Source organism: Proteus sp. CD3 (assembly GCF_008808075.1).
Lineage (GTDB): Bacteria > Pseudomonadota > Gammaproteobacteria > Enterobacterales > Enterobacteriaceae > Proteus > Proteus appendicitidis.
Window position 1 is genome coordinate 1787817 of sequence record NZ_CP019686.1, and the last position, 230686, is coordinate 2018502.

The window sequence follows — 230686 nt, forward strand, 5'->3', positions numbered from 1 at the left end:
GTTATTGGGTCTGCGCTGTTGTTGCTAACGTTTCTTATCTTGTTATTGTTTTTGCTGCCTTTAGTTTTTTTACAGATACACCAGAGAACGTTATTTTTGGTGATGGGAATACATGGCAGGCATTAATTGGAGAATCAATCTTACTTTGGGTTGTCCATTTTCTTGTATTGCGTGGTGTGCAAACTGCAGCTAGCATTAATTTAATGGCGACAATGGCAAAACTTCTTCCTTTAGGATTATTTGTTATTGTCGCCCTATTAGCTTTCAATATGGATATATTTACCCTTGATTTTAAAGGTGTAAATTTGGGTGTCCCTGTTTGGGATCAAGTCAAAAATACCATGCTGATTACACTGTGGGTATTTATTGGTATTGAAGGTGCGGTCGTAGTTTCCGCAAGAGCTAAAAATCGTCGTGATGTTGGTTTAGCAACTGTACTTGCTGTTGTCATCGCATTAATTATCTATATTCTTGTCACTTTATTATCGCAAGGTTTAGTTAGCCAAGCTGAATTGGCGGCGATGAAAAACCCGTCAATGGCGCCATTACTTGTTCAACTTATTGGTAGCATAGGCGAGATAATTATTGCAGCGGGTCTTATTCTCTCTGTATGTGGTGCTTATTTAAGTTGGACAATTATGGCAGCAGAAGTGCCTTATATTGCCGCACTACATCATTCTTTCCCTAAACAATTAGGAAAGCAGAATAAAAATGATGCGCCTTCATCTTCATTATGGTTTACCAACTGTGCAGTCCAATTCTCTTTAGTTTTAATTTGGTTGACGGGAAGTAACTACAATACATTGCTGACCATTGCATCAGAGATGATCCTTGTTCCTTACTTTCTTGTTGGTGCATTTTTATTTAAAGTCGCAATTGCACGCAGTAGTCGTGCTTTATTATTAATAGCTATACCTGCGAGTCTATATGGCTTATGGCTACTTTATGCATCAGGTGTTATTAACTTATTACTCTCTGTTGTACTTTATGCACCTGGTATCCTGATATTTTTATACACCCGAAAACAATATAAAGATAAAAAGCCACTATTGTTAAGTGAAAAAATTCTGTTGGCGCTTGTCTTATTTGGCGCTATTCCTGCGTTAGGTTATTTAGCTATATCCTAAAGACAATCTGAGAGGTACTGGAAAAACAGTACCTCTTTTTTTTTACTCTCTTCTTCTCTTCCTAACTTCTCTTCAAAACAAATTTCACTTAAATAAATTCCACTTAAGTCAAAAATTTTTTCTGCTAAGCAGTGATTTTTAACATCGATGGTTAGGTGCTTATAAAGCAAGAAATATATTGTATGTTGTAACTAATTTATAGGTAGCTATTTATTCGCTATACAATAAAAAACCCACAAGAAGCATAAGTTCCCGTGGGTCTATATATGTCACGATTAAATTAGTTAAAACTGACTTGTTCCATCGCCTGTAATATACGTTTGTCTGATATTGGATATGGTGTACCTATCTGTTGAGCAAACAGGCTTACTCTAAGCTCCTCTATCATCCAACGAATATTTTGCACTTCTTCTTGCTGCTTTTGTTTCTCTGTTAACTTACCTAACCACTGTTGCCACTGCTGAATAACATTTTCAACTCGGCTCATTTGAGCGCGATCACGATTAGGATCAATGGCCAATTTTTCCATTCGTTTTTCAATTGCACTCAAATAACGAGGAATATCCGCAAGACGTTTCCATCCATGCGAAGTCACAAAACCAGGAAAAACTAACTGACCAAGTTGGGCTTTAATATCAGATAATGCAAAAGCAACACTAATATCCACCCGCCCTTTTAGACGCTTATTGATAGCAAATACTTGAGTTAAAATCGCTTCAACTTGTTTTGCTATTTCAACCACAGCATCATTTAACTCAGCTCTGACATATTCTTGCAGTTTTTGATATTCGCCTTCTTGCCAAATTAAACCACCATAAGAAGCCATAAGTTTATCAACACCACAAGCAATACAATCATCAATCAGCTCTAACACTTTGCCATAAGGGTTAAAGTAAAGACCCAGTTTTGCTTTGTTAGGTAATTTCTCATGTAGGTATTTTATCGGTGACGGAATATTTAATAACAATAAGCGTCTTACGCCTTCCCACATGGAAGTTTGTTGTTCAGATTCGGTTTCAAAAAGCTTAATACTCACACTGTTTTTTTCATCAACGAGTGCCGGATAAGCTTTCACTGAATAACCACCGCGTTTTTGCTCATAACGCTGAGGCAAATCTCCAAAACTCCAAATATGTAAATCTTGTTGTTCAATGCCATCATCAGCGACTGCTGATAATGTTTCTTGCACTTTTTCCTTTAAGTTCTCTTTTAATTTATTGAGATCTTTACTTTCTGCCAGTGTTTTATTTTTATCGCCAACAACACGGAATGTCATTTTTAAGTGATCAGCAACTTGGTCTAGTTGCCAACTCTCTCTATCAACAGTCACGCCTGTCATACGGCGTAATTCATTTTCGAGTTTATCGAGTAAGCTACCTTCAACTTGAGGTACGCGCTCTAAAAAAGCAGAGGCATAATTAGGTGCTGGGACAAAATTACGACGAATAGGTTTTGGTAATGACTTAATTAAAGCCACTATCAATTCATGGCGAATGCCCGGAATTTGCCAATCAAAACCTTCCTCTTTTACCTGATTTAAAATCGGTAATGGAATATGAACAGTGACACCATCAGCCGCTGTACCCGGTTCAAATTGATAAGTTAAGCGCAATTTTAAATTATCTTGATGCCAATAATTTGGATAATCTAATGCACTCACACGCTTAGCATCATCTTTGATAAGCATGCTCTTTTCAAAGTTAAGCAGATCCGGTGATGCTTTTTGTGCTTCTTTCCACCATTTATCAAAATGACGTGATGAAACAACGTCTTGTGGTATTCGTTGATCGTAGAAAGTAAACATTGTTTCATCATCAACAAGAATGTCACGACGACGAGATTTATGCTCTAACTCTTCCACTTCAGTCCGTAATTTTAAATTTTCACGGAAAAATGCATGACGAGTTTGCCAATCACCTTCTACTAACGCATGGCGAATAAAAAGCTCCCGGCATAATAACGGATCAATTTGGCTATAATTAATAGGTCGAGAGGCAACAATAGGTAAACCATATAGCGTAACTTTTTCATTAGCCATTACAGCGCCTTGCGCTTTTGACCAATGTGGCTCGCTATAGTGATGTTTCACTAAATGTTCAGCTATAGGTTCAATCCATTCTGGCTCTACGCGTGCTGCAATTCGCCCCCATAAACGAGAGGTTTCGACCAGTTCAGCGACCATTGTCCATTTTGGTGGTTTTTTAAATAAACCAGACCCCGGATAAATAGAAAAGCGCGCATTTCGCGCCCCAGTAAACTCTTGTTTATCAGCATCTTTTTGCCCAATATGCGACAATAAACCACTTAATAACGCAACATGGACGCTTCTAAAATCGGCAGGTTCACTGTTAACAGGAAAGCCGAGTTCTTTAACAACTTGTCGTAATTGCGTATAAACATCTTGCCACTCTCGAACACGCATAAAGTTTAAAAACTCTTGCCGACACAGCTTTCTAAATTGAGAATGACTCAACTCTTTTTGTTGAGTTTTTAAATAATCCCACATATTTAAAAAAGACAAGAAATCAGAATCTTTATCTTGGAAGCGACGATGTTTTTCATCAGAAGCTTGCTGTTTATCCATCGGTCTTTCGCGCGGATCTTGAATTGAAAGTGCAGATGTAATAACCATCAATTCTTTTACTGCACCATATTTACGCGCTTCAAGTACCATTCTCGCCAAACGAGGATCGATAGGAAGTTGAGCAAGTTGTTTCCCCATTGGGGTTAAACGATAAGCACCATTGTGATCGGTTTCATTTTGTAACGCGCCTAGTTCTTCTAATAAACGCACACCATCTTGAATATTGCGTTTATCCGGTGGCTGTACAAATGGGAAAGCACTAATATCCCCCAACCCTATCGATGTCATTTGCAAAATAACCGATGCAAGGTTAGTTCTTAATATTTCAGGATCAGTAAATTCAGAACGAGAAATAAAATCATCTTCTGAATAAAGACGAATACAAATACCATCAGAAACACGGCCACAACGCCCTTTTCTCTGATTTGCTGAAGCTTGAGAAATAGGTTCTATTGGAAGTCGTTGTACTTTAGTTCGATAACTATAACGACTAATACGTGCAAAACCGGTATCAATAACGTACTTAATGCCTGGTACAGTTAATGAAGTTTCGGCAACGTTAGTGGCTAAAATAATACGCCTGCCGTTATGAGGATGAAAAATTCGATTTTGTTCACTGTTAGATAAACGGGCAAATAAAGGCAATACTTCAGTATGGCGAAGTTGTAGTTTATTCAGCGCATCAGCAGTATCGCGAATTTCTCGCTCACCGCTCATAAAAATAAGAATATCACCCGCACTTTCTCTGCTTAATTCATCAATAGCATCAACAATGCCATCTGTCATATCCTTATCATTATCAAGTTCGTCACCACCAATAGGACGATATCTCACTTCAACAGGATAAGTTCGACCTGAAACTTCAATGATAGGCGCTTGATTGAAATGTTTGGAAAAACGTTCAGGATCAATGGTTGCAGAAGTAATAATGACTTTTAAATCAGGGCGCTTAGGTAATAGCTGCTTTAAATAACCAAGAATAAAGTCGATATTTAAGCTACGTTCATGGGCTTCATCAATAATGATGGTGTCATATTGTAATAGCAGTTTATCTTGCTGTAATTCAGCCAATAAAATACCGTCTGTCATTAGCTTAACGAGGGTATTATCACCAACATGATCACTAAAGCGAACCTTATAACCTACAGATTCTCCTAACGTGCTTTTTAATTCATGAGCGATACGTTCAGCCACTGAACGTGCAGCTAAACGACGAGGCTGAGTGTGGCCAATAAAACCCTTGATCCCTCTTCCTAATTCAAGGCAAATTTTAGGGATCTGCGTTGTTTTACCTGAGCCAGTTTCCCCCGCAATAATAACAACTTGGTTATCGCGTATTGCATTATAAATGGCATCTTTCTTTTGGCTAACAGGAAGGTTTTCTGGGTAAGTAATTTCAGGACAATTGGCACGACGGCGAATTATCATCTGTTGTGCTGTTGTAATATCGTCTTTAATTGCACTTAATACCGCTTGTTTAGACTCTTCATTATTAATTTTAGCGATGCCACGTAGACGTTTTCTTAATCGCTGCTGCTCCCGCAGCGATAATTGCTCTATTTCTTGATAGAGCGTGGCAGATGATAATGTCACCTTTTATTATCCTTTTTGAGGTTATTCTAATCAAAACTAATGGTCGTATGATATCACAACAGACTATTGGCACATAAAGGCTTGATTAAAATTCTTAGTATATGATTTCATATAATCAATAATTTTGAATAGCATATTCAAAGGATTGTGATGTGATAATTTAAAGATAGAGTAAACTACGATTAACTAATAAATTTAAATAAATAGAACACTTTATAGACCACGAGAAAATAATGAAAAAGATCCTTGTACTGAAATCTAGCATTTTAGATAGCTATTCACACAGTAATAAAATGACCGATTACTTAATTGAAAATTGGCAAAGTAATCATAAAGATGACTTAATTACAGTGCGTGATCTTGCTAAAGATCCTGTACCTGCTTTAGATCAAGCTACGCTATTTGCGTTTGGTAAAGAGACAGCAATGTTATCGGATGAACAAAAAACAGCCCGAGCATTATCAGATGAATTAATCCGTGAATTAAAAGCTCACGATGTGATAGTCATTGCTGCACCAATGTATAACTTTTCAGTTTCGGCCCAATTAAAGCACTATATTGATTTTATTGCTCGTGCGGGTGAAACATTTACATATACTGAAGCGGGTGCTATTGGCTTGCTTGAAAATAAACAAGCAGTTGTATTAACCAGTCGTGGTGGTGTTCATAAAGATCAGCCATCTGATCTTATTGTTCCATTCCTAACACAGTTTTTAGCTTTTATCGGTATCAATGACGTACAGTTTATTATGGCTGAAGGTACAGCATATGGTGAAGAATACGCACAGCAATCTCACCTGCAAGCACAAAAAGAAATTGATGCTGTCGTTAATAAAAGAAGCATTATAATAAAATAATAATTAGTATTTCTCTTTAAAAGCACCTCACTCTGGTGCTTTTTTTTATATCTATATTTACCAACGTTATTTTCGTATCAATTCCTCTTTTATAAAAAACACGCTATTAATTTATAATTAAAACACCTTGATAGAGAAAAACACCAAGATTAATCAAACTTTCAAATCAATAGCTAAATAAAAATTATTTTTATAGCCATTTTTTATTATTTATTTTTTGATTCATATTAATGATAAATATATCAATAAAAAATCAATTTGATTTATAAAAAGCAAATTAATAACATTTAATTGTTTCAATTAATATAGAAACAATTAAATAATTTTATTAATTCAATAAATAAATGGAATTTTAAATGAAAAAGAATTTACTCTCCATACTCATTTTATCTACAGCTTTTTTATCCACACAATCAAATGCAGTTGAATATACAGAAAAAAACGTAGGCACAATTACAATTAATGGTTCTGTTACAGCGGACCGTACTTGCCAATTACAAGATATACAACCTGTTGAATTACCGCCAGTTCAAGCAAGTCATTTTGGCGATGACCATATAGCAAAAACAGATGCCCAACCGCTTGTCATTCAATTTTCCAATTGTAATGAGAGTCTTGCTAATGTTCAGTTAAAAATCCCAAAACAAACAAAAAAATTATTAAAAAATCAAGCAGACAATGGCAGCAATGTTGATATTGCCATTTTTGATGCAGATAAAAATATTATTGAATTAAGTAATGAAAAACCTAAAGCATTTAATTTAAATATTGATAAAGATGCTAAGACTGCAGATTTTTTATTTGAAGTGAATTATATGAAACCAAATGGATTAGATGCAACTCCAGGTTTAGTAAGATCTAGCTTATCATTTGATGTTATTTATAGTGATGTTGCTGTAGATTAAGATCTTAAAAATCAACAAAGCTGGTATTCCAGCTTTGTTTTTTATTTCTATTTCTATTTCTATTTTTAACTTTTAACTTTTAACTTTTAACTTTTAAATTATTAGACTTAAATAAAAATGATTAAAAAAATAAAACTGACTATATTATCTATATTTACACTTTTTCCTATTTATGGTCATACATCAATAGAAATAAATAAAGATAAATTTATTTTTATTGAAAGTAAAAATCAAGAAGTCATTGAAATAAAAAACAATACAAATAGCGATTACTTTATACAGAGTTGGATTTCACATTATGATGAAAGTAATAATACTGACTTACCATTTATGATCACCCCACCACTCTTTAAAATAGAAAAAGACGAAACCTACTTTTTAAAGATCTTTAAGACTGAAGAAATAGAAAAAAAAGAACAGGAAACACTATATAAAATAAATATAAAAAGAATACCTTCATTATCAGATTCAGATGATAATACAAACTTATTACATATTTCAATGAATTCTATTTATAACTTAATATATAGACCTATATCAATAGAAAAAAATGCAGTAGATGCATATAAAAAAATAGAGTTTTTAAAAAATAAAAATGATGAGTTTATTGTAAATAACCCTACTCCATATTTTATTACTTTACTTAAAGTTAATTCTGATGGTGTTGTATTTATTGAAAAGAGTAAAACCATACCACCATTTAAAAAATACAATACAAAAAAAATAATCAAAAAACAGGGGTTGATTAAATGGAAAACAATCGACCAATATGGCGTTGAAATAAATACAACAGATAAGGCGATAATAAATGAAGATTAAACTAAAAAAAAGAGAGCTTACTTTATTTATTTTGATAATTGCTTTTAACAATAATGCCATCGCTAAAAATAACACTCTTTCTCTTTATTCCCATTCATTTTCTAATGTTAGTGATGAAACGATTAAACTTCTTCTTGAAAATAAAAAACCTGAAGGGTTCTATCATTCTATTATTCATATTAATAATAGAAAAAAAATGGTAAAACTTCTATATTATAAAAATGTAGAAAATAAATTAACGCCCTCTCTTTTTGTTAAGGATTTAATATCTCTTGGTATTGATACCGATTTTTATACCATCAATAAAGAAAGCCCAGAGCCTATACTTTTAAGCAATTACTCAATTGATTTTAAATACCAATTTTCCAATCAAAAATTAAACTTGATTATTCCTCAAAAAGCATTAATAAAAAAAACAGATTATGTAATCAATGAACAAGACTGGGATGACGGAATTACCGCATTATTCACTCAATATTCCTATTGGATTAAATATCATCAGAAAAAATCACCTGAGCAAAAACTTAATTTGCACTCAGGTATTAATATAGGTGCTTGGCGTGTGCGTAGCCAAAGTGGATTTAATTGGAGGAAAGATAGCCATCAATCTAAGCTTTCATCAATTTATGCGTATCGACAAATTAATTCTTTTTCTTCTCTTTTTTATGGAGGTAATTTTTCACCCACAACACGAATACTATCAAGTGATAAAATAGTTGGCTTTCAATTAATATCCAATAATTTAATTGCAAATAATACACTTTACGCTAATAGACCTGTTATTGAAGGTATTGCAGATACTCACGCTAACGTTATCATAAAACAAGATGATAAAATCATCTATGAAACAACGGTTCCGCCCGGCCCTTTTCTTTTAAATTCATTACCTTCAATAGGAAGTGAAAAACTCACTTTGGAAATCAAAGAAACAGATGGAAGAGTAAAAGTTTCGACACACTACTTTACATCATTACCGAATCAATTAAATAAAGGAAATTATCAATATAATATTATATCGGGTACATTAACTAACTATCATAATAATAAAAAACCTCTTTTCCTTTTAGGTGAATTTTCATATGGGCTTAGTCAAAAAATCACATCTTACAGTGCCATAAGAAAACGTGATAAAAGACATAACTATTTATTAGGGCTATCTTTAGACTTAGGTCTATTAGGCGGTTTAGCGACAGACATTAATTATGAGAAAAATAACAATGATAAAATTAAATATCAATTTCGTTATCAAAAAAACATGCCAATAACACAAACTTACTTTACTTCTAGAGTATCCTTTTATCATTATTTAGATAGTTTTTTATTAGAAAACAGGATAAAAAAAGAACACTCATTCTCTTTATCTAAAAATATTAATAAAATAGGTTATATATCATTACACTACAATGATAAATTATATGATAACTCATCTAAAACATATGAAATAGGAACATCATTTTCATCTTCAATAAATAAAATAAACTATAATTTAAAATATGATTTTAAAAAAGAAAAAAGATTTTCAGATCATTATTTTTCATTTAACTTTCAGATCCCGATAGGAAGTAATGTACATCATCATTGGATGAATAATCAAACAAATTATCAAGTAATTAATAAACGTTATTCAAATAATACAAACATTGGTGGTACATTACTGAATAATAATTTAGGATATTCAGTAAGCTATCAGCATACACATCATCCTAAAAGAAAATTTGATCAATTTTCTGTTCATACTCGCTATCAAAATAATTATCAATCTTACCTTTTCTCTGGAAACAAATCAGAAAACAATTACAATTTCAACCTTTCAGTTAATGGTGCATTATTACTTCATTCAGAAGGAATTACACTAACCCCTCGTTTAAGTAAGACCTTTGCATTAGTGAGTACACAAGGCATTACTGGTATTAAAACATCATTTTCGCCCAATTTAGAAACAGATATCTTTGGTAACTTAATTTTAAATAATATTACGCCTTATCGAATAAATAACATTAAACTCAATGCTACAACACTTCCTCAATCCGCTGAGACTGAATATTATAATAAAAATATTATTCCTACATTAGGCGCAATACCTAAAATTACTTTTCCAATAAAAATTGGCTATCGTATTCTTTTTAAGTCAATAACCCCCCTTCCTTTTGCGTCAAAAGTTACCGTACTAGATAAAGAGAATAATATTATTTCTCAAGGATTAGTGACAGAAAACAATATTATTTTTCTTTCTGCTATTCCTGACAATGGGTTAATCAAAGTAAAATGGGGAGAAGATAAACAGTGTCAATTTAATTATAATTTGAGTTCCGATGAAACGAAAAAAAACCTGATAAAAAAAGAAGTTAATTGTCTTTAAGTAAAAATAAAGTATTAGATATGAAAAACAAAACACATTTCGTCTATTTAATTATAACTTTGCTCTATTCATCATTCTCATTTTCATCAATGCCAAGACGTGGTGATCACTATATCCCACAAAGCTGTGATATAGATTATATTTATGAAAATACAAGTGATAGATTTTCTATTAACGGAAATGATTTTTTATCGTATGAAGCAGGTGAATTAGCAAGCACAGATCCTCATATTATTCTTATTTCTATCAAAGATTGTTCTAAAAGTTACGGTGATGTTCGCTTAAAAATTGAAAATACCAGTATTGATCATATAACGGGTTATTTAAAAAATACGATTAATGACAATAATGCAAGCAGTAATATTGCTTTTCAATTATTGTACAATGTGGAAGAAAGACCTATAAATCTCAATAAAGAGAGTGAGTTCACTGAAGAACTGATTGATGGAGAGGCTGAGTTTTATTTTTTAGTTAACTATGTAAAAAAGGATAATATGCCACCAGCATCGGGCTATATAGAATCAAACATTCATTTTATTATGACAATAAATGATGATATTGTTGTTTTTAATGAGTACGATTAATTAATAAGAAAAAAAAAGAAAAAAAGCACGATAAATAATGATAATAAATCGTGCTTTTACAATAAATAAAATGGAATTAACTATCTACTTAAGATTGAGCTACTTCTTTACCCATTTCCCATTGATCCCTTTAACAAATTCACCTTCGTTAGCTCTCGCCACTAATTTTTCACCCGCTAGGCGAGCAACAGATTCTGGTGTCACTTGATTAGTCTTAGCAATTTCAGCGTATTTTGCTTTTCTTGCTTGATTTATTTCATCTGCAAGTTGCTGCGCTTGCTTGTTATTAGTTTGCACAAGCTCAATATAACCACTAAAGGTTTCTCCTACCAATCCTTGTGATCTTGCTTCATCAAGCGTTAATGCTATGGCATTTGCACTACCTAAAGTTATCATTAGCGCAAAACTTAAGAGATATTTTTTATAATTCATCATTTATCCTTTAAAAAATGGCGCTGTTATTTTTTAACAGATCTTCTACTTGGCGATCTATTTTTACATTAATTTCATGTTCAATTTTTACATTCATATTAATGTTAATGGGCTTATCCGGCGTGGCGACTTCTAACCGAATACATCCTGTTAATGCTGATATTCCCATCATCAAAGCTGTTAGTAAGAATAGTTTTCTTAAGAATAATGGTTTCACTCTGACTCACTCCCTAAATCTGATAAGCTCTTTTCTAACCACTCTTCCAATTGTGAACCAAATCGTAAACTTCGCCATAATTGGAAGACATTTTCTTCATGTCGATAATTTAAATTAACTTTTCGACGTTTATCTTCTAGAGGATTCGTTCCATTAATTTCTGCCTCTAGCACTAACTCACCTAAATTACTTAAATTAACGCGCGTCCAAGAACGACTGATCTCTAAATAGCGCAACCATGCCATAGCAACGCCTGCAGACATATTATTTTCATCAATAGAATCTACAAAATCCTTATCAAGTCTTAACGTTAAATAAGATGAATTAGCCAGCCAACCATCTTTAATAATCCATTGGTTATTATTAATAAAAAATGGAAATTCACCGCTCACTTTACCTGATGCCGCAAACTGCGTCACTTTTAACAAAGTAAAAAGATGACTTAATTGAATGTTATCAAGAGAAATAATCGCTGCATCATGTTGTGGAATGGTGAGTTTTGCCAATGAAATGGTTCCATCAAGCATGGCTACATTCACATTAGATAAAACTAACGGTTTATTTTCTGTTGCCGGATAAAAACCTTGAAGATCAGCCGTAATATCCGTCATATCAAAAAGATTGTTAACACGCTTTATCCGTAGCTGGACAGGCTGTTTAACGCCTAATTGCCACTCGTTGCCATTTAAACGCCAAGGCAAAATAAAATCTAAACCTTCTAAAACACCATCTTTAAGCCACATTCCACCTTGTTTAACAACAAGATGCCCTCCTGCTATTAATCCTTGTTCTGGTGCAACAGAAAAGTCAGCTTGTGTATAGAGTTCACCTTTATCAAGAGTGATCCCTAAATCTTCTGGCAAGAGCGATTGAAAAACATTAATAGGTTGTGAAGGCCAACGCATTTGCCCTCTTAATCTTGCGCCATCCCAACGCGTATTTATTGCAATAGGTCCTATATTGGGTTTAGCACTTAATTCGCCTTTTAGATTAAAATTAAAAGGTGATTCACCTCGAATAGTGGCAATAAAATCAGTCTTATCTAAAAAACCACCAGCAGGAAAATCAATACGTTGACTAGTTAATTTTATTTTTCCCCCAAATGTTGGTTTTTTCTCATCTCTTATCCATTGAAACGGGCTTTCTAAAGATAATCGAGGTGCAGTCATCGTAGTATGTTGATATTTTAAAACATCAAAACCTGTATTGAGTTTTTCAAAACTCACCACTTTATCAGCCCAATAGCCCGTTCCTGAGATATCCCAACGTGCTTTTAAAGGCAATAAATCTCCTTCCCCCCAATAGCGCCATTGCCAAGTCCCATTATCAGGTAAAAAATCAACTGCCTTACCTTGAAAATGAATACGGTAATCTCCCCAAATAGTATCTTGAGCAACGACTATCGCATTTAAACGACCATTAAAACCTTTTGATGAAAGTGTGGTTCCCGCTAAAGGTAAACGAGCATCTGTGATGGTTAGCGTTTCAGTGAGTGGTCCTTTAAAACGAAATAAAGAGCCAGATTGAAATTCAACAGTAGGATCTGTCAACATGCCTGTGACTTTAACAGGTAATTGCGCACTGGCTTGCATTAATTCTTTATTAACAATACCCGTGATTTGAATAGGAATTTGAGCATCTAACCAATTTACTGCAGTTTCAGGGATCGATATTACTAAATTTCCTTTCCCCGCTTTGCCTTCTGTCATCACGTTTAATCGTGCTGTTAATCTTAAGTCAGTCAATCCTTTTTGCCATTGGGTAATATTAATATTTACACCGCCTCGCAAAGGTTGATCTAATCCAAACCATTCCCAACGACCTTGCTCAATGGCAATAGTTTCAGATGTAACAGTCCACGGTAATAAAGCCAACGCGTGACCACCTCCTTGTTCTGCAACTGAAATAGTGCCAGATTGTCCTATCCATTCAAGAATAAACACTAAAGGATGAGCATAATGAGAGGTTAATAATGTTGCATTAACTGAACCCTTTTCGGGTAATGACGCTATATCTAGAGGAAGTGCTATTTCAGCAGCAAGTTCAATATTATTATCATCAGGTAAATTCACTTTAAACTGTTTAATATCAAGCCACTGATTATCTCTAATAAAAATACCAAGTTGAGCATTTTTTCCTTGATAAGAGATAAATCGTCCATTGTTTTGTGTTTTTAGCTGTAATGTACCTTGGTAGCGAGCATTTTCTTTTAAGAGTACATTGTCAATATTGACTGATAGATGAGGTATTGAAGCCAGTAGTGAATTTATCTCAAGAGGAACGGTTGCCGTTTCTTCTTGCTTACTGACAGGCATCATTGAAAAACATTTTTCATCAATGGCAAGTTGCTGGCTATTAAATTGCAGCTTATCAAGCTGTTCTTTTTGATAGGAGAAAACAAAGTTATCAAGAGACGCTAAAGTGCAACTCGCTGTTTTTAATTCGATGTTTTCAATTGAAACACCCATACGCTGTAACTTAGGCTGTGATAAAGAAAGTGTTACACCGTCAGGTAAGTAATAATGAGCAACAACAGGTAGCCAACGAGGAATAGATACCCATAAAGCAGTGCCTATTAGACCTGTGCCTAATAGTATCGTCCCTGTCCATTTGATTGTTTTTCTTAACAACACATCATATTCCTTTTAAACAAACCTGAATTATCCACTTACCTCGTCAAATTGTTTTATAATAATAGTATTAATTTCTTTCTTCTTGGGGTTGGATAATTCTTGTTTTTCCAGCCTCTGAATAAAAATTTAATCTAGAGCCGAGAAAACTGGATGAAAATCGTTTCCTATAGTACTAAACATTATGATCGTAAGCACATGGAATGGGTCAATCAACATAATGGATATCATTATGATATTGAATATTTCGATTTTAATTTAACAAAACAAACCGCAAAAAATGCCGTTGGCGCTGATGCTGTCTGTATTTTCGTCAATGACGATGCAAACCGTGCAGTTTTGCAAGAGCTTGCTAGCCTTAATATACGCATTCTCGCATTACGCTGCGCGGGCTTTAATAATGTTGATTTAGAAGCTGCTGCTGAATTAGGCATAACGGTTGTCCGTGTTCCTGCTTACTCGCCAGAGGCTATTGCCGAGCATACTGTTGGTATGATGCTGTCACTTAATCGTCGTATACACAGAGCTTATCAACGTACTCGTGATGCTAACTTCTCATTAGAAGGCTTAACTGGCTTTAATATGCATAATCGCACTGCCGGTATTATTGGTACAGGTAAAATAGGATTAGCGACATTACGCATATTAAAAGGCTTTGGCATGAAGTTACTTGCTTATGATCCTTATCCAAATCAAGCCGTACTTGATTTAGGTGCCGAATATGTTGATTTGGCGACAATTTATGCAAATTCTGATGTAATTTCATTACATTGCCCATTAACAGCAAATAATCATTATCTATTAAATGAAGCTGCTTTTTCACAAATGAAAGATGGTGTGATGATTATTAACACCAGCCGTGGTGCATTAATTGACTCTGCAGCTGCAATTAATGCGTTGAAGCAAGGTAAAATTGGTGCGCTGGGAATGGACGTTTATGAAAATGAACGCGATCTTTTCTTTGAAGATAAATCAAATGACGTTATTCAAGATGATATTTTCCGTCGTCTTTCTTCTTGTCATAACGTGTTGTTTACTGGGCATCAAGCATTCTTAACAGAAGAAGCCTTAATCAGTATTAGTGAAACAACCCTGCACAACATTCAAGAGATTGCTTCAGGCAATGAGTGCGTTAATCAGATCAAAGCTTAATTCTAAGCATTAAGAGCAAATATCATAAAAAGCCCCCTTCGCCTAGATTAGCCAAGGGGGCTTCTTTTATTTATCGTTGATACAACACTTATTTTTCTTGAGTATCAATAGCTGCTGTTGATTTCGTTGAATCGAAACGTGAGAGGGTTTCGTTCTCTTCATCTACTTTAAATTGTGAAACCAATTTAGCTAATTGATGAGCTTCATCATCCATATTTGCTGTAATAGCTGCTGATTCTTCAACCAATGCTGCATTTTGCTGAGTCACGGTGTCCATTTCACTGACAGCTAATGCGATTTGGTTAATCCCCATGCTTTGTTCATTAGAAGCAAGGGCAATCTGTTGCATGAAATCATTTACCTGATTAATAGTTGTAACGATCTCTGACATCGAACGTCCAGCTTGAGCAACCTGTTGCGAACCTACATGCACTTTATTAACAGAGTGCGTAATCAAGTCATTGATCTCTTTTGCGGCTTCAGCACTACGACTCGCTAAATTACGCACTTCAGACGCAACAACGGTAAATCCTCTACCTTGCTCACCCGCTCTTGCCGCTTCAACAGCCGCATTCAATGACAAAATATTCGTTTGATTGGCAATGCTGTTAATAATGTCATTGATATCTGCAATTTTTTTCGCACTTTCAGAGATTGAAGACATGGTTTCGACCACGCTATCCATCACATTTTCGCCATTTTGAGCAGATGCCGTTGCTGTTAGAGCTAATTTGCTGGCCTCGCGCGAGTTATCCGCATTTTTCTCAACCGTTGTTTTAATTTGCTCCATGCTCGCAACAGTTTCTTGTAATGCGCTCGCTTGCTCCTCAGTACGGGAAGATAAATCGGTATTTCCTGTCGCGATTTCACTTGCACTAACACTGATAGTATTAACGGCATTTTTTACGGAAGAGATCATATGGCTTAATGAATTTTTCATCTTATTCATTTCATTGAATAACTGACCAAATTCATTAGTACCGTGATTCTCTACACGCATACTTAAATCGCCTTGGCTCATCTTAGTAAAGATATTGATTAAGATTTTAATATTGCCAATAAACGTATGAGAGAACCAACGTAATATGAAGATAAATAAGAGAATAACGATAGTGCCAGTAGAAATCGACACTAACATCAAGCGTTCTTGGGATGTTTTTGCAATATCGATATAGCTATTCTCAATGCCATTAGCAACAGCATAATATTGCATAGTAATATCATTTAGCTCATCCATTTTAACACTGGCAGAGTGTGTTGTTAGCTCACCTTTACGCAGTCTATCTAGTGCGCCAGTGAAGATATCCAGCAGTTCATCAAACCGCTTTGTCATATCATCGGCCAATTCTCGCCCTTCTTGGGTGAGTTTTTCCGTATCTGACCAACGATGGATCTCTTCACGCGTTATTTCAATATATTCCGCAGTTTGGTGAAAGTATTTTGCTGAGGGTTTTTCATTAACGCGTAATTGTCCATCTAACCCATTAATATTTGCCCTGATCACCGCCATTTGATATCGCGCTTTACCCATAAGTAGCATTTGCTGACTTAGGCTATTTGATGAAACGAAATTATTGTAGGATCGAGTGGAAGCATCATAACTAAAATAAATAATGCTCATAATCAACGCAAATAAAATGGCCAGCATGACCTTAACGGTCTTTTCTATACTGATATTTTTAAACATGGTCATATTCCATCAAAATATACAGAGTTTGTTATCTGTACATTTGTAAGATATCAGAATGCACTCTTTCTCTGATAAAGAGCATATTCCCTGGTGTCAATAAAATAAGGCTAAGATTTATTCATTAGAATATAAAGGCACGTAGGATCTACCTTTGTTTATAATGTCGGTAATAATGAGGGAAAACTTTAGAGTGTAGTGAAAACCATTTTTCATTTATGAAATAAACGATTGTTTTAGCCACCAAGATACAAATTAACTATATAATATCCCGCAATGAAGGTGATTTTACTCAGAAAAAGATAATTTATTAATTATTTTTTAGTTTTTGTGATTTTATTTATACATTTTCATCTTAAGTTTTAATAGGTATGTTTACCTATTAACATTAATTTATTTAATTTTGAGATTAATTTATAGTGAGTTTTAAAAGTGTTTTATTTCCAATAAAAATAAAGCAGTTTCCAAAAACTGCTTTTATTGTTTATTTATTATGAGTAATTTAGCTTTATTAAGAAATTTAAATAATTTTTTCTATTAATAGTCTTTCGGTTAGTTCAATAAGTCTTATCACATTTAATGGTGTTTCTATTTTTTTAACTTCTTCCAAAGAAAACCATTGGAAAGATTTATTTGTTAATTGGCTATTTTTTAACGGTTTACAAAGATAAATCATATCGATGTGATAATGAAATCCTTGTTTTTTATCGTGGATGGGTTCTTTTAAAATGGCGAGAGGTTTTACAAGCTCAATAACATCATTGTTATTTAGGTTAAGACTAAATTCAGGTTGATAGCAAAGGCACTCACACAGTAAACCTGTTTCTTCTTCTATTTCTCTTAATACGGCATTTTGTGGCTCTTCATTTTCTTCTATATGACCACCTGGTGGTAACCAACAACCTATTTTAGAATGTAAATGGAGAAGGAATTTGCCCTGCTCATTGAATACAATGCCCGTTGCGGTGAAATGACTTTTAGGCATTTCTATTACCATAATATTCTGATCCTTTACTCTATTTATTTTTATCCAATGTACATTACATCTATCATGATTTTTGTGCTATTTATGGTCTTTTGCACTTATTGAAGATTGTTTTATTCCCATTAAAAAATCAGAAAATATCTTTTTAAAATCCTTACAAGCATTTTCAGGTAATGTCGCTTCATTTTTTAAATTAATCGCAATATGCGTGACAAATCCATAAACTAAATTCACAACAATATCAGGAGAATAAGTGCAAATTTCTTGTTTATCATAAAGAGTATCTACACATTTTCTAATTCTAGGGATAAGAATTTGTGAATCAATTTCATCCCATTCCTTCCAACCCAGAACAGAAATTATTTCTTGTAAGGGAATAAGCTTATCTTTATGTTGATAAATATGATCAACACAGAGACTAAAAATAGCTTCTAACTCTTGCCACTGATCATCATAAGTAGGAATTTGAACCAGTTTCTCGACAACTTTATCAACCTGAAAAAGATAGCACTCTTTTAATAGCGCTTTCTTATTACTAAAGTGGTGATAAAAAGCCCCTTTGGTAACTCTTGCATGACGTGATATTTCATCAACGGAAACATCACAATAGTTCTGATTTATAAATAGTTCTTGTGCCGCTTCACGTAACGCAGCGCGTGTTTGCTCTGAATTCTCTTGTTGCCGTGATTTTATTTTCATGATAAAACCCTTAAAACATACCATAAGTATGTAATAATATATGGGTATCAGTTTTGTGTAAACTGAACAAAATATTTTCAGGAAATTATCATGTCATCTCAGTACAATGGGCTTATCCCCTCCAATACCTTATCCTCATTTAATATAGAAATTATCAAAGAACTCCTTCTCTGGATTGAGGTGAATCTGGAAAAACCGTTGTTACTTGATGATGTGGCAATTAAATCCGGTTATACAAAGTGGCACTTACAACGTGTATTTAAGCAAGCAACAGGGTTAACACTGGCTTCGTATATTCGAGGAAGGCGCTTAACAAAAGCGGCAACAGAATTACGTTTAACTAAATTACCCATTCTGACTGTAGCACTGCGTTATCAGTTTGACTCTCAGCAATCATTTACTCGTCGTTTTAAAGCCACATTTGGTGTAACACCTACGGAATATCGTAAACTTGATAATCTTTGTGGTGATAACTTTCAGCCCCCTATCAATTTTGATGTTGTTGATTTACCTATTCCTAAAATTATGGAATTACCTGAAAGTTATGTTTATGGGATGCAATATCAGTATTTTTGCTCTATCGAAGATATCGGCAAATTACATGAAGATATTCGTCACCAATTTTGGAATGATTTTTTACTGTATACGGATAAAAACTTTACAGAAAGTACAGTGCTTATCTCATACCAACCCAATACATTACGTAAAAATAAAATCCAGATTGATTATGAAATTGGACTAAATAGCTTAGATCATTTTACAAAAACCAGTGGTTTTAGAAAAAGAATGATTGAGGCAGGACGTTATGTCAGATTCCAATTTAAAGGAACGCTGGAAGAATATAAGCAGTTTGCAATGAAAATTTATTTTTATACGCTACCTGCATTAGGTTTATGCCGCCGCTCAGGGGCTGATATTGAAAGATATGTCAGTATAGAAACGGATGTTGATTTAATGGAATTACCAAAAACTTTAGAAATTGATTATTTCGTTCCCATTCATTAATGATCCTAAAATAGCCTGAGTTTTCAGGCTATTTTATTCAGTGTAGATTAATTTTATCGCAATTATCTGTACGATAAATTTTTCATCGCTTGTTTCTGTACAATAACTCACTAAATTAGCTGTTTACTTATTATTAAAATAAAATTTCTTATTACCTCCCGACAAAAATAAATCAGGTGATCATGCGCATTTCACGTCTATTTTTACTCTTTATTATTTTGCTTCCTTCTTTTGCAAGTTATGCAGAAATATCGACACATCTACTCCCACGAAAAGATGGTAGTGAAATTAGCTATTACTTGGATAAACGAGCTGAAGAAAATCAAACTCTATTAGTGTTAATGCAAGGCTCTGACTGTAACAGCATTAAAAATAATATGTTTATCCAAGAAACTTTTGGTCAGTGGTTACCAAATAGTGATGTTTTAATGGTGGAAAAATATGGCATTACTGCCCTCTTACCTTATTCACAATATGAAGGTGAACGTGTTGATTGCCCTGAAAGCTATAAACGTCATGATAATCCCAAGCAACGAACTGAAGACTATGAGGCGGTGTTAGATAAATTATCCTCACAGTATCCGAATATTATTTTAATTGGTGGCAGTGAAGGTGCCACGATGGTGCATTTAGTGGTCACTAAGCGTAATGATATTAAAGCTGCTATTGCGCTAAATGGCGGGGGGCGTTTTTTTCTTGATGATGTTCTTTATAATATCCGTCATACCACACCGAAAGAACATGTTGAAGATGCTCTAAATGGCTTTCAGCAATTTGCTGACGCAATAAAAAACAATCAAATAGATGATGAACAATTTATAAGCGAACACAGTAAAATATGGTGGCAACAATTTTTTACTATCGATTTACTTAAAGTCATTAAAAGTAATTACCACACCCCTGTATTAATTATTCAGACACTTAATGACACCAATGTAAATGTCGATGCATTTTATCAGCTAAGCCAAGATATCAATCAGCCTAATGTGAAATTCATTAAATACAATAAGTTAGATCATGGATTTTATAATGAACAAGGCGAGCGTTTAACGAATGAAATAATCCATGATATACAGCATTGGTACTCTCAATATGCGAAATAATTTTATCTTTTTTATTGGGTCGCATTCTTATTATCCTATACTTAAATAGTAATAAATTTGCTTACTAACTGATTTAAAGCAGGATCTTTATATCGTTAATTCTGTATAATAATTATTATTCACTCTTTTAAGTTTGGGATAAGAATGGAAAGCACGACTGCACTTTTACGTCTTGATAAAATAAGTTATCGAGTCGATAACAAAACCATCCTTGATGATATCAATTTTGAACTTCAACCTTCTGAATTTAAACTTATCACAGGGTCTTCAGGTTGTGGTAAAAGTACCTTACTCAAAATTATTGCTTCTCTATTGTCACCGACTAAGGGTTCAATTTTCTTTGAAAATAAAGATTATTTGACGCTGTCGCCCGAAGAATATCGTCAACAAGTTTCTTATTGCACTCAAACACCAATGTTATTTGGTGAAACTGTTTACGATAACCTTAAATTTCCTTATTTCTTACGAAAACTCTCAGTGGATGATAAGAAACTGATACATGATTTGGATTATTTTTGTTTACCAGAATCCATTATGAAAAAAGGAATTAATGAACTTTCTGGCGGTGAAAAACAGCGTATTTCACTGATAAGAAATCTGCAGTTTATGCCAAAAATCTTATTACTTGATGAGATAACAAGTGCATTAGATGAAGATAATAAAACAAAAGTGAATGATGTTATTCATCACTATGTTAAAGATCAAAACATTGCCGTGTTGTGGGTTACTCACGATCAAAATGAAATAAAACATGCTGATGATGTGATCTTATTACCTTCTCACAATAATGCCTGATCTTTTATTTCTTTATCAGTCACCCTTTTGTTATGAGCGAACATAATACTATGAACGAACATACGATAAGCAATGAATCTCTGATTTTCTCGCTTTTATTAGTTCTCGTGGCTATTTTTATTAGTCGCAAAGAAAAACTAGCTTTAGAAAAAGATATTATTTGGAGTACAGCAAGAGCCATTGTTCAACTATTAATTGTTGGCTATGTCTTGACCTATATTTTCCATGTTGACCATTTTATTCTCACCTTCTTAATGGTGTTATTTATCTGCTATAACGCAGCTCATAATGCCAAAAAGCGGAGTAAATACGTTAAAGATATTTTTCTGATCTCTTTTACTGCTATTACAACTGGGGCATTATTAACTTTAACTATTTTATTACTCACCAATTCCATTGCTTTTACGCCAATTCAAATTATTCCTATTACGGGGATGATTGCCGGTAATGCAATGATAGCAACCGGGCTTTGTTATAATAATTTGGGTCAGCGTTTTCAAAATCAACAACAGCAATTGCAAGAGATGCTAAGCCTTGGTGCAACACCTAAATTGGCCTCAATGAGTATAATTCGAGATAGCATTAAATCTTCATTGATCCCAACTGTTGATGCAGCAAAAACAGTGGGTATTGTGAGTTTACCAGGCATGATGTCAGGGCTTATTTTTGCCGGTGTTGATCCACTACAAGCCGTTAAATATCAAATTATGGTGACTTTTATGTTGATGGCAACCGCCAGCATCTCAACCATTATTGCTTGCTATTTAACCTATAAGAAGTTTTTTAATCAGCGCCACCAGCTTATTAATTTTGAAAACCCCCAGCTATAGCGATTTAACTATATTGATAAAGGTTGATAAAGGTTGATAAAAGTTGATAAAGGTCACTCAATTGAGTGACCTTTTTTATTACTGACTAAGAAATCGGTTTAAAATCTTATTTTAATACCGTACATCCCATCTTTTTAACTAACTCACCAGATTGCAATTTCACATCTTGAGCACTTTCAGGTAGCTGACTCCAGAGTGTTAAACCTGTACGAGCTTCCACTTCTGCCGCTGTTACTTGGAATTCACAGAAATTTGCTTTTTTCGGTGTTTGTTGATCCATAATAAACGCTGCATAAGAGGCGTTTTCTGGTGAATCATTTAGAAAAATCACTTTAAAATAAGCACTTGGAATTGTGTGTTCTTTATCTGTATTTGGCAATTTACCCATATCTCTTTCATAGATAGGACCTGTAACTGTAAAGACTTTATGCCCCTCATTTGCCAAATTACGTTCTTGATCTTCTAATCGCACCCACGCACCTTGGTTTAAATCTGCTTTTTGTGGGGTGATATTAGAAAGATAGTTAAGCGCATTCCAACCAGGTAATGCAGCTAATGAAGCTAAAGGTGCTTGATGACCACGGTCAACTTTTAATGTGGCATTGGCATTTTTGTAATCCGTTGGCGATAAGGTTTCATCATTGCCTAAAGCCGGATCTTTTTTCCAGTTACGCGCTTTACCACTGCCAATGCTGTCTTTAGTCACTAAATAAGCCACCCAGTCTGCAAACTTGGTTTCGCTATTATTATTTAATGTATAAACATCGCGTTGAATAGTGGTTTCACTACCGCCTAATGGACAACCAATACCACAGTTTTCATCATTCATTGCACGCATTGAAGTATCACGCGCAACAGCAGATGGTTGAGTAACAAGATCTGGTTCTACTGTCACCTCTGAATTGGCATAGCTAGTTGAAACCATAAGCAGTGATAAAACAATTGGGATAATACGTTTCATATAAAATTCCTTTTTATAAAATGAAGAAACAAAAAAACTCGCCGAAGCGAGTTTTAATGTTTTAGATAAGAGAAAATCCATTCCTCTCTTTTTTAATGAATTCTGGTAATAAACGATAAAAAACGCATCAATTTAATATTGATGTGCTTTTTAATAACTGAATATGACTCAGAATTTTGCTACAAAATATGGCGGGAGTTTTCACAGCGCTAGAATGCAAAAAACCCCGCATAAGCGAGGCATTTATTCATCTAGTTGGTGAAATTCAAATCTCCCACCATGGAAATAATCATGTCCTACATTTCCCATTTCGTCAATAATTTTTCTTAAAAATATTTTTTGATGAAAACTTTTTCTCTTGTTGGCATTAAATAAGGGATTTTTTATTCTTGATATAATATCAACCTGTATAGTTAACATCCCATCGTTTTTCTAAATTTTCGCGTAATTCAAAGGTAAGCGAAATCACCACATTCTCACCAACATAAGGATATCTGGCGATAAAAATAACCTGATTATTATTGGGTAATTCAAAGACTTCTGCTTCACCTAAATGAAGTGACATCACAATTTTCTTTTTAGCAAAGCGGATCGGTTTTCCATAATGAGCATGTAGCCACTCTTGCGTCATTAATGGCTGTAATCCGAAAGGAAGTGCATGGGGAAAATGAAATTGATTTGTTTTTTTATCAAATAGCGTCAGTGTAATTTCACTTAAACCAACACCATACGGCTCAAAATATAAGTGAAGAGATTCTTTTTTCATCGCCAAACTACCATTTTTGGGTTTGGACTTATAAGGAATTAAATTTTTATCGTAAACATCTTGATATTTCTTTCCTAATTGAGCAATCAGCCCAGCAATATCTATTGTCATGACTTAGATCCCTTAACAAAAAGCGCCTATAAAGGCGCTTTTTAATGAAAATAAGAAATTAACCACGTCCTTTGGGACGATTAAGAATATGATCTTCCCAATCTTCAACTTCCGTTTCTGGCACCGCAATATATCTTACAGAAATATTGCCTTGGTGCATTTTTGATTTATTACCCGCAATAAGTGGATGCCAATTTTGTAACGTTTTGCCTTCTGCTAACAGGCGATATGCACACGTCATTGGTAGCCACTCAAATGTCGGTAAATTATACCGTGTAAGCTTGATACAATCTGGCTCATAACGGAAACGATCTTCGTAATTACTGCATTGGCAAGTTTTAATATTTAGCTGATTACAAGCGACATTGGTAAAATATATCTCATCAGTATCATCATCCATTAACTTGTGTAAACAACACTGCCCACACCCGTCACAGAGCGATTCCCACTCATCATCACTCATTTCATCTAATGTTTTAGTCTGCCAAAAAGCCTGTGTCATCTCTACGTTATTACCTTATTGCTCATCTAATACGAATTAAATAACCCGCGTTGTCAGCTGATGCTCATTAACACTTAATACCAACATATCACCTGATTCTAGAGGACCAACACCTTCAGGTGTCCCCGTTAAAATCACATCACCAGGACGTAGGGTAAAAAAGCGAGACATATAGCTGATAAGGGGTAAAACAGGAGTTAGCATATCACGACTGTTACCCTGCTGACGAATCTCGTCATTAACACGTAACATTAAATCCGCATTTTGCGGGTCGCCAAATGAATTGACCGGGATAAAACCTGATAATGGCGCAGAGCCATCGAACGCTTTACTTTTTTCCCATGGTTGCCCTGCTTTTTTCAATTTACCTTGTAAATCACGTAATGTGAGATCAAGACCAAGACCGAAACCCGCAATTGCACGATCAACTCTATCTTCATTAGCTTGCTTAAGTGGCTGACCAATAAGTACTGCTAATTCAATTTCGTGATGAACCGCTCCCATATCTTTAGGGATAGCAATAGGTTGGCGAATATCACACATAGCTGTTTCTGGTTTGATAAAAATCACAGGCTCTTCGGAGCGAACGGACCCCATCTCTTTAATGTGATTAGCATAGTTACTCCCAACACAAATCACTTTATTGACAGGAAAATCAAGTAACGCACCTTCCCAATCACGATGTTGATACATAATGTGTTCCTTTTAGGTAAATTGCTGTGTTTTATTTCACTGTAAAAATGCAATTAGCTCGCGTTAGGCAGTGAATTTATTTTATTAGCAACGCCATCAGCCATTGTGACAATGCTGAGAGCAAAAAAGTAAGAGCTGTTCCAATGCATAATCGTACGGAAGTTCTGTGTTACTAAATAGCTTCTGTGCAAATCATCATCAGGAATAATTAACCATACCGGCATATCATCGTTCAATTGGCTATTGACTGGTAATTGAACACCCAATGCTTTCCATTGAGCGACCGTTTTTTTCTGTTCGGTCTTAATGCCTTCAAGCTGTTGGTTAAAATCTACCGATAAAGTAACCTGTTCTCCCCAAGGAAGTCCACTTCTCCAACCTTCAGTCGCTAAATAGTTAGCTGCCGAAGCAAATGCGTCTTCTTGAGTATTCCAAATATCGATTTTCCCATCGCCATTGCCATCTGCGGCATAAGTTAGGAAGGAAGATGGCATAAACTGAGTTTGTCCCATAGCGCCCGCCCAAGAGCCTTTGAGGCGTTGTCCTTGAGGGATGTGCCCTTCTTCAATAATCTCTAATGCTGCCATTAATTGACGCGCAAAGAGTTCTTCTCGACGCCCTTCAAACGCAAGCGTTGCAAGTGCAGAGACAACATCTTCTTTGCCTTGCACCTTACCAAAGCCACTCTCAAGTCCCCATAACGCAACAATATAGTTTGCAGGTACACCATATTTATTGCTGATTTGTTCTAGGGTATCTTGATTCTCTTGGTAAAGCTTAGCACCTTGGTTTAAACGGCCATTGGTAACAATGCGTGGTAAATAAACATCGAGTGTTATTTTCTTTTCCGGTTGATTACGGTCTGATTTAATAACTCGTTCAATAAAATGTGCTTCTGAAAAAGCAAAATCTATTGTTTCTTGTTTATATCCCAATTGAGCTGCTTTTAACTTTAACGCGTCAACATAAGCAGGAAATTGTGCAGAAGTACGAGTTTCTTTAGGAAACGCTTGTTCTAACGATGCAACATTCACTTGCTTCCATCGAGGTGTTTTTTGTGTTTCAACTGCCGTTGCCTCTGGTGCAGTAATTTGCCTTTCAGCCAACTTTTGTTGTCCATTTGTACACGCAGATAACATTAAACCGGAAACAATCACAGCGATGAATGAATATTTGAACATTTATGCTCCTTTTATCTCGATGATTTATTCAGTTTTTTCTGATTTTTTTAATTCATCTAAATAAGCATTTAACATACTTTCGACAGGTGGCGGAACTTGTAAGTAAAAACCCTGCTCAACTAATGCTTTTTTGACTTTTTCAATGTCAGCATGCGCTAAACGCTGTCTATCCGCGAGATTAAGCAACATTGAAAACTGTGGTTCGCCAAAACTTTGTAATAATTCGTCCGGAATTCGAGAGAAATCATCCTTTTTTTCGATGTATAAATAAGTTTGATCACGTTTGGTACTACGGTAAATTGCACAAATCATTTTCATTAAACTCTAATTATTAAAATAAGCGACTTGCCTGAATATTTTAGTAAATATAACATGCTTATATACTTTCGTAATATCGTCTCTGGTTTTTTGTGCCAGATTATAAAAAATTTACTGAGTCAGATAGATGTCAAACACGCCCATTGAGTTAAAAGGCAGTAATTTTACCCTTTCAGTACTCCATTTAAACGATGGAACACCGAAAGTTATTCGTCAGGCGATTTCAGAAAAAATTGCACAAGCGCCTCAATTTCTGAAAAACGCACCTGTGGTTATCAATGTCTCTGCTTTAGCAGATGAAAATATTGATTTTAAAAAACTGAGGCGAATTGTAGAAGATGCTGGCTTACGCGTCGTGGGAATTAGTGGTAGTTCAAACGCTCAACAGAAAGAAGCGATAATTGCCGCACAGTTACCTATCTTAAATGAAGGTAAAATAGTTAAGCCAAGCACTCAGGCAAATAACGATAAAACGAATGAAGCACCGACAGTTGTTCGTCAAAAAACAAAAATCATCCACACTCCTGTTCGTTCAGGTCAGCGTGTTTATGCTCAAAATAGCGATTTAGTCGTTATCAGCAATGTAAGTGCAGGTGCTGAATTAATTGCTGATGGTAATGTTCATGTCTACGGTGTATTGCGTGGACGTGTGCTGGCAGGAGCATCGGGTGATAAAGAGAGCCATATTTTTTGTACACATCTGTCTGCTGAACTTGTTTCTATTGCTGGTCAATATTGGCTAAGCGACCAAATTCCTACAGACTTTGTTGGTAAATCAGTACAACTGAGTCTGCAAGAGAATGAATTAACAATCGAGAACTTAATTTAGAGCATCGACAAGGAATCACTCCATGGCACGCATTATTGTTGTTACGTCAGGTAAAGGTGGGGTTGGTAAAACAACTTCCAGCGCGGCCATTTCTACCGGCCTCGCTCAAAAAGGTCATAAGACGGTTGTTATCGACTTTGATATTGGGTTACGTAATTTAGACCTTATCATGGGTTGTGAACGTAGAGTTGTTTATGATTTTGTTAACGTTATTCAGGGCGATGCATCTTTAAATCAAGCATTGATTAAAGATAAGCGTACAGAAAATCTGTTTATTCTCCCTGCGTCACAAACAAGAGATAAAGACGCGCTCACCCGTGATGGTGTCGAACAAGTATTAGATGAACTTGATGAAATGGGTTTTGATTTTATTATCTGTGACTCACCTGCAGGTATTGAAAGTGGTGCATTAATGGCTCTTTACTTCGCAGATGAAGCCATTATCACAACAAACCCAGAAGTATCATCTGTACGTGACTCCGACCGTATTTTAGGTATTCTTGCCTCTAAGTCACGTCGTGCTGAACGTGGTGAAGATCCAATTAAAGAACATCTGCTATTAACTCGTTATAATCCAGGTCGTGTTAACCGTGGTGACATGTTAAGTATGGAAGATGTCCTTGAAATTCTATGCATTCCACTATTGGGTGTTATTCCAGAAGATCAATCTGTTTTACGTTCATCTAACCAAGGTGAACCTGTTATTTTAGATGGCGAATCTGATGCAGGTAAAGCCTATTCAGATACAGTAAATCGTTTGTTAGGTGAAGAACATCCATTCCGTTTTATTGAAGAAGAGAAAAAAGGCTTTCTGAAACGCCTTTTTGGGGGGTAAAAGATGGCTTTACTAGATTTTTTCCTGTCGCGTAAAAAGTCAACAGCTAATATTGCCAAGGAGCGTCTACAAATTATCGTAGCAGAACGCCGCCGTGGTGATAGCGAGCCAGCTTATTTACCTGATATGAAAAGAGATTTATTAGGCGTCATCTGCAAATATGTGCAGATAGATCCAGAAATGCTTTCTGTTCAATTTGAACAAAAAGGTGATGATATCTCGGTATTAGAGCTAAATGTGACTTTACCTGAGAGTGAAGAACCTACAAAGTAAATCATATTTTACGCTTTATATAAGTCATTATTCACAGAGCCAGCCATGAACTATAATTAATTTGATTGGCTCTGTGTTTAATTATATACAAATTGAATGCACCTGAATGCGCAAATAGCGCTATATCTCGTTGCTATTTTAATCATTGGTGATAAGTCAAAGGAGGCAAGTTATTTCGTAATAACATCTATATTTACTAAAATTTTATTTAACCTATTTATAGCCTTCACCTTTTCTAGGTGTTTTTTGTGTGCAAAAAATAAGAGCCTCAAAAGAGACTCCTATTCGTCATGCTTTATTTTGTTTATTTATCGAACTAATAATCCATCTTATTTTGGATATAAGAGATTAGAAAATAAACAATGCGTGAAGCTATGGATATTGCGCAAGGATCTCTGTCACTTTCTCTTCTAATAATGCTTTACGCCAGCGCGAAGTCAGTTCAGGTTGCCCTTCTTTTATTTTCCAATGAACACTCAATAATTGATTTATTTGTCTTCTTGAAGCTAATAATTCAGGGTTATAACGCTTGTCTTCACTAATTTCTTGAATAACCGATTTGATTGCTTTAAACGCTTTTTTATAGTTTGGTTGTTCAATTAAATTACCAATAGGCTCTGGGCAATCTTCATCTTTAATTTCTTTTGCTTTAACAACAAAATCTAATAAACGACGACCATGGCAACGGATCTCTTGCCCTGAAAGCGATAATGCATCGAGTTCTGCCAATGATGAAGGAAGATAACGCGCAACAGACCATAAATGTTCTTCTCTTACAACAAAGTTTAATGCCATATCACGAGATTTAGCTTGATTTAAACGCCACTGAGCAAGCATTTGTAAGCATGCTAGTTGCTGACCTTTTAATTGCCATGCATTGCTAATATCACGATAGGCAAGCTCTGGTACAACCGTTTCTTGCCGACGTTCTGCAATCATGTTGCATTCATCTGCAATTGCATCCATATAGCCTGCTTCTTCCGCCTCTTTAATTAATTTTTCAGCTAAAGGTAGCAAATAGAAAACATCACCACTGGCATATTGGCACTGTTTTTCAGTTAAAGGACGCGCTAACCAATCTGTTCGGGATTCACTTTTATCTAGTGCAACATTTTCATATTTCTCAACTAATGTCGCAAAGCCACAAGAGATGGGATGCCCTAAGAATGCAGCAACCACTTGAGTGTCAATCATAGGTGTTGGAACACAGCCAAACTGGTGAGAAAAGACTTCGAGATCTTCACTCCCTGCATGAAGAAACTTCATAATTTCTGGGTTTGTTAATAGTTCAACAAAAGGCGTCCAATCCTTAATTGCTAACGGATCAATAAGAGAGATCTGTTTACCGTCATACATCTGGATCAAACCAAGATGTGGGTAATAGGTACGTATGCGGACAAACTCTGTATCTAAAGCTATTTGTGAAGCCTCTGAAGCGGCTTTACAGGCGGTATCTAGTGCAGTGTCTGTCGTAATCAATTGATAATTCAAAACAGGTTTCTCTTGTTTTTATGTCTAATGACTTTTTATGTAATCACAAAAACGCCGGTATAAACCGGCGAAATTGAAAAAGGTTATTGAGTGTTGTATCAAGATTCAGTTGAGGTTTTCAACCCTTTTTCTTCATTTCTTAACTCTCTGCGTAAAATTTTACCAACATTTGATTTTGGTAATTCATCGCGAAACTCAATAATTTTAGGTACTTTATAACCTGTTAGGTAACGACGACAGTGTGTTTTTATTTCATCTTCTGTTAATGATGGATCTTTTTTCACAATGAAAACTTTAACTGTTTCACCTGAGTTTTTGCTTGGTACGCCAATCGCAGCCGATTCTAAAACCTTAGGATGCGCCGTAACAACCTCTTCGACTTCATTAGGATATACATTAAAGCCTGAAACTAAGATCATATCTTTTTTGCGGTCAATGATGCGAATAAAGCCTTCGTCATCCATTGTGGCAATATCACCAGTTGCAACCCAACCATCATGTAAGACTTCATCAGTTGCATCAGGGCGATTCCAATAACCTTTCATGACTTGAGGGCCACGAACCCACAATTCACCGCCTACAGTGCGGTCAACTTCGTTACCTTCATCATCGATAAACTTAACGTCTGTTGAAGGTACAGGCAATCCAATACTGCCACTGTATTTTTTCAGATTATAAGGGTTACCCGTGACTAAAGGAGAACATTCAGTCAAACCATAACCTTCTAACAAGTGCTTGCCCGTTAGCTCTTCCCACTCTTTCGCAACACTACTTTGAACAGGCATACCACCGCCGACAGAGAGGTTTAATTTGGAGAAATCAAGCTGACGGAATTCTGGATTTTGTAACCAAGCATTAAATAAAGTATTTACACCCGTAATTGCCGTGACAGGGTAACGTCCTAGTTCTTTAATTGTCCCTTTCACATCACGAGGATTGGTAATAAGTAAATTTTTACCACCAATTTCAATAAAGAGCAGACAGTTTACGGTTAAAGCAAAAACGTGATACAGCGGTAACGCCGTAACCACCAGCTCTTTACCTATATTTAGTGCAGGTACATAAGCTGCTTTTGCTTGTTCAAGATTTGCCAACATATTGCGGTGCGTTAACATTGCACCTTTAGCAATACCTGTTGTTCCCCCTGTGTATTGCAAGAAGGCTAAATCACTTCCTGTAATTTCAGGTTTGATATATTGCATACGATAACCAAAATGCATTGCTCTACGGAATGAAATTGCATCTGGTAAGTTATATTTAGGCACTAATCGTTTGATATATTTAACAACAAAGTCAACTAATGTTGCTTTAGGACGAGATAGTTGATCACCCATTCGGGTTAAAATAACGTGTTTAATACTGGTATTAAATACGATTTTTTCGAGTGTATGCGCAAAGTTAGAGACGATTACAATGGCAGTTGCACCACTGTCATTTAACTGATGTTCAAGTTCTCTTGGTGTGTAAAGTGGATTTACGTTTACGACAACCATGCCTGCACGAAGAATACCGAAAAGCGCGATAGGATATTGCAGTAAATTAGGCATCATTAAGGCAACACGATCACCTTTTTTTAATCCTAAGCCGTTTTGCAGGTATGCTGCAAAAGCACGGCTACGCTCTTCAAGTTTGCGATAAGTCATGACCTCGCCCATATTAATAAAGGCGGGTTGATCTGCGTAATTTGCGACAGCGTTTTCAAGCATCTCAGCAAGAGATGCGAAACGGTCCGGGTCAATTTCAGCCGGAACATCTGCCGGATAACGTTTAAGCCAGACTTTTTCCAAAGTAGTACTCCTGATTAATCGCACTTCTTGAGTTAATATTATGTTTCATTTTTAACAAAGTATTAACTCATCCTACCAGCACAAACAATTTTCTGTTGTGAAGATGCGAAGTGTGTCACTAAATATTTTATTTTTAGATTAACAAAAAAGAAGGCGGTCAAAACCGCCCTCTCTTTTATTTTTATTCAACTTTAATAACTCTATTAGATAGTTACCTAATATATTATAGGCGTTGATTATACACCGTTTCATACAAATGGAGATAAAATATTATATCGTCATGTAATTAAATACCCATTTTTTATTCTAAAATGGGCACAACCTGACCAGTTCCATATGGATATCCACCATAACCGCCATATCCATGGTGATAACCCCAATATGGGCCATCTCCATAATATCCCCACATCATAACAGGTGCTGGCATAATAACTTGTTGTGTCAGTGTCCAACGTTTCATACCCGTCACATCAATACGCAAAAATGGGTAGCGAGCCTCACCAACTTTGCCAGATTCAACACCTTTAATGGTACCAACAACAGTGACATACTGATTTTTATAATCAGTAGGATCTAAGAAGTGCATAACATTAGCATAGAGACGCCCAACAGAAGGTTGTTGCAATTCGGGCGCAGCATCGTATTGAGAAAGAGGCATAACAGCAATTTCTAGCTGTGTTGACGATTGAAGATTTTTAACATCAATCACACGTCCACCAAAACGCCCTTCTTGACCAATATAAAGCTCCGGTGCAACAAAAACGCCATTTAAATCAGTAACAGGTGTTGCCGATGTACCTTTTATTGATTCAGGTATAGAGACGCATCCCGCCAGAAACAAAGCACCAGATAAAAATAGCGCTTTGCTTACCAAACGGTAGTTTAATTGTCTGTTCATAAACCACCTCATTGCAAGTCATTATTGACGTTACTCTATAGTACTATTATAGCTTTACTCTTCGATTTCTAATAGATACTCACAAATCTATTCACGACCGGGCAATTTTTTCCACGTCACTTCATTACGTAAATAGACAGGTTCAGCCTCTTCAACTTTAGTTGCTTTACCTTCATGCCAAGCAGTTACAGCAAGAGGTAACATATCTTGTGCAGCAGGAAGCGTAATTTCAGTTTCCACAACGGTGAAAGGTAGCGTTTCTTTTAAATCAGGATAAGCTTGCCAGCCTGTACCGGCTATTGCCCATGTTCCTGTTGTTGATTGTAATGCTTCAATAAATTGCTCAGGTTTCATCACCGCTTCAGTATCTTCCCCTACCCAAGCACCTGCATCATTACGCTGATATTGAGCGCAATAAATTTCACCCATACGAGCATCAATGGCCACGAGAACTTGTTTTATACCCGTTGTTCTAAAGACACCTTCAGCCATTGTGGCAAGTGATGAAATACCAATCATGGGTAACTCAGCACCTAACGCAATACCTTGAGCAACACCCACACCAATACGAACTCCTGTAAAACTTCCTGGGCCTCGTCCAAAAGCAAGTGCATCTAATGATTGCAATGTAATGTTTGCTTCTTCTAAGGCGCTTTTCACCATAGGTAAAATCTTTTGTGTATGTTCACGAGGTGAGATTTCAAAACGTGAAGCAACAACACCTTCATTCCAAACTGCAACTGAACAAGATTCGGTTGCAGTATCAATTGCTAAAATTCGCAGTGACACGCCATAACTCCGGCAAATTCGATAATTAAAAGAGAAAGAATAATATCATAATAGTGTTCAACAGAATAAACACACATTCTGTGCGATCGCTACTATGAATCCGATATTTCTTGTGTTTCATTCTGCTGTGCGCGTTGGCTCAAAAAGGTCATTGTTTTTTCGAGTGAACGCGTTCGTGGTGATGGCGGCAAACTGCTTAAAAAAACTTCGCCATAAGCACGAGAAACCAACCTATCATCACAAACTATAATCGCACCATAATCGTGTACATCACGAATTAATCGCCCGACACCTTGTTTTAAACTAATAACCGCATCAGGAATTTGAACATCCCTAAAGGCATCCCCACCGCGCAATTCACAATCTTCAATACGCGCTCTTAATAAAGGATCATCAGGTGCTGTAAAGGGTAATTTATCAATAATCACACAAGACAAGGTATCGCCACGCACATCGACACCTTCCCAAAAACTTTGAGTCGCCACTAAAAGTGCATTTCCTGATGAGACAAATTTTTGCAGTAATTGCGTTTTGCTCATCTCACCTTGCATCAATACGGGTAATGGCAAACTGGCTTTAAACTCTTCGGCAAGTCCCCGCATCATGGCATGTGAAGTACAGAGGAAAAAACAGCGGCCTTGGTTCTTTAAAATAACAGGCGTTAGCATAGTGGCTAAACGTTTCGCCGTATAAGGTTGATTTAATGGTGGCAAATAGCGTGGCACACAAAGTAGTGTCTGATGTTGATAATCAAACGGGCTGTTTAAAATCAGTGTTGTCGCATTTTCTAAGCCCAATCTATCTGTGTAATAAGACATCTGCTCATTGACAGAAAGTGTTGCCGAGGTAAACACCCAACTGCTTTTATGTGATTTGATAAGCTCACGAAATTTATCTGCAACAGAAAGTGGCGTAATCGCCAGTAAAAAATGGCGGCCATAACTTTCAAACCAGTAGCTATAACCCGGAATTGTGGTATCAATCAGGCGCTTTAAGCGATTGCGATAAACAGTTGCGCGTTCAAAAGCACTATCGAGTAATTGACTTCGCCCTAACGAAAGTTTCATTACGTCATAGCTCAGTTCTAAGGCATCATCCAGTAACGTGAGAAAACGTTTTGTTTCACCACCTTGCACTAATTCACGTAAATTTCCACGATAACCTGTCTCACCTAACGCTAAGCGAAAATCCATCACCATTTGCGTTAATCTATCAGCACTTTTTTGCAACTGAACTTGATCACGAACTTCTGTGCGATAAGCGACGGTCATATCTCTGGCGAGATCAAAAAGCTGTCTACTCGTAAGCTGTTGACCAAAATAGTGGCTGGCGATATCTGGAATTTGATGGGCTTCATCAAAGATCATAATTTCAGCTTCCGGAATTAGCTCACCAAAACCGGTATCTTTAACGACCGTATCTGCCATAAATAAATGGTGATTAACCACCACTATATCTGCATCCATTGCTTTTTTACGTGCGCTTAAAACATAACACTCTTTATAGCGAGGACAATCACTTCCTAAACAGTTATCGTTAGTGCTAGTGACTAAAGGCCAAACTCGGCTATCTTCCGCAACACTATGACAACGACTCACATCACCATCTTCGGTCTGTGTTGACCATTGGCGTACATACATTACATCAGACAAAACTTCGGCTTCAAGATCGCCACCACTTAGCATTTGCTGATCAAGTCGCTCTAAACAGAGATAGTTAGAACGCCCTTTTAATAACGCCGTATTACCATCATAATTAATCGCTTCGATGATCGTGGGTAAATCTCGACTATATAATTGATCTTGCAAGGCTTTAGAGCCTGTTGAGATAATCGTTTTTTTACCTGAACGCAACGCAGGCACAAGATAAGCATACGTTTTTCCGGTACCTGTACCCGCTTCAGCGATAAGTACACCTTGTTTATCAATAGTTTCTGTTATTGATTTCGCCATTTGTCGTTGAGCTTCACGGGGATGAAATCCTGGAATAGTTCGGGTTAAAATCCCGTTTTCTGCAAAATCGTCTGACACAGGCATACTCTTTTTATAAAATAAGACGTAAATTATGCCAGTGGATTACCAAAAGTACCACCTATGCCGTTAATACAAAGGAGAACTCATAGTGACAATTAAACGTATCGACCCCGAAGATCGCTGGTCTGAAGCCGTTATTCATAACGACACAATTTATTACACTGCAGTGCCAGAAAATTTATCAGGCGATATTATTGAACAAACAGCGGACACGTTAGCGGCAATTGACGTTTTATTACAACGTGTAGGTTCTGATAAAACTAAAATTCTTGATGCAACCATTTTTTTAGCTGATAAAGCCGACTTTGAAGGCATGAATAAAGCGTGGGATGCATGGGTTGCTAAAGGTAGCGCACCAGTGCGCTGTACTGTACAAGCGCAATTAATGCACCCTGAATATAAAGTTGAAATTAAAATTATTGCGGCAATGTAAATAGGTATTATTTATTAACCTTTTATGTTGGTATAAAAAAAGCTGAATTCATAAGAACTCAGCTTTTTTAATGTCACTTATTTGCTGTAATAATTAGATTTTTTGTTTTATCAATATCTCATTTATTAAGTTAATTAGATTTAGGCAAATTTAATCATTACCATACCAATCAGTAATAATATAATTCCACCCCATCCTTTATAATTAAGTCTCTGATTAAATAAAATCCAACCAGCAGCGATAGTTGCAATGATTCCGAATGCGCCCCAAAGAGCATAAGCAACCGAAAGCTCTATCCCTTTAACTGCCATTGCCAGTGCACTAAAGGCACCTAATACACAAAATAGTGATAATATTCCTAAGCCCATTCTGCTAAAGCCATTAGACATTTTTAAGAATATATTGGCGACAATCTCAAGCGCTACGGCAAGTATCAAAAACGCACCATGCCACCATTCAAATTGAGCTAACATAATTAAGCCTCCTTAATGTTGGCAGGAATTGGCTTATTCGCTCCTTTTACAGCACTGGCAACGTGCTTGGCTTTACCGGCAATACTTTTTACCGAATCTGTTGTTTTCTTAGCAACAGCCGATTTTTTAGTGCCTGATTTTATCAACGTGATCCCTGCAATTAACATTGCTAGACCACCTAATTTTAATGGTGAGAGTGATTCACCAAACCACAGAACGCTGAATGTCGTAATAATGACAATTCCAATACCTTCCCACAGTGCATATGCTACACCTAATGCCACTTTTTTAACGGCGATGGCTAAAAAGATATAGGAAGTGGCAATCATTAACCACATCACTATCATACCGGTGTAACCACCGCTTACACTGGCGTACTTCATCGATAAAGTACCGATAACTTCACAAACAATAGCTAATGCTAAAAATATCCAATAAATCATTTTTTCATCTCTCATACACATTTGAAATACGCCGAAACGTTTCTTGCGCAGAAGATAGAGAATATGTAGATAGTCTTTCTGGCGGCAATAGTAGCCGAACGTTAAGGCAACGTCATTTCCTGATAACTCAGGAATTAAGATGAGAGATTTCTATAATGCGCCACACCAGTAGTGTTCGCTGGATAAAATAGCAGAAAGGAATAACTTATAGGTAGAACGTTTAACTTTGACGCTTTTGGCGCTAGTCATGATTATTTATTCTTTCATCGCACAGACCATCCGCACGATATACTCCGAACCCTCATATAAGATGGTTAAATGTTACATGATATTTCTATCACGCCAAATTATTTAAAGCAATGCTTTTGAGCAAATTTTTTTAGTTAATTGGTTGGTTTTGTTTAAGTTTTAATTTTTCATCACATCATGCTTTATCGATTTTATGAATAGTTATTGAAACAAATTTCGTTTTAGCATGGGTTTTATTCATCTATTAGCAAGTAATTATGCTTAAAAATATTTTCTGAACAAAAAAACACCCAGCATAACTGGGTGTTTTCTTTTTAGAATGGACAATCAAAATCAATTATTCAATTTCATTCCAAGAACGACCATCACGGGTGATCATTGCAACAGATGCAACAGGTCCCCATGTGCCTGCTTGATATGGCTTAGGTAACTCATTATCGCATTCCCATGCATTGATAATTGAATCAACCCATTTCCATGCTTCTTCTACTTCGTCACGACGCACGAAGAGCGCTTGAATACCACGCATAGCTTCTAACAATAAGCGTTCATAAGCATCCGCTAAATGCGTTTGATTGAATGTTTCAGAGAAACTCAAGTCCAGCTTAGTGGTTTGTAAACGGTGCTTATGATCAAGCCCTGGTGCTTTGTTTAGCACTTCGATATCAATACCTTCATCTGGCTGTAAACGAATAGTCAGCTTATTTTGTGGTAACTCTTGATAAGTCTCACTGAAAATATTCAGTGCCGGCTTTTTAAAATAAACCACAACTTCTGAACATTTACTTGGTAGACGTTTACCTGTTCTTAAATAGAACGGAACACCTGCCCAACGCCAGTTATCGATATCAGCGCGGATTGCCACAAATGTTTCTGTATTGCTGGTTTTATTGGCACCTTCTTCATCAAGATAACCGGGTACTTTTTTACCTTGAACAAAGCCCCCCGTATATTGTCCACGAACTGTTTTTTCGCGAATATTCGTATTATCAATACGACGCAGTGAACGTAACACTTTCACTTTTTCTTGACGGATACTATCAGCCGTTAAATCTGCTGGAGGTGACATCGCAATCATAGTCAGGATTTGTAATAGGTGATTTTGCACCATATCACGCATTTGACCTGCTTGATCAAAGTAGCCCCAACGTCCTTCAATGCCCACTTCTTCTGCAACCGTAATTTGGACATGATCAATCGTTTTATTGTCCCAGTTGTTAACAAATAGTGAGTTTGCAAAGCGCAGTGCTAATAGGTTTAAAACGGTTTCTTTACCTAAATAGTGGTCAATACGATAAATTTGAGTCTCTTTAAAGTATTTCGCCACGCTATCGTTAATAGAAACAGAAGACGCTAAGTCTGTCCCTAATGGTTTTTCCATTACGACACGATTAGGCTCTTTATTTAATTTTGCATGACCTAGTCCCTGACACATCGCGCTAAAGGTACTTGGCGGCATAGCAAAGTAATAGATAGCTGGTAATTTATCTTGTTTTAGATGCTTTGATAACTCAATGAAATGGTCGGTTTCATTAACATCAAGATTACAAAAATCTAAGCGATCACTTAAACGTTGCCAAATTTCAGGGTTAATTTCTTCTTTTAAAAAGGTTTTTAACGCTTCGTGAGCGACATTTTTATATGCCTCAACATCCCAATCAGCACGACCGACACCAATAATGCGAGAGTCAGGGTGAATATATCCTGCTTTTTCCAATTGATATAATGATGGAATGAGCTTACGGCGTGCTAGATCCCCTTTCGTACCGAAGATAACCAGATCACAGGCCTGAGCAGTCGATATCGCTGCCATAGAACGTCTCCTCATGATGAGATTTTGTAATTTTGTTACAGAATTTTGTATTAATGTACTCTTTTGGATGTATTCAGTAAATACACTTGCACATTTTAGTCTCTAACTTACCACACATATTGTAATGCTTCATTTTATGCCTAGTGTTTTATCCTTTCTTGTAACTTTACAACAGTTTTGTTTCTTGTTTTCAGCTTTGAAAGTTAGACACACGTCATACTTTAACGAAAAAAGCCCTGTTTACCGATGGTTTGCACTGCAAGCCTTGTTCTTTGCGTAGTATATTTTCATAAAACCGTTATAGATTTCTCCTTTTATTGAAATTGGCAAAGCCAAGGATCTGTATATTTAATGAATATATTGGAAAGGGTTCAGTCTAATCTGGACATCTTGAGCAAATCAGAAAAAAAAGTCGCAGAGGCTGTTTTAACTGCGCCACAAACAGTTATCCATTCAAGTATTGCTTTAATGGCTAAAACGGCTGATGTTAGTGAGCCGACTGTTAATCGATTTTGCCGACGTATGGCAACAAAAGGATTTCCTGATTTCAAATTACAATTAGCACAAAGCATTGCCAATGGTACGCCTTATGTAAATCGTAATATTGATGATTCTGATACTGTCTCTTCTTATACCAATAAAATTTTTGAATCCGCAATGGCGGGACTTGAAGACGTTAAAAATAATATTGATATCGCGGCAATTAATCGCGCTGTTGATATTTTAACGCAAGCTAAAAAGATCTCTTTTTTTGGTTTAGGTGCATCAGCAGCCGTTGCCCACGATGCCATGAATAAGTTTTCTCGTTTTAATATTCCTGTCACTTATTTTGATGACGTTGTTATGCAACGTATGAGTTGCATAAATAGTACTGATGGCGATGTGGTTGTTATTATTTCGCATACAGGGCGCACTAAAAATTTAGTTGAAATTGCCAAAATCGCACGCGAAAACGATGCCGCCGTTATTGCCATTACAACGCCAGGCTCTCTTTTGGCCTCTGAAGCGACCCTTCCCATCTTGCTTGATGTGCCTGAAGATACTGATATTTACATGCCAATGATCTCCCGCCTTGCACAACTCACTATTATTGATGTTCTCGCAACAGGATTTATTTTACGCCGAGGGCCAAAATTCAGAGATAACTTGAAGCGCGTCAAAGAAGCTTTACGTGATTCACGGTTTGATAAGTAACCATTTTTAATTATTCTGTTAGTATTGTCACACTTACAATTGTGCCCCTGACTAGATAACTTTTTGAAAAATGGTAGCATATCTGCGAGCTAACTCTCGCATATAATGAAAACAGTAGTGTATGTTACAATTAGCTTGAAGCGTTTCACTTAACATATTGGATAAAACACAACCTGATTTCTGTTTTATCCAATTGCCAACACCTTTCTTTCAAGGTCAACGGAGTAATACATGTCCAGACGGCTCAGAAGAACAAAAATTGTTACCACCTTAGGCCCAGCAACAGATCGTGATAATAACTTAGAAAAAATTATTATTGCTGGTGCAAATGTTGTTCGATTAAATTTCTCTCATGGTTCTGCGGAAGATCATCTTGCTCGCGCTAATCGCACGCGTGAAATCGCAGCAAGATTAGGTCGCCATGTTGCTATTCTCGGGGATTTACAAGGCCCTAAAATCCGTGTATCTACCTTTAAAGACGGAAAAGTTTTCCTGAATGTCGGTGATAAATTCTTACTTGATGCAGCGCTCGAAAAAGGCGAAGGCAATCAAAATCAAGTGGGTATTGATTATAAAGGCTTACCTGCTGATGTGGTTCCGGGCGATATTTTACTACTTGATGATGGTCGAGTTCAGTTAAAAGTCCTCAAAGTAGATGGTTTAAAAGTCTTTACTGAAGTGACTGTCGGCGGTCCTTTATCTAACAATAAAGGTATTAATAAGCTCGGTGGCGGTCTCTCTGCTGATGCATTAACCGAAAAAGATAAGCAAGATATTATTACGGCTGCAAAAATCGGTGTTGATTACCTTGCCGTTTCATTCCCAAGAACGGGCGAAGATCTTAACCTTGCTCGCCGTTTAGCCCGTGATGCTGGCTGTGAATGCCAAATTGTTTCAAAAGTAGAACGCGCTGAAGCGGTTGCTAATGATGAAATTATTGATGAAATCATTCTCGCTTCAGATGTAGTGATGGTTGCTCGTGGTGATTTAGGCGTTGAAATTGGTGATCCTGAACTGGTTGGCGTACAGAAAAAATTAATTCGTCGTGCTCGTCAGCTTAATCGTGTCGTTATCACTGCCACTCAAATGATGGAGTCAATGATAACAAATCCAATGCCAACGCGTGCCGAAGTAATGGACGTTGCTAACGCGGTATTAGATGGTACTGATGCCGTTATGCTTTCAGCAGAAACTGCGGCAGGACAATATCCAGCAGAAACCGTCGCTTCCATGGCACAGGTCTGCTTAGGCGCTGAAAAAATGCCAGCCGCCAATGTTTCTAAGCACCGTTTAGATATGGTGTTTGATTCGGTAGAAGAAGCCATTGCGATGTCTACAATGTATGCCGCTAACCATATGAAAGGCGTTAATGCGATTATTGCGATGACTGAATCAGGTCGCACTGCGCGCATGATGTCTCGTATCAGTACAGGCTTACCTATTTTCTCAATGTCTCGTCATGAGAAAACATTAAATCAGACCGCACTTTATCGTGGCGTAACCCCAGTTTATTGCAGTACTCACACTGATGGTATTGCCGCTGCTAATGAAGCCATTGGTCGTTTACGTGATAAAGGTTTCTTAGTTTCTGGTGATTTAGTGTTAGTTACTCAAGGCGACCAAATGGGCACAATCGGTAGCACCAATACATGCCGAATTCTAACTGTTGAATAATACTGAGCCATAAATATTCAAAACAAAACGGGCGCTGAATTTAGCGCCCGTTTTTTATTTAGTTATTTTCGTGTAAAAACTAGTCCAAGATATTTTCACGAGCGTAAGGCTCTATTTCGCCCTCTTTACGTGTCTTCAGTAATTTTAAGATCCACGTATATTGCTCTGGCGTTGGTGTCACTAATGCTTCTAACTCTTCATTCATTCTGCGTGCAATGTAGGCATCATCTTTATCTTCAATATCATCCATTGGCTCTCGAACAATAATACTGAGCTGATGTGTTTTATGACAATACACTGGGAACAACGGTACGATAGCCGCTCGGCATACTTTCATTAACCGCCCAATCGCAGGTAATGTCGCTTTATAGGTACCGAAAAAATCCACAAATTGGCTATGCTCTGCACCATGATCTTGATCTGGCAAATAATAGCCCCAGTAACCTTGTCGCACAGAAGAAATAAAAGGCTTAATACCCGCTTCGCGTGAATGTAATCGACCATCAAAATGGTGACGTGCTTTATTCCATAAATAATCAGCAACAGGATCTTTTTGGTGGTGAAACATCGCTGCCATCTTCTGACCTGTTGATGCTAACAGCATTGCTGGGATATCAACGGCCCAGCCATGAGGTACCATAAAAATAACATTACGACCTTGCGCTTTAAAACGCTCAATAATTTCCAATCCCTGCCAAGATGTACGTTTTAATATACGCTCAGGACCTCTTAAGCAAAGCTCTGCTAACATCACAAAAGATTGAGGCGCAGTTTCAAACATACTGTCGAGTACATTTTCACGTTGTGTTTTATTCCATGTAGGAAAACAGTATCTCAAGTTGATATCTGCACGACGTCTTGCGCTTTTCGCTTTACGTCCAACAAAACGACCAATAGAAGCAAGAAATGGATCACGCCATTTTACGGGCATGTAAGCTAATGCGCTTAATACACCGGCACCTAACCATGTTCCCCAATGACGAGGATGCAAATATGCACGGTGAAAAGTGGGTACATAACCCGCTTTGCTATCTGTATCTTTTTCTTTATTCATCAGATAACTCTCTGAACTGATACCCCAAATAGGCGTAAAAAACATTAAAACAAAAACGGATGATATCAATCATCCGCTTTTATGTCTTTAAAATCGTGTTTATTGTCAATCGGCTAGCACTAACTGAGGTTTAATCTCTTTTACTTTAGCAAGATATTCTTGTTTATCTTTACCCGTTAAACCATCAGCACGAGGCAATGTTGCCGTTAGTGGATTGACTGCTTGTTGGTTGATCCACAGCTCATAGTGTAAATGAGGCCCCGTAGAACGTCCTGTATTCCCTGATAACGCGATTCTATCTCCACGCTTAACGCGTTGTCCCGGTTTTACAAGTAACTGACGTAAGTGCATATAACGTGTTGTGTATTGGCTACCATGGCGAATAGCAATAAAGTTACCTGCTGCACCACTGTATTTAGCGACAATAACTTCACCATCCCCTGTTGCTAATACAGGAGTCCCTACTGGCATAGCAAAATCGACACCTTTATGAGCAGCTAAACGACCTGTAACAGGGTTAATACGACGAGGGTTAAATTGAGAGGAAACTCTAAACTGCTTCACCGTTGGGAATCGCATAAATCCACGTTCTAATCCACCAGCTTGACTATCATAAAAACGACCATCTTCAGCAAGGAAAGCATAGTAGTCTTTACCCGCGCTGCGTAAACGCACGCCAATGAGTTCACTTTGCTCTGTACGACCATCAAGCACTTCACGAGAAAAGAGCGCTGCAAATTGATCGCCACTTTGTAGTTTTTTAAAGTCTACTTGCCATTGCAATGCTTTGGTCACTGCGCGCGCTTCTGAATTAGTTAAACCTGCATTCGTTGCGCTAACAGAGAAGCTGCCACGAATAACGCCTGTGGTAACACTGTTTTTCCACTCACCTTTTTGAAACTCTTTTGTCTCGTTAAAGCCCGTTTCTGTACGAGTATAAACACGGGTTTCACGGCGAGAAACGCCCCAACTTAACTCTTTTAGCAATCCATTATCATCAAGCTCCCAGCTAATAGGCTGCCCAATTTTAAGGTTTCTAAGATCTTTATTTTGATTAGAGATAGTTGCGATATCAGCAGAATCAATACCAAACTGAGTCAGTATTGAACTTAATGAATCACCACTAGAGACAATATAGGTATGAGGGACTTGTGCAACGGCAGTGCTTGTATCGGAGTCATCATCTGTACCGACTAAGCCTTCATCAGTCAGTTGATCACTACTGTCAGTGATAATGTCATCAGTATTTTCATCTTGGTTGGCAAGAGGCATCTGAATGCTGACAGGAACTTCACGGCCTTGCTCATTTTGAAGAACCACTGGTCGCCAAATTGCGACGACCAGTGTTGCTGCAGTTAACGAACCAAGCATGATCTTATGTGGGAGCGGTAAACTTAAATATACCTGTGCAATGGATTTCTTCTGCTGCACGTTCTTAATTCCTTATTGTGTTTCATTCAGGCAGCTCGCATATTGGTTAGCTAGTTGGGTAAGGAATTTTGTATAGCTCTCTTGAGTTAGAGCAATCCCACTTCCTAGGGGGTCTAATACACCCATTTTAACCCCAGTGCCTTTCGCCACTGTTTCTATTACTGTCGGCCTAAATTGTGGCTCAGCAAAAATGCAAGTTGCTTTTTGCTCAACCAACTGTGTTCGTATTTGATGTAATTTCTGCGCACCCGGCTGTATTTCAGGGTTGATCGTAAAATGACCTAACGGCTTTAAATTATAATGTTTTTCGAAGTAGCCATAAGCATCATGAAAGACAAAATAACCCTTATTTCTCACAGGCGACAGAATATTAACAAGATTCTTATCAGTTTGCTTGAGTTGTTCGCTGAATTTACCTAGGTTTACGTCCAGAAGTTCTTTTTTATCTGGATAGAGTGTAATTAACCTTTCGTGGATCTGTTTTGCAGACGACAACGCAATTTCTGGTGATAACCAGATGTGCATATTATAATCACCATGAGAATGATGTTCGTGATTTTCCTCATGTTTATGCACATTGTCATCATCATCTTTCAATAAAAGCGACTTTATTTCGTCAGTTTCCGCTAAAGCCAACTTATGATTGTCAGTAAGTCTGTTTAATGGCTTATCTAAAAACACTTCCATATCAGGTCCTACCCATACCATCAGGTCTGCGGAGGTGATTTTTTTCAAATCAGAGGGTTTTAATGCATAATCGTGTGGAGATGCCCCATCTGGTAATAAAACCTGTGTTGGCGTGACTCCATCAGCGATAGCGGCAGCAATAAATCCTAATGGTCTAATGGAAACGACGACATCAGCCTGCACTGAAGCACTGAATGAGCTTATCATCGCTGTCGCTAAAAATGATTTCAATAAAAAACGATGCGCAAATTTGTTGTTTTTATGTAACATAGGAAGAATTCTCGTGAATCATCATTGGAAATGTTATATTATAACGTTTCAATGATTCTGCAAGTGCTAATTTTATGTCTGACTTGATTTGTTTAAAATCGGTTTGTGTTTCTTTTGGTGAAAGAGAAATTTTAAAAGATATCTCTTTTGATCTAAAAGCAGGCCGTATTCTTACTTTACTTGGCCCTAATGGCGCAGGTAAATCTACGGTTATCCGTTTAGTTCTTGGTTTATTAAATCCAACCTCAGGAAAAGTTGAGCGTCAAAATGCGCTAAGAGTAGGCTATGTGCCACAAAAACTTTATCTCGATCCCACCATGCCACTCACCGTTAAACGGTTTATGACATTAAAACCGGGGGTTCATGATAAAGATATTCTCCCTGCTTTAGAACGCGTTAATGCGGCTAAATTAATCAATCAGCCTATGCAGAAACTTTCTGGCGGTGAGTCTCAACGTGTGTTGTTAGCAAGAGCGTTGCTTAATCAACCTCAACTTTTAGTTTTAGATGAACCCACACAAGGTGTTGATGTGAATGGTCAATTAGCACTTTATGATTTAATTAATCAGCTTCGTCATGAATTAGGTTGTGCCATCTTGATGGTTTCTCATGATCTTCATCTTGTAATGGCGAAAACAGACGAAGTCCTCTGTTTAAATGGTCATATTTGCTGTTCGGGTACACCTGACGTGGTGTCTTCTCACCCTGAGTTTATTGCCATGTTTGGAAGCCGCGGTGCTGAGCAACTGGGTATTTATCGTCATCATCACCAGCATAGTAAGGAGTGTCGTCATGATTGAGTTGCTGTTACCGGGTTGGATTGCCGGTATGCTCTTAGCAATGGCGGCGGGTCCTTTAGGCTCTTTTGTCGTTTGGCGTCGTATGTCTTATTTTGGTGATACTTTAGCTCACGCCTCACTACTTGGTGTTGCTTTTGGTTTGCTATTTAACATCGAGCCTTTTTATGCTGTTATTGCAGTCACGCTTCTTCTTGCTATTTTATTGGTCTGGTTAGAGTTAAAACCTCAACTTTCTGTTGATACTCTTTTAGGGATCATGGCACACAGTGCGCTTTCTTTAGGGCTTGTGGTTGTTAGTTTAATGTCGAATGTACGTGTTGATTTAATGGCTTATCTGTTTGGTGATTTGCTGTCTGTAAACTATCAAGACGTTATCAGCATTTTTATTGGTGTTGTGATTGTTTTATTTGTGATTATTCGCTCATGGCGTCCACTACTTTCCATGACAATTAATCAAGATATGGCATTTGTTGATGGTGTGAATATTCAGCGAGAACGCTTAAAGCTAATGATGATCACCGCATTAACCATTGGTTTAGCTATGAAGTTTGTCGGTGCGCTGATCATTACCTCGTTACTGATCATCCCTGCAGCAACAGCACGTCGTTTTGCTCGTTCTCCAGAGCAAATGGCTCTGATTGCAATCGCGGTTGGTATGTTGGCAATTACTGGTGGTTTAACCTTCTCTGCTTTCTATGACACGCCTGCTGGTCCTTCAGTGGTTTTAGCGGCGAGTTGCCTCTTTATTTTAAGTTTATTTGCCCCGACTAAACAGTAATTGAAATATAAATAAGATTTCATGCAAAAAATAACCCTCACTATTAATTTCTAGTGAGGGTTATTTTTATGATCCATTATCGGGTTATTGTAAGGAAACTAATCTTCCATAATTCGATTAAAATGACGATAGGCATGATTAGTGGCAACACGGCCCCGTGGTGTACGCTGAATAAAACCTTGCTGAATTAAATAAGGCTCTAATACATCTTCTATGGTTTCACGCTCTTCACCAATAGCTGCCGCAAGGTTATCTAATCCGACAGGGCCACCCATAAATTTATCAATGATGGCAAAAAGAAGTTTGCGATCTAAATAATCAAAACCTGCTGCATCCACATTCAACATATCAAGCGCTTTAGATGCAATCTCTTCATCAATGGCACCATTGCCTTTTACTTGGGCAAAGTCTCTCACACGGCGCAATAATCGGTTAGTAATACGCGGTGTACCTCGTGAACGCATCGCAATTTGACGAGCGCCTTCATCTGTCATCTCTAATCCCATAAAACTGGCACTACGAGAAACAATATGTTGAAGATCGTCAACATTATAAAACTCAAGACGTTGAACAATACCAAAACGGTCGCGCAATGGCGATGTTAAAGAGCCAGCTCTTGTGGTTGCACCCACTAAGGTAAATGGAGGGAGGTCAATTTTAATTGAACGAGCCGCAGGTCCTTCACCAATCATAATATCAAGTTGATAATCTTCCATTGCCGGATAAAGGATTTCTTCAACAACAGGTGAAAGACGATGAATTTCATCAATAAATAATACGTCATGAGGCTCTAGGTTAGTTAGCATAGCGGCTAAATCACCGGCTTTTTCAAGTACAGGGCCTGATGTGGTACGTAAATTAACCCCCATTTCATTAGCAATGATATTTGCTAATGTGGTTTTACCTAATCCGGGAGGTCCAAAGATAAGCAGATGATCGAGCGCATCATGACGCAATTTAGCCGCCTGAATAAAAATCTCCATTTGTTCTCGAACTTGCGGTTGCCCAACATATTCGGCAAGAGATTTAGGACGGATCGCCCTATCAATAATTTCTTCTTCAGGTTGTTGAATTTCTGCTGAAATCAGGCGATCTGCTTCAATCACAATGTGTTACTCCTAAATAGCCGCGCGCAACGCTTCTTTGATAAGTGTCTCGCTATCTGTACCCAGTTTTGCCACTTTGCTGATCATTTTTGCAGCTTCTTGTGGTTTATAGCCTAATGCGATTAATGCCGCAGAGGCTTCGGCTTCAATATCTGCCGCTTTTGGTGCTTTAGGTGAAGTACTTTCTGGTAACTCGATATCATTATTTTCGAATAAATCACCATTAAGACCTTTAAAGCGATCTTTCATTTCAACCACTAAACGCTCCGCCGTTTTCTTACCTACACCCGGTAATTTCACTAGTGAAGTGATAGATTCATTTTCAATCGCGGTGACAAATTGGCGAGCAGACATGCCAGATAGAATGGCTAATGCAAGTTTAGGTCCCACACCATTCACTTTAATTAATTCACGAAAAAGTGCGCGCTCTTGTTTTTGGTTAAAACCATAAAGTAATTGCGCATCTTCACGTACGATAAATTGCGTGTAGATAATGGCTTCTTGACCAATATCAGGCAATTCATAAAAACAGGTCATTGGCATATTGATTTCATAACCCACACCATTACCTGCCTCGATCAGCACCACTGGTGGCTGTTTTTCAAGAATAATTCCTCTGATACGACCTATCACCCTAACGCCTCCGCAAATATAATTACGTCAAGTTTATAACATAAAAAAAGCTGGACGTATATCCAGCCTGTAAAAAACCAAACACATTTACCAAGATAACAACTTATCTTAACCTGCCTCGTGTTAACACTAATCGAGGATCGCCCACACGTAATAAATTTTGGTTAAAATGACAATGCGTGATAGCAATCGCCAAGGCATCAGCAGCATCTGATTGTGGTGCCGCAGATAATTTTAGTATTGAGCGCACCATATGTTGTACTTGGCTTTTTTCAGCAGCGCCCGTGCCCACAACGGTCTGTTTAACTTGGCGAGCTGCATATTCAAAAACAGGTAAATCATTGTTTACTGCGGCGAGTATCGCAACACCTCGCGCTTGCCCCAGTTTTAATGCAGAGTCAGCATTTTTAGCCATAAACACTTGTTCAACGGCAAACACATCCGGCGAAAATTGAGTAATAATTTCGCTAACACCAGCATAAATACGCTTAAGTCGATTGGGGAGATCGGGAACTTGTGTACGAATACAACCGCTTCCCAAATAGATAAGCTGACGCCCTTGCTGTCGAATTACACCATAGCCTGTAACACGCGAGCCGGGGTCTATACCTAGAATGATAGCCATATCAATTCCTGTTGCCGATATGGTCGATGGCGAGAGAAAAGAGCAAAAAAATCTGCTCTGCTCTTCTCTTCGCACTTTTAATAACAGTATTAAACACCGTTATTTTCGATAATCGTTAGAACGATTACAGGATATCTTCCAGTTGTTTTGCAACTTCATCAGAGATATCACCGTTGTGATAGACTTCTTGCACGTCATCACTGTCTTCTAACATATCGATAAGACGCATTAATTTTGGTGCAGTTTCAATATCTAATTCTGCTTTAGTTGATGGGATCATTGAAACTTCTGCTGATTCAGCAACAAAACCTGCTGCATCCATTGCATCTTTTACTTCACCAAAAGATTCTGGTGTGGTGTAAACATCAATAGCACCATCATCAAAAGTTTCAACGTCGTCAGCACCAGCTTCTAACGCAGCTTCCATAATGGCATCTTCGTCAACACCCGGTGCGTAGGAAATGACACCTTTTTTGGTAAACAGATAAGATACAGAACCATCTGTTCCTAAATTACCACCTGTTTTGGTAAATGCATGGCGAACATCGGAAACAGTACGGTTACGATTATCACTTAAGCATTCAACCATCACCGCAGTACCCGCAGGACCATAGCCTTCATAAATGATGGTTTCCATATTATCGTTTTCATCATTACCCACACCTCGTGCAATTGCACGATTTAAAGTGTCACGAGTCATGTTGTTCGATAATGCTTTATCAACTGCCGCACGTAAACGTGGGTTAGTTGCAGGATCACCACCACCTAAACGTGCTGCTGTAACTAATTCACGGATGATTTTAGTGAAAATTTTACCGCGTTTCGCATCTTGCGCTGCTTTACGGTGTTTTGTATTGGCCCATTTACTATGACCTGCCATGAAATATCTCCAAACGTGGTCTAATCATTAAATAACAAATTCTTCAATCGCTTGCTGATTACTGGCGGATTTTGTTAATTTTACCGCCAGTTTCGCGTCTAACCATTGGTATTGCGAATGCTCAGTTAGCACAAGATCTCGCTCTGCGGGTAGTGCTAACGTAAACCAATGTTCCTGACAATGAGTAACATCTGGTGCATAACGATGCCGAAAATGTGCAAAAATTTCAAAAAGAATTGAGCGATGACAATCCACCAGCTTCAGATTTTCTTTTATGATATCAATTCCAACTTCTTCTTGCACTTCACGCAACGCCGTTTGAAAAGGCGTCTCACCCTCTTCTAAACTGCCTGTCACAGATTGCCAGAAATCAGGATCATCTCGACGCTTTAGCATAAGCACCCGTTTGGTCTCTTTTGCATAAATAACAACTAAAACGGATACCGGGCGCTTATATTTCATCATTTACTCTTTATCTTCGCTAACTTCTTTTTGAGTTACTGCAATTGCTAACTCTTTTAAAGAATCTTCATTAGCAAAGCTTGGTGCATTAGTCATTAAACACGCAGCAGCTGTTGTTTTAGGGAAAGCAATAACATCACGGATGTTATCAGTACCTGTTAACAACATAACTAAACGGTCTAAACCAAATGCTAAACCTGCATGTGGTGGAGTACCAAATTTAAGTGCATCTAATAAGAAACCAAATTTCTCTTGTTGCTCATTCGGTGTAATACCTAAAATGCTAAATACTGCTTGTTGCATTTCATTACGGTGAATACGCACCGAGCCACCGCCCACTTCATAACCATTAATAACCATATCATAAGCATTTGCCACAGCACCGACTGGATGTGCAGTCAATTCAGCTGGTGATAAGTCTTTTGGTGAAGTAAATGGATGGTGCATCGCACTTAAGCTACCGGTTTCTTCATCTTCTTCAAACATTGGGAAGTCGATGACCCACAATGGTTTCCATGCATTTAAATCAGTCAGTTCAAGATCACGACCTACTTTTAGACGCAGAGCGCCCATCGCATCACTCATTGTGCCTTTACGACCCGCACCAAAGAAGATTAAATCGCCATCTGTTGCGCCTGTTGTTTCCAAAATAGCGTTAACAACATCGTTAGTCAGGAACTTAGCGATAGGGCTTTGTACACCTTCAATGCCTTTCGCGCTTTCGTTGACTTTCATCCACGCAAGACCTTTAGCACCGTAAATACCAACAAACTGTGTATATTCATCAATATTTTTACGGGTTAATGCTGCACCACCCGGTACACTCAATGCGATAACACGACATTTTTCATCGTTAGCAGCTTGTGCAAATACGCTAAACTCAACATCTTTGACTAAATCAGCGATGTCTTTAAGTTCCATTGGGTTACGTAAATCTGGTTTGTCTGAACCATAACGACGCATTGCTTCAGCAAAAGTCATTACTGGGAACGCACCTAAATCAACATTAAGAATATCTAACCATAATGCATGGATCATACGCTCCATCACTTCGCGCACTTGGTCTGCACTCATGAAAGAGGTTTCAACATCGATCTGGGTAAATTCAGGCTGACGGTCAGCACGTAAGTCTTCATCGCGGAAGCATTTTACGATTTGATAGTAACGATCAAAACCAGACATCATTAACAGCTGTTTAAAAAGCTGTGGTGATTGAGGTAATGCGTAGAATTTACCTTTATGTACACGACTTGGTACTAAATAGTCACGCGCACCTTCTGGTGTCGCTTTGGTCAGCATAGGGGTTTCAACATCAAGGAAACCTTCACCATCCATAAAACGGCGAACAAAGCTTGTGATTTTAGCACGGGTTTTTAAGCGATCTGACATTTCAGGGCGACGCAGGTCTAAATAACGATATGTTAAACGACGCTCTTCAGTATTTGTTTGATTGCTATCTAACGGTAATGGCTCTGAACGGTTAAATATAGACAGAGATTCTGCCGCTAACTCAATTTCACCTGTTGCCATATTTTTATTAACTTGGCTATCAGGACGAGCGCGTACTGTTCCTGTGACTTGAATACAAAATTCATTACGCAGTTCTGAAGCCTGAGAAAATGCCTCTTTCTGCTCTGGGTCAAAGAAGACTTGAACAATACCTTCGCGATCTCGCATATCAATAAAGATAAGTCCACCTAAGTCACGGCGACGGTTAACCCAACCACAAAGAGTCACTTTTTGGCCCACATGGGCGCTATTCAACTGCCCACAATAATTAGTACGCATACAATATCCTTTTACTCAGCTTGTTGTGCTTTCTGCTGCGGAAATTTTGGCAATAGTCTTTTTCGAGTAGTGTCAAAAAAAAGGCAGACATTATAACGAAAATTCTTCCTGGAGATAAGAGTATAGACCTAGTTTATATGATACATCTTTTCAAGGATTTGCTAATCCCCAAACAATTAATTAATAATAATTATTTATAGCGACAGAAGTCGCTTTGAGGTTTATCATTAAATTCGCCGTTTTTTGGCTTTGGCAATGGAGAAAAGATGGTTAGCTCGCTTTACATCGTACTGGGCGCACTATTATTGATTAAATTGTCCCTCAATGTCGTAAAACTCAGAACACAATATCGGGTTGCTTATGGCGATGGTGGCTTTTATGAATTACAAACAGCCATCCGTGTTCATGGCAATGCGGTAGAATATATTCCAATTTCCATGATCTTATTACTGGTCATGGAAATGAATGGTGCTTTTGTTTGGATGGTACACATCTGTGGCTCAATTTTAATCGCTGGTCGCTTTTTACACTCTTATGGATTAAAACACCGTGAACTTCGCTGGCGTCGTTCAGGCATGGCAGCCACTTACTTATCAATGGTATTGATGATCATTGCTAATATTTATTTCCTTCCTTGGATACAAATCTTTTCCTTTTATTACTAAGTCCTCGCGGGAATAACATGATCATCCATGATCAAAACCGACATCCTTGCTGTTGTGTCTAATAACGGCAAGGTATCAGAAAGGTTTATTTATTTTTTCCAATTTCTTTCTAAATAATGCAACTTTGTGAGCACCGTCGCTTCTGGTAGAATGCTTGCTTCTTTTATTCCTTAAACCTATTTTAGTTATGTCGAATTCAAAATCATCACAACAAGACAGCTTATTTGCGACACCTATTGCTAACCTTGGTGACTGGCGCTTTGATGAAAAAGTCGCTGAAGTGTTTCCTGATATGATAAAACGCTCAGTACCAGGTTACTCTAATATCATCTCCATGATTGGTATGCTTGCAGGTCGCTTCGTTACACCCAATAGCCAAGTCTATGATTTAGGCTGTTCTTTAGGTGCAGCAACCCTTTCCATGCGTCGTAATATTGATGCTACTGGCTGCAAAATTATTGGTGTTGATAACTCACCCGCCATGGTAGAACGCTGTCAGCGCCATATTGATGCTTATAAAGCAGATACACCTGTTGATATTATTGAAGGTGATATTCTTGATATTGAAATCAACAACGCTTCAATGGTTGTGCTCAATTTCACCTTACAATTTTTAGAACCTCATGATCGACAAACATTATTAAATCGAATTTACCAAGGTCTTAATCCGGGTGGTGTGCTCGTACTTTCTGAAAAATTCAGTTTTGAAGATAAAGAAATTGGCGAGTTACTGTTTAATATGCACCATGATTTCAAACGTGCTAACGGTTACAGCGAATTAGAAATTAGCCAAAAACGTAGCATGTTAGAAAATGTTATGTTGACCGATTCTGTTGAAACGCATAAAACTCGCTTACATAATGCAGGTTTCCCACATGCGGAAGTTTGGTTCCAATGTTTTAATTTCGGCTCTCTTTTAGCGATTAAAGGCAATAATTAATGATTAATTTTGGCTCTTTTTATCAACTTATTGCGCAAGATGAGCGCTTATTTCATTGGTTAGATACATTACCGGCTCAATTGTCAGAATGGCGTTCAAATGCGTTACACGGTCACTTTTCTTCTTGGGAAAGAATGCTCGATGGTTTGCCCGAAATTACGCCTACTGAGATTGATTTGAAAAATGGTGTGATTGCTCAGCACACTCCAGCATTAAGCGCAGGCGAACAACTGGGATTAAGCAACGTTTTAAAAAATTTAATGCCGTGGCGTAAAGGTCCCTTTTCACTTTATGGCGTCAATATCGATACAGAATGGCGCTCTGATTGGAAATGGGATCGTGTTTTACCTCATCTTTCACCGCTTGAAGGTCGTTTAGTATTAGATGTGGGTTGTGGTAGTGGCTATCACATGTGGCGAATGTTAGGTGAAGGCGCAGAATTTGTTGTAGGGATCGACCCTACTCAACTTTTCTTATGCCAATTTGAAGCCGTCAGAAAATTATTAGGTAATGACCAACGCGCACATTTAATTCCTGTTGGTATTGAGCAAATGCCTGAATTAAATGCCTTCGATACCGTATTCTCAATGGGCGTCCTTTACCATCGCCGTTCACCACTTGATCATTTATGGCAATTAAAAAACCAATTAGTTTCTGGTGGCGAATTAGTGTTAGAAAGCCTGGTTGTTGAAGGTGATGAATTTCAATGCCTGATCCCTGGTGAACGTTATGCACAAATGCGTAACGTGTACTTTATTCCATCGGCAAAAATGCTAAAGGTTTGGCTAGAAAAATGTGGTTTTAAAGATGTGCGTATTGTTGATGAAAACGTCACTTCTTTAGAAGAACAACGTAAAACAGATTGGATGGTCACGGATTCTTTAGATGCATTTTTAGATGCTGATGATAAAACAAAAACTGTTGAAGGTTATCCTGCGCCTAAACGTGCGATATTAATTGCAACCAAGCCTTAATTTTTTATTGAGTTCTAAAGGGATATCAAGTTATTTAATATCCCTTTCTTTCATAATATTCATCTTGGTTTTTATTAAAGACACCCTGTATGCCCCCTTATTTGCAGATAAACAATTAAAGAAATTTATGGCAAAAACACCAAAGAGCAAAGTTGCTACTCAAAAAGAAATAACACAAAAAAAACAACACGCTCTTTTGCAAAAGAAAAAGAATAAGCGTCTGCAATATGATGATCCTATTTTTTCATCCTTTGTAGAAACCACATCAGCAAAATACCTCCCACTAACGCCATTACAACGAGGGGTACAACTCTTTTTTTCATTATTTGACTATGCCACACAACTTTTATATATCGCTTTTATTATTACCGTTTGGTGGTTTCCTGAACATTTCTCAGTTCAAACAATTTATAATCTCACCGTTTTATTTTTATTTGAGTTTATTCTCGTGCATTCAGGTGTTTTTATGGCTGCATTTGCTCGTACTAAACTTGTTTTTGCTCTTATTCCCTTTTATGGAATATTTGCACTGATTATCAATAGTATGATTATGGGTGATGAAAACTTGATCCTTTGGCTCTATGCTGTGATTGTTGCTAATCGAATTATCAATGGTTACCAAGTAAAAACTAAAGAAGAAATGGGGAAGAATTTATTTTATTCTGCGCTATTAGTTTTAAATTTTATGCTCTGCCTTTTTTCTGTCATGATTTTTAAGTTCTTAGTTCCTTATGGTGGATTAACACCTCAATATTTAAATAAAATTGACTATCTTTATTTAATTCCACAGCATAGCGATTATTTTAATGTTCCACATGTTGGTATGGCTTACGGCACATTATTCTATGGTATTCCTTTAGTTTTTATTACGATAAATAGCGTCTCCTCTATTTATCCGCGTGTAATACAAAAACTAAAACAAGCAAAATAAATACAGAACAATAATTCTAAAATAGAACACTTGTTGTTCATCTTTATTCATGTTTAAATACGCGCGTTATCACTCCAATTATTTCTCTTTCTAAGAAGGCACTTCCCTACGATGAACTAAATTCTGCCAGAAAATTTCTCAAATACCTTTTCGGTATTCATTTTCTGTTACTGGCAGACAATAATTTATTTCGTCGCATCTAAAAAAGATCTCGGCTGTCTGCCACCTATTTCGCTTAGGAGGTCTTACTATGACAATAGCCTGTCACTTCTCACAACTTAATATCGAATTTAATCAAGAAGCTCTTTTTCCGCCATTAACTCGCTCACTGGCTTGCCAGCAAAATGCATTAATTGGCCACAACGGTAAAGGGAAATCCGTACTATTAAGATTATTAGCACAAAAAATATTACCAACTTCAGGTCAAGTTAACTGGAATATGCCTTTTGTTCACGTTGATCAATTAACGCGATTACAAGGCGATACACTTGCTCAAGCGTTAGATATTCATGAAATTTATCAAGCATTCCAACGTGTTGATGACGGTATTGCCACCTTAGAAGATATTGAGTTACTTGATGGCAAATGGCAACTTCCTGTCATGTGGCAGAATTTATTAGATTCGGCGCAACTTCCCGTCGCATTAGATACCCCTATTGCGCATCTAAGTGGCGGAGAACAAACACGTTTGGCTCTTTGTCGCGCTTTTTTATGCGAAGAGAGTTTTCTGCTGTTAGATGAGCCAGATAACCATCTTGATTATCAAGGGCGACAATGGCTAATAAAACAATTAGCTCAGCACAAAGCTGGCTCTCTTATTGTTAGTCACAATCGAAACTTGCTCTCGTATGCTGATACTATTCTTGAATTAAGTGAGAAAGGCTTATCTGAATATGGCGGAAATTATACGTTATATGAAGCACAAAAAAGTGCGGAAATAACATCATTGGAAGCCGCAAGTGATCGACTAAACAGCCAAATTAAAAATGAGAAACGCCAGCAACAAGCAACATTACAAAAAGCGGCACAACGGAAACGGCAAGGCGAATCAATTAGGCAAAGTGGCTCTCAGTGCCTACTTTTACTGGATATGCAAAAAAACAGAGCAGAACAACGCCAATCTGCCGTAGCAAAACGGCATCAGCGCGTAATCGATGATATGCAATCTCAAAAACAAGGTGTCGATGAAGAAAAAGCACACGTTCATCAGCAGAAAATGGTATTGAATTATCAAAGTGACGGGCGTCGTTTAAATGTATTTGTTAATAATCTTCAACTTCCTTATGGTTACCAACACCCTATTTCATTTTCAGCTTATGGCAATGAACATTGGCATATTAAAGGTAAAAATGGCTGTGGAAAATCAACATTATTAAAATGTTTAATTGAACAATTTGCGCCCCTTTCTGGTGAATTTCGTCTTAACAAAGACTATTGCTATCTCGATCAACATATTGCTTTACTTGATAAAACATTGCCGGTTGCACAGGCACTACACCAATATCAATCTGCGATTTCTGTCGAGCAATGGCGAACACGTCTTGGAATGTTGAGAATTAGAGGTGATAAATCTTTACTACCACTTGAAAAACTCAGTGGCGGCGAACAATTAAAAGCAACGTTATTAGCTTTAACACATAGCCCAAAACCACCTGCCGTATTATTACTTGATGAGCCAGATAATCACCTTGATATCGAATCTAAACAACTATTGGAAAATCTACTTGTTGAATATCAAGGTACATTATTACTGGTTTCGCATGATGACGCTTTTGTTGAACGCTGCGGTATTACACATACGCTGTTATTAGACACAATGATATAAAAAAACTGCGCCATAAAAGGCGCAGTTCTAAACGATTTAATCTGTTTCAATCAAGATGCTAATGGCGCATGAATACTCATAATATCTTTCATTGCTTCAACAGTATCTTCATCCACGCAATAATGCGTAAATTCATCAATCTCACTGTCAGAGCTCATCGTTACACCCGCTTTGCGATAAATCATGGTTGAAGGTGCCACTTTTCCTGCTGAACTGTGTATTTCTTTTAATCCTGCATCTAGGAATTTTTGGATATTACTCAGTCTTACACCTGCGCCAGCCATAATGATAGGGCCTTGTGTTTTTTCATTTAACGTTCGTAATAATGGCAAACCTAATTCTGCATTCGCCTGCTGCCCTGAGGTTAAAATACGAGAAACACCTAGCTGAGTCAGTTGTTCTAGCGCTAATAATGGATTAATGCACATATCAAAAGCACGATGAAAAGTAATAGCTAAGGGACCTGCAAGCTCCATTAGAATTTCCATTTTAGGCAAATCAATATGCCCTTCTTCATTTAAAAGACCAACAACGGCCCCTGAAAATCCCATATCACGGATCAAACTAATATCATTTTTCATTGCTGAAAAATCAGCTTGTGTATAACAAAAATCGCCACCACGCGGACGAACGATAGGATGAACGGGAATACGAACCAGATCTCTGACTTGTCGTAGCATTCCAAAACTTGGCGTAATACCGCCTTCTGCCGGACTTGTACACAGCTCTATTCTGTCTGCACCAGCTCGTTCTGCTACCAACGCGCATTCAGCGCCAAAACAACAAATCTCCAATGTAGTCATATCATCCCTCTCCATCCTTAATATAGAAAGTAATCAGAAAATAAATATCATTTCTCAGCGATTACTAACAATAGTTGTCGAATCTTGTAATTCATTCAATTCTGCTATCAGAATTTTGTGCTGACACAAGCAAACTATTTTCTGAAAGTGTCGTTCAACACTCACTTTCAACGATTTCAAGTAACGAATAAGGATGATACTTCACAGTGACTTTTCCATTAGAAATAGCCACCGTTGGATTAGGTAAACGCTCTTTCTCACCTTTAGGTTCGCTGATTTTTAAGCTAACACTCTCTGGTAACGTTTCGGGTAAAAAAGACATCACTTTATTCACGAGAAAAGCGGGTTCGACGGAGATCACTTGCTCAATATGCTCCCAACCTTGGTATTCATATTTTTTATTCGTAGGAAAAGGCAATTCAACAATAAAAACAGATTGATTCAGAATAGTTAACGGTGTTTCTAATTGAAATAGATATATTGGGCGTCCATTAATCACATTATCAGAAATACACTTTCCACACTGGCTTAATCCTGTTCGCCACTGCTCCGCTAATGCCAAATCGTGACAACGTAACGACACATGATCAGTGCGATAGACGGATAAATCTATGCCCAAACTATCAGCAAATGACGTCATATTTTCTTCAAACAAAGAAAGCTCGTGAGTTAAATCATTTAATTGAGAAATTGAAGAAAATAACACCATTTTGAATAACCTTAATGAAAAAACAGAGAAAAAACCTTAAAGATAAGCCCGAGATGGTAGCATGTTCTAGCCGGAATATGTTATAAATTCAAGGTTAATCCTAATTCTTTATAAGAAACCTGTCAGACTTTTGTCGTCAGGTTTTATTTTCTCAATAATTTAAGGTAACCCGGTGAATATTCAGGCTTTTCTTTCAGAAAAAATCAGTGTGGCAATGTGTGCTGCTGGCGCACCCGCTGATAGCGAACCTCTTGTCCGTCAGTCAGCCAAAGTACAATTTGGTGACTATCAGGCAAATGGTGTCATGGGAGCTGCAAAAAAAATGGGGATCCCACCCCGACAACTCGCAGAAAAGATCCTAGAAAAGCTCGATATTACGGATGTTGCAGATAAAGTTGAAATCGCAGGTCCGGGTTTTATCAATATCTTTTTATCTCCACAATGGGTTGCAAAACAAGCTGAAGATGCATTAGCAGATGAACATCTAAATGTAACTCCTGTTGAACCTCAAACTATTGTTATCGACTATTCATCTCCGAACGTTGCAAAACAGATGCACGTAGGTCACTTACGCTCAACCATTATTGGTGATGCAAGTGCGCGTACTTTATCTTTCTTAGGTCATAATGTTGTTCGTGCTAATCACCTTGGTGATTGGGGTACGCAATTTGGTATGTTAATTGCGTATTTAGAGAAAAAACAGAATGAAAATGCCGCTGATATGGCGTTATCTGATCTCGAAGAGTTCTATCGTGAAGCGAAAAAACACTATGATGAAGATGAAGTATTCGCAGAACGCGCCCGTAATTACGTTGTAAAATTACAAAGTGGTGATGAATACTGCCGTACAATGTGGCGTAAATTAGTTAATATCACCATGCAACAAAACCAAGTGACTTATCAACGTCTTAACGTCACATTAACCGAAGATGACATTATGGGTGAAAGTCTTTATAACCCAATGTTGGCTGGTATTGTTGCCGATTTAAAAGCAAAAGGTCTTGCAGTAGAAAGTGATGGTGCAACAGTTGTTTTCCTTGATGAATATAAAAACAAGGAAGGCGAACCTATGGGTGTTATCGTTCAGAAAAAAGACGGTGGCTACCTATATACAACGACAGATATTGCTTGTGCAAAATACCGTCACGAAACATTACATGCTGATCGTGTACTTTATTATATCGACTCTCGTCAGCACCAGCATTTAATGCAAGCTTGGACGATTGTTCGTAAAGCAGGCTACATCCCTGATTCAATGTCACTTGAACACCATATGTTCGGTATGATGTTAGGTAAAGATGGTCGTCCGTTTAAAACTCGTTCTGGCGGCACCATTCGTTTAACCGACTTACTGGATGAAGCTCAAGAAAGAGCGCGTACATTAATTGCTGAAAAAAATCCAGATATGGATAAAGACGAATTAAATAACGTTGCTCGCGTTGTGGGTATTGGAGCTGTTAAATACGCTGATTTATCTAAAAACCGTACAACAGATTACATCTTTGATTGGGATCTAATGTTAAGTTTCGAAGGTAACACTGCGCCTTATATGCAATATGCTTATACTCGCGTTGCTTCCATCTTCAAACGTGCAGAAATTGATGAAAATGCGTTAACGCAACCTATCACACTAACCCAATCTCATGAAAGACAACTTGCATTACGTTTAGTCCAATTTGATGAGACAATTATGCAAGTTTCTCGTGAAGGAACGCCTCACGTTATGTGTGCTTACCTTTACGATCTGGCGCAAGCTTTCTCCGGCTTTTATGAAAACTGCCCTATCTTATCTGCTGAAGATGAAAACACTCGCCAAAGCCGTCTAAAACTGGCTCGTTTAACCGCGAGAACCTTAAAACAAGGTTTAGATACTTTAGGTATTGAAACAGTAGATAGAATGTAATTCATTTCTATTTTCAAATAGCAGTGACAAAAAAAACCGATGGTATAAACCATCGGTTTTTTATTATGCGTTAAATTTTAATTCAAGATAGCTAAAAAAAAACTTCAAACAATGACTCAATTAAATTTCCAATGCTACTTAATCATTAATCTTCATTAGCAGTTATAACATCCTGACACAATAGTCCTCTAATATCTTTTGCCTCAATCCAACCATCGACACTGTCTATTGGCTTACTAGGGCTGTATAAGCGGTCATTAACGTCTTTCGCTGTGAAAGCAAGCTTCTCATTAGTTTTATCGAATACGCCAACACAGTTAACTGGGGTAAGTTTTGAGGTATTAATTTTTCCGTCGGCAGTACAACCTGCAAGAAATAACGTAGCTAATGATACAGAAATGATAATTGCTTTTTTCATAGTAGCTCCTTGACACTCTTATTTTTATTTTTACCAAAAATCACGAAGTGATTATTAAGTAGTCTTTAAACTAGAAATATCTAATGATTTATAACTGCTTTGAGTATAACGAATAAATAGAGAAATATTTGAGTTATTGAGCTATTAATGAAAAAAATAAGAAATATTGAGAAGGAATAGAAAAGAGAGGGAAAACAGAAAACAACGGCGGATAAATGAAAATAACAATTAGTGTACCATACTGAATTCTCAGTAATCTAATTATCTATTAATAATAGATTTAGCGTTAATTTCACTATTCACGCGACTTATTGTTTACTGCTTATCCCCAGCAATCGTGTTACCTATTTGAAGCGCAGACAAAATAGATATGATCACTTTCAGTAGTACTGAACGATAACAAGCAAATAACTTTACAGTCACGGTTAATCTACCTGAATACAGAAATAATAATATGTCTTAAATCAAAAAAATCAAATGTTTTAAAATATACTGCAATATTTTGAAATATTTGCAATATCTCATCATTAAGTAAGAAATATTTAACAGATGTGTCAATTTTTAAACCTATCCAACACAAGAGAGTTTATCTAAAAAAAGATAATTCGTCAAACCGTAAGTACTTAGAATATAGTGTCTATTTTTTTACTTTATGTAGAATCCCACTACGGGTAAACAAATTGTCTAAAGATATTCGATATGATTAATGTTTAGATAAATTTATTAATATCCATTACAAAACACTTTCCGATGCCGAAAAACTGTATAAATCATTTAGAAAATGGAAAAAAAATTTAATAAAAAAAATAGTGAGAAAAAATATTTTTGCTGTTTTCTCACTTTTTTCTCTTTCTAAGAATATACAGATCTGCGTAACTAAATACTAAAAGTGTGATCTATGTAGCATTATAAATAGTCTAAAAATAGAGGAAGGTTCTAAATGAAGAGAATTACATTGATAAAAGCATTGTGAATTTTGCAACTCCTCGCTTTTATACAAAAACGAGGAGTTCGTGTTATCAGTTATAAAGCACGTAGTGAGAAATGACGAGGTCTAAACCCTAGCGCATACAGCGCAACAAAATAACTTCCTGCTCCGGCTACGACAACTAACAACAAGCGTAAGATACGCATTAACATATTGCCGCTATCCCAACTTGGCATGATCCACAACATTCCAGCTAATACAGCGCCCATTACAGCAAGCGCAATAACAAGTTTTAATAAGAATACAGGCCAGCCAGCTAAAGGCTTATAGATATTTTTCTTGCGGATCTGCCAAAACAACATCGAGGCATTAAAACACGCCGCAATACCGATTGAGAGCGCAAGACCTACATGTTTTAAACTACCAATAAATGCAAGGTTCATTAATTGTGTGAGAATTAATGTCGCAATAGCAATTTTTACGGGCGTTTTAATATCCTGACGAGAATAAAAACCCGGTGCTAAGATTTTTATGATAATCAGCCCCATTAACCCAACACAGTAAGCGATTAGCGCTTGTTGCGTCATCAGTGCATCATGAGCATTAAAATTACCATACTGGAACAAAGACGCAGTTAAAGGTCCAGATAATACCGCTAAACCAATAGTACAAGGCAGTGCTAATAAAAAGCACAGTCTTAATCCCCAATCCATTAATTTTCTATATTCTTCAGTATTGCCACTGGCAAAACTCTTCGATAAGGAAGGAAGTAAAATTGTACCTAATGCAACGCCTAATACCCCTGTCGGTAATTCCATCAAACGGTCGGCATAATACATCCAAGAAACTGAACCAGAAACTAAGAAGGAAGCAAAAATAGTGTTGATAATTAACGATATTTGGCTAACCGAAACCCCTAAAATTGCAGGTCCCATCAGTTTCATCACACGCCAAACACCGCTATTTTTAAATGAAATACGCGGCAAAACCAGCATACCGATTTTTTTCAAATGCGGTAATTGATAACCAAGTTGTAATATTCCCCCAGCAACAACCGCCCACGCTAATGCCATAATAGGAGGATTACAATAAGGTGCGACCACTAAAGCGAAAAAGATCATGCTGACATTGAGCAGCGTTGGTGCAAAAGCGGGTACTGAAAAGCGATTCCAAGTATTTAAAATAGAGCCTGTCAATGAAGCCAGTGAAATAAGAAAAATATAAGGAAAGGTGATCCGTAATAGATCAGTTGTTAATTGGAATTTATCAGGTGAACTACTAAAACCTGGCGCTGTAACATAAATCACCCAAGGCGCAGCTATAATGCCAATCACGGTGACCACGGCTAAAATAAGCGTCAGCATACCCGAAACGTAAGCAATAAAAGTACGCGTTGCTTCCTCACCTTGCTGATTTTTATATTCTGCCAAGATCGGAACAAATGCTTGAGAAAATGCCCCTTCTGCAAAAATACGCCGCAATAAGTTTGGCAATTTAAAAGCAACAAAAAAGGCATCTGTTGCCATACCTGCACCAAAAATACGCGCAATAATTGCATCGCGAATAAATCCTAGTACCCGTGAAAATAAGGTCATAGAACTCACTGCAGCAAGTGATTTAAGTAAATTCATAAAGTTATTCTAATTTTTGTTGAATGGAATAAAAAGAAAGGGACTATACTCCGTCTCTAACATCGAAAAATCAATCTTCAATTAGTTAAGAATATGCTGACTCTGCTTATCTTCGACTAACCAAAGCGATTAAAAAATAGCTACTTATGGCTTGTAAGCATTTTTCTCAACATCGCTTCCAACATAACGTGATCCTCACTCTCATTAAATTTAGGATCGATAATACTTCTTCCCATAGAACCCTCTGCGATAACTAGCAACCATGTTGCAATTTTCTCTGGCTCCAGTGCTGAATCTATCTGCCCTTTTTTAATACCGTTTTTCAGCATCGCAATCAAACGCTGTTTGTTGTTTCTTTCATTTTCAATAAAAATCTCGTGAATGCTCGCATTACGCGATGCTTCAGCAAAAATTTCAATACTAATTAAATTGAATGCTTTTAATATTGATAGCACTAATCCTAACCAATGTCGGCAATTAGAGGCTGTTTGGAATTGTTAACGTTTAAAATATGTTCGCGTTGTTAATGCAGTTAATACGTGATCTCGCCACTCTTGATTAATTTGTAGATAGTTTTTGGCGTAGCCTTCCCGTTCAAAACCATGTTTAGCTAATAGGTTTCCACTGCGTAAATTATGAGGCATATAATTTGCCATAATACGATGCATTCCTTGTTGTCGTTGCATATAGCGAAGTGTTTCCGTTAAAGCTTCCGACATATAGCCCTGACCTTGCCATTTTTCACCAACGGAATATCCCAAGAAGCAGGCGTTAAAAGCGCCACGCATAACATTGCTGTAATTAGCAACACCAATAATTTCATCTTCATTTTGTGTTAATAGCAGAAAATGAAAAGCACTTTCTTGTCGATGTAGTTCGTTCATATATTGTAAACGGTGATCCCAACCGGAGGGCAAATAATGTGTTTTATCTCTTACGGGTTCCCATGGAATTAAAAAGCGACGATTTAATGTATAATAATCAGCCAATCTTTCAGCATCTCTCTCATATGCTAAACGAATTACCATTCTTTGTGTTTCAAAACGAATTTTAGGAATTCCGCCACGATAACCAAACATTACGATCTCATTATCCTTTGATATAAATAAGTCTAATTCTGAAGCAACTCTTCTTATTCTGCCACTAACCTTAATAAAAAAATATCATCTTTAATTTACTAGGAATTATGCACATTTAGAGACAGAATAGCTGAAGAAATAAATTATTTCATTCCCCCCTATTTTATTTAAATTATTTGCTTATTGATGGTGAGTAATGGCGCTGGTAACACAAGCCCGCACTTTGGGTAAATACTTCCTCCTAATTGACAATATGTTAGTTGTCTTAGGTTTTTTCGTCGTTTTTCCGCTTATTTCTATTCGTTTCGTCGAACAATTAGGTTGGGCTGGTGTTATTGTCGGCTTTGCATTAGGGCTTCGACAATTAGTGCAACAAGGTCTTGGCATTTTTGGTGGCGCTATTGCAGACCGTTTTGGTGCAAAACCAATGATAATAACAGGCATGTTATTACGAGCTTTAGGTTTTGCTTTAATGGCAATGGCAGATCAACCTTGGATACTTTGGTTATCTTGCATTTTATCTGCATTAGGTGGGACTTTATTTGATCCACCTCGCACAGCGCTAGTTATCAAATTAACCCGTCCTTATGAGCGCGGTCGTTTTTATTCTTTATTATTAATGCAAGATAGCGCTGGCGCTGTTATTGGCGCTCTCATCGGTAGTTGGTTATTACAGTATGATTTTCATTTAGTTTGCTGGGTTGGTGCGGGTGTTTTTGTGATCGCAGCCTTATTTAATGCTTGGTTATTACCCGCTTACCGTATATCCACAACCCGAACACCAATTAAAGAAGGATTAAAACGGGTATTTATTGATAAACGCTTTGTTAGTTATGTCTTAACGCTGACAGGCTATTTTGTATTATCCGTTCAAGTCATGTTGATGTTTCCTATTATCGTCAATGATATTGCGGGCACACCAACTGCCGTAAAATGGATGTATGCCATTGAAGCGCTGCTTTCTTTAACATTGCTTTATCCTATTGCTCGCTGGAGCGAGAAACATTTCAAATTAGAACAGCGTTTAATGGCAGGCTTATTTTTAATGAGCATCAGCATGTTCCCTATTGGTATGATCCATTCATTACAAAGCATCTTCTTGATTATTGGCTTGTTTTATCTTGGTACTATTACGGCAGAGCCTGCACGCGAAACATTAAGTGCATCACTTGCTGATCCTCGCGCTCGTGGTAGTTATATGGGCTTTAGCCGATTAGGTTTGGCGTTTGGTGGTGCAATTGGTTATACCGGTGGTGGATGGATGTATGATTTAGGCAATCAATTTGATATGCCTGAATTGCCTTGGTTCTTACTGGGAACGGTAGGTTTAATAACACTTTATGCATTACATCGCCAATTTAATCGTAAAAAAATAGAAACAGCCATGCTTACTCCTTAAAGATCGGGTAAACTTTTAGTTATCAATGATCAAGGAGTGTTTATGAAAGCAATTTTTCTAACAGCTATATTAGTATTAACAAGCTTAGTCACAGGATGTGATCAGCTCAAGCAATTTGATGTGAGTGAAAACCTTATTAATGACTATATCAGTCAAAAAATAAATCTCCAGAAACATATTGGTGAAGATGAAGTTGTATCCGCTGATATTAAATTGAGCAATCTTTCCATTCAAATTGGTCGCACGGAGCCAGGTAAAATTAATCTTTCTGGTACAACCGACCTAACAATTAATTCATTCTTTGGTAAGACAAACGCTAAAGTGGAGCTTACGTTATCAGGTCAACCTTCTTATCAAGCTGATAAAGGGGCGATATACATAAAATCAATGGCTATTGATAGCTACAAAGTTTCTCCAGAAAAAATGGATGCTGTAGTTGTAGCACTAAAACCTTATTTAGATTCTACAATCACAACTTACTTTGATAATCATCCTGTTTATGTTCTTAATCCGGAAAAAAACAGTGCTGAAGCAGCCGCGTTTAAACTGGCTAAAGGAATTGAAGTTAAACCGGGTAAATTCGTGATCCAGCTTTAATAATCACCAAGGTCAATTAAAAATATTTATCGTCATTAATGACAAAGGCAAACCTAATGGTTTGCCTTTTTTATGAATAATATTTTTACAAAGAAATATTTATATTACTCTACTTCTGCCTCATCGCTCTCTTCATCATCGGAGAGTTCTTCGCGTAACGCTGATAATGCACCACGCGCAACACCTGCTAGTGTACGATAAAAGCCACTGGTTGCATGAGCTTCAACCTTACCTAAAAATGTTCCAGCCCAAGGCAGCAAATATTCATCAAATAATTGTATTTGTGCTAATACTTCATCTTGCGCAGAATTATCTTCAAGCCATGAAGCAGCAAGTAATAAAGAACCAAAACTGTCTGTTGCATTGTCAGTAACTGGCATCCCTCTTGTGACTAGGAATTGACGAATATCGTCTTCTTTGATTTCTTCATAATCATGGGCATAAACAGATACCGCTGGCGCATCACCACCAAAAAGAGATTGATAATCAGCTTCAACAATAGCCAAATCTTTAACACTATTTTTTAAGGTGTTAAATAGCTCATCTTGCTCTAACGGCCATAATTGGCTCAGTTTCCCTTCACCAATCATTTTTATAATTGGCGCTAAGATAGGATCATTGGGTTCACGTTGAAATAATGTGCCTAAAAGACGACAAACAATCGAAAATTCATTCATTCTATTTTTACCCCATAAAGTTTCGCGTTATTGTGCTTTTAATGGTAAGAAAATCAACTTTTTTCGTCATGCCTCTTTTATTGTTAATATTAATCTTACTATCTTTGTTCACTTAAAACAGAAAAAGCGCGCTCTTATTATTAAGTCTTCTACTTAATATAAGAAACGCGCCTAATCCCATGCTACTTATCTTTTAAAGTAATTTTATAATAAAGTATTAAAAACGACTTTATGACAACAGCATTTTATTGTATTTGTTAACTGGCTATATCAAGAAAATTATCTCTTACACCATTCACACGAAACCACCCTGCAATACTTATTCTCTCTTTAAAAGTAGGAAGTACTTCATGAGGGAATTGTTCTGAAAGGAAAACGACCAAACGTCCGCCTTTTGGAGCGACTGTCGCAAGTTCATTATCTTCCAAATCATAAATAACTAACTCACCGCCATCTTCTTTTGTCCAATTCTCATTAAGATACAAGACTGTCGTTAAACGGCGAGTGACATTTTCTTTAAATGCATCAAGGTGTTTTTTATAAAAAGCGCCTTTCTCATAACAAGCAAAATGCGCTTCGTATTCAAAAAGACCTAAATAAAACTCTCGGTTAACAGCACGTTGAATAGACTCCATTTGCATTAAATAATGCTGAACGGGTGTTCCCATTTCAGGTTCTAACCAACGTATTTTATCACTTCGAATGGTGGTTTCTGCGAGTCGATTTTCATGACGACCAATACGCGCTTGCTGTGCATCGCCATCAAAACAAGCGCGTAGTTGTTGAACAGCCTCTGGTGTGAGGAAATCATCCCATACACACCATCCTTTCTCTGCTATTTGCTCAAGAAGTTCTGCTATATTCATTAAGTATATTGTCTGATAAACATGGGAAACTACTTTATATCACCAAGTTAAGCAAAATTACAATTTAATAAACTTATCTTTTCGATAACATCAATTAATTAGAGATAAATCTTATAAAAATCAAAAATAAAAGATCAAACAAGATTTAACACTACTGATACTTTTAAAAGCCTCATTTTCACAAGGGTCATTTTATAAGTTGCATCACATTAACAGTAAGCAAAATGAATGATTTATTTAGTAATAATAACTTGTCGATATTTTATCCACACTCTCTTCACCTTCATTAAAAATATAATTAATATTCCCTTTAACTTGAGTATGTATAATTGCTTTTTTATTTCCTAATCGCACAAATCCTGTTGGTAATGTCTTCTTTTTGTACGAAAGTTCGCTAACAGACATAAGATCTGTAGAAGTAATTTGATATTCAACATGAGCAAACTGCTGTTTATATTTAGTATATAAATCATCCAGATTTTTTTTAGCTTTATTTAAATCAATCTGTTCAGCACTATCACTCTCTTTAAGAAAATGATTTACTTCAGCTTCTAAATTAGAACGCAGTGATCGCCCCTGTTTATCTAACTGATAATTTGCTGTAAAATAAGGCTTAAATTTTTCATTCATATTATTTTTTGTTTGAGAAGACAATATCTCTTTTCTTTCCTTTAATGAGGATAAAAAACGATCAATATTATATTGTCTATTTTCTTTTGTTATTTGATCCTGAAAAATATCTCCTTTACTTTGAAATGGAGCAGTCATTAAATTTTTATTAATACTATTTTTTAATTTATTCATTGCCTTTTTATCTGATGATAAATTTAAATAGATGTTATCTAATTTATCAATGCTATTAGAAAGATGATATGTCTCTGGATATTTTTCTAATAATCTATTTATTTTTAATACTCTTTTATAAATTCCTTTTATATCTTTTTTATCTTGTTCCAATTTTTCTGCGCTTATTAAATTTTCACTTTTAAAAAGTGTAAAACTTAATAAGCTATTTATTCTTTTTTTTACCATTAATTCAAAATCTTTTACGGACGTTAATGGATACCACTGAATAACATTATCAGAATTGCTCGTAGAAGGCGTAAATTTCAAATCACGATAAGCCTCAATACCAAGTTGTAATAAGTTTAGATCAAGCATTTTTGTTTTTTTTGTCTCATCTGTTTTACCATAATCGATAAATTTATTAATATTTAAATCTAGTTTTAATAAATTGAAAATAAAGTTTATACCAATAGCATTTCTGGGTACGGTTAATTCCATATTGGGATTAATCATTACATCAACATCAAAACTGGCTTCACTTCTTACTTCAGTTCCTAACGAGAGACTTATCTTGTGTTCAATTTCAAGGGTAGAATTATTGATTAATTTATTTTCATTTTGATTTAATCCTTGATTAATAAAATTTGGGATCTCATTAATATCAAGGCTAAATGAGAAATTAGATTTTTTAGCGTAAGTAACACCTAATAAAACACTTGCCATGATAGGAGTAACAAAACCATAGTCAACATCTTCTAAACCCCATCTTTTTTCATATCCACTAATTCCTGCTGATAAACCCGCAACCAAAAGATTCTTATTATTATTAATAAAAGAAAAAGTAATCTTATTATCTTCACTTTTTGATAATGTGATAGAGTGCGATTTTACATAAGAAGCTAATAGAAAGGCGTTAATCCCTATATTATTTGGCAGTTGAAAAGCATTAATACCAAAGAAGGCTCGAACATCATTATGGTGATTAATGGTAATACTTTCCTTATCTTTTAACGACTTAACTAATGAATGAATCACCTCACCTTGTGTTATACCATTTTTTACACCTTTAATAACACGATTTAGCACATCATAGCTTTTTCTTATATTTTCTTTAATACCATATAATGCCATCGGCTTGCTGTTATATGCAGAAGTCGAAGAGTTAATAAGCTGCTTTATATTACAAAATAATCCTCTAAATCCAGGATCAATAGCTTTTGCAATATTTTTCATCATTGCCTTATGTTCTTTTAATGCATGTTGCTCTTTAGCCTTATTAATATTTAATCGGGCATTATCAATAAAAGAAGAGAAAAAAGGGATATTTCGGCTACTAAAATTGCCAACTGTTTGAGTAGAAAATGGTTGTCCTGAATGGTAATTTTTATAATTATTTTCACCTATCATTGAGTAAAAAGATAAAGGTGGTTCTTGCTTTAAACGAGTAACTTCATATTGATAATCTTTAATCGCAAAAATATTCAAAGGGTCAAGATAATATATTTTTATTTTATTCCCTTTATCTACAACGAGTTGTACTTGATTTAATATTGGTTTAATTGCTAATATTTTATCTGTATTTTTTAATGGAATTTTTATTTTATACTCTTCCATTTCTATTTTAGAACCATCAACTTGATCTTCAGAAGCAATTTTATTAGGTAATCCTTGAGCATAAAGCGCATTATCTTTAAGCTTAATGGTTAAACCTAATTCTTTACGATTAATTTTAATTATATTATTTTCTTTTAATTCCACAACATTATTAATATTTGATAAATCTTGCTTTCGATTATCATCAACTATATATTTTTCATATTCAACAATAAAATTACTATCAATAGTATTTGATGAGACATCATTTAAACGATATTCTTCTTCTACTTTGTTAAATTTAATCTTGTAGAGATCACTACTATTATCTGTATCGTTATATTTATTTCCAATCAAAAAACCATTATGATCAACATAAAGTTCTTTAAACTTCATATTATTACCATTTTGAGACTCTATATTAAAAAGGTTATATTTAAATCCTCCTTTAAAGTGTTTTTGATATAAGCCCGTAAATAAGTCATATGTTTTACCTTTAATTAAGGTCAAGGAGCCATCATCGGAAAGTGTGATCCCCATATTATTAAGTAAAGGTGTATTTGTTGATCCTAAGTATACATAGTTATTTGCATTATTTAGACTAAATTTTTTTTCTTCTTTCTGTTTATCATTATTTTTATGATAAATGTTATTGCTATTAGCCAGACCTTCTACTGGATATTTTTCTTTTTTCCCATCAAAGGTACCTATAGATATTAGTTTACTAGGAATCATCTCTATTTTATTAGTCATATATACCTCATTTTTTTCAAATTATGAAGCAATAATCAATAAGATAATCTGCAAACGATATCTTTTTACAACCAGATTTTTATGACAATATATAAAAATTAAAAAAAGTACCTTTTTTGAAAGTTCAGACAAAAAAATAGGCAGAAAACTAAAGTTTGCCGCCTATTATCTAAAATTAAAATATTAATAAAATAGACTTAGTAACCACTCTTCATATCAACCACACCCAAAGGTGCTTCTCCTTTTTCAATTCGCTGAATATTTTCAACAATCGTATCCATGGCAATATTCGGAATGGTAAAAGCAGCAATATGTGGCGTAATAGAAACACGAGGGTGCGTCCAAAATGGATGCATTCCCGCTAAAGGCTCTTGCGCAAAAACATCAAGTGTTGCATCAGCAATATAGCCTTGATCTATAGCTTCCAATAAATCTTGATCGACTAAATGCGCACCTCGCGCCAAATTTATTAAATAAGAAGAAGGTTTAAGTTGCTCAAAGAGTGAGAAATTTAAAATACCATGCGTTTCTGGCGTATAAGGCAATAAGTTAATCAGTAAATTACACTCGTTTAGAAAATCACTGAGTTGCTCTTTACCATAAAAACTTTCAACATTTTTAATTTGTTTTTTACTGCGACTCCAGCAACGAACGTTAAAGCCAAGTTCAGCAAGTTTAGTCGCAACACTTCCACCTAATGCACCGGCACCTAAAACACCAATCACAAAGTTATCATAAGAGTGCGCTGGAAGTTGTTTCCATAAACGTTGTGATTGTTGGCGTTTATAATCATCCATGCGACGAAAGTAATACATCACTTTAGCAATCGCATATTCTTGCATTTGAAGCCCCATTCCGGTGTCTTCCAAACGCATAACCGGAACACCTGTTGGCAATGTGCCGGGTTTTTGTTGTTCTTGTTTTAAAATAGCATCAACACCCGCCCCTAACGCAAAAATACCTTTAAGGTGATTGCGACTTGCAAGCATTTCATAAGGAGGAAGCCAAACCATGGCATAATCTGCAGGTGCGTTATCACCAGGTTCCCAAATACGTATATTGGCATCAGGCAAACGCGCCTTCATACCGTTTATCCATGTTTCTGCGTCAAAAAAAGGATGATAATAAATAATATTCATTTTGCCTTCCTCCAGCATTTTTATCATAGGGTGCGAGGGTTACGTTCTGATTTCAAGTCTCTTTGAATAAGTTGTTAATAAAAATGTTGAGAATGTTAACCAGTTAACGAAAATCTACATTCTTTTTTCAATACGCCAATCTATATACGTATTGGTTTACTGCATAATTTGTCTAGCATTTGTGCATATTGTTTTTTATTTGACTGCTTGATACAAAAGTTAAAGGAAAAATGCATTTAGCTGTTGACGCTTATGCTCCTTTTCCATATAGTAGCGCCCCGTTGAGAGATGTTAAGTACATATCCAACAACAATATGGTGAGATGTCCGAGAGGCTGAAGGAGCACGCCTGGAAAGTGTGTATACGGCAACGTATCGAGGGTTCGAATCCCTCTCTCACCGCCATATTCTAAGATAGAGCCTAGCTTTTTAGTTAGGCTCTATTTTTTTGTCTCTCTTCACTAAGTTGTTTATATCCACTTTCTTCATTTTTTGGTGGCAGTGTTGTTAGTATACAATACATTTTTTATTTTATTTTTTGCTTAATCGTTTTATTTAATAATTTCCTATCATTTAATAATCTCTGATAATTAATTTTAATGAGTTAAAACAACTTATGTAGTTGTTATTTATGTCTATCCGATTTTTATGATGTAAAAAGCTTTTTATTATCCTATCTATAAACGACATTTATTCTAAAATAAAACGCTTTTTATAATTTTAAAATAAATTTAAACTTTATTTTCAAGCAAGCAACAGAATAAATACAACAAGATACATTACATTATCTATTTAGGTTAACTTATTAGTTTAATTGATTTTATTTTTGCTAAGCTTTAAGATATGCATTAATAATTTGATGTATCACATTATTATCAGCGAATAAAAGCGATATCCTCTCTTTTCCTTATCGCCGTTATTCGGCATCTGACTTCTTATTTTGGTTTGATCCTAAATGAAAACTCATAAAGTTAACCGGGTTCGTCCCTTTAGTGCATTTATTGATGCATGTGTAAAAGAGCCTTACTCTTTTGCGCGTTTATTAAAAGATATTATTGCAGGGATCACCGTCGGGATTATCGCGATACCTTTAGCCATGGCATTGGCAATTGGTAGCGGTGTTCCCCCGCAATACGGTCTTTATACCGCAGCGATTGCCGGTATAGTTATTGCTGTTTCTGGTGGCTCTCGATACAGCGTTTCAGGTCCTACTGCCGCGTTTGTTGTGATCTTGTATCCTGTATCACAACAATTTGGTTTGAGTGGCTTATTGATTGCTACACTGATGTCTGGCGTGATCTTAGTGGTTATGGGATTAGCTCGCTTCGGTAAGCTTATTGAGTATATTCCTGTTTCTGTAACACTTGGGTTTACTTCAGGGATTGCGATTACAATCGCCACGATGCAAGTAAAAGATTTTTTTGGTCTTGAATTAGCACATGTGCCAGAAACCTATATCGATAAAGTTATCGCCCTCGGCTCTGCATTACCGACTATTCATATTGGTGATACACTTATTGGTCTGACAACGCTGTTTGTTTTAATTTATTGGCCTAAGCTGAATTTACGTTTACCCGGACACTTACCCGCTCTAATCGCAGGTACTGCAGTAATGGGTATTGTGAATATGTTCGGTCATGACGTTGCAACAATTGGCTCGCAATTTAGCTATATGCTGCCTAATGGAACAACAGGGCAAGGTATTCCACCTATTTTGCCTCAGTTTGTTTTACCTTGGAATTTACCAAGCTCTGGTACATCACTTGAGTTAAATTGGAGTACCGTTTCTGCTTTATTACCCGCCGCCTTTTCAATGGCAATGTTAGGTGCAATTGAATCGTTATTATGTGCGGTTGTACTTGATGGTATGACAGGCAAAAAACATCACTCTAATGGTGAATTAGTGGGACAAGGGGTTGGTAATATCGTTGCACCTTTCTTTGGTGGTATTACGGCAACTGCGGCTATTGCTCGTTCAGCCGCTAACGTGCGTGCAGGGGCAACATCACCCGTTTCTGCTATTGTTCACTCGTTGTTGGTGTTGCTAACTTTACTTGTATTAGCGCCTTTTCTTTCTTATTTACCTTTAGCTGCAATGTCAGCATTGCTGTTAATTGTTGCATGGAATATGAGTGAAGCACGTAAAGTTATTGATCTGATCCGACATGCCCCTAAAGACGATATTATTGTCTTAGTATTATGCTTATCTCTCACCGTTCTCTTTGATATGGTAATTGCAATTACTATCGGTATTGTGTTGGCATCATTGTTATTTATGCGTCGTATTGCCAATATGACCAAAATAACAGAATCTCCTTATACTGATGATGATAAACAGTTATTAGTTGTGCGTGTTAATGGTCCATTATTCTTTGCCGCTGCTGAACGTATCTTTAATGAGTTACGTGAACGTAGTAAAGGTTATAAAACCGTTATTATGCAATGGGATGCCGTTCCTGTATTGGATGCAGGTGGATTACATGCGTTCCAGCATTTCGTTACTGATGTAAAACATGATACCCATGTGATTGTGTGTGACATTCCTTTCCAGCCATTAAAGACGTTAGCTAGAGCGAGAGTCACGCCAATTGAAGGTACACTGAGTTTCTATCCTTCATTACAAAAAGCACTAGATGATTTGGAATTAATTCAGTAGTTGTTCAATTCTAAAATAATATAAAGCTATATAGCCCTTAATTTAAATTATTTAATTAAGGGCTATGTTAATCATTCATATTTTGTTTGCCATTCTCAGTGCAGTATAAATTGTCTTGAAGGAAATTAATAAAGAGAGAGGTGAGTCTAATAATGGCACAGCTCCATAGCTAATATACCAATTAGCGACTCTTTCATTTTTAGCATCTATAAGCAATGCAACACCGCCTAATTCACTCGCAACAGCAAGACAGCGTTTTCCTGCTGCAAGCAATAATTGTCCTCCAAGCCCTTTTCCTTGAACGGATAAGTCAGTTGCTAAACGGGCAAGCCTAAACACAGGGATATCATGACGTGCTAAGCCTCGTGCGATCACTTCAGGAGTCCGTTCGAATTCAATTGAGGCGGGACATAAGCTGTAATAGCCTATAATAATATTGTTATTTGTATTAATCGCTAAATAGGTTTTAGCACTCCCATTTTCATGATTTTGTCTTGCGTGACGATACAGGAATTGATTAAGCACTGCATCGCCACAATTAAATGTATTTCTATCATGCTTTTTACTTATCGCTTCTTCATGCCAATTCGGTATTGTCATACTTTGTCCGGTAAAGCAAAAGCCGCAGCAAGTAACTTAGCATTAGGCTTTGGCGGATTATCTAAAAGTTCCATAACACGCAATGTGTCTTTTTCCGATAATTTTAAACGCTCATTATTTTCAATGATTTGCCGAGCGACAGGTACGATATTACGAAGGACGAACTCTGTTAGGTTTGTATTTTCCAAACTAGCCGCACGAACAAGCAGTGATTTATCTTCTGTAGTAATACGAATTGATACTCTCTCACTGTTTTCTACAAGTGTTTGAGCCATAATAGCCTCCTTTGTACACATTGAAAGCGTACAATATGATTAAAAAAGTTACAAGGTATTTTATATTAAGCAAGAAAAAGCGGCATTTTCAATAGATTTTGAAAACGCATTTACAGTTAGAATGCATAAAATTTTATTATTTTTAATAAAGACTAGTTAGCGTTTTGAATAAATAATTTACCAATTCCACTTCCTTGCACGCCCTTTTTTAATAAATCTTGATAAAGTGCATTCATACCCAGCCAATGATTTTCACACCATTCTGGGGCTAATAAAGTAGGTTTTCTGGCACTGGCGCACACACGGTGATAAATAATTTCAGGGGGAGTATAGCGGATCATTTCACCCGCAATATAAACATACTGTTCTTGCGTCAATGCATTAATACGCCCTGCTTTCCATGCCTTTGCTATCGTACTTCCCTCAACAATATGTAATGGATGTAACTTAAGCCCATCAGTGCCTGTCTCAACCACACGCTCTAATGTTTGCATATTAAGGAGATGATCTTCTCGTGGTAGCCCAACAATAAGATGCGTACATACTTTTAAGCCACGACGGCGAGCTTCACGCGCGGTTGCTTGATAGCACTGAAAATCATGCCCGCGGTTAATCTGTTTTAATGTTTTATCGTGAGCGGTTTGTAAACCGAGTTCTAGCCATACTTCATAGCCTTTATCACGATAACCTTGCAATAAATCTAATACGCTGACAGGAACACAATCTGGTCGAGTTCCCACACATAACCCAACCATATCCGCTTGTAATAATGCGGTTTCATATAAAGTACGTAAGTATTCTACTTCGGCATAAGTACTGGTATAGGCTTGAAAATAAGCAAGATAACGGTGTGCGCGGTTAATATTTTTAGCTTGTAATGCAATTTGTTCTTCAATTGAGTGGTATTGCGTTTGCTCATCAGCAAAAGAAGAGACATTACAAAAAGTACAGCCACCCCGCCCTAATGTGCCATCTCGATTAGGACAGTTGAAACCGCCATGAAGGGTGATTTTATGAATTTTTTCGTGATAACGGCGCTGAAGATCAGCGCCGAACATATTAACAACCGTATGAAGTTGCATAGTGCATGTTATTTGCTGGTATCTAGCTCTGGGAAACTTTTTACCACATCATCAATTGCTTTAATTTGCGCTAAGAAAGGCTCTAATTTTGCCAGTGGTAATGCAGAAGGACCATCACAACGCGCATTATCTGGATCTGGATGAGCTTCAAGGAATAGCCCTGCAAGACCAACCGCCATACCTGCACGAGCTAATTCTGCAACTTGTGCGCGACGTCCACCTGATGCAGCGCCAAACGGATCACGACATTGCAGTGAATGTGTTACGTCAAAAATAACTGGCGCACCTTGAGAAGCTTGCATCATGACATGGAAGCCTAACATATCAACAACTAAGTTATCGTAACCAAAGTTACTGCCGCGATCACATAGAATAACTTGGTCATTACCGCCTTCTTTAAATTTATCGACGATATTTCCCATTTGACCAGGGCTTACAAACTGTGGTTTTTTTACGTTGATCACGGCACCTGTTTTTGCCATCGCTTCAACAAGGTCAGTTTGACGCGCTAAAAATGCAGGTAGTTGGATAACATCGACAACTTCTGATACAGGTTGAGCTTGCGCTGCTTCATGAACGTCAGTAATAATTTTAACGCCAAAAGTTTCTTTTAACTCTTGGAAAATTTTCATTCCTTCTTCTAAGCCCGGACCACGGTAAGAGTGGATTGAAGAACGGTTTGCTTTATCAAAAGACGCTTTAAATACATAAGGAATATTTAATTTTTGAGTTACAGTGACGTAATGCTCACAAATGCGCATGGCTAAATCACGCGATTCTAATACATTCATGCCACCAAAAAGCACAAATGGTAGGTCGTTTGCTACCTTGATATCACCAATATTCACCACTTTATGTTGCATGTTTATCCCTATACTATTTGTAATGTACTGTATTAACGAAGTACGTTTCTTAAATCTTTAATGGAGAACGATAGGATTTTGTTCTATCGAATGAATTTGGATTTTGATCATCTCTGAAATCGGATCTTCAGGGCATTGCTCAACAAAATAGTTTAAGTCAGAAATTGCCACATGGTTGCACTCTAACTGAGCAAAAATAAGTCCGCGATCACGTATTTCGTAAGGATCTTCAGGATCAAACATTAATACCGTTTCACTGGCTTTTAATGCTTGCTCCATATTCTTTTCTTCCATTAAAGAAACTTTCAATGTATCCAAAAGTTTACGAATAATAGAACTGTATTCTGATTCTTCTAAATCTGCCTCTAATAATACAGAAGAGCTGCCTACATTCCCTTTTAACCAAACTTCTAAGGTATGTTGCGATAGATATTCACCATTTATTGGATTTAAAAATAGCGGTTGTTCATTAGGAATATCTATTCTGATAATAAGCTGTGTAGGAAAAATAACCGGCACTAACGGCAAATTTAACGCTTGCGCGATATAAATAAGAATCGAACCCAGTGAAACAGGAGAGCCTACATGAGTTGCTAATACTTTATCTAACCATAAAGTATCAGAAAGACAATATTTACCACTGGCACCACTAAAGTGCCACTGCTGATAAAACAGTTTTAGCAGTGCTTCTATCTGCTCTTTGGTATTTCCTTGTTGAGGAATTTCGGCTTCTGCTTGTTCAACTAACTGCGCCAGTTGATAACCAACAGAAGTGGTTGGAAAATCAGGTCGAATAGCCTGAGAGATAAGGATCATGCCCTTAACTAAAGGGGCTTTATTAAATTCGTAATCAGCTATGGTTTCTATCATAATTCCAACGACCTACTGTCACTCGCTCATTACCGCCATAATCACGGAAAGTTTCCACACAGCAGTAACCCTTATCAATAAAAATATTGCGTACACCTTCACCTTGTTGCCAGCCGTGTTCCAGTAATACCCATCCATTATCAGTTAAAAACTGTCTAGCAGTTTCAATGATAATTTCGATATCAGCAAAACCATTTTTACCAGCAACTAATGCAGTTAAAGGTTCAAAACGAACATCCCCTTGATGAATATGTTCATCATTCTCATCAATGTAGGGAGGATTACTGATTATCATACCAAATTGATACCCAGAGAGTGAACTAAACCAACAACTTTCCATAAATTCTGTGTTGTTTAATGCTAAGTTGGTCGCATTCTCTTGCGCTAATGCCACTGCTTCAGCTTGAAAGTCCACACCAATAATATGGCAATCTGGGCGCTCTGATGCCATTGCTAACGCAATCGCGCCTGTTCCTGTTCCTAAATCAAGAATACGGGTTGGCTCTGATGGCAGTTTTTCTAATGCTTTTTCAACAAGGCATTCTGTATCTGGACGAGGAATTAATGTTGCAGGTGAAACTTTTAAAGGCAGTGACCAAAATTCTCTTTCACCGACTAAATAAGCAATGGGTTCACCTTTAATACGTCGAGTAAGCAATTGCGACAATTGAGCTAACTCGTCTGATGAAAGTACCGTTTCATTAAAGGCAATTAAATAAGTGCGAGTACGTTGTGTTACGTACCCAAGTAAGATCTCAGCATCGCGTTTAGGGCTGTCACTTTCAATTAATTGCAAGGCTGCTTCACGCAGCCATTGTTCATAATTCATTAATTCAACTCAGAAAGTGCAGAAAGCTGATCGGCTTGATATTCGGTCACAATAGGCTGAATTAATGGATCTAATTTTCCTTCCATCACTTCATCTAAGCGATAAAATGTGAGATTGATACGGTGATCTGTTACACGGCCTTGCGGGAAATTATACGTTCTAATTCGGTCAGAACGGTCACCAGAACCCAATAAGTTACGACGCTCAGAAGCTTCTGCCTCTTGGCGTTTTTGCATTTCAGCTGCACGAATACGTGCGCCTAATACTGACATCGCTTTGGCTTTATTTTTGTGCTGTGAACGTTCATCCTGACATTCCACCACAATTCCTGTTGGAATATGCGTAATACGAATAGCAGAATCAGTGGTATTAACGTGCTGACCACCCGCCCCTGAAGAACGGAATGTATCTATACGTAAATCACTTGGGCTGATTTCAGGTAATTCAGCTTCAGGCACTTCAGCTAATACCGCAACCGTACAAGCAGAGGTATGAATACGACCTTGAGATTCCGTTTCTGGAACACGTTGAACGCGGTGGCCGCCTGATTCAAATTTCAATACACCATAAGCGCCATCACCAACGACTTTTGCAATAACTTCTTTATAGCCACCATGCTCACCTTCGTTAGCATTCATGACTTCAATTCGCCAGCGACGTGATTCGGCATAACGGCTATACATACGGAATAAATCACCAGCAAATAATGCTGCTTCATCTCCCCCTGTTCCCGCACGAATTTCAAGGAAACAGTTAAATTCATCATCAGGATCTTTAGGTAACAACAGTACTTGTAACTGTTGTTCTAAATCATCATTTAATGCTTGCGCTTCTTTCAGCTCTTCTTGTGCCATCTCTTTCATTTCAGGATCATCAAGCATCATTTCTGCTGCTTCGATGTCGTCTTGCACTTTTCGCCATTGGCTAAAACAAGCCGTGACGTCAGTTAATTGAGAGTATTCTTTTGAAAGCGCACGAAAACGCTCCTGAGAGGCAATAACATCGGCTTCTGACAGAAGTGCCTGAATTTCTTCATAACGCTCTTGTAGAGCTTCCAACTTAGCGACAATAGAAGGCTTCATTCGTAGATTAAGATCCTGTTAGACAAAGTTAATTATGGGTAATACCCAAACTTTCACGTAATAGATTCAGGCGTTCAATATCACCATCACTGGCAGCCTGTTGAAGAGATTTTGTTGGTGTGTGAATAAGGCGATTCATCAATTGATGAGAGAGCTGGTGGATAACTTTTTCTGCATCCGCTCCGTTTTGTATCAATGTGATGGCCTTTTCTGTCATTTCTGCACGTAACATTTCGGCGCTGTCTCGATATTCTCGAATTGCACCTACAGCACCTTGCGCCCGTAGCCAATCCATAAACTGCCCACTTTCTTGCTGAACAATATGCTCTGCTTGAATTGCAGCCGCTTGGCGTTGTTCACGGTTATGTTGAATAATTGCTTCTAAATCATCAACGCTATACAGATAAACGTTATTTAGCTTTTCAACATCTTGTTCAATATCACGAGGAACTGCAATGTCCACCAGCAACATTGGCTGATTACGCCGTTTTTTAAGCGCCCTTTCAACCATTCCTTTACCAATAATAGGCAAAGGGCTTGCCGTAGAACTAATGACAATATCAGCTTGTGCAAGACATTCATCAATCTCTGATAATGTAATCACTTCGGCATCAACTTCATTCGCTAAACGTTGAGCGCGCTCTTTTGTTCGATTAGCAATAATGATTTTTTTGACTTGATGTTCACGCAAATGACGAGCGACTAACTCTATTGTCTCGCCTGCGCCCACTAACAAAATCGTCAAAGAAGATAACGACTCAAAGATTTGACGCGCGAGCGTACAAGCTGCAAAAGCGACAGAAACCGCATTGGCACCAATTTGTGTCTCTGTTCTCACTCTTTTCGCAACTGAAAAAGATTTCTGAAACAAACGTTCCAGCTCTGAAGAGAGTGAGTGATAGCTTTGAGAATCGGCAAAGGCTTTTTTAACTTGCCCTAATATTTGAGGTTCACCTAATACTAGAGAATCTAAGCCACTTGCCACTCGCATTAAATGGCTGACAGCTTGATTATCTTGATGCCAATAAACACTGCTTTTCAGTTCATTTGGCTCTATTTGGTGATATTGACATAACCAGCGAATAAGCTGTTCATGGCTATTTTCTTTGTCTTCCATACTCAGATAAAGCTCAGTACGGTTACAAGTAGACAGCACAACACCGCCTCTGACAGCGGGTTGCTGTAAGAGGTTATTTAAGGCATCACCCATGGTATCGGGAGAAAAAGAAACTTTCTCGCGTAAAGCAACGGGGGCTGTTTTATGATTAATACCTAATGCTAATAACGTCATATCAACTATATCGAGTTATGAATAAATACCGCCTCGCGACTTGACTTAGTATAAACCTAAAACAGCGCATTTAGTATGGACTCTTCATTTCCGCCATTCTACTTGATGAACAGATTCAATAAAAGAGCTTACTTGAGTGATAGGAGATTTCTATACACAATTTAACGAAATATCGTTATATCATAAGGTTTATGATACTCTTTTTTTTAACTAATAACGAATTAAAGGAATGTCTCAGCTATGCGTTCACGCTTTTTTTCAACCAAACAACTCCTGCGCCTTATCCCGCTAACGGCGTTGTTGCTGAGTGCCTGTAATCTAAATCAGATAAAGACACAAGGATCGGCATCTGATAACGATGTGCAATGGCAAGCTCGCCAACAAGCATTAAAAAATATTTCACAATACGAAACACGAGGCGCTTTTGCCTATATTGAAGATACCAATAAAACCTATGCCCGTTTCTATTGGCAAGACAAAGCAGATGAACGTTATCGCTTATTGTTAACCAATCCTTTAGGCACAACAGAACTCGATTTGAATGTGATGCCGGGTGTAATTGAAGTCACCGATAATAAAGGCAAAAAATATTATAGCGATAATCCGACGGAGATGATTTATCAACTCACAGGAATGGTTATTCCATTGAAAAATCTACGTGCTTGGCTTGTGGGTTTACCTGGAGATGCAACTGACTTCGAGCTAGATGCCAACCACTTATTAAAATCCGTCACATTGCCCGCACCTGAAGGTGATTGGGTTGTCACTTACCAAGCTTATGATTCAAGTATCACCCCCAACCTGCCACAACGCCTTGAATTAAAACAAGGTGAACGCATTATCAAATTAAAAATGGATAACTGGGATATACAGCAATGACACTAAGTTGGCCTTCTCCTGCCAAATTAAACCTTTTTCTTTACATCACGGGGAAACGCCCTGATGGTTATCATAATCTGCAAACGTTATTTCAGTTTTTAGATTATGGCGATACGTTAACCATCACTCCTCGTAATGATACCCAGTTAACTATCTTGACACCGATTGAAGGCGTAGAAGATAAAGATAATTTAATTATTAAAGCCGCTAAATTACTGCGTGATTATTGTCAGCAGCATAATATTGCTTTGCAGTATCACGGTGCAGATATTAGTGTTGATAAAAAACTGCCAATGGGGGGTGGTTTAGGTGGAGGCTCCTCTAACGCAGCAACTACCTTAATTGCACTTAATTACCATTGGCAAGCCGGTTTAAGTGATGAAACGTTAGCTGAATTAGGCGTTAGTTTAGGTGCAGACGTCCCTGTTTTTGTAAAAGGTCATGCGGCGTTCGCTGAAGGCGTTGGTGAAATTTTGACCCCCGCAGAGCCAAAAGAGCAATGGTATTTGGTCGCACATCCCGGAATTTCCATCCCAACACCGACAATCTTCACAGATCCAGAATTAAAACGTAATTCTCCTATTCGCTCTCTTGGCGCATTATTAAAGGCTCCGTTCGAGAATGACTGTGAAATGATCGCAAGAAAACGTTTTCGTGAGGTTGAATATCTGCTTTCGTGGCTGTTAGAATATGCACCGTCACGCTTAACTGGGACAGGTGCCTGTGTGTTCGGCGAGTTCGACTCACAAGTTGCCGCTAGTGAAGTGTTAATTAACGCCCCTGAGTGGGTGCATGGATTTGTAGCGCAAGGCGTCAACATTTCTCCTCTGCATTTATTCCGCTCAAGGATACCTGTGTTATTGCACCCGTAAGATGATGTTTACAAACCCTATGTTCATAAACACGTTCTTTACAGGTCAACAATATCTCTCTCTGGACGCAAGCCTGAGGTTTTTCTCGTGCCCGATATGAAGCTTTTTGCTGGTAACGCAACCCCGGAACTGGCTCAACGTGTTGCCAACCGACTCTACACTAGCCTAGGAGACGCGGCTGTAGGTCGTTTTAGCGACGGTGAAGTCAGTGTGCAAATCAACGAAAACGTACGTGGTGGTGATGTATTTATCATTCAATCAACCTGCGCACCTACTAATGATAATTTAATGGAATTAGTGGTCATGGTTGACGCATTACGTCGAGCTTCCGCTGGTCGTATCACTGCTGTTATTCCTTACTTCGGTTATGCCCGTCAGGATCGCCGTGTTCGTTCAGCCCGTGTTCCTATTACGGCAAAAGTTGTTGCGGATTTCTTATCTAGTGTAGGCGTAGACCGTGTTTTAACCTGTGACTTACACGCAGAACAAATCCAAGGGTTCTTTGATGTACCGGTTGACAATGTCTTCGGCAGCCCGATTCTTTTAGAAGATATGCTTCAAAAAGATTTGGACAACCCTATTGTTGTTTCTCCAGATATTGGCGGTGTTGTTCGCGCTCGTGCTATCGCTAAACTTCTGAATGACACTGATATGGCTATCATTGATAAACGTCGCCCTCGTGCTAACGTTTCTCAAGTTATGCATATTATTGGTGATGTTGCTAACCGCGACTGTATCCTTGTTGACGATATGATCGACACAGGCGGTACATTGTGTAAAGCAGCTGAAGCGCTGAAAGAACGTGGTGCTAAACGTGTATTTGCTTACGCGACTCACCCAATCTTCTCTGGTAATGCTGTTGAGAACATCAAAAGCTCTGTTATTGATGAAGTGGTTGTCTGCGATACAATTCCGTTATCAGCAGAAATCAAAGCATTAAATAAAGTCCGCTCATTGACCCTTTCAGGCATGTTGGCTGAAGCAATTCGTCGCATTAGCAATGAAGAGTCAATCTCTGCGATGTTTGAACATTAAGTTGTTATAACATTCATTGCAATTTGAGATAACTAAACCCGCTATAGCCTATGTTATAGCGGGTTTTTTGTTGTTTATTCTAGATTAAAAATTTAGGCAACAAAAAAACCCGTTATCATTAAACGGGTCTATAGGTGTGTATTACAACGCATAATGACAACTATTATTCACTGAATATCAGTTTTTAATTTTATTGTTGTTTTTATCTATTCTGATATTTATTTGTGATAATAACATTATGGATAACGGTGATTGTCATGACGACGATAACGTTCATCATGGTTACGTAACCACCAATATCTTTCTGCTATTGTTTCTCTACCACCAATACGGGCGCCGGCTAACCAGACCAAAGCACCGATAAAGATCCCCATTAAAGAGATATCTGATAAGAATTCAGGCAACCCTAATGGGAAAATATGAGTAAGAAGCGTATAACCAAGACTACCGAGCATTACAATCATCCCCGTAGCCATACATAAATTACCAACTGCAAACGCATGTTTATATTTCATGTTGCACCTCCAAGCGCGTCGTCAGACGATTCAACAAAAAAATACATCGAATAACCTTTTGTTCTTTGCAGTTATTATAGACATAAATACTAAGAAGTTATTGTCGAAGGGATCACATCGCTCCGAAATTTATTGACAATTCTTAACAAAAAATGTGTTTTTTTCTTTCAAAAGAAGAAAATAGTACCAGTTTTGTCATTTTCGCTCTTTTTGTTAAATCAAAAAGATGATATTTCCTCTGCTTATCATTGTAAAAAAACATTCTATGTAATCTATTTTGTGCTTCGGAGCTTAGACAGGTAAACTATGACCTTTCTTTTAAGACGATAACAGTGAAAGGCTATTGTGAGTAAAATTAAACTTATCGTCGGGTTAGCAAACCCCGGTGCAGATTATGCCCAGACTCGCCATAATGCGGGTGCTTGGTATGTAGATTTATTGGCTCAACGTCATCAGCAATCTCTAAAAGAAGAGAGCAAATTCTTTGGTTACACCGCACGTATTAATTTAAACGGTAATGATGTTCGTTTATTAGTGCCTACTACTTTTATGAACTTAAGTGGTAAAGCGGTACAAGCAATGGCAAATTTCTATCGCATAGAACTTGATGAAATTTTAGTTGCTCATGATGAACTCGATTTACCACCTGGCGTTGTCAAAATGAAGTTAGGTGGTGGCAATGGCGGTCATAACGGATTAAAAGATATTCAAAGTAAGTTTAGCAATAATCCAAATTTCTATCGTTTACGCATTGGCATTGGTCACCCGGGTGATAAAAATAAAGTGGTTGGCTTTGTATTAGGCAAACCGCCAATGAGTGAACAAAAATTAATTGATGATGCTATTGATGAAGCACTTTCGTGTACAGATATTTTAATGCGTGATGGTTATGAGAAAGCAATAAACCGCTTACATAGCTTTAAAGCATAATCATTACATTGATAGATTAAACAATTTCAATATTCAGAGGGTAAAATACCCTCTTCTTTTGTGCGATGACTCCCTGATGATTTAATCAAACAGGGATTTGCTCTATAATAGCGCCAAATTTTTTTTAACAGCACACAACAGGAATACTCCCTCCTGTTGTTTTTATGTGACAAGGTGAACGTTTATGGGATTTAAATGTGGTATCGTCGGTCTGCCTAACGTAGGGAAATCTACACTATTTAATGCCTTAACTAAGGCAGGTATTGAGGCAGCCAACTTCCCATTCTGTACTATCGAGCCAAACACAGGTGTTGTTCCAATGCCTGATCCTCGCTTAGATAAATTGGCTGAGATTGTTAAACCACAGCGTATTTTACCAACAACAATGGAATTTGTTGATATTGCGGGTTTAGTCAAAGGCGCATCTAAAGGTGAAGGTTTAGGTAACCAATTCCTAACAAATATTCGTGAAACTGAAGCGATTGGCCATGTGGTTCGTTGTTTTGAAAATGACAATATCATTCACGTTGCAGGTAAAGTTGATCCTGCTGAAGATATCGAAACTATCAATACTGAATTAGCTCTTTCTGACTTAGATACCTGTGAACGTGCAATGCACCGTAATCAGAAAAAAGCAAAAGGTGGCGACAAAATTGCTAAAGCAGAAATGGAAGTGTTAGAAAAATGCTTACCGCATTTAGAAAACGCAGGTATGTTACGTGCTTTAGATTTAACGGAAGAAGAAAAAGCGACTATTCGTTATTTAAGCTTCTTAACGTTAAAACCAACAATGTATATTGCAAATGTTAATGAAGATGGTTTTGAAAATAACCCTTACCTTGAAACGGTTCGCAAAATTGCCGAAGCAGAAGGCTCTGTGGTTGTTCCTGTTTGTGCCGCGATTGAAGCAGACATTGCTGAATTAGAAGATGCTGAGCGTGAAGAGTTTATGCAAGATTTAGGCATCGAAGAGCCTGGTTTAAACCGTGTTATCCGTGCAGGTTACGCATTACTGAACCTACAAACTTACTTTACTGCGGGCGTTAAAGAAGTTCGCGCATGGACAATACCTGTAGGTGCAACAGCACCACAAGCTGCAGGTAAAATCCATACTGACTTTGAGAAAGGCTTTATCCGCGCTCAAACTATCGCTTATAACGATTTTATCACTTATGGCGGCGAGCAAGGTGCAAAAGAAGCAGGTAAAATGCGTGCAGAAGGTAAAGAATATATCGTTCAAGATGGCGATGTGATGAACTTCTTGTTTAACGTATAATTCTCGTTATTACAAAAAATACATTTTCTTAATTAAACCCCAAAAGTTGATCTCCAGCTTTTGGGGTTTTTATAATTTCGCTTTGAATAAGTATTATTTCAACTGTGATGGCATCATCTTATCAAAAATAGGAGCACAGTATATTTTTCCATATTCATACATCCTGATAAAAGTATTTGATGTATCAGTGGTCTCTTCACCTTGTCCCACTAAATCAGTCATAAAATCGTAATAAGTATAGCCCATTAATTTTTCATTTAATTCATTAGCTTTACTCATTAATGCATAAGCATAGAGTTTTAATACTTGAGGTGACTTATTTCCCAAGCCAAATACATCGTTAGATGCATATTTAACAAATATAATTGCAAGGCTCAGTAAATATTTAGACTTATCTTGATCATTTGAATTTTCAAATCCAAAAATTTTACATATTTGCTGATAATGTTGTTCTTTGAGTGATGCAATTGCAGCATTTTCCCTTGAGATATCTATCAATGTCTCAAAAACCTCATACAATTTACTATACTCTTCATCACCAACTAATCTGTCTTCAAACTGAATTGGATTACCAACAAAAGCAGAATAAAATTTTTCAGCGTAGTCGCCAAATTTTGATGCTAGTTTGTTAAATTTCTCATTAAGAAGAAAAATATTATAATTATCTTTAAAGATCTTAAAATCATAATTAAATATAATATTAGGATTTATTTTATTAGTATCCTGACGAGTTTCATTGATATAAAGAGAAAATGAAGCGCTCAGTGTATTAGCTTTTGTAATGTCAGCTAATAGCATTTTATTTAATTCTTTATAACTTGTTACTATTGCTTTGCTTCCATTTATAATGATAATATTATCATTGTCTTCATTATCCCAATTAACCTTTTCATCATTACCAATTTTATTTTCTTCATAAAAAAATTTCACTCTTTCTAATTTAAGATATTTATCATATAAAGCTCTCGATTTTTCTCGGATATTTATGTCATCATGATAAAGAGAGATTGCCATTAGATTAATAAAATTCCCATTACTTTCCAACATAAAATCACTCTTTTCTTGAACATTAAAAAAATTAGAAACTAGTTCTAAATATGAGGATAAGCAATTTTTATTTATATATTTTTCACTATTTTCAGTAAAAATAAATCTATCAAGAAAAGATTTAACGGAATTTTTAATCTCTTTATCTTTCAAATAATATTCTTTTGAAAAAATATAATTTAGAAATGATTCAACATGGTCTAAATTTAAATATTTATTATTAGAACACATCACTTTATTGATTAATTGCTTGACGAGCTTTATTTTAATATCGGAATATTTATCATCAATACTTCTAAGAGTATGAAATATTGTTTCTCCGTCTGGATTATCAATTAATCTTTTATCCATAAAATTTTTATCTATGCATCTAAGATTAAATTCTATTTCAGCACCATCAAGTTTGGCATTCGAAAAATCAGCATAATTTATATTAATTTTAGTTTTACTTAAATCACTATTTTTAAATTTTGAACCCTCCAATAATGCACCTCTTAAATCAACACCGGTAAGATTAGAATTTGAAAAGTTCCTACTTGTTTTAATACCTTCATAATAATATTCATTTAAAATTTTTAAATTTGCCTTTCTAAGATCTTTATCGTGATATGTTTTTCTTTGCTCAATTTCACCTAATTTCTTAAGCAGTGAACTGTATTCAATCACTTTAGTTTTATTAAGTTCACCTCCCTTAGATTTATTATATGGATTATATTTAGTAGTTGTTGATTTTATTTCCAATATCCTTCTTGCAAAACTCAAATTTTTAAAAGAAGGATGATAATCTGCCACATCAACAGCGGCTGCAGCATCATTAGCCAGATGAGCCTTTAGATATGTGAATACTATATTCATAATGGTTGCCTATATAATTAATTATGTATCGTAAGTGACGATAACAACTATTTATGATTTCTACTTTTATAAAGCAACCACCACCAAAATGACTTAAAAAAATCCATACAAATAATCTTATAAAATAATAACCATACAAATCTAAAAAATGAGTAATTATCATCAATATTTTAATAACAACAAAAACATTTGAATTTCTTATCAATGAGATTAATAATTAAATCGATGGTCGATTAATGACTATCTTTTTCAAATAAGGATCAGTTTTATTATGAACGATAGTTTCAATTATAATATGCGAGATAATAGCGATATAGCCCCCAATAAAAACGATAGTTGTCAATGTAACCAAGAAATAATAACCAATCTAAATAATTATATTAATAAACATCCCGAATGTACTGTTTATCAAAATTCATTAATGAGCAGTTTAATTGCTGGCGTTTATGATAGTGATGTGACTATTGCTGATTTATTAAAACAGGGTGATTTTGGTTTAGGTACCTTTGAGCAACTTGATGGTGAACTAGTTGCTTTTGATAATAACGTTTTCCAATTGCGTTCTGATGGTAGCGCCCGTAAAGCATTAGACTCTCAAAAATCCCCTTTTGCTGTGATGACCTTTTTTAATGCTGATATTGAACATTCATTTTCTTATGGTGCCTCACAACAAGAAATACATAATACAATCAATCAGTATGTTCCTTCCGATAATCTTTTTTGTGCAATTAAAATTACGGGTGAATTTGAATTAGTTAAAACACGCACAGTACCTCGCCAAGAGCCGCCCTACTTACCAATGCTAAAAGCTATCGAAAATCAACCTGTTTTCACCTTTCACAATGAAACAGGAACTATTGCTGGTTTTCGTTCACCACAATTTACCCAAGGAATAAATGTTGCTGGTTTTCATGAACATTATATAAATCAACAACGCCAAGGTGGTGGTCACGTTCTCGATTACTACTTAAAAAAGGGTACATTACAAATCGGTATCATTTCCCGCCTTACCATTGGACTACCCAGTCAATCCGCTTTCCTTCAAGCTAACTTAATGCCAGACGACCTCCATCATGCAATAGAACAAGCCGAAAATTAATTCAAAAAACACGTCAGTTTATTCTCAAGACAATTTTTTATTCACTTGCAAAATCAAAGAAGGTTATATGAATACTCCTCATTGGAAATGTGGTGCAGATTTAGTCGTCAAACAATTAGAACAACATGGCATTAAACAAGTATTTGGTATTCCGGGTGCAAAGATTGATCGTATATTTGACTCTCTTGTCGATTCCAGTATTGAAACCGTGGTCGTTCGTCATGAAGCTAACGCCGCATTTATGGCAGCCGCAGTTGGGCGTTTAACAGGTAAAGCGGGAGTCGCTATCGCAACATCTGGCCCAGGATGTTCTAATCTTGCAACTGGCATCGCAACAGCAACATCTGAAGGTGATCCATTAGTGGCATTGGGAGGATCAGTAAAATCTTCAGATAGATTAAAATTGGTTCATCAAAGCATGGATACCGTTACCATGTTTAATCCTATCACTAAATTTTGTGCTGAAATTGATTCCTCAAAATCAATTTCTGAAACCATGGCTAATGCCTTTCGTCATGCGGAATCAGGAAGACCAGGCTCGGCTTTTTTAACGTTTCCAATGGATATTTTAAATAACGAAGTCAATAGCCCAATATTAGTGCCTAAATCAAAACCCAATATGGGTAGTGCAAATAATGAGGCTATCCAAGAAACCGTTAAATTACTGCTAAATGCTAAAAACCCAGTTATTTTATTAGGGCTACAAGCTAGCTACCCAGAAAATGCATTAGCATTACAAAAGCTACTTGATATTTGCCCGCTGCCGATTGTAGGTACTTATCAATCAGCAGGAACAATAGCGCAACGCCATTTTCCTTTATTTGCCGGTCGCATCGGTTTATTTAATAACCAACCCGGTGATGAGTTATTATCTCACGCTGATTTAGTGATTACCTTAGGTTATAGCCCTATCGAATATGAACCGTCATTGTGGAATCACAATAACGCCAATATTATTCATATTGATGAAATTCCGGCTGAAATCGATTTAGCTTACTGCCCTGATTTAGAATTAACCGGCAATATCAAATTAACGATTGATAATTTAACTCAGCATTTTACTAAACATTCTACATCACAAATTACACTCTCAGATAATACTCGTCAGGTTTTAGAAAAAATACGCCACCAAAGAGAAATTCTGCAACAAAATAATTATTTTCGTCATGGTTCTCCTATTCACCCTTTAACCATCATCCATGAGATGCAAAATATTATTGATAACGATGTCACTCTCTGTATTGATATGGGAAGTTTTCATATATGGCTCGCTCGTTATCTTTATAGTTTTAGAGCAAGACAAATGTTGATTTCTAATGGGCAACAAACAATGGGTGTGGCATTACCTTGGGGTATTGGTGCTTCTTTTGTTCGTCCTTCTGACAAAATTATTTCTGTTTCTGGTGATGGTGGCTTTATGCAATCATCCATGGAATTAGAAACTGCGGTTCGTTTAAATACAAATATCCTACATATTATCTGGGTGGATAACGCTTATAATATGGTCGAAATGCAAGAAAAGGAAAAATATGGTCGTTATTCTGGTGTGAAATTTGGCGCAATTGATTTTAAACGTTACGCGGAATCCTTCGGAGCTAAAGGGTTTTCTGTTGAATGTGCTTCTCAATTACGTAGTGTTTTACATGAAGCAATGGCTGTTGATGGTCCTGCTGTTCTTGCTATTCCTGTCGATTATAGTGATAACGCTAAATTAATGGAACATATTGATTATAATTTGATTATTTAGTGTATTCTAAACTAATTAGATAAAAGCCCCCAATAGTATTAAAGACTACTGAGGGCTTTCTAATATAGCGCTACTGTTTATTTTGATTTAAATACTCAGCGACACGAGTTTCAATATTTTTACGCTCACTCTCTGATAAAGAATAAAACATAGCGACGTTATTCACATCCCTATTCAGTAATAAACCATAATAGTATGCTTCTTTAGCATCACCTTTAAACAGATATGCTTCATAGAGTTTTGAAAAAGAAGGCTCTGCAAAACTCATTTTTCCTAATCTGATATTCATATCTATTACATAATCATTATGATTTTTTAGCGCAGAAACATACATATTTACCGCAGGATCTTGACTTACGTTATCCACCCCATTGGAGTACATTTTATTTAATTCAGTGTATATGCGACTATCTATACCGAATGGATAATCTAAAGACAATTGATACCACTCAATGGCTTTATCTAAGTTTTTCTCTATTGAACAAGGTGCCTCTAAATAATAGTCAGCAATTATTCTAGCGCTATTATAGGTAAATTCGTTACTACGAGGTTTTTCTGTTTCTATCCACTCTTTAAAATAGTTTGTTGCTTTATTGATATTATCTTTATCTTTGCAAATGTTTTCCATATAGTAGTTATAAAGATATTCGCTCGCTTTTTTATTTCCTAAATTATAAGCTTTTTCAGCATAGATAAAACTTTTTTGGCGATCTTCATAAGAATAAAACCTTGCTAATTCAAGTAGTTTCCTATCACTCTCTTCTTGTTTCATTAAACGATTAAGATCGTTATCTCTTCCCTCACGAGTTCTTGTCACTGTTTCATACAATTCTAATTCAGGGCTAGATAAATCGATACTAATACGTTTTTCATATTCTTGTGCTTTTATCGTATCTTTTTGAATGCCATCTTTACCATCTTGATAAATTAAAGATAAATCTTTTAAGCAAATATTATTCCCCAAATCTGCACACTTATGACGCCAAGCAAAACGTTCTTTAGTAGTAATATTGGTTAAATTATCAAAATTATAATCTTGATAAAGTCTTCCAGGCATATTTTCATCAACATATCTTGTTGTGACAATAAATTGCATCGCATCAGAAGAACCTAATTCAGCCAATTTAAAAATATCTTTATAATATTTTCTTAATTTTTCTTCATTAATCGTTTGGGCAGAGTTTTCATAAATAATATTTCTTATTGTATATTTAAACGCCAAATTGATATTTTTATTTAATAGGGGTTGAATTTGCGTTCTGACTCCTTCGTCAGACAAAGCACGTTCAACAATAAAATCAATCACTCTTGGAGAATTCATTCCATATTTAAAAAGAAGATCATAACCTTCTTTTCGCTCTTTTTTAGTGAGCGCCCCATTTTCTAAATCATCTTCTAACGCTTTAATGATATAAATAAAAACATCATTATTTATTCTATTTTTATATTTTATGATTGCAATGGCTTGGTGAAGATAAGCGGCATAAGTGTAATAACTTGCTTTTTTATATAATGAAAAAGCATATTCGTTATTTTTAATGGCATCTTGTTCTAAAAGTATATCGGCGTAATAGTGTGCGAGGCGATAATCTTGGTTAAATGTGTTAGCTTTATTTTTATTCAGACTCTCTTTTAAAATATCAACAATGTGCTCTTTTGTAATATATTCTGAAATATCAAACTCAAAATAGATGTGGGCTAATGTATATTGACTCTCTTCTAATAATTTATTATCTCTTATATTTTCTTGTAATAAATCAACCGCTTTTTTCAAATCTTGTACTGTTCCCTCACCATTAGCATATAGCTTAGCAAGGCTTAGTTTACTTTCTGGAGACTGTTGTATTTTATAAGCAGAGCTTACTAGCTCAAAGGCTTTATTAGGATCATAAAAGCAACTTTTGGAATTTGAATAAACATTAGCAACGGTTAGCATCGCTTGATAAGAATCAGGATATTTTTCTAATAGTTTATCTATATATTTTTTAAGTGTTTCACTAAAGTATGGTAAATTATTGCTATTATTCTGAGTTAACTCCTCAATTTTTTTAATTAATCCATCTTGATGATCCAAATCTGCCGATAACGTTAAATATACTTCAGCTAATAAGGCATCTTTCCTGAGAAGATCGCTCTCTTTATCGCCATTATAAATTTGATAAAGAAGATATACCGCATCCGGATAATTTGCATTTGCCGCATCAAGAAGTAGATTAATATCTTCTCTTATTAATGTATATTTTAAATACATCATTTTGGGTTCTTTACTTTCAATAAAAGGCTGTATAAGAGCTTCTGTTTTTAGTGATCTCTTCGGGGAATCTGGACTATTTAAATATTGATATATAGCCTCTTTATTTCCTGTCTTAGCGAGTTTTTCTAACGCTTCAAGTGTCGCCTTTTTTTCTACCAATGACTGATCGCCATCAATAGGTGTTAATGCATATTCTGTATTTCTACCCGCTTCATCTGACATTGGTTCAACTTTGTCTTTTTTGAAATATAAACCTAAAACAACAATAATTAATGAAAGAAATATAAGTATATTTTTTATTTTACGAGACATAATTATCCTTTTACGTTACATAATTTACTTTTAAATAATCAACCGCTATAGACCAATAATGGTGGATTTTTATTTAATCTAAGTGTTATTTTTCTATTTACATCAGTCAATCGATAACTTACCAATTCTTTATGTAGCAAACACTTTTTTATTAAAAATGTATAGGTTGCCTATTCCCTATTTAGCATATTCCGTAAATAATGAAAAAGAGATATTCTAGATTTAGGAAATATCGATTAATATCTGATTAACTACTAAATTCAAATCGTTGCCTTATTTAATCTTTAGGATAACACCATGCTACAATCATCTCATCTTTCTTCTCATGCTCGATTTATTGCTCTTCGCCTTCTCCCTAATGAAGATGTGATTATGGCATTACGACAGATTATTAAAGAACAAAATCTGAAATCAGCATTTATTGCGGGTTGTGTGGGCAGTTTAACAGATGTGGTATTACGCTTTGCAGGTCGTGAAGAAAATCGCTATCTTACGGGTAAATTTGAAATTGTTTCACTCATTGGAACATTAGATGACCAAGGTGAACATTTGCATTTAGCCGTCTCCGATGAAAATGGATTAATGTGTGGTGGACATATGATGCCTGGCTGTACAGTGCGCACAACGCTAGAACTCGTTATTGGTGAGTTAGAGCAAGTGACTTTTAGCCGTCAGCCTTGTGAACACTCTGGTTATGAGGAGCTGGTCATCACACCGCGTAAATAGCTTTTTATAAAAAATAGCTATGTATGCAAAACAATAAAACCAATAGTCACTATCCTTTGTAAAGGTTTTTAAACTATGTCTACAACGCCTCTAATTTCGAGCCGTACTCTTGTGCTCATTGTTGTTTCTATTGCAATAAATATGATCGGTGGTCAAATCACCTCAATGGTCAAACTTCCTATCTTTTTAGACTCTATCGGCACACTGATTTGTGCCTTATTAGGTGGCCCATGGGTTGCATTATTTGCTGGATTATTAACTAACCTATTATGGGGATTAATTAGTGGACCAATGGCTGCCGCATTTGCTCCTGTTGCCATGATGATAGGATTAAGTGCAGGCTTATTGGCTCGTGCCGGTGGCTTTCGCTCGTTAATTCGCGTTATTGGCTCAGGCATTATTATTACTTTAGCGTTAATGATTGTCGCCGTTCCAATTCGTACTTATTTATTTGGTGGTGCAACCGGCAGTGGCGCAGATTTCTTTGTTGCTTATTTTCATGCTGTGGGTGAAGGGCTTATTGAGTCTGTTGCCATTACTGTATTAGGTGCAAATCTTGCCGATAAAATATTATCAGCGATTATTGCTTGGTTATTAGTGCGTCAATTACCACAAAGAACACAGCGCAACTTCCCTGCAATGGCTAAGGTTCGCTGATAATGCATCCCTTTACCTCATTGGCATTATGGCTTTGGCTAAGTGCTAGTGTGCTTTTTTTATCTTTAAGCTTACCACTGCTGATTATCAGCAGTGGTACTTTTATTAGCTTATTACTTTGGAAAGCCTCTCGCTGGCGTTGGCGCTTTATTGCGTGGTTGATGATCCCCATGGCAATAGGCTTATGGTTAGTTCATAGCGGTTGGCTTGCTTATTGGTTAACAGGTGGCATTTTAGATACCAGTAAACAAACGATGGCAATAACGCTATGGCTAAGATTATTAGCAATAATTAGCGGCGCTCAATTATGGTTGCAGTACACTTCAACCGAACAATTTATTAGAGCCTTATTTGCTAGCCGTCTACCTATGAGTCTTTCCTATTTATTAGCAGGACCTTTGTTACTTGTAGAACAATTGCGCCAGCAATTGCACAATATAAGAGAAGCACAATTAGCGCGAGGAGTCCCTCTTGATGGTTCATTCTGGCAACGCCTAATAACATTGCCAGCCATTATCTTGCCACTTATTAGTCATGTATTAAGTGATTTAACTATTCGTAGTGCTGCATTAGATATGCGAGGATTTCGTATTATTGCAAAACGAACCACCCTTTCTCCTCCTGTCGATACACCATTACAAGAGATGTTACGCTATTTTATTTTACTGCTTATCTTTGTTGAAGGAGTTATTTGGCTATGGTAATAAATCTTCAACAATTTAGTTTTTCCCCTAAAGACGACGAGCAACCTATTATTGGCCCTATTGATCTACAATTAAAACAAGGCGAATGGCTTGTTGTTTTCGGAGGAAATGGCAGTGGAAAAAGTCTTCTAGCTCAACTACTAGCAGGTTGGCATCCCGATTTATTAACAGGCTCAGTGCAAGGTTTGGGAATTGTACAAAATATTGCGCTAGATAAAAGCCGATTAGTCTCTCTAGCCCCCGGTAGACAACTCGTTCAACAATCTCCTCAATTACAACTTTCAGATTGTGCTTTTACCGTAGAGCAAGAGATTGCTTTTGGCCCTGAAAATTTAGGCTTAAGTGAGAATGAAGTTCGATTTCGCGTAAAAGAAGCAATGATATTAACGCAATGTGACAGCCTGCGTTTTCGCCACCCTTCTACACTTTCAGGTGGAGAAGCCCAGCGTGTTGTCATTGCAAGCGCCCTTGCCATGCACCCTAAATTATTATTGCTTGATGAAGCATTTAGTCGTTTAACACCTAATGCAACACAACAATTACAGCAACGTATTAAGCGGTACGCACAAGAGCACAAATGTAGTGTGATTATTTTTGAACGCAATTTATTGCCCGCAATAACACTTAGTGAACAATTTTTATTGTTAGAAGCCGGAAAAACAAAAGCAACAGGCACCTTAGAAGATATATTTCCTTTCTTATTTGCAACAATTAATGCTCCTGATGCATGGCTAGCGTTAAATTGGTTAATTGAAAACCATCATTGGAACAAAAATATTGTAAATAACGATAAAGCTTTACTTAAGGCTTTTAAGGAGTTTTATGTTACAGCTAGATAAAGTCACTTATCGTTGGGATGAAGATGTTCCCCCTTGTATTTCCCAATTATCTTTAACGTTAAATCAAGGTGAATGGATAACACTCGTTGGTGATAATGGTGCGGGGAAATCAACCCTATTACGTTTAATTGCTGGATTGTTAACGCCTAATGAAGGAGAGATAAAACTCAATAATCAGTTATTATCTCAAATGAAAGCACAGCAACGCGCCCAATATATTGGTGTATTATTTCAAGAGCCTGAACGACAAATATTTCATAACACAGTAGAAAAAGAAGTCTCTTTTGGTCTGAAACAACGTAAGTTTTCTAAAGAAGAGATTAAAAAACGTTTAGATGAAACATTAATGCTTTGTGGTTTAAGTAATGTCGCTGATGTTCACCCTTTAGATTTACACGCAGGTCAACGTAGAATGGTTGCCGTCGCAAGTTTAAGTATTTTATCACCTCAAATATTATTGCTTGATGAACCGACTCGCGATTTCGATGCACATTGGCTAACTTGCTTTGAGAACTGGCTTCAGGTGCAAAAAACATTAGGTACATCTGTGCTTGCGATTAGCCATGATCTTGATTTTACGGCACGTCATTTTCAGCGAGTTATCCATTTATCTTCAGGAGAATTAATTGCTGATGGCGCACCTGAAAACGTATTAATGAGTTCAACTCTGCAATCCCTTTCAGATATCCCCGCACCGACGTTATACTCATTAAGTCAGAAATTAAAATTACCAATAAAAAACAATCCGGTAGAATGGGCTAAAATGTTAATTAAAAATAAATAGAAATCATAATATTGGCTCCTGATAATCTTAAAGCTTATTTCTATTATTATCATTTATTTTGTTGCTGGAGATACTAAAATGGAAATTATTCACACTCTATTAGACTCATTGGGTCATTTATCTCCTATTACACTGTTTCTTTCCATTACATTAATCACGGCAGGAAAATCGACTATTGGTATTTCTTCATTTTTGCCACCAGCATCTTTGATGTTGATCTTTATTTTTGGTGCCTGCTTACCTCTTTATTCACCTATCTTTCTTTGGTTAGCAACCAGCCTTGGTGCCTTATTAGGTTCAATTTTAAGCTATGAATTAGGGCGTTCAATTTATCGATTTCCTCGACTTAAAGCATGGGTTATGCGTTATCAATCAAAAATAAATCGAGTTCAACAATTATTAAAAAATAAAACGTACTATATTTTATTTATTTCTCGATTCCTTGCTGTGTTTCGTTATTTAACGCCCTTTAGTGCTGGTTTATTAAAACTACCGCTCTACGGTATTTACATTACTAGCGCTATTTCTGCATTAATTTGGTCGGCGATGTTTGTGCTGATTGCGACAGGCGTCCTTTCTATTGCTTTATAAGATCTGAAATTACCAATAAACCTTATTTATTCTCTTAACACTAAAATGGTCTATTTTTCCCTTTTTTTATTCGGTTATTTAACGATCCGCTACTCCTTCTATTTTTTTCATTTTATTTTTTTATTATCGACAAATAGGCTATTTTTTAGCTCATTTTATCGTTTCTCTAGCAAGTTATTGATATTTTCTTTTGTCTTTTATGACTATCACCATAATTATGATTAAGAATTGCATAATTACTATACTGATCACAAATTGTTATCATATTGTTTTAATTTAATCACTTCACTTCACAATTTCTTAACTCACCTGTTTTCTATAAAAGTTGTCATGTTGTATACAAGTTGCTGTGAAACATTCACCTGCGTTTTTATGTACAGGAACAACATCATGAGAATAAGAAAAACAAAGCTTGCCATCGGTATTGTTGCTGTTATTGCTGTTGTCTCATTAGCAGTAATCGGCAAAAAAGAGAATGCGAATAAACAATTTCTCTCTGTAGCAACCGCTTCAACAGGAGGAACGTATTATCCGATGGGAGTGGGTTTAGCAAACGTATGGAGTACACATCTTAAGGACAGAGGCGTTCAAGTGACAGGACAATCTTCAGCAGGATCGATAGAAAATATCTATCTAATGCAGAAAAATGAAGCCCAACTTTCAATTTTACAAAGCCTTTTAGCCGTAGAAGCTTATGAAGGCGTTCGTAATTTTGAAGGCAAACCAGAAAAAGATCTGCGTTCAATTTCTATGTTATGGCCTAATGTTGAACACTTTGTTTTAATGGATAACAAAGTAAAAACTGGCACATTAGAGGATATTCGCGCGACTAGCTTTTCTGTCGGTCCTCAAGCCAGCGGTACTGAACAATCCACGATTATTATTCTTCAAGGCGTGAATTTAACTAAAAAAGATATCACACCCGAATATCTTGGATACGGTGATACCGTTTCTGCCATGCGGGATGGTCGCCTTGATGGTGGCGCATTACCTGCGGGTGTTCCCGCCTCAGCCGTCACCGATATGTATGCCAGTGGTGTCAGTGCAAAACTACTCGAAGTGACAGATAAGCAACTCGATGATATCAACCATGTGGCGAATTCATGGTTTCGCTTTGAAATTCCCGCCAACACCTACCCCCGTCAAACTGAAATGGTCAATACGATTGCTCAACCTAATATCTTAATGACCACAACCAGTATTGATGATGATCTGGTTTATGAGTTGACAAAAACCATGTTTGAGAACCTTCCTGAGGTTCACCAAGTTCATAGCGCAGCCAAGTACATCACCACAGAAAATGCATTAAAAGGTGTTTCTGTACCATTGCATTTAGGGGCTTACCGCTACTACAAAGAAATCGGATTAGAGATCCCTGATTATCTTATTCCACCAGAAGCTCAAACGCAGACTAATAATAAATAACAGGAGTGAGTTATGACTAACAATGACCACCTAACTCCGGTAGAGCCGCCTGCATTAGATAAAGAAGCAAGCTCCGGCAATCGCCAACTTGCAGGTATTTACCTGAAAATTACCACGACTCTTGCAATATTAATTTCGCTTTACGCTATTTATTCTAACGCATTATCAAATACTCAAGAGTTTTACCGTAATACTATTTTTCTTAGTGGTATTTTAATTTTAGGCTTTATTTTGTTTCCATTCTCTAAGCGTTTTTCAACGCCTAAATTTAATGGATGGGATTATCTTTTTATTACTTTAACATTAATCAGTTATGGATATTTTTTCTTTAATTATGTTGATCTTCACGTTGTGAGAAAAAGCATTCCAAATACGACTGATTATGTTATGGCTATATTAGGAATTATTGTACTGTTTGAAGCGGCAAGAAGAACCACTGGGTATTTCATTCCAGGGCTTGCAACGTTTGCCATTATCTATGCTTTATTTGGTCAATATTTTATGGGTATTTTCGGTCATGCAGGATTCTCTGTAGAAAGATTGTTATACCGTTTATTTATGACCAGTGAAGGTATTTTTGGGATCACCCTTTCAACAGCCTCGACAGCGATTGTTGTCTTTATTCTTTTTGGCTCGTTCTTAAGTGTGAGTGGTGCAACAGCGCTGTTTAATGACTTAGCACTGGCTCTTGCCGGTCGTCGCCGTGGTGGTCCTGCTCAAGTTGCTGTTATTTCATCTGCATTAACAGGTTCATTAAGTGGAAGTGCTGTTGCCAACGTAGCAACAACAGGGACTTTTACCATTCCTTTGATGAAAAGCATTGGATTAACGCCTCGTTTTGCCGGTGCCGTAGAAGCAACAGCATCAACAGGCGGTATGATAATGCCACCTATTATGGGCGCCGCTGCATTTATTATGGCTGGCTTTTTAGGTATTTCTTATACCACTATCGTTATTGCGGCGATTATTCCAGCGTTGTTATATTACGCAGCTTTAATTATGGCGATTGATATCGAAGCCAAAAAACAAGGACTAAAAGGTTTAAGTAAAGAGAATATTCCACAAGTTAAAGCGGTATTAAAAGCGCGTGGTTTATTATTACTGCCTTTAGTGATTGTTATTGGTACCTTACTCGTGGGTAAAACACCTATTTATGCTGGCTTTTTAGGTATTTTGACCATTATTGTGGCAAGTTGGATAACGCCTGATAAATCAGTTCGTATGACTTTAACTAAAGTTGCTGACGCTTTAGCTGAAGCGGCTAGAGGCTCTGTTCAAGTGACTGTCGCTTGTGCTGCAATCGGTGTCATTATCTGTGTTGTTACAATGACGGGTATCGGTGCAACATTGGCATTTAATATCGTCTCAATGACAGATAACACATTATGGATGATCTTATTAGTCGTTATGTTAGTGTGCATTGTATTAAGCATGGGTTTACCTTCAACGGCGTTATATATTGTTGTAGCCGTTACAGTGTCACCTATCTTAATTAAAGCGGGTGTTATGCCTTTAGCGGCTCACTTCTTTGTTTTCTGGTTTGGTGCTTTATCCAATATTACACCACCAGTCGCATTAGCCAGTTACACCGCAGCCAGTATTGCAAGAGCTGATCCAATGCAAACATCATGGGATGCGGTTCGTTTAGCACTTCCCGGTTTTATTATTCCGTTTATTTTAGTCTATAACCCTGCTTTACTGATGCAAGGTGATAATTTAGGTGTACTTTCTATTGGATTAATGATTATTAGTGCATTAATCGGAATTTATGCACTCAGTATCGCAACGGCAAACTTCTGGATGATTAAAACAACGTGGTTTGAGCGCATTGCATTTGCAGCAGCGGCAATTCTAATGATTAAACCGGGCTTATATACTGACCTTTTAGGTGTCGCCCTGATCCTATTAACCGGTGCATTCCATTTATTACGGTCTAAAAAACAGTTAGTTAATATGGGGCATGCATCTGGAGAAAATTAGATGATACAAAAGATCTCACGCCAAAAAGCGTCGCATCAAATTCTTGAGCAGATAAAGCAAAATATTAGCAACGGAACTTATCCTATTGGTGAAAAGTTACCCTCTGAAAATGTACTTGCTGACGCCTTTGGCGTCAGTCGAGTCCCCATCAGAGAAGCATTAGGCGTCTTGGAAGCCAGTGGCATAGTAACCTCTCGCCAAGGAGGCGGTCGCCGTGTAATTGACCATTCTATACTCAGTAAATATGAACCCTTAGTTATGGAAATTGCTTGCCCTGAAGAGATAGATTCACTGCTTGAAATGCGTGAGGTTATTGAACATGAAGCGGCAGCTATTGCCGCTTTACGTCGAACACCAGAAGAATTACGCGCTATCGAAATTGCCCACGATGCCTTTGTTTTAGCAACAAGACAAAACAAAGGCATTGGTCATAAAGAGGACTATCAATTTCATCGTTCTATTATGGTTGCCTCTCATAATCCTTTTTTTGTCCAGATCTTAGATAACTTACACGAACTCTATCTTGGCGTATTAATGTATTCGTTAAGTAAAAACAAAGGGCGAGATACTGAAATTGAGCGAGTGATTGCAGAACATGAGGCAATTGTTGAATCAATACGTCAACAAGATCACGATGAAACAAGCAATAGAATGCGTCTTCATTTAACCAATGTGCGTGGCAAATTAAAGCGATTACAACAAGAACCCTGTTAATTTAAAATTTATAAAATGGATAATATTATGACTTATGACGTGATTATTATTGGTGCGGGATTAGTCGGATTAGGGGTTGCAAGTGCGCTACAAGAGAGTCAGCCTGAATTGAAATTGCTTGTGATTGATAAAGAATCAGGCCCTGCGGTTCACCAAAGTGGACATAACAGTAATGTTGTTCATTCAGGTATTTACTACACACCAGGAAGCCTTAAAGCAAGGCTGGCAAAACAAGGCAACATGACGACATATGCGTTTTGCCAACAACATAATCTCTATTATGACCGTTGTGGTAAAGTTATTGTCGCTACCAATGAAAAAGAGTTAAAAGCTTTAGAAAATATCTATCAGCGTGGCATTGAAAATGGGCTTGAAGTTATCAAAATGACTGAGGCAGAGCTTAAAGTCAGAGAACCTTATGTCAATGGTATTGCGGCTCTATTAGTTCCTGATGCAGGTATTGTGAATTACCCTGAAATTGCGGCAAAACACGTTGAAATAATTCAATCTCGAGGCGGTGAGTTTGCGTTTGGACAAGCGGTTACAGCAATTAATGAAACCGATGATACTGTTACTGTCACCACATCCAATAATCAATTTACAGGCAAATGGTTAATTAATTGCGCCGGCTTATTTAGTGATCGTATTGCTAAAATGGCAGGTTATGACACCGGAATGAAAATAGTCCCATTCCGTGGTGAATATTTTATGCTTAATACTAATAAAAACTACTTAGTAAACCATCTTATCTACCCTGTTCCTAATCCTGATTTTCCCTTCTTAGGCGTACACTTTACGCGTATGTATAACGGGCATCGTGATGTTGGGCCTAATGCAGTATTAGCATTTAAGCGTGAAGGCTATAAAAAAAGCGATATTAACTTAAAAGATCTTGCTGAAGTCCTGACTTATAAAGGATTTTGGAAAATCGCTGGAAATTATTTAGGTGAAGGAATGGCAGAGCTTCGCCGCTCATATTCACGTAAATTATTTACTGCAAATGCACAGAAACTAATTCCTGATTTACGTGAAGCAGATATTCATCCGGGGCCTGCTGGTGTTCGTGCTCAAGCATTAACTCGTGAAGGAAAACTAGTCGATGATTTCCATTTTGTAAAAGGCAAACGCTCGCTGCATGTTTGTAATGCTCCATCACCTGCTGCAACCGCATCTATTGAAATAGGCAGAGAAATAGTAAAAGAGCACTTTTCTTTGTAATTGAAAAAACAGACTGCAAGTAAAAATAACAAATAGCACTGAAATTAATCAGTGCTTTTTTATTTTGATATTATTCACAGTTTTCTTTTAATGCTTCATTCATTAGCCATTGTTGGAATATTTCCATTGAGGCTGTCATTGGCTTTGATTTTAAATATGTTAGCCAATATTTTCCCAATTCGACTTCTATTTTAAAGGGTTGTACCAACTGGCCATTTTTAATTTCTCTTGAAAACATTTTTGCAGGTGCTAATGCAACGCCCCCTTCATAAATTGCGCTTTCAATCATTAAACGCGAAGAGTCAAAAATAGATCCCGTGATTTTTATCGGCGGCATCTCTGCTTTTTCAAACCATTGTAACCACTCATCTTCTCGATAAGAACGATATAAATTTTCATTTATTAAATCAGTTGGATGTTGTAAACGTTTTGCAGTATTTGATGAACATAACACCGTTAATGGCGCAGAAAATAACGCTTTATTATGTGTCAATGGCCATAAACCTTCACCAAACCGAATAGCAAAATCTAATCCTTCAGTAGCCAAATTAACCACATTATTATTGGTTCTTAAATTTACTTCTATTCTTGGATATTGTTGCCTAAATTCAGCCAATCTAGGTAATAACCATCCCACAGCAAATGTGCCTACAGCCGCAATTGAAACAACATCGCGATATTCACCACGCTCAAATTGCTTAAATACACGCTCAATATCACTAAAAGCCGTTGTTAATACAGCAAATAAAATCTGGGCATCATCCGTCATTTCTAAGCCACGAGGCAAACGCTTAAAAAGGCTCACGCCAAGTCGCTCTTCTAACATTCTTACTTGTTGGCTAACAGCACCTTGAGTGACATACAGCTCTAATGCTGCTTTGGTAAAATTAAGGTGTCTTGCTGAAGCTTCAAATGCACGCAATGCATTTAGGGGAAGATGGGTTCGCATAATATTCTTAGCCATTAGATTTTCTATAGGCTAAGGTGATTTATTATCGATTGTCAATAAATCAATTAAATAGGATATTGCAGCTCATAAATAAACAGCGCTATCTCTACTCAATAACTGTCTATTTATATTGTTCTTTTCTTTATTAACTTAATATGAGCAACAATGACTATGTTTAAAACCACATTTCGCCAAACAACCGCGATTGCAGTTTCATTAATATCTCTATTGGCATCTCCAATGTTATGGGCTAACACCAATAATACAATTGAAGAGCAATTAAGTACGCTTGAAAAATATAGTCAAGGTCGTTTAGGTGTTGCTTTAATCAACACGGAAGATAATTCACAAATAACATACCGTGGTGAAGAACGCTTTGCGATGGCAAGTACAAGTAAGGTTATGGCTGTTGCGGCTGTTTTAAAAGAGAGTGAAAAACAAGCGGGATTATTAGATAAGAATATTACGATTAAAAAATCTGACTTAGTTGCTTACAGCCCTATTACAGAAAAACATTTAGTAACGGGAATGTCTTTGGCGCAATTAAGCGCGGCTACGTTGCAATATAGCGACAATACAGCAATGAATAAAATCTTAGATTATTTAGGCGGACCTTCGAAAGTCACTCAATTTGCACGTTCAATTAATGATGTAACTTATCGTCTAGATCGTAAAGAGCCTGAATTAAATACAGCAATTCATGGTGATCCTCGTGATACCACCTCTCCAATTGCCATGGCGAAAAGCCTTCAAGCATTAACATTGGGTGACGCACTAGGTCAATCTCAACGTCAACAACTTGTTACTTGGTTAAAAGGCAATACAACGGGTGATCACAGTATTAAAGCGGGTTTACCAAAACACTGGGTTATTGGGGATAAAACCGGCAGTGGTGATTATGGTACAACTAACGATATTGCCGTTATTTGGCCGAAAAACCATGCTCCATTAATTTTAGTGGTTTACTTTACACAACAAGAGCAAGATGCAAAATACCGGAAAGATATTATTGTTAAAGCTACTGAAATTGTAACAAAACCATTTATCAAATCACCCCAAAAATAATAATAACACGCTATTGCAAATATAAATAACAATAAAAAAGCTGAGTACAATCTTATTTGTCTCAGCTTTTTTGCTTTAATTCTTATTATATTTTTTAATCTAACTGGGCTATGTAATATGTATTAAGTTATCTCAAATAAGAGAGTTGTTATCATATTAAAGGGGTAAAGCAAAACTCACTTTTACCGTTTCCATGGGTACTTCTGTTTTTATACTTTGGATGCTTGGAATTTGCGTTAAATAATCAGCATGAAAGCGACGATACGTTGCTAAATCTTTCGTCACAATTCGAATTAACGCATCGCATTCGCCTGCCATTAAATGACACTCAACCACTTCAGGTAACACCTTGATAGCCTTTACAAATTCTTCAATAGTTTCAGCATCTTGCGCTCTAAACCAAATTCTTGCAAATAAAGATAACCCTGCATCAACCTTACTGCCATCTAATACAGCAACATAACGAGTGATCACACCAGATTCTTCGAGTAAACGCACGCGGCGAAGACAAGGAGAAGGTGAGAGTCCAACCTCTTTTGCCAGCTCAATGTTTTGGATTTTGCCATCACGTTGAAGCACCTGCAAAATATGTTTATCTATCTTATCTAATTTTATTGACATCAAAGATTAACCTTAATTCTATTTGTGGAATTTTATTGCCAATTAATTATTTTTGTTAGCAACAAAACAACCCGATTTTTTCGAAAACATCATATAATCTTTCCGCTAAATTTCACAGTAAAAACGATATTTCTCTTAAACTATCTCTATCAGGTGAAAAGATGGAATTTAACACTTTATTATTATTCGCATTAACGGTTCTACCACTTATCTGCACACCGGGACCCGATATTCTTTTTATCTCATCCCAAGGGTTATCAGGCGGTATGAAATCTGCATGGATTGCTAACGCTGGCGTTATATCAGGCTATTTAACCCATGCATTACTAAGCGCGTTAGGGCTTGCTGCCTTAGTATCCGCATCACCCATTTTATTTTATTTACTCAAATGGGTTGGTGTGTTCTATATCAGTTATCTTGCAGTCAAAATGTTGATATCTGCCTGCAAAAAAGGTCAATTAGCCCTCGATGCCTCAAAAACCTCACACTTATTTCGTAAAGGTTTTTTAACCAGTTTTCTTAATCCTAAAGGGCTATTAGTTTATCTCGCTATTTTACCAAACTTTATTGATAATCATAATGATATCGCAACACAATCATTGCTGTTATCTGGGATATTTATCACGACTTGCTTAATTATTTATGGCTTGCTCGGCACATTTTTTGCCTATATTGGCTTAAAAGGCGGTTTAAGTGAAAAACGTCGCCGCTATAACGATGGCATTGCGGGTGGATTACTCACATTAGCGGCAATTAATCTGGCTTTAAATTAGCCTTAATCCTAAGCACTATTTATTATTCTAATCAGAATTTGACCACAAGAATGCCCTCTATTTAAGTGGTCGAATATCTGCCCATAATAATTGGCAATTCGCGGTTAACGGTCTTATTTCACCTTCTCGAATATCAGGTAACCACCAAGCCCCCTGTCCTTTTGATAAACGCTGGCAAATCGCACCAATTACAGTCCATTCACCTTGAGTGATATAAATTAATCCTGCATGAGAACTAGGTAAAATAAGCGGTTGTGTTACTAAGGTCGTCTCTGCTTTCCAACATGTACGACGCACCATAATATTTAGGCACTTTACGCTACCTTTAATTAGTTCAGATTTAACATGAATATCACCTGAAAAATCAAAAGGCTGATAAGAGTCTGTAACGGAATGATTAAGAAAACCGGGGCTATTTAAATTGATGCCATTACCTTCTAATAGCACCATTTGCCGTTCAATGTCAGGAAACTGTCCTAATGAGCTATTCTCTTCGATAGAGGTTAAACACGCTCGCCATGAAAAATCATTATTAACCGGCCAACACACAATTTCTTGCGTTGTGCCTTTTTGATTATTCCATGATATAAACGGTAACTCTTGTTGATCAAAACAACGTAGCTTCATTGTATCCTCCTTCAATATCTGGCTATCAGTCTGATAATGAGGTTAAGGATCAATCATTGGAGATTACCGTCAATAAATCAATAGCTAACTTTTAAAAATGTGCGCTGGCGTCAGCTATTTACGTCGTAATTTTCTGCACCCTTCTCCAATAATTTCCATTCCTTTTTCAGTACGACTATTCCATTGAAAAGAAGCGTTTAAACGAAATGCATGATTAAATTGAGAGCTGGTGGAAAACATTGAACCCGGTGCAATACTGACACTTCTTTCTAATGCAAAATGATAGAGTTTATTCGCATCAAATGTTGATTCAAACTCTAACCAGAGAAAATACCCTCCTGATGGAATATTCACTTTTACATCTTCAGGTAAATGCGTTTGTATCGCTTGTAACATACGATAACGCCTTTGTTCTAATAATAATCTTAATCGACGAAGATGCGTATCATAGCCACCTTGTGACAAATAATCGGCAATAGCTTGTTGTGTTGGCATACTTGCAGATACTGTACTCATCATTTGCAACTGCTGTATTTTTGTTGCGTGTTTTCCGGCTGCCACCCAACCCACACGAAATCCCGGCGCAAGACATTTAGAAAAAGAAGCGCAATGTAAAACGCTATTTGTTTTATCAAAACCTTTTACTGGCATAGGTGCTTTCTGGCTGTTATAGAGTTCGCCATAGACATCATCTTCGATTAGCGTTATCTGTTTCTTCGCTAATATATCCACCAGTCTTACTTTATTTTCATCAGGCATTGTTCCACCTAATGGATTTTGACAATGGCTCATCAACCAACAAGCTTTAATATCGTATTGTTCAACCACTTTTTCGAGTTCATCTAAACAAATTCCTGTTACTGGATCTGTTCTAATGGCAATCGCTTTTAATCGTAAACGCTCAATTGCTTGTAATGCACCATAAAATGCAGGTGATTCAATCACGACCCAGTCACCCGGTTCAGTAACAGCTTGCAAACTAAAACTGAGTGATTCCATTGCACCAGCCGTAATCACAATTTCATCTGGAGAGACATGAATTCCTTGTAATGCATAGCGTTGTGCAATGTTACGGCGTAACTTTTCATTTCCCGGAGGTAGATTAATCACTGAACTTTGGGGCGCTAAATGTCTGGCAGCAGAAGCCAACGCGCTACTTAATTTAGGCTGAATAAATAAACTGGGATCGGGGAAAGCGGAACCAAAAGGAATAATTTCAGGATCTTTACACGCTTGAAGTACGTTGAAAATCGAGGTGCTTATTTCAACATTTTCACTCATGTGTAGCCCTTTGCTGGCTGTCACCTGACCGAAACGGTTATTGCGATGTGCAACGTAATAACCTGATTGTGGTCGCGCTGTTATCCATCCTTGGCTTTCTAATAACTGATACGATTGTAAAACAGTCATCAAACTTAAACCTGATTGTTTCACCGTATCCCGCAATGAAGGTAAACGGTCGCCAGATTGCCAGATATTATCTTCAATTTGTTGGCGTATTTGCGCTGCAAGCTGTTCATATCGAGTCATATAAAACTGTTTACCTCAAAACTGTTATAGTCATTTTTAAACTTATTGTCACTATTATAGCTTACTGTCATATGGTCTACTAATCCACACGATTTACCTGCAATTTACATGTTTATATCAATAAAACGAGGTTTTTTATGCTTGGGTTAAGTGCCTTTGACTTGGCGCGTATCCAGTTTGCGTTCACAGTTTCTTTTCATATTATCTTCCCCGCAATTACTATCGGACTGGCTAGCTTCTTAGCAGTATTGGAAGGTTTATGGTTAAAAACTCGCAATAAGGATTATTTAGCGTTATTCCATTTTTGGTCAAAAATATTCGCTGTTAACTTTGCTATGGGCGTTGTCTCTGGTTTGGTCATGGCATATCAATTTGGAACCAACTGGAGCTTTTTCTCTGATTTTGCTGGCTCTATTACAGGTCCGCTACTCACTTATGAAGTACTTACCGCATTCTTTTTAGAAGCGGGTTTTTTAGGTGTGATGCTGTTTGGCTGGAATAAAGTAGGTGAAAAACTTCACTTTTTCGCAACCTGTATGGTGGCATTAGGTACATTAATGTCTACGTTTTGGATCTTGGCTTCAAATAGCTGGATGCAAACACCACAAGGATTTGAAATTATAAATAACCAAGTCGTTCCCGTAGATTGGATAGCCGTTATTTTTAACCCATCATTCCCTTATCGCCTTGCTCATATGGGTGTTGCCGCTTTCCTTGCTTCAGCCTTCTTTATTGCTGCATCTGCTTCATGGCATCTGCTCAAAGGTCATAAAACATCTGCAATGAAAAAGATGCTTTCAATGTCTTTATGGATGATTTTAATTTTAGCACCAATTCAAGCACTCATTGGCGATGTCCATGGTTTAAATACCTTAAAACATCAACCCGCTAAAATTGCCGCAATTGAAGGTCACTGGGAAAACGAACCAGGAGAAGCAACACCGTTAATTCTCTTCGGTGTGCCTGATATGGATGCTGAAGAAACGAAATATAAGTTAGAAATTCCTTATCTTGGCAGCATGATCTTAACTCACAGCTTAGAAAAACAAATTCCAGCATTAAAAGAGTTTCCTAAAGAAGACCGACCGAACTCACTTATCGTTTTCTGGTCTTTCCGCGTTATGGTTGGTCTCGGTATGTTAATGATTTTAGTGGGTGTATGGGGAACTTGGCTGCGATATAAAAAGAAACTTTATGAATCTAAGGCTTTCTTACGCTTAACTTTTTTAATGGCACCTTCAGGTCTTATCGCTATTCTTGCCGGTTGGTTTACAACAGAAGTAGGACGTCAACCTTGGGTTGTTTATGGCATACAGCGAACACGAGATGCCGTCTCTGCACATGGTGAAATGCATATGAGTATAAGCCTGCTGATCTTCTTAGTTGTTTATGGCTCTGTATTCGGTGTTGGATATGCCTATATGTTAAAACTGATCCGTAAAGGTACACCGGAGGTTCATCATGGGAATTGATTTACCAGTTATTTGGTTCGTCATTATCGTATTTAGTACGCTAATGTATATTGTCATGGATGGTTTCGATCTTGGTATCGGTATGCTTTATCCATTTATTAAAAGTGACCAAGATCGTGACTTAATGATGAATACTGTTGCCCCTGTATGGGATGGTAACGAAACATGGTTAGTCCTAGGTGGCGCCGCATTATTTGGTGCCTTCCCATTAGCTTACTCGGTTATTCTTGATGCTTTGGCAATGCCGTTAACATTAATGCTTGTCGCATTAATTTTCCGTGGCGTTGCTTTTGAATTTCGTTTTAAAGCCGATGCCAGTCACAAAGGTTTTTGGGATAAAGCATTTATCTTTGGCTCTATCTTAGCCACCTTTATGCAAGGTGTTGTCGTGGGTAGCGTTGTTCAAGGCTTGCCGGTTGTTAATCGCGCCTTTGCGGGTAGCTATTTTGACTGGTTATCTCCTTTCGCACTCTTTTGTGGATTTGGATTAGTTATCGCCTATTCATTATTAGGATGTGGCTGGCTGATTATGAAAACCGAAGGTCATTTACAACAGAGTCTATATAAGGTCGCTAAACCTCTTACACTCATTATGCTTGCCGTTATTGCAGTCGTCAGTGCATGGACACCATTAGCACAACCTGCAATTGCTGAACGTTGGTTCACATTACCAAACCTGTTCTTCTTTTTACCAGTTCCTCTTTTGGTGTTGTACAGCACTTGGTTAATTTTACGCTCAGTGAAAAAACAAGGGCATTACCTTCCTTTCTTTGGTGCGCTGGCGTTAATTTTCTTAGGTTTTGCAGGATTAGGAATTAGCATTTGGCCTAACATTATTCCACCGGCAATTAGTTTTGTAGAAGCCTCTGCACCACCAGAAAGCCAAGGGTTTATGCTAGTTGGCGCACTGTTTATTATTCCAATTATTCTCGTTTACACATTCTGGAGTTATTACGTCTTTAGAGGAAAAACAAATTATGAAGAAGGTTATCACTGATCCACAAATACAAAGTAAGCCCTCATTATTAAAAAAATGGGGATGGTTGATTACTATTTGGTTTTGTAGTGTTTTAGCCTTATTCGCCGTGTCTTCCCTCTTCCGTTTTTTAATGACGTTAGCCGGAATGAAAGTCAAGTAAAGGCAAAGTACATACAGCAATATAATTAACTAGCGCCAAATACGGTAAGCTATAAAATAAAAGTAAAGAAAGGGCTGGAGTTATCTTCAGCCCTTTTATCTTTATTTAAGACAGTGGATTACCGTTTAATCGCATTAAAACTTAACCGATTCTTATTAGAATGCTCTTTTAACAGCTAAGTTGATCTAAATATTTTGTTATAAAAAGAAAATACAAAAGCAAATATTTTTACTTTTCCATGATTAACTAAATTTAAATCAAACTCCTTGATAAAATCATTTTAAATACATCATTTTTGATTAACAATAAGAGATAAAATCTTTTTTATGTATGTATTACGATAAATAAAAATATAAATAATCCTATAAAAAGCCATCTTCTCTAGAAATAAGATAGAATGAATGTTGAATTAGGCTTCCAAAGTAATTATGATATCGCCGCCTAGAAGATCCATATCTGTATTATTCTATAAAGACACACGCTATTAAAAGTGTGGATATGGCTGATGTCTGTTCAAAATACATGTTTTGATAATTTAGATTTATCTTAATTGCTAAGAAAGATCTCTTACACTAGGCTTACGTATTGTTGCTACTAAATTAAGGATGAAGTCATGAATTGGTATTTGGAAGTCATTAAAAATAATTACGCTAACTTTTCAGGCCGTGCTCGTAGAAAAGAATATTGGATGTTTACTCTAGTAAATACCATTATTATTGCTGTTTTATACGCTATTTTAATTTCATCAGTAGATATGAATACAGGTGAAATGAGTTCACTAGGTTCAATTGCAGGTATTATTATAGGTATTTATTCTTTAGCAATTATCATACCTAGTCTTGCAGTGACTATTCGTCGTTTCCACGATCAAGATAAATCAGGTTGGATGTTCTTACTTGCATTTATTCCTGCTGTTGGTGGATTAATTGTTTTTGTCTTTATGTGCCTTGAAGGTACTAGAGGTGACAACAGATTTGGCCCAGATCCTAAAGCTTAATCTCGTGCTGAATTAATATAACAATACAGTGAGTATACCTACTATTAAGTTTACTCACTGTATTAATTGATTTTCCTACCTTTTTTTACAACCATCTAAAAACACGCCTTCTTTTAAAAATATACCTCTTCATCTCATTCCATATTGTAATTTAGTATTTTATTTGCCTCTGACTTTTTTGATTAATGATCTAGAGTTATTACATTAAGCTTATTGCATTGATTTTTAAGTTTTTTCTTTATTGTTAATTTGAACTTAATCACATTATATAAGTAAAAAATACGCATTCCTTTACTAAACCAACGTTAATGTTGATAATGACTATCATTATTAATTGAAAATGATAATATCTACGTCGATAAAACAATTAAATGAGTCAGGTAAAAAAACGTGAGTAACCAAAAAACACCTCAAGAAAAAAATATTTATAAACCAGCGCCTCCTCGCCTAGTTCAAGTAAAGCGTATTACTGATGTTACACCGGGAATGCGTTGTATCACCTTTACGAGTGATGATTTAGATACTTATCCAGCAGATACTGCCGGGGCGCATTTAAAAATATTCTTACCTTTAGAAGGCCAAGTTAAACCAACAGTACCGGGCTTTTCTGAAAAAGGTCCTAAATGGCCTGAAGGCGAACCAAGATCGATTGTACGTACTTATAGTGTTCGTGCTATTCGCCCTGAACAAAAAGAGTTAGATATTGAATTTGCAGTACATGACGATGAAGGCCCTGCTATTCATTTTGCGCTAAATGCTAAACAAGGCGACTATATTGGGATCACTAATCCCGGTGGCCCTGATCCTTTATTAGCACCAGCGTCACATTACTATATGGCAGCAGATCCAAGTTCATTACCTGCTTTAATGGCTTTAATTGAAACCATGCAGCCTAATGTTCAAGGGAAAGTCGTTATACGAGTAGAAGACGAAACGCATCGTCAAGAAATTAAACGTCCTAGTGGCTTAGAGATAATCTGGTTAATTGGTTCTGTTGAAGAACAAACTCAAAACTTAATTAATGAATTTATGTCGTGGGAATTACCTGCTGAAGATGTCGCATTTTGGATCGCAGGTGAAGACAAAATTATTCGTGCATTAAGACGTCATATACGCCGTGATAATGGTTACGATCGTAGCTTGATTTATGCCATTCCTTATTGGCGTTTTGGTTATGACGAAGAAGGCTATCACGCTGAGCGTCACCATGTTATGGATAACGAAGACGTAAGCTAAGCAATAAATTAAAAACTAAGTGTTGGCTGTACAGGCTGCATATTAATTTCATTAATAATATGCGGCCTTTTTTATTGTACAAATATAATTAATGTATATTCTTCTTATCTTGCTGATAATTTCCATCATCATCGATATAGATAACCGTAATTACTTGGTTCATATCAGTTTGCTTTTGATATTGAATGTGCTGTTTTGCAAAAGGAGCCACCATAATAGCATTTGTTAATAGTGCTTCTTTATCATCAAAATACATCTTTGAAATTGTAAAGTAATAAGCTGTAGGGTTATTTATTGCTAAATATTCTCCATGATGAGTTATTTCTATTTGTTTAAAAACGTCCTCTGTCGTTAACTTAAGTTGCGCTGGACGATAAAAAAGTTTGATTCGTGTTTGCAATGCTAATTGCAACGTACTGAAGTTTTCTTTATTTTCTGGTTTAGGTGCTATATCTAATACATTTAAATAAAAAACAGATTCTCTATCTTTAGGTAACCTATTTTCTAATTGTTGTATTTTTAATTGTAACCCACCATTTGCAGTCATTTTCGCCATAGGTGGAATAACAATAAAGGGTGCCGTTGTTGTTTCTGGTGTGGAAGCAACATTTCCTTCATCCACCCAACTTTGTATTAATGTTGACTGCTCACTTTGATTAAAAACTTGTAACAATATTATTGAGTTGTCGGTAGGAAATATTAAACGAGTGCGCTCAAGTACCACACTTGCATAAGTAAAATGTGTTATTAACATGAATAATAAAATTAAAACACCTTTCATTTTCGCTTCCATTTTTTATGGCTTATTAATCGTAAGACATCACAAGTGTTGCTGTACTTGTCATTTTTCCTTGAGTGACTGAATTAATATTATAAGGGTAATAATAAGCACCCATATTTATCGAAAATGCAGAGGATATGCTGCCACCTTGATTAACACTAAAAATACTAGTCGCACTACCTTGTGTATTAATATTGTCAGATAAAATAAGCGGGCTTGCAGTGTTATCACTTTTTACTACACGGAATCCGACACCACCTGCACCTTGTGCTGTTGTGTTGGTTAATATAGTTTTGTCCGTTGCCAATAAATTCTGGCTTGATAAAAACATATTAATGTTACGTGATGCTTTTGAACCGCTCAAAAAGTCTTGGCAAGTAAAGTTTAATGTAAAAGGGGTATATCCTGCTTTATCTACCGTTTTTGCATCTTTTACGCTAATTAACGGCAATGAAACAATTAAACCTGCATTAGAAAAATTACATGTTGTCATCACAGGATTATATGTAATTTGCATTGGCTGTAAGAAAATATCGTTTTGATCAACCGGCCACTGCCACGTTAATAAAAATTGAATTAATTTAGTGACAATATTCAATAACCATTGAACAAGCCCCAAACTTGATGCATCAGAGGCTAAAATAACTGGTGAAACAATTGCTGTACTACCACTAACTTCTGTGTAATTACTTGAGGGTTTGCTACTTAATAACGTAAATTTCAATGTAAAGTTAGTATCTAAATCTGAAGCAGGATGTGTTCCCGCTTGAATATTCGTTACATTATCTTTTTCTAATGACGTTAACGTAATAGAGACAAACTGCTTACCACCATTAAAACCAATTGTCCCCGTCCGTCCATCATTAAAAGGTGAAGCGATACCCACTGTATTAGGAAATAATATTCCTCTTGCTGTGCATGTAAATGTGCCCGGAAATGTTGTTCTACTCGGTTTTGTGGTCGTTGTTGAAAGACTATTTAAATCTGCAGATAAATCAAAATTAATGTTGGGTGCAGTAATAGTGCTAGTGGGTTTACAGTTAGCAATTGCCTGCTGGCTTATTGTTCCTAATAGCATTAAAAATATAAAGGCAGATGATTTCATAAGACTTTCCTTTATCGACAGATATTACTATTTTTATCCATCGAATTAACTAAATGATTAATCACACACTCTGTTTTTCCTGCTTCATTTAATTTAATCGAGACAGAAGAAGGTAACGCATCACTTTTTAAATAAAGTACACTCGATTGCCCAACATAACCGATACTCTGTTTCTTATTATTTAAAACTTCAGTACCAAAAGGTAAGCTTTCATCATTTTCTAAAGAAGCTCTGATAATGAACGTTTTACGCTGATCCGTGGTTAATGTGAGGTGATTAACAGCACCTAAATAAGGCGTAACATGCGTTATATTTCCTAAAACTTCTGCATTCGATGGATATTCTGTATTTGTTAATGTATAGGTATTCGTTCGATAAGGGATCGTATTCGCGACTAAAACAACACCTTGATTATTGGTTAATGTCGCTTTATTCCCATTGACCATCATATTATTCGCCATAGGCGCTTCAATAATGGTATAAGTTTTCCCTGTATCCCCAGAAAACGCAATATGGCTAGGAATAGCAACTATAGTCCCTCGGGTTCCCACCCCACCTTGGCGATAATTATTTGCTTCAGTATAAGAGGCAGATAAAGTGCTATAAGGATGGCGATAGCTCACATTAGCACCGACTAAATTATTTCCACCCGTTTGGTTAGAGCCTGTTAAGGTATAATTAACCAAGTCATCTTTACCTGCTGTTCCACTCATACTTAATGTAGATTGCTGATAGTGTGAATCAGTGACATAAACCGAAGTATTAATATTTGCTCTTTTATCAAAAAATGAAATTGGCACACTGACGTTTAAATAATAACGAGTTTCTTCTTTATTATCGTAATTTCTTAATTTCGATACCGAAAGATTATAAGCAATATCTTTATAGTTATTTGAATAACCTAGTTGATACTCTCGATTAGTCTCATCAGTATTCCAATAATTTCGATGCGTTCCTGAAAGGAAAATAACACCACGCTGCCCACCTAAATATTGATTAAGATTTATGGTAAACGTATTTTTTGCTCTAGAGCCGCGTAGTGCATCAAAGGTTGTGAGATCTAAATCCGAAGCGGCATTATTATTTCCCTGCTGTTTAGCAAGATCATTTTGATAATCTTTCCAAGCTTGGTAATTATCATGAGAGTAAATCGAGTCCACAAAGCTATAATAATCACGGGTAGAGTAACGGTAAGCCGCCAGTGTTAAATTAGTTAGTGTGGCATCCATATATTTACTATATGCAAGACGAAAACTTTGCCCTGTTTTTTTGCCTGTTTGCAGATCTGCACTTGCATGAGTGATATCTGCGGAAATCGCCCCAAATTTGAAATTCCAACCACTACCAATCAATGCCGAATAATAGTCTTCGCTGGCAATTCCCCCTGCATAAAGCGTAACAAGGTTATTAACACCATAATGGAATTCACCTTGGGCAAATTTAGGTCGATAATCGGTATTATTAATACGTGACTCCCCTACCATCACGTTATAGCGATATACACCTTCTTTTAGCATATCGGGAACGGCTGAAAATGGCACAGTAAATGACTCTCTTCTGCCATCCGCTTCTTGAACCACCACTAACAGATCACCACCACCAGCTGTTGGCTGAATATCACGAAAAGAAAATTCACCAGGGGGCACATTTTCTTGAAAAACTAAGTTTTCATTTTGATAAACACTAACTAATGCGTTTGTTTGTGCAACGCCACGAATAATAGGCGCAAATCCTTGACTTGAATTAGGTAGCATTCCCATTTCAGTCGCCAATGAAGCGCCTCTAAATGAAATACTAGTAAAAAGTGCGGCTGGCGTATAAAAATCACCTATCGTTAATCCCGCAGTTATTTGACTTAATGCTTTATAAATATAACGGGTATTGTTTTTCCATTGACTTTTACCATGAGAGTAATAGGAATAGTTTGATTCATCTCGAAATTGCCATGTGCCTAAATTAATACCTGAATTAATATTGGCAAAAAAACTCTCGTTATTACTCTTATTTCCTTTTTTCTCTTTATAGTTATAGTAATTTAAATTATAAGATAAAATCAGTGCAGAAATACCTTGTTCCCAATAGCTAGGATCAACATATCCTACTTCTGATTGTTTGACAGAAATCTGAGGTGCTGTGATATCTAGTCTTAATCTATTAATATCTAATGTTGAAGCAACCCCCGTCGCCAGTTCATTAGATAAAATTGTTTTTTGCTGTGCTATTTTTTGCTTTGCCGACAAAGACAAGTTTAAACCTAACTTATTTACATCATCCGATTCAAAACTAATCCCTGCATTATTTCCTAACACATTGACTTCAAATTGCCCTTTCCATGCCTGATTAACATAGACATCAACAAGTTGCTTTCCTTCTGGTATTTTATCATCAATATAAAATCGTGAAATATCGCCATTCTTTGATTTCCCTACTAGTAAAGATGTATCAAATCCCTCTGCATACAGATTTTGAGTATAATTTTGCATTCCTAAAAAGATAAGAACTGAGAGGTATTTTGAATTATTCACGATGTTATCTCTATTAGAGTTTAATATTCTGTGATTTATAAACACCAAAATCATCAACATAAATAACAACAGCGGAATTGCTTTTTAATTTATTAATTAAAGGTAACTCACGAGAAGATAACGGTGGGATCATTTCAGAATCGACAAGCGTAATACGGGGTGTCTCTTGTGTAGAAATAGAGGCTATCGTGAAATGATACTGTGAGTTATTTTTAACTAAAACTTTATCACCATTTAATTGATAAGTTATTTTCTCATTAACAATTTCTGGTTTATCAGTTAAATCTTTTGGACGATAGAAAACTTTAATTCGTGTTTTCATTGCTAATTGCAAATAGCTTTTTCCTTTTAATGCTTCGGCATTTTCTGGGATATCGAGAATATTTAAATAGTATACTTGTTCAACATTTCCTGATGATTTTTCATTGGAATTTTTTATTCTTAATGTCTGACCTTGTCTACCTGCTATTTTTACAATTGGTGGATATAAATAAAAAGGAGAGTTTGCATCTTCAGGCGTAGAGTTTATATCGCCATCATCAATCCAACTTTGCACGAGTGAAGCTAAATCACCATTGTTGGTTAATTGAAGATTAACACTATCTGTTCCTTCATAATAAATAACCCGTGTACCATTAATAATAATATTAGCAAATACACTCGTTGGTAATATCAATGCCATTAAAAAAACGATTAACTTTTTCATTATAAACATCCTAAAAAACCAGACCCAATATTGAGTCTGGTTTTTTTATATTATAAATAAGAAACAGTATAGATAACGTTAGAGTGTACTGGCCCTGTTTTAGCGGCTGTCGCGTTTGTTTTATAGTAACTGGCAATTAAACGTAGAGTATCTGAATCAGGGGCGGTTTTATCGCCTTTAATACCTGTATCAAAAGTTGCGTTCAATGGTATAGCAACTGTTGGTGCCGCAGGTGTTGATAAACTAAAGCCAACATTCTTTGCCACTAATGGATCATTTTCATTCACGGTATCATTGACTAAATATAATCCACTGGTGGAAATCGTATTTGCAGATGAGAAATGTATCTTTAAATTACTTCCACTTGGCGTAGATGCAGGAGCGCAATCAGAGAATGTCAAAGCAAACTCTTTTTGGTTTTTGGCAATAACAGTACTCGCCGTTGTTCCAGCATCTGTTACGGTAATAGGATCTAATAAAATAGAAAAGTCCGCACTGTTTCCTCCATTAATTGTACAGGTGGTATCACTAATAGCACCAGAGAAAGAGATTATTCCACCAGCGCTGTTGGTTGCAGCAAATGCCGACGTCGACAATATAGCCACTGATAATAATGACAGTGGGAGTTTATTTTTAAGCATATATAACCCCAAGAATAGACAAATATTTAATTAGCAAAAATAAGCTTCTATTATTGCCATCATTAACTAAAGGTGATGAAAGGAGACCCTAGTCAATTTGATATTAGTCATAATTTAAAAAACCAACAAATGAATTTATCCGCTTTTTTAAATCTGTGACTTAAGTCAAATTAAATTTATGGTTATATTTAGTTAATATATAAATGTATTAATATTTAGCATTACCATATAATTAGAAAATCATAAATAAAAAAACAATAACAATTAATCTATTAATAACCAATCAAAAAAGGAGTGTCTATAAATGAGCTGATTTATTTTGGAATTATTTATTTGAATTAAATATTCCAAAGCTAATAAAAATAAAAAACAAATAGAAATAAACTCACAGAAAACTTAATTTTAAAAATAAAAATCAATAAAGATAAAGACCACATTAATATGTGGCCTGTTTATTTTACATAGAGATCTTAGATCCTATTTAATCGTTATAAGCTGCTAATACATGCTGACATAATGTAGAGCGTACACAATCTTCTTGCATAAATTTAATCACACCCACTCGATTATTAGCCTTAAATCGAATCAAACCATCCGCTAATCCAGACGGTACATTTGCAGGTAAATCACACTGTGTAATATCTCCATTAACCACAACGGTGACATTTTCCCCCATTCTGGTGAGAAATAATTTCATTTGATTGACAGTAACATTCTGCGCTTCGTCTAAAATAACAAATGCATTTTCGAAAGTACGACCTCGCATATAAGCGAAAGGTGCAATTTCGACTTTACCGATTTCAGGTCGTAAACAATATTGTAAAAATGAAGCGCCTAAACGTTTAACTAATACGTCGTAGACAGGACGAAAATAAGGTGCAAACTTTTCAGCAATATCACCAGGTAAGAAACCGAGATCTTCATCCGCCTGCAACACAGGTCGAGTAACAATGATACGTTCTATTTCTTTGTTAATTAAAGCATCGGCTGCCATTGCAGTACTGAGAAAGGTTTTACCACAGCCCGCTTCCCCTGTAGCAAAAATAAGATCTTGATGTTTAATTGCATTCATATATTGGCGTTGTACTTCATTGCGAGGAGATAACACACGTTCATCACGTTTTTCTCTCGCCATACCAATAGTATTGATATCCCCAAATCCCGGTAAAACCATAACATTATCTCGATGCGCCCCATTACGTTGTTCTTTACGTGAGGTGCGTTTATTTTCTCGGCGTAAACGTGTTGCTGCTTTTTGTCTACTCATAGTGGTATTTACCCTTGTTAGTCTTCAAAAAGTCATCGACATCTCTGTTTGTATTCCATTCACTTACCGATGAGTCCCCTTCAGACTCTGTTTAGTCGCAGAAAACAAAAAAACCGGTCACAATCCTGAACATTAAACATCAATGAACGGTTGTTGCCGGTTTTCTGTGAGTAACGAGATATTTCCATTGCTTCTATCATTCATATTCCCCATCATGGAGTTAGAGTGAAAATTAACGAAGCTTTATGACAGTATAATGACAAAAGAAAAATATTTTCAATACTGAGATGATTTATAATGAGATGAACTTAACATAAAAATAACAATAAGTGTTATTTTTGGGGGAATAAATGAATTTCTTGCGATTACCTTTTATTTATTGGTTACTACTTAACCTAATTCCATTTATTGGCTTTGAACTTCATTCTGGCTCTCTCAAAAGGGGCTTCTTTTTTTACCTTGGTTTACTCACCATTACCACTTCTGGGATCTGGCTTTTTTATTGCCTCTCATTTTTTATTAAACAAAAAACATCGCCTAATCCCAATCACACACCACGACAATTAGTAACAAATGGTCCTTATAAAATAAGTCGCAATCCTATGTATCTCGGTTTCTTAGATATTAGTATCGGGCTATTTTTTATTTTTGGTAATTGGGGATTTTTGGGCGCGGCAATTGCGTTTTACTTTATTACTGATCGCTATACGATAGTACGTGAAGAGAAAATCTTAAGTGAATTATTTCCACAAGCGTGGCAACAATATTGTCGCCACGTTCGTCGTTGGATGTAATCTAAATAATTACGATTAAGGCTGTTTACAGTTATTAGCTAAACGGTAACCTGCCTTAATGGCATCACTCTCTGTTTTAAACAAAACCGCATTTTTATCTGACATTGTTTTATAACCTGAGCAATGCGCAAAATGGTAGATCTTGCTATTTACATTACCTTTAATAGCTTCAGATTGTGATGCATTGGCTTGTTTAGGTGTTTCAGTTTTAGCTTTAGTGACTGGCGTACTATTTGTTGCAGATAATCCCGCACCACTGTTTTTATGTCCTAATTGCCATTTCATTTCACCTGTCACAAAGGGATTGTGATATCCAACAATACGAGCAATACGGCTATCACGCTCTTTTTCCCATGCTGTTGGTGGATAAGCATTATCCCAAGCCATTAATAACTGTTGTTGCTGGCGTGACATCGAGAGGTTATAGCGATCATGTAAGTAGAAATAAACCCTTGCTACTTGTCCTTTAACTTCATTACGCGGTTCAAAGGTACGTGAAGCAAAGTCAACACGGCTACGGCATTGACCATATTGGTAAGGTGCTTGTGCAGGTAATTGCCCAAAACTAAAATTGCTACGATCACCATTAACTTCACCAATAGATGGGGCTAAATTGTGTAAATCTGCTTCAATTTTGCCAAATACAGGATCGTTTTTCACACAATTAGCTCGGCCACCATTTTGCCAACATTGGCGTTGATGACCAAAAACCCATGCAGGAACAATATGCTCCCACTCAATACGTTCCGCTCTTGTTTGTTGAGTTCTAACTTTATAACCACAACTGGCTAAATCAACACGTCCCCCCGATTTACCTACCCATTTCCAATCACAGCCACAATAAAGAGTCCCTTGTGAGTTTTGATTTTGATCATAATAAATACGTTCTTTTGCTATCTCTTTCGCTTTTGTAAAATTTTCCGGCGCTTGAGCTTGCACATTTAACGTAATAAAAAACAAACCCAACACAACCGCGGTATAGTGTAATATTTTTCTCAAAGTGGTATCTGCCTTACTTTTTATTTTATTAAAACTAATAAGAATTATCTTTAATAACCAACTGATAATCTTATTTTTATTTAGCCTAATCTTACCTTTTTTTTATTTATTTTGGGCAATCTTTCTTGCTATTTTTTGTATAAAAAATAAAACAATAAGCGTGAATGGTGATAGAAAAAGCCGTTATTCTCGACATTAACGCAAAAGGGATTTGCTATGGTTTAGTCCATCAATGATTTGGAGAAATTTAAAAATGAATGAGAATATGCTGAATTTGATGGATGAATTAGTCGAGATAACAAAAAAGCATGCGAATAACGAAGATGTTAAAGCGCATGCCAGTTTAGAATCTGAGAATAAATTACGAATTCAAATTATTATTTCCGATAAAAATGAACTGGACATAACATTAAACTCTCTGCAACACGCGATGTAAGTCATTATACACTCGGACGCTTGCGATATAACCACAATCCCGGCAAGGATAGCCCGATAGAGAGCGCACCGACAATAAATGAAGCTTTAAGGAAATTAGTAACTAAAGCTTCAAAAATTTCCGCGCTATAACCAATTTGCGTTAACTTCACCACTGAGATCATCGCTATATATGCATTTATTCCGGGGAACATCGGAATAACCGCTGCAACAGTAAAGACTTTAGGGTGTGCAAGCCACCAGCGTGACCATTGAATACCAATGCACCCCACTAAAATCGCGGCACAAAAACTTGCCCATTCAATGTTCATACCACTCATTACTAAAACCGTACGAGAGCCGTGACCTATTGCGCCTAATAATGCACAATATTTTAATGCCCTTGAAGGCACATTAAATACCATCGCAAAACCCACAGCAGGAATAGCGGCTAAAATCATATCTTCAATTAGGGTAAGAATTATCGTTATTATGCCCAATCTCTTAACCCCCATACCGCCATGGCTAAAATAACCCCTAAACAGGTTGCCAATGTTAACATTGTTGCCATTGCCCAACGCGCTAAGCCAGTATTAACGTGCCCTTTAAACATATCAGCAACAGCATTAATTAAAGGAAATCCAGGAACTAACAATAAGACGCTGGCAGCCATCGAAATAGTCGCCGTCGTTTGAAAATAAGAGAGCTTTAATAATAGACCTGAAACTGAAGTCGCCACAAATGCCGTAATACAGAAATTAATTAATGGATTCATTTGACGATGTGTTAATGCTTGGCGTACAAACATACCAAGACCACCACCAATGGCAGAAACTAAAAAGCCATCCCAATTACCACCATTTAATTTAGAGAAACAACCACAAGATAAGGCAACCATAAAAATAATCGCCCAACGTGGATAACGTAATGGTTTTATATGCTCAAAGCGTTTTCTGGCTTCATGAATATCTGCAAGATGATGTTCAACCAAAATAACAATATGCTGAACTTCGGTTACAACATGCATATTAATGCCACGATCGACTATCTTTCGTGTTGATGTTTGGCAATGCCCGTTAACAATCGTGGTTAATACAACTGCATTAGCAGAAATTGCGCTTTCGACTTGATGTACACCTAAAGCTAAACCTAGACGGGTTGAAAGCTGTTCGACTAGCATACTTTCTGCGCCATGTTGCAATAACAACAACGCAGTTTGAATACATAACTTGGTAATTTCCCGCTGTTTATCTTGTGAAATGGCTGTACACTCCGCCATTATCTCATTATCCATACTATGCCTTAGTTTTAATCAAAAACGTGCCACTGCTAATATAAAGTTTATCAGCATAGCTCGTTTCTCGCTCTATTATCTTTCAATACTATTATGAACAAATAAAATATTTTAGGCAGTAAGTAGATCAATTTTATCGATGGATAGCCATAAATATTGGCATAGGAAAGTACAATACAATGATAAATACCCATTCTTGTTTTTAAATCGCATCATCAAATAGCTATCACTTTTTTAATAAAAAAGCACTCATACAAGTGCTTTATAAACTAATTTAATGCAGGAAATTAATAAGATTTAATTACTTCATTAATTCATCAGCTTGGATATACGATCCATCCAGCGTTTCTGCAACAAATACAGAAACACCATAAACAGCAGAAATAACAGAAGAGAGTTGTACTAATTGCTCTTTATCATTTTTTTGTGGATCGGCGGTCATTATCATGCCAGCACAATATTCACTGAGAAGCGCTTTCCCCTCTTTAAGCCAGCGCCTAACCGCTTTCATCCCCTCCATATCTTCTTTTTTATGCTCTTTATCTTTTTTGTTGATAGATGGGTAAACCAAGACAAATTTTCTTTTTTCGTTTAGTACAACATCCATTTCTGCAATCCAGTTATTTGCATCTTCCAATGTTTCTGGAAAAATTTTCATTGTAATAACAGGAAATTGTTCAACATCCATAACAACAAAATTTTTATTATTCAACATAATACTCATCTCTAATTAATAATAATCACCTCACTTTAGAATGACTATCATTCTCAATCAATAAAGATCCGAGTATTTAAAATAAAACCGCATTAATAAGCAATCACACGCACAAATCAATTTAAAATAGCAATGCTTAAATGCAAAAATAAAAAACCCCTAAATAGATATCTAGGGGTTTCATACTATTTTCTAATATTTATAAAGATTTTAGCGAACAACTAATACGGATTGTTTGGCATAAGCGACAATACCTGATGCATTGGAGCCTAATAGGTGTGTTGAAATACTTGGACGACGAGAGCCTATTACAATCAAATCAGCATGAATTTTTTCAGCAAGCTCTAAAACTTTATCTCTCGCGGAACCAAATACGGCTGAAAATTCAACTTGTTCAGTTGGTAAATCGATACCATTAGCTAATTCTTGCAGTTGTTCTTGTACACGCTCAAGTGCTTTATTTGCAAAAGAACTGAGCATGTCATAATGGTAACTATAACTAATAGAGAAACGTGAAATATCAGGAATAGCATGGAAAAGATGCAGTTTTGCACCTTCTAATTTGGCAATATAAACAGCGTGTTGTAAAGCTTTAGTCGTTAACTCATCTTCTGAAATATCAACAGGTACTAGAATTGTCTTGTACATAGCAACTCCTCATTATCAGATTATTGTCTGTTTATTATTGTAGCGTTGAACCCACAGCTTGCTTATTTAATCTTCCTCAAGATGCCATTTATGCAATTGTCGATGAATAAAAGGTGTCACTACAAGCCCAATTGATAAAATAAAAACACACTGAAGAAATAAACCATAGATTGCAATAAAAAAGCGCCCTGTTGGGGTTGCAGGTGCTGGCTCTACCGGTTGACCACTTAACATAGAGATTGCATTTAATGAAGATTCCATAAAGGTATGCCCTTCAATTAAATAAAACCCTAATACGCCGGGTAATAAACCTAAGAAAAAGAAAATAGAGCCTATTACATAATAGCGTAAGATGCGTAGAATAAAATGATCGAGCCTTAAAAGTTCTTCGGTAAATTTTTCCATTCTTACCCACGTTCTAGACTATTTATTCAATAAACTGCTTATTGAATAAATAAGTTAAGCTACGCAAAAAAACTAAAAAATATGCTATGAGGAATGCTCATAGCATATTAGTAATATATTAACGAACAACTAACACTGAAATTTCAGCATAGCGAACAACGCCCGCAGCCGTAGAGCCTAATAAATGAGTGCTAATATTAGGTCTACGTGAACCAATCACAATTAAGTCTGCTTGAATATCTTTTGCTGTGACTAAAATTTCATCACGAGGGGAGCCAAAAGTAACCGTATAAGCGACCTTTTCAGCAGGCAAATCCACCGAATCTACCAACATTTGCATATCATTCTCTGCTTTTACTGTCGCTTTATCTTTAATTTCTGGATAACCCAATGAATAAGCATTAATGATTGCTGAAGAGATAGGAAGAACATGAATTAAGTGTAAGTTAGCTCCTGTTTCTTTTGCTAAATACACAGCATGTCGTACCGCTTTACTGGTTAACTCTTCTTCCACAATATCAATAGGCACTAAAATCGTTTTATACATAATAACTCCTCTCAACTCTCCATTTGCCTTAATCTTATCGCAATAACCCAAAGATTACTGTGAGTGAATTAACTAAAAACAACCTAATCTTAATATAAACCTACTTTAATTATTAATACGTTAAGCTAAAAAATAAAAGTGATTATTCAAAATAGTTTGCATTATGTTGCTGTGTTAACGTACATATTTGATTGCGAATATTTCGGATAGCATCAATCAATTCTGATGCAGTTAATCCTATTGGTCCAATACCTTTTTTAACTAAGAGATCTGCCGACATTCCGTGTATCCAAACGGCACTTTTCACCGCATCCGACATTGACATTCCTTGTGCTAAAAAACTGCCCATAACGCCTGTTAGCACATCACCACTCCCTGCTGTTGATAATCCACTATTACCGGTTGTATTAATTGTGATTTCGCCTTTCGGAGAAGTCACTACGGTATGTTGACCTTTAATAATTGCCCAACAATGATAAATCTTCGCAATTTCTTTCGCTGCTTCTTCTCTATTATTTTGAATATCATTTAGCGTGCAATTAAGCAAAATAGACGCTTCTTTAGGATGTGGGGTTAATACACAGTGCTGATTAAGTGAGAGTTCTGATTTAAAATTAGCCATGAGTACTAATGCGTCCGCATCAAAAACATAAGGTCTATTTTCATTACGCTGTACTAAAACTGTTGATAAGATTTCTTCAGAATTTGCAGATAATCCCAATCCACACCCAATCGCCCAAGCAGAAATGTCTTGCTGATTTATCAATGTTTGTGATGTTTTAAGCATAAGCTCTGGCGCACTATCAATAAAAGGAACAGGAAGTTGTGACTGAGCAAAACCAAGAAATACCTTCCCACACCCTGCTTTTAATGCACTTTTACCTGCTAATACAATAGCACCGCTCATTCCTTCTGAGCTACCAACAATACCTAATGTGCCAAATGTTCCCTTATGTGTATTTCCTGATTTGCGCTGATAAAGTGCGGGATAATGAGTGATGGCATGTAATAGTTGTTCTTCATTCATATTATTCTCCCTTCTTTTTCTGCATTTTTTCTTATTGCTCACAATGGTTGTTTTACCACATTTTGTTTGTATTAATGTTCAATGCATAACGTTCAAAGTATAGCGTGATTTCAACAAACAAATGGGATCACTGGCTATTTTGTCTCTTTATCATGCTAACAATTTCGATATGATAAAATGCTTTCATTATCACTATTCATACCTCGCTGAGACTTTGCTATTCTTATGACCTAGCTTGATATGATTTATAAATTAAAGACAAAGGAACGTAGATAATGAACGAAAAGTTTAAAACACAAGCAGATGTAGAAACATTGGCAGAAGAAGTGGCTTGCTTAAAAACACTAGTCACCTATATGTTAAAAGCATTAGGTCAAGCAGATGCTGGGCGTGTTATTTTAAATATTGAACGTGCTATTGCAGAAGTTGATGACGAAAAACAAGCAGAGACATTCCGTAATACGATTAGCCAAATTAAGACAGCCTATCGTCAATAATCCGTTTATTTTCGAATTGAGTATTTGCACATATTTTTATTCTGTTTTCTAACCTTTTTGTGCTGCACAAATAAACAAAATTTGATTTCAAATTTCCTATATACTCAATCTCGAAATAAACCATTCTTTATTCATTTAGCTACCCCTCTATCCTTGTAGAGGGGATTTTTTTCTCTTTTACCCACCTCAATATTTCTATTCAAATTATTTTTATATTACTCAAATGATAATGAGTTTGTTTTCTTTTGGTGTTTTTAACTAATAGTTACCATCAAATATTCTTTTTGTTTAATATTTTTAATGTTATTTAGATTAAATAATAAAATTAGAGTCTTTGCTATCATTGCCCGCATGAACACAAATTAACCTATTAAATACAATATGTTAAAATTACCTCAATGATAGCTAATGATCATTTAACTATTTTTTATTCTGAACTTTATATTTAAAACATACATTTTATTATTTTTAACACAAATAAAAACTGACCATTTGAAATGTAAATAAAGATAAATCCTAATATTATTATATTTTTAGTTATTTTATTTATTGTGAATTGTAAAATTTATTAAGACAAAAGTTGCTAGCTTATTGTCCCTAAACGCAATTATAACGAAAATAGTTAAAAACAATAGGATTAAAAACATTAACCATTTATATTTTTACACTTATTCTGATTTATCGTCACTCCTGTTTATATGTTACACTACAATAAGTACGTACTAAAAAATAAACATGAGGCTAAAATGAAACCACTTCTCTTATCTCTGCTATTATTACCTGCTGTTGCGTTCGCAAACCCAACAAAAATGGCTGATGATTACTGCGATACCTTTAAAGATATCTCAATTAAAGCTTATGATACAAAAGAGCCAGCAGAGAAAATTGCTAAAGATGCAATGGCCTCTCTGAGTGCGAAGAAATTTGATTTTGCAAAACTAGAAGCAACTGAAGCGCAATTCACTGAAGGTGCTATTGAAGTTGTTAATTCTTTACGTGAAGCCAAATCTGAAATTGGCTCTCGCGCAGAATTCCAAGACGGTTTAACTCAAATTGTTGCGGCTTGTAAAATTCAAATGGTCGCTGCATTAGAAGAAGAGACAAAAAAATAATCTTCTCATTAAAAAATGAGTAGCAATCAATTTAAAGAGTAGAAATTATCCTGCTCTTTTTTATTTCCCCCTCATCTATTCCTCTATTCCTCTATTCTATAACTAACTTTCTATACTCTAAATAATTCAAAATGTAGCTAGGCGACAAGTGAATGAGTCGCTAGGAGCATACATAAGTATGTGACTAGTGCGAATGAACGTAGTCAACAACGCTACAGTTTGAAGTATGACGAGTAATGAATGAACATAGCCAACAACGCTACAATTTGAAGTATGACGAGTAATGAATGAACATAGCCAACAACGCTACAATTTGAAGTATGACGAGTAATGAATGAACATAGCCAACAACGCTACAATTTGAAGTATGACGAGTAATGAATGAACATAGCCAACAACGCTACAGTTTGAAGTATGACGTGTATTCTATCTATTGATATTAAGGTTTATACTACCTCGGTAAATACTTGTTAGTACTGGCCATAAAAAGGAGATATTGTGAGCAACGAACAATCCATCCAGCGTTTAAGAAGACTACGCCAGTCCGAAAACCTGCGCGCGCTCTTTCAAGAAACAACATTGACTAAAAATGATCTCGCTCTGCCTATCTTTGTAGAAGAAGGGCTTGATGATTACCAACCGATTAAAAGCATGCCAGGTGTCGTTCGTATTCCTGAAAAACGTCTTGCTTATGAAATTGAACGTATTGCAAAGGCTGGCATTAAAACTGTCATGACTTTTGGGGTATCCCATCACCTTGATGAAACAGGAAGTGATGCTTGGAAAAGTGATGGCTTAGTTTCTCGCATGTCTCGTATTTGTAAAGATGCAGTACCAGAAATGATTGTCATGTCTGATACCTGTTTTTGTGAATACACATCGCATGGTCACTGTGGTGTTTTACATGGTGAACATGTTGATAATGACGAAACTATCTATAATTTAGGGCTTCAAGCGGTTGCTGCTGCACAAGCGGGTGCTGATTTTATTGCGCCATCAGCAGCAATGGACGGTCAAGTTGCCGCTATTCGTGCCGCTCTTGATAAAGCAGGATTTAGCGACACCGGTATTGTTTCTTATTCGACTAAATTTGCTTCTGCCTTATATGGTCCTTTCCGTGATGCAGCAGGCTCTCGCTTAATTGGTGATCGTAAAACTTATCAAATGAATCCAATGAACCGCCGTGAAGCGATCCGTGAATCATTAATTGATGAGCAAGAAGGCGCTGATATGCTGATGGTAAAACCAGCGGGTGCATATTTAGATATTATTCGTGATGTGCGTGAACGCACTTTATTACCTTTAGCGGCTTATCAAATCAGCGGTGAATATGCTCAAATTAAATTTGCAGCATTAGCTGGTGCAATCGATGAAGATCGAGTGGTAATGGAAACTTTAGGTTCAATAAAACGCGCAGGTGCCGATTTAATTCTGTCTTACTTTGCGCTTGATTTAGCGGAAAGAAACCTACTGTAATTTGCAGCTATTCCGAACCCTTAGTAAGTTTCGTTACTCGCTAAGGGTTTTTCTTTGTAATATCTTCTTTCTTCCCCCCTTTTCCTTTTATTTTTATCATTTTATTCTTATCATTTTGATTTTTATTATCATTACTTGGTTAAGTTTTGAAAAAAATTACACATAAAGCTATCTTTTTAGCATTAATTTTGCTGAGATATCAGCTCATTTTTGGCTAGAGGTTACTATGGATAATTGTATTTTCTGTCAAATCGTTGCTGGAAAGGCACCTTGCCATAAAATTTGGGAAGACGAGCACCACCTTGCATTTCTGTCTATATTTCCAAATACCAAAGGCTTTACCGTTGTTATTCCTAAAAAACACTATCCAAGTTACGCTTTTGATCTTAGTGATGAAGCCTTAGCTTTATTAGTGATCGCGACAAAAAAAGTGGCAAAAATCTTAGATAAAACATTTCCTGATGTTTCTCGTTCAGGAATGTTTTTTGAAGGATTTGGCGTTGATCATGTTCATAGCAAACTTAGTCCGATGCACGGTACTGGTGATATGACAAAATGGGCGCCTATTGAAAATAAACAGAAAATTTTCTTTGATAAATATCCGGGTTATCTTTCATCGCATGATTCTGAACGTGCTAGTGATGAAGAACTTGCACAATTAGCGGCGCTGATCAGAAAAAATAGCCGATAATGAAAATCTAATCCGTTCTTCTGATATTTATCCATATATAAAATTTTCAGATATAAAAAACGCCCAGTCTTATTTTAGGCTGAGCGTTTTTTTATCAAGATCAAAACATTATTTAGTTGGAAGCTGTGCTTCCATTGGCAAATAAGACCGAACTTTCTGTTCGAGGAGTTCAATTAATGCCGGATCATTAAAGCGATAATTATCAGGTATTCCTAATACATGGGCTTTTTTATAGCGCATGGCTGCCGGAAAATGTGCAGATAATCGATTTAAATGTTTAGATTCCATGACAAGCACTAAATCAGCCCATTTTAGTAATTCATTATCAACCACACATTGCGCATCTTTGCGCGTACCCGCTGAAAGTGTATTAATGCCTTCTCTATCTGCAAACAACAGTTCTGCGGTCGGGCTTCGCCATTGATTTTTACTGCAAATAAATAAGATATTCATTATTACTCACTATCAGATAACGCATTTAATCGACGCTGACTACGAGAAATTCTTGGGTATTCAATTCCAAGTTGCGCAGCTCTGGTCATTTTTAGTGATCGAGTATATAAATTAGACCATTTTTTTTCTGGTTTAAACATCTCTCGTGAACAACCCATTTCTTGATGTTTATTTTTGCGGTTAACACATTGGCGCCAACCACGATCTCTTTGTATAGACATAAAAAACCTCTCAGATTAAAGGGATAGCAGCCGCAGTAATACGGAGAGGGTCTAACCGTGCGTTATTCTAGTTGAATCGAATAAATCTGCAATGGTTTATTTTTACACAAATGCGAATAAGCGAATTTTTATTTATCTGGCAAAATATTTAGCAAAATAAAAAGAAAACAGGTGTTAAATCTTTATAAAAAAATAACGGATAAGTGATTAAGCAACTTATCCGTTTTATCTGTTATTCGAGGATCTAACTTGTTAGATTATTTATAATTAACTGGTGTCGGTTTATCTAACATAATTGCTGTTTTCGCAGGCTCTGTTTGTGCAATCACTTTACCGTGGCGAATTGAATAACGCACAGGCACTTGACGACGTAAAGCATCAAATCCATTATCCGCAGGCAGAATAATAAAGTTTGCACTATTTCCTATTTCGACACCGTAGTCCGTTAAAGCCAATGTTTTCGCACTGTTATGGCTAATTAACTGTAACCCATTATCAATTTGACCATAACCCATTAATTGGCAAACATGCAGCCCCATATGTAGAACTTGGAGCATATTTGCTGTGCCTAATGGATACCAAGGATCAAAAACATCATCATGACCAAAACAAACATTAATATTGCTTTCTAGCATCTCTTTTACACGAGTAATACCACGACGCTTTGGATAAGTATCAAAACGACCTTGCAAGTGAATATTAACCAAAGGGTTTGCCACAAAGTTAATACCAGACATTCTTAATAAACGGAATAAACGCGAAGTATAAGCCCCATTATAAGAATGCATTGCAGTTGTATGACTTGCTGTCACTCTTGAACCCATATTTTCTTTATGTGCTAAAGCGGCAACAGTTTCAACAAAACGAGATTGTTCATCATCAATTTCATCACAATGAACATCTATTAAACGATCGTATTTTTGTGCTAATGCAAAGGTTTTATGCAGTGATTCAACACCATATTCACGCGTAAATTCAAAGTGTGGAATAGCACCAACAACATCCGCACCTAATTTTAATGCTTCTTCTAATAAAGCTTCACCATTAGGATAAGATAAAATGCCTTCTTGCGGAAAAGCAACAATTTGCAAATCAACCCAAGGTTTAATTTCTTCTTTCACTTCCAGCATGGCTTTTAATGCTGTGAGTGATGCATCAGAAACATCCACATGGGTTCTAACATGTTGAATACCATTAGCAATTTGCCATTGAAGCGTTTGCCATGCGCGTTGTTTAACATCGTCATGAGTTAACAACGCTTTTCTTTCTGCCCAACGCTCAATACCTTCAAATAACGTTCCCGATTGATTCCAATTCGGTTGCCCTGCGGTTTGAGTTGTATCTAAATGAATATGAGGTTCAACAAAAGGAGCGTGAACTAAACCACCTTGCGCATCTAATGCTTCAGGATGAAAATTATTTTCAGGTTGTGGCTCTATCGTTTCAATTTTATTGTTCTTAAGCGTAATACGCCACAAACCGTCTTTTCCAACTAGACGAGCATGATTAATTTGTTCGATATTCTTACCCAGCATGACTTATCTCCACTTGTCGAGCTGTACGACGATTTAATATTGGATTTAACACAGCATAACTAATTGCACCGCCTAATACTGCATTAACAGGTACGATGCCTGGTAACCAGTGCCCTGCCATAATACCAATTGCAACTGCCAGTAACGCTACCCAGTTAACCGATTGCATCGTGGCAGCATTAAAGGTGTTATAGCGTGCTTTGTTCATCAGATAATCTGCAATAATAACGCCACCAACAGGTGGGATCGCAGCAGATAAAAAGGTTAACCAGCCTACAAAGTTATTATAGAGCCATAATGCACACAGTGTACCGACAATGCCATTTATCACTGAAAGCTTTTTACTTGATAAGCCTGTAATATTGGCAAAGCCTAATCCAGAGGCATATAACGCATTATCATTGGTTGTCCAAATATTTAAGCCGAGCACGATAATCGCTGGAAGTAATAATCCTTGCGCAATCATCACATCCGAAATATCTGCCATTCCCAGTGAGGCGGCACCAGCAGCGCCAAAGACAAACATCAATGTATTACCTAAGAAGAAGGCAATAATTGCGACTACCACTGCGACTTTAGGATTTCGTCCAAAGCGAACAAAATCAGCCGTAAGCGTTCCCGCACTAATAAACGATCCGACTACCATTGCCAGCGCCAAATTGAAATCTAATGACTGAGCGGGTTTAACGTCCATTAACGTTGAAAGCCCGCCCATATCATGTATAGCAAGATAAACAGAGTAACTGCCAAGGATAGCGATAGCTGGAACAGCAATGATAGAGAGAATGGTGAGAGCAGAAATGCCGAAGAATACAGTGATGGTCATTAAAATGCCGGAAACGGCGATGAGGAGATTAATATCAATACCAGTGGCTTTTCCTACCGGAATGGCAAACATTGCCACACCCACACCAAACCAACCAACCTGAGTACCACCGAGTAAAAATGAGGGAAGCCAAGAACCTTTAATACCGAAAGAGTAACGCGCGAGAAGATGAGTAGTAAGACCTGTTTTTGAACCAATAAAACCAAGAAATGCGGTGTAGATACCAAGAAGAAGATTACCAATTAGAACTGCGAGGAAGAAATCATTAAAGGAAAGACCAGTACCAAGAGCGCCGCCAGTCCACATACTGGCTGAAAAAAACGTTAATCCCAACATCACAAAGGTTAACGCCAATCCACCCTTTCTTGCGGATATGGGCACAGGGCCCTGACTATAATTGTTGTCCTGAGACACTTTAACCCCCTATTAATTTCACCAGGCCAAAAAAATCTGACGAATTCTATCGACATAAAAATATTATGCAAACGTTTTCGTTGTCTGTTTATTATAATTAATGGAAAGCTTTATTTAAGGAGAGTTGATATTCCTCACAAAAATAGGAGAAAAATCGTTATATTGCTTGAATTTACCTGATTATCTTGAGTGAACTTTATTAAGGCATTTTATTTAGAAATATTTATGAAAATTTAAATATCTGTATTTCCGTTTATTTTACACAAGTGATTATCAAATTATTTTTATATAAAAATAAAAAAGGTGTCGATTGAGCATTTCGACGAGATAGCTTTTTATGGCATAAGAATATTTATGCAACAAAAATATGTAATGAAAGAATTGGTGCTGTGGTAAAGCCTAATAATACTCATCACTCAAGTACTCTTCATTCAACTACTCATCATGTAAACAATCAATTAACAACCCTCTTTCATCCTCAAGCTTAGCAAGATTAAGTACGACAATAGCCTCTTTCCTCATAGCAAGAAATGAATAGATAATTATTTTTTTATCATATTTATTTACTTCTATCTTTTTTTTAGTAATCTATGAGAACTAATAAAACATAGAATAATTTACTTGGGAAACATAACATGAATCGTCGGTCATTTTTAACTTCATCAAGCTTAGTGATTGGTGGTCTTTCATTAAGTTCATTTGTTAGCTCTGCTTATGCCAATGAAACACTAAAAAATAAATTGGTTTTTAATGCAGAAAATCCGTTACTGCTAAATTTTAATGAAAATTCACTTGGTATGTCGCAAAAAGCGAAACAGGCAATTATTGATGCTTTACCCAATGCTTTTAGATATCCCGACGATGCGCGTAGTGCATTAATTAGCGAGCTAGGTAACGAATTTAAACTTTCAGATAAACATATCACTTTGGGAAATGGCTCATCTGAGACAATTCAAGCAGCAGTTCAATATGTCGCTAATAAAGGTCAAAAAGAAGGTAAAGCCGTTCAGCTTATTGTGCCTGATCCTACTTTTAATTATGCCGAGCTTTATGCAGAACCTTTAGGTGTAAAAATCGTTAAAGTACCCGTTGATAATACTCTAGCTTTCGATTTAGTAACCATGCAGAAAAAAGCGCAAGAGTTTGATGGCATCAGCATGGTGTATTTATGTAATCCTAATAATCCAACCGCGATGTTAACGCCAACTGCTGCTTTAACGAACTGGGTAAAATCAGCAAAAGAGAATGTCTTTTTTATTATTGATGAAGCTTATGCCGAGTTTGTTTCAACGCCTGAATTTACCAGTGCTATTGCATTAGTTGAAGCGGGTTATAAAAACCTGATTGTGACTCGTACTTTCTCTAAAATTTATGCTTTAGCTGGGCTACGTGTCGGTTATGGTGTTGCTGTACCTGAAGTTATTGCCGATGTTGATGTGTTTGTTTCTATTGATAATACCAACACTGCGGGTGCAGTGGCTGCATTAGCTTCATTAAAAGATAAAGCCTATGTGGAATATAGCCGCAAATCGATTGATGTTTCTCGCCAAATGGTAATTGATGTCTTAAAAGAGCTAAATATTGAATATGCACCTTCTCATGCAAACTTTATATTCCATAAAGTGAAAGGCGATGTAAAAACCTATCAAAATAGAATGAAAGACGCGAACATTATGGTTGGTCGTGAATTTCCACCCGCTTTGGGCTGGAGTCGTTTAACGTTAGGGACACCAGAAGAGATGAGCTATTTTGTTTCTACATTAAAAGCCTTTAGAGCTAAAGGTTGGATTTAATCTGATAATAAGATTGCTATAAAATAGGATCTGCGTTGTAAAACAAAGGGAGCATTTCTGTTCCCTTTATTATTTAAAGATATTCTAATGTGAATACAACTTCACTATTAGCACTTCCACTCGTTACCAATTCATTAATAGCCTGATAGTAAGCATAAAAGTCAAGTGTGATAGTATTATTCATATCAGTTGGGTACATGATGCTTCCTTTACCAGGCAACACTTTGCTTTTATTTTTATCTAAAATGGCAATACCAACATTAGTTGCAGCATTATTTCCCACCAGTTTAAACAAACTATTATCAGTGCCATTAACATCACCGTTAAATGTCACCTTAACGCCTTTCGTTACCACACTACAATCCGTTAGATTAAGTGTAAATTTAATAGGATCTGTCATATTATTTTGTTTAAAGTCTTTCGTTGCCCATTTACCTAAATCAACAAATTTATTTATTGAATCAGGGCTAACTCTACAAGTATTCGCAACAATATTCGCCTTGATAATAATATTGACGTTCGCTAATTCTGCATTTGCATTTTTAATGACAAAAGTAAAAGCAATAAAGAGTAAGGATATCCATAACAACATAACTTGTGCTATTTTTTTATAGAAATACGATAACTCATTCATAATGTGAGCCTATAGAGATTAGGGAAAATCAACACGCAAAAAACCACTTGAAGTTACAGAGCCTTCATTTGGTGTGTTCCCATCAGTACTGACAGGATAAACACTAATAGTGACATTAGCATCAGAGTTTCCATTAAGTTTAAATGGAATAAAACTTGATATATTATTTGGTGTTAATTCTGATCCAGACGAACTCGCAACAACAAATCCAACACTTTTATTATTAGAGACAATAGCATTGCCTTTAACGGAATCAGCTTGTAGTCGCATAGTTAAATCTGCGCTTGCATCCATATTGTCACATTTAATACTTAAGTTACGAGAAATTGAACTAACACCTTCCGCTTTTTTACCTGCTTCTTTAAAACCTGAGGCCGGTATATTATCAAAATCAATATTAACCACTTGACCAGAATTAATAGTACAAGATTGAGGTACGGTCATTGACAGGTTTAAATATAATTTGGAAATAACAACTTGTTTAGTTGAACAATTTTGTGGTTGACAAAAACCAAACTCACCAACAAAAATATTATTTACATACGTTCCACTAATTATTGCTTTATCAATTCTTATTCTGGTTTGATATTTCCTTGTTGCGACTGTGGTTTCTTCGCCATCAGTATAGCTTCGAACACCACAAACATTATCTAATGTTGAAACATTATAAGGCACGTATAGTGTTCTACAATTATTTACAACACTCAATGCAACAGAAATATAGTCATCTATTTTTGAGTAGTTCCAACTTCCATTACTTGTATTAGATGAAGGTATATTTCCATTTAAATACGTTGCCCATGTTTGAGCTTGCCCGCTATTCCATTTTAGCCTCGCTAAATTAGTTAAAATAATTTCAGAGGCATCTTTGGTCATACCAATTCTATTTTCAGATTTTGACAATTGCCCACTTAAGGTTGAATATTCACTGACATTACAACCACTCACACAAGAAACGGCAAATGCACTATTTGACGTAATTGCAATTACTGCAAATAATAATACTCTAATCATAATAGACTCACTAAGTTGCTATTTTTAATGTTGGCAAGTTGAAGATATAAAATAGATCCCTTTTTCTTTAGATGATGTCTCGTCAATTTTATAATTAAATAAACATTGCTTATCTTCTGTTTGTCCCCATTTGGCTTTTAATTTACCAACTGGTGCTAACCCAGAAATAAACACACGACCATCATCACCTACAATTCCACTAGCAGAACGCGCCTCATCGACAACGATCGCTCCAAATGGGATCGCAGAACCACCCTGTTTTGTTAGAGTTACCATTGCTCGATAGCCGATATTTGTTTTAAATTCAGCTTGCACCAATGCGCCTTTTGTAGGAACAACATTTAGAATCGAATTTTCTAATTCAACATTCTCACCTAATGAATTTACATCTAATGAAACCCGATTATTTTTATAAGTAGAGGCATAAGGTAAAACGGCATACCCTTGGTTATTCGTAAGTACTCCGTTTGCATTCTCCACTTTTATATTATTTGCATTATTAGCCTTGATAAGAATATTTGTATCACCTAAAGGTTGGCTTAATGTAATACCACCAGAGTGAGCAACAATACCGCCATTTAAACTATAATTTAACTCATGCCAATCATTACTATAATTATAGCCCGTCCCGACATTAGCATATTTTCCTTTATAATTACCGTAAACCATTCCAGAATATCCTCCACCATTGTGAGCATATCCTTGTTGAATATTATAATTTAAATTATTGTCTTCAAGTAGTGTTCCCGTTAAACCTGCTTGTTGTATTAATACATTATCATTACTTCTATTCATTGAATAAACGGCATACATACTGTTCTTATTAGATTTTAAATCATTAACTTTATGGGAGTTAAACAGATCATCAATAGGAATGGAAATATTGAAGGCAATATTTTTATTATCTTCACTCATACCGGGAGATTTTATTTTGGATAAACTAAGATTATAGTTAATCCTTTTAATATCCCCACTATATCCAATTTGCCATAACTGTTCAGTTTCAGATGTTCTCCAATAATTCTGATAAGAACCTAAAATATATAAAGAGCTATTATTAGTTATTTTTTGACTAATATTAATTTGAAAACGCCCTTTTTTAGAATAGTTCAAATCATGGTAATCAGAGAGTTGATCCTTACCTTCAAATAACCCATCGGGGTGTCTTATTTCATACCCTTCCATTCTTTTATAGCTAACTTCATTTAGCGTATAATAGCCTTGAGTTGAATATCGATACCCCATGATCTGGAAATTAGTGCCGATCTCATTTATTGACTTGGCATAGAGTAATCGAACAGATTGCCCTTTCTTATGTTCTTCATTAGGTAATATACTATTTGCTTGTATAAGATCTGCCGAGATTGCCCCTAGGTTTCCTAAATTCCCGCCCAGTCCAATAGCATATGATTGATAATTATTTGAGAACTGACTACCACCATAAAGAGTTGTATTATAAGGTAAACCATAAATTAAACTAAATTGGCCAAAATTAGGCTTATCTTGGTTGCCTGAACCGCTTCTAAATTCACCCGCGATAAGCTCATATTTTAATCGACCTTCTCTTTGTAAAATAGGCACATTGGAATATGGCACAACAAATTGGGTAATCTTCCCATTATTTTCTTCGACTGTAACATCTAAATTACCGCTACTTGAAGTCGCATAAAGGTCTTTTATTTCAAAAGCGCCAGGTGGCACAGAAATCTGATAAATCACAAAGCCATTTTGTTTCACAGTCACAATGGCATTGCTATTTGCAATTCCCTTAATTGTCGGAGCAAATCCACGCATGCTATCAGGTAACATATTGTCATCAGATTCTAATTTAGCACCTCTAAAACCAAGGCTATCAAAGATAGAACCATTAGAAAATGAATCACCTACCGTCAAATCGGCCTTTAATGAAATAATCGGCTTTTGTGCATATGTTCTAATATTACGCCATTTATTTTGATCGTTTTGTCCTCTAGAATAAATCCAAGAGCTTTCATTCCTAAAACGCCATGATCCTATATTAATACCAGGTGTTAAATTTAAAAAATAATTGTTATTATTTGATCCGTCTTTATCATTTTTATTATTTCTACCCGTAAAATTATAATTTAACAAAATAGCATTTATTCCATTATCCCATTTTTCTGGTGGGATATAACCACGAATATTATTTTTAAACATTATTTGTGGAATACTTAAAAATAATTTTTGACGTTCAAAATCAAAACGAACACTGGATTTTTCTATTTCACTTAAGAGATCGATGCAAGCATTGTTTATATCTTCTTTTTTATGAATAAAATTTACACCAAATGCTGTTAAATCATCCGCTTTTAAACAAGGTAATAGCCCTGTATCATCTGAAGCACCTTCACTTTCATAAAAAAGAATGTTTTTTGTAGAGACATATTCATTATTAATATATATTTCTACTGAATAAGTTCCCTCTGGCTGTCCTTGCCCTTTATCAAATCTTGATAAATCAGCAACCTCACCCTCTACACTAGAAATTAAGCTAGGATTAAAAAAACTATCTGCATAAGAAAAACTTGAATATACTGATCCTAATATAATATAAATATTAAAGATTATAGTTCTAGATTTCAGCATAAGAAAAACCTTATATTGTCATATTTAACTGATTTATTTTGCAATTGTTTTTATTATTACTGGAGTACTTGCGCCATAATCATTCATTGTTTGATAAGAAATTTTATTATGATTCTGATTATTAATTCTTACGTTGACCGTTTCCATAGGAGGAACCATTACGCTGCTTAATTTTTCATCACCTAAGTGTAAATTCACTAAAGTCACGTAATAAGGTGATGGATTTTTAATTGCCATATCATGCCCAGAGAATTTAAACTCTAAGCTATTAGGAATATCATCTAAATTAAATTGTAAGCCATCAGGTCTTACAAATATTTTTATTCTGGATAACACTGCCAATTGAAGTACATTTTTATCTTTAATTTGCTCTCTTTCAATTTCAGGTATTGACTTTGTATTTAACCAAAATAAGCTTTCTCTATCTTTCGGCAGTTCTTTTCCCGCATAGATTATTCTTAATGTATTTTCACTATTAGGCTTACTAACAAAAAGAGGAGGTGTAATGATAAAATCATTACTCTTTTTATCATCGCTATTATCAACCCACGATTGAATTAAAAAACGTAATTTATTATCTGTATTACTAAGAGTAATTGATGTTTGCTTAGCCTCTAATGGATAAATAATTCTAGTGGCCGCTAATGCAACACCTCCCGCATAAGATAAAGATGAATAGCAAAAAATAAAAAATAAAACAATATAGTTTCTATATGCTAAATACATATTAACCTCTAGTGATAGACCTAATTAGTTATAATTTAAAACAAACCAAACGACAGCATCTGCTTTGCCGCCTTTAACATGTTCTTCTGTCGCTAAATAACTTGCTTTAAATTTTAATCTTGATTCATTTTCTTCGAAAAATTTATATTCGCCAACAACGTTAGGTTTTATAATTTCGTTTTCATCATCGAATAATGCAATACCAACACCGGAAGCTGAGTTTACCTGCTCTGTGATATTGAATAATCTTTTATCCTTGCTATTTTCATTTCCTAAAATAATCAAACTAACTTTATCACTTATATTTTTATTACAATCAGTCAATTTAATAAAAAAAGGTATTTGAATAGAACGACTTCCTACCTCATGAAATTTATTACTACTTACAACACCCAAATCAATGGTTTGGTTTTCACTTTCAGTTGATACAACACACGCAGGCTCTACAATTCCACCCCTAATATAAAAGATCCCATCTTCAATAAATTTTTTATTCACGCCATAAGCTTGAGAGTAGAAAGAGGTAAAAAAAGATAGGACAATAAAATATATAAAACTATATTTCATATTTTCCTCGATATAGAGGTATGGCTTATTCAAACCATACCTCTAAATAGCTAATAAGAATTAGTCGTATTGCATTTTGAAAGTGACGTTAGCATCAGCATGACCTGGAGTAACAGTGTCTAATGTTGATTTATAACGTGCGACGAAATCTAAAGTATTAGCTCCATTAATAAGTTGTTTCGCTGTAGAAAAAACAGAACCGTCTGGTGTTAAGACTTTTCCTGTATGGTCAATTAGCTCAATACCAACACCCGTTGCTGCACCTGAACCACCTGTAGTGATATTACTAACCGCTAATATTGTCTTATCATTAGCGTCGCTAACACCAGAAAATGATGCTGATGCGTTTTTTGCTACTGTCGTATCACAGTCTGCTAAATCAATAGAGAAATTAGTATCCCCAACTGTTTTACCTACAACATCAAACTGTGCAGTTCTATATTGGCCAATATTAATTGTTTGGTTCATTGATTTAGCACTAACAGCGCAAGCTGCATTCACAATTTGACCAGTGAAATTAATTTTACCACCATTAACTACTGTCGCAGCTGTTGCTAAACTACTAGCAGATAAAATAGACACTGCTAATACAGTTTTAATTAGCGTATTTTTTTTAAACATTTACTTTTCCTTTTTTATATTACAGGTATACAACGGTTTCACTTAAAATCCGAAGAATAGAAATAGCATTGATTACTAATTGATTAGTATCTTATACTTAATAAGTATTATTTTAATTAACAGCATTAATCAAAAATATTTATATAAAATTAGCAGTGTATAATCGTGGTACAAGTAAAACATTATTGTCATTGAGGACAATTTTCTAAAAAAGGGAAATTATGATCAGTTTCATACTTTATTTTATATTTTAATGTAATAATTCGTTTCGAAACCTTTTCAAAAAATTCGCCAATTGAAACATCAAATATACTTAATACATAAATTAATATATCAACTGGTACTTTATTTAGACCTCTTTCATAACGAGATATTTGTTGTTGTGAGATATTTATTCTTTTTCCTAATTCAGAACCTGTCATTGAATTACGTTGTCTTAGTAAAGAAAGTTCATAGCCAATAGAATATTGGAGCATCTTTCTTTCACTTATATAATCGTAGTTTAATGAAAAAATATTTATATCCAAAACTTTCTTCCCCAAATTTATTTTTAATTAATTTACGTGACAAGATTAATAAAATCAAATATCCATAATTATCTGACATATTAATCAATCAATAATTAAACACTTATAAAGTGTAAACAAATATATAAAATTCTGCTTAAGTGCTGACGTTTATACATTGTCATTTTTCGATAGTCGTTTTAAGTCAATATAAAATTCTGTTACCATACCATGTACTGTCTAAAAAAAACATAAAATGCTAAAGGTAACAGTGATTAAATATGAAGATTTACTCGTTCAGCATGTTGCTACTTAGCGAAGTAAAATATGAAGAAAGGTGTGGTGATTACTGTTTAGTCTGTTATTACTTTTTTGAAGTCGGTCACTATAAAAATATTCTTTATATCTGACTAGTGATTATTGGATTTAAATGAGATTTATTTAATAAAAATCAATTTATTTACACAGATTGGTTAAAAATAAGACAATTTAGTGGGTGCAAAAATAAAAAAAACTGAATAAAAATCTGAATAAATGTACTACACCCCAAAAGTTGAACATCAACTTTGGGGTGTTTTTGTATATCGTTATTTATTACTGCTCTTGCAGTTCTAACTCGGCAATAACGGGCAAATGATCACTGGCATCTGACCATTTAAATGTCGCTGAATCTTGAGGGATTGTCATATTTTTGATATCCCAAACTTGTCCTTTAAACGTAAAGATATGGTCAATATCTATGGCTGGATTAATTGCCGGCCATGTCCGCTTATCACTATTTGGTTTTTCAACAGGGTTCCAAAAATAGTTAATTTCTTGGATTGGCTGCTCATTGGCGGTAGAGTTAAAATCACCAGCCAATATTTTTATTGATGTTGAAATATTATCAAAGCCAGTCTCTGTATCACCAATTGCAGCATCTAAAATATGTCTTACTTGACCAATACGAATAGTGGGATCTTTTTGCCAATCAAGGTGTGTTCCCATAATAATAATAGGAGAATCAAATCCTGGTTTCGTAATTTGTGATAACAAAACAATACGTTGCTCTGCATTACCTGAAGGGAGATTAACGACCTGTGATTTATCAATTTTATATTTTGATAAAATACCAACGCCATATTGCCCACCATCAAAATCGAGCGCTTTACCAAAAGCAAACTGCATATTATTGGCTTTTGCCAACGTTTCAAGCTGGTTAATATTTTTACTACGTGCTGTTTTATTATCGACTTCAGTGACAACAATGACATCAGCATCGATATTTTTGATTGCTTGATTAAGCTTGTCAAAATTAGTGACATCTGCTGAAACTTCATTTTTACCGATATTATAAGTAGCTACTTTCAGTGTCGGTTTATTACTTTGGTACACCTTATTGGGTGTACCGCCTGATTGTACAGCAAGGATTTCTGAGCCAGTGGTATTTGCTACTGCAATTGATGACAGTAATACACCGGTGCTAACTAAGATAGATATTGTGCTTTTTTTCATAATTTCCCCGAAAAATAAACAAAATGCCGATGAATGGTCAACAATAAACTATCACACTGAAAATATGACACAGTGACACAAACCACAAAGTTATTTCGTGATACAAAAAATCAACCCAATAATGCTATAAAAGAGTAGCCGCTTGATTAAACTTTTAAATAATATGTCATCACGTTATAAATACTTAATGTTGTTTTTAATTTATTATTAAAAATAAAGAAATATAATAGTATTCGCTATTTTCATTACTTTAATATACTAAAAATCAACATCATTAAGTTAATTACGTATTATTACTTGGATTAAAATTTATTTTTGTGAATTTTGCCTTAATAATAAAAATCAACACATTGATAATCAGCGTTTTGCTTGCCATAACACCGACTATAAACTAATAATATAGTTTCAATTTTAAGATAATAAACAGGTTTCATTGTCTCGACCATTGAATAAATAAGATTTTTTTATATTTTTCTGAAACATGGCTAAGTTGCAATATTCAACAAACAAGGATAGTAATATTTAATGAAGATTTTGCCATGATAGAAAAAAGAGAATAAATTAAATCTACCAGAGAAGCCCGATATTATCGAAGATCCGTTAAAGAAAAAATAACAATAAATGTCCGATATTCTAGCTATAAAAAGTAAGAAGCCCGCTTGAATTTATTCAAACGGGCTTCTTATCTTATTCACACTATTTAATTACATTAAAGCGGGTCCACTTTTAAGCAAGATACTGCATGGCGGAAGCTTCCTTCTAATAAAGGACGTGTTTTGGCACATTCTTCATCTGCCAGCGGACAACGTGTACGGAATATACACCCTGATGGCGGGTTAATCGGAGAAGGCAATTCTCCTTCTAATAAATCAATATGCTTATTACGCTCTTTATCAGGATCAGGAATAGGCACTGCTGACATCAACGCTTTAGTATAAGGGTGTAATGGATGATGATAAACTTCATCATACGTTCCTAACTCCACGGCATGCCCTAAATACATTACCAATACACGATCTGAAATATGTTTCACTACGGCCAGATCGTGGGCAATAAAGATTAAAGATAATCCCATCTCTTTTTGAATATCTTTCAGTAAGTTAACCACTTGAGCCTGAATTGATACGTCTAATGCTGAAACGGGTTCGTCACAAATCACTAATTTAGGTTCTAGAATTAACGCGCGAGCAATACCGATACGTTGGCATTGTCCACCTGAGAATTCGTGTGGGTAGCGGTTGATTAAGTTTGGCAATAATCCGACTCGCATCATCATTGCTTTAACTTTTTCAACTACCTGCGCCTGTTTCATTTTAGGGTGATAGGTTTTTAGAGGTTCAGCAATAATATCGCCAATCGTCATTCTTGGGTTTAAGGAAGCCAGCGGATCTTGGAAAATCATCTGGATATCTTGGCGAATATCGCGCCATTGCTTATTCCCCATTCCCAGTAAATCATTACCTAGCCAAGTGACTGTACCCCCAGAGGCTTTGACTAATCCAATAATGGCGCGCGCAAATGTCGATTTACCACAACCAGATTCACCAACAACTCCTAGTGTTTCACCTTCATATAAACGCAATGTGACACCATCAACGGCTTTGAGGCTTTTTTTAGCTTGCCAGAACCACTGTTTATTATCTTGAACATCGAAATAAACTTTTAAGTCATTCACTTCTAGAATAACTTTTCTATCTTGTAATGTGGCTTGCGTCATACCAATTCCTCCACCGCTTTAAAACAGGCACGTAATCGCCCTTGTGCAAATTGCTCCAATTGAGGTTCACTCGTTAAGCATTGCTCTGTTGCATACTGGCAACGAGGTTGGAATGGGCAGCCTTTTGGTAAACGTAATAAATTAGGCGGATTTCCCGGAATGGTTGCTAGTCGTTCGTCTTCACCGTCTAAGCGAGGAACAGCCTGTAATAATCCGATAGAATATGGATGTGATGGTTGATAGAAGATATCACGCGCTTTACCGTACTCCATGGTACGCCCTGCGTACATTACCAATACTTTATCGCAAATACCCGCAACAACCCCCAAGTCATGGGTGATCATAATAATTGCGGTGTTTAAATCATTCTTAAGCTCATTGAGTAAAGTCATGATTTGTGCTTGAACTGTCACATCAAGTGCGGTTGTCGGTTCATCAGCAATTAAAAGTTTTGGTTTACAAAGCAATGCCATAGCAATCATTACACGTTGGCGCATGCCGCCTGAAAACTCATGAGGATACATACTCATTCGTTTATGGGCTTCTGGCATTTTTACCGCATCTAACATGCGTACTGATTCCGCATAAGCATCATTTTTGCTCATGCCTTTATGCAACATTAATACTTCAATAAGCTGCGCACCGACTTTCATATACGGATTTAATGAAGTCATTGGATCTTGAAATATCATAGATATTTCTTCAGCACGCATTTTATTTAATTCGCTTTGGCGAAGATTTAAGATCTCACGACCACTAAAGTTTGCACTACCCGCTGTGCGACCATTCTTCGCTAATAATCCCATTAATGCGAATGCCGTTTGGGATTTACCGGAGCCAGACTCACCGACGATCCCTAGAGTTTCACCAGCGGCTAATTCAAAGTTGAGTTTATTAACTGCGGTTACATCACCATCCGGTGTACCGAAAGTCACACAGAGATCTTTAACACTTAATAACGACTTGTTTGTTGTATTTGTCATTTTGTTCTCCTTAACGATCTTTCGGGTCTAATGCGTCACGTAAGCCGTCACCGATAAAGTTAAAGCAAAACAGTGTGACAACTAAGAACGAAGCCGGGAAAAGTAACAACCAAGGAGAAACTTCCATTGAGTTTGCACCATCACTTAATAGCGCTCCCCAACTACTTAATGGCTCTTGCGTTCCTAAACCTAAGAAGCTTAAGAAGGATTCAAATAAAATCATACTAGGGACTAATAAAGAGGCATAAACCACAACGACACCCAGTACGTTAGGTACGATATGTCTTAACACGATATTGCGTGATGACACACCACAAACTAATGCAGCTTCAATAAACTCTTTACGTTTTAGACTTAAGGTTTGTCCTCTTACAATACGCGCCATATCGAGCCAAGATACCATCCCGATTGCAACGAAAATCAGTAAGATATTTTGACCAAAGAATGTCACCAATAAGATAACAAAGAACATAAATGGAAATGAGTTTAAGATTTCTAGTAAACGCATCATCACAGAGTCAACACGTCCACCAATATAGCCCGCCATTGCGCCATACAGCGTACCAACAATAACAGCAACAAAAGCAGCCGCGATACCGACCATTAATGAAATACGTCCACCAATCGCAACACGGACTAATAAGTCACGCCCAGAGGAGTCTGTACCAAAATAGTGAGAAGAGGCAAAATCAGGTGCCATTGACATCATTTCCCAGTCGGTATCGTCATAAACAAAAGGCGATAACATTGGGGTAAAAATAACAAATAATAAAATAAAGAAAAGTAATACAAGGCTCGTGATGGCCGCTTTATTGTGCATAAAACGACGACGAGCGTCTTGCCATAAACTACGGCCTTCAATATCTAGCTGCTCCGAGAAATTCCCCAGAGCTTCGCTGTTTTCCTTCAGTGATAACATAACGCGCTCCAGTATCTATTAATAACGAATTTTCGGGTCAATAACGGCATATAAAATATCGACAATCGCATTAAATAAAATCGTTAATGCACCGACGATAATGGTTAAACTTAATACCAATGAGTAATCTCGGTTTAAAGCACCATTAACGAATAATTGTCCGATACCCGGCAATCCAAAAATGGTTTCAATAACCATGGAGCCAGTAATAATACCGACGAATGCAGGTCCCATATAAGAAATAACAGGTAGTAGCGCAGGTTTTAAAGCATGACGCAGTACAATTCTTTTCATCGGCAAGCCTTTCGCTTTTGCCGTTCTGATAAAGTTTGAGTGTAATACTTCAATCATAGAACTACGGGTAATACGCGAGATACTGGCAATATAAGAAAGCGACAGTGCAATCATTGGTAACAACATATATTGCACTGCACCACCATTCCAGCCCCCTGCCGGTAACCACCTTAAGGTAATAGCAAAAATAAGTACCAGCAGTGGTGCGACAACGAAACTCGGTATTACAACGCCCGTCATGGCAAAGGTCATGACGGTATAATCCCATTTGGTATTTTGATTCAGTGCGGCTATCACGCCTGCCCCCACACCTAAAATCACAGCAAAAATAAATGCCGACAACCCTAATTTAGCTGAAACAGGGAATGCTTTACCGACTAAGGTGTTTACACTGTAGTCTTTATATTTAAAAGAAGGTCCTAAATCCCCTTTCGATAATTGAATTAAATAATCGAAGTATTGTTTATAAATGGGATCGTTTAAGTGATATTTCGCTTCAATATTTGCCATAACCTCTGGTGGAAGTTTCCTTTCCCCTGTAAAAGGGCTACCAGGCGCTAAACGCATCATAAAAAACGAAATCGTTATTAGAATAAATAGAGTCGGTATCGCTTCTAAAAAGCGACGAAAAATAAATTTGAGCATTGCCCGTTCCTATAACACAAACCTATTCAGGCGTGACGATAAAAAGACCTTGCCTTAAAAAAGACAAGGTCTCGCCCGATTACTTAGCAATAATGTACAAGTCTTTAGTATGTAAATTATCTAATGGATCTTTACCTGAATAACCACCCACATAAGGTTTAACTAAACGGGTGTTTACATAGTAGTAAAGTGGAACAATGGCCGAATCTTTATCTAATACGCCTTCAGCTTTTTGATAAATAGCGGCACGTTCGTCATCAGATTTCACACGTAAAGATTCTTTGATCAATGCGTCAAACTCTGTGTTTTTATAGTGAACAGTATTATTACTGCTGTAAGACAGCATCATGTTCAGGAATGAAGAAGGTTCGTTATAATCTGCACACCAACCCGCACGCGCAACATCATAAGTTCCTTGGTGACGTGTATCTAAGAACGTTTTCCACTCTTGGTTTTCAAGAGAAACATCGGCACCTAGGTTTTTCTTCCAAATTGAAGAAGCAGCAATTGCCACTTTTTTATGAAGATCAGAAGTATTGTACAGCAGTTTAAATTTCAGTGGGTTTGCTTTGTTATAGCCCGCCTCTTCTAACAATTGACGTGCTTTCTCATTGCGCTGTTCTTGTGTCCAAGTCGCAAACCATTCTGGTTTGCTCTCTTTAATTCCATCTGTAAATGGAGGAGTAAAGCCGTAAGCGGGAATATCACCTTGGTTTTTTACTTTATAAGTGATGATATCTCTGTCCATTGACAGTTTCAGCGCTTCACGAACACGAGGATCGTTAAACGGTGCTTTCTCATTATTAATTTCATAATAATAAGTACATAAATATGGGCTTATACGCAATTCATCTGGGATCTCTTTTTTCAGTTTTTGGAAAAGTTCGATCGGTAAATTGCTATATGTCATATCAATTTCACCCGCACGATAGCGGTTTACGTCAGTGACTTCTGATGAGATAGGTAAAAAGGTGACTTTATCAATAACAGTACTTTTGTTATCCCAATACGTTGGGCTACGTTCTAAAACAATACGTTCGTTGACTGTCCAGTCTTTTAAATTATAAGCGCCGTTACCGACGAAGTTAGCAGGTTGTGTCCATTTTTCACCAAACTTTTCAATTACTTTTTGGTTAACAGGTGACATGGAGGAGTGAGCTAATAATTTTGGTAAATAAGGCACTGCTTCGGATAAAGTGATTTCTAATGTGTTGTTATCTAATGCCTTAACACCTAATTCTGTGGCTTTTTTCTTACCTGCAATAATATCGTCAATATTTACAATATGTGCATATTGCAGATAGCTTTCATAAGGAGATGCAGTATTAGGATCCGCTAAACGTTGCCAGCTATAAACGAAATCTTGTGCTGTAACAGGGTCACCATTTGACCATTTAGCGCCTTCACGAATTTTGAATGTCCAAACAGTAAAATCTTTATTTTCCCAGCTAGTTGCAGAGCCAGGTAAAATTTCACCATCTGGACCAACAATAGTCACGCCTTCGAAAAGATCACGCGCTAATGCAGATTCAGGTACACCTTCGATTTTATGCGGATCAAGTGATTGTGGTTCAGAGCCATTATTACGGACAAGCTCTTGTTTTTCAGCTAATTTTACCCCGTCTGGAACAACAGCAGCATTAGCTGTTAGTGCTGACAATCCAAAGATTGCGCTTATTGCAATCGCCAACGCACTCTTTTTAGTTAAATTACTCATCTTATACAATACTCCCAGTTAGTAAGCTGGTTGTTAGACAACCATTCTGTGATGTTCAGTTGTGTTTTAGAACGGTTTACACAACTTATTGTTTTTACAAAAAAATAAATCAATCTTGTTTATTTGTTATCAGTGCTTAATTGCCTGATAGCATTATAATTTTTTTATGCCGCTAGCTTTTTTGTGTAGCTTTTTATTGGTTAACTACTTTTTAAGTCACTTTTAATAATTTAAATCACACATAACTATAGAATTTCGATAATTTACCAGTTTTAGTTATCTGCCTTTATAAAATAGCGCTTTAAGTCCGTATAATCAAAGGGGTCTTTGCCCATAAATCCGCCCACTTTTGGACTAACTAATCTAACACTAACACGATAATAGACAGGTACTATCGCTGAATCCTTGTCTAGCAAGGCTTCAGCACGCTGATAGAGTTGATGGCGAGCCACTTTATCAACGGCCATTGAGGCATTATTTAATGCATCGTCGTAGTCATTATTTTCATAAAAAACGGTATTGAGACTACTTGTAGAAAGAAACGAATTTAAAAACGAGGTAGGTTCATTGTAATCTGCGCACCACGTTGCTCTCGCGACTTGGTAATTTCCTTGGTTACGGCTTTCTAATGCCGTTTTCCATTCTTGGTTTTGCAACGTCACATTTGCACCAATACTTTTTTTCCACATTGATGCAGCCGCTATTGCCTGCTGTTTATTTTGATCTGAGGTATTGTAGAGCAAAGTAAAAGTCAGAGGATTTTGGCTATCAAATCCTGCTTCTTTTAATAATTCACGCGCCCTTTCATTACGTTGCTGTTGTGTCCAATAAGCCCATTTTGGTGGCTTAAAATTACCGTTGCCAATAAAAGACGGAGTAAAAGAATAAGCGGGTATTTGCCCTTGCCCCATTATTTTTTCAGCAATAACTTCTCTATCAAGCGTTAGTTTCACAGCTTCTCGAACACGAGGATCATCAAAAGGGGCTTTTTTATTATTTAATTCATAATAGAAAGTACATAAATACGGTGTGACATGTAAATTCTCTGGCTGCTCTTGTTTCATTTTTTTATACAGAACAGGCGGAATAGCGCTATTAGTGATATCTATTTCACCGCTACGATAGCGATTTATATCACTGGTTTCTGAACTAATTGGTAAAAATGTGGCTTGCTCAATAATGGTGTTTTTATTATCCCAATAAAGTGGATTTCGTTTTAAAGTCACCTTTTCATTCACGACCCAATTTTCAATAACATAAGCGCCATTACCGACAAAATTTTCAGGACGAGTCCAATTCACGCCATATTTTTCAACAATCTCTTTTTTAACTGGCTTTAACGGAGTGTGACTGACCATATCGACTAAATAAGGAATTGGCTTGGTTAAATTGACTTGCAAAGTGTGCGCGTCTATCGCTTTTACACCTAATGTTTCAGGGGATTTTTTACCGCTAAGAATATCTGCAACATTTTCAACATAAGCATATTCAAGATAACTGGCATAAGGCGAGCCTGTTTTAGGATCGACGACTCGACGCCAGCTATAAACAAAGTCTTCGGCTGTAACGGGTGTGCCATCACTCCACTTTGCGTCTTCTCGCAAATAGAATCTCCACACCTTGTTATCATCAGTTTCCCAGCGTTGTGCAACACCGGGCATGCTTTCACCATTAGGCCCCACATAGGTCAGCCCCTCTAATAAATTTAAAATAATATTTGTTTCTGGAGCGCCTTCTACTTTGTGCGGATCAAGTGATGAAACTTCAGTACCGTTATTAATCACGATATTCTGTTTTTGGGCCAGAATAGTCCCTTCAGGAAGAGTGACGGCATGAGAAAAAAAGGAGGTTAATACAAGTGACATAATACTGAGTGGAAACACTGTTTTTAACGTAACTTTATTTTTCATGGGTACCTCTCCTAATAAACAATAATTTATAGCGGGGTCGCTCAATTAACGATATGTATCGTTGTTAAATTTTGATTGTAATATTTGTGGCTCTCAAACGTTTAAAAATATTAACGAGATAAAAATGATACCAATACTCTTCTTTTTTACACTTATCGTAAATTTTGTCAATTAATGCGGTATTCTTATCACTTAACTTTATTGAGCCACCTAGAGTTCTATCCTGAGAAAATAAAAAATACATATCAAGAGAAGCAAAACAACAAATAAACATTAAATTAACATCATGCAAGTTTTATAGATAGAAAACCTACTTAGCTCACAAAATTAATATATTTAGGATGGATTTTATCCGACTTGCAGAACTTTATGATGCTTTATTTGTAAAAAATTTCTTTTTGAAATTAATTAAAAATAACAATAAATTCATCTTTAGAGTGAATAACAATTCTGGGCTAAAAATATTTATAGATTATTAAATATTCAACTTTATTATTTGTTTTTAAATTTTAATCTACATGTTTAATTGAAATGTTATTAAATAATTTTTTATTTATATTTCTATGTGTTAGATAAAATGTTAGATAAAAAAAACCTCTTTAATATACATATAGAATATTAAAGAGGTGTTTAATTTTAAGATGATATCATCAATTCTTTTCAGCTATTTAGCTGATTTTGATTGAAACCATTGTAGCTTATCATTCAGTTTGACAACCTCTCCCACAATAATCAGTGCAGGGCTTTCCATTGTTTCTGCCATTTCTGCCAGTTGGCGTAATTGACCAACAATCACTTTTTGTGTTGTTAACGTCCCCTTTTCAATAATGGCAACGGGCATAGTCGCGCACATGTTTTGGCTAAGTAACATTTGCTGAATATACGGTGCTTTACTTAATCCCATATAAAACACCAAGGTCTGATTCTTTTGCGCAATACATTGCCACTGGGCTTCATTTAACCCTTTGCCATGCCCCGTAATAAAACGGACACTTTGCGCATAATCTCGATGCGTTAAAGGGATCCCCGCATAAGTGGTACAACCTGATGCCGCCGTAATTCCGGGGATCACAGAAAATGGAATATGATGTTCAATCAAGGCTTCTAGCTCCTCACTGCCTCGACCAAAAATAAAGGGATCGCCTCCTTTTAATCTCACCACGCGTTTTCCTGCTGTGGCTTCTTTGATTAAAATTTGATTGATTTCATCTTGAGGAACACAGTGATAACCCGCTTGCTTACCAACATAAATACGTTGTGCGTCTCTGCGGACTAATGCCATGACCTCATCAGACACTAATCTATCATAAACCACCACATCAGCTTGCTGACACTGCTGTAAACCTTTAATGGTCATTAGCCCAGCATCGCCTGGCCCTGCTCCGACTAAAACAACACTGCCTTTAGGTTGCTGATTTTCAGATAATAGTGCGCTAATGCGTTGCTTAATACCGTCGTCTCTTTGCGCTTCTATTTCAGCTTGTAGTGATTTATCCTCGAAAAATTGCTCCCAAAAATAACGTCTGGCACTCATCGATGAAAAACGCTGTTTTATTTGCTCACGTAACGTTCCAGCGAGTTGCGCTAACGCACCAAGATAATTAGGGAGCAGTTGTTCAATTTTTTCTCGCAAAATACGCGCTAGCACAGGCGCTTTTCCGCCCGATGAAATCGCCACTACAATAGGTGAACGATCGATAACAGAAGGCATAATAAAGCTGGCTTGCTCTGGTGAATCAACGACATTACAAAATATCTGTTTCTCTGTCGCGGATTGAAAAACCTGTTGATTCACTTGCTCATTATCTGTTGCAGCAATAACAAGCCATTTACCCGATAGATGATCCGCAGTAAATACCCCCATGATACAGTTTAGTTTTTGCTCAGAATGCCACTGCATAAATTGCCCTGTAAACGAAGGTGCGATAACAGAAATAATCGCGCCTGCCTCCATAAGCAATCGAGCTTTACGTTCAGCAATCTCACCGCCTCCTACTAATAAACAAGGTTTATCTTTGAGCTGACAGAATATTGGAAAGTAATCCATATTCATTCCCCTATTTATTGAGATGATTTATTACGACTGCGTACACTGACAGTATTCTCTTCAACCTTGACATCAAAATGAGTGATCGAGAAATTCTCATCCTCAAGGCAAAAACCGTCTGTTAAACGAAAATGCTGTTTTTTTAATGGGCTGACAATATACAACTCATTTTCATGTTCAGCGATCAATCCTCGAGACAGAACACTAGAATGTGCAAAGGGATCTATATTGCTTAACGCATATAAACGTGCATCAGAATAAGGGCGAAATATGGCAACATGATCTTGTTCCACCAGCGCACAAACACCTGTTCCTGGCGTAATGTCATCTAATTGGCAAACCGCTATCCATTGGCTCATGATTGCGCCTCCTCAGTGACCAGTTTGATATCAATACGTTCGTGTAAACGTGCGGGGCGATGTTGAAATCGTTCTTTTACCGTTTGCACTGTCGGATCAGGCATTGGATTATTAATAAAGTGGGCAAAGCGTTTTAATGCTTTTGGAGAATCAACCGTTTCTTTCCATTCACAAGCGGCACGTTCTTGTAAGGCTTTCAGTTCTTTTTCTAACTGTACATTTAAGCCTAATTTGTCGTTAATAATGACATCACGTAAATATTCAATACCGCCTTCTAGATTATCTAGCCACACTGAAGTGCGTTGCAGCTTATCGGCAGTACGAATATAAAACATCATAAAGCGGTCGATATAATGCACTAAAGTTTCTTCATCGAGATCTGAAGCAAATAGATCTCCATGGCGTGGTTTCATACCACCATTTCCACCAAAATAGAGGTTCCAGCCTTTATCTGTGGCGATAATACCCACATCTTTTCCTTGAGCTTCAGAACATTCACGGGTGCAACCTGAAACGCCAAATTTCATCTTATGAGGTGTTCTAATACCTTTATAACGATGCTCTAATGCAACACCCAAACCGACGCTGTCACCAACGCCAAAACGACACCAACTACTGCCTACACACGTTTTTACCATACGCAGTGCTTTCGCATAGGCATGACCTGTTTCAAAACCTGCCGCAATCAGTTTTTCCCAAATCGCGGGCAAATCCTGTTTATGCGCACCGAACATTGCCATGCGTTGCGAGCCAGTAATTTTGGTATACAAATTGTATTCTTGAGCAATTTGCCCAATCGCAATAATGCCTGCGGGGGTAATTTCTCCACCAGGAGAACGAGGAATAATGGAATAAGTCCCATCTTTTTGCATATTCGCGAGGAAGTTGTCGTTAGTATCTTGTAGAGAAACTAAATCATCACGCAAGATATAATCATTCCAACATGAAGCAAGCAATGAACCCACGGTTGGTTTACATACTTCACAACCATAACCTTGACCGTGTTTTTGCAGCAGTTCATCAAAACTTTTCAGCCCTTCTACGCGAATAAGATGATAAAGCTCTTGGCGAGAATAGTGAAAATGCTCACAAAGATGGTGATTAACTTCAATGCCTTGTTTTGCTAATTCTGCATTTAAGACTTGGGTCACAAGAGGAATACAACCACCACATCCCGTACCTGCTTTGGTTTCTGCTTTAATCGCAGCGACCGTATGACACCCTCGTTCAATGGCTTGAATAATGTCGCCTTTTGTTACATCAAAACAAGAGCAGATTTGTGCCGTTTCAGGCAAGGAATCTACACCTATTGCTGGCTTACTTCCTGCATGTGTCGGCAAAATTAAGGCGTCTGGATGCTCGGGTAATTCAATGGTGTTTAGTGATAGTTGTAAGAGATTGCCATAATCTTCGGTATCGCCTACTAATACGGCACCCAATAGGTATTTATTATCTTCACTGACAATCAGGCGTTTATAAATTTCTTTGCCTTCATCAAGATAAATATAACTACGGCATCCTTCTTGACGACCATGAGCATCACCAATACCGCCCACATCAACACCTAGCAGTTTTAGTTTTGCACTTAAATCAGCCCCCTGAAAGACAGAGTGATGACCTAATAAATTATCGACGGCAACTTGTGCCATTTTGTAACCCGGTGCCACTAAGCCGAAGGTTTTATTTTGCCAAGATGCACATTCACCAATGGCGTAAATATCAGGATCGGTTGTTTGGCAATAATCATTAATGACAATACCGCCTCGTGGGGCAATAGCTAGATCACATTGACGAGCTAATTTATCTTTCGGGCGAATACCTGTAGAGAACACAATAAAGTCCACTTCAAGAGAAGTACCATCTGCAAATTGCAGTGTTTTACGTGCGTTTTCTCCTGTCGATAATATTTCTTGTGTATTTTTAGAGGTATGCACTTTCACTCCCATACGCTCTATTTTTCGCTTAAGTTGCTCTCCCCCTAATGTATCAAGCTGTTCTGCCATTAATGTGGGTGCGAACTCGATAACGTGAGTTTCAATACCTAAACTTTTGAGTGCGCCAGCAGCTTCTAGACCTAAAAGCCCTCCACCAATCACCGCCCCTTTACGACTAATACGTGCGCAAGATTCAATAGCATTTAAATCTTCAATAGTCCGATAGACAAAGCAATCTGGTGAGTTATTTCCCTTAATTGGCGGAACCCATGGATAAGAGCCTGTTGCCATCACTAATTTATCGTAACTAACACAACGCCCTGTATTAGTGTGTACCACTTTTTCGTCACGATTAATGGTTATCACGCGTTCACCCATTAATACTTCTATTTGGTGTTTTTCGTAATAGCCTTGTTTAACTAAAGAGAGTTCTTCTGCGGTGTGATGGGAGAAATAAGAGGAGAGATGGACTCTATCGTATGCAACGCGAGGTTCTTCACAAAAGACGACAATATTAAATTCTTCATTGCCACCTTTATCAATCAGCTCTTCGATATAACGGTGCCCCACCATACCGTTACCGATGATTGCGAGTGTTTTCTTGCTCATTTTTGCCTCAAATTTAAAGATTTCTAAGGCTAAAATACGAAACTACTCATAAGATATATTGATGAATATCAAATACAGCTTAATCAATTCAGCTAGTACAACTTAATAGTCAATGAGTTACTACTAAAGGAGTATTTCATCATCCTGTTCTTGCGGTTAATTATTCTTCTACCATAATTAATTATGACCACCTTATAACGAAGAGTTATATATAAGCGTAATTAAAACTTTGCGCATTGGTCACGTTTTGCCTAAGTTAATTTCACAAAGTAATAACTAATAAGTTATTGACATAACGACTTTAGCTACACCATTTCAGGGAGCGTCTCATGAAAGCAAAATTATTATCATTATTGGTTGTGGGTGCCCTTTCCGTACCGGCATTTGCAGCAACTCCTGCTAATACATTAATTGTGGTACAAGGGCTTGATGATTTAGTCAGTCTTGATCCTGCTGAAAGTAATGAGCTATCGAGTATTCAAACTGTACCGAGTTTATATCAACGTATTGTTCAACCTAATCGTGATAATCCAGAAATTAATGAACCGATTTTGGTTGAAAGTTGGCAAGCAAATCCTGAACAAAAAACGATCGTATTTAAAATTAAACCCGAGGCAAAATTTGCATCAGGTAACGCTGTGCGTCCTGAAGATATTATCTTCTCTTATCAGCGTGCGATCATCATGAATAAATCACCAGCCTTTATTCTAAATGTATTGGGTTGGAAAACAGATAACATTAATTCGTTACTCAAAAAAATCAGTGATAACGAATTGGAAGTACGTTGGACAGCCGATGTTAGCCCTAATGTTGTGCTAAATATCCTTTCAACCCCAATTGCCTCTATCGTTGATGAAAAACTAGTTTCTGCTCATATTAAAAATAATGATTTTGGTAATAGCTGGCTGAAAATGAACTCAGCAGGAAGTGGTGCATACAAAATGCGCGCTTATCAACCACGTCAAGCCATTGTGTTAGAGGCTAACCCTCTGTCACCGACTGGCGCACCTAAGATGGCGAATATTATTATTAAAAACGTGCCTGATCCGGCATCACGTCGCTTATTGATTGAAAAAGGCGATGCAGATATTGCGCGTGAACTGGGTACGGATCAAACCGCAGCTTTAGCAGGCAAAGCAGGTATTCAAATTTTAAATATTCCTTCTGCTGAACAAGTTTATATGGCTTTTAATACCGACAGCGGAAACCCTGCACTGAGTAACCCCGCATTTTGGGAAGCATCTCGTTATTTAATTGACTACAAAGGTATTACTGAAGATTTAATGCGTGGTCAGTATTTTATTCACCAAAGCTTCTTACCTGTAGGTTTACCGGGCGCATTAGAAGATAATCCATTCACTTTTGATCCAGCAAAAGCTAAAGAAATTTTAGCCAAAGCGGGGATCACCAATGCACGCTTTACATTAGATGTTGAGAACAAAGTTCCTTACATCACGGTGGCGCAATCCATCCAAGCAAGCTTTGCTCAAGCTGGTGTACAAGTCGATTTATTGCCTGCGGCAGGTAGTCAAGTGTATAGCCGTGTGCGCGCTAAACAACATCAAGCAGCTATCCGCTTTTGGATCCCTGATTATTTTGATGCACACTCAAACGCCAGTGCCTTTGCTTATAACGACGGACAATCCAATACTGTTGCTTGGTTAAATGGCTGGAAAATTCCTGAATTAAGCCAGCAAACATTGGCGGCACTTAATGAAGCGGACAAGACAAAACGTCAATCCCTCTATACTGAAATGCAAAAAGAGTTACAGCGTAGCTCGCCTTATGTGTTTATCGACCAAGGTAAAAACCAAATCGTTATGCGCGATAACATCAAAGGTTATGCGCAAGGTCTAAATGCAGATATGGTTTATTATGACAAAGTAACTAAGTAATCTTTTTTTCAGAAACCCTCCACAGTCATGTTACTGTGGAGGGTCTATTTTTGTCATTTCACTAGGCTATTGCTGTATGAATACTGCTATGACGTTATCTTTTCGTCTTAAAGGTCAGTTAATTACCTTTGCTCAAGGTATATTGACACTGGTGCTGACGCTTTTAGGGCTTCTTGTTATCACTTTTACGCTTTCTGTACTTTCACCTGTTGATCCTGTCTTACAAATTGTCGGTGATCACGCAAGCCTCGAAACCTATAACCAAGTAAAACATGAGTTAGGGCTGGATTTACCTATCTACATGCAGTTTTTTCACTATGTGGAAGCACTGCTGCAAGGACATTTAGGTACAGCGACATCAACAGGTCAGCCTGTTCTTGATGATTTGTTAGCGACCTTCCCCGCTACATTGGAATTAGCAACTGTTGCATTATTGATTGGTGCCAGTCTCGGTATTTTATTCGGCGTTTTATGTGCGCGGTTTGTGGGAACACCCCTCGATTTTATTTTGCGAATTCTAACGTTATTAGGCAGTTCAGTGCCTATTTTCTGGTTAGGTTTGATTTTACTCTTGATTTTCTATGCCACATTACAATGGACTGCTGGCCCCGGGCGATTAGACGATATCTATCAATTCACCATTGAACCCGTAACAGGTTTTGCATTGATTGATACATTATTAGCTGGCGATAAAGAGGCTTTTTTTAATGCGTTATCACACCTGATTTTGCCCGTTTCCCTATTAGCTTATTTTGCCCTTGCTTCTATCACTCGCTTAACTCGCTCGGCATGTTTAAACGAAATGAATAAAGAGTATGTCACGTTAGCAAGAGCGAAAGGCATTGGCGAGTTACGTATTCTTTTTTATCACGTACTGCCTAATATTCGTGGTGTTTTAATGACTATTATCGCCCTGTCTTACACGGGTATGCTAGAAGGGGCTGTATTGACAGAAACCGTCTTTTCTTGGCCGGGAATTGGTCGATATCTCACAACAGCGCTTTTTGCAGGAGATACCACAGCCATTATGGGCGGTACTTTAATTATCGGTTTGTGCTTTGTCTTTATTAATAATGTGACCGATATTGTTATTCGTTTAACTGATCCGAGGCTCCGCTAATGTCATCCTCATTTTTAAGAAAAATAGCGCGCTCGCCTTCCGCATTTATCGGTTTATCGTTGCTTATTTTACTGTTAATTATTGCGATTTTTGCACCTTGGTTGGCTCCTTATGATCCAAATTGGCAACATGCTGCCCAACGTTTATTAGCACCCAATGCTGAACATTGGCTAGGCACCGATAATTATGGGCGAGATATTCTTTCTCGCCTGATCTACGGTACTCGCCCCATGCTAGGTTTAGTGGGGCTGGTGGCGCTTATTACATTACCTTTAGGATTATTGATTGGGATTTTATCGGGATATTACGGCGGTTGGACTGAACGTATTTTAATGCGCTTCACCGATATTGTGATGTCAATGCCTTCTCTTATTCTCGCTTTCGCCTTTGTCGCAATGTTAGGCCCGGGTCTGTTAAATGGGGCATTAGCGCTGGCTTTAACCGCATGGCCTGCTTATGCACGACAATCGCGCAGTGAAATTCAACATTTACGTAATAGTGATTATCTCGCTGCGGCTGAAATGATGGGAATTAAGGGTATCCGATTGTTATGGGGGCATATCTTACCCCTGTGTTTACCTTCAGCGATTGTACGTTTAGCGCTGAACTTAGCGGTGATTATCCTCGCGGCAGCAGGATTGGGCTTTCTTGGATTAGGCGCTCGGCCACCAATGGCGGAATGGGGAGCAATGATCTCAGAAGGTATGCCTGTTATTTTTGATCAATGGTGGGTTGCCGCTATTCCGGGTACGGCAATTTTGATCAGCAGTCTAGCATTTAATTTATTGGGTGATGGATTACGCGATGTATTGGGAGATACCCATGAATAAAGCACCATTAATTGAGGTAAATAACCTCTGTATTGATTTCCCAAAGGCAAGAGTGGTCAATAATGTCTCTTTTACTTTAGGGCAAGAGCGTTTAGCCGTTGTCGGCGAATCGGGTTCTGGCAAATCAATGACCGCTCGTGCATTAATGGGATTAGTTCGTCAGCCGGGAAAAGTCAGCGCAGATAAACTCAATTTGCAGGGTGATAATCTATTGGATTTTTCCTCTCGCCAATGGAATAACATTCGAGGTAATACTATTTCAATGGTATTACAAGATCCTCGTTACGCCTTAAATCCTGTAAAAACCATTTATCAACAAGTAGAAGAAACTGTAAAACAGCATCAAAAACTTTCGCGCCAAGATAGACGCCAACTTATTATCGATACACTGCTGTCTGTCGGCTTACCTGAACAGAATATTTATCGCTATCCCGGTGAATTATCAGGAGGAATGGGGCAACGTGCAATGATAGCGATTGCACTTATTAATAATCCAACGATTTTAATAGCTGATGAACCGACTTCTGCGCTTGATGCACAATTACGTCATCAAATCCTTGAGCTGATCACCACACAGTGTGAACAACGTCATATGGGCTTATTGCTAATTAGCCATGATTTGCCCCTTGTTGCCGAATATTGTGAACGTGTCATGGTGATGTACCAAGGCGAACAAGTTGACGAACTCAGTGCGAAGGCGCTACCGACTGCCACACATCCTTATACTCGTACACTTTGGACATGCAGACCTAACGCAAGCACTTATGGCACTCAATTGCCTGTATTAGATAGAACGCTTAATTTCAAGGGGCTGCATCATGCTAATTGATATTCATGATTTACATGTTCAATTTGAACAAGGTAAACAAGCAAAGCACGTTGTAAAAGGCATTAATTTACATATTCAACAAGGTGAAACCTTTAGCTTGATAGGTCGTTCTGGTTGCGGAAAATCGACTGTTTTACGAGTGATTGCTGGGTTATTGCCCCATTGGCAAGGTAATATATCGCTTTTAGGGCAAACTATTAAACCTCAACAACGTTTTCAAGGGGCATTACGCCGTAATATACAAATGGTGTTTCAAGATCCCTACGCTTCTTTGCACCCTCAACACCGTATTGAACGTGCATTTTCTGAGCCGTTAAAAATCCATCAAATTCCTTTTGATAAAAATACGATTGAACAAGCATTAGCCCAAGTTGGTTTGCCCGCAGATGTGACAAGTCGTTATCCTCATCAACTTTCTGGTGGTCAGCGTCAACGTATTGCCATTGCAAGAGCCATTTTATTACAACCAAAATTATTGCTTTTAGACGAGCCAACTTCAGCACTCGATATGTCAGTACAAGCCGAGATTTTGAATCTGCTTAACACACTGAAAAAAGAGCATAATATGACATATTTATTAGTAAGTCATGATGCAGACGTTATTGCACATATGTCGGATAGAGCTGCATTAATGGAAAATGGGGAACTCACACAACATTATGATCGGGATGCGTTATCAAAAGGGATACATCGTCTTGATTGACATAAAAGAGAATAAACAGAAGAAAAGAGAATAAATAGAAGAAAAGATCCGAGCAGTATTGCGTTGTTAATACTGCTCTTTTTAATAGTACTGTTTTAGTAGTACCATTTTTTAATTGTTCTGCGCTGTGTTTAAACTAATAAGCCTGGGAAAATAGAACGTAACCCAGTCACAATAAATTCAATACCTAACGACATTAATAATAAGCCCATTATACGAGTAACCACGTTAATGCCAGTTTGCCCTAAATATTTCACTAAGAGTGTTGCACTACGAAACAATAACCAACAACAAAATGCAAAAAAGATACTGGTTGCGGCTAATCCTAAAAAGTTAGTAAAACCTTCCCAACGAGAGCTCCACACAATACAAGAACTGATTGCCCCTGGTCCTGCCATTAATGGTAATGCTAAAGGCACAACAGCAACACTATTACGAACCGCGGATTCGTTTCGTTCTTGATTGTTTTGTTTATCTTCCCCTAAACGTCCATTTATCATTGTCATTGCAATAGTAACAATCAGCATTCCCCCTGCTATACGAAACGAGTCGATAGAAATACCGAAAATATTCAGTATAGAATCACCGATTAACAGAGAAGAAACTAAAATAATTGCAACGGAGCCATTCGCAATTAAGTTTGTTTTGTTACGCCCAGCATCAGTTTGATAACTCGTCATACTAATAAAGACAGGCAAAATACCAATTGGGTTTACAATCGCAAAAAGACCGACAAAAAATTTAATATAACCGGATAAATCCAGCAGTGACCCCATGAAAAGCCCCTTCTTGGCTAGTAAACATGCGAATTATTCTATAAAAGATAGAGTAACTCTAAAAAATGCGCGTTACTTTAAATCAATAAACCAGTTAATTCTATTAGTTAACAAGTTTTTACCTAAAATATTCTCTTGCAAACTGATCAAAACCTAGTGGTTTAATTTTATATCTAAATAAAGCATACGACAAAAAAATTGTTGAATATTTATTACATATAAGAATCATTCTCATAAAAAGCCATGCTGAAAGGTGTCAGCCTGCTAATTTTGTGATATATATCACGTTAATTAATTAGAAAGATGGTAAGCTGTTATCATTCGAAGAAATAGGATTACTTCGAAAATATATTTACCTTTATTATTGTTTTTTTTAAGTTTTTTAAGCAAATTATGGCTTCTAATAATTATTACTAAAATGAGCACATTGTCATCTATCTAGGCTATCCTTATTAGTTATGATGAAAACGGCTAATTTGCTTAAAAAATTTAACATTTTATCAGGAGTCTCTTTATGTCTGTAACTAACGTTACTGAACTCAATGATTTGGTTGCTCGTGTAAAAAAAGCTCAACGTGAATTTGCTAACTTCTCTCAAGAACAAGTTGATGCCATTTTCCGTGCTGCTGCATTAGCTGCCGCTGATGCCCGTATTCCTCTTGCAAAATTAGCTGTAAAAGAGTCTGGTATGGGTATCGTTGAAGATAAAGTGATTAAAAACCACTTTGCTTCTGAGTATATCTACAATGCGTATAAAGACGAAAAAACCTGCGGGATCTTATCTGAAGATCTGACTTACGGCACAATGACCATTGCTGAACCTATTGGGATCATCTGTGGTATCGTACCAACAACTAACCCAACTTCTACTGCGATTTTTAAAGCATTAATTAGCTTAAAAACGCGTAATGGTATTATTTTCTCTCCGCACCCTCGTGCAAAAGAAGCAACAAACCGTGCTGCTGAAATCGTCTTGAATGCTGCTATCGCTGCAGGCGCACCAAAAGACATTATCGGTTGGATTGATGAGCCTTCTGTTGCCCTATCTAACGCATTAATGCACCATGATGATATTAACCTGATCTTAGCGACAGGTGGTCCAGGCATGGTTAAAGCTGCGTATAGTTCTGGTAAGCCCGCTATCGGTGTTGGTGCAGGTAATACGCCTGTTGTTATTGATGATTCTGCTGATATCAAACGTGCAGTGGCTTCAATCTTAATGTCTAAAACTTTCGATAACGGCGTAATTTGTGCATCAGAGCAATCTGTTATCGTTGTTGATAGCATTTATAAACAAGTTCGTGAGCGTTTCTCAACTCACGGCGGTTACATGCTAACAGGTAAAGAATTAAAAGCAGTTCAAGACATCATATTAAAAGATGGCAACTTAAACGCAGCGATTGTGGGTCAACCTGCAACAAAAATTGCTGAAATGGCTGGCATTGAAGTACCTGTAAATACCAAAATTTTAATTGGTGAAGTAAAAGAAACAACAGAAGCAGAACCTTTTGCTCACGAGAAATTATCTCCACTATTAGCCATGTACCATGCTCAATCGTTTGAGGATGCCGTTCTAAAAGCGGAAAAATTAGTTGAGATGGGTGGTATTGGTCACACTTCTTGCTTATATACAGACCAAGATAACTGCCCTGAGCATGTTGCCTACTTCGGCGACAAGATGAAAACATCTCGTATTTTAATCAATACACCAGCATCTCAAGGTGGTATTGGTGACTTATACAACTTTAAACTTGCTCCTTCTCTAACATTAGGTTGTGGTTCATGGGGTGGTAACTCCATCTCTGAAAACGTAGGGCCAAAACACCTTATCAACACTAAAACCGTGGCGAAAAGAGCAGAAAATATGTTGTGGCATAAACTTCCTAAATCTATTTACTTCCGCCGTGGTTGTTTACCTATCGCACTAGAAGAGATTGCGACAGACGGTAAAAAACGCGCCTTTATCGTGACCGATAGTTTCTTATTCAACAATGGTTATGTTGATGAAGTCGCTCGTGTACTGAAAAAATTTGGTGTTGAAACAGAAGTCTTTTTTGAAGTTGAAGCAGACCCAACATTAAGTGTTGTGCGTAAAGGCGCAGAACAGATGAATAGCTTTAAACCAGACGTGATCATCGCATTAGGTGGTGGTTCACCAATGGATGCAGCAAAAATCATGTGGGTTATGTATGAACACCCAGAAACCCACTTTGAAGAATTAGCATTACGCTTTATGGATATCCGTAAACGTATTTACAAATTCCCCAAAATGGGTGTGAAAGCACAAATGGTTGCTATCACAACAACATCAGGTACTGGCTCCGAAGTAACACCATTTGCGGTAGTTACTGATGATGAAACAGGTCAAAAATATCCATTAGCAGACTATGCATTAACACCAGATATGGCTATCGTTGATGCAAACCTTGTTATGAATATGCCTAAATCTCTGTGTGCATTTGGTGGTTTAGACGCTGTAACTCACGCATTAGAAGCCTACGTTTCTGTCTTAGCGAACGAATATTCTGATGGACAAGCACTGCAAGCATTAAAATTACTGAAGGAATATCTGCCTGCAAGTTATCATGAAGGCGCTAAAAATCCTGTTGCTCGTGAACGTGTTCATAATGCGGCAACGATTGCTGGTATTGCTTTTGCTAACGCATTCTTGGGTGTTTGTCACTCAATGGCGCATAAATTAGGCTCTGAGTTCCATATTCCTCACGGTTTAGCTAATGCGTTATTAATTTCAAACGTTATTCGTTATAACGCTAATGATAACCCAACTAAACAAACTGCATTTAGCCAATATGATCGCCCTCAAGCTCGTCGTCGTTATGCAGAAATTGCTGATCACTTAGAACTTTCAGCACCGGGTGACCGTACTGCGGCTAAAATTGAGAAATTGTTAGCTTGGTTAGAAGAAATGAAATCTTCATTAGGTATTCCATCTTCTATTCGTGAAGCTGGCGTCCAAGAAAGTGATTTCTTAGCAAGAGTTGATAAATTATCTGAAGATGCGTTTGACGATCAGTGTACTGGTGCTAACCCTCGTTACCCACTGATCTCTGAACTGAAACAACTGTTATTAGATTCTTACTACGGTCGTGAATTTAATGAACATCCTGTTGTTGAAGTAAAAGAAGAAACAAAACCAGCTAAAAAAAGCAATAAAAAATAATCGAAACACACTGTGTTAATGTGATCCTCAATATTTCGGTTATTTGCTCTTAAATAGAAGCCCAGCCCTATGGCTGGGTTTTTTTATGGCTGATCACTTGGTTATATGCATTTTGCTACTGATTTCTGAGATTAGGAAATAAAGCGAGAGAAGTCACTATTCAGTCATAAATGATAAGTGTTTACACTTAGTTAATAAGTTTAATCCTTACTATAAAAATAGTGTATTCCCTTATGTATTCATAATTGGCTCTGAAAAAGGTGCTGAGCAACTTACCTCTTAAATCACACATTGGCATTACCCTATTATAAAAAATGGCTTATGGGCGATTATAGAGCGTATCAAACTCCTCTCCTCTTTCATTAGTTGGTTTAATTATTTCATTCTTACCTTGTTTACTTCATAAAATGACTATCGCGAAATGTTCTTTGAAACCATCGTATTCGCTTTACGATTTGCAATCGTATTTTTCTTCTTATCCGATAAAAATAAATAGGCTTCATCGTTTTGATTATTAATTAGTGATCAAAATATAGAGATATAAATGTTTTATATCTCTAGCTCCATTGGATTTATAAAAAACATAGTTTCAATAAAATATTATCAAAATGAGGCTTGTTAGCTTGCTAACGTAATAAAGGTCGCTATTTGTGCATTCTACTTAAAAATTACTCCTTTAGGAGTATGAAAAGAGCCAATTTATCCGTATTGGCGGGCATAAAGTGAAGTGTTTTATTTATTCAATGACAACTTAAGCATCTTATAATCAGCATCGATAAAACCCGATATAAATGTTTCATTATACAAACCATAGATAAAAGAAATATTTTTTTGTATTTTATGACTATCTTTATTCAATTTTATTAAACTATGAATAATATAAATGCATCAAATGTCTATCTCTCTTTTCATTTGTAAAAAACAATATCGACATCACAAAACAAACACCTTACGTATATTTGATTATGTCTTTTTTGATTAATGATAATGAAATCGATGAAATAGATAATTTTTCCTTTCAAAAAATAACATATCTTCACAGAAGAAAATCAAACTCACCGCAATTTGATATAAAAAAAGCCAAGAAATTGGCTAAAATTTAAAAATATATAAATATTTTTTAGTATTACGTTATATAACACTTTATTTGAATTCTTATTTCATCCCCCTCTTTTACTCTGACAAATTAGTAAAAGAGGGAAATTGAAAAGGTTACTCTTGTTCAATACACCCTTTTAGCGTTGCCTGCGTATAATGCTTGCGGCAGACTGAAACATATTTTTCATTTCCACCTATTTCAACTTGAGCACCATCACTCAGTACATTTCCTTTATCATCTAAGCGTAATACTTTATTTGCCTTTCTACCGCAGTAACATACTGTTTTAAGTTCTACTAGTTTATCAGCCCATGCTAATAAATAAGCACTGCCTGTAAATAACTCACCTCTAAAATCCGTTCTTAGCCCATAAGTGAGAACGGGAATATCATAGGTATCCGTTATTTCACAAAGTTGTTCGACATGTGCCTTACTTAAAAATTGGCATTCATCAATCAATACACAGTGAATAGGCTGTTTGTTATGCTCAGCAACAATAACGTCACGAATATTCATATCATCACTAAAGAGTAATGCATCCGCACTTAATCCTATCCTTGAACTAATCTTTCCTTTTGCAAAGCGTGTATCAATAGCCGCAGTGAAAATCAAAGTACGCATTCCTCGTTCATTATAGTTATAAGAGGATTGCAATAAAGATGTTGATTTTCCAGCGTTCATGGCTGAATAATAAAAGTAAAGTTGAGCCATCAGCTCACTCCTTAAATAGTGTTTATTTTCACGAGCGACAGTCTAACATAAACAATCTACAAGTTATCCATAACAAGTATTTATTCCCTTTATTTCTATTCTAGATATACCACCGAAAGATGAAGTTCGTTGTTAATGCTAATTTTTGCTTAAAAAATAAATAGCTTTAATAAGTACTTAACATATTAAAACACCCCTTGATATACCTTTATTAAAGTATGAAAGTTAGTCCGATTCCATTTTTAGAAAAAAGTCCGTTATTATAAAAAAATGAACAAAGCTTTCTATTCTTTAGCATTAGCGCTATCATCAGTTAAAAGATGCATTTCCTTACTAATATTTCCTTTATTGACTAAAGATGCCTCAACTTTTATTATTTTTTTCGTTGAGATATTAGTTTAAAAAAAAGAAATTTTACGTAAGGTTTGTATTTAGGTATTGCAGAAATTTAAATAGCAATCTATTATTAGTATTACATCAGCCAACAACATTTATTTGAGACCAGGAAAATGAGCGAATCTTTAAAAATATTAAATAACATCCGTACTCTCCGTGCACAAGCAAGAGAAACTTCTTTAGAAACTTTAGAAGAAATGCTGGAGAAACTCGAAGTTGTCGTTAATGAGCGTCGTGAAGAATTCTCATTAGAAAAAGCAGCTGAAGAAGAACGTGTTCAAAAATTACAAAAATACCGTGAAATGCTAGAAGAAGCTGGTATTGATCCAACAGACTTACTTGAAGCAAGTGCTGTTAATAAAACAGGCCGTGCTAAACGTGCAGCTCGCCCTGCTAAATACTCTTACGTTGATGAAAATGGTGAAACTAAAACTTGGACAGGCCAAGGTCGTACACCAGCTGTAATCAAACGTGCTATTGATGAAGAAGGCAAATCATTAGACGATTTCCTGCTGTAATTTAAGTCAATACTCTATTTGAAATACCCTTTTAATTATTTAAAAGGGTATTTTCTTGTTTGCCCCATTTAATTAAACAAGCGTTTAATTTTAATATGTGCTGATGTAGTTTGTATTAGATGTGGGTAAGCAAAAATAAAAAATGTAATAACTGCGTTATTTATTTTTATTTATAATGAAAAAGGAGCTTTTATAGCTCCTTTTTTCTTTGATCCAATTAAACTAATATTATTAATTTTTATAATAACTTAAATACCAATCAACAAACTGTTTTACGCCATATTCTACTTCGGTATTCGGCGAGAAACCTATTGTCTCAAACAAGTCTTGGCAATCAGCACAAGTAGAAAGAACATCACCATCTTGCATTGGCATTAAATTCAATTTAGCTTTTATATTTAATGACTTTTCTATCGCTTCAATGAATGCCATCAATTTAGTTGGTTGCCCATTACCCACATTATAGATTTTATAAGGGGCAGAACTTGAAGACGTTTCACCTTTCTCTACTGTCCAGTTTTCATCTGCTTCTGGTATAACATTAACTAATCGAACAACAGATCCCACAATATCATCGACATAAGTGAAATCACGCGTCATATTTCCACTGTTATAAACATCAATAGGTTCGCCAGCTAGCATTGCCTTAGTAAATTTAAATAATGCCATATCAGGACGTCCCCAAGGACCATATACCGTGAAGAAACGTAATCCTGTTGTCGGTAATTGATATAAATGTGAATAGCTATGAGACATTAACTCATTGGCTTTCTTTGTTGCTGCATATAATGAAACTGGGTGATCAACACTATCTTCTGTTGAGAAAGGCTGTTTCTGATTTAAACCATAAACGGAGCTTGAAGAGGAATAGATAAGATGTCCGACTTTATTATGGCGACATCCTTCTAATATATTAATATGACCAACAATATTCGCATCAATATATGCCATTGGGTTTTCAATTGAATAGCGAACACCCGGTTGGGCGGCTAAGTGAATAACTCGGTCAAATTGGTGTGATGCAAATAATTGAGCCACTTTTGCTGAGTCAACGATATCAAGTTTCTCAAAATGGAATTTTTCTAGCTGTTGTAATTTAGCTAATCGAGCTTCTTTTAATCGCACATCATAATAATCATTCAGGTTATCTATTCCGACAACATGATAACCCATTTCGATTAAACGCTGGCTCATATGATAGCCAATAAAACCCGCAGCACCTGTTACCAATATTTTCATATTATTACTCAAATAACCCAATAATTTATTTTTCATGTCAACGCTATCATGCTTAATATCACCTAGATTAAACATCATAACGCTTAACATAGTCATACATTACAGAATCAACATGGCTCAATGCTAAATACATTGAGCCATACCTTAATCTCTTACAATCACTTTATCTAGCTTTTCCCGTAAAATATCCACCTATTATGCATCATTCATTTACGGAGGATATACAATGAGATTGACCATATAAATGATTATTAATCGGCTTTATTTCACTGTATCTTTAATGATTTTAGCCATTGTGCAAAGTCTTCACCGAACTCTTCGTGCTGTATTCCATACTCTACGAAGGCTTTCATATACCCTAATTTATTACCACAATCGTGGCTTTTCCCTTGTAGGTGATAAGCTTCAACAGCTTCTTTTTCAATCAGCATTGCAATCGCATCAGTTAACTGAATTTCATCTCCAGCGCCAGGTGCGGTTTTCGCTAATAGTGGCCAAATACTTTCAGATAACACATAACGCCCTACGATAGATAAATTCGAAGGTGCTTCTTCTTTCTTAGGTTTTTCAACAACACGAGTAATTGGTTTGCTATCTCCTGGGCATAAACTTTCGCCCATGCAATCAACAATACCATAATTAGAGACTTCATCTTCAGGAACAGGTTCAACAAGAATTTGACTTGCGCCTGAACGTTCAAAGTGAGAAAGCATTTCTTTTAAGTTAACTTTCGTTAAATCAGCACTGTATCTATCTAAAATAACATCAGGCAGGATAACAGCGAAAGGTTCATCACCAATTAATGGCTTAGCACATAAAATGGCATGGCCTAATCCTTTTGCTATTCCCTGACGAGTTTGCATAATAGTGACGTGGCTTGGACAAATGCCTTGTACTTCTTCTAATAACTGGCGTTTAACTCGTTTTTCTAAAATCGCTTCTAATTCAAAACTTGTATCAAAATGGTTTTCAATTGAATTTTTAGATGAGTGTGTAACAAGTACAATTTCATTAATGCCTGCTGCGATACATTCATTCACTACATATTGAATAAGAGGCTTATCAACCACAGGCAGCATTTCTTTTGGAATTGCCTTGGTTGCAGGTAGCATTCTTGTTCCTAATCCAGCAACAGGGATAACCGCTTTTCTAACTTTACGTACTGCTGATGACATTATACTTCTCCTGCAATTCGTACCGTTCTACTTTCAAATATGAATGGGTACAATTAAAAAAATAATCGCCAGAGTATACCAGCTAATATCTAAGGATAAACAGAGCGCTACCCGTTAATTGAGATAGTTCTTCATTTATGTTTAATATATGCACGATATTCTATTTTTATTTAATCTACATTTAACTTTTATAGATAGGGGAAAACATTAATTTAATCTGATTTGTGTTATCCCAAATTTTACATTGCCAATTTGTTCCCTCGCATTTTACTTGGTTAATATATAAAAGTTGCAATGTACCTAAAGGGACACCGCTATTTAATTCAAATTTTTTACTTTCTGTTTTTATTTCAGCTCGTAATCCTGCTGATGCCAATAATATATTTTTTTTCTGCGTATGATAATATCCTAGCGTGATGGGAAATTGTCCTTTCACACCAATCTCATTAAGCATTTTATTTAATTTATTCAACATATTATACATACTTGGCAAAGATCGTATTTTTTCTGATGACTTTAATACGTCATTAAAAACAACCCGTAAGAGTAAAGCGACCAAAAGCCCATTTTCATCATCTCTCGATATATCGACACAATAGAAAATAATTTGATCTTCGGATAAAGCCGCAATATCAAATAACAAACCCATTTTAGTGATATCATTTAATTGACGATAATTAACACAATATCCCGCAACAACCTGCTTAACTTGAGGTTGCATCTGTTTTATGAACGACTGAATATAATGGGTATCTTTTCGTAAGCTATTCCAAAGCGGTTCTAAATGTATACCTTCTATTAACACTGATTCAAAAAAACCAGGGCATAATACTTCAATGACTTTTTGTTTTAATTTATCAAGATGTGTTATTGGCTTAAGAAAAATCTCTTGCGCCCCTAAACGCAACATATCATCTATTTCAGCCATATTATCTGTACATGAAATAGCAATAACAGGAATAGCCAATTTACGTTGTTCAAGATGACACAAAAAAGTGGGACCATTCATTACTGGCATACGGATATCACATAAAATAAGATCAGGAAGCAATCCCCCTTCTAATAAAGATAATGCTTGGCTACCGTTATCTGTTGTATAAACGCAAGCCTTCTCATGTGAGAAATATTCCGTCAGCATGGTGCGAAAAACGACCTCATCATCAATTATTAAAATTTTTTTACCCACTAAGGCTTTGTTCATTGGTGACTCCGGTAACTATCATTTCACATGCAGATTAATTAGCGCTACATTATTAGTTTAGTTCAACATTGACGTTAATTATTCCCAATCGTTACTTTTTTCAATCTATGGGTAATCGTCATACTGATAACGTGAATTAGGACATTATTTTGTCAAGTTTATGCCCCTGCAATAGTCAATTATTCTACTCTAATTGCTGTGAACCTTATCATTTAGGTCAAAAAAATGCGCCAACAGCTGAAGCATTGATGCGTTCGCGTTATAGCGCATTTGTTAAACATAATGCTGATTACTTAATAAAGACGTGGCATCCCTCTTGTCGTGTTGCTTCCTTGCATGATGAATTAGTTTCAGGCTTTCCCAATACACAATGGCTTGGTCTTAATGTTATCTCAGCACAAGCAAGCACAAATAAAAATGAGGCTTATGTTGAATTCTCGGCTTGCTTTATTGAAAGAAATGCCGATGATAAACAGTACTTACATGAACGCTCTCGTTTTCTAAAAATAGATGACTGTTGGTTTTATATTGACGGTGTGAAACCGAAAGTGGGACGAAACGATCCCTGCCCTTGTGGTTCAGGGCGTAAATACAAAAAATGTTGTGAAAATAACATCAAATAACTGCAAACACAGAAGTAAAAGAAAGGATTTATCCATACATGCAACACCAAAATACACAAAAAAAAATACTGCGTACTATTTGCCCTGATGCAAAAGGGCTTATCGCTAAAATCACAAATATTTGCTACAAACATCAGTTAAATATTGTTCAAAATAGTGAGTTTGTTGATCATCGTACAGGTCGCTTTTTTATGCGCACAGAGCTTGAAGGTATCTTTAATGATGAAACCTTTCTTGCCGATTTAGATGATGCCTTACCACAAGGCTCCAAGCGCGAACTAAACACCGCAGGCCGTCGTCGCATTGTTATTATGGTGACAAAAGAAGCACATTGCTTGGGTGACTTATTAATGAAAAGTGCATTTGGTGATTTGGATGTTGAAATTGCCGCAGTCATTGGTAATCACGATACGTTAAAACATTTAGTAGAACAATTTGATATTCCTTTCCATCTTGTTAGCCATGAAGGCTTAACCCGTGATCAGCATGATGAAAAGTTAATTGCACAAATTAATCAATACAAACCTGATTATGTGGTACTCGCAAAATACATGCGTGTATTAACACCGGCATTTGTACAGAACTTCCCAAATCAAATTATCAATATTCACCACTCTTTCTTACCTGCCTTTATTGGCGCTCGTCCTTACCATCAGGCTTATGAGCGTGGTGTTAAAATTATTGGTGCAACAGCACACTACGTAAATGATAATTTAGATGAAGGTCCTATCATCACTCAAAATGTGATTAATGTTGACCATACGTTTTCTGCTGAAGATATGATGAGAGCGGGTCGAGATGTTGAAAAGAATGTTCTTAGCCATGCTTTATATTGGGTACTTTCACAACGTGTCTTCGTTTATGGTAACAGAACAATCATTTTATAAGTTTTTTGTTACTCATAACGCAAACCGTGTGACTATTTAAAGGTAAACCGCGATATATTACATATCGCGGTTTATTTTTTATCTCTTATTAAAAGAGATGATATTGCTTAAAATCAATACGATAGCGCATAAAGCTTGAACGATGCGCACGATTTTACAGCAGTCAGTCTATTTTTAGTAAAATAGCGCTTTACAGATCTCAGGTATTTGGTATTATTGCGCCCGCTGTCACGGACAGCAGAACAATTTAATGTTGGTGGGATACCCAAGCGGCCAAAGGGAGCAGACTGTAAATCTGCCGTCACAGACTTCGAAGGTTCGAATCCTTCTCCCACCACCATCTCCTCTTAGCGTCACTCCAAAAATTCCTTTTATTCCATTTTATCAATCAGATCCAGAAATCGATTCAATACACTTGAATGATACTTAGATTTATAGATATAACAGCTATATCGTATTTCAGGTTGAGTTAATGGTATAAAGCATAAGTCTGCTTCATACTCACTTTTCAATGGGCTTTCATCTGTAAGTAAAAGAGAATGATGCGTTTGAATAAAACGTAAACAGCAATTAAGATCATCCATTATTCTGACACACACAGTTTTTCCTCTATCCCCGATTTCACTCTCTAATTTTTTTATCTTAGCTGTTTTGTATAATGCCGGATCACATAGCCAAATATTTTCACTTAAAAGCCTATCAATATTATTATTCACACTATTCACGAGTGTTTTTTGGCAACAAATACCCAAGTGTTTATTTTCTATTTTATGAAGAAGACTAAATTTCTCACTAATAATTTTTTCAGAACTTAATATTAATGTATTACCATCATAGTCGGGTATTTCTTCAAAGTTCTCTCTTGAAAATCGCATTATATTTATATGGGAATAATTTTTATTTGCTGCTTGATAAAACTGAGTTAAATACTGACTTTTTCCCCAATCATAATAAACATGAATGCTATTATTTATAATCCCCGATATATGTTTTTTAGTTATCTCTTTTTCCTGAAGATAGAGCGATTTCAAATCATTATAAAGCTCTAAACCTTCTTGAGTTAAACTCATACCAAACTTCTCTCGCTTAAATAAACGCTTTCCTAACACGGCTTCAAAGTCTTTGATAGATTTAGCGACGGGAGGCGTTGTGCGGTTCATTACCCGCGCTGCTTTACTTAACGAGCCATTTTCGACTACGGCCATAAAGGCTTCTAACTTACGAGAAAAAAACATAATTCACCATTCCTTTGCTGTGTAGAATAAAATAATTTTATTGATTCATTTAATGTAAATAAAATAGTGATTAATTAATTTAAAAATTAACTTTATATAAAAGTAGTTTTATATAAATATTCTTTTACCTCCTTTTAATGAATACAATTTATAACTACAATATTATTTTTATTATGTCATCATTCTTCACATATAAAGAATAATAATACTTATATTCTTCTATCAAAGATTAGTTTATGTTTCTAGTTTGTTTAATTAATATTTTTTGTTATACAATTAATTATTTTTATTAAATTAGCACACTCTATTTAATGGCTTTTATTTTTATCTAATTTTATCTTTCTCTTGATAAGCTGTGCCATCATTTCTGTGATTTGCTTACATTCATTTTGCGATCCTGCTAGTATAAGACATCCTATTATTCAATATATAAATGGTTACAGTCACATGAAATTTGTCTCTTTCAATATTAACGGTTTACGCGCTCGTCCTCACCAACTTGAAGCTATCATAGAAAAACATCAGCCAGATGTTATTGGACTTCAAGAAACGAAAGTTCATGATGATATGTTTCCATTAGATACTGTGGGTGCCTTGGGTTACCATGTTTTCTATCATGGTCAAAAAGGGCATTATGGGGTTGCCTTACTCACAAAAGAAAAACCTGTCGCAGTACGTAAAGGCTTTCCTGGTGATGGCGATGATGCTCAACGTCGAATGATCATGGCAGATATCGAAACACCAGCAGGCTTATTAACCGTTATGAATGGTTATTTTCCTCAAGGTGAAAGCCGTGATCATGAAACTAAATTTCCAGCCAAAGAAAAATTCTATGCTGATCTGCAAAATTATCTAACCACCAGCTTACAACCGACCTCTCCAGTACTGATTATGGGTGATTTAAATATTAGCCCAACAGATAAAGATATTGGTATTGGCGAAAATAATATGAAACGTTGGTTAAAAACAGGGAAGTGTTCTTTCCTACCCGAAGAGCGGGAATGGCTGGCAACTTTAATGGGTTGGGGATTAACGGATACCTTCCGCCAACAACATCCTGAAGCTAATGATCAATTCTCGTGGTTTGACTATCGTTCTAAAGGTTTCGATGATAACCGAGGCTTACGCATTGACTTACTTTTGGCAAGTCGCTGCTTAGCGGATAATTGTATTTCAACAGGAATTGATTACGAGATCCGTGGAATGGAAAAACCCTCTGATCACGCGCCCGTTTGGGCTGAATTTAAAATCTAATCAGATAAAATTTTAATTCAATAAAAGCACTTCCCTAAATAACAGAGGAAGTGCTTTTTATTGGAGCTTAATTATCCGTCGTTGTTTCTTTACTCTGCGCTTTATTTTTTGTGGCGCTTGCTTTGTGATTTCCTTTAGTTGCTGTTTTGCGCTTTTTATTATGCGCAGGTGCGGGAAGATTTCTAAAAGCTTGAATATTCGGACGACGTTTCGCTTGAGTAATCAACTCTATCAAGGTGTTATTTAATGGCATCATAAAATCTTGATATTTAAATTGCTTCTCACTAATTTGCGTGAGTATCGATTCCCAATGTGCAGTCATATCCGGTAAAGTTGCCATATCTGGCAATACATGAATTAATGCTCTACCGGCTGGCGTTGAATTAATGGCTCGCCCTTTCTTTTGCAAAAAGCCACGCTTAAATAACAGCTCAATAATTCCCGCTCTTGTCGCTTCAGTACCTAATCCATCCGTTGCTCTTAGGATTTTCTTAAGTTCTTTATCTTGAACAAAGCGTGCAATTCCGGTCATAGCAGAAAGCAATGTTGCATCAGTAAAAGGTCTTGGAGGCTGCGTTTGCTTTTCAACAATCTCGCCCTTTTCACACAGCAATTCATCACCCTTCGCCACTATTGGCAATGCAGAACCGTCATTTTCATCATCTTGTTCTTTCGCACCTAATAATATTCGCCATCCTGCTTGCGCTAAAAAACGCGCTTTAGCAATAAACTTGCCATTCTCAATATCAAGCTCAATAACGCATTTACGATAAACAGCATCAGGCATAAATTGCATTAGATATTGGCGCGCCACGAGATAATAAATATTTTTCTCATTTTCACTTAATGAGATATTACCCGTTTTTGCCGTTGGAATAATCGCATGGTGAGCATCAACTTTTTTGTCATCCCAACAACGATTCTTTTTATCAATATCGAGAGTATCTTGCGGCAATAGGCTTGCATCATGTGTGCTAATCGCATTAATAACGGCATGACGACCCGCAAAATGTTCATCAGGTAGATAACGGCTGTCAGAACGCGGATAAGTGATTAGTTTATGTGTTTCATATAGGCGCTGGCACGTATCTAAAACTTGTTGTGCGCTTAAACCAAAGCGTTTTGCCGCTTCAATTTGTAATGCGGAAAGTGAAAAAGGAAGTGGTGCTATTTCAGATTCTTGCTTATCTTGATAATCCGTTACATTCGCAGGTTTGTCTTTAATTCTCTCAACAACATGCTCTGCAAGTTTACGATGTAATAACCGCCCTTCTTCATCTTGCCAAGGTTCACAATGTTCACTTGGTTGCCAAATCGCGGTAAAGCGTTCATCAGCAGGTGTGACAACATGTGCTTTCACTTCAAAGAAATCTTTAGGCACGAAGTTTTCAATTTCTTCATCACGACGAACCACTAAGCCTAATACTGGCGTTTGTACTCGCCCTACTGATAATACACCTTGGTAGCCATTGCGTTGACCTAAAAGCGTATAAGCTCGAGTCATGTTAATACCATAAAGCCAGTCTGCTCTTGCTCGCGCCAAAGCAGATACGCACAATGGGACAAATTCATGGTTATAACGTAGCTTATCAATAGCTCGCGTCACTGCGGCTGGGTTTAAGTCATTAATTAAGCAACGACGCGCCTGTTTTCTTTGCTCTTCACTGATATTTAAATAGTTAAGCACTTCATCGACTAAGAGCTGACCTTCGCGATCGGGGTCCCCCGCGTGGATCACTTCTTTTGCCTGCTTAAGTAGTGTTTTGATGGTTTCTAGCTGCTTTTTAACATCAGCTCGGGGCTTGAGTTGCCATTTTTCAGGAATAATGGGCAAATCATCTAACGACCAGCGGGCGTACCGCGGGTCGTATGCATCCGGCTCAGCTTGTTCAAGTAAGTGACCAACACACCACGTCACATACTGGTTATCACCACAAAGAATAAAGCCATCGCCCCGTTTATGGGGCTTTGGCAATACGTCAGCAATAGCGCGAGCAAGGCTGGGTTTTTCTGCAATAAATAATCTCATTACGTTAGTTAGTCACTTCAATCAACGCTTTTCCAGCTACTGGCGTAGTTAGCTCACCAATAGACGTTAATTCAATATCAAAACGTGAAGCAACTTCTTTCACTTGTTCAACCGCTTCAGGCAATACTGCTAATAATAAGCCACCTGATGTTTGCGGATCACAGAGTAATTTACGTTGTATTTCAGTGATCTCACCAATTAAATGACCATAACTTTCAAAGTTACGACCTGTACCACCAGGAACACAGCCTTGTTCAATATAAGACTCTACTTCTGGCAATCTTGGGACTTGTGAGAAATGAATAGTGGCTTGTACACCAGAGCCATCACAGATTTCGCTTAAATGCCCTAATAAACCGAATCCTGTAACGTCCGTCATTGCAGTGACGCCTTCGATATCAGAAAAATCAGACCCGGCTTTATTCATACGGCACATAATTTCTGTCGCTAAACCTTGGTGTTCTGGTTTTAGCAGACCTTTTTTCTCAGCCGTTGTTAATACACCGATACCCAAAGGTTTAGTTAAAAAGAGCTGACACCCTGCTTTAGCTTCACTGTTTTTCTTTACTTTGCTTACAGGCACAACACCGGTTACGGCAAGACCAAAAATCGGTTCTGGCGCATCAATTGAGTGACCACCAGCCAGTGATATGCCAGCTTCTTGGCAAGCTGCTCGACCACCTTCAATGACTTCACGCGCAATTTCTGGTGCCAGTTTATTAATAGGCCAGCCTAAAATAGCGATTGCCATAATGGGTTTTCCACCCATAGCAAAAATATCGCTAATTGCATTCGTTGCAGCGATACGTCCAAAATCATAAGGATTATCAACGATTGGCATAAAGAAATCAGTGGTGCTGATAATACCTGTACCATTTCCTAAATCATAAACAGCAGCATCATCTTTGGTTTCATTGCCTACGAGTAGGTGAGGATCATGAAATTTAGCTTGTTCGCTATGTAAAATGGTTTCTAAAACTTTTGGCGAGATTTTACAACCACAACCTGCACCATGACTGTATTGTGTTAAACGAATTGCTTCAGACATAACATGCCATCCTTTTTAAAAATAAGTCACAAAATCAGTTAAGTCAGCAGGAGAAACCGTCATTGGCGCTTTCAGAGCTGGCGTGCCTAAATAAAGGAAACCAATAATCTGGTCGTGTTCACCACAGCCAAGCCCTTCTCTTACAACCGCATCATGAGTCCAAGAACCTGAACGCCAAATTCCCCCAAATCCTTGAGCAACAGCGGCCATTTGCATTGCTTGTACGCAACAACCGGCTGCAACAACTTGTTCCCATTCAGGAACTTTAGGATGATCTTTCACTTGCGCAATAACAGTGATGATCAATGGGGCGCGAAAAGGTGCATTTTTTGCTTTTTCTTCAACTTCTGGCCCTAAATTACCTACAACTGCCGCTTTATGAAGTAATTGGCTAAAACGTTCAATACCTTCATTTTGCATCACAACGAAATGCCACGGCTTAAGCGCACCATGATCAGGCGCACGCATACCGGCTTGTAAAATAGCATTGAGGGCTTCATTATCGGGGGCTGGAGTAGTCAGTCGAGAAGCTGAACGGCGGTTCAAAAGCAGTGTTAATGCATCCATTTTTATTCTCCTGTCAGCATTTTATTTTAGCAAGATCCCATTCTTATGGGGATGGACAGTTCTTATCAATTCGCAGTATAACAAACTGTTATATTACCACCATCCGCAAATTTAGGCGGGAATTTTTCTAAAAATCAGCTGTGTGGTTATTTAATCGTAATTTATTGTTCATAAAATGATTAATCTTAGCTTACTCAGTTAATTTACGCTGATTTTGATCCTATTTTTCTTTTTAACTCGACAATTTTCTATATTACTTTAATGCCTGTTTGTATGAATTTATTGAGCTATTTTTACAAAAGATAAATATTGGCTTAATAACACCTTAAGTAAAAAGTTATCATTCGTGGTTTCCTAAAAATCAATGACAGACATTCAATAAGAGCTATATTAGAATATTCTTTCATTGTTATTGTTATTCTCTCTATTGCTAACAACATTTTTTGTTTTAATAGTATGAGATTATGTGAATGTAGCCTGCTTACCAGTAATTCTAGCATGACTGTTTAGGATTAAATTTTAGCTTTACATGATGTGGAGATAATATGAATAAAATTATGGAGTTAATCGGCGCAATATTAAAATTCAGTTGGCAAGCCGTTAACTTTATCAGGAAATTAATCTTAAACGTTATTTTCTTTTTCCTTCTCTTTCTGGTCATTGGTATTTTCTTAATTAGCAAAGAAGCACAAAAACCGATGGATTATGAAGGCGCACTTCTTGTTGATCTTAAAGGTGTGATTGTTGACCAAACTGCAACCCAAAATCCTTTAGGAGAAGTTGGACGGGAGCTTTTAGGCGTTTCGAGTAGCCAGCTTCAAGAAAATTCATTATTTGAAGTCGTTGATACACTACGCCTTGCCGCTCAAGATCCGAAAATTAAAGGTATGGTGCTTAAACTTGATGAATTTGCAGGTGCAGATCAGCCTTCGCTAAATTATATTGGTAAAGCACTTAGTGAATTTAAAAAGACAGGTAAACCCATTTTTGCAGTGAGTGGCTATTACAGTCAGCCACAATATTATCTCGCTTCTTATGCAGATAAAATTTATCTCACACCTCAAGGTGCAGTAGGTATTTATGGTTTTGGCTTTCAAAATCTCTATTACAAAACACTGTTAGAAAATTTAAAAGTAAGTACTCATATTTTCCGCGTAGGAACGTATAAATCTGCGGTAGAGCCGTTAATGCGTAATGACATGTCTGCGGAATCTCGAGAAGCTTCATTACGTTTAGTTAATGCACTGTGGTCTACTTATTTAACCCAAGTAGCAGAAAACCGTAGCATTACCACAGAAGATGTTTTCCCGGGTGCAAAAGAGATGATTGCACAGCTACGCAATGCAGATGGGGATAACGCAACTTATGCGCTAAATCGTAAATTAGTGGATTCTGTAAGCTCATACGCTCAATTTGAAGCTGATATGACAGAAGCCTTTCAGTGGGATAAAGAGAGCAACCAATTTAACAATATCAGCATTTATGATTATGCCGATACGTTAACTTCATCATTACCTGCAAACGATGAAGGTAATATTGCCGTAGTCGTTGTTCAAGGTGCCATTATTGACGGTGAAAGCATTCCTGGCTCTGCGGGCGGTGCCACTATTGCAAATCAAATTCGCCAAGCACGTTTAGATCCTAATATCCGAGCGCTTGTATTACGTGTAAATAGCCCCGGCGGAAGTGTTTCAGCATCAGAACAAATTCGTAGTGAAGTTGAAGCCTTTAAACAACAGAAAAAACATGTGGTTGTCTCAATGGGAGGATTAGCTGCATCGGGGGGATATTGGATCTCCACACCTGCAAATAAGATTATTGCTAGTCCTTCAACATTAACGGGTTCTATTGGTATTTTCGGTGTTATTAATACCTTTGAAAATAGCCTAGAGTCTATTGGTGTTTATACCGATGGTGTTACAACTTCACCTTTAGCAGGATTATCTGTCACCAATAAGTTACCTGAAGAATTTGCCGAGCTTTTACAATTAAATATCGAGAGTGGCTATAAAACATTTATTAATTTAGTTGCGGAATCTCGGAAGAAAACACCGGCACAAGTCGATCGTATTGCACAAGGTCGTGTATGGGTAGGAATAGATGCAAAAAATGTAGGCTTAGTCGATGAGTTTGGTGATTTTGATGACGCTATTGATGCTGTTGCTAAAATGGCAAAAATTAAAGAGCCAGTTATTGATTGGATGAAGCCAGAATTAAGTCTCTCTGAACAAATAATCATGAGCTTATCAAATAATGCAAAAGCCATTATCCCTGATCCATTACAAGCTTATTTACCAGCCCCTATTTTAAGAGAAGTAAAATCACAAACAGAGTTTTACCGCAATATGAATGATCCGCTAAACCGTTATACGTATTGCTTATCTTGTGGTGATATTCAATAACCGTTTCTGTCTCAACACCTGCTCTTTCAGGGCAGGTGTTTTTCTCTTTTTTTACTGACTTTATTTGGCATAATATACTAACGATTATTTTTTACTCATTCTTATCAATCCTATTTTTAACACAATGATTTAAAGCAGATATTCATTCATCTCTATTTTCTTTTTTTAGCATCCTTTCCTTTTTTTATTCTGTAAACTCCCTATAATCAGGTATTTCTCACAGCCTAATAAGAGTGTTTTGTCTGATGCAAAAGAAATCAATCTACGTTGTATACACGGGTGGTACTATTGGTATGCAACATTCTGAACACGGCTATATTCCTGTATCAGGGCATTTGCAACGTCAATTAGCCAAAATGCCAGAGTTCCATCGCGAAGAAATGCCTGATTTCACAATCAAAGAGCACCTTCCACTGATCGACTCTTCAAATATTACCCCTGAAGATTGGCAATCCATCGCTGATGATATTAGTGAAAATTATCACAACTATGATGGATTCGTTATTCTTCATGGTACTGATACCATGGCATTTACCGCTTCTGCACTCTCTTTTATGTTTGAGAATCTTAGCAAGCCGATTATCGTTACTGGCTCTCAAATTCCCTTAGAAGCCTTACGGTCTGATGGGCAAACAAACCTATTAAATGCGCTTTATCTCGCCGCACATCATCCAATTAATGAAGTAGCGCTATTTTTCAATAACACGCTGTATCGCGGAAACCGCACCGTAAAAGCACATGCTGATGGCTTTAATGCCTTTGCATCACCGAATAGCGCGCCACTGTTAGAAGCGGGAATTAATATTAAACAATTTAAAATTAATTCCTTTCCAAAAAGAAATGGTGAATTTACTGCACATAATATTACGCCTCAGCCTATCGGTGTTGTTACAATTTATCCGGGTCTTTCCGATGAAATCGTTAAAAATATCCTGATGCAACCTGTGAAAGCCTTAATATTGCGCTCTTATGGTGTCGGTAATGCACCCTCACACCCTGCACTACTTTCGACCCTACGTGAAGCAACAGAGCGTGGTATTGTTGTTATCAACCTGACACAATGTATTTCTGGCCGAGTCAATATGGAAGGTTATGCAACAGGTCAAGCATTAGCGGAAGTGGGTGTGATCAGTGGCTTTGATATGACATTTGAAGCAACATTAACTAAGCTGCATTATCTCCTTAGCCAACAATATAATTACACTGAAATTTGCCGACTAATGCAACAAAACCTACGTGGTGAAATGACATTAGACGATAACGACTAAGTTTAATCTAAAGGTAAAAGTGGTGAAAAATTCTGCACTGTTATTGGTTGATATACAAAACGATTTTTGTACAGGTGGTGCATTAGCTGTTAATGAAAGTGACATAGTTATACAAACAGCCAACCAACTTATTCATAGTTTCAAGCAATCTAAAAATCCGATTATTGCCAGCTTAGACTGGCATCCAGCCGATCATCTTAGCTTTGCTGAAAATTCAGGCACTGTTGTGGGAGAGATCGGCACACTAAATGGCTTACCACAAGTTTGGTGGCCAGTACATTGTGTACAAAATTCTTATGGCGCTGCATTTCATCCTGAATTAAACCAAGCACTCATTAATCATATTATTTACAAAGGGCAAAACCACCTTATTGATAGTTATAGTGCTTTTTTTGATAACGACCATGAATACCAAACAGGCTTGCATACACTTTTACAAACATTAAATATAAAACATCTTTATATTTTAGGAATTGCTACAGATTACTGTGTCAAATTTACAGTGCTAGATGCATTGTTATTAGGATATCAGGTTTCAGTTGTTACAGACGGTTGCCGCGGTGTCAATATTCAAGATGACGATAGCGAAAAAGCATTAGAAGAAATGAGAGCAAAAGGCGCAGCGTTAATTGATTCAGCACATTGGCTTAATCGTAACAATCAATAGGTTCGTTATTTCCCTTATCTTTATAAAATGGAAAAGAGGCTATTTTAACCTGTTCGGTTAATAAATAGCCCCTTTTTATATTTATTCTATCCATTCAACACAGGTTTTATTCATCATCCATCGGCGTTAACGTTGCTAAACGTTCAGATTGAAACTGAGCTTTTAATTCTTGTTTGCTCTTCATGGTAATTTGTCCATTAGTGCCTACTGTCATATGCTCAGGTGTGTGGTTATTTTTCGCCTGCCATAATAAAACAATCTGCATGCAATGTTCTTTTTGCTCATCAGTCAATGCAACGCCATCAGGCCATTTGCCTAGTTCAACTGCCGTTGATATACGCTGGTAAATTTCAGGGGTCACCATCGAAATAAGTTCATTAACTTCCATTGATTGCTCCATAAGCTAAATAATCATTTGAAATGGCTGAATCGTTTTTTCAGTTGTTATTATTTTGTTAATTTAACAAGATTAACCGGCTTGTTTTTCGCCTGTTTCACTATTCGTAAATGAAAGAGAAGCTGAATTAACACAATAACGCTCCCCTGTTGGAGCTGGGCCATCATTAAAAACATGCCCTAAATGTGCATCACATTGCTGACAACGGATTTCAGTTCTTTTCATATTATGAGAAAAATCATCAATATAGCGAATCGCATTATCACTAACAGGTTGATAAAAGCTTGGCCAACCACATCCTGCATCAAATTTTGTATCTGAATAAAACAGAGGAGCAGAACAACATAAACAGTGATAAATCCCTGTTTGACGATTGTGTAATAATTTACCACTAAACGGAGGTTCTGTACCTTGTTGTTGCGTCACATAACGTTGCATTTCGTTGAGTGTTGATAAATCAAGGTGATTGTTATTACTTGAAATATTCACTTTCTTTTCATTATCTGCCATATCGACCTCTTGCCCAGAAAAATGCTTTTTAAAACAACAGTGAATGATAACAAAGATTTAACAACAAATCTGGAAAATATAGTCTAAAATCATCAAGAGTAATCTTTAGTTTTTGAAATGTGATGAATTTCACATAACGGAGCAAAGGTAACTTCATTTATCGGCGTTGATCCCGATAATACACAGCGTAACATTTAGCTAAAACGACCAATCTTTAAGCGAAAAGTGTTTTTTTAATTGATTTTTTGCAATTATTGACACGATTCCGCTTGACGATTGGCGCGGTTTTGGTAACTTTAGAAGCAACTTTTTAATTCACTAAATTAAAGCTGGTGGAATACATATGACTATCAAAGTAGGTATTAATGGTTTTGGTCGTATCGGCCGCATCGTTTTCCGTGCTGCTCAAGAACGTTCAGATATCGAAATCGTAGGTATTAACGATCTGTTAGACGCAGACTACATGGCATACATGCTGAAATACGATTCAACTCATGGCCGTTTCAACGGTACTGTTGAAGTAAAAGATGGCCACCTCGTTGTTAATGGTAAAACCATCCGCGTAACTTCAGAAAGAGATCCAGCAAATCTGAAATGGAACGAAGTCGGTGCTGACGTTGTTGCAGAAGCAACTGGTCTGTTCTTAACAGACGAAACTGCTCGTAAACACATCCAAGCTGGTGCGAAAAAAGTTGTTCTGACTGGTCCTTCAAAAGACAGCACCCCAATGTTCGTTATGGGCGTAAACCATAAATCATACGCAGGTCAAGATATCGTTTCTAACGCATCTTGTACTACTAACTGCTTAGCGCCTTTAGCTAAAGTTATCAACGACAACTTCGGTATCGTTGAAGGTCTGATGACTACTGTTCACGCAACAACTGCAACTCAACGTACTGTTGATGGTCCATCTGCAAAAGACTGGCGTGGTGGTCGTGGTGCTTCTCAAAACATCATCCCATCATCAACTGGTGCTGCTAAAGCTGTAGGTAAAGTTATCCCTGAACTGAACGGCAAACTGACTGGTATGTCTTTCCGTGTTCCTACTCCTAACGTTTCTGTTGTTGACCTGACTGCACGTCTGGAAAAACCAGCAACTTACGCTCAAATCTGTGACGCTATCAAAGCAGCAGCTGAAGGCGAACTGAAAGGCGTTCTGGGCTACACTGAAGATGCAGTTGTTTCAACTGACTTCAACGGCGAAGTTCTGACTTCAGTATTTGATGCTAAAGCAGGTATCGCACTGAACGACAACTTTGTTAAATTAGTTGCTTGGTACGACAACGAAGTTGGTTATTCAAACAAAGTTCTGGATCTGATTTCTCATATCTCTAAATAATTAGAGTTTAGAAAGTCACGATTTCTTTTAGAGCCACCTTTTCGGTGGCTCTTTTATTTTCTAGCCAGTCAGTTTATTGTATTGAAATAGTCAGTGACATAAGGTCATAAGATAATGAATGAGAAAATTTTTTCTTTGCCGATTATTGAACAAATATCACCTTACTTAAGTCGTCGGCAATTAGGTGAACTTCCTATCCTTGTTATTTCGCATCCTAAAGTACGCGCAGCTATCAGCCTTCAAGGCGCACATTTAATTGCTTGGCAACCCGCGCAAGAGCATCCTGTATTTTGGGTAAGCGAAGCCTCTCTCTTCACTCCTGGTGTTGCCATTCGTGGCGGTATTCCTATTTGCTGGCCTTGGTTTGCTTCAGCGGGTACACCAAGCCATGGATTTGCGCGAATTCTTCCTTGGGAATTTAGCGCCCATACAGAGCAAGAGGATGGCGTGCTCATTACCATGACACTAAAAGAGAGCCAACAGACACAAAAATATTGGCCTCATGAGTTTACTGTTATTGCACGCTTTAAATTAGGCGCAACCTGTGAGGTTGAATTAGAATCTTACGGTGATTATGAAGCGACGGCTGCCCTTCACTCTTATTTTAATGTGAGTGATATTGATAATGTCTCTGTAACCGGCTTAGGAGGCCACTACATTGACACAGTGGCAGATAAAGAGGTTTACACTGATGAAACCTCATTACGCTTCAATGGACGCACTGACAGGCTTTATACAGAGCCTGACGATTTTAATCTTATTCATGATGATGGCTGGGATCGCACCATTGAGGTTCATCATTACCATCATAGTGATGTGGTATGTTGGAACCCCGGCGCAGAGCTTGCAAGTTCAATGAAAGATATGAGCGCAGGTGGTTATCGTAAAATGGCTTGCGTAGAAACCGCTCGTATCCACCGGCCACTAAAACCAGATAACGTTCATCCCGGTCGCTTATCTCTAGTCGTTCGTGTTCGTAAAAATATTGCCGAAAAATAAATTATTCGAAAAATAAAGTATTACTGATCTCTTGCGCAATAAAAAAAGCTTCGAGTTTTTGAATCGAAGCTTTTTTATCATTGCTGAACTTACTAAATTCTAGTTAGAACCGAGCTAATTAGAATGTGTAAGTCACACCTGTCCACACAATCGCAGTAACAGATTTATTTACCATTGGGCTGTCTTTCACTTCACTTGGCAAATGGTCAACTCGTCCCATCGCAAAGAAATTCCAGTTTTCAGCAAACTTATAGTTCGCTGATAGCTCTACATACGGTCTCCAACTATCATTTGGCGTATATTCTGCTAAACCACTGCGTTGTGATTCTGCGTGGCTAATTCCATAAGCATAACGGTTTTGTTTTTTGTTTTCCCAAACAATACCTGCGCCTGGTTGTAAAGACCAATTACCAAATTCGAAAGGATATAAATAAGCAGCGTCAGCGATAATACCGTTACTTTTACCTAGCATATCACCAGAAACGATCGCTCTTAAGCTACCCCATGATTCGTGGTGTTTATAAGTAAAGCCACCCATCATTGTGTCACGGCGACGATTCAGTTTTTTCATTTGTTCATCGTCACTATCGCTTGGTTTAAAGGCTTGTGGATAGTAGTGTAAATCAACTGAAAGTTTATCTTTCGGTGTATTCCACAGGTAATATCCTGCTGCTAACGTTGCGAAATAGAAATTTTCTGATTGATAGTTAACTTGTGGTACTGGTAATAAATAATCTTTTGATTTCGCTCCTTTATAAGGAGTGACTTGTGCTAAAACCGAACCACCAATTGACCATTCTCCAGCAAATGCTGCTGGCGTACTTAATCCTGCAATAACGGCCAAAGAAATGATAATCTTCTTATTACTCACGATGATTTTCCATATTGTCATTAATAAAGTAGCAACCAAAAAACTATTTCAGTCACAATTAACTAAAACTGGCATTATTTTACCTACAATTATTCTATTTTTGCATTAAATGTGTAGCAATCAGTGCTTGTCCTAATGCAATACCACCATCACCGGCAGGTAACATCATAGGTATTAATACTTTTTTATTGTTTAATTTTTTCTTAAACAGCTGTTTGAGTAGCGTGTTATTTAACACTCCTCCCGTAAGTACAATGGTATCAATCTGATGTTCATCCGCACATTGCAATGCAATTTCGCTTAAACTTTCAGCTAATAAATAATGAAATAACCACGCTTTTTCACTGACATTAAGATCAACACCTTCCCATTGCGTCCAAAAAATAGATAGATCAAGCAAGTTATTTTTTACAGGCATCAAATGCCCATATTGCTTAATGATTTCTGTTTTTTTATCTTGATGGCACTGTAATGCTGCTGTTTGTAAGTAACATGCAGCCTCACCTTCCCAACTTATTTCTTTAGGCGCTAATCCTAATGATGCTGAAACTGCATCAAAAAACCGCCCACAAGAAGAAGCTTTAGGCGAATTTAAACCACGTTCTACTGCCTTACTCAATATTTGCAGATCATGACGAGGTATGATTTGGGCAATAACACTACCTTGCCAATCTTTAGAAAAAGTAGCTAAATGTGCGAACCAGTTTCGCCAAGGTTGAATAGAAGCAAGATTGCCTCCGGGCATAGCAACCGCAGGAAGCCCCCCAATTCGTTCTGATTTCTGATAATCCACCAGCAAACATTCCCCACCCCATAAATTCCCGTCTTGCCCATAACCTAATCCATCAAGAGCAATACCAACAACCGCACCTTGTTGATGTGTATGACCATGTTCAGCAAGGCAAGAAACAATATGTGCATGGTGATGAGAGACTTCAATAACAGGAATATTTTGCTCTTGAGCAAACTGCTTACCCAATTGATGACTGATGTAGTTAGGATGCGCATCTATTGCAATGGCTTTAGGGGTGAAACGGTAAATCTGCTGGAAAAGAGCCAACGATTTTACCAACTGTTGTCGTACGCTTAAATCATCGAGATCACCTAAATGTGGCCCCATAATGGCTTGGTGCTGACGTAATAAGCAAAATACATTTTTAAGATCGCCCCCCATAGCAAGTACTGAGGGTTGTGCCTCAAAATCATCAGGTAATGAAATCGCATCTGGGACATAACCACGAGAGCGTCTGATCATAATGCTCCGATTACCCTCAATACGAACTAATGAATCATCTGCCCTTTGTATGATTTCTCTATTATGCATTAAGAATAAATCTGCAATATCTTTCAGTTGCATTAAAGCATCTTCGTTACTTAATGCGGGTGTATGACCTGATGCATTTCCTGATGTCATAACAAGAGGAATATTCGTACCTCGTGCTAATAAATGTTGCAGTGGATTGGCGGGTAACATAACACCAATCTCAGTTAATCCCGGCGCAATAAGCTCTGCCAGTTTAGGGGCAACGGTTTTAGGGACTAATACAATTGGGGCAGCAGTGCTTTGCAATGTTTGAATAGCTGTTGGAAGAAAATCTGGATCTTGCTTATCTGCTTTAATTTGATCGATTCCTGTGATCATCACAGCTAATGGCTTCGCAGGTCGGTACTTACGTTCGCGTAATAATGCAACGCTCTCATTATTACGTGCATCACACACTAAATGAAAACCACCAATACCTTTAACTGCAACAATTTTTCCAGCAAGTAATGCTTCACAAGCTTGAGTTAATGCAAGCTCTTTTGTTGCTAACGCTTTACCCTGATTATCGGCAAGCCAGATATGAGGTCCACATACAGGACAGGCATTAGGCTGAGCATGAAATCGCCTATCTGCGGGATCTTCATATTCATGTTTACATTCAGGGCAGAATGGAAATTCAGACATTGAAGTAAAAGGCCTGTCATAAGGCATTTTTTTTATGATAGTAAAACGAGGACCGCAATGGGTGCAGTTAATAAAAGGATAATGATAACGACGATTTTGTGGATCAAATAATTCATCAATACAGGCTTGGCAAGTTGTTGCATCAGGAACAACTTGTGTATCCATTTCGCCACCACCACTTTTTACAATAATAAAATCAGTAGGTAGCTGTTCCCATTGATAAGGTGATTCTTCTATACGTTCAATGCGTGCTAATGGTGGGCATTCTGCTTTTAATGCTTCGATAAAGAGTGCATTTTTAGGTGAAGGCATTAAATGCACTAATACCCCCAAACTATCATTGCTCACTTGCCCTAATAAACCAAAACGATGGGCTAATTGCCAAACAAATGGGCGAAAGCCAACGCCTTGAACCTTTCCTTTCACACGCAATGCAATGCCGTTACTCATAGGATCACCAAATCAAAATAAATTTAAGCTTATTCTAGTTTAGTGATTATCAACAACTTTCATTTAGATCAGAAAAAGTGGAATTAGGTAAATTTATCATCACTTCGACAGTAACTCTTGGTGCTATTGCACACAGTAATTCGTAACCAATAGTGCCACATGCAGTTGCAACATCATCAACAGGGAGTTCTTCTCCCCATAATTCAACCGGGCTACCGTAATTAACATCAGGAAAATCGGTCACATCAATGGTTAGCATATCCATAGAAATACGCCCAACCAATTGTGTTTTATGCCCATTAACCATAACAGGTGTACCGTCTGGTGCATGTCTTGGATAGCCATCAGCATAACCACAGGCAACAACACCGACCCGCATATCTCGCTCAGCGGTATATCGGCTACCATAACCTATCTGCTCGCCTTTTTTGACTTGTTGAATAGCTAATATTTCACTATTAAATGTCATTACGGGTTGTAAATTGAAATCAGCAATATCTTGCCAAACACCCGAAGGCGAAACACCATATAAAATAATGCCTGGGCGTACCCAATCTTGATAAGTTTCAGGATCAAATAACGTTGCGGCTGAATTTGCCAAACACCGAGGCAATTCACTTACCATTGTCTGATTAATGACAGCCTTTTGTGCATTCATGTTCAACCCAGTATCTGCATTAGCAAAATGCGACATTTGGATAATAGACCCAATGTTATTGATACTTTTCGCACGATTAATCGCTTGTTGATAAGCATCAGGACGATAACCTAAACGGTTCATTCCACTATTAAGCTTAAGATAAATATTGATAGGTCTTTCTAATTGGGCTTTTTCTATAGCATCAAATTGCCAATCTGAATGCACTGCGGTGGTCAGTGAATAACGTTCGAGTAAATAGACATCTTCTGGTTTAAAAAAACCTTCGAGTAAAAGGATGGGGCCAACCCATCCTTGCTCTCTTAACATGATGGCTTTATCTAACTCAATTAATGCAAAACCATCCGTATGACTTAATGCCGGCCAAACACAGGATAATCCATGCCCATAAGCATCTGCTTTTACAACAGACCACACTTTGCTGCCTTTGACTCTCTCTTTAATAACAGACAGATTATGGCTTAATGCATCGAGGTTAATAGTTACTTTTGTGGGTCTGGACATGGTTTTTCCTCAATTAATAAGCTGCATCAAGTTTTTGCCCCGGTAAGAGCAATTTAGTATTAAAGCCATCGATATACCGAAATACAGATAAATCATCAGCGGCAATAGCAGGTTTATTCCCTGAAATTAAGTCAGCCAATAATTGTCCAGAGCCACATGCCATTGTCCAACCTAATGTGCCGTGCCCTGTATTTAATGATAAATTGCGATAAGCCGTAGGCCCTACAATCGGTGTACCATCAGGCGTCATAGGTCTTAGACCTGTCCAAAAAGTGGCTTTCTCAATATCACCACCACCTTGATAGAGATCTTGTACAACCATTTTTAATGTTTCACAGCGTGATTTTAAAATATCCAGATTAAAACCAACGACTTCTGCCATTCCACCGACACGAATTCGCTCATCAAAACGCGTTACCGCGATTTTATAAGTTTCATCTAAAATAGTGGATGTGGGCGCTCTTGAAGCGTCAATAATCGGCATCGTAAGTGAATAACCTTTAAGAGGATAAACTGGAATGGCGACTTTATTTTTCAAAAACGCTGTTGAATAAGAACCCATGGCAACAACATAGTGATCGGCTGTTAATAATCCATCATGACATTGAACGCCCGCTACTTTATCACCATCAAATAACAAATGTTTGATTTCTTTGTTAAATAAGAACGTAACACCGGCATCTTCTGCCATTTTAGCGAGTTTTTTCGTGAAAGTTTGGCAATCACCCGTTTCATCATTTGGTAAGCGTAAGCCACCTGTCAATTTGTGACTAACATGCTCAAGTGCAGGCTCTGCTAATTTTAGTTGATCCGCAGTTAACAATTCATAAGCGACGCCCTCTTGCTTTAATACAGCAATATCATTGGCCGCATTATCAAATTGCTTTTGATCACGGAAAAGTTGTAGAGTGCCGCCTTGGCGACCTTCGTATTCAATACCGGTGTCTTGGCGTAACTGACGAATGCAATCACGGCTATATTCGGCAATACGTACCATACGGCTTTTATTCATAGTGTAATGTGACGCATCACAATTACGTAACATTTGCCACATCCAACGTAATTGGAAAAGTGAGCCATCGGGTTTAATCGCTAATGGTGCGTGCTTTTGAAACATCCATTTAACTGCTTTTAATGGAATACCCGGCGCGCCCCAAGGCGTTGCATATCCCGGAGATATTTGACCGGCATTACCTGCGCTCGTCTCTTCGGCTGCACTATTTTGTCTATCAACAACAATGACTTCATGACCTTGTTGCACAAGATACCACGCACTCGTTACACCAATAACGCCGCCACCTAAGATGATCACTTTCATGGCAAGACTCCAATAATTTACATTGATATAACATAAGAATAATATTCTATACACAAAAAGCCAATATAGAATAATCATCTAAGCTAATAAAAAGACAGATTTTAGAGTTAAGTCACATTTGATTGTTATTCGACAGATGATTTTCAAAAAAAATCATTAAATTAACTAGTTAAATCAATGATATATTATTCTTACTGTAAATTATAAAACTATTGATTAGTAAATTATTTTAAATTGAAGAGAGTTTAAGGCTTAAGGAAGGAAATTTAGTGCTTTATTAAAATCTAAAAATTAGATCATTTAAAGATGATAACTCTTAAATTAACTCACTTTGGTTACTCTTTTTACTAAAAATAACCTATTTAAAGCATTGCCTAAAAAATGACACTTGGGGCTTTTTAAAAACATAAAAAACCAGTATCACAAATTATATGAATACTGGTTTTTTCTATTGTGATAAAGCAGCAAACGTAATTAGCGTTTTACTTCTTCTAAATCACTCGGTAATGGTGACTGTAAACTTTGCCAGATAATACCACTGTCTTTACCATATTGGCGGACACATTCCATAACATGCTCGACATCTTTTTGCTCACATAAGGCAGCCAGTTTTTTATAGAATGCTAACGCGAGTTCTTTGGCTTGAATATTTGAGAAATAATAACGACCGACGCGCGTATAAAGCCCTTTTAAGCCGTTTAAGATAAGACCATAAATTGGGTTACCTGATGCAAACGCCAATCCACGGAAAATGTTGTAATCCAGTTCACTAAACTCATCAGCGCTATTTTCAGTGGTAAGCTCATGATTTAAAACTTCAATACATTTTTCAGGGCCATTTCTAAATGCGGTACGAATAAAAATAGCTGAAATATTGGTTCTGACAGCCAATAAGTTATCGATTAATTGTGGTACTCGATCATGATCAAGGCGAGCGACTGTTTCAAGGATATTAAGACCTGATGTTTCCCAGAAATTGTTTACCTTCGTTGGCTTTCCGTGTTGAATAGTTAACCAACCATCACGAGCAAGGCGTTGTAACACTTCTCTTAATGTGGTTCTTGTAACACCAATTAATTCAGATAGCTCACGTTCCGCTGGAAGAATAGATCCAGGAGGAAAACGATTATTCCAGATACTTTCAACAATATACTCTTCCGCAAAACCTGCGGGGCTTTGAGCCTTAATAACCATATTTTTATTTCTTCCGAAGCGATTTTTCTGCTAATAATGGAAAAGATAATATCAGAATGCGTAATTTTGATATAGCTCAACCATCATTAAATAGTGAATGGCATCATAAAACGTGATGTAGTTTCATCAATTTATTATTACTAGCGCGCTTAATTTCACAGCAATTAGCGCGTACTATGGTTAGATTGCGCATTGTTGCGCTTAAAATCTCTATTTGGAGGATGAAAAACCTAATGGATATGAGTATAAGACAAGCACTACTAAAGAACTTTATGGGGAATTCCCCAGATTGGTATAAGCTTGCTATTCTTACTTTTTTAATTATCAACCCACTGCTTTTTTTCTTTGTTGACCCTTTTGTCGCCGGTTGGCTATTAGTTGTAGAATTTATTTTTACACTGGCTATGGCGCTAAAGTGTTACCCGCTACAACCCGGAGGATTACTTGCTATTGAGGCCGTCATCATTGGAATGACTAGCCCAAAACAGATTGGTCATGAAATTGCCAACAACCTTGAAGTGATTTTGCTTCTTGTCTTTATGGTTGCGGGTATCTATTTTATGAAGCAATTGTTACTGTTTGCTTTTACAAAATTATTGTTATCTATTCGTTCTAAACGGATGTTATCTATTGCTTTTTGCTTTGCAAGTGCATTTTTATCTGCCTTTTTAGATGCTTTAACCGTTATCGCGGTTGTGATCAGTGTTTCTCTCGGTTTCTACTCTATTTATCATAATTTCGCATCTAACCAATCAGGTGCAGAATTAAGTAATGATGGGTTTATTGATACCGCAGAAAAAAAACAAACTTTAGAACAATTCCGTGCTTTTTTACGTAGCTTAATGATGCATGCTGGTGTTGGTACTGCATTAGGTGGCGTAATGACCATGGTGGGTGAACCACAAAACCTTATTATTGCAAAACATTTAGAGTGGGATTTTGTGACCTTCTTTATCAGAATGTCACCTGTCACTATTCCTGTTTTCTTTGCGGGCCTTGCAGTGTGCTACCTTGTAGAACGCTTTAAGCTCTTTGGTTATGGTGCTGAATTACCTGATTTAGTTCGTAAAGTTCTCACTGAATACGACAAGAAAAACAGTGAAAAACGCACTTCTCAAGAAAAAGCACAATTGATGATCCAAGCATTAATTGGTATTTGGTTGATTGTTGCTTTAGCACTCCATTTAGCAGAAGTCGGTATTATCGGTTTATCTGTTATTATTCTTGCCACTGCATTTTGTGGAGTCACAGAAGAACATGCTCTTGGTAAAGCATTTGAAGAGGCCTTGCCTTTCACTGCGTTATTGACTGTTTTCTTCTCTATTGTTGCTGTTATTATCGATCAACAATTATTTGCACCTATTATTCAGTTTGTTCTTCAAGCTTCAGAATCCTCGCAACTGTCTCTTTTTTACCTCTTTAATGGTCTACTATCTGCTATTTCAGATAACGTGTTTGTGGGTACGGTTTATATCAGTGAAGCTTTAACCGCATTGCAAGATGGATTAATTAGCCAATCACAATATGAACATATTGGTGTTGCTATTAATACAGGTACAAACTTACCTTCTGTTGCGACACCAAATGGGCAAGCTGCATTCCTGTTCTTATTAACATCAGCATTATCACCACTCATCCGTTTATCATATGGCCGCATGGTGATAATGGCACTGCCATATACAATTGTAATGACATTACTTGGTTTACTGGCTGTTGAATTTTGGCTTGTTCCTGCAACACACTGGTTTTATGAAATTGGTTTAGTTGCTATTCCATAACAATAGAACCACAGTTACACCACATAAATAGGGCTTTTATTTGATAAAAGCCCTATTTTTTTCATTAAAATAAGCTCGAATGTAAATATTTGTGAAATAACAGGTTTTAACTTTTTTTGCGCTTGATTTTTAGGCAGAATAAGCACTTATTTTATTTAATATTTAAATGGATATTATTATGCTGACTTCTCTTCGTCACTGGTCACAAAGCCGTTTTTCATGGCTGTTGCTTGCATTAACAGCAATAGGTCTTGAAGGTGCCGCATTGTATTTTCAGTACGGAATGGAATTAATGCCTTGTGTAATGTGCGTCTATCAACGTATTGCGGTATTAGGGATCTTAGTCGCTGCATTGATTGGGGCATCTGCACCTAAAATGGCTCTTATGCGTATGGCAGGCGGTTTTTTATGGATTTATTCCGCATACCGGGGAATTGAACTCTCTTGGGAACATACACAACTTATTCTGAATCCATCACCTTTTGCAACCTGTGACTTTTTTGTCACTTTACCTTCTTGGTTTGCTCTGCAAGATTGGTTCCCTGCTGTATTCCAAGCAACCGGTGATTGTTCTGTCAGCCAATGGCAATTCTTAACTTTAGAAATGCCACAATGGATGCTTATTATTTTCTCTGCTTATTTTGTTGTAGGTTTATTAGTATTAATGAGCCAAATAACAAGTTCTTTTAAAACAAAAGAATAAAAAAGAAAATAGCCTTTAGCGATAAACTAAAGGCTATTTTTATAATAAAGATATGGTCATTAAACACTCAACCCAAAATAAGCTTTAACCTGGAATACAAGCCCCTTCAATTAAAGCTTGTTCACTACAACGCTTGCCATTAGCAAATTGACACACTGGTGTCTGCCCTCCATGTAATTCATAGTTTAGCGAAGGCACACCACCTGAAAAAACACAGGTTGCCTTGGCTGATTCTTCTAAGGGAATATCAAGGCTGGTTGTCGGTATTGTTCGACTTTTGCTAACCATTTGTGTAGATGAATTTTGTGTAGGTGAATATTGTGTCTGCGCTGAATTACTGCATCCTGCAATAAAAGCAAAGCTAGTTAACATAAATAGATAATAAGCTGTTTTAAATTTCTTTTGCATCAAAGACACCCTAATTTCTTCCAGTTATTCCTATTAGTGTGAAGCACTTTTTGAAAGTAGATTTATAACCAAAACACCAGCAATAATTAAAGCCATACCAACAATGGCAGGTAAATCGAGTTTTTGTTGATAAAGAAACACCGCTGCAACAGAAACTAAAACTATCCCTAATCCACTCCATATTGCATAAGCAATACCTAATGGCATAACTCTTACCACTTGAGAAAGCGCCCAAAAAGAAAGACAGTAACCAATGACGACAACAATAGATGGATATAATCGGCTAAAACCATCAGAAGCTTTCAGCATTGTTGTCGCAATGACTTCAGATATAATTGCCAACATTAAGTAAGTTAATCCATTCATTTTTTCGCCTTAATCCTATACAAAGTCAATTTTGTGAATTCTATCACAAGAGAGATTAAGGATATTCATCTACAACAAATAAAAAAGGCACTCTTCCTATTGAATAAGTGCCTTTATATCGTGGAAATACTTATTTAGTGTTGATGGAGTTGATTCTTTTGGCGTGGTTTCCCCCCCATCGCAACACGGTAACGATTAAAGATAAAACCACACCAAACCGCAGCAATAATACTTAATATTGTTCCCGCATAGCCAAGGTTTGTCATACCAGCATGTAAAATAACTTGATTACCAATCAATGCTCCAGCACCAATACCGATATTAAAAATGCCGGAATAAATAGACATCGCTATATCCGTTGCATCAGGTGCTAAATCAATCACTTTAACCTGCATTCCTAGCCCAATACACATAAATCCAATACCCCAAAATATAATCAGCACAATAAATGCAGTTAAATTCTGGCTACTGACCATTAATAAACTTAAACAAAACGTAAGTAATATTAAGGCTGAAAATAAGAATGAGGTTGGCATTTTGGCGCTATAACGACTAAATAACACGCTACCAATGATACCGGCTCCACCAAAAATCAATAAAACTAACGTAGCAAAATTCTGATCCAGACCTGCAATATCAACGACAAAAGGCTCGATATAACTATACGCTGTAAAATGCGCTGTTACGGCAATAACCGTTAATAGAAAGATCCCCATAAGCGGACCACGCTTTAATAGCATCGGCACACTTTTTAGTGATCCTGAATGCTCACTGGGTAATAAAGGCAAATAGCGCATTAACGCAAACAGGGTAATTAAGGCTAATATCCCAATGCCCATAAATGTTGCACGCCATCCTAACCACTGTCCAACAACACGACCAATAGGTAAACCTAATACTGTTGCAAGTGCTGTTCCTGTTGCTAATAAGCCTAATGCCTGAGCGCGTTTGCCAGCAGGTGCCACTCTAATAGCCAGAGATGCGGTAATAGACCAAAATACTGCATGAGAAAAAGCGACACCAATACGCCCTGCTATCAGTGAGTTAAAATCCCATGCTACACCAGATAAAATATGACTTAAAATAAAGAGCATAAATAAAATAATAAGTAACTTACGTCGCTCAACTTTACTTGTCATTATCATTAAAGGCAGAGACATTAAAGCAACAACCCAAGCATATATTGTGATCATTAAACCTGTTTGAGCTGGGATCATACCGAAGCTTTCAGAAATATCACTTAACAGTGCAACAGGGACAAATTCTGTTGTATTAAAAACGAAAGCCGCGAACGATAATATTATTACCCTGATCCACGCTGTTTGTCGGCTTACTTCATTTACGTTTGATGCTGCGATATTCATAATTAATTGATGTTTTCTTAAATTATACTGATATATATGCCATGCTTTTTATAGAAGCTTTTGTCTGATTTGCTTTCTTAGCTAGTGCTAAAATTGATTTATTAGATTGAAAATAAAAAATAGCATAAATATGAAAATGTGAGTCGTTAGAAACAAAAAATAAACCAAATTATCACCAAATCTCATTGCTAAAGCGAATCAGCTATCAATTTTAGCATATTCATATCGTAATTTTAAATCCCCTTGGCAACTTCTTTTTAACGTTAACATCACCTCTTAATAGTCAGACTGTAAATATAAATGTCCTACCGTTACTTTATGGTAAAGAATAAAAATATGCTCTTTTAAAGAAAAATATATCGCATATTCATTGAATTAAGTTAAGAGATATTAATTTAATAGCTAAAAATAATCTTACAATGGGATAAAAGATAAATAAAAATAGAGAGGATATTGAGATTACTGACTTAAGTCAGTAATAACTTGAAGCGCTTGCTCGCAAGCAATATTTTTCGTAGGTGATGTTGAACCATAAAAAGCATTTTTGATCATTGAAACTTGTTCTTTTGCTGACCGAGGTAGCATTAAATTTCCATTAGAAAGTGCTTTTTCAATATCATTTAGCTTTTCAGCTAGCTGCTGACAGCTGCCATTATTATCTTTAGATTGATAAATAGCCATAAGCGTATCGCGTTTTGCTTTTACGGTAGAAAGAGTTGCATTTACTGTTGAGGAGGAATTTTCAATCACTTCGTGGCTTTCACTCCAAAACTCAGCCGAATTCTCTTTAATGACCGATACAATTAGAATAGCAACAAGAATAGCTAGCATAATAGTCAGCGATAATATCCCTCCTAAAATAATAAGTATCTGTTTCATATTAAACTCCACATATAAATCCTATCTGTTTTAATATTTATTTTTTAATGCTTATTTCTAATATAGATATATAGTTAAAATAAAACAGGTTCAATCTGGATTACGATTCTTTTTATTTTTTACATTTTATTACGGAGGTATACAGTTCTATTTATTCTTATTAATAGAAAAATAAGCACCTAGTTTTACTTAGGTGCCATTAAATGGTATATAAGCTTTTCTTGATAAAATTATTTTTTAGAGCAACACACAATATAATTTAAAACATGCCGATTTTCTCTAAAAAAACGAAACATTGATAAGAAACGTGGTCTATTTTGCTTATTTATCAATCCATTTTTAATTATTTTAGCAGTTCTAAATAAACCTTCATCCCGAATTAAACCAATAGGTGACATTAAACTCATGTTGCCAGATTTTATTTTTACGTCTGAAAAACCAATATTAATAAATAAGTCATGCCACTCTTGCTTAAACATTGGTGCTACATTTGATTTCACTACACCAATTAATTTATCTCTATTAACATCATTATTTTTCTTCATAATATCATGAGTTAATAATAAACCGCCGGGCTTTAAAACACGGTAATACTCTTTTACTAGCTTTGCTTTGGCTTTATCTGCATACATTGTCAACATTGCTTCATTTATAACAATATCAAACGTATTATCAGGGAAAGGCAAAGATAACGCATTGGCTTTTGTTAATTGAATCAAATGTGATAATTGTGCGTTATCAACATTATTTTGCGCATGAGCCAAAGCATCATCATCCATATCGACAGCAATAATATGGCAACCATATTTCTTAGCAATTTCAATTGAAGTTGTCGCCATATTACAAGCAATCTCAAGAACATGGCTTGACGATGTAAAATGTGCGTTATTAATTAACCAATCAGATGCCTCTACACCGCCAGGTCTTAAACGTGTTTTCCCTAAGCTGGCTAAAAAGGTATGCCCTGCTTTTGTGTGTTCTTGAGACATAGACTGCGTTGTAGTTTGATTATCCATATAGCCACCTTAAAGTTGCATTAATAATGCAACTTTACAGTAAAATACATTTAATGGGAATAGTTATCATTATTTTTCTATTTTTTATAAAGAAATTCCGAGTGTATAAAGAGACATTAAATTGAATTTAGCCATATAACCAATTGAAATAAAATGGGTTAAAAAGGCTATTTTGTAATTACGTCATTAAAGGTAAAGAAGATTAAACTTTGAATAACAACATTGACCTTCCCCTAAGGGGAATCTTTAGAGTGATAACAATTTCACGATAAATCAAAGGAAACTGTTATGAAAAAGATTTTACCTACTGCTGTTATTTTAATGAGTGCTATCTCTTTTGGTGCAATGGCAAACAATACACATATGAACATGAATATGGAGACATCTCATAACAGTTCGCCAATGCAAAAAGAACTCAATGATTCCATGAATAAAATGCATGCCGATATGGCAAAAGGAATGAACACCGATAATGCAGATGTCGCTTTTGCTGATGGCATGATTGCCCACCATTTAGGCGCTATTGATATGGCTAAGATTGAGTTGAAATACGGTACTGATCCTGAAATGCGTAAACTCGCTCAAGCTATTATTGATGCCCAAGGCCCAGAAATAGAACAGATGCAAAAATGGTTAGAAAAAAATAAAACCAATAAATAATAAATTTATAAGGCTGTGATTTATTAGGCACAGCCTATCTCATTTTTAATGTTTATTTCCCAAATTTCGAACTAAAGATAAGTCAAATAATTTTCTAATATTCATCTCATACATTATAAATTTGTGAGGAAAAGAAAACGTTAATACAGCATTAGAGCTTATCCTCTTCTCATTCCCCCATCTAAAAAGTAGATTAATTCTCTGATAAAGATGCCTCTACATATCGAATCGTTTATAATCATAAATACACAATATGATTGCTGCTGAAGCCATACTTATCAGCAATGAATTTCTCTCATTCGAATATACATAAATCTAATTATGCCTAAAATATTAATAATACAAAGAGATAACATTGGTGATTTAATACTTACAACACCATTAATTGACTCTCTTGCTCATGAATATAATACAAAAATAGATCTGCTAGTAAACTCTTACAATCAAGCTATTCTAGAAAGTAACCCTTCCGTCGGAAATGTTCATATTTACAGTAAGTTACATCATAAAAAATCAGGGCAATCATCCTTAAAACTTATTCTGAATCGCTTAAAAATTATTTTGGATATGCGTCGTCAGCACTATGATATTGCAATTATTGCTCGTGATCATTGGGCTAAAAGAGCATTACAATGGGCAAAACTATCAGGTGCTAAACGTATTATCGCTATTGGCAATGATGCACCTTCAGCAGTGACAGATCCCATTCCAACACCATCCAATAGAGGTCATGTCGCTGAGTTGTTCTGTCAACTATCCCATCCTCTTGGAATAGAGAGAAAAGCGGGTCCTTTAAAGTTGTATGTCAAAGATGAAGAGATCTCTGCAATTCGTCAACGTATTAAGATAACTGAAAATACTCCTGTTTACGGTTTACAAATCAGTTCACGTAAACCACAACAACGTTGGCAAGCAGAAAAATTTATCGCGTTAGCACACCAATTAACACAATGCGAAAAATGCCACATTCTTCTTTTTTGGTCGCCAGGAAGCAACGACAATAAACAGCACCCTGGTGATGATGAAAAAGCACAGTGTATCCTTGAACAGTGCAAAGATATCCCTATTACGCCAGTACCTACACAAAATCTTAGAGAATTAATGGCGGGTATGTCTTTATGTGATCAGATGCTAACCAGCGATGGTGGTGCATTACATATTTCAGTAGGTGTGGGTGTGCCAACGGTAGCGATGTTTGGTAATAGTGATGCTGATTTTTGGGGGCCATGGCATATTGCCAGTGAAGTACTAAAGGCACCTGAAGATAATGTAGGGCTTCTTACAGTAGACGATGTATTGACCCGTTTTATTACACTAAGAGAGCGGGTTATAGCTTTAGATGCAAAGAATTAATTGCTGATCACTAATAATACAAAACAATATTAAATATAAATCACCCTATTGCTACAACGGATAAGGTGATTTTTTGTTTTACATTCCAACGAGTTGATAAAATTATCTTTAAGTAACAACAAGATAATACATTCAATTTGATTTTTACTTTTTTATGATCAAAAAAAACGAACCTTATTAAGGTCCGCTTTTTTATATGGTGCCCAGGGCGGGTTTATTTTTCACTACTCAACATCACTAAATTCATTTATATAACTACATTCAACTAATTTAAAATTCAGCAGAATAAAAATCTATTAATACTATTCTTAACAGAATAGAGCCCTTTCTACGTAATTAAATAATGATACAAACTGAGTTCTATCGAATAATGTAAACGCAAATGCATTGATACAATAGAGTGGACTTTTCCACCGTCTATTTCTGTCGCTTGCTCATCCATAATAGAATCTTCAATGATATTCGCTGGACCTAAGTAATAAAAATCAGTTCCTTCAGAATCATCTTTTTTAATAAAAAAATGTATTACAGCCGTTTTATCTTTTTGTGATTGAAAGATTTCAAGCATTGGACCTGAATTTCGTGTTTGCTTAGATTTACTATACCACTTGATAAGATCTGGACTTAATATCTTATCTTCATAATGTACCTTTGAATTTAAATCTTCTGTTTTATGATAAGTTGTGAAAATAGGCAGCGTATTATGTTTTAGGCGATAACCATAGATAGTACTTGATTCATCCTTATACCAATTCAATAATCTGCATATATCTTTTCTACTGTAACGCTCATACAATTTTAATGGTGTTGATGCAGAATATTTTTTATTTTTCTCTTTTGCTACATTTATGATATCTAAAAAACGAGTTTTAAAGTCCTGATTATGCTCTAATAAACTTTTTATTTCTGATGATAAAATATAGAATTCCGATAATTCATCGTAAATAACTAAAGCAGAACCACCATATCTTTCTCGTTCAATTACTCCCCAAAAATCATAATTCAATATTCTTTGAACAGAAATGATGGTCTCTTCTGTATAACTGACTAGATTATCATCTAGAATTTTTAGATAATTAGTATGCGATAATGTAGATTGCTCACATAAAGTTTCTAATAATAAAATTTCATGTAAGCGTTTACCATTTAATAATTCTCTCATTAGAAAAAGCAAAACTGCATCTGCATACATACCAAAGGTTTTTATAGGCAATCTTTCCATTGAGGCAATAAAGTCATCATATGTTTTATATGAACTGGCTATAACACTAGGATCTACACTATTGTTGATAATGAAATCTAATAATAACGGGATTTGACCTATGCGATTTTTTAAGTCAAGGTAAGCTTTTTTGATGACTCGAGCACTATCAAGTTTAGCAGTAGAAATAGCCTTAAGTACTCTCTCTTGCGCTATTTTTTCAAAACTAATATTACTCACACCATATAAATTGCCAGGATCAATAGCAGCACGTCTGACCGTTTCTTTATTCAACGAATTATCTCCCATCAAAGCTATTGGGATTAAATAATTTTTCTGATAATTTCCTATAAAATCAATAACAACCAAATATTCTTTAGTTGGGTATTTACGTAAGCCTCTACCTAGCTGTTGAATGAATACAATGCTTGATTCCGTTTGCCTCATCATAATAACCTGATTCAAACATTGGATATCAATGCCTTCATTAAATATATCCACAACAAAAATATACTGAATTTTTCCAATCTCGAGTTGTTTAATGGTATCTTCTCGATGTTTCTGTGAATCCCCTGCCGACAGTGCCACAGTTTTATAATTTCTACTATTAAATTCATTTGAGAGATTTTTAGCTTCATCTAATGAACGACAGAATATTAAACCTTTGGGTGTATCACCTGAATATCCATAATATTCTATTTTTTCAATTAGAAAATCGACTCGCTCTGTAGTAATTAAATAATTCAGATTAGATAGATCATCAATTAATTCCCCATTAAACTCATAATCCACCACACCAAAATAATGAAAAGGTGCGACTAAATCCATTTCTAACGCATCTTTCAAACGGATCTCATACGCAACATTATAGTCAAACATTTCAAAAATATTAAATCCATCTGTTCTTTCCGGTGTGGCCGTCATGCCAAGTAAAAATTTCGGTTTAAAATAATCTAATATTTTTTGATATGAAGCCGCACCAATTTTATGGACCTCATCAATAATAATATAATCAAAATAATCAGTTGAAAATTTATCTAAATGTTCAGTCTGAGATAAAGTTTGTATTGTTGCAAAAAGATAATTAGCATTTAAATTTTTCTGATTTCCTGAAAAAATACCATATTCAATCTCAGATGAAGCGGGAATAATTTTTTCAAAACTTGCAGAGGCTTTTAATAAAATTTGCTCTCTATGCGCCAAAAATAGCATTCTCTTGGGTTTAGCATTTTGTATTTCAAAAGCTGATAAAAATGTTTTACCACTTCCAGTAGCAGAAATAATAAGAGCTTTCTTTTTATTTTGCTCTCTTAAAGCCTTAAGATTTAACAAAGCATCTTGCTGCATTTTGTTTGGCTCAATTATATCTGTATTAACTATCTCAGATATTGAACTAATTTGTTGGTGCAGTTTTTTATTTTTTTGATATTTTATCGCATATTTATTGATGAAATCAAAATCTAATAACTCACTAGCTTCCCATTCATTTTCAAATATATTTCGTAATTTTTTATAGATATCACCTTCTTGATAGCTCGTAATAGCAAGATTCCATTCATAATTTAACTTTAATGCAGTTGCCGTTAGATTTGAGCTACCAATAATTGAGGTTGAGTAATTTTCATAATGAAAAAAATAGCCTTTGACATGAAATCCTTGTTTTGTGGAAATTTTTACTTCTAAATTAGATATTTTTAGTAATTCTTTGAAAGTATCAGGATGATTAAAAGTTAAATAATTTGATGTTAGAAGTCGACCTGTAATTCCTCTAAGAGATAAATCCGACAAGACTGTTTTAAGGAGGGACAAACCTGACTTAGTCACAAAAGCGACTGCTATATCAAATGATTTTACATTTTGCAACCGATCTATAATGCCCGATAATAGTTGGTCATCATAACTTTGATTTGTAAAAACTTCAGCTTTAAGGTGATTTTCCGCTTGTATCTGATGATCGACAAAGCTATGTAAAATGGACGGCTCAAAATTTCTATGCATTGCTACTCTCTTCTTTTAAAATTTTCTTAATCGCAGAGATATCAGCAGGAGCCCAATTTAAAGTTAATAACTCAGAAATAGGAATCCACATTCCTTTTTCATGTTCATATAACCGTATGCTTCCTTTTTGAATAACAGATTTATAAACACTTAAATTAACATTTATATTCTCATATTCATGTAAGTGAGTATGGATATGTGTTTGTACTAGTATTTCACATCCCAATTCCTCTTGGATTTCTCGCTTAAGAGCCTCCTCCGGTGTTTCACCTGGTTCAATTTTACCTCCAGGAAACTCCCATAATCCTGGCAAACTCATTTTTTGAGATCTTAAGGCACAAAATATTTTATTTTTTTCGTTATATATTGCAGCAGCAACAACATAAATAGTTTTCTTAGTCATAAATCTAGAGCACCTAAAACAATATTTATTTGAATACTTCCAGTATATACATTTATCTATTATAGATTCTCTATATTTATCTTTTTTTGAAATTTATTAAAAAATATTTTTAAATGGCCAAAGACTTAATCCCGATCAGTTAACTTATTTGGTAGTTATGTAAGAGCCTCAACCAACTACGATTATATTTTTTTATGCTATTCCTCCTGTTTTTTAAAAATATTAAAAATCATATACCAGACTAATTTCACACCTTCTACTCCATTTTTCTCTAAGAACATCGATAAATACCTGGTTGATATCGGGATTAACACAGTTCAAAAACACAAGTTTTTATCAATAGAAATGCTAACTTAAACTGTTATGGATGTGATGCTAGATGAAATACTCTGAAGCACATTGGATACTCCTGCTAATGGCGCTGTTTTAGCTAGGAAATGAAGTTAAAAAATAATTGTATGTGTGAATGGTCTATCAGATGGGAGTAAATTGTTTTTTTCTGCATAAAATAACTATTATGAACAAAGAGTTTTATGCACTTTGGAATTAAGATATTACTACTTATCAATCAGTTAATTAATATAACTAAAACTCTTATCTTATTGATAAAAAAGATATTATCCACTAATGATAAAAAAAAGCGGACCTTATTAAGGTCCGCTTTTTTATATGGTGCCCAGGGCGGGACTTGAACCCGCACAGCCTTACAGCCGAGGGATTTTAAATCCCTTGTGTCTACCGATTTCACCACCTGGGCTAAATTGTATTTACTTGTTACACTTAATGCTTGTCTATCAAACAAGATAGATAACAAATAAATTTAAAGCATTTACTTCTAAAACTGCTAACTTTAATTTTTTACTTTTCTCTCACTAACTTGTTGTTAGGGAAGAAAAAACGGACCTAAGTTAAGGTCCGGTCTTTATATGGTGCCCAGGGCGGGACTTGAACCCGCACAGCCTTACAGCCGAGGGATTTTAAATCCCTTGTGTCTACCGATTTCACCACCTGGGCTAAATTCTGTGGTGCGCCCGTAAATTCTTATTACTAAGAGAGATACTGGTATGGACGACTTATTAATTATCTATTTTACAATGCCACTTGTAACGCCATTTATAATGGGCTTTCTTTTTGCACCAAACTCTTTATCTTAAATATTTTAAAGAGATGGTGCCCAGGGCGGGACTTGAACCCGCACAGCCTTACAGCCGAGGGATTTTAAATCCCTTGTGTCTACCGATTTCACCACCTGGGCATTAATGGAGGCGCGTCCCGGAATCGAACCGAGGTACACGGATTTGCAATCCGCTGCATGACCACTCTGCCAACGCGCCTCAAATGCTCAATCTCATAAGAGATTGGAGCGGGAAACGAGACTCGAACTCGCGACCCCAACCTTGGCAAGGTTGTGCTCTACCAACTGAGCTATTCCCGCACTACCGAACTTGCTGATTTACTTATTTATTTCTGTAAACCGTTGTGCCTTTCGATGCGTTGCATTCTACTGATTTCCTGAATCTAGTCAACACTATATTTGCATCTTTTTGACTGTTCGGTGAATTTTCAGTCATTTCGATCAACCTTCACGCAAATCTGACCACGCAGCGCTCAAATATTGAAACATTGACCAGAAAGTCAGCACTGTTGCGATATATAATAAAGCGAATCCAAACCACTCTGCTTCAACAGTAGGACGCCATAATAACACAACAAGTGATCCCATTTGTGCGGTCGTCTTCACTTTTCCTATCCAAGAAACTGCAACACTGTTACGTTTCCCTAATTCAGCCATCCATTCTCTTAGTGAAGAGATAATAATTTCACGAGCAATCATTGTTGCTGCCGGTAAGGTTATCCACCACTCATGATAGTACTCAGTAATTAAAACAAGTGCTGTTGCAACCATTACTTTATCCGCTACTGGGTCCAGAAAAGCGCCGAAGCGGGTAGTTTGTTTCCATCTACGTGCTAAAAAGCCATCAAACCAGTCTGTTGCAGCTGCTACCATAAAAATAATAGCGCAAACTAATGGGGCATCTTTGAATGGTAAATAAAACACCAAAACAAAGAATGGGATTAGAGCGACACGAAATAGAGTTAGCCAAGTTGGGATATTTAGTTGCATAGCGTTCTACACGACCTAGAAAAGTGAGAGTTATTAATATGGTGCATCAATACACTTAGTGTTTCAACGCATTAAAAATTTTTTCTGCTAATGCCGTCGAAATTGTGGGGACTTTCGCAATTTCTTCAACACTTGCATCTCGCAAAGCTTGTAGCCCTCCCATATATTTCAACAACATTTGACGACGTTTAGGTCCTACACCTTCAATAGACTCCAGCGAACTGGTATTTTTTACTTTTGCTCTACGTTGGCGGTGCCCTGTTATTGCATGACGATGAGATTCATCACGAATATGTTGGATCAAATGTAACGCAGGTGAATCAGAAGGTAACGCCATTCCTTCACCTTCAGGCACAAAAAACAAGGTTTCAAGCCCTGCTTTACGATCACTCCCTTTTGCGACACCAATTAATTTCGGGTGTGATTTATCCCAATCAACATTAAGAGAATCAAATACTTCTATTGCTTGTGCTAATTGCCCTTTACCACCATCAATAAAGATAACATCTGGAACTTTACTGTCTTCTAATGATTTACCATAACGTCGGGTTAGCACTTGATTCATCGCCGCATAATCATCACCAGGAGTAATGCCACTGATATTATAGCGCCTATATTCAGATTTTAATGGGCCATTCATGTCAAATACTACACATGAAGCCACAGTTTGCTCTCCCATAGTGTGACTAATATCAAAACATTCCATTCGTTTTATCTCTTTCATATCAAGAAGAGACATCAAAGCGGTATAACGTTGTGAAATTGTCGATTGTTCGACTTGTTTTGAAGCCAATGCCGTTGCTGCGTTTGTTCTGGCTAATTTCAAATAACGCGCCCTATCACCACGCGGTTTGGTTTGAATTTGAATTTTTCGCCCTGCAATTGAAGATATCGATTCAGAAAGAATCGCTTTATCTTCTAAATTAAAATCGAGCAAAATTTCACTTGGTAAAGTACGAATTGCACTGCCTTGTAAATAAAATTGGCCAATAAAAGTCTGAACAACTTCATCGATTGAGGTATTTGCAGGAACTTTAGGAAAATAACTCCGACTTCCTAACACTTTACCTTGACGGAAAAAGAGAACATAAACACAAGCAATCGCACCATTAAAAGCAACACTGATCACATCAAGATCATCGCCAATATTGGCAACAAATTGTTTTTCAGTCACTTGCCTTACTGCTTGGATTTGATCACGAATGCGAGCGGCCTCTTCAAAATGTAATTCTTGACTAGCGGCTTCCATACGTTTAACCAATCCATCAATAACTTGCGTATCATCACCTGAAAGAAAAAGCCGCACATAATTAACTTGTTGGGCATATTCTTCATCAGAAACATAACCTTTTACGCAAGGTGCAAGACAACGTCCAATTTGATATTGCAAACAAGGTCTTGAACGATTGCGATAAACACTGTCTTCGCATTGACGAATAGGAAACAATTTTTGCATTAATGCTAATGTTTCTCTTACTGCAAAAGAGTTAGGAAAAGGTCCAAAATATTCCCCTTTGGCATGTTTTGCACCTCGATAGCTAGCAAGTCTAGGGTGTTTATCACCGCTTAAATAGATATAAGGATAGGATTTATCATCTCGCAACAACACATTATAGCGGGGTTGATAGCGCTGAATGTAGCTGTGTTCAAGCAATAAAGCTTCCGTTTCTGTATGGGTGATCGTGACATCAATATTTGCGATGCACTTCACTAAAGCTTCGGTCTTACGGCTATTTACCTGTGTACGAAAATAGCTTGAAAGCCTTTTTTTCAGATCTTTCGCTTTGCCGACATAGATTACGGTGTCTGTCGCATCATACATCCGATACACACCCGGTTTATCTGTGACTCGGCTTAAGAATGCTTTGGCGTCAAATTTGTCTTCCACTTTGTAAATGACTCTCTATCTCAATTAACCCATAACGTATTGCTATATGTGTTAATTCTACATCACCTGAGATTTTAAGTTTACTAAACATTCGATAACGATAGCTATTTACTGTTTTTGTATTAATATTCAACTCACTTGCGATTTGTGCAATTTTTTTCCCTCTAATAATCATCGACATAATCTGCAATTCGCGTTCAGACAGTTGATGTAACGGATTTAATTCTTGCTGTAATTTTGTTAGTGCGATTTCCATCGCTAATTCTTGGCTTATATACCGTTGACCGATACAAACCTGTCGAATAGCTTGCAGAACATTTTCACAAGAAGTATCAGCAACAATAAAACCTTCAATACCCAATTGGAGAAGTGTTATTGATAATATTGAGTCTGTTTTTGGTGAAATAACAATGATCTTAATTGATAAAGATGATCGCTTTATTCTTTTTATAGAATCAATTAATGAGATTGAAGGTGCTGAGTAAATAATAATAAGATTAACCGAAAATTGGCGACAATAACGGAATGCATCATTTTCATCATTCACCACCTTTCGGATATTAATTTTTTTAACCTGACTAAGAAGTGTTTTTATTCCCAAGCTAAATATTTCAACTCGACTTATTATCAATGTATTTATCAATAACTCTTTCCTTTTAAATTAAGCCATAGCAAAGAATATTAAATCAATTCTCCACAAACGTGAATACAAACTTCATACTATAATAAAAAATTGTAATCCGCTTTTTCCTTTATATTACATTAATAGTTATTTAATAAAATTGAATCATAAAAAAGACTCATATAGAAAAGAGTCTTTAAAAAATATAAAAAACTAATAAATGAAATGTTATTGATTAAACATATTCATAATATCTTGCTCTGTTAGCATTGGTGTTTTTTCTACAAAATTATAATACTTAGGTTTGCTATCTATATAAATTTGCATTGCCAGTTTGCTTTCTTTCGCATCAGGGAATAATCCTGCTGATACATAGTAAGTATGGGCTTCTTTTAGATGATAAAAAAGATGAGAGCCACAATGCTTACAAAATGCTCGTTCTCCCCATGAAGATGAATCATAACGTGTTATATTTTCTTCACCTTCAATCTTCAAATCTGATTTACAATCAATTGAAAAACCCGGGCCGCCATTCCAACGCAAACACATACTGCAATGACAAACGCTAAGTGCAGAAATATCTTGTGCTGTCGATAACTTAACCTTGCCACATAAACATTGACCTTGATGCATTTATTCTCTCCTCTTTTTGTAAATCATGCATTAATCACTTAAGATTATATGCATGATTTAATCTCAAAAATCAACAAAGCACATGTATAAAAAACGTCTATACTTTTGTATTTTCGCTTTGCTTTTTAGGTGGCAATGGTGAGAAATACCCGATTAATAAAATCAGTATTGCAACACCAATAAAGGCCAATGCTCTAAGCAATCCACTGCTTAATGATGTATCAATTAGGAAGAGCTTAGCGATAACTACAGCCAACAGTACACCACCAATAAACCAGTGTGAACGTGACTTTTTGCGTGTCGCCATTACCATTGTCACTAACGCAGTAATTGCCCAAATAATGGCTAATACTGTTTGAATAACTTTGGAGTTAATTATTGCATAACTCGACCAATCAATATCTGTTGCAAAGACCAATCCTCTTAATAAAATACCATTTGCCCACCAGAAAATCATAGCAGGAATAATGTAATTAACTAAAGGTAAGTTATTTTTCAATAATAATTGATATTTAGGTGACTGTTTTATTACTGAAATAAATTTATAGCCAACCCATATTCCAACAATTCCCATTAGATCCATCAAATTAAATAATGGAATAAATTTAATACCACTTTCAGTACCATCATTAAAGTTTGCAAAGATTAAAGAAAGTGCCAGTAAACCTAAAATAGGTAAAGTAACTACCCAATAAGAATTTTGGTACTCTTTTATCCAATTAACTTTCATTGCTAGTATATAGCTTATTACAATGAATAAGCTTATAACAAAAATAACACTTGCAAAATGTAAGCTCATATAAAGGTACGTAACATCTATTAGCCAAATAATTTCAGTAAATAAGAAAAGACCAATAAAAATAAGATGCATACTGTGGATCAATGCTTTATTGATCCTTTGTTTTGGCAATAACGTATTGACTTTAAGCAAGTAGAAACCACTCGCAAAAATTGCAATCCAGATAGTCGCACTTAACCAATTATCAATTAACGAGCCTGCAAGATAGATGTACACCAGCATAATAAGTGCTGACATCGGCCATAATAAAATAGAGCAACTCGCCAACTCAGAGAATTGGGTTTTCTTCCCAGCAAAGAACATACCCCAACAGCTAATAAGAATAAAAGCAAAGGTAATGGATTTTACTTCTGGAGAAAGCCAATGTTCGCCATATTCTTGTAAAAGTAACACGCTATATCCCCAACTTACAGCAGAGATAAATAGTGTTACATATCCAATAGTTCGATTATCAAGATGAGTGAATTGCGCTCGATACCACAGCACCCCGACGGCAAATACAACGATGACTTGTGTTACAAGCATTAGCCAATCACCTAATGAGATAATAGGCATGTTAAATAACAAAACAAAGGAAACCGCAACTAAAATAGTCCCTGCAATAGCAGGTTTCTTTTGCTGTTGTAAAACAGAAAATGCAAGGATCATCACCCCTTCAATTGCCCATACAATCGATGTCCATTCAGCAGAGAATGCAAATGGTACGGCTAAAGTGGCAAAGGTGACAGAAAGCATAAAGAAAGCAATTGCCAGTAATTTGCCCTCTTCACGATAACGCTTCAGTGCAAACCAAGTGAGTGCAAAATAAGCCAGTCCATAAAGAGATGAAGCAATAGCAACACCATATGTCCATTCAGAGGCTAATCGATGTTGGAAGATAAAACCAATTAATGGCGTACCAAACAGTAATGTGGCATCAAAAGGAATATTAAGTTTCAGTTTATTTTTTAGTGTTGAAAGCTCCGTTGCAACACCAAAAATTAACCAATTTGCAATTAAAAATAACTGGCAAGGTAAATAATCGGCATGAGTGTAATTTGGTATTGCCCACATAAAACCAATACCAAAAGTAAATGCAAAACCAATAAGATTTAATAAACGCCAAACTTGCCAATGGCTGATAATAAGAATGCCAATTGAAAGAATCAGATAATAACTAAACAAAGCAACATAATTGCCACTTCCTGTGGACAATAATACAGGCGCTAAATAACCACCAAGTGAAGCTAATATAGCTAAACTAATAGCTCGATGAATAACTGCCAAACTTACACTGACCAAGCAGATAAACACCATAATAGCGAGAGCAATACTAATAGGAATAAAATCATAAATTTTAGTCGCAGCAAAAATAGTAATGTAAAACCCACCAATGCCACCACCTTGTAAAATTAATGCATATATCAGGTTTTTCTTTCTAAGCCACCAGCCAATACCTAATAAAGCCAAGCATCCTGTTCCCGCCATCATTAAACGTGTTGATGCGGAGACAAGCTCATTCTCAATACTGTATTTAAGTAAATAAGATAGACCAAAAAAGAGTAATAACATCCCTATTTTAGCCAGCGGATTCCCTGTTACTACCCAATTCCAAAGAAGCCCCAAAATTGATTTCTGTTGACGTTTTGGACGAGGGTTTAAATTAGGTCTATATTGCGATGCAGGTCTATTTACTTGAGGCGTAGTACTTCCTAAATCACCTTTTTCAGATCCAACAAAGTTTTCACTTGCCACACTAGCCCTATTTTCTACAAGCAGATCTGAAGTTGATTTAACAGATGTTTGTTTTGCCTCTTGTTGGTAATGATGAGCAAAACGGCTTGTTGCCACCTTAGGTTGATAAGGCTCCGATCCTTTAGATGTAGGGGGTGTTGATATTTCTGGCTGTTCAGGTTGTTTGTCTTCAAGGTTAATCCCATTAACCATAGAAGATTGAACAACTGGATTTTCTTCTTTAGGAGAAACTTTATTAAATGCCGTTTCTTGTGATATTTGTGCATGTTGATATACAGACTCGTCTTTATTCTCCGCCTTATTTTGCACATGTTCTATTGTGTTAATCGGTTCAACTGTTTTAGATTGATCAGTTGAAGCTGTTGATTGAGGTTCTCTTTTTATATCACGAGATAAATCATTAAATTCGCTTTTCTGAGCATCATGCTCTGTGCGAATATTCACAGCGTTGTCTTTACTTAATAACTTAAATAATTTCTCTTGTTGTTCAGTAAGTTTTTCTTCAAGCTGTTTAATTCGATGCAACAATGAGTTGCTATTTGTATAAGCGTGGTATTGCCAATACAAAGACACTAAGACAAATATAGTAACGATGAGCACCAAAAAGTCATCCATAAACCTAATCCTTTTGTGTTAAACATCACATGCTTTTAATCTCTTAACCTTAGTTATACTTTAATTTTCACCGATTTATCTTAGTTTATTCCGAAATAACCTATTTCGTGAACTCTTGATTTAAACCTAGCACATAATTTCAAAAAAAAGGTATGATCGGTAACCTATCTTAATCTTCCATTTATATCGTAAAACACACTCATAATATGAAATTAAATGACGAATTAACTAATGCTATCGCTTCTGTAACAGAAGCTGCGGCTATTGCAGCAATGCCTTGGATTGGAAAACAAAACAAAAACGCAGCAGATGATGCGGCTGTCAGTGCCATGCGTGAGCGTTTGAATAACCTGAATATCAATGGTGAAATTGTCATTGGTGAAGGAGAAATAGATGAAGCACCTATGCTCTATATTGGTGAAAAAGTAGGTAATGGCAAAGGCGATAAAATAGAAATTGCAGTTGACCCCATTGACGGTACTCGCATGGTAGCGACGGGTGAAAATAACTCCCTCGCGATTTTAGCCGCAGGCTTTGAAGGCAGTTTTTTACAAGCTCCCGACATGTATATGGAAAAACTTATTGTTGGTAAGCAAGCGGCCGGTGTAATTGATCTTAACCATTGCCTTGAATATAACCTTGATGCTATTGCACAAACATTAAATAAATCTATTGAGCAGTTAACTCTCGCTATTTTAGATAAACCGCGTCACCACGATATTATTAACGATCTACGCGCGAAAGGTATTAATGTTATTACACTACCTGATGGTGATGTTTTAGCCTCTTTATATGCCACAATGCCTAATAACAGTATTGATGTTATGTATGGTATTGGCGGAGCGCCTGAAGGTGTAATTAGTGCGGCTATTGCTAAGGCATTAGGCGGTGATATGCAAGCACGTTTAATTACTCGCGATATTGCAAAAGGAAATAATGCAGAAAATAGAGAATATGCCGTTTCTGAAATTGCTCGTTGCCATAAAATGGGTACTGATGTAAATATTAAATTATCATTAGACACCTTAGTACGTAACCAAGATGTTATGTTTGCAGCAACAGCGATCACCAAAGGCGATTTCTTATCTGGCGTTAATCAGCAAGCGCAATATTTACAAACTCACTCTTTAGTAATTAATGGCTCAACGCATTCATTACGTTATATTGAGAATTACCATTTACGTTAATGCTTTAATTTGTCTTCTTTTCTTTGAGATATAAAAAAGCGGCACTTTATTAAAGCGCCGCTAAATTTACTTCAAGGGGTATATTTATTGTTATTTATTCACTTGAGATTTAAGCCAACAAATTGGCTGGATTCTCAACACATAATTTTTTGATAATAGATTTATCAATACCACGTTGAGCCAATAATGAAAGAAATACATTAGGAACAAATCCCCAACCATTTCCCCCATTTTTTGCCCACATCTGTTTTAAAAACACATCATGGCTTAATACGATTTGGCTACCATAACCTCTTTCAATTAAAGTTGCGACAGCTTCTACGGTATCCATAACACTTGGTGCCGCACCCTCTTTAGGGAAAGAGATATCCAAACCAATCATATCAAATTCAAGCCAAACACCGCGATCTAACATTTTGCATTGATAATCAATATCTTTACCTGATGGATCAGAGTGTGCCAATGAAATCTTAGCGGGATTACATCCCATTTCTGTTAATAGAATATCTAAAACTTCATCACCACGACGTTGCCAGCCTGGCATATGAATGTTCATCGACGCATAAGGGTTACTGTTTTGTGCAATAGCCGCTGCACGTAAGCTATTTTTCTCACCATCTGTAAAGAATGGAGAAACACCAATTTCACCAATCATGCCTGCACGAATATCAGTGCCATCAATGCCTACATTCAATTCATCATCAATGATTTTTGCCATTGCATCAATATCATCAGCCAGCCGTTTTCCTTCAAACTTTTCAATATAAAGCCCTGAAGAAGCGACAACGTTAATACCGCTTATTTCTGCAACTTGTCTTAGTTTTCGAATATCACGTCCAATTGAAGAAGAGCCTGTTGCATCAACAATGGTTCTTCCACCTAACTCTTTGAAGTTATTTAATTCAAAAATAACATCTTCAATGGGTTTCTTATCCATATTATCGCAACAGCAATATGGATCGTATTTAAGTCCCCACTGAATATCTGCACTCACTTTTTTATCAACTAATACATGCGAGAATTCATAAAAAGGCTCATCAACAACACCTGATAGATCATTAAAGAGGTGTTCATGAGGCAATGTTAACCCCATATCTTCTTTTTTTACGGGACCAGTTACGGTTTGAATATAACCTTTCATTACGATACTCCTACGCTTGTGCTGACTTAGTGGCTTTGAATTCAGGAATTGTAGTTACAATCGCACCCACTAACGCAAATAATGTACCGATGATTGTCACTAAATAAACGGTATTGCCTAATGAAGGTAATAATAAGTCAATTAATACAGAACCTAACAATTGACCCGCTGTTGAAGCAACGCCTAACATCAGTAAACCTAAACCACGTACTAAAATAGCCATTAATGCGATAGACATAAGCCCTAAAGGACCACCTAAATACATCCACCAAGTACCTGGTAATTCAAGAGTGATATGACCTAATGCCATACGAACAATAAGCGCAATCGTTAAAACAGTGAAGCCAACAATAAAGTTCCAAGTGATAGACACCATCATAGAACCTGTTGCTTCTGCAACTTTAGAGTTACCTGCTGGTTGCCAACCGGCTAATAAACCTGCAAGGAAAGGTAAGATTGCTAAATAAATAAATGAGGTTGAGTGCCATTGTGGAGAAACGACAAATAAAGTGGCGACAACCGCTAACACAGCACCTAATACACGATATGACGTGAAATATTTTTTCTCATCAACACCAACACCAAAACGGTCACATAATAAGCCAGATAATAAGAGTGCTGAAATTAATGCTGTTTGGAATGTTGCAATCCCTAATGCGCTCGCAGAAGCCCCTTCAGAGAAAACAACCATTGCACCACAAAGACCCGCAAACCAGTTCCATAATGGAATTTTGCGCGTTTTAATTAAACTTGGAATTGAAGCAAATTGTTGACGATATTGTTTTTTCGACATGATGATAAAAAACATCACTACCAGACCACTGGCAAAAGAGATAACCGCACTGGCGTTACCATCTTTTAAAACATGCCCTAATTGCCCATTCACCGCGGACTGCATTGGTGATAGCATACCTGCTAACACAGTTGCTAACATCAGCAAAGGTGTTGATAAATTTTTTGTACTCATAAGATGTTCCTTTTGGATTATTGGCTATGAGTGATTTCTTTTTTTATTTTTCAAGTAATCGGTTTTTTTATTAGCGCAGAGCGGCAACTCTGCGCTTTTTTACTTTTTATAACAGTTATTCTTAATTCAAATTAACGGGCGATTTGTTTAAGAATGTTGACCCACATATCGGCATAATGAGGCCATGCTAAAAACTCTTTACTCCCCCAGTGAGGAGAACAGTCACTCATAAAGCAGCCTGTTTTTCCTTTTTCAAACTGACCAAATACCAGCAATGGATCTTCGCCAATATTTAATACCGTTTCTGTATTCTCTTTAGCTGAAACTTTGTTATAGCCAAGGAACATAGGCCATTCACCAAAGCCTTTTACTGATGCATGTTCAGCATTTACTGCACTTGCAAATACACCTTCAGGCGCTTCAACACGATCGTCACCATCCAGCATTTCAACAGGCAGAACTTCTGCAAGTAATGTATTTTTGTAGTTTGCTTTAGCTTCAATGCCCATAAATGACAAGTAGCCACCAATCATTAATAAGCCACCGCCATTAACTACAAACTCTTTAATTAACCCTAATGCGTTAGGGATAACTTTCATGTTATAGAAAGTATCGTTTTGCAGAAGGAACGTATTTGCACCAATATCACTAATAACAATGACATCGTATTTAGCCAATGCTTCAGCCGTTTGTGGGAATGCAATCTGAACGGTATGAGCAGGCATATAATCAACTTCAACACCCTTTTCTCTTAAGCAACTTAATAAGAACGTAGAGCCTTCTTCATATTTGCTGGAAGTGAAACTGTCGTAGCCTTTAGAGTGGATCATATGAATGTGCCATGACTCACCAATAAATAAGATTTTCATTTTTATTCCTCTTTCAAAAAAGATTATTTATTCAGGGGATTGGGTGACAATCTGTGAATATGTTGTTTGATTGATGCGATGCATGACATTAATATCTTCAGGCATTTCTGAAGCATTACTCGTCTCAACAGCTAATGATGAAAAAGCTGATGCATAGCGTAACGCATAAGAAAACTGCTTTCCTTTTGCCAATGAGGCAGCGAGCGCACCATTAAAAGCATCACCTGCCCCTGCTGTATTTTTTACAACTGCCGGATATGCCGGCGAGTAAATATACTTATGTCCGTCATAAGCTAACGAACCTTTACTACCCAGCGTAATAACCACTTTATTTACGCCTTGCTGATAAATAGAAACTGCCGCATTTTTTGCAGATCCTAAATCGAGTACTTCTATTCCAGATAATAAACTTGCTTCCGTTTCATTAGGTGTTAAAACATCTATCATTGGAAGTAATTCATTAACTATTTTGTTATAAGGTGCTGGATTAAGAATAATAGGAATATTATTTTCGTTTCCAATAGCAATAATTTCTTTTAATGCTTCAATATTCGTTTCTAATTGAAGTAAAATGATATCTGCATCAATAATTTTATCTTTCTGTATTTTTATTTCATCCGCAGAAATATCCATATTAGAACCCGAGTAAATAGAAATAATATTTTCTCCACTCTCCTCTGATACAAAAATAGATGCAGTTCCTGTTTGGTAATTTTCAGTTTGATATATCGTCGATGTTTTTATTCTTGATGACGATATAAAATTAACTGCATAATCACTAAATTGATCAGTACCTATCTTCGTAATAAAATGTACCTGTGCATCAGCATAACTCGCTGCCAATGCTTGGTTACAACCTTTACCTCCTGGTGAGAAGATAAATTTATTCGATAATAAGGATTCCCCGGCTTCTGGCAATCTAGGAAGATAACTAATCATATCAACATTAAATGAGCCAAGTACGCACACCTTATTTATTGCTGTCTTGTTTGCTAAATCGTTTTTATCAATTTGATCATTACATTCTAGAAATTGTATAATTTCTTTCTTAGCGACTTTATCTAATGTCTCAAATTCAATAAAAGCGCCACCATGGCATCTTTTTATTATTCCCTTTTCTGCGAGTGTATTTAAATCAGATCGTATTGTTTCTTTGGTAACATCAAGTTCTTTAGCCAAAACAGAAACTTTTACTGCACCATTACCTTTGATCAGATTAATTATTTTTTTATGACGTTCTGCTTTCATTTAATGTTACCTCTATGGCAACAACTTTAGTTTATTAGTTGTTATGGGATTGTGATTACAATCATATGTTATTTATTAAAAGCAAAAAAAAGCAGAAATACAAAAATAAAAAACAAAAAGAAACAGAAATAAACAATGACAATCGTAAATTTATTTAATAAATAAATTTAGAATTCATTTCTTTTTTAGAAAGAATTAATCAATGTATAACGTTATCACAACTTATTTACCATAAATAAATTTAATATTATTTTTTATTTTTATACGGTAGATAATATTAGAAAATAAAATATAAAAATAAAATTCACTTTTATAAATAAGGGATTAGAGAAAAACAATTTTATATTTCTGTAAAGCACCCGTAATAATGCTTAAATAAAATACAATCTAATTGAATCGAGCAATGCATTAATTATTTTTATCATCACTGGCTTTTAAAACGCATTTACCATAAAGAAAATCTAATCATTAAATACCAAAGAAAACGATACCCTTTTATCAAAGAACGTAAATTACTTAAGTAATGTAAAAATAATGCTTAAAACACACCCAATTTTCACATTTCATTTTTGTGATAGAGATAACATTTTCTAATCTAGAAATGCCTTTCTAATAAAGAAAATATCGATAATTTGTTTCTCTTGTCAATTTTATGCACTTCATTTACTACAAATTTGCTATCACCCTTTGTCTATTTAGTGCATCAATAGGTCAAACTTTGATTTTGTTTTGTAAATGAGAAAGCTTTCCTATGTTTTTTATTCATATTTTATAAATACTGTTTATATCATTAATCAACTTAGCAATAGGTATTACACCCACAAAAGGGAAACAATTAGACTTTTACACCTATTTTGAGAATAAAACCGATATTTAACACCAATAATTTTTGTCAAATAACCTTTTTATTAGAAACATTCTGACATACTTATTTCCTCGCATTAATCCCATTTTATGCCTAACTTTATTCATAACGTCAGACACAACATAGACGACTGACAAAAAGCACAACATAAAATAAGGATATATTAATGAAAATAAAATCACTTATCGCAATCTCATTATTAAGCGCTAGCTTTTCTCTTTTTGCCGCAGAGAGTTCAACATCAACTGCCAATATTCAAACTCAAGGTGTTATTCAGGCTCAAAAAGAGCTGAATGACTATGAGAAAGTCATGATAGAAAAAGTTTGGATAACAACTGACGCTATCGATGAAAAAGGAAATAAAACTACAGCCGATAATCCACAAGTCAGTAACTATTTTGGACTTGCTGAATATTATCCTAATGGCACCTTTATTATGTTTACACCGGAAGGTAAACAGAAAATGCAAGGTGATTGGTCAATGTCCGATGATGGCAAAATACGTACCTTAGTTGCCAAAGATACTGAAGGTAAAACACTATTTACCCGAGATGTAGAAAATATCACGGTTAAAAATGATGAGTATACCTATCGTATTTATCCAAATGCTGATGATCATAATACCTATTTCGATATTATCCATCACGTTAAAAAATAAATTTAGTACGTTGTTTTACCTGCAAATTAATCCCAATCAATAAACAAAAAAGGGTTACTTATTTTTATAAGTAACCCTCGTTTTATTTTATAATCTACTTATCATTTTGCCGAAATAATCGGGTTATTAAAGTATGGTTTGGGATTGCCCTTCAATCCAATAAATCACTTTATGCGCTTCTTCTGGTGTTGGTACTTCCAATTTACTCAACATGCGTTCCATTACTTTAGTTGGCACAGCTTCGTTTCTTGCATTATTTTGCCGCTGCCATTGCGCATAAGGAACTTCAATATAAACCAACTTAATTTTCGCATTATAACGATAAAACAAAGAGATAAGTTGATCTCGCATTTTTCTTGTAATATTAGTGGCATTCCAAACAAAAGGTTTATGCTCTCGTAAATAAATACGGGCTTGTTCTTTTGCTTGCTGTGCTATCCAACCATTAGCATCTCTATTATCAGGCTTAATATTATGCTGACGACGAAGATCATCTAAACTCACAATCGGAAGATCTGCACAATGTTGGCGAATAAAAGTATCTTTTCCCATACCCGGTAATCCACATAACACCGTAACTTCACTTCCTTTTTCAGGATAAGGCTCATAATTGTAATCCGTACTATTTTCTGTATAAAAATAGTGAAAGCGAGCCTCATCAGAAGGAAATATAGCCCTTCTACGCCAACAATTTAACTCTTCACAATAAAGTGTAAATAACGCAATTTTATCAAAAAGAGCTTGTTTATCTTCACAATCTCGCCCTAAAACATCGGCTTTAGCCAATAATGCCAACAAATAGCAATCTACTCTTAGTGATGCAGCAAGCAGTGCTTTTTTAGGATCAGGTTTATCCATCACCCACAACGGTAACCCATGAAAACGAACTAAAGCCGCAATCTGCTCTCTATCAGCAAAGTTTAAAGGTACTTTTTCATACAGAAAAAGACGCGTTGTTAATTCCCCTTTACGAGCATGACCCGGTGAAACAATACGCCCCCCTTCTTCGCGTGTTGTAGAGCGTTTTTCTACATCATGAAGTAGTGCCGAGATCCATAAAATTTGCTGCTCTCGTTCAGTTAACGCCTGATATTCTGGCAATGATTTAACTGAATTAATTACTCTTTGTGTATGTATCGCCACATCACCTTCTGCATGATGAATAGGATCTTGCATAACACCCGCCATATCACTAATTTCATCAAACGACTCACAAAGATGTTCCCATGACATTTCAGTGTGTAATTTCTTATGAAGCATCATTGAGGCTCCTGTGTTTTTTCCCAAATTAAAGATGCTCGTCGCCAATTTTTTTTCCAATGAACATCTGTTTTAACATGATCTTTTCTAACATATTTAAAAACACGATGTGAAAAATCATCTAAAGAAAATGACTGTGCATCTCGCGTAACAATGCCTTCCATGGGGCTTGGTTTTTGCGTTAAAACATCATGTGATTGAAAGAAACTTGCCTGTTTAGCTTGAGAAACAATCATATTTTCAAAATCAGTTTTATCCTGACATTTAGGCAGTTTAATTTCTGGCACAGTTGGAAGATCAAACAAAGCAGCATAAAACTGCACTTCTTCCCAACTTAACCATTTATCTTTATAACGAACCGCAAACACATAAAAATATTCTTCTAGGTGTGTATATTCAATAGAGTGAATGGCATATAGATTTTCACCGAAAATATCTAATTCACCTAAATCATTTTTCATCAATTGCCAACGTTGACGTAATTGAGATGTCCAGGCTGATTGTGTTGGGGTTGCATGCGAGCGTGCAAAAACACCTATTTTATTTAGGCAGTTATTTTCTCCATCCAGTTTTTCTGTATGGATAAGTTGTTTTATTTGGCAAATATCCTGCCACCATTGCGCATTGATACGATCGTCGTTTGTTGTGCCTGGTGAAAAGGGATAGTGATAGGTTCTATCATATTTTTGTGATTGATTATTCATTATTTAATACTCATTAAGTAACAGAAGTTCTACCAAATTTAAAAAGAAATTCAGTAAGTTAATTTTTCTGTATTGCACTATTCCTTCAGTGCCTTAATGCGTATTACATAATAACAACCTACAATAAAAAGAAGTGAAAAATAAATAGGTGATTATATTAACGTCAAGTTTAGCAGAGTGCTAGATAAATAATCCTGTTTATCACCTATATTACTTTTGACCTATTTTTAAATCAAAAATCGGAGGATGTATGTATAACGATCTTCAGGGACAAGTAGCTGCCGTTACAGGCTCATCTAGAGGAATAGGTGCCGCTGTTGTATCACGATTAATTGCTGAAGGAATGAATGTCGTAATTAACTACCATTCTGATGAAAAAGAAGCACAAAGCCTTGCTGATGATTTAAATAAACTAAATTTAGGAAAAGCGATTATTTTTGGAGGGGATATTAGTGACGAAGAGGTTGCGCATAATTTTATTTATTGTGCTATAAACCACTTTGGCAAGCTCGATCTTCTTATTAATAATGCGGGAATTGAAACACAAACACCTTCTCATGCTGTTAATTTAGCTGATTGGCGTAAAATTATTGATGTAAATTTAACTAGCTACTTTCTTACTGCTCGCTCTGCGCTAAAATATTTTGTAGAAAATAACATTCAAGGCAATATCATTAATATGTCTTCTGTACATGAGATTATCCCTTGGCCAACTTTTGCAAGTTATGCAGCAAGTAAAGGTGGCATAAGAATGTTAACTCAATCTCTTGCTCTTGAATATGCAAGCCTCGGGATTAGAATTAATTCCATAGGTCCTGGAGCAATAAATACGCCTATTAATAAAGAGAAAATGGAAGATGATACGCTACGGGAAGAACTAGAAGATATGATCCCCATGAAATATGCAGCTGAGCCAGAAGTCGTTGCCAATGTCGCGGCTTGGTTAGCCTCTGAACAATCAACCTATATTACAGGGCAGACTATTTTTATTGACGGTGGAATGACGCTTCACACCTCTTTTCAAGGTGGTAAAGGTTAACATTAATTAGCAATAAAATGCCCACTTTTTACAATAGCTAAAAAGTGGGCTATTGACTTTATTTGTTAATTTTAAATAAAAAATATCAATTAAAAGTCATTGATAACAATATTACAACATTGAACCATGTTGAAAAACAATTCTATTTGTTTTCACTCTATACCTTATCGTATAATTGCTTATTTTTTAGTTCCTTTACTTATAACACATTACTAATAAATACAAACAAACACTAGATAAATTGTGATCACATACACTTTTTTGCATCATTAATGCTATTTAAGACAAATAGAAACTGCTTTTTTATCAACAAATAGGTAATCTAGCGGTCTGATTTTGATGACCAAACATGAATAGTTAAAAGGATATTTTATGTTTACTTCACAGCTCATGCTGGTCGGTTATGTGTTGTTGGTAAGTCCTTGTGGAAATGATTCTTGTGATGCAGTTCCTGTTACAGAAACAATTTATACTAAAGATGAATGCACAACACGACTTAACTACTTAAAACAAAAAAGACCTGACCTTATTATTTTCTGTGGAGAAGTCTTGAGAGATCCTGAAGTTACTGATGAAAACCCTTACCTCACCCCACCAGACAGTGCAGATGACGTTTTCAAAATTAAGTAATTAATCTATTCATACTTTTATAATTAAGATAAAATACAATTTAATTTGTTTTCTTTTTACGATATACTCTTTTTACTTGAATATGTAAGGACACGTATTAGGAGTCACTAATGTCTATTGCGAAACGCACCAAAGATAAACGCATTGCGTTAGGTTTAACACAATCAGAACTTGCGACTTTAGCAAGTACAACACAGCAATCCATAGAACAGCTAGAAAGTGGTAAAACTAAACGTCCCCGTTTTTTACCTGAATTAGCAAAAGCATTAAATTGTGATTTAGCTTGGCTACTTGAAGGTGAGGAACAACTCAATGCGACTTCTGAAATTCCACCAGAGAATGAATGGCAACCTGTAAGTGAATGGGATAGTAATACGCCTTTAGGTGCCGATGAAGTAGAAATTCCCTATTTTAAAAGTATCGAACTCGCAGCGGGTGACGGTTGTTGTACTAATGAAGATCATAATGGATATAAATTGAGATTTTCAAAAAGCACATTACGCCGTTATGGCGCATCTTCTCAAAACGTTATTTGCTTTTCTGTTTATGGCGACAGTATGTCACCTGTTATTCCCAATGGTTCAACCGTCACTGTCGATACAGGCAACACACGTATTGTTGATGGTGGCATTTATGCTATCGAACAAGATGCCTTGTTTAGAATAAAACTGCTCTATCGCCAACCGGGCGGTAAATTGATCATACGTAGCTATAATAAAGACGAATTTCCTGATGAATCAGCGGAAACTGATTCTGTAAAAATTATGGGGCGTATTATCCATTGGTCAGTCATGGCTTGGTAATCAATAAGCAAAGCAATAATTTCATAGTATAGAATTTTCAGTAACAACTTGTCCTTTAGACAATAAAACCGTTTTATCGGCTAGCGCTCTGATTTCACGAGGTTCATGAGTAACCATGATCATCGTTATTTCCTTAGATTTTAAGGAATCAATTAAATCCCAAAGCTGATAACGTGTTTCCCAATCCAAACTCGAAAAAGGTTCATCCAGTAGTAAAAGTTTGGGTTGGCTAATAAGTGCTCTTGCCAATGCAACGCGTTGTTGTTCCCCTCCTGAAATTTGATGAGGATAACGTGTAGCGAGATGTGCAATTCCCATTTGCTCTAATATCGCCTTTTCTCTCTCCTTGCTTCGTTTCTGTTTTGCACCATATTGTGCTAGCCATAAATTTTGAGTCACCGTCATAAACGGGAATAAATAAAGCCGTTGATTTAAATATCGACAAGAACGTAACCATACCGGCTGTTCATTTATATTTTTATCTGCAAGGTAGATATCACCAGAGTATGAAGTATATCCAGCAATCGCATTTAAAAGCGTTGTTTTGCCACTACCAGATGTACCACTTATTCCTAAACATGTTCCTTTTTCTACCTTCAACGAAATATCTTTTAATATACCCGTTGTTAATGAACGAATTTCTAGCATGATCTTTTCCTTTCTCGCTGTAAACGATGTAACGCAAATAATAAAGTAATCGCGATAGCGATAAGAACAAGCGCACAACCTATTGCCAGAGTGAAGTCTCCGCTGGCGATATTTAAATAAATTGCCATAGGCAACGTTTCTGTTTTTAACCTTGTTGCACCCGCTAACATTAACGTTGCGCCAAATTCACCTAAGGCTCTAGAAAATGCAATGATGCTTCCACTCATTAAAGCTGACCAACACAGTGGTATTTCAATCAAGAAAAATGTTTTTGTTGGCGTTAATCCTAAATTTTGTGCCGTTTGAATATAAGCGGGATCGACAGACTTAAAAGCAGAGAGGCTATTTCTCATAATAATCGCACTTGCGACATAAGTTTGAGCAATAATAATGCCCAACGGTGAAAAAAGAGAGCGAGATAATTCAGGAAAAACACCTG

209 protein-coding genes and 7 tRNA genes (2 of these 216 only partly in view) are annotated in these 230686 nt (G+C 36.5%); 85 read left to right on the forward strand and 131 right to left on the reverse strand.

Annotation, left to right across the window (positions count from 1 at the left end; genetic code table 11):
• On the forward strand, positions 1-1127 hold the 3' portion of the coding sequence (locus BTA34_RS08150; RefSeq protein WP_151435226.1) for a basic amino acid/polyamine antiporter. It extends 268 nt beyond the left edge of the window; only the last 1127 of its 1395 coding nucleotides appear in the window; its start codon lies beyond the left edge, outside the window; the stop codon is at positions 1125-1127.
• 280 nt (positions 1128-1407) lie between these two features.
• Here BTA34_RS08150 and hrpA read toward each other — a convergent pair whose 3' ends face one another.
• Entirely contained in the window at positions 1408-5304 is a 3897-nt protein-coding gene (gene hrpA, locus BTA34_RS08155) for an ATP-dependent RNA helicase HrpA (RefSeq protein WP_151435227.1), read from the reverse strand.
• 233 nt (positions 5305-5537) lie between these two features.
• Here hrpA and BTA34_RS08160 point away from each other — a divergent pair, with 233 nt between their 5' ends.
• The 5 genes from BTA34_RS08160 (at position 5538) to BTA34_RS08180 (ending at position 10828) form a co-directional block, all read left to right on the forward strand.
• Positions 5538-6161 (forward strand): FMN-dependent NADH-azoreductase, encoded by a 624-nt coding sequence (locus BTA34_RS08160; RefSeq protein ID WP_151435228.1) that lies wholly within the window; start codon positions 5538-5540, stop codon positions 6159-6161.
• 356 nt (positions 6162-6517) lie between these two features.
• Complete coding sequence (locus BTA34_RS08165) at positions 6518-7066, forward strand: fimbrial protein (RefSeq protein ID WP_151435229.1); 549 nt, start codon at positions 6518-6520, stop codon at positions 7064-7066.
• Positions 7067-7183: 117 nt separating this feature from the next.
• Positions 7184-7885: a molecular chaperone gene (locus BTA34_RS08170; protein WP_151435230.1), complete on the forward strand. Its 702-nt coding sequence runs from the start codon at positions 7184-7186 to the stop codon at positions 7883-7885.
• The gene (locus tag BTA34_RS08175; protein ID WP_151435231.1) at positions 7875-10244 is read left to right on the forward strand and encodes a fimbria/pilus outer membrane usher protein; all 2370 of its coding nucleotides are present in this window, start codon (positions 7875-7877) and stop codon (positions 10242-10244) included. Before BTA34_RS08170 ends, BTA34_RS08175 begins: the two co-directional genes overlap by 11 nt.
• Positions 10235-10828 carry a fimbrial protein gene (locus tag BTA34_RS08180; RefSeq protein ID WP_151435232.1) on the forward strand — a complete coding sequence of 198 codons (594 nt, stop codon included), beginning with the start codon at positions 10235-10237 and terminating at the stop codon, positions 10826-10828. The genes BTA34_RS08175 and BTA34_RS08180 overlap by 10 nt, the downstream gene beginning before the upstream one ends.
• Before the next feature lie 99 nt (positions 10829-10927).
• Here BTA34_RS08180 and BTA34_RS08185 read toward each other — a convergent pair whose 3' ends face one another.
• From BTA34_RS08185 to BTA34_RS08195, 3 genes are read right to left on the reverse strand one after another with little or no spacing between them, the layout of a single operon-like run.
• Entirely contained in the window at positions 10928-11260 is a 333-nt protein-coding gene (locus tag BTA34_RS08185; protein WP_151435233.1) for a YdbL family protein, read from the reverse strand.
• A 10-nt stretch (positions 11261-11270) separates the two neighbouring features.
• Complete coding sequence (locus BTA34_RS08190; RefSeq protein ID WP_100159376.1) at positions 11271-11477, reverse strand: YnbE family lipoprotein; 207 nt, start codon at positions 11475-11477, stop codon at positions 11271-11273.
• Positions 11474-14110, reverse strand: a complete 2637-nt coding sequence (locus BTA34_RS08195) for a YdbH family protein (protein ID WP_151435234.1) — start codon at positions 14108-14110, stop codon at positions 11474-11476. The genes BTA34_RS08190 and BTA34_RS08195 overlap by 4 nt, the downstream gene beginning before the upstream one ends.
• A gap of 150 nt (positions 14111-14260) precedes the next feature.
• Between BTA34_RS08195 and BTA34_RS08200 the strand changes: the two genes are divergently transcribed.
• Positions 14261-15259: a 2-hydroxyacid dehydrogenase gene (locus BTA34_RS08200; RefSeq protein ID WP_151435235.1), complete on the forward strand. Its 999-nt coding sequence runs from the start codon at positions 14261-14263 to the stop codon at positions 15257-15259.
• 88 nt (positions 15260-15347) lie between these two features.
• Here BTA34_RS08200 and BTA34_RS08205 read toward each other — a convergent pair whose 3' ends face one another.
• The 3 genes from BTA34_RS08205 to BTA34_RS08215 form a co-directional block, all read right to left on the reverse strand.
• A complete protein-coding gene (locus BTA34_RS08205; RefSeq protein WP_151435236.1) occupies positions 15348-16946 on the reverse strand; it encodes a methyl-accepting chemotaxis protein in 1599 nt (532 codons plus the stop codon).
• Positions 16947-17466: 520 nt separating this feature from the next.
• Positions 17467-17931, reverse strand: a complete 465-nt coding sequence (locus tag BTA34_RS08210) for an NUDIX hydrolase (RefSeq protein WP_151435237.1) — start codon at positions 17929-17931, stop codon at positions 17467-17469.
• Positions 17932-18009: 78 nt separating this feature from the next.
• Positions 18010-18630, reverse strand: coding sequence for a TetR family transcriptional regulator (locus BTA34_RS08215; protein WP_151435238.1), 621 nt, complete (start codon positions 18628-18630; stop codon positions 18010-18012).
• A gap of 90 nt (positions 18631-18720) precedes the next feature.
• On the opposite strand from BTA34_RS08215, the gene BTA34_RS18475 reads away from it, so the two are divergent.
• The 4 genes from BTA34_RS18475 to fetB all read left to right on the forward strand — a co-directional run bounded on the left by BTA34_RS18475 (position 18721) and on the right by fetB (position 22363).
• The gene (locus tag BTA34_RS18475) at positions 18721-19635 is read left to right on the forward strand and encodes a helix-turn-helix domain-containing protein (protein WP_151435239.1); all 915 of its coding nucleotides are present in this window, start codon (positions 18721-18723) and stop codon (positions 19633-19635) included.
• Positions 19636-19817: 182 nt separating this feature from the next.
• Positions 19818-20738: an acyl-CoA thioester hydrolase/BAAT C-terminal domain-containing protein gene (locus BTA34_RS08225; RefSeq protein ID WP_151435240.1), complete on the forward strand. Its 921-nt coding sequence runs from the start codon at positions 19818-19820 to the stop codon at positions 20736-20738.
• A 144-nt stretch (positions 20739-20882) separates the two neighbouring features.
• A complete protein-coding gene (gene fetA / locus BTA34_RS08230) occupies positions 20883-21533 on the forward strand; it encodes an iron efflux ABC transporter ATP-binding subunit FetA (protein WP_151435241.1) in 651 nt (216 codons plus the stop codon).
• A gap of 50 nt (positions 21534-21583) precedes the next feature.
• A complete protein-coding gene (gene fetB / locus BTA34_RS08235) occupies positions 21584-22363 on the forward strand; it encodes an iron efflux ABC transporter permease subunit FetB (protein WP_151435242.1) in 780 nt (259 codons plus the stop codon).
• Positions 22364-22469: 106 nt separating this feature from the next.
• On the opposite strand, the gene BTA34_RS08240 is transcribed toward fetB, so the two are convergent.
• The 6 genes from BTA34_RS08240 to BTA34_RS08265 form a co-directional block, all read right to left on the reverse strand.
• Positions 22470-23201, reverse strand: a complete 732-nt coding sequence (locus tag BTA34_RS08240; protein ID WP_265576329.1) for a DNA/RNA non-specific endonuclease — start codon at positions 23199-23201, stop codon at positions 22470-22472.
• 523 nt (positions 23202-23724) lie between these two features.
• On the reverse strand, positions 23725-24201 hold the full coding sequence (locus BTA34_RS08245; RefSeq protein WP_151435244.1) for a DUF6392 family protein: 477 nt from the start codon (positions 24199-24201) through the stop codon (positions 23725-23727).
• A gap of 58 nt (positions 24202-24259) precedes the next feature.
• Positions 24260-24703: a YcgN family cysteine cluster protein gene (locus BTA34_RS08250; RefSeq protein ID WP_151435245.1), complete on the reverse strand. Its 444-nt coding sequence runs from the start codon at positions 24701-24703 to the stop codon at positions 24260-24262.
• A gap of 36 nt (positions 24704-24739) precedes the next feature.
• Positions 24740-25396 carry a fumarylacetoacetate hydrolase family protein gene (locus tag BTA34_RS08255; RefSeq protein ID WP_100159367.1) on the reverse strand — a complete coding sequence of 219 codons (657 nt, stop codon included), beginning with the start codon at positions 25394-25396 and terminating at the stop codon, positions 24740-24742.
• A 53-nt stretch (positions 25397-25449) separates the two neighbouring features.
• Positions 25450-26577, reverse strand: a complete 1128-nt coding sequence (locus BTA34_RS08260) for a lytic murein transglycosylase (RefSeq protein ID WP_151435246.1) — start codon at positions 26575-26577, stop codon at positions 25450-25452.
• A 24-nt stretch (positions 26578-26601) separates the two neighbouring features.
• Positions 26602-26889 carry a YcgL domain-containing protein gene (locus tag BTA34_RS08265; RefSeq protein WP_069369136.1) on the reverse strand — a complete coding sequence of 96 codons (288 nt, stop codon included), beginning with the start codon at positions 26887-26889 and terminating at the stop codon, positions 26602-26604.
• A 133-nt stretch (positions 26890-27022) separates the two neighbouring features.
• Between BTA34_RS08265 and minC the strand changes: the two genes are divergently transcribed.
• The 3 genes from minC to minE are packed head-to-tail and all read left to right on the forward strand — an operon-like array spanning position 27023 to position 28832.
• Entirely contained in the window at positions 27023-27724 is a 702-nt protein-coding gene (gene minC, locus BTA34_RS08270) for a septum site-determining protein MinC (protein WP_151435247.1), read from the forward strand.
• 22 nt (positions 27725-27746) lie between these two features.
• Positions 27747-28559, forward strand: coding sequence for a septum site-determining protein MinD (gene minD, locus BTA34_RS08275; RefSeq protein WP_023582090.1), 813 nt, complete (start codon positions 27747-27749; stop codon positions 28557-28559).
• A 3-nt stretch (positions 28560-28562) separates the two neighbouring features.
• A complete protein-coding gene (minE, locus tag BTA34_RS08280; protein ID WP_023582089.1) occupies positions 28563-28832 on the forward strand; it encodes a cell division topological specificity factor MinE in 270 nt (89 codons plus the stop codon).
• 372 nt (positions 28833-29204) lie between these two features.
• Here the strand turns inward: minE and rnd are convergent, their stop codons facing one another.
• From rnd to BTA34_RS08305, 5 genes are all read right to left on the reverse strand, one after another.
• The gene (gene rnd, locus BTA34_RS08285) at positions 29205-30323 is read right to left on the reverse strand and encodes a ribonuclease D (protein WP_151435248.1); all 1119 of its coding nucleotides are present in this window, start codon (positions 30321-30323) and stop codon (positions 29205-29207) included.
• Positions 30324-30421: 98 nt separating this feature from the next.
• Complete coding sequence (fadD, locus tag BTA34_RS08290) at positions 30422-32110, reverse strand: long-chain-fatty-acid--CoA ligase FadD (RefSeq protein WP_151435249.1); 1689 nt, start codon at positions 32108-32110, stop codon at positions 30422-30424.
• Positions 32111-32411: 301 nt separating this feature from the next.
• Positions 32412-33008 (reverse strand): Slp family lipoprotein, encoded by a 597-nt coding sequence (locus BTA34_RS08295; RefSeq protein ID WP_151435250.1) that lies wholly within the window; start codon positions 33006-33008, stop codon positions 32412-32414.
• An 87-nt stretch (positions 33009-33095) separates the two neighbouring features.
• Complete coding sequence (gene tsaB, locus BTA34_RS08300; protein ID WP_151435251.1) at positions 33096-33797, reverse strand: tRNA (adenosine(37)-N6)-threonylcarbamoyltransferase complex dimerization subunit type 1 TsaB; 702 nt, start codon at positions 33795-33797, stop codon at positions 33096-33098.
• Positions 33798-33889: 92 nt separating this feature from the next.
• Complete coding sequence (locus BTA34_RS08305) at positions 33890-35833, reverse strand: ATP-dependent DNA helicase (RefSeq protein WP_151435252.1); 1944 nt, start codon at positions 35831-35833, stop codon at positions 33890-33892.
• Between the two features lie 85 nt (positions 35834-35918).
• On the opposite strand from BTA34_RS08305, the gene BTA34_RS08310 reads away from it, so the two are divergent.
• Entirely contained in the window at positions 35919-36263 is a 345-nt protein-coding gene (locus tag BTA34_RS08310; RefSeq protein ID WP_098942664.1) for a RidA family protein, read from the forward strand.
• Positions 36264-36403: 140 nt separating this feature from the next.
• Here the strand turns inward: BTA34_RS08310 and mdtI are convergent, their stop codons facing one another.
• The 3 genes from mdtI to zwf form a co-directional block, all read right to left on the reverse strand.
• Positions 36404-36736 carry a multidrug/spermidine efflux SMR transporter subunit MdtI gene (gene mdtI, locus BTA34_RS08315; RefSeq protein WP_151435253.1) on the reverse strand — a complete coding sequence of 111 codons (333 nt, stop codon included), beginning with the start codon at positions 36734-36736 and terminating at the stop codon, positions 36404-36406.
• A gap of 2 nt (positions 36737-36738) precedes the next feature.
• A complete protein-coding gene (mdtJ, locus tag BTA34_RS08320) occupies positions 36739-37179 on the reverse strand; it encodes a multidrug/spermidine efflux SMR transporter subunit MdtJ (RefSeq protein WP_072068468.1) in 441 nt (146 codons plus the stop codon).
• A 586-nt stretch (positions 37180-37765) separates the two neighbouring features.
• Positions 37766-39241 carry a glucose-6-phosphate dehydrogenase gene (gene zwf / locus BTA34_RS08325; protein WP_088495462.1) on the reverse strand — a complete coding sequence of 492 codons (1476 nt, stop codon included), beginning with the start codon at positions 39239-39241 and terminating at the stop codon, positions 37766-37768.
• Positions 39242-39592: 351 nt separating this feature from the next.
• Here zwf and BTA34_RS08330 point away from each other — a divergent pair, with 351 nt between their 5' ends.
• Positions 39593-40435 (forward strand): MurR/RpiR family transcriptional regulator, encoded by an 843-nt coding sequence (locus tag BTA34_RS08330; protein ID WP_151435254.1) that lies wholly within the window; start codon positions 39593-39595, stop codon positions 40433-40435.
• 231 nt (positions 40436-40666) lie between these two features.
• Positions 40667-42109 carry a pyruvate kinase gene (gene pyk, locus BTA34_RS08335; protein ID WP_109397575.1) on the forward strand — a complete coding sequence of 481 codons (1443 nt, stop codon included), beginning with the start codon at positions 40667-40669 and terminating at the stop codon, positions 42107-42109.
• A 79-nt stretch (positions 42110-42188) separates the two neighbouring features.
• On the opposite strand, the gene lpxM is transcribed toward pyk, so the two are convergent.
• From lpxM to znuA, 3 genes are all read right to left on the reverse strand, one after another.
• Entirely contained in the window at positions 42189-43163 is a 975-nt protein-coding gene (gene lpxM, locus BTA34_RS08340) for a lauroyl-Kdo(2)-lipid IV(A) myristoyltransferase (protein WP_151435255.1), read from the reverse strand.
• Between the two features lie 105 nt (positions 43164-43268).
• Positions 43269-44594, reverse strand: coding sequence for a murein DD-endopeptidase MepM (gene mepM, locus BTA34_RS08345; protein ID WP_151435256.1), 1326 nt, complete (start codon positions 44592-44594; stop codon positions 43269-43271).
• Positions 44595-44606: 12 nt separating this feature from the next.
• On the reverse strand, positions 44607-45551 hold the full coding sequence (znuA, locus tag BTA34_RS08350) for a zinc ABC transporter substrate-binding protein ZnuA (protein ID WP_151435257.1): 945 nt from the start codon (positions 45549-45551) through the stop codon (positions 44607-44609).
• Between the two features lie 74 nt (positions 45552-45625).
• On the opposite strand from znuA, the gene znuC reads away from it, so the two are divergent.
• Together znuC and znuB are read left to right on the forward strand one after the other, a co-directional pair.
• Entirely contained in the window at positions 45626-46351 is a 726-nt protein-coding gene (gene znuC, locus BTA34_RS08355; RefSeq protein ID WP_151435258.1) for a zinc ABC transporter ATP-binding protein ZnuC, read from the forward strand.
• The gene (znuB, locus tag BTA34_RS08360; protein ID WP_075671069.1) at positions 46344-47129 is read left to right on the forward strand and encodes a zinc ABC transporter permease subunit ZnuB; all 786 of its coding nucleotides are present in this window, start codon (positions 46344-46346) and stop codon (positions 47127-47129) included. Before znuC ends, znuB begins: the two co-directional genes overlap by 8 nt.
• Before the next feature lie 98 nt (positions 47130-47227).
• Here znuB and ruvB read toward each other — a convergent pair whose 3' ends face one another.
• The 6 genes from ruvB to aspS all read right to left on the reverse strand — a co-directional run bounded on the left by ruvB (position 47228) and on the right by aspS (position 52623).
• Positions 47228-48235, reverse strand: a complete 1008-nt coding sequence (ruvB, locus tag BTA34_RS08365; RefSeq protein ID WP_099075472.1) for a Holliday junction branch migration DNA helicase RuvB — start codon at positions 48233-48235, stop codon at positions 47228-47230.
• Positions 48236-48247: 12 nt separating this feature from the next.
• Entirely contained in the window at positions 48248-48868 is a 621-nt protein-coding gene (ruvA, locus tag BTA34_RS08370; protein ID WP_069369076.1) for a Holliday junction branch migration protein RuvA, read from the reverse strand.
• Positions 48869-48971: 103 nt separating this feature from the next.
• A complete protein-coding gene (gene ruvC / locus BTA34_RS08375) occupies positions 48972-49493 on the reverse strand; it encodes a crossover junction endodeoxyribonuclease RuvC (RefSeq protein WP_006536599.1) in 522 nt (173 codons plus the stop codon).
• Positions 49494-49617: 124 nt separating this feature from the next.
• Complete coding sequence (locus BTA34_RS08380; RefSeq protein WP_098942656.1) at positions 49618-50373, reverse strand: YebC/PmpR family DNA-binding transcriptional regulator; 756 nt, start codon at positions 50371-50373, stop codon at positions 49618-49620.
• A 27-nt stretch (positions 50374-50400) separates the two neighbouring features.
• Entirely contained in the window at positions 50401-50835 is a 435-nt protein-coding gene (nudB, locus tag BTA34_RS08385; protein WP_265576308.1) for a dihydroneopterin triphosphate diphosphatase, read from the reverse strand.
• 3 nt (positions 50836-50838) lie between these two features.
• A complete protein-coding gene (gene aspS / locus BTA34_RS08390; protein ID WP_151435260.1) occupies positions 50839-52623 on the reverse strand; it encodes an aspartate--tRNA ligase in 1785 nt (594 codons plus the stop codon).
• Between the two features lie 266 nt (positions 52624-52889).
• Between aspS and BTA34_RS08395 the strand changes: the two genes are divergently transcribed.
• The 5 genes from BTA34_RS08395 (at position 52890) to BTA34_RS08415 (ending at position 57958) form a co-directional block, all read left to right on the forward strand.
• The gene (locus BTA34_RS08395; RefSeq protein WP_023582071.1) at positions 52890-53288 is read left to right on the forward strand and encodes an MAPEG family protein; all 399 of its coding nucleotides are present in this window, start codon (positions 52890-52892) and stop codon (positions 53286-53288) included.
• A gap of 187 nt (positions 53289-53475) precedes the next feature.
• The gene (gene cmoA, locus BTA34_RS08400; protein ID WP_151435261.1) at positions 53476-54228 is read left to right on the forward strand and encodes a carboxy-S-adenosyl-L-methionine synthase CmoA; all 753 of its coding nucleotides are present in this window, start codon (positions 53476-53478) and stop codon (positions 54226-54228) included.
• Positions 54228-55202 carry a tRNA 5-methoxyuridine(34)/uridine 5-oxyacetic acid(34) synthase CmoB gene (gene cmoB, locus BTA34_RS08405; protein ID WP_151435262.1) on the forward strand — a complete coding sequence of 325 codons (975 nt, stop codon included), beginning with the start codon at positions 54228-54230 and terminating at the stop codon, positions 55200-55202. Before cmoA ends, cmoB begins: the two co-directional genes overlap by 1 nt.
• Positions 55203-55329: 127 nt before the next feature.
• Positions 55330-56133 (forward strand): hypothetical protein, encoded by an 804-nt coding sequence (locus tag BTA34_RS08410; RefSeq protein WP_151435263.1) that lies wholly within the window; start codon positions 55330-55332, stop codon positions 56131-56133.
• 250 nt (positions 56134-56383) lie between these two features.
• Positions 56384-57958, forward strand: a complete 1575-nt coding sequence (locus BTA34_RS08415; protein WP_151435264.1) for an ATP-binding cassette domain-containing protein — start codon at positions 56384-56386, stop codon at positions 57956-57958.
• Between the two features lie 50 nt (positions 57959-58008).
• Here BTA34_RS08415 and cutC read toward each other — a convergent pair whose 3' ends face one another.
• A complete protein-coding gene (gene cutC / locus BTA34_RS08420; RefSeq protein ID WP_151435265.1) occupies positions 58009-58761 on the reverse strand; it encodes a copper homeostasis protein CutC in 753 nt (250 codons plus the stop codon).
• Positions 58762-58915: 154 nt separating this feature from the next.
• Positions 58916-59470 (reverse strand): VOC family protein, encoded by a 555-nt coding sequence (locus tag BTA34_RS08425; RefSeq protein ID WP_151435266.1) that lies wholly within the window; start codon positions 59468-59470, stop codon positions 58916-58918.
• Positions 59471-59642: 172 nt separating this feature from the next.
• Between BTA34_RS08425 and argS the strand changes: the two genes are divergently transcribed.
• A complete protein-coding gene (gene argS, locus BTA34_RS08430) occupies positions 59643-61373 on the forward strand; it encodes an arginine--tRNA ligase (RefSeq protein ID WP_151435267.1) in 1731 nt (576 codons plus the stop codon).
• A 145-nt stretch (positions 61374-61518) separates the two neighbouring features.
• On the opposite strand, the gene BTA34_RS08435 is transcribed toward argS, so the two are convergent.
• The 4 genes from BTA34_RS08435 to rimJ all read right to left on the reverse strand — a co-directional run bounded on the left by BTA34_RS08435 (position 61519) and on the right by rimJ (position 65429).
• A complete protein-coding gene (locus BTA34_RS08435) occupies positions 61519-61791 on the reverse strand; it encodes a hypothetical protein (protein WP_151435268.1) in 273 nt (90 codons plus the stop codon).
• Positions 61792-62814: 1023 nt separating this feature from the next.
• On the reverse strand, positions 62815-64350 hold the full coding sequence (gene murJ / locus BTA34_RS08440) for a murein biosynthesis integral membrane protein MurJ (protein WP_151435269.1): 1536 nt from the start codon (positions 64348-64350) through the stop codon (positions 62815-62817).
• Between the two features lie 140 nt (positions 64351-64490).
• Positions 64491-64805, reverse strand: coding sequence for a hypothetical protein (locus BTA34_RS08445; protein WP_151435270.1), 315 nt, complete (start codon positions 64803-64805; stop codon positions 64491-64493).
• Between the two features lie 42 nt (positions 64806-64847).
• Entirely contained in the window at positions 64848-65429 is a 582-nt protein-coding gene (gene rimJ, locus BTA34_RS08450; protein WP_151435271.1) for a ribosomal protein S5-alanine N-acetyltransferase, read from the reverse strand.
• Between the two features lie 196 nt (positions 65430-65625).
• On the opposite strand from rimJ, the gene mdtH reads away from it, so the two are divergent.
• Together mdtH and BTA34_RS08460 are read left to right on the forward strand one after the other, a co-directional pair.
• Positions 65626-66828, forward strand: a complete 1203-nt coding sequence (gene mdtH, locus BTA34_RS08455; protein ID WP_151435272.1) for a multidrug efflux MFS transporter MdtH — start codon at positions 65626-65628, stop codon at positions 66826-66828.
• Between the two features lie 42 nt (positions 66829-66870).
• The gene (locus tag BTA34_RS08460; RefSeq protein ID WP_151435273.1) at positions 66871-67425 is read left to right on the forward strand and encodes a lipoprotein; all 555 of its coding nucleotides are present in this window, start codon (positions 66871-66873) and stop codon (positions 67423-67425) included.
• Positions 67426-67529: 104 nt separating this feature from the next.
• On the opposite strand, the gene BTA34_RS08465 is transcribed toward BTA34_RS08460, so the two are convergent.
• The 4 genes from BTA34_RS08465 to ghrA all read right to left on the reverse strand — a co-directional run bounded on the left by BTA34_RS08465 (position 67530) and on the right by ghrA (position 73239).
• Positions 67530-68102: a TorD/DmsD family molecular chaperone gene (locus BTA34_RS08465; RefSeq protein ID WP_151435274.1), complete on the reverse strand. Its 573-nt coding sequence runs from the start codon at positions 68100-68102 to the stop codon at positions 67530-67532.
• 257 nt (positions 68103-68359) lie between these two features.
• Complete coding sequence (locus tag BTA34_RS08470; protein ID WP_151435275.1) at positions 68360-68968, reverse strand: 2OG-Fe(II) oxygenase; 609 nt, start codon at positions 68966-68968, stop codon at positions 68360-68362.
• Positions 68969-69205: 237 nt separating this feature from the next.
• Complete coding sequence (locus BTA34_RS08475) at positions 69206-72100, reverse strand: hypothetical protein (RefSeq protein WP_151435276.1); 2895 nt, start codon at positions 72098-72100, stop codon at positions 69206-69208.
• A 197-nt stretch (positions 72101-72297) separates the two neighbouring features.
• A complete protein-coding gene (ghrA, locus tag BTA34_RS08480) occupies positions 72298-73239 on the reverse strand; it encodes a glyoxylate/hydroxypyruvate reductase GhrA (RefSeq protein ID WP_151435277.1) in 942 nt (313 codons plus the stop codon).
• Positions 73240-73555: 316 nt separating this feature from the next.
• On the opposite strand from ghrA, the gene BTA34_RS08485 reads away from it, so the two are divergent.
• Positions 73556-73643, forward strand: a tRNA-Ser gene (locus BTA34_RS08485).
• A 550-nt stretch (positions 73644-74193) separates the two neighbouring features.
• Entirely contained in the window at positions 74194-75894 is a 1701-nt protein-coding gene (dauA, locus tag BTA34_RS08490; RefSeq protein WP_151435278.1) for a C4-dicarboxylic acid transporter DauA, read from the forward strand.
• Positions 75895-75969: 75 nt separating this feature from the next.
• Here dauA and BTA34_RS08495 read toward each other — a convergent pair whose 3' ends face one another.
• The 8 genes from BTA34_RS08495 to hemA all read right to left on the reverse strand — a co-directional run bounded on the left by BTA34_RS08495 (position 75970) and on the right by hemA (position 82786).
• Positions 75970-76494 carry a GNAT family N-acetyltransferase gene (locus BTA34_RS08495; protein ID WP_151435279.1) on the reverse strand — a complete coding sequence of 175 codons (525 nt, stop codon included), beginning with the start codon at positions 76492-76494 and terminating at the stop codon, positions 75970-75972.
• Positions 76491-76769: a DUF1778 domain-containing protein gene (locus tag BTA34_RS08500; RefSeq protein ID WP_099075495.1), complete on the reverse strand. Its 279-nt coding sequence runs from the start codon at positions 76767-76769 to the stop codon at positions 76491-76493. Before BTA34_RS08500 ends, BTA34_RS08495 begins: the two co-directional genes overlap by 4 nt.
• A 152-nt stretch (positions 76770-76921) precedes the next feature.
• Entirely contained in the window at positions 76922-77851 is a 930-nt protein-coding gene (locus BTA34_RS08505) for a TIGR01212 family radical SAM protein (RefSeq protein ID WP_151435280.1), read from the reverse strand.
• Positions 77852-77859: 8 nt separating this feature from the next.
• Positions 77860-78714 carry a 3-deoxy-8-phosphooctulonate synthase gene (kdsA, locus tag BTA34_RS08510; protein ID WP_151435281.1) on the reverse strand — a complete coding sequence of 285 codons (855 nt, stop codon included), beginning with the start codon at positions 78712-78714 and terminating at the stop codon, positions 77860-77862.
• A 57-nt stretch (positions 78715-78771) separates the two neighbouring features.
• Positions 78772-79581 carry an invasion regulator SirB1 gene (sirB1, locus tag BTA34_RS08515; protein WP_265576330.1) on the reverse strand — a complete coding sequence of 270 codons (810 nt, stop codon included), beginning with the start codon at positions 79579-79581 and terminating at the stop codon, positions 78772-78774.
• Entirely contained in the window at positions 79565-80413 is an 849-nt protein-coding gene (gene prmC / locus BTA34_RS08520; protein ID WP_100160218.1) for a peptide chain release factor N(5)-glutamine methyltransferase, read from the reverse strand. The genes sirB1 and prmC overlap by 17 nt, the downstream gene beginning before the upstream one ends.
• Positions 80413-81495, reverse strand: a complete 1083-nt coding sequence (gene prfA, locus BTA34_RS08525) for a peptide chain release factor 1 (RefSeq protein WP_088495429.1) — start codon at positions 81493-81495, stop codon at positions 80413-80415. Before prfA ends, prmC begins: the two co-directional genes overlap by 1 nt.
• Positions 81496-81523: 28 nt before the next feature.
• Positions 81524-82786 carry a glutamyl-tRNA reductase gene (hemA, locus tag BTA34_RS08530; protein WP_151435283.1) on the reverse strand — a complete coding sequence of 421 codons (1263 nt, stop codon included), beginning with the start codon at positions 82784-82786 and terminating at the stop codon, positions 81524-81526.
• Between the two features lie 240 nt (positions 82787-83026).
• On the opposite strand from hemA, the gene lolB reads away from it, so the two are divergent.
• The 3 genes from lolB (at position 83027) to prs (ending at position 85572) form a co-directional block, all read left to right on the forward strand.
• Positions 83027-83665 (forward strand): lipoprotein insertase outer membrane protein LolB, encoded by a 639-nt coding sequence (gene lolB / locus BTA34_RS08535; protein ID WP_151435284.1) that lies wholly within the window; start codon positions 83027-83029, stop codon positions 83663-83665.
• Entirely contained in the window at positions 83662-84537 is an 876-nt protein-coding gene (gene ispE / locus BTA34_RS08540; protein ID WP_151435285.1) for a 4-(cytidine 5'-diphospho)-2-C-methyl-D-erythritol kinase, read from the forward strand. The genes lolB and ispE overlap by 4 nt, the downstream gene beginning before the upstream one ends.
• 87 nt (positions 84538-84624) lie before the next feature.
• Entirely contained in the window at positions 84625-85572 is a 948-nt protein-coding gene (gene prs / locus BTA34_RS08545) for a ribose-phosphate diphosphokinase (protein WP_036912921.1), read from the forward strand.
• A 236-nt stretch (positions 85573-85808) separates the two neighbouring features.
• Here prs and ychH read toward each other — a convergent pair whose 3' ends face one another.
• Positions 85809-86087: a stress-induced protein YchH gene (ychH, locus tag BTA34_RS08550; protein ID WP_088495425.1), complete on the reverse strand. Its 279-nt coding sequence runs from the start codon at positions 86085-86087 to the stop codon at positions 85809-85811.
• A gap of 345 nt (positions 86088-86432) precedes the next feature.
• Here ychH and pth point away from each other — a divergent pair, with 345 nt between their 5' ends.
• Both pth and ychF read left to right on the forward strand, forming a co-directional pair.
• Complete coding sequence (gene pth, locus BTA34_RS08555; RefSeq protein WP_072068240.1) at positions 86433-87017, forward strand: aminoacyl-tRNA hydrolase; 585 nt, start codon at positions 86433-86435, stop codon at positions 87015-87017.
• Between the two features lie 184 nt (positions 87018-87201).
• Positions 87202-88293 (forward strand): redox-regulated ATPase YchF, encoded by a 1092-nt coding sequence (ychF, locus tag BTA34_RS08560; RefSeq protein ID WP_023582042.1) that lies wholly within the window; start codon positions 87202-87204, stop codon positions 88291-88293.
• Positions 88294-88386: 93 nt separating this feature from the next.
• Here ychF and BTA34_RS08565 read toward each other — a convergent pair whose 3' ends face one another.
• Entirely contained in the window at positions 88387-90195 is a 1809-nt protein-coding gene (locus BTA34_RS08565) for a pentapeptide repeat-containing protein (protein WP_151435286.1), read from the reverse strand.
• 271 nt (positions 90196-90466) lie between these two features.
• Here BTA34_RS08565 and budA point away from each other — a divergent pair, with 271 nt between their 5' ends.
• Together budA and alsS are read left to right on the forward strand one after the other, a co-directional pair.
• Positions 90467-91294 (forward strand): acetolactate decarboxylase, encoded by an 828-nt coding sequence (gene budA, locus BTA34_RS08570; RefSeq protein WP_151435287.1) that lies wholly within the window; start codon positions 90467-90469, stop codon positions 91292-91294.
• A 67-nt stretch (positions 91295-91361) separates the two neighbouring features.
• On the forward strand, positions 91362-93041 hold the full coding sequence (alsS, locus tag BTA34_RS08575; RefSeq protein WP_151435288.1) for an acetolactate synthase AlsS: 1680 nt from the start codon (positions 91362-91364) through the stop codon (positions 93039-93041).
• A 70-nt stretch (positions 93042-93111) separates the two neighbouring features.
• Here alsS and BTA34_RS08580 read toward each other — a convergent pair whose 3' ends face one another.
• Positions 93112-95607 carry a tetratricopeptide repeat protein gene (locus BTA34_RS08580; protein ID WP_151435289.1) on the reverse strand — a complete coding sequence of 832 codons (2496 nt, stop codon included), beginning with the start codon at positions 95605-95607 and terminating at the stop codon, positions 93112-93114.
• Between the two features lie 297 nt (positions 95608-95904).
• Here BTA34_RS08580 and BTA34_RS08585 point away from each other — a divergent pair, with 297 nt between their 5' ends.
• The 10 genes from BTA34_RS08585 (at position 95905) to lhgO (ending at position 105245) form a co-directional block, all read left to right on the forward strand.
• On the forward strand, positions 95905-96333 hold the full coding sequence (locus tag BTA34_RS08585) for a PPC domain-containing DNA-binding protein (RefSeq protein ID WP_151435290.1): 429 nt from the start codon (positions 95905-95907) through the stop codon (positions 96331-96333).
• A 75-nt stretch (positions 96334-96408) separates the two neighbouring features.
• The gene (locus BTA34_RS08590) at positions 96409-96990 is read left to right on the forward strand and encodes an ECF transporter S component (protein WP_151435291.1); all 582 of its coding nucleotides are present in this window, start codon (positions 96409-96411) and stop codon (positions 96988-96990) included.
• A 2-nt stretch (positions 96991-96992) separates the two neighbouring features.
• Positions 96993-97694, forward strand: a complete 702-nt coding sequence (locus BTA34_RS08595; RefSeq protein ID WP_196736261.1) for an energy-coupling factor transporter transmembrane component T — start codon at positions 96993-96995, stop codon at positions 97692-97694.
• The gene (locus tag BTA34_RS08600) at positions 97688-98533 is read left to right on the forward strand and encodes an energy-coupling factor ABC transporter ATP-binding protein (protein ID WP_151435292.1); all 846 of its coding nucleotides are present in this window, start codon (positions 97688-97690) and stop codon (positions 98531-98533) included. Before BTA34_RS08595 ends, BTA34_RS08600 begins: the two co-directional genes overlap by 7 nt.
• Positions 98517-99317, forward strand: a complete 801-nt coding sequence (locus tag BTA34_RS08605) for an energy-coupling factor ABC transporter ATP-binding protein (protein ID WP_151435293.1) — start codon at positions 98517-98519, stop codon at positions 99315-99317. The genes BTA34_RS08600 and BTA34_RS08605 overlap by 17 nt, the downstream gene beginning before the upstream one ends.
• 78 nt (positions 99318-99395) lie before the next feature.
• Positions 99396-99908: a DedA family protein gene (locus BTA34_RS08610; RefSeq protein ID WP_151435294.1), complete on the forward strand. Its 513-nt coding sequence runs from the start codon at positions 99396-99398 to the stop codon at positions 99906-99908.
• 390 nt (positions 99909-100298) lie between these two features.
• Positions 100299-101333, forward strand: a complete 1035-nt coding sequence (locus tag BTA34_RS08615) for a TAXI family TRAP transporter solute-binding subunit (protein ID WP_151435295.1) — start codon at positions 100299-100301, stop codon at positions 101331-101333.
• A gap of 12 nt (positions 101334-101345) precedes the next feature.
• The gene (locus BTA34_RS08620) at positions 101346-103313 is read left to right on the forward strand and encodes a TRAP transporter permease (RefSeq protein ID WP_151435296.1); all 1968 of its coding nucleotides are present in this window, start codon (positions 101346-101348) and stop codon (positions 103311-103313) included.
• On the forward strand, positions 103314-104027 hold the full coding sequence (locus BTA34_RS08625) for a FadR/GntR family transcriptional regulator (RefSeq protein ID WP_151435297.1): 714 nt from the start codon (positions 103314-103316) through the stop codon (positions 104025-104027).
• A gap of 15 nt (positions 104028-104042) precedes the next feature.
• Positions 104043-105245, forward strand: a complete 1203-nt coding sequence (gene lhgO / locus BTA34_RS08630; protein WP_151435298.1) for an L-2-hydroxyglutarate oxidase — start codon at positions 104043-104045, stop codon at positions 105243-105245.
• A gap of 70 nt (positions 105246-105315) precedes the next feature.
• Here the strand turns inward: lhgO and BTA34_RS08635 are convergent, their stop codons facing one another.
• Positions 105316-106194, reverse strand: a complete 879-nt coding sequence (locus BTA34_RS08635; RefSeq protein WP_151436750.1) for a LysR substrate-binding domain-containing protein — start codon at positions 106192-106194, stop codon at positions 105316-105318.
• Positions 106195-106365: 171 nt separating this feature from the next.
• Between BTA34_RS08635 and bla the strand changes: the two genes are divergently transcribed.
• Positions 106366-107259 (forward strand): class A beta-lactamase, encoded by an 894-nt coding sequence (gene bla, locus BTA34_RS08640; RefSeq protein ID WP_151436751.1) that lies wholly within the window; start codon positions 106366-106368, stop codon positions 107257-107259.
• A 156-nt stretch (positions 107260-107415) separates the two neighbouring features.
• Here bla and BTA34_RS08645 read toward each other — a convergent pair whose 3' ends face one another.
• Complete coding sequence (locus BTA34_RS08645) at positions 107416-107880, reverse strand: Lrp/AsnC family transcriptional regulator (protein WP_023582027.1); 465 nt, start codon at positions 107878-107880, stop codon at positions 107416-107418.
• Positions 107881-108041: 161 nt separating this feature from the next.
• On the opposite strand from BTA34_RS08645, the gene BTA34_RS08650 reads away from it, so the two are divergent.
• Complete coding sequence (locus BTA34_RS08650; protein WP_151435299.1) at positions 108042-108653, forward strand: LysE family translocator; 612 nt, start codon at positions 108042-108044, stop codon at positions 108651-108653.
• A gap of 57 nt (positions 108654-108710) precedes the next feature.
• Here BTA34_RS08650 and BTA34_RS08655 read toward each other — a convergent pair whose 3' ends face one another.
• Positions 108711-109280, reverse strand: a complete 570-nt coding sequence (locus tag BTA34_RS08655; RefSeq protein WP_151435300.1) for a HutD family protein — start codon at positions 109278-109280, stop codon at positions 108711-108713.
• Between the two features lie 114 nt (positions 109281-109394).
• A complete protein-coding gene (locus tag BTA34_RS08660; RefSeq protein WP_151435301.1) occupies positions 109395-110810 on the reverse strand; it encodes a PLP-dependent aminotransferase family protein in 1416 nt (471 codons plus the stop codon).
• 137 nt (positions 110811-110947) lie between these two features.
• Between BTA34_RS08660 and BTA34_RS08665 the strand changes: the two genes are divergently transcribed.
• The 5 genes from BTA34_RS08665 (at position 110948) to BTA34_RS08685 (ending at position 115654) form a co-directional block, all read left to right on the forward strand.
• Complete coding sequence (locus BTA34_RS08665; RefSeq protein WP_151435302.1) at positions 110948-112282, forward strand: cytochrome ubiquinol oxidase subunit I; 1335 nt, start codon at positions 110948-110950, stop codon at positions 112280-112282.
• Complete coding sequence (gene cydB / locus BTA34_RS08670; RefSeq protein ID WP_151435303.1) at positions 112272-113279, forward strand: cytochrome d ubiquinol oxidase subunit II; 1008 nt, start codon at positions 112272-112274, stop codon at positions 113277-113279. The genes BTA34_RS08665 and cydB overlap by 11 nt, the downstream gene beginning before the upstream one ends.
• Positions 113260-113421, forward strand: coding sequence for a DUF2474 domain-containing protein (locus tag BTA34_RS08675; protein ID WP_109372179.1), 162 nt, complete (start codon positions 113260-113262; stop codon positions 113419-113421). The genes cydB and BTA34_RS08675 overlap by 20 nt, the downstream gene beginning before the upstream one ends.
• A gap of 613 nt (positions 113422-114034) precedes the next feature.
• On the forward strand, positions 114035-114418 hold the full coding sequence (locus BTA34_RS08680) for a DUF805 domain-containing protein (protein ID WP_151435304.1): 384 nt from the start codon (positions 114035-114037) through the stop codon (positions 114416-114418).
• Between the two features lie 390 nt (positions 114419-114808).
• On the forward strand, positions 114809-115654 hold the full coding sequence (locus BTA34_RS08685) for a siderophore-interacting protein (RefSeq protein WP_151435305.1): 846 nt from the start codon (positions 114809-114811) through the stop codon (positions 115652-115654).
• A gap of 88 nt (positions 115655-115742) precedes the next feature.
• Here BTA34_RS08685 and BTA34_RS08690 read toward each other — a convergent pair whose 3' ends face one another.
• The 6 genes from BTA34_RS08690 to phoH form a co-directional block, all read right to left on the reverse strand.
• The gene (locus tag BTA34_RS08690) at positions 115743-116435 is read right to left on the reverse strand and encodes a molecular chaperone (protein ID WP_265576309.1); all 693 of its coding nucleotides are present in this window, start codon (positions 116433-116435) and stop codon (positions 115743-115745) included.
• Between the two features lie 25 nt (positions 116436-116460).
• Positions 116461-117540: a fimbrial protein gene (locus BTA34_RS08695; RefSeq protein WP_151435307.1), complete on the reverse strand. Its 1080-nt coding sequence runs from the start codon at positions 117538-117540 to the stop codon at positions 116461-116463.
• Positions 117541-117551: 11 nt separating this feature from the next.
• The gene (locus tag BTA34_RS08700; protein WP_322618354.1) at positions 117552-120065 is read right to left on the reverse strand and encodes a fimbria/pilus outer membrane usher protein; all 2514 of its coding nucleotides are present in this window, start codon (positions 120063-120065) and stop codon (positions 117552-117554) included.
• Positions 120066-120078: 13 nt separating this feature from the next.
• Positions 120079-120771, reverse strand: coding sequence for a molecular chaperone (locus BTA34_RS08705; RefSeq protein WP_151435308.1), 693 nt, complete (start codon positions 120769-120771; stop codon positions 120079-120081).
• Positions 120772-120821: 50 nt separating this feature from the next.
• Positions 120822-121412, reverse strand: coding sequence for a fimbrial protein (locus BTA34_RS08710; protein WP_151435309.1), 591 nt, complete (start codon positions 121410-121412; stop codon positions 120822-120824).
• Positions 121413-121893: 481 nt separating this feature from the next.
• Entirely contained in the window at positions 121894-122679 is a 786-nt protein-coding gene (gene phoH / locus BTA34_RS08715; RefSeq protein WP_151435310.1) for a phosphate starvation-inducible protein PhoH, read from the reverse strand.
• A 350-nt stretch (positions 122680-123029) separates the two neighbouring features.
• On the opposite strand from phoH, the gene BTA34_RS08720 reads away from it, so the two are divergent.
• Positions 123030-123473, forward strand: a complete 444-nt coding sequence (locus BTA34_RS08720; protein WP_151435311.1) for a methyltransferase family protein — start codon at positions 123030-123032, stop codon at positions 123471-123473.
• A gap of 15 nt (positions 123474-123488) precedes the next feature.
• Here BTA34_RS08720 and BTA34_RS08725 read toward each other — a convergent pair whose 3' ends face one another.
• Positions 123489-124472, reverse strand: coding sequence for an endonuclease (locus BTA34_RS08725; RefSeq protein WP_151435312.1), 984 nt, complete (start codon positions 124470-124472; stop codon positions 123489-123491).
• 253 nt (positions 124473-124725) lie between these two features.
• Between BTA34_RS08725 and BTA34_RS08730 the strand changes: the two genes are divergently transcribed.
• Positions 124726-124908 (forward strand): hypothetical protein, encoded by a 183-nt coding sequence (locus BTA34_RS08730; protein ID WP_036912881.1) that lies wholly within the window; start codon positions 124726-124728, stop codon positions 124906-124908.
• 4 nt (positions 124909-124912) lie between these two features.
• On the opposite strand, the gene BTA34_RS08735 is transcribed toward BTA34_RS08730, so the two are convergent.
• From BTA34_RS08735 to BTA34_RS08765, 7 genes are all read right to left on the reverse strand, one after another.
• Complete coding sequence (locus BTA34_RS08735) at positions 124913-125386, reverse strand: threonine/serine exporter (protein ID WP_196569123.1); 474 nt, start codon at positions 125384-125386, stop codon at positions 124913-124915.
• Positions 125377-126180: a threonine/serine ThrE exporter family protein gene (locus BTA34_RS08740; protein ID WP_099075539.1), complete on the reverse strand. Its 804-nt coding sequence runs from the start codon at positions 126178-126180 to the stop codon at positions 125377-125379. The genes BTA34_RS08735 and BTA34_RS08740 overlap by 10 nt, the downstream gene beginning before the upstream one ends.
• 301 nt (positions 126181-126481) lie before the next feature.
• Entirely contained in the window at positions 126482-126895 is a 414-nt protein-coding gene (locus BTA34_RS08745; protein WP_151435313.1) for a hypothetical protein, read from the reverse strand.
• 210 nt (positions 126896-127105) lie between these two features.
• A complete protein-coding gene (locus BTA34_RS08750) occupies positions 127106-127543 on the reverse strand; it encodes a universal stress protein (RefSeq protein WP_151435314.1) in 438 nt (145 codons plus the stop codon).
• Between the two features lie 66 nt (positions 127544-127609).
• Positions 127610-127948: a hypothetical protein gene (locus tag BTA34_RS08755; RefSeq protein ID WP_072064066.1), complete on the reverse strand. Its 339-nt coding sequence runs from the start codon at positions 127946-127948 to the stop codon at positions 127610-127612.
• A 118-nt stretch (positions 127949-128066) separates the two neighbouring features.
• A complete protein-coding gene (locus tag BTA34_RS08760) occupies positions 128067-128495 on the reverse strand; it encodes a universal stress protein (RefSeq protein WP_036912874.1) in 429 nt (142 codons plus the stop codon).
• Between the two features lie 142 nt (positions 128496-128637).
• Positions 128638-129522: an NAD(P)H-hydrate dehydratase gene (locus BTA34_RS08765; RefSeq protein WP_151435315.1), complete on the reverse strand. Its 885-nt coding sequence runs from the start codon at positions 129520-129522 to the stop codon at positions 128638-128640.
• Between the two features lie 275 nt (positions 129523-129797).
• Here BTA34_RS08765 and BTA34_RS08770 point away from each other — a divergent pair, with 275 nt between their 5' ends.
• From BTA34_RS08770 to BTA34_RS08785, 4 genes are all read left to right on the forward strand, one after another.
• Positions 129798-130019 carry a DUF2594 family protein gene (locus BTA34_RS08770; RefSeq protein ID WP_006536484.1) on the forward strand — a complete coding sequence of 74 codons (222 nt, stop codon included), beginning with the start codon at positions 129798-129800 and terminating at the stop codon, positions 130017-130019.
• 746 nt (positions 130020-130765) lie between these two features.
• The gene (locus BTA34_RS08775) at positions 130766-131131 is read left to right on the forward strand and encodes a hypothetical protein (protein WP_151435316.1); all 366 of its coding nucleotides are present in this window, start codon (positions 130766-130768) and stop codon (positions 131129-131131) included.
• A gap of 498 nt (positions 131132-131629) precedes the next feature.
• Positions 131630-132607, forward strand: a complete 978-nt coding sequence (hemB, locus tag BTA34_RS08780; protein WP_072064069.1) for a porphobilinogen synthase — start codon at positions 131630-131632, stop codon at positions 132605-132607.
• Positions 132608-132833: 226 nt separating this feature from the next.
• A complete protein-coding gene (locus tag BTA34_RS08785; protein ID WP_151435317.1) occupies positions 132834-133298 on the forward strand; it encodes an HIT family protein in 465 nt (154 codons plus the stop codon).
• 108 nt (positions 133299-133406) lie between these two features.
• Here BTA34_RS08785 and BTA34_RS08790 read toward each other — a convergent pair whose 3' ends face one another.
• The 4 genes from BTA34_RS08790 to codB form a co-directional block, all read right to left on the reverse strand.
• Complete coding sequence (locus BTA34_RS08790; RefSeq protein WP_151435318.1) at positions 133407-133751, reverse strand: low molecular weight protein tyrosine phosphatase family protein; 345 nt, start codon at positions 133749-133751, stop codon at positions 133407-133409.
• Between the two features lie 2 nt (positions 133752-133753).
• The gene (locus tag BTA34_RS08795) at positions 133754-133972 is read right to left on the reverse strand and encodes a hypothetical protein (protein WP_099075545.1); all 219 of its coding nucleotides are present in this window, start codon (positions 133970-133972) and stop codon (positions 133754-133756) included.
• A 257-nt stretch (positions 133973-134229) separates the two neighbouring features.
• On the reverse strand, positions 134230-135507 hold the full coding sequence (locus tag BTA34_RS08800; RefSeq protein ID WP_151435319.1) for a cytosine deaminase: 1278 nt from the start codon (positions 135505-135507) through the stop codon (positions 134230-134232).
• A complete protein-coding gene (gene codB, locus BTA34_RS08805; RefSeq protein ID WP_151435320.1) occupies positions 135497-136747 on the reverse strand; it encodes a cytosine permease in 1251 nt (416 codons plus the stop codon). The genes BTA34_RS08800 and codB overlap by 11 nt, the downstream gene beginning before the upstream one ends.
• A 635-nt stretch (positions 136748-137382) precedes the next feature.
• Between codB and BTA34_RS08810 the strand changes: the two genes are divergently transcribed.
• Positions 137383-138540 (forward strand): pyridoxal phosphate-dependent aminotransferase, encoded by a 1158-nt coding sequence (locus tag BTA34_RS08810; protein WP_151435321.1) that lies wholly within the window; start codon positions 137383-137385, stop codon positions 138538-138540.
• A gap of 73 nt (positions 138541-138613) precedes the next feature.
• Here BTA34_RS08810 and BTA34_RS08815 read toward each other — a convergent pair whose 3' ends face one another.
• The 17 genes from BTA34_RS08815 to nirB form a co-directional block, all read right to left on the reverse strand.
• Positions 138614-139174, reverse strand: a complete 561-nt coding sequence (locus BTA34_RS08815) for a fimbrial protein (RefSeq protein ID WP_151435322.1) — start codon at positions 139172-139174, stop codon at positions 138614-138616.
• 18 nt (positions 139175-139192) lie between these two features.
• Positions 139193-140188: a fimbrial protein gene (locus BTA34_RS08820; protein ID WP_151435323.1), complete on the reverse strand. Its 996-nt coding sequence runs from the start codon at positions 140186-140188 to the stop codon at positions 139193-139195.
• A 24-nt stretch (positions 140189-140212) separates the two neighbouring features.
• Entirely contained in the window at positions 140213-142795 is a 2583-nt protein-coding gene (locus BTA34_RS08825; protein ID WP_151435324.1) for a fimbrial biogenesis usher protein, read from the reverse strand.
• 33 nt (positions 142796-142828) lie between these two features.
• Positions 142829-143521 carry a fimbria/pilus periplasmic chaperone gene (locus BTA34_RS08830; RefSeq protein WP_151435325.1) on the reverse strand — a complete coding sequence of 231 codons (693 nt, stop codon included), beginning with the start codon at positions 143519-143521 and terminating at the stop codon, positions 142829-142831.
• Positions 143522-143545: 24 nt separating this feature from the next.
• On the reverse strand, positions 143546-144088 hold the full coding sequence (locus tag BTA34_RS08835; RefSeq protein ID WP_151435326.1) for a fimbrial protein: 543 nt from the start codon (positions 144086-144088) through the stop codon (positions 143546-143548).
• Positions 144089-144148: 60 nt separating this feature from the next.
• Complete coding sequence (gene fimA, locus BTA34_RS08840; RefSeq protein ID WP_151435327.1) at positions 144149-144709, reverse strand: type 1 fimbrial major subunit FimA; 561 nt, start codon at positions 144707-144709, stop codon at positions 144149-144151.
• Between the two features lie 188 nt (positions 144710-144897).
• A complete protein-coding gene (locus tag BTA34_RS08845; protein WP_151435328.1) occupies positions 144898-145236 on the reverse strand; it encodes a helix-turn-helix domain-containing protein in 339 nt (112 codons plus the stop codon).
• Between the two features lie 573 nt (positions 145237-145809).
• The gene (locus tag BTA34_RS08850) at positions 145810-146709 is read right to left on the reverse strand and encodes an endonuclease/exonuclease/phosphatase family protein (RefSeq protein ID WP_151435329.1); all 900 of its coding nucleotides are present in this window, start codon (positions 146707-146709) and stop codon (positions 145810-145812) included.
• Positions 146710-147418: 709 nt separating this feature from the next.
• The gene (oppF, locus tag BTA34_RS08855; protein ID WP_151435330.1) at positions 147419-148426 is read right to left on the reverse strand and encodes a murein tripeptide/oligopeptide ABC transporter ATP binding protein OppF; all 1008 of its coding nucleotides are present in this window, start codon (positions 148424-148426) and stop codon (positions 147419-147421) included.
• Positions 148423-149409 carry an ABC transporter ATP-binding protein gene (locus BTA34_RS08860; RefSeq protein WP_151435331.1) on the reverse strand — a complete coding sequence of 329 codons (987 nt, stop codon included), beginning with the start codon at positions 149407-149409 and terminating at the stop codon, positions 148423-148425. The genes oppF and BTA34_RS08860 overlap by 4 nt, the downstream gene beginning before the upstream one ends.
• A gap of 10 nt (positions 149410-149419) precedes the next feature.
• On the reverse strand, positions 149420-150328 hold the full coding sequence (gene oppC, locus BTA34_RS08865) for an oligopeptide ABC transporter permease OppC (protein WP_151435332.1): 909 nt from the start codon (positions 150326-150328) through the stop codon (positions 149420-149422).
• Positions 150329-150346: 18 nt separating this feature from the next.
• Positions 150347-151267, reverse strand: a complete 921-nt coding sequence (gene oppB / locus BTA34_RS08870) for an oligopeptide ABC transporter permease OppB (RefSeq protein WP_072064086.1) — start codon at positions 151265-151267, stop codon at positions 150347-150349.
• A 79-nt stretch (positions 151268-151346) separates the two neighbouring features.
• Positions 151347-152984, reverse strand: coding sequence for an oligopeptide ABC transporter substrate-binding protein OppA (gene oppA / locus BTA34_RS08875; protein ID WP_151435333.1), 1638 nt, complete (start codon positions 152982-152984; stop codon positions 151347-151349).
• Positions 152985-153256: 272 nt separating this feature from the next.
• Positions 153257-154894 carry an ABC transporter substrate-binding protein gene (locus tag BTA34_RS08880; protein ID WP_151435334.1) on the reverse strand — a complete coding sequence of 546 codons (1638 nt, stop codon included), beginning with the start codon at positions 154892-154894 and terminating at the stop codon, positions 153257-153259.
• Between the two features lie 664 nt (positions 154895-155558).
• Positions 155559-156941 (reverse strand): siroheme synthase CysG, encoded by a 1383-nt coding sequence (gene cysG / locus BTA34_RS08885; protein ID WP_151435335.1) that lies wholly within the window; start codon positions 156939-156941, stop codon positions 155559-155561.
• A 14-nt stretch (positions 156942-156955) separates the two neighbouring features.
• Positions 156956-157300 carry a nitrite reductase small subunit NirD gene (gene nirD / locus BTA34_RS08890; protein ID WP_151435336.1) on the reverse strand — a complete coding sequence of 115 codons (345 nt, stop codon included), beginning with the start codon at positions 157298-157300 and terminating at the stop codon, positions 156956-156958.
• Positions 157297-159843: a nitrite reductase large subunit NirB gene (gene nirB, locus BTA34_RS08895; protein WP_151435337.1), complete on the reverse strand. Its 2547-nt coding sequence runs from the start codon at positions 159841-159843 to the stop codon at positions 157297-157299. The genes nirD and nirB overlap by 4 nt, the downstream gene beginning before the upstream one ends.
• A 329-nt stretch (positions 159844-160172) precedes the next feature.
• Here nirB and BTA34_RS08900 point away from each other — a divergent pair, with 329 nt between their 5' ends.
• The 5 genes from BTA34_RS08900 (at position 160173) to BTA34_RS08920 (ending at position 165220) form a co-directional block, all read left to right on the forward strand.
• Positions 160173-161738, forward strand: a complete 1566-nt coding sequence (locus tag BTA34_RS08900; RefSeq protein WP_151435338.1) for an ABC transporter substrate-binding protein — start codon at positions 160173-160175, stop codon at positions 161736-161738.
• A gap of 76 nt (positions 161739-161814) precedes the next feature.
• The gene (locus BTA34_RS08905) at positions 161815-162858 is read left to right on the forward strand and encodes an ABC transporter permease (protein WP_151435339.1); all 1044 of its coding nucleotides are present in this window, start codon (positions 161815-161817) and stop codon (positions 162856-162858) included.
• Positions 162858-163688 (forward strand): ABC transporter permease, encoded by an 831-nt coding sequence (locus BTA34_RS08910; protein WP_151435340.1) that lies wholly within the window; start codon positions 162858-162860, stop codon positions 163686-163688. Before BTA34_RS08905 ends, BTA34_RS08910 begins: the two co-directional genes overlap by 1 nt.
• Entirely contained in the window at positions 163681-164517 is an 837-nt protein-coding gene (locus tag BTA34_RS08915; RefSeq protein ID WP_151435341.1) for an ABC transporter ATP-binding protein, read from the forward strand. The genes BTA34_RS08910 and BTA34_RS08915 overlap by 8 nt, the downstream gene beginning before the upstream one ends.
• The gene (locus BTA34_RS08920; protein ID WP_196736322.1) at positions 164504-165220 is read left to right on the forward strand and encodes an ABC transporter ATP-binding protein; all 717 of its coding nucleotides are present in this window, start codon (positions 164504-164506) and stop codon (positions 165218-165220) included. Before BTA34_RS08915 ends, BTA34_RS08920 begins: the two co-directional genes overlap by 14 nt.
• A 131-nt stretch (positions 165221-165351) precedes the next feature.
• On the opposite strand, the gene BTA34_RS08925 is transcribed toward BTA34_RS08920, so the two are convergent.
• Entirely contained in the window at positions 165352-165996 is a 645-nt protein-coding gene (locus BTA34_RS08925; RefSeq protein WP_151435343.1) for a YchE family NAAT transporter, read from the reverse strand.
• A gap of 514 nt (positions 165997-166510) precedes the next feature.
• On the opposite strand from BTA34_RS08925, the gene adhE reads away from it, so the two are divergent.
• Positions 166511-169177 carry a bifunctional acetaldehyde-CoA/alcohol dehydrogenase gene (adhE, locus tag BTA34_RS08930; protein ID WP_151435344.1) on the forward strand — a complete coding sequence of 889 codons (2667 nt, stop codon included), beginning with the start codon at positions 166511-166513 and terminating at the stop codon, positions 169175-169177.
• A gap of 1212 nt (positions 169178-170389) precedes the next feature.
• Here the strand turns inward: adhE and BTA34_RS08935 are convergent.
• Positions 170390-170986 (reverse strand): thymidine kinase, encoded by a 597-nt coding sequence (locus BTA34_RS08935; RefSeq protein ID WP_023581977.1) that lies wholly within the window; start codon positions 170984-170986, stop codon positions 170390-170392.
• Positions 170987-171495: 509 nt separating this feature from the next.
• Here BTA34_RS08935 and hns point away from each other — a divergent pair.
• Complete coding sequence (hns, locus tag BTA34_RS08940) at positions 171496-171900, forward strand: histone-like nucleoid-structuring protein H-NS (RefSeq protein WP_088495367.1); 405 nt, start codon at positions 171496-171498, stop codon at positions 171898-171900.
• A 231-nt stretch (positions 171901-172131) separates the two neighbouring features.
• Here the strand turns inward: hns and BTA34_RS08945 are convergent, their stop codons facing one another.
• The 3 genes from BTA34_RS08945 to rssB all read right to left on the reverse strand — a co-directional run bounded on the left by BTA34_RS08945 (position 172132) and on the right by rssB (position 175515).
• The gene (locus BTA34_RS08945; protein ID WP_151435345.1) at positions 172132-173139 is read right to left on the reverse strand and encodes an NAD-dependent epimerase; all 1008 of its coding nucleotides are present in this window, start codon (positions 173137-173139) and stop codon (positions 172132-172134) included.
• A gap of 266 nt (positions 173140-173405) precedes the next feature.
• Positions 173406-174314, reverse strand: coding sequence for a UTP--glucose-1-phosphate uridylyltransferase GalU (galU, locus tag BTA34_RS08950; RefSeq protein WP_151435346.1), 909 nt, complete (start codon positions 174312-174314; stop codon positions 173406-173408).
• A gap of 181 nt (positions 174315-174495) precedes the next feature.
• Complete coding sequence (gene rssB, locus BTA34_RS08955; RefSeq protein WP_151435347.1) at positions 174496-175515, reverse strand: two-component system response regulator RssB; 1020 nt, start codon at positions 175513-175515, stop codon at positions 174496-174498.
• A gap of 149 nt (positions 175516-175664) precedes the next feature.
• Here rssB and BTA34_RS08960 point away from each other — a divergent pair, with 149 nt between their 5' ends.
• The 3 genes from BTA34_RS08960 to BTA34_RS08970 all read left to right on the forward strand — a co-directional run bounded on the left by BTA34_RS08960 (position 175665) and on the right by BTA34_RS08970 (position 177365).
• Positions 175665-176138 carry a YchJ family protein gene (locus BTA34_RS08960; RefSeq protein WP_151435348.1) on the forward strand — a complete coding sequence of 158 codons (474 nt, stop codon included), beginning with the start codon at positions 175665-175667 and terminating at the stop codon, positions 176136-176138.
• A 38-nt stretch (positions 176139-176176) separates the two neighbouring features.
• Positions 176177-177025 carry a formyltetrahydrofolate deformylase gene (gene purU / locus BTA34_RS08965; protein ID WP_151435349.1) on the forward strand — a complete coding sequence of 283 codons (849 nt, stop codon included), beginning with the start codon at positions 176177-176179 and terminating at the stop codon, positions 177023-177025.
• Positions 177026-177280: 255 nt separating this feature from the next.
• A tRNA-Tyr gene (locus BTA34_RS08970) sits at positions 177281-177365 on the forward strand.
• Positions 177366-177396: 31 nt separating this feature from the next.
• Here the strand turns inward: BTA34_RS08970 and BTA34_RS08975 are convergent.
• On the reverse strand, positions 177397-178260 hold the full coding sequence (locus tag BTA34_RS08975) for a helix-turn-helix domain-containing protein (RefSeq protein WP_151435350.1): 864 nt from the start codon (positions 178258-178260) through the stop codon (positions 177397-177399).
• Between the two features lie 447 nt (positions 178261-178707).
• Between BTA34_RS08975 and xthA the strand changes: the two genes are divergently transcribed.
• Positions 178708-179514, forward strand: a complete 807-nt coding sequence (xthA, locus tag BTA34_RS08980) for an exodeoxyribonuclease III (protein WP_151435351.1) — start codon at positions 178708-178710, stop codon at positions 179512-179514.
• A 67-nt stretch (positions 179515-179581) separates the two neighbouring features.
• Here the strand turns inward: xthA and BTA34_RS08985 are convergent, their stop codons facing one another.
• The 3 genes from BTA34_RS08985 to BTA34_RS08995 are packed head-to-tail and all read right to left on the reverse strand — an operon-like array spanning position 179582 to position 183158.
• Positions 179582-181543 (reverse strand): DNA topoisomerase III, encoded by a 1962-nt coding sequence (locus BTA34_RS08985; RefSeq protein ID WP_151435352.1) that lies wholly within the window; start codon positions 181541-181543, stop codon positions 179582-179584.
• Positions 181544-181547: 4 nt separating this feature from the next.
• Positions 181548-182591: a selenide, water dikinase SelD gene (gene selD / locus BTA34_RS08990; RefSeq protein WP_151435353.1), complete on the reverse strand. Its 1044-nt coding sequence runs from the start codon at positions 182589-182591 to the stop codon at positions 181548-181550.
• Between the two features lie 15 nt (positions 182592-182606).
• Positions 182607-183158 carry an NAD(P)H nitroreductase gene (locus BTA34_RS08995; protein WP_151435354.1) on the reverse strand — a complete coding sequence of 184 codons (552 nt, stop codon included), beginning with the start codon at positions 183156-183158 and terminating at the stop codon, positions 182607-182609.
• A gap of 545 nt (positions 183159-183703) precedes the next feature.
• On the opposite strand from BTA34_RS08995, the gene sppA reads away from it, so the two are divergent.
• From sppA to pncA, 3 genes are all read left to right on the forward strand, one after another.
• Positions 183704-185560, forward strand: a complete 1857-nt coding sequence (sppA, locus tag BTA34_RS09000; protein ID WP_151435355.1) for a signal peptide peptidase SppA — start codon at positions 183704-183706, stop codon at positions 185558-185560.
• Positions 185561-185805: 245 nt separating this feature from the next.
• A complete protein-coding gene (ansA, locus tag BTA34_RS09005; protein WP_151435356.1) occupies positions 185806-186828 on the forward strand; it encodes an asparaginase in 1023 nt (340 codons plus the stop codon).
• A gap of 22 nt (positions 186829-186850) precedes the next feature.
• A complete protein-coding gene (pncA, locus tag BTA34_RS09010) occupies positions 186851-187495 on the forward strand; it encodes a bifunctional nicotinamidase/pyrazinamidase (protein ID WP_151435357.1) in 645 nt (214 codons plus the stop codon).
• A 106-nt stretch (positions 187496-187601) separates the two neighbouring features.
• Here pncA and BTA34_RS09015 read toward each other — a convergent pair whose 3' ends face one another.
• Together BTA34_RS09015 and msrB are read right to left on the reverse strand one after the other, a co-directional pair.
• The gene (locus BTA34_RS09015; RefSeq protein ID WP_100160296.1) at positions 187602-187883 is read right to left on the reverse strand and encodes a YeaC family protein; all 282 of its coding nucleotides are present in this window, start codon (positions 187881-187883) and stop codon (positions 187602-187604) included.
• Between the two features lie 81 nt (positions 187884-187964).
• Positions 187965-188402, reverse strand: a complete 438-nt coding sequence (gene msrB / locus BTA34_RS09020; protein WP_109372090.1) for a peptide-methionine (R)-S-oxide reductase MsrB — start codon at positions 188400-188402, stop codon at positions 187965-187967.
• 343 nt (positions 188403-188745) lie between these two features.
• Between msrB and gapA the strand changes: the two genes are divergently transcribed.
• Both gapA and BTA34_RS09030 read left to right on the forward strand, forming a co-directional pair.
• Positions 188746-189741 (forward strand): glyceraldehyde-3-phosphate dehydrogenase, encoded by a 996-nt coding sequence (gapA, locus tag BTA34_RS09025; RefSeq protein ID WP_023581959.1) that lies wholly within the window; start codon positions 188746-188748, stop codon positions 189739-189741.
• Positions 189742-189855: 114 nt separating this feature from the next.
• The gene (locus BTA34_RS09030) at positions 189856-190740 is read left to right on the forward strand and encodes a D-hexose-6-phosphate mutarotase (protein WP_151435358.1); all 885 of its coding nucleotides are present in this window, start codon (positions 189856-189858) and stop codon (positions 190738-190740) included.
• 118 nt (positions 190741-190858) lie between these two features.
• Here BTA34_RS09030 and BTA34_RS09035 read toward each other — a convergent pair whose 3' ends face one another.
• From BTA34_RS09035 to fadR, 5 genes are all read right to left on the reverse strand, one after another.
• Positions 190859-191611 (reverse strand): MipA/OmpV family protein, encoded by a 753-nt coding sequence (locus BTA34_RS09035; protein WP_151435359.1) that lies wholly within the window; start codon positions 191609-191611, stop codon positions 190859-190861.
• 94 nt (positions 191612-191705) lie between these two features.
• A complete protein-coding gene (hypF, locus tag BTA34_RS09040) occupies positions 191706-194009 on the reverse strand; it encodes a carbamoyltransferase HypF (protein ID WP_151435360.1) in 2304 nt (767 codons plus the stop codon).
• Positions 194010-194058: 49 nt separating this feature from the next.
• Positions 194059-195171 carry an alanine racemase gene (alr, locus tag BTA34_RS09045; protein WP_151435361.1) on the reverse strand — a complete coding sequence of 371 codons (1113 nt, stop codon included), beginning with the start codon at positions 195169-195171 and terminating at the stop codon, positions 194059-194061.
• A 13-nt stretch (positions 195172-195184) separates the two neighbouring features.
• Positions 195185-196489 carry a D-amino acid dehydrogenase gene (locus tag BTA34_RS09050; protein ID WP_075673884.1) on the reverse strand — a complete coding sequence of 435 codons (1305 nt, stop codon included), beginning with the start codon at positions 196487-196489 and terminating at the stop codon, positions 195185-195187.
• A 474-nt stretch (positions 196490-196963) separates the two neighbouring features.
• Positions 196964-197683 carry a fatty acid metabolism transcriptional regulator FadR gene (gene fadR, locus BTA34_RS09055; RefSeq protein WP_151435362.1) on the reverse strand — a complete coding sequence of 240 codons (720 nt, stop codon included), beginning with the start codon at positions 197681-197683 and terminating at the stop codon, positions 196964-196966.
• 233 nt (positions 197684-197916) lie between these two features.
• Between fadR and nhaB the strand changes: the two genes are divergently transcribed.
• Together nhaB and dsbB are read left to right on the forward strand one after the other, a co-directional pair.
• A complete protein-coding gene (gene nhaB / locus BTA34_RS09060; protein WP_151435363.1) occupies positions 197917-199461 on the forward strand; it encodes a sodium/proton antiporter NhaB in 1545 nt (514 codons plus the stop codon).
• A 178-nt stretch (positions 199462-199639) separates the two neighbouring features.
• Positions 199640-200164, forward strand: coding sequence for a disulfide bond formation protein DsbB (gene dsbB / locus BTA34_RS09065; protein ID WP_036912828.1), 525 nt, complete (start codon positions 199640-199642; stop codon positions 200162-200164).
• A gap of 84 nt (positions 200165-200248) precedes the next feature.
• On the opposite strand, the gene BTA34_RS09070 is transcribed toward dsbB, so the two are convergent.
• The 5 genes from BTA34_RS09070 to BTA34_RS09090 form a co-directional block, all read right to left on the reverse strand.
• The gene (locus BTA34_RS09070) at positions 200249-200572 is read right to left on the reverse strand and encodes a DUF333 domain-containing protein (RefSeq protein WP_151435364.1); all 324 of its coding nucleotides are present in this window, start codon (positions 200570-200572) and stop codon (positions 200249-200251) included.
• A gap of 33 nt (positions 200573-200605) precedes the next feature.
• A complete protein-coding gene (locus tag BTA34_RS09075) occupies positions 200606-200938 on the reverse strand; it encodes an SMR family transporter (RefSeq protein ID WP_098942546.1) in 333 nt (110 codons plus the stop codon).
• Positions 200939-201072: 134 nt separating this feature from the next.
• Complete coding sequence (locus tag BTA34_RS09080) at positions 201073-202302, reverse strand: sugar transporter (RefSeq protein WP_151435365.1); 1230 nt, start codon at positions 202300-202302, stop codon at positions 201073-201075.
• A 459-nt stretch (positions 202303-202761) separates the two neighbouring features.
• A complete protein-coding gene (locus BTA34_RS09085; protein ID WP_151435366.1) occupies positions 202762-203181 on the reverse strand; it encodes a hypothetical protein in 420 nt (139 codons plus the stop codon).
• Between the two features lie 230 nt (positions 203182-203411).
• Positions 203412-204197 (reverse strand): class I SAM-dependent methyltransferase, encoded by a 786-nt coding sequence (locus BTA34_RS09090; protein WP_265576311.1) that lies wholly within the window; start codon positions 204195-204197, stop codon positions 203412-203414.
• 288 nt (positions 204198-204485) lie between these two features.
• On the opposite strand from BTA34_RS09090, the gene BTA34_RS09095 reads away from it, so the two are divergent.
• Positions 204486-204857, forward strand: a complete 372-nt coding sequence (locus tag BTA34_RS09095; protein WP_151435367.1) for a DUF305 domain-containing protein — start codon at positions 204486-204488, stop codon at positions 204855-204857.
• Positions 204858-205178: 321 nt separating this feature from the next.
• Positions 205179-206210, forward strand: a complete 1032-nt coding sequence (locus BTA34_RS09100; protein WP_151435368.1) for a glycosyltransferase family 9 protein — start codon at positions 205179-205181, stop codon at positions 206208-206210.
• Positions 206211-206538: 328 nt separating this feature from the next.
• Here the strand turns inward: BTA34_RS09100 and BTA34_RS09105 are convergent, their stop codons facing one another.
• The 12 genes from BTA34_RS09105 to BTA34_RS09160 form a co-directional block, all read right to left on the reverse strand.
• Entirely contained in the window at positions 206539-209409 is a 2871-nt protein-coding gene (locus BTA34_RS09105) for a DUF3427 domain-containing protein (RefSeq protein ID WP_151435369.1), read from the reverse strand.
• Positions 209402-209812 carry a (deoxy)nucleoside triphosphate pyrophosphohydrolase gene (locus BTA34_RS09110; protein ID WP_151435370.1) on the reverse strand — a complete coding sequence of 137 codons (411 nt, stop codon included), beginning with the start codon at positions 209810-209812 and terminating at the stop codon, positions 209402-209404. The genes BTA34_RS09105 and BTA34_RS09110 overlap by 8 nt, the downstream gene beginning before the upstream one ends.
• 670 nt (positions 209813-210482) lie before the next feature.
• Positions 210483-210569, reverse strand: a tRNA-Leu gene (locus BTA34_RS09115).
• A gap of 170 nt (positions 210570-210739) precedes the next feature.
• Positions 210740-210826: transfer RNA gene (locus tag BTA34_RS09120), tRNA-Leu, on the reverse strand.
• A 154-nt stretch (positions 210827-210980) separates the two neighbouring features.
• Positions 210981-211067 (reverse strand) — tRNA-Leu (locus BTA34_RS09125).
• A gap of 5 nt (positions 211068-211072) precedes the next feature.
• Positions 211073-211146: transfer RNA gene (locus BTA34_RS09130), tRNA-Cys, on the reverse strand.
• A gap of 25 nt (positions 211147-211171) precedes the next feature.
• A tRNA-Gly gene (locus BTA34_RS09135) sits at positions 211172-211247 on the reverse strand.
• A 141-nt stretch (positions 211248-211388) separates the two neighbouring features.
• Positions 211389-211937, reverse strand: a complete 549-nt coding sequence (pgsA, locus tag BTA34_RS09140) for a CDP-diacylglycerol--glycerol-3-phosphate 3-phosphatidyltransferase (RefSeq protein ID WP_075674025.1) — start codon at positions 211935-211937, stop codon at positions 211389-211391.
• 55 nt (positions 211938-211992) lie between these two features.
• Complete coding sequence (uvrC, locus tag BTA34_RS09145; RefSeq protein WP_151435371.1) at positions 211993-213825, reverse strand: excinuclease ABC subunit UvrC; 1833 nt, start codon at positions 213823-213825, stop codon at positions 211993-211995.
• Positions 213809-214372 carry a LuxR C-terminal-related transcriptional regulator gene (locus BTA34_RS09150; RefSeq protein WP_265576312.1) on the reverse strand — a complete coding sequence of 188 codons (564 nt, stop codon included), beginning with the start codon at positions 214370-214372 and terminating at the stop codon, positions 213809-213811. Before BTA34_RS09150 ends, uvrC begins: the two co-directional genes overlap by 17 nt.
• Before the next feature lie 303 nt (positions 214373-214675).
• A complete protein-coding gene (locus tag BTA34_RS09155) occupies positions 214676-215080 on the reverse strand; it encodes a GFA family protein (RefSeq protein ID WP_151435373.1) in 405 nt (134 codons plus the stop codon).
• Positions 215081-215177: 97 nt separating this feature from the next.
• Entirely contained in the window at positions 215178-218228 is a 3051-nt protein-coding gene (locus tag BTA34_RS09160) for a DUF2339 domain-containing protein (RefSeq protein ID WP_151435374.1), read from the reverse strand.
• Between the two features lie 206 nt (positions 218229-218434).
• Between BTA34_RS09160 and glpX the strand changes: the two genes are divergently transcribed.
• On the forward strand, positions 218435-219415 hold the full coding sequence (glpX, locus tag BTA34_RS09165; protein WP_100160316.1) for a class II fructose-bisphosphatase: 981 nt from the start codon (positions 218435-218437) through the stop codon (positions 219413-219415).
• Between the two features lie 109 nt (positions 219416-219524).
• On the opposite strand, the gene BTA34_RS09170 is transcribed toward glpX, so the two are convergent.
• The 4 genes from BTA34_RS09170 to BTA34_RS09185 form a co-directional block, all read right to left on the reverse strand.
• Positions 219525-220556: a methylphosphonate esterase gene (locus tag BTA34_RS09170; RefSeq protein ID WP_151435375.1), complete on the reverse strand. Its 1032-nt coding sequence runs from the start codon at positions 220554-220556 to the stop codon at positions 219525-219527.
• A 10-nt stretch (positions 220557-220566) separates the two neighbouring features.
• Positions 220567-221523: a DMT family transporter gene (locus BTA34_RS09175; RefSeq protein ID WP_151435376.1), complete on the reverse strand. Its 957-nt coding sequence runs from the start codon at positions 221521-221523 to the stop codon at positions 220567-220569.
• 131 nt (positions 221524-221654) lie between these two features.
• A complete protein-coding gene (locus BTA34_RS09180; protein ID WP_151435377.1) occupies positions 221655-222392 on the reverse strand; it encodes a glutamine amidotransferase in 738 nt (245 codons plus the stop codon).
• A 27-nt stretch (positions 222393-222419) separates the two neighbouring features.
• Positions 222420-223640: a PfkB family carbohydrate kinase gene (locus BTA34_RS09185; RefSeq protein ID WP_151435378.1), complete on the reverse strand. Its 1221-nt coding sequence runs from the start codon at positions 223638-223640 to the stop codon at positions 222420-222422.
• Between the two features lie 1031 nt (positions 223641-224671).
• Here BTA34_RS09185 and BTA34_RS09190 point away from each other — a divergent pair.
• A complete protein-coding gene (locus BTA34_RS09190; RefSeq protein WP_151435379.1) occupies positions 224672-225163 on the forward strand; it encodes a DUF4822 domain-containing protein in 492 nt (163 codons plus the stop codon).
• 126 nt (positions 225164-225289) lie between these two features.
• Here BTA34_RS09190 and BTA34_RS09195 read toward each other — a convergent pair whose 3' ends face one another.
• Positions 225290-226426: an AAA family ATPase gene (locus BTA34_RS09195; RefSeq protein WP_151435380.1), complete on the reverse strand. Its 1137-nt coding sequence runs from the start codon at positions 226424-226426 to the stop codon at positions 225290-225292.
• Entirely contained in the window at positions 226423-227127 is a 705-nt protein-coding gene (locus tag BTA34_RS09200; RefSeq protein ID WP_151435381.1) for an RNA ligase family protein, read from the reverse strand. The genes BTA34_RS09195 and BTA34_RS09200 overlap by 4 nt, the downstream gene beginning before the upstream one ends.
• Positions 227128-227377: 250 nt before the next feature.
• Between BTA34_RS09200 and BTA34_RS09205 the strand changes: the two genes are divergently transcribed.
• From BTA34_RS09205 to BTA34_RS09215, 3 genes are all read left to right on the forward strand, one after another.
• Entirely contained in the window at positions 227378-228166 is a 789-nt protein-coding gene (locus BTA34_RS09205) for a glucose 1-dehydrogenase (RefSeq protein WP_151435382.1), read from the forward strand.
• Between the two features lie 372 nt (positions 228167-228538).
• Entirely contained in the window at positions 228539-228796 is a 258-nt protein-coding gene (locus tag BTA34_RS09210) for a hypothetical protein (RefSeq protein WP_006532995.1), read from the forward strand.
• A gap of 110 nt (positions 228797-228906) precedes the next feature.
• Positions 228907-229599 carry an XRE family transcriptional regulator gene (locus tag BTA34_RS09215; RefSeq protein WP_151435383.1) on the forward strand — a complete coding sequence of 231 codons (693 nt, stop codon included), beginning with the start codon at positions 228907-228909 and terminating at the stop codon, positions 229597-229599.
• Positions 229600-229620: 21 nt separating this feature from the next.
• On the opposite strand, the gene BTA34_RS09220 is transcribed toward BTA34_RS09215, so the two are convergent.
• Together BTA34_RS09220 and BTA34_RS09225 are read right to left on the reverse strand one after the other, a co-directional pair.
• On the reverse strand, positions 229621-230247 hold the full coding sequence (locus BTA34_RS09220) for an ABC transporter ATP-binding protein (RefSeq protein ID WP_151435384.1): 627 nt from the start codon (positions 230245-230247) through the stop codon (positions 229621-229623).
• Positions 230241-230686, reverse strand: the 3' portion of a protein-coding gene (locus BTA34_RS09225) for an ABC transporter permease (RefSeq protein ID WP_151435385.1). Its footprint extends 331 nt past the window's final position; the window shows 446 of its 777 coding nt (coding positions 332-777); its start codon lies beyond the right edge, outside the window — the gene reads right to left on this strand; the stop codon is at positions 230241-230243. Before BTA34_RS09225 ends, BTA34_RS09220 begins: the two co-directional genes overlap by 7 nt.

Coding starts and splice junctions, on each gene's coding strand:
- BTA34_RS08160 (WP_151435228.1), top strand. CDS start 5,538: ATGAAAAAGATCCTTGTACTGAAATCTAGCATTTTAGATAGCTATTCA.
- BTA34_RS08165 (WP_151435229.1), top strand. CDS start 6,518: ATGAAAAAGAATTTACTCTCCATACTCATTTTATCTACAGCTTTTTTA.
- BTA34_RS08170 (WP_151435230.1), top strand. CDS start 7,184: ATGATTAAAAAAATAAAACTGACTATATTATCTATATTTACACTTTTT.
- BTA34_RS08175 (WP_151435231.1), top strand. CDS start 7,875: ATGAAGATTAAACTAAAAAAAAGAGAGCTTACTTTATTTATTTTGATA.
- BTA34_RS08185 (WP_151435233.1), bottom strand. CDS start 11,260: ATGAATTATAAAAAATATCTCTTAAGTTTTGCGCTAATGATAACTTTA.
- BTA34_RS08200 (WP_151435235.1), top strand. CDS start 14,261: ATGAAAATCGTTTCCTATAGTACTAAACATTATGATCGTAAGCACATG.
- BTA34_RS08205 (WP_151435236.1), bottom strand. CDS start 16,946: ATGTTTAAAAATATCAGTATAGAAAAGACCGTTAAGGTCATGCTGGCC.
- BTA34_RS08210 (WP_151435237.1), bottom strand. CDS start 17,931: ATGCCTAAAAGTCATTTCACCGCAACGGGCATTGTATTCAATGAGCAG.
- BTA34_RS08215 (WP_151435238.1), bottom strand. CDS start 18,630: ATGAAAATAAAATCACGGCAACAAGAGAATTCAGAGCAAACACGCGCT.
- BTA34_RS18475 (WP_151435239.1), top strand. CDS start 18,721: ATGTCATCTCAGTACAATGGGCTTATCCCCTCCAATACCTTATCCTCA.
- BTA34_RS08225 (WP_151435240.1), top strand. CDS start 19,818: ATGCGCATTTCACGTCTATTTTTACTCTTTATTATTTTGCTTCCTTCT.
- fetA (WP_151435241.1), top strand. CDS start 20,883: ATGGAAAGCACGACTGCACTTTTACGTCTTGATAAAATAAGTTATCGA.
- fetB (WP_151435242.1), top strand. CDS start 21,584: ATGAACGAACATACGATAAGCAATGAATCTCTGATTTTCTCGCTTTTA.
- BTA34_RS08240 (WP_265576329.1), bottom strand. CDS start 23,201: ATGCGTGCAATGAATGATGAAAACTGTGGTATTGGTTGTCCATTAGGC.
- BTA34_RS08245 (WP_151435244.1), bottom strand. CDS start 24,201: ATGACAATAGATATTGCTGGGCTGATTGCTCAATTAGGAAAGAAATAT.
- BTA34_RS08250 (WP_151435245.1), bottom strand. CDS start 24,703: ATGACACAGGCTTTTTGGCAGACTAAAACATTAGATGAAATGAGTGAT.
- BTA34_RS08255 (WP_100159367.1), bottom strand. CDS start 25,396: ATGTATCAACATCGTGATTGGGAAGGTGCGTTACTTGATTTTCCTGTC.
- BTA34_RS08260 (WP_151435246.1), bottom strand. CDS start 26,577: ATGTTCAAATATTCATTCATCGCTGTGATTGTTTCCGGTTTAATGTTA.
- BTA34_RS08265 (WP_069369136.1), bottom strand. CDS start 26,889: ATGATTTGTGCAATTTACCGTAGTACCAAACGTGATCAAACTTATTTA.
- minC (WP_151435247.1), top strand. CDS start 27,023: ATGTCAAACACGCCCATTGAGTTAAAAGGCAGTAATTTTACCCTTTCA.
- minD (WP_023582090.1), top strand. CDS start 27,747: ATGGCACGCATTATTGTTGTTACGTCAGGTAAAGGTGGGGTTGGTAAA.
- minE (WP_023582089.1), top strand. CDS start 28,563: ATGGCTTTACTAGATTTTTTCCTGTCGCGTAAAAAGTCAACAGCTAAT.
- BTA34_RS08295 (WP_151435250.1), bottom strand. CDS start 33,008: ATGAACAGACAATTAAACTACCGTTTGGTAAGCAAAGCGCTATTTTTA.
- BTA34_RS08305 (WP_151435252.1), bottom strand. CDS start 35,833: ATGCCTGTGTCAGACGATTTTGCAGAAAACGGGATTTTAACCCGAACT.
- mdtI (WP_151435253.1), bottom strand. CDS start 36,736: ATGTTAGCTCAATTTGAATGGTGGCATGGTGCGTTTTTGATACTTGCC.
- mdtJ (WP_072068468.1), bottom strand. CDS start 37,179: ATGATTTATTGGATATTTTTAGCATTAGCTATTGTTTGTGAAGTTATC.
- zwf (WP_088495462.1), bottom strand. CDS start 39,241: ATGGCAGCGATATCGACTGCTCAGGCCTGTGATCTGGTTATCTTCGGT.
- BTA34_RS08330 (WP_151435254.1), top strand. CDS start 39,593: ATGAATATATTGGAAAGGGTTCAGTCTAATCTGGACATCTTGAGCAAA.
- pyk (WP_109397575.1), top strand. CDS start 40,667: ATGTCCAGACGGCTCAGAAGAACAAAAATTGTTACCACCTTAGGCCCA.
- lpxM (WP_151435255.1), bottom strand. CDS start 43,163: ATGAATAAAGAAAAAGATACAGATAGCAAAGCGGGTTATGTACCCACT.
- znuA (WP_151435257.1), bottom strand. CDS start 45,551: ATGTTACATAAAAACAACAAATTTGCGCATCGTTTTTTATTGAAATCA.
- znuC (WP_151435258.1), top strand. CDS start 45,626: ATGTCTGACTTGATTTGTTTAAAATCGGTTTGTGTTTCTTTTGGTGAA.
- znuB (WP_075671069.1), top strand. CDS start 46,344: ATGATTGAGTTGCTGTTACCGGGTTGGATTGCCGGTATGCTCTTAGCA.
- ruvC (WP_006536599.1), bottom strand. CDS start 49,493: ATGGCTATCATTCTAGGTATAGACCCCGGCTCGCGTGTTACAGGCTAT.
- BTA34_RS08380 (WP_098942656.1), bottom strand. CDS start 50,373: ATGGCAGGTCATAGTAAATGGGCCAATACAAAACACCGTAAAGCAGCG.
- nudB (WP_265576308.1), bottom strand. CDS start 50,835: ATGAAATATAAGCGCCCGGTATCCGTTTTAGTTGTTATTTATGCAAAA.
- aspS (WP_151435260.1), bottom strand. CDS start 52,623: ATGCGTACTAATTATTGTGGGCAGTTGAATAGCGCCCATGTGGGCCAA.
- BTA34_RS08395 (WP_023582071.1), top strand. CDS start 52,890: ATGGTTAGCTCGCTTTACATCGTACTGGGCGCACTATTATTGATTAAA.
- cmoA (WP_151435261.1), top strand. CDS start 53,476: ATGTCGAATTCAAAATCATCACAACAAGACAGCTTATTTGCGACACCT.
- cmoB (WP_151435262.1), top strand. CDS start 54,228: ATGATTAATTTTGGCTCTTTTTATCAACTTATTGCGCAAGATGAGCGC.
- BTA34_RS08410 (WP_151435263.1), top strand. CDS start 55,330: ATGGCAAAAACACCAAAGAGCAAAGTTGCTACTCAAAAAGAAATAACA.
- BTA34_RS08415 (WP_151435264.1), top strand. CDS start 56,384: ATGACAATAGCCTGTCACTTCTCACAACTTAATATCGAATTTAATCAA.
- cutC (WP_151435265.1), bottom strand. CDS start 58,761: ATGACTACATTGGAGATTTGTTGTTTTGGCGCTGAATGCGCGTTGGTA.
- BTA34_RS08425 (WP_151435266.1), bottom strand. CDS start 59,470: ATGGTGTTATTTTCTTCAATTTCTCAATTAAATGATTTAACTCACGAG.
- BTA34_RS08435 (WP_151435268.1), bottom strand. CDS start 61,791: ATGAAAAAAGCAATTATCATTTCTGTATCATTAGCTACGTTATTTCTT.
- murJ (WP_151435269.1), bottom strand. CDS start 64,350: ATGAATTTACTTAAATCACTTGCTGCAGTGAGTTCTATGACCTTATTT.
- rimJ (WP_151435271.1), bottom strand. CDS start 65,429: ATGTTTGGTTATCGTGGCGGAATTCCTAAAATTCGTTTTGAAACACAA.
- mdtH (WP_151435272.1), top strand. CDS start 65,626: ATGGCGCTGGTAACACAAGCCCGCACTTTGGGTAAATACTTCCTCCTA.
- BTA34_RS08460 (WP_151435273.1), top strand. CDS start 66,871: ATGAAAGCAATTTTTCTAACAGCTATATTAGTATTAACAAGCTTAGTC.
- BTA34_RS08465 (WP_151435274.1), bottom strand. CDS start 68,102: ATGAATGAATTTTCGATTGTTTGTCGTCTTTTAGGCACATTATTTCAA.
- BTA34_RS08470 (WP_151435275.1), bottom strand. CDS start 68,968: ATGAATATAGCAGAACTTCTTGAGCAAATAGCAGAGAAAGGATGGTGT.
- BTA34_RS08475 (WP_151435276.1), bottom strand. CDS start 72,100: ATGACTAATAAAATAGAGATGATTCCTAGTAAACTAATATCTATAGGT.
- ghrA (WP_151435277.1), bottom strand. CDS start 73,239: ATGAATATTATTTATTATCATCCTTTTTTTGACGCAGAAACATGGATA.
- dauA (WP_151435278.1), top strand. CDS start 74,194: ATGAAAACTCATAAAGTTAACCGGGTTCGTCCCTTTAGTGCATTTATT.
- BTA34_RS08495 (WP_151435279.1), bottom strand. CDS start 76,494: ATGACAATACCGAATTGGCATGAAGAAGCGATAAGTAAAAAGCATGAT.
- BTA34_RS08500 (WP_099075495.1), bottom strand. CDS start 76,769: ATGGCTCAAACACTTGTAGAAAACAGTGAGAGAGTATCAATTCGTATT.
- BTA34_RS08505 (WP_151435280.1), bottom strand. CDS start 77,851: ATGCAACTTCATACGGTTGTTAATATGTTCGGCGCTGATCTTCAGCGC.
- kdsA (WP_151435281.1), bottom strand. CDS start 78,714: ATGCAACATAAAGTGGTGAATATTGGTGATATCAAGGTAGCAAACGAC.
- prmC (WP_100160218.1), bottom strand. CDS start 80,413: ATGAATTATGAACAATGGCTGCGTGAAGCAGCCTTGCAATTAATTGAA.
- prfA (WP_088495429.1), bottom strand. CDS start 81,495: ATGAAGCCTTCTATTGTCGCTAAGTTGGAAGCTCTACAAGAGCGTTAT.
- hemA (WP_151435283.1), bottom strand. CDS start 82,786: ATGACGTTATTAGCATTAGGTATTAATCATAAAACAGCCCCCGTTGCT.
- lolB (WP_151435284.1), top strand. CDS start 83,027: ATGCGTTCACGCTTTTTTTCAACCAAACAACTCCTGCGCCTTATCCCG.
- ispE (WP_151435285.1), top strand. CDS start 83,662: ATGACACTAAGTTGGCCTTCTCCTGCCAAATTAAACCTTTTTCTTTAC.
- ychH (WP_088495425.1), bottom strand. CDS start 86,087: ATGAAATATAAACATGCGTTTGCAGTTGGTAATTTATGTATGGCTACG.
- ychF (WP_023582042.1), top strand. CDS start 87,202: ATGGGATTTAAATGTGGTATCGTCGGTCTGCCTAACGTAGGGAAATCT.
- BTA34_RS08565 (WP_151435286.1), bottom strand. CDS start 90,195: ATGAATATAGTATTCACATATCTAAAGGCTCATCTGGCTAATGATGCT.
- budA (WP_151435287.1), top strand. CDS start 90,467: ATGAACGATAGTTTCAATTATAATATGCGAGATAATAGCGATATAGCC.
- alsS (WP_151435288.1), top strand. CDS start 91,362: ATGAATACTCCTCATTGGAAATGTGGTGCAGATTTAGTCGTCAAACAA.
- BTA34_RS08580 (WP_151435289.1), bottom strand. CDS start 95,607: ATGTCTCGTAAAATAAAAAATATACTTATATTTCTTTCATTAATTATT.
- BTA34_RS08585 (WP_151435290.1), top strand. CDS start 95,905: ATGCTACAATCATCTCATCTTTCTTCTCATGCTCGATTTATTGCTCTT.
- BTA34_RS08590 (WP_151435291.1), top strand. CDS start 96,409: ATGTCTACAACGCCTCTAATTTCGAGCCGTACTCTTGTGCTCATTGTT.
- BTA34_RS08595 (WP_196736261.1), top strand. CDS start 96,993: ATGCATCCCTTTACCTCATTGGCATTATGGCTTTGGCTAAGTGCTAGT.
- BTA34_RS08600 (WP_151435292.1), top strand. CDS start 97,688: ATGGTAATAAATCTTCAACAATTTAGTTTTTCCCCTAAAGACGACGAG.
- BTA34_RS08605 (WP_151435293.1), top strand. CDS start 98,517: ATGTTACAGCTAGATAAAGTCACTTATCGTTGGGATGAAGATGTTCCC.
- BTA34_RS08610 (WP_151435294.1), top strand. CDS start 99,396: ATGGAAATTATTCACACTCTATTAGACTCATTGGGTCATTTATCTCCT.
- BTA34_RS08615 (WP_151435295.1), top strand. CDS start 100,299: ATGAGAATAAGAAAAACAAAGCTTGCCATCGGTATTGTTGCTGTTATT.
- BTA34_RS08620 (WP_151435296.1), top strand. CDS start 101,346: ATGACTAACAATGACCACCTAACTCCGGTAGAGCCGCCTGCATTAGAT.
- BTA34_RS08625 (WP_151435297.1), top strand. CDS start 103,314: ATGATACAAAAGATCTCACGCCAAAAAGCGTCGCATCAAATTCTTGAG.
- lhgO (WP_151435298.1), top strand. CDS start 104,043: ATGGATAATATTATGACTTATGACGTGATTATTATTGGTGCGGGATTA.
- BTA34_RS08635 (WP_151436750.1), bottom strand. CDS start 106,194: ATGCGAACCCATCTTCCCCTAAATGCATTGCGTGCATTTGAAGCTTCA.
- bla (WP_151436751.1), top strand. CDS start 106,366: ATGTTTAAAACCACATTTCGCCAAACAACCGCGATTGCAGTTTCATTA.
- BTA34_RS08645 (WP_023582027.1), bottom strand. CDS start 107,880: ATGTCAATAAAATTAGATAAGATAGATAAACATATTTTGCAGGTGCTT.
- BTA34_RS08650 (WP_151435299.1), top strand. CDS start 108,042: ATGGAATTTAACACTTTATTATTATTCGCATTAACGGTTCTACCACTT.
- BTA34_RS08655 (WP_151435300.1), bottom strand. CDS start 109,280: ATGAAGCTACGTTGTTTTGATCAACAAGAGTTACCGTTTATATCATGG.
- BTA34_RS08660 (WP_151435301.1), bottom strand. CDS start 110,810: ATGACTCGATATGAACAGCTTGCAGCGCAAATACGCCAACAAATTGAA.
- BTA34_RS08665 (WP_151435302.1), top strand. CDS start 110,948: ATGCTTGGGTTAAGTGCCTTTGACTTGGCGCGTATCCAGTTTGCGTTC.
- cydB (WP_151435303.1), top strand. CDS start 112,272: ATGGGAATTGATTTACCAGTTATTTGGTTCGTCATTATCGTATTTAGT.
- BTA34_RS08675 (WP_109372179.1), top strand. CDS start 113,260: ATGAAGAAGGTTATCACTGATCCACAAATACAAAGTAAGCCCTCATTA.
- BTA34_RS08680 (WP_151435304.1), top strand. CDS start 114,035: ATGAATTGGTATTTGGAAGTCATTAAAAATAATTACGCTAACTTTTCA.
- BTA34_RS08690 (WP_265576309.1), bottom strand. CDS start 116,435: ATGAAAGGTGTTTTAATTTTATTATTCATGTTAATAACACATTTTACT.
- BTA34_RS08695 (WP_151435307.1), bottom strand. CDS start 117,540: ATGAAATCATCTGCCTTTATATTTTTAATGCTATTAGGAACAATAAGC.
- BTA34_RS08705 (WP_151435308.1), bottom strand. CDS start 120,771: ATGAAAAAGTTAATCGTTTTTTTAATGGCATTGATATTACCAACGAGT.
- BTA34_RS08710 (WP_151435309.1), bottom strand. CDS start 121,412: ATGCTTAAAAATAAACTCCCACTGTCATTATTATCAGTGGCTATATTG.
- phoH (WP_151435310.1), bottom strand. CDS start 122,679: ATGAGTAGACAAAAAGCAGCAACACGTTTACGCCGAGAAAATAAACGC.
- BTA34_RS08720 (WP_151435311.1), top strand. CDS start 123,030: ATGAATTTCTTGCGATTACCTTTTATTTATTGGTTACTACTTAACCTA.
- BTA34_RS08730 (WP_036912881.1), top strand. CDS start 124,726: ATGAATGAGAATATGCTGAATTTGATGGATGAATTAGTCGAGATAACA.
- BTA34_RS08740 (WP_099075539.1), bottom strand. CDS start 126,180: ATGGATAATGAGATAATGGCGGAGTGTACAGCCATTTCACAAGATAAA.
- BTA34_RS08745 (WP_151435313.1), bottom strand. CDS start 126,895: ATGTTGAATAATAAAAATTTTGTTGTTATGGATGTTGAACAATTTCCT.
- BTA34_RS08750 (WP_151435314.1), bottom strand. CDS start 127,543: ATGTACAAGACAATTCTAGTACCTGTTGATATTTCAGAAGATGAGTTA.
- BTA34_RS08755 (WP_072064066.1), bottom strand. CDS start 127,948: ATGGAAAAATTTACCGAAGAACTTTTAAGGCTCGATCATTTTATTCTA.
- BTA34_RS08760 (WP_036912874.1), bottom strand. CDS start 128,495: ATGTATAAAACGATTTTAGTGCCTATTGATATTGTGGAAGAAGAGTTA.
- BTA34_RS08765 (WP_151435315.1), bottom strand. CDS start 129,522: ATGAATGAAGAACAACTATTACATGCCATCACTCATTATCCCGCACTT.
- BTA34_RS08770 (WP_006536484.1), top strand. CDS start 129,798: ATGAACGAAAAGTTTAAAACACAAGCAGATGTAGAAACATTGGCAGAA.
- BTA34_RS08775 (WP_151435316.1), top strand. CDS start 130,766: ATGAAACCACTTCTCTTATCTCTGCTATTATTACCTGCTGTTGCGTTC.
- BTA34_RS08785 (WP_151435317.1), top strand. CDS start 132,834: ATGGATAATTGTATTTTCTGTCAAATCGTTGCTGGAAAGGCACCTTGC.
- BTA34_RS08790 (WP_151435318.1), bottom strand. CDS start 133,751: ATGAATATCTTATTTATTTGCAGTAAAAATCAATGGCGAAGCCCGACC.
- BTA34_RS08795 (WP_099075545.1), bottom strand. CDS start 133,972: ATGTCTATACAAAGAGATCGTGGTTGGCGCCAATGTGTTAACCGCAAA.
- BTA34_RS08800 (WP_151435319.1), bottom strand. CDS start 135,507: ATGCTGGGTAAGAATATCGAACAAATTAATCATGCTCGTCTAGTTGGA.
- BTA34_RS08810 (WP_151435321.1), top strand. CDS start 137,383: ATGAATCGTCGGTCATTTTTAACTTCATCAAGCTTAGTGATTGGTGGT.
- BTA34_RS08815 (WP_151435322.1), bottom strand. CDS start 139,174: ATGAATGAGTTATCGTATTTCTATAAAAAAATAGCACAAGTTATGTTG.
- BTA34_RS08820 (WP_151435323.1), bottom strand. CDS start 140,188: ATGATTAGAGTATTATTATTTGCAGTAATTGCAATTACGTCAAATAGT.
- BTA34_RS08825 (WP_151435324.1), bottom strand. CDS start 142,795: ATGCTGAAATCTAGAACTATAATCTTTAATATTTATATTATATTAGGA.
- BTA34_RS08830 (WP_151435325.1), bottom strand. CDS start 143,521: ATGTATTTAGCATATAGAAACTATATTGTTTTATTTTTTATTTTTTGC.
- BTA34_RS08835 (WP_151435326.1), bottom strand. CDS start 144,088: ATGAAATATAGTTTTATATATTTTATTGTCCTATCTTTTTTTACCTCT.
- fimA (WP_151435327.1), bottom strand. CDS start 144,709: ATGTTTAAAAAAAATACGCTAATTAAAACTGTATTAGCAGTGTCTATT.
- BTA34_RS08850 (WP_151435329.1), bottom strand. CDS start 146,709: ATGAAAAAAAGCACAATATCTATCTTAGTTAGCACCGGTGTATTACTG.
- oppF (WP_151435330.1), bottom strand. CDS start 148,426: ATGACGCAAGCCACATTACAAGATAGAAAAGTTATTCTAGAAGTGAAT.
- BTA34_RS08860 (WP_151435331.1), bottom strand. CDS start 149,409: ATGACAAATACAACAAACAAGTCGTTATTAAGTGTTAAAGATCTCTGT.
- oppC (WP_151435332.1), bottom strand. CDS start 150,328: ATGTTATCACTGAAGGAAAACAGCGAAGCTCTGGGGAATTTCTCGGAG.
- oppB (WP_072064086.1), bottom strand. CDS start 151,267: ATGCTCAAATTTATTTTTCGTCGCTTTTTAGAAGCGATACCGACTCTA.
- oppA (WP_151435333.1), bottom strand. CDS start 152,984: ATGAGTAATTTAACTAAAAAGAGTGCGTTGGCGATTGCAATAAGCGCA.
- BTA34_RS08880 (WP_151435334.1), bottom strand. CDS start 154,894: ATGAAAAATAAAGTTACGTTAAAAACAGTGTTTCCACTCAGTATTATG.
- cysG (WP_151435335.1), bottom strand. CDS start 156,941: ATGGATTACTTTCCAATATTCTGTCAGCTCAAAGATAAACCTTGTTTA.
- nirD (WP_151435336.1), bottom strand. CDS start 157,300: ATGAGCCAATGGATAGCGGTTTGCCAATTAGATGACATTACGCCAGGA.
- nirB (WP_151435337.1), bottom strand. CDS start 159,843: ATGAGCAAGAAAACACTCGCAATCATCGGTAACGGTATGGTGGGGCAC.
- BTA34_RS08900 (WP_151435338.1), top strand. CDS start 160,173: ATGAAAGCAAAATTATTATCATTATTGGTTGTGGGTGCCCTTTCCGTA.
- BTA34_RS08905 (WP_151435339.1), top strand. CDS start 161,815: ATGAATACTGCTATGACGTTATCTTTTCGTCTTAAAGGTCAGTTAATT.
- BTA34_RS08910 (WP_151435340.1), top strand. CDS start 162,858: ATGTCATCCTCATTTTTAAGAAAAATAGCGCGCTCGCCTTCCGCATTT.
- BTA34_RS08915 (WP_151435341.1), top strand. CDS start 163,681: ATGAATAAAGCACCATTAATTGAGGTAAATAACCTCTGTATTGATTTC.
- BTA34_RS08925 (WP_151435343.1), bottom strand. CDS start 165,996: ATGGGGTCACTGCTGGATTTATCCGGTTATATTAAATTTTTTGTCGGT.
- adhE (WP_151435344.1), top strand. CDS start 166,511: ATGTCTGTAACTAACGTTACTGAACTCAATGATTTGGTTGCTCGTGTA.
- BTA34_RS08935 (WP_023581977.1), bottom strand. CDS start 170,986: ATGGCTCAACTTTACTTTTATTATTCAGCCATGAACGCTGGAAAATCA.
- hns (WP_088495367.1), top strand. CDS start 171,496: ATGAGCGAATCTTTAAAAATATTAAATAACATCCGTACTCTCCGTGCA.
- BTA34_RS08945 (WP_151435345.1), bottom strand. CDS start 173,139: ATGAAAATATTGGTAACAGGTGCTGCGGGTTTTATTGGCTATCATATG.
- galU (WP_151435346.1), bottom strand. CDS start 174,314: ATGTCATCAGCAGTACGTAAAGTTAGAAAAGCGGTTATCCCTGTTGCT.
- rssB (WP_151435347.1), bottom strand. CDS start 175,515: ATGAACAAAGCCTTAGTGGGTAAAAAAATTTTAATAATTGATGATGAG.
- purU (WP_151435349.1), top strand. CDS start 176,177: ATGCAACACCAAAATACACAAAAAAAAATACTGCGTACTATTTGCCCT.
- BTA34_RS08975 (WP_151435350.1), bottom strand. CDS start 178,260: ATGTTTTTTTCTCGTAAGTTAGAAGCCTTTATGGCCGTAGTCGAAAAT.
- xthA (WP_151435351.1), top strand. CDS start 178,708: ATGAAATTTGTCTCTTTCAATATTAACGGTTTACGCGCTCGTCCTCAC.
- BTA34_RS08985 (WP_151435352.1), bottom strand. CDS start 181,543: ATGAGATTATTTATTGCAGAAAAACCCAGCCTTGCTCGCGCTATTGCT.
- selD (WP_151435353.1), bottom strand. CDS start 182,591: ATGTCTGAAGCAATTCGTTTAACACAATACAGTCATGGTGCAGGTTGT.
- BTA34_RS08995 (WP_151435354.1), bottom strand. CDS start 183,158: ATGGATGCATTAACACTGCTTTTGAACCGCCGTTCAGCTTCTCGACTG.
- sppA (WP_151435355.1), top strand. CDS start 183,704: ATGAATAAAATTATGGAGTTAATCGGCGCAATATTAAAATTCAGTTGG.
- ansA (WP_151435356.1), top strand. CDS start 185,806: ATGCAAAAGAAATCAATCTACGTTGTATACACGGGTGGTACTATTGGT.
- BTA34_RS09015 (WP_100160296.1), bottom strand. CDS start 187,883: ATGGAAGTTAATGAACTTATTTCGATGGTGACCCCTGAAATTTACCAG.
- msrB (WP_109372090.1), bottom strand. CDS start 188,402: ATGGCAGATAATGAAAAGAAAGTGAATATTTCAAGTAATAACAATCAC.
- gapA (WP_023581959.1), top strand. CDS start 188,746: ATGACTATCAAAGTAGGTATTAATGGTTTTGGTCGTATCGGCCGCATC.
- BTA34_RS09030 (WP_151435358.1), top strand. CDS start 189,856: ATGAATGAGAAAATTTTTTCTTTGCCGATTATTGAACAAATATCACCT.
- hypF (WP_151435360.1), bottom strand. CDS start 194,009: ATGAGTAACGGCATTGCATTGCGTGTGAAAGGAAAGGTTCAAGGCGTT.
- alr (WP_151435361.1), bottom strand. CDS start 195,171: ATGTCCAGACCCACAAAAGTAACTATTAACCTCGATGCATTAAGCCAT.
- BTA34_RS09050 (WP_075673884.1), bottom strand. CDS start 196,489: ATGAAAGTGATCATCTTAGGTGGCGGCGTTATTGGTGTAACGAGTGCG.
- fadR (WP_151435362.1), bottom strand. CDS start 197,683: ATGGTTATTAAGGCTCAAAGCCCCGCAGGTTTTGCGGAAGAGTATATT.
- nhaB (WP_151435363.1), top strand. CDS start 197,917: ATGGATATGAGTATAAGACAAGCACTACTAAAGAACTTTATGGGGAAT.
- dsbB (WP_036912828.1), top strand. CDS start 199,640: ATGCTGACTTCTCTTCGTCACTGGTCACAAAGCCGTTTTTCATGGCTG.
- BTA34_RS09070 (WP_151435364.1), bottom strand. CDS start 200,572: ATGCAAAAGAAATTTAAAACAGCTTATTATCTATTTATGTTAACTAGC.
- BTA34_RS09075 (WP_098942546.1), bottom strand. CDS start 200,938: ATGAATGGATTAACTTACTTAATGTTGGCAATTATATCTGAAGTCATT.
- BTA34_RS09080 (WP_151435365.1), bottom strand. CDS start 202,302: ATGAATATCGCAGCATCAAACGTAAATGAAGTAAGCCGACAAACAGCG.
- BTA34_RS09085 (WP_151435366.1), bottom strand. CDS start 203,181: ATGAAACAGATACTTATTATTTTAGGAGGGATATTATCGCTGACTATT.
- BTA34_RS09090 (WP_265576311.1), bottom strand. CDS start 204,197: ATGGATAATCAAACTACAACGCAGTCTATGTCTCAAGAACACACAAAA.
- BTA34_RS09095 (WP_151435367.1), top strand. CDS start 204,486: ATGAAAAAGATTTTACCTACTGCTGTTATTTTAATGAGTGCTATCTCT.
- BTA34_RS09100 (WP_151435368.1), top strand. CDS start 205,179: ATGCCTAAAATATTAATAATACAAAGAGATAACATTGGTGATTTAATA.
- BTA34_RS09105 (WP_151435369.1), bottom strand. CDS start 209,409: ATGCATAGAAATTTTGAGCCGTCCATTTTACATAGCTTTGTCGATCAT.
- BTA34_RS09110 (WP_151435370.1), bottom strand. CDS start 209,812: ATGACTAAGAAAACTATTTATGTTGTTGCTGCTGCAATATATAACGAA.
- pgsA (WP_075674025.1), bottom strand. CDS start 211,937: ATGCAACTAAATATCCCAACTTGGCTAACTCTATTTCGTGTCGCTCTA.
- BTA34_RS09155 (WP_151435373.1), bottom strand. CDS start 215,080: ATGCATCAAGGTCAATGTTTATGTGGCAAGGTTAAGTTATCGACAGCA.
- BTA34_RS09160 (WP_151435374.1), bottom strand. CDS start 218,228: ATGGATGACTTTTTGGTGCTCATCGTTACTATATTTGTCTTAGTGTCT.
- glpX (WP_100160316.1), top strand. CDS start 218,435: ATGAAATTAAATGACGAATTAACTAATGCTATCGCTTCTGTAACAGAA.
- BTA34_RS09170 (WP_151435375.1), bottom strand. CDS start 220,556: ATGAAAGGTTATATTCAAACCGTAACTGGTCCCGTAAAAAAAGAAGAT.
- BTA34_RS09175 (WP_151435376.1), bottom strand. CDS start 221,523: ATGAGTACAAAAAATTTATCAACACCTTTGCTGATGTTAGCAACTGTG.
- BTA34_RS09180 (WP_151435377.1), bottom strand. CDS start 222,392: ATGAAAATCTTATTTATTGGTGAGTCATGGCACATTCATATGATCCAC.
- BTA34_RS09185 (WP_151435378.1), bottom strand. CDS start 223,640: ATGAAAGCAGAACGTCATAAAAAAATAATTAATCTGATCAAAGGTAAT.
- BTA34_RS09190 (WP_151435379.1), top strand. CDS start 224,672: ATGAAAATAAAATCACTTATCGCAATCTCATTATTAAGCGCTAGCTTT.
- BTA34_RS09195 (WP_151435380.1), bottom strand. CDS start 226,426: ATGATGCTTCATAAGAAATTACACACTGAAATGTCATGGGAACATCTT.
- BTA34_RS09200 (WP_151435381.1), bottom strand. CDS start 227,127: ATGAATAATCAATCACAAAAATATGATAGAACCTATCACTATCCCTTT.
- BTA34_RS09205 (WP_151435382.1), top strand. CDS start 227,378: ATGTATAACGATCTTCAGGGACAAGTAGCTGCCGTTACAGGCTCATCT.
- BTA34_RS09210 (WP_006532995.1), top strand. CDS start 228,539: ATGTTTACTTCACAGCTCATGCTGGTCGGTTATGTGTTGTTGGTAAGT.
- BTA34_RS09215 (WP_151435383.1), top strand. CDS start 228,907: ATGTCTATTGCGAAACGCACCAAAGATAAACGCATTGCGTTAGGTTTA.
- BTA34_RS09220 (WP_151435384.1), bottom strand. CDS start 230,247: ATGCTAGAAATTCGTTCATTAACAACGGGTATATTAAAAGATATTTCG.